The organism is Pseudomaricurvus sp. HS19 (assembly GCF_009857815.1).
In the GTDB taxonomy this organism is placed as follows: Bacteria; Pseudomonadota; Gammaproteobacteria; order Pseudomonadales; family Cellvibrionaceae; genus Pseudomaricurvus.
The window spans coordinates 976271-1206956 of the sequence record NZ_WVVW01000001.1; the positions used below are offsets into that span (position 1 = coordinate 976271).

Sequence of the window (230686 nt, forward strand, 5' to 3'; positions counted from 1 at the left end):
TCTCCCAGCTGCGGACTGGAGCGGATCAAAATCTACCGCGACAACGGCTACCCGTGGGAGGAGCGCGGCCAGGGTATTTTTGCCGCAGCACTGCAGGCAGCCTACCCGCTGCTCCCCATTGAGGAGGAGGGGCGGCTGCACGACCACCAGTTGCGGGAGAACTTTATCCTGCGGGTCTACGCCCACCACAATTTCCGTCACGAGGTGCGCGCCTCACCCACCTACCACAAGCTGCTGCAATTCCACAGCAGCTACAAGTACGTACTGATGGCCCACAGCCAACCCACCTACAAAGCCCTGGGTCGCTATTTGGCCGAAGCTCACGACCAGCCACTGCCCGAGGTACTGGAGCACTACTTCAGCCAATTGATGCAGGCGTTGCAGAAGCCCGCCACACGGAGAAACCATGCCAATGTGCTGCTGCACTTGCTCGGCTACCTGAAACACAGCGTACCCGGAGATGCCCGCCAGCACATTGTCGACATTATCGATCGCTACCGCACCGGCAAGATTCCATTGGTCACGCCCCTGACCCTGTTGCGTCACTACATCGATCGCGAGGGCAGCAGTTACGTGCAGGCGCAACGCTACTGGCAGCCCTACCCTGAAGACCTCGGTCTCACCAACCAACTCTGACCTGTTCTTACCTATTCACCCCTGACACCCCAAGGAAACTGTCGATGCATCTGGTTTGGCTGCGCAACGACCTGCGACTGGCAGACAATCCCGCCCTGTTTTTTGCCGCCCAATCCGCACGCCAGGACAAAAAGCCGCTGCAAGCCCTATTCTGCACGGCGCCTGACCAATGGCAGCTGCAAGGGGATGCCCCTGAAAAACTGGGATTGCAGCAACAGGCATTAAACGACCTGCAGCCACGGCTCAATGCACTGGGCATCACGCTGGTTATCCTGCAGGGCAGCGACTTCAGGAGCTGTGCAGCACTACTGCGCAGCCATGCAGAAAAACACGGCGCCACTGATCTCTGGTACAACAATGAAATACCTTTCTTTGAGCAACAAAGGGACACGCTGGTTGAGGCAGAGATGGCTGCGACGGGCGTCACCACTCACCGTTTCGAAGCCGATCTGCTGCTACCGCCAGAGCTGATGAAAAACCAGCAAGGGGGCTGGTACAAGGTCTTCACCCCCTGGTACCGCCGCTGGACACAATACCTGGACCAGGTGCGCGACCTGTTACCGGATCCAGCGGCTATCGGCGAGCCCGTCGGCCAACAGGGCAACCTATGCCTGCCCGGGTCTGAACCCCATCGGCAGGACCTGTGGCCAGCCACAGAAGCTGCAGCACAGGAGAGCCTCACCCGATTCTGCGCCGAGCGCCTGCACCACTACAGCGAGCGGCGTGACATACCGTCCATCAACGGCACCAGTACGGTATCCCCCTACCTCGCCAGCGGTTTGATCAGTGCCCGCCAGTGCCTGCAGGCGGTGCAGGAGCACAGCAGCCAATGGCGCAGTGACCCGTGGTTAAGGGAGGTGGCATGGCGGGAGTTCTATCGCTACCTGATGGCGGGGTTTCCGTTCCTGAGCCGCAACCAGCCGTTCAAGCCGGAAACCCGGGCGCTGCAGTGGGAGCACAATCCGGCGCTGGTGAACGCCTGGCAGGAAGGCCGCACCGGTTTCCCCATCGTCGACGCCGCCATGCGCCAGCTGCTGCAGACCGGCTGGATGCACAACCGGCTGCGTATGATTACCGCCAGCTTTTACACCAAGCTGATGCTGGAGCACTGGCAATCCGGGGAACACTATTTTATGAGCCGCCTGGTGGATGGCGACTTCCCCTCCAACAACGGCGGCTGGCAGTGGTGCGCGTCCAGTGGCTGTGACGCGTCGCCCTGGTTCCGGGTCTTCAACCCGGTCAAGCAGTCGGAAAAATTTGATCCAGAGGGCCGCTTTATCCGTCGTTTTGTGCCGGAACTGGCGTCCGTGGAGGGCAAGGCTATCCACGATCCACCCGCCGCCCTGCGTGAGCACCTGGGTTATCCGGCACCGGTCATTGATTACCGTGCCGCCCGCGAACGGGTACTGGAACGCTTTCGTGGGCTGCAAGAGATGGCGGCCGCAGAATCCGGCCGCAGGACTTAATCCAGACGGATCTTGCCCCGATTGCGCTTCACATCGGCACGTCGGGTTTTGCCTTCCAGGCGCCGCTTTTTGGCGGCAAGCGTGGGCCGCGTGGCGCGGCGTTTCTTCGGCGCCTGCCACACACTGGCCAGCAGTTGATTAAGACGTAACAGGCCGTCCTGCAGGTTCTGCTCCTGGGTGCGGTAGCTCTGCGCCTTGATAACCACCACCCCCTCCGTCGTGATGCGCTGATCATTGAGCGCCAGCAGCCGCTCTTTCACCGCCTCCGGCAATGAGGACGCGGGGACATCAAACCGCAGGTGCACCGCGGAAGAGACCTTGTTGACGTTCTGCCCGCCCGAGCCCTGGGCGCGCATGGCGTGCCAGCTGACGTCTGCTTCGGTGACATATTCCGGTGTTTGACTGCCCACACTGCTTCCCCTGAAATAGCTGCCCGTCCCTGCACCAGCAATGACGCAACCGGGCCGCCGCCACTTTAGCAAACTTGTTTCCCTGACCAAACCTCAGCGGCAATCAACTCCCCACCGACAGGCCACCAGTTGCCCTCGCTTGTGAGCCCATCGAGGGGGGTATAAAATTGCCGCCCTGTACTGCACCCTGCGGTTGTCAGTTCACTCACCACAGTCTGATGTAAACACCATGGCCAAACCCGACTCAGCCGATACCATCTACGCCAACCCGTTGGGAGACGTGGCGGACTTCGTCTTCGATCACAAGGTGGTGGAAGTCTTCCCCGACATGATCAAGCGCTCCGTACCCGGCTATACCACCATCATCAGCATGATCGGCAACCTGGCGGAGCGCTACGCGCAGAGCGGCAGTGCCTGCTACGACCTGGGCTGCTCACTGGGAGCCGCCACCCTGGCCATGCGCCATCGCATTCGCGCCGCTGGCTGTCGCATTGTGGCGGTGGACAATTCCGCAGCCATGATCGAACAGTGCCGCAGCATCATGGCCGCCGACGGTGCCGAGGTACCGGTGGAGCTGGTGTTAGATGACCTGCAGGCCGCTACCATCAGTGATGCGTCCGTCGTGGTGCTCAATTTCACCCTGCAGTTTATTGCTCCGGAGGAGCGTGCAGGGATTATTGCCCGCATCCATGACGGCCTGCGTCCCGGCGGCGTTCTGATTCTCTCCGAAAAGGTCACCTTCGGCGACCGGGCCCACGACGAGCTGATGATCGAGCTGCACCACAATTTCAAGCGGGCCAACGGCTACAGCGACCTGGAGATAGCCCAGAAGCGCTCGGCGCTGGAGAAGGTTCTGATACCCGAGACCCTGGATGCCCACCGCCAGCGACTGCGCCAGGCCGGTTTTGCCAGTTGTGATGTCTGGTTCCAGTGCTTTAATTTCGCCTCCATGATCGCCATCAAGTAGCCTGCCAACCAGCAACGTGTAACCAACCAGCAACGTGTAAGTAGCCCCATGCGTGTACACCCCAAGATCGACTACTCCCCCCTGCTGCAGGCCCTGCAGCAGCACCCGCAACTGGCAATGCAGCGCTGGGGGCAGCAGTTACCGGCACAGATCGCGGAGACACTGAACCAACAGCGCTACGGTGACCTGGACGGCTGGCTGCAGGCCCTGGACGAGCTACCACTGCTGCCCTGCGACCGTATTGAACTGCAGCAGGAAGTATCGCTCTCCGCGACAGCAGGCATTACCCCGGAACAACAGCAAGCCACCGAAAAGGCCCTGCGCGCACTGATTCCATGGCGCAAGGGCCCGTTTCATGTGCACGGAATCCACATCGATACCGAATGGCGTTCTGACTGGAAGTGGGATCGTATTGCGCCGCACCTGCAGGATCTGCAGGGTCGTCTGGTGCTTGATGTGGGCTGCGGTAATGGCTACCACTGCTGGCGCATATATGGCGCCGGCGCCTCCAGGGTTATAGGCATTGATCCCTCACCCCGCTTCGTAGTTCAATTCCATATGCTGAAACAGTACCTGCCCGAGGCAGCGGTGGATTTGCTGCCGCTAGGCATTGAGGAGTTACCTGAGCAGCTGCGGGCCTTCGACACCACCTTTTCCATGGGTGTTTTCTACCATCGCCGCTCCCCCATGGATCACCTGCGGGAACTGAAAGCCACCCTGCGCAGCGGCGGCCAGCTGGTGCTGGAAACTCTGGTAATAGACGGGGGAGCCGGAGAAGTGCTGGTGCCGGAAGGGCGTTACGCTCAGATGAACAATGTCTGGTTTCTGCCCAGCTGCGAGACACTGTTGGGCTGGATGCGCAAGTGCGGGTTCAGCAACCCGCGGGTGGTGGATGTGACACCGACATCGGTGGATGAGCAGCGATCTACGGACTGGATGACGTTTCACTCCCTGCCCGAGTTCCTTGATCCCGAAGATCCGTCACGCACGGTAGAGGGACACCCGGCGCCGCTGCGCGCGGTATTTATTGCTGAATCACCCTGATAGTCCGGGGCCTGGCCCGGACCTGGCGGCGGGTCAGTCGTCCAGCTCTTCCACCCCGGCATCAATGTCCATTTCCGCCAGGATTTGTACGCACCACTGGTTGAGTCGACCCGCGGTCAGGTCCTCCTGCTGGTCCTCATCAATGCCCAGGCCCACAAAGTGCTTGCCATCGGCCGCCAGCGCCTTGGACGCATCAAAGTCGTAACCCTCTGTAGGCCACTGCCCCACCACTCGGGCTCCATGGGCCACGATAACGTCGTGCAGCATCCCCATGGCATCGAGGAAGTAGTCGCCATAGCCAAACTGGTCGCCGAGTCCGAAGAGCGCCACCGTCTTGCCACTGAAGTCAATCTCGGCCAGATCGTCCCAGAACTCTTCCCAGTCGGACTGAATCTGGCCAAAGTCCCAGGTGGGAATCCCCAGGATCAGGTAGCTGTAGTCAGCAAATTCCAGCTGCGTAATGTCGGCAATATCGTGCACCTCCACCAGCGCCTCACCCAGTCGTTGCTGGATACGCTGTGCCACCGCCTCGGTATTACCCTCGTCGCTGCCGAAAAACAGACCTATCTGTGCCACTCACTTACCCTCGGAACCGTGTTGGGAGGGCGGATTTTCCCAATTCTGCCTGGCTAAAGCAACCGGGCCGGCTGCTGCGACTTACACTGTAGCGACACCCTAACTACACCGTTAAGAAGGGTTAGATATCAGCGGGTTCCGATGACAGATCTGTATGGATCATGCACACTTGCCCCCAATGAACAATCCAGTACTCCCGGAACGATATGAATAAATTGCTGTTGGTCGATGACGACCAGGAACTCTGCGCACTGCTGCAGGAATACCTGCAGACCGAAGGCTTTGACGTCGAGGTAGCCCACGACGGCCAAAGTGGCGTCAGCAAGACCCTGGCCGGGGATTACGATGTGGTGGTACTGGATGTGATGATGCCGCAAATGAACGGCCTGGAAGCGCTGCGCAAAATCCGCGACAGCAGCCGTACCCCGGTGTTGATGCTGACCGCCAAGGGCGAGACTGTCGACCGGATTGTAGGACTGGAAATGGGGGCCGATGACTACCTGCCCAAACCCTGTAACCCACGGGAATTGGTGGCCAGGGTACGGGCCATCCTGCGTCGTTTCGACGATACGCCAGCAGAATCCAGGCCCGCCAGTGAAATCGTGGTCGACGAGCTGGTGATCCAGACCAAGAGCCACTCCGCCCTTTTCCGCGACCAGACTGTGCCGCTCACCGGTGCCGAATTTACCGTTCTGGAGCTGCTGATGCGTTCGGCTGGCGAAGTCATCAGCAAGGAAGTGCTGACAGAAAAGGCCCTTGGCCGCAAACTCACCCCCTATGACCGCAGTATTGATGTGCACGTCAGCAACATCCGCAAGAAGCTCTCGACCTTGGGGGCAAGCAAGGAGCTGATCATCAATATCCGCGGCGCCGGTTACATGCTCACCCGCAAATGAAGTTTAACCTGCGTGCCATCAACCGCCTGTCGGTAAAAATCTTTGTCGGTTTCTGGTTGGTCACCATTGCCATGCTGGTGGGCTCCAACCTGATCGTGCACTTCCTGGATCTCGGCCCCAACAAACACTTCTCCGGTTACGATCGTGATCGCGCCTACGGCGCCGGCGACCGTTTGCTGCGGGAAGTAGTCAGCGACGCCGTCAACTATGACTATGAACAGGTGGAAGCCGGCATCCGCTCCATGCCCAACTGGGTCACCTACAACTTTTACCTGGTGAACCCTGAAGACAAGGATCTGCTGCAACGCCCCCTGCCCCCCAATGTCAACGCCATACTGCACGCCCTCACAGAAGAGTCGCCATTTTCACGCCAACACATTGGCGACGTGAACTACCAGGGCAGACTGTTCCGCCTCAGTGATGGCACACCCATGCGGCTGGTGGTGCTCTCCCCCAAAGAGAGCTACATGGGCTGGCGTATGTTCCTCAGCAGCTTCTGGCATATCCTGCTGCTGGATATTCTCATCAGTGGTGCCGCCTGCTTTTACCTGGCGAAATACATCACCGTTGATATCGGTATCCTCAAGGAAGCCACCAAGCGCATTGCCCAGGGTGACTGGAACGTGCGCGTCGCCGACGAACTGCATGACCGCCCCGGGGAGATCGGTGAGCTGGGACAGGCGTTCGACAATATGGCCGCAAAACTGCAACAGAGTATGCTGGAGCAGAAACGGCTGATTAAGGATGTATCCCACGAGCTGCGCTCGCCGCTGGCTCGCCTGCAGGTCGCCCTGGCTATTGCCCAGCAACGGGCCAACAGCGAAATTACCGGTGAGCTGGAACGCATCAAGCACGCCGCCGACTACCTCAACGATGTCATCAGTGAGATTCTCGCCCTGCCCATTGCCGAGCAGGGGGACTGGGAGCTGAACGATGTGGTGGATCTGTGTACCCTGATCAACGGTATCGTCACCTATAACCGGGAAGAAGCGGCGCTGAAGTCAGTGACGATCAAACTGGTTGATCACCTGGGAGAATCCCTCATCGCCAGTCGCAGCTCGACACTGGCCGGGGTATTTGACAATATTATGCGCAACGCCGTGCGCTATACCCACGAAGGCACCACCATTACGGTCATACTGAAACGCGCTGCCGACGGCCAATCCCAGGTGATCGTCAGCGACGGTGGCCCCGGTGTGGCGGACGAGCACCTGCAGGATATATTTGAACCTTTCTTCCGCACCGATGAGGCACGGGATCGCAAGAGTGGCGGCTACGGGCTGGGGCTGGCAATCGCCAAGCGTACAGTGGTCCTCCATGGTGGCCGGATCCATGCCGAGAATAACTCCGGTGGAGGCCTGCGGGTTGTGGTATCGTTGCCGGAAATACCCGGCGACGACAGCCGCGCCTGATGGCAGCCTGATCGAGCCTGCCCTGCCCACCGCTGACTATTGCAGGTATTCGCGGTCGTTAAAGGTTTTCACCAGGTCAGGCGCCAGCACCGTCAGGGTAGTAACGATGGCGCCGTTGATAAAGCCCTCCGGAAACATCATCAACAGCGTCAGGTAGTAGTAGTCACTGGCGATCACCAGCAGCGGTTCCGGCCCCAGCAGGAATATGTAGAGCCACTGCACCAGCGCCATGGCCTGCACCGTCACCATGGCGCCAAAAAAGCCGCCGCCAAGCATATAGACAAACAGATTGCGCCAACGCAGCCGATCGATCAGTTGTAACACCAGCGCACCGGTTGCAACCGGCACCAGAACCGTGGTCAGCAACGGTACCGACGACCACCAGCCCAGCTCCCCGTTGAACAGCGCACTGAGGACAAAAGCCAGGGTTCCCGCCCACAACGCCAGCGCCGGACCAAATACCACCACCACCCACATCATCAGCAGGGGGTGCAGCACAAACTGGGCTTCCACCACTACCTTCAGCTGCCACATCAGTGCCAGCCCGAGAACAGTCAATGCAAACGCGTGCTGCCTGGCCGGCGCACTCAGCAATTGTCGCCATGGGGCACGCCAGCCACTCCACAGCAGCGCCAGCGACACACACGCCAATGCGAGAATCCAGTAATGCCAACCGCCGTGGTAGACAAATAACATAGCGTCCCTCACCTGGCACTCAACAGGCCGCAGCCGGCCCGTGGTCACTCAGTTTTCGATAACCACCGTGGCCGTGGCGTAGTGACGTTCGTCGGCTACGCTGACCCAGGCTCGCACACCTCCGCGGGCACTCATGACCTCCGCAGCGGCGCCGGAAAAAATCAGCAATGGCGCGCCCAGTTCGTCATGGCCCACCTCCATATGCTGCCAGGAAATGCCACGGCCAATTCCGGTGCCCAGCGCTTTCACAGCCGCCTCCTTGATACTGAAGCGCTTGCCGAGAAAAGCCACCCGGTGCCGGGTCTGCCCGAACTCCAGCAGCTCGTTGGGCGTCAGGATACGGGCGGCGAAACGCTCGCCCAGCCGCTCGTAGCTGTCGGCGATTCGACTCAACTCAACGATATCCGTACCCAGCCCCACGATCATTGCAATTCACCCTTGTGATTTCGCGGCCCAAACAGTTCCCGGCTGCGCAACGGCTTATCCCCCAACAAGGGCTTCAACAGCATACGCGACAGGCGTTTGGCCGATTTCAGTACATCGCTATTGTCCAGCTCATCGCGACCAATGGCCAGCAGGTGCGCCCCCTCAAATGTCCCCGTTGCGTCCCCCGGTACGGCTACCCAGCCTGCTTCCGGATACCAGTGGTAACAAGCTTGTGACCGCAGGGGAGTTTGATGATCCGCTTCCCGTTGCAGATCGACGGCATAACCGGCTTCCGCCAGCAACGCCAGCTCGAAGCGCCGCAGAGCGGGCTCCAGTGGCGCCTGCTGCAGAAGCTCGCCCAGGGCCGTTCGGTAGAGTTGATAAACACCGGGCGCACTGTCGCCAACGGACAGTGTGCGAATCAGCAACTCGTTCAGGTAGAAACCACTGTAGAGATAGTCGCCCTGCAGAAACTGGTAGTTACTGCCCTGCAGTTCGATGTGCGTGAGGGTCTTGAGATCGCTCTTGCCCTGCCAGGACAGGATCAGGGGCTGGAATGGCTGGCACAGCTGGCGCTGCCGTGACTTGGGATTGCGCGCCCCCTTGGCCAGCAGGGAGAGCCGGCCGAACTCTTCAGTGAAGCAATCCAGGATCAGGCTGCTGTCACTGTAAGGCCGGGCGTGCAGCACATAGGCGGGTTGCAGCTCGACACGCATGAGATGACCTGTCAGAGGTCATCGTAGCCGAGGCTGCGCAGGGCGCGCTCGTCATCGGACCAGCCGGACTTCACCTTGACCCAGGTGCGCAACATCACCTTGCAGTCAAACAGCGTCTCCATATCCATACGTGCCTGCTCGCCGATCTGCTTGATACGGGCTCCCTTGTCACCAATGAGGATACGTTTCTGGCCGTCACGCTCCACCAGAATCAGTGCGCCAATATGGATAATATGTCCCTGATGGCTGAACTCTTCGATTTCAACCGTCATCTGGTACGGCAATTCATCGCCCAGCTGCCGGGTAATTTTCTCCCGCACAATCTCTGCCGCCAGAAAGCGGGAACTGCGATCGGTGATCTGGTCTTCCGGGAAGAAATGTGTGCCCTCAGGCAAACACTGCTCAACCTCCCGCTCCAGCAGCTCCAGGTTTTTATCCCGCAAGGCAGAAATAGGGATAATACGATTGATGCCGAGTTTTTCCTGCAACAGGGCGATATGCGGCAGCAGCTCGTCCTTGTCCTCCAGCCGATCCACCTTGTTGACCGCCACAATCACCGGGCAGGAGAGGTTCTGCAGGCGCTTGACCACCATCTCGTCCTCATCGGTCCACTGCAGGCGGTCCACCACAAAGATCACCACATCCACGTCCCGCAAGGCGGTGGTGGCGGCCTTGTTCATATAGCGATTGATGGCCTTGCCGTGCTGCTGGTGCAGGCCGGGAGTATCGACGTAGATCGCCTGCACACCATTTTCGGTCTTGATGCCCAGCAAGTTATGGCGGGTGGTCTGGGGCTTGCGGGAGGTAATACAGAGCTTCTGCCCAAGGATATGGTTAAGCAGGGTCGACTTGCCCACATTGGGCCGGCCAACAATGGCTACGTAGCCGCAGCGGCTCACCGGATTTTCGCTGGTCATTAGCGTCCTCCCGCCTGGGACTCGGCAATCTTCTTGAGTGCCAGCGCAGCGGCTTTCTTTTCAGCGCCGCGACGACTGCTGTCCTCACCGACTGTAGCTTCTTTCAACAAGGTGCAGTGACACTCCACGGTAAAAGTCTGCGCGTGGGCCTCTCCGCCCAATTCCACCACAGTGTACTGTGGCAGCGGCAGGCGCCTTGCCTGCAGAAACTCCTGCAACTCGGTTTTGGGATCCTTGCGGTTGCTCTCCAGCGCCAGCGCATCGAGGCGACTGGCAAACCAGCAGAGCACACGCTCACGAGCCACGTCCAGACCGGCATCCATATGAATGGCACCGATCAGGGCTTCTACGGCGTCCGCGAGTATGGAGTCACGGCGAAAACCACCGCTCTTCATCTCCCCCTCACCCAGGTTCAGGCACGGGCCCAGATCGAACTCGCGGGCAATTTCCGCCAGCGTTTCGCCCTTTACCATCTGCGCCCTCAAGCGGCTCAGCTGCCCCTCCCTCGCCTCGGGAAAACGCTCGAACAGGTCAGCCCCAACCACAAAGTTCAGAATGGAGTCACCGAGGAACTCCAGGCGCTCGTTGTTTTCCGCACCGCAGCTGCGGTGCGTCAGGGCCAGCTCAAACAGGCTCCCGTCACTGAATTGGTGACCGAGGCGCTGTAACAGCCGCTGTTTGATAATCGAGTTATTCACCGGCAGGCTTGCAGCAGTCAAACGGGCGGGAACTGTCCCACTGGTTGGTGAAGGTCATCACCACATCAATGTTATAGACAATGGGCACCCGAATTTCATAGTTGAAATTAAGCAGAATACGGTCCCTCTCACGCTGTACCTTGAGCTGCTTGGCGGACAGCTCACGCACATTATTCATGAGCATGTAATCTGACATATGACGACGAAAATCATTGTCTGACATTTCGTCTATCTTCTTCTCGGTTTCAGAAAAACTGAGCAATCCATCCTGGATATAGCTGTTATCCAGGTAGGCCGGTGCCATACGGAAGGCACACAGCATAAAAAACGAGCCCACCAGCAGAACCAACAGCCAGCCGGAAATGGACAACCCCTTTTGTCGAGTAATGGAATACACGCAACGCCCCCTAGTGACAGAACTATAGTTATTTGATTAATCCCACGTTGCCAAAGCTGGGCAGGCTGAAAAACGAATCCCAGTGCATCCACACGGCAAAGGCCTTACCGACAATGGCCTCTTCCGACACAGGCCCCCAGGCCCTGCTGTCGAGACTATTGTCGCGGTTATCACCCATCATGAAGTAGTGGCCTTCTGGCACAATCCAATGACCGGCGACACCGAACTGCCCGGGCCGGATGCCCTTCTGCATACGGTGTACAACACCGCCCAGGTTCTCATCCATCACCTGCAGCTGTGGCGCCCCCGGTGGCAGGGATGCCACCAGGTCCTGCGACTGCTGCTCACCGTTGATATAGAGCACATTGTTGAGGTAGTGGATTTCATCCCCCGGCATACCGACAACGCGCTTGATATAGTAAGTGTCCGGCTTGTGTGGCGGGAAGAACACCATCACATCTCCGCGCTCAGGTTCGTTAACATCGATCACTTTGGTGCCCAGTACCGGCAGGCGAATGCCGTAGGTGTACTTGTTGACCAGGATAAAGTCCCCTACTTCCAGGGTCGGAATCATGGAACCCGACGGTATCTGGAACGGTTCCGCCAGGAAAGAACGCAGCACAAGTACAATAAACAGTACGGGAAAGAAGGATTTGGAGTATTCGACCATGGCCGGCTCTTTCGCCGCCAGCTCCCGAGCCTGCAGGTAAGCATCCTCAGACGTCGGGGTCACTTCCAGCGTGCTGAACTGCTGCTCCACGGCAGCCAAAGCCTGCCGGCGTTTGCCAGCCCACAACAGGGCATCCAGCAGCCAGACAATACCGGTAACGAAAACAGCGATCACCAGTACAAGTGGAAAATTGATATCCATATAGGGTTAGGTCCTCAATGGTTGTATCACTGCCGGGAAAGAGTGCGGCACTCAGCCCCGGCAGGATCAGGATCAGGAATCGACCTTGAGCACCGCCAGGAATGCTTCCTGCGGAATTTCCACGCGCCCGACCTGCTTCATGCGTTTCTTACCCGCCTTCTGCTTTTCGAGCAGCTTTTTCTTACGGGTAATATCACCACCGTAACATTTGGCCGTGACGTTTTTGCGCAGCGCCTTGACCGTAGTACGGGCGACAATCTGGCCGCCGATGGCTGCCTGGATGGCCACATCAAACATCTGCCGCGGAATCAGCTCTTTCATCTTGTCCGCCAAGGCACGTCCCTTGTAGGGCGCGTTATCGCGGAACACGATCAGCGCCAGCGCATCCACTTTTTCGCCGTTGATCAGAATATCCAACCGCACCAGCCTGGATGGCTCAAAGCGCACAAAGTTGTAATCCAGTGACGCAAAACCACGACTTACAGACTTCAGTCGATCGAAGAAATCCATCACCACTTCGTTCATCGGCAACTCATAGGTCACCGACACCTGGTTACCCATATACTGCAGGTTTTTCTGTACCCCGCGCTTCTCAATACACAGGGTGATCACGGAACCCAGGTGATCCTGCGGCACCAGGATATTGGCTTCGCAGATGGGCTCACGCATTTCCGCAATGACACCCGGGTCCGGCAGCTTGGAGGGGTTATCCACGTAGATAACCTCACCACTATTGAGCTCCACTTCGTACACCACGGTGGGTGCGGTGGTGATCAGGTCAAGGTCATACTCCCGCTCCAGGCGCTCCTGGATAATCTCCATGTGCAGCATGCCGAGGAAGCCGCAGCGGAAACCAAAACCGAGGGCGTCCGAACTTTCGGGCTCATAGAAGAGCGACGCATCGTTGAGTGTGAGTTTGGCCAGCGCATCGCGGAAGGCTTCGTAGTCATCGGAGCTGACCGGGAAGAGGCCCGCGTATACCTGCGGTTTCACTTTCTGGAAACCGGGCACGGCGGCTACATCCTGGGTATTGCTGTGGGTCAGGGTGTCACCCACGGGCGCGCCCTGGATATCCTTGATGCCCGCCACCACAAAACCCACTTCACCGGCCCGCAACACGCCGGTTTCCTTGCGCTTGGGGGTAAATACACCAACGCTGTCGACCACATGCGCCTTGCCGATGGACTTGGTGATGATCTTGTCCTTGACCTTGAGGGTACCCTGACGCACCCGCACCAGCGAGACCACACCCAGGTAGTTGTCGAACCAGGAGTCAATAATCAGCGCCTGCAGCGGTGCATCGACATCACCTTCCGGGGGCGGCACAAGACGCACCAGCTCTTCCAGCACATCCTCCACACCGATACCCGACTTGGCGCTGCAGCGCACCGCTTCGGTGGCATCGATACCGATAATATCCTCGATCTCTTGCGAGACGCGCTCCGGCTCCGCCGCCGGCAGGTCGATCTTGTTGAGGACCGGAATCACCTCAAGGCCCTGTTCGATCGCGGTGTAGCAGTTGGCTACCGACTGCGCCTCCACACCCTGCGCAGCGTCCACCACCAGCAACGCCCCTTCACAGGCCGTGAGGGAACGGGACACCTCGTAGGAGAAGTCCACATGGCCGGGGGTGTCGATGAAATTCAACTGATAGGTTTTGCCATCTCGCGCCCTGTAGTCGAGCGTCACGCTCTGGGCCTTGATGGTAATGCCCCGCTCGCGCTCGATGTCCATGGAATCCAGTACCTGAGCCGCCATTTCGCGGTCGGACAGGCCGCCACATATCTGGATAAAACGGTCAGCGATGGTGGATTTGCCATGGTCGATATGGGCAATAATGGAAAAATTGCGGATATGGCTGAGGTCGGTCACAGTCTGTACAGCTACCTAGTAAAAGCCCGCGGCTGGCAACCACCCGAATCGGGCTCTGGCGGCCACCCCTGAAGGGCGTGAAATCAGGGGCGGAGTCTAACGCATTTGCCTTGCAGGCGCCATGTCAGACCGACGAAACGGGCCCCGCCAACCGCGGGGCCCATCGACCTATTTGCTGATCGCAATAGTACGGAACAGAGCCCGTCCCTGACGGTAGAAGCGGATGGGCAACAGGCTGTTGGCAGGCAAATCCGCCTGCAGCTTACGGTACTGGTCCACACCCTCAATACCGCTGAAGCCAAGCTGCACAATCACATCCCCCGGGCGCAGCCCGGATTTGGCTGCAGCACTGCCCTCAACCACCTGATCTACCAACACGCCACCCTTGAGCTGCCACTCCTGGGCCAGCTCCGGGCTCACCGGTTCAACAACCAGACCCAGGCGATCGCCTGCCGCGGCAGCCTCCGGCCCGGAGCCCTGCGATGCCTGGCCACCCTCAAGGGTTCCCACCGCCACCGGCAGCTCACGACGCTTGCCTTCGCGCATCACCATCACGGGAACCCTGGTACCGGGAGCGGTCATGCCCACGGCATGAGGCAGGTCACCGGACTTGAGAATCTCGGCCTCGCCGAAGCGAATAATGACATCCCCCACCTGCAAACCAGCCTTGGCCGCCGGTCCGGCAGGATCCATCTGGGCAATCAGTGCTCCCATGGGCTTTTTCAGTCCGAAAGATTCCGCCAGGTCCCGATCTACCTCCTGGATCACCACACCCAGCCAGCCGCGATCAACGCGTCCCTTATCCTTCAGCTGGGCGATGACCTGGGTAGCCACACTGGCAGGAATGGCAAAGGAGAGGCCGATGGAACCGCCACTGCGGGTGTAGATCTGGGAGTTGATCCCGACCACCTCGCCGTCCATATTGAACAGCGGCCCCCCGGAATTACCCGGATTGATCGCTACATCGGTCTGGATAAAGGGCACGTAGTTACCACCATGCTCGTTGGGTATGCTGCGCCCGATGGCACTGACAATGCCGGCGCTGGCAGAGAAGTCCAGCCCGAACGGCGAGCCTATGGCTACCACCCACTGCCCCACCTTGAGATCCACGTTGTCCGACAACTTCAGTGTGGGAAGGTTTTTCTCGTCGATTTTCAGCAACGCCAGATCCGAGCGCTCATCCATCCCCACCACCGTAGCGTCGTACTCACGACGATCCTGCAGGCGCACCTGAATTTCGTCAGCACCCTCCACCACATGATTATTGGTAAGAATGTAGCCATCGCTGGAGACGATAAATCCGGAGCCCATGGACTGCACACTGCGCTCCGGGTACTGCCGCGGCTCAAACAGATGACGAAAGATTTCAGGGATGTCCTGCTGCCCGCGCGGTATGGGCATACCCGGACGGGCACTGACCTTCTCGACGGTATTGATTTTCACCACTGCGGGCGACACCTGTTCGATCAGATCGGTGAACTCCGGCAAGTTACCCCGGGCCTGGGCGGTAAATGCAGTACTACATAAAACAAACGCCACCACAACAAGGGCGGACAATTTAACTGTGACAGGAGAGAACCACTTATTCATGCATTGTATTCCTGAACCTGTTGAAACAATTGAAGCCAATTTACTGACCTGAATTGAATAAAATAGTTCAGCCGCCACGGTTGGAGAGGCGGAACAGGAACGCGGAACCGGAGGCACTTAACCACGAAACCCCGGCGCCCGGTAATCACCAAAAGGGACATTTCAAGCGGGGCATTCAGGCTGGGCATGCAGGTGAGCTAGCCGGGAGCAGCCCACTGCACTGGCTTCAGCTCATCCACCAATACCGGTTGCACACGGGGATCGTTACGGCGAACGGCACTGTGCCAGCGCACGGCTAATGCACCCAGACCAAAGCCGGTCAGACTGGACAACATAATGCCCCACTCCGGTAGCTGCAGCAGATTGGACGCCAGCGCACCCAGCAGCAGCCCGGCCAGAGGAGTGATGTAGACCAGCAGGGAGCCCCTGGCAACAACCTCTTCCGGTATGCCAATGGTAATCTGCTGGTGCATTTGGTAAGCAGCGGGATCACGCCCTTCCAGCAGCACCCGAATATAGCTGGTTTGGCCGCTCCATTTTGCCACCAGACTTTGCCCACACCCTTTTTGCGCGGCGCAGGACTGGCAGGTGGAAGACTGGATGGTCTCCACCCACAGGCAATCCGGCTCAATTGCCATGATGCGGCCACTTTCGGTAATCAACGGTCAATCCTCTGCGGGGGAGCTGTGTACCGCTCAATGATACCGGATTCCCGCAGCAGGCGCTGCAGTGACCAGGCCATTGATGCCAGTCATCCAGTGCCGGGAGTCGGCGGCAATAAGCCAGGGAGGCATGTTACTCGGGGGGTAAACCGCGGTAGGGGCCTGCCGCGGTCGGACTGCAGCGCCGCTGGCGGCGCTGTCACTATTTCTGGGCGGAGCCGGCCCTCTCGTAGGAGGAGGAGTCCAGCTGGGCGGTATTGGCCGCGTGCATTTCCATCAACTTCTGCAGATATGCCTGTACTTCAGCGGGAGCCTGCGAAGAAGTCGTCACCAGCACCGGACGACTGACGGACTGATAGGTGGGGCCACCATAGGCCAGACTGCCAGCCGGAGATGAGCTGACGGTGCGCGCACCGGGGGCCGAGTACTGGAAGCCGGCAGGCGCCGAAGGCAGTGGCGGGCTCCGCAGCAGCTTCTCTTCGGATGAGAGGTTGCCAGTGGCATCAGCTGTTGCCACCACACCTGCGTCCATGGCATCACCCCCACCAAGGGAGATCACTTGTGCCGTCAGCACCATAACCGCCGCCACAGATGCGGCTATGCCCACTCTCGGCAGGTGCACCCGCCAACCTTTCCTCGCCGGCACGCCAGCAACAGCAGGCTCTTCGTCAATGGCCTCGCGGATTGCCGCGGAAAGATCCATCTTCAGATCCACCCCTGCCTCGCCACGCATTACCGAGGAGATACACTGGTAACGCGCCCATGCCACCCTTAATTCCGGATCTGAATCGGTCGCATTCAGGACCCGCCTCAACTCCAGCTCGGAGGCCTCGCCATCGACGAGAGCCGATACCGACTCCAGCATCTGTGTGCCGGAGCGGGATGATTGTGTGTGCTTAGTCATGTGCTGTCATTCGCCTGCTAACTAGTCGCCAAAACCCTACCCGTGTCCCTACGCCCTTGTTATGACGTAGTTTGCGGCCCGTCCTCTGCGTTCCGGAGCCTCTGCGAACTCCTGTGTGGCTCTGACTGACTCCCCTGTAGAAAGTTCAGTCAAATTCAGTTTGTGTTCAGATTTTTTGTGGTGTCTCACAATCGCGCCGGCACCCTGGCCTCAGGCCGCGCCGTCGTGGTGATCCATCAGCGGGGCAATGGCCTTTTCGATAGCCTCCCGAGCCCGGAAAATACGCGACCTGACCGTACCCACCGGGCACGCCATAATGGCCGCGATATCTTCATAGCTGAGCCCCTCCATCTCCCGCAGGGTCACGGCAGTGCGCAGGTCCTCGGGCAGTTGCTGGATGGCGTTATCCACCACCTGCTGCAGCTCATCGCGGAACAGGTTGGCCTCCGGGGTGTCGACATCCTTGAGGAAATCACTGCCGGAATAAAACTCCGCATCTTCCACGTCCACATCCACCGAGGGCGGGCGGCGGCCCCTGGAAACCAGGTAGTTCTTGGCTGTATTGATGGCGATGCGATACAACCAGGTATAGAACTGGCTGTCGCCACGGAAATTGCCCAGGGCACGGTAGGCCTTGATAAAAGCTTCCTGGGTAACGTCATAGACTTCATGGGAGTCATGAATAAAACGACTCACCACGGAAATGATTTTGTGCTGGTATTTCAGCACCAGAAGATCAAACGCTCGTTTGTCTCCCTTCTGAACCCGTTCTACCAACTGCTGGTCTGTCTGCTGCGCTTTCTGCGCTGTCATTCCTGTCTCCTAAAAGCTTCTCTGTTCGGTCAGGCAGGCTCATAACGCCTGACCCGGGCAAATACTATGAGAAGCACCCCCAAGGCACCTTGTTGTCTCCGGATGAAACGCCGTGGCGCTCACCCCGATCCGCTATGCTCTGTTTACAGCAGAGCACTGTTATTTCGCCGTCCGGGAGCAGCACGCGCGGTGCTCAGACCAAGGCTGTCCCAATTGGTTCAATTGAGGAATCATCTGCCACCCCTGCCCGTACCCGAGCCGACGGGAGGAATACCACCAATTGCAGCGCATGTATATACTACGCCCCCCTTCGGCCCATTGTGACACATTTTAGGAAGCCTTGACGCTATGAGTAAGAGCCACCACCTGTATGACGTGCTCATTATCGGCAGCGGCGCCGCCGGCCTGACGCTGGCACTCAATCTCGCCCAATCTGCCAGGGTGGCGGTACTCAGCAAGGGCCCGGTGAATGAAGGTTCTACCTGGTACGCCCAAGGCGGCATTGCCGCGGTGCTGGACGACAAGGACTCGGTGGAGAATCACGTGGCCGACACCCTCGCCGCCGGCGCCGGGCTCTGCCACGAAGACAGCGTGCGCTTTACCGTGGAACGCAGCAAAGCGGCCATCCAGTGGCTGATCGACCAGGGCGTGAGCTTTACCCGCCTGCACGACAGCGACGAGTACCACCTCACCCAGGAGGGTGGCCACAGCCATCGCCGTATCATCCACAGCGCCGATGCCACCGGCAAGGCCGTACACAGCACCCTGATTGAGCAGGTACAGGCCTGTGACAGCCTCAGCCTGTTCGAGAACCACATCGCCGTCGACCTGATCACCGAGCCGGACACCCACTCTGGCCGGGTCCGCTGCACCGGTGCCTACGTCTACAACCGCCAGCGGGAGCGCGTCGAAGTGTTCCAGGCGCGAGCCGTTATCCTGGCCACCGGCGGTGCCAGCAAGGTCTACCTCTATTCCAGCAACCCGGACAGTGCCAGCGGCGACGGTATCGCCATGGCCTGGCGTGCCGGCTGCCGGGTGGCCAATATGGAATTCAACCAGTTCCACCCCACCTGTCTCTACCACCCTACCGCCGGCTCCTTCCTGGTAACCGAAGCCCTGCGCGGTGAAGGCGCACACCTGAAACTGCCCAGCGGCGAGCGCTTTATGCATCGCTTTGACTCCCGCGAAGAACTGGCGCCCCGGGATATTGTCGCCCGCGCCATCGACCATGAGATGAAGCGCCTTGGCAGCGACTGCCTCTACCTGGATATCAGCCATAAGCCGGCAGAATTTATCGCCGAGCACTTCCCCACCGTCAAAGCCCGCTGTGAGGAGTTCGGCATCGACATCACCCAACAACCCATTCCGGTAGTGCCCGCAGCGCACTACACCTGTGGCGGCGTGGTGGTGAACGAAAACGGCCGCACCGACCTGGACCAGCTCTACGCCATCGGCGAGACTTCATTTACCGGGCTGCACGGCGCCAATCGAATGGCCAGCAACTCCCTGCTGGAGTGTATTGTCTACGCCCAGTCAGCGGCCGAGCACATCCACGCCACGCTGGATGCCATTCCCGCACCCAAGCCAGCACCGGCCTGGGACTCCTCCCGGGTAACCGATTCCGACGAGGATGTTGTGATCTCCCACAACTGGGATGAATTGCGCCGCTTTATGTGGGACTACGTGGGCATCGTCCGCACCCGGAAGCGCCTGGAGCGGGCCACCCACCGTATCAAGCTGCTGCAAAAAGAGATTCAGGAGTACTACAGCAACTACAAGGTGGGTAACGACCTGATTGAACTGCGCAACCTGGCCATGGTCGCCGAGCTGATCATCCGCTCCGCCATGCAACGCCGTGAGAGCCGCGGTCTGCACTACTCACTGGACTACCAGTCCACCTCCGACATCGCCCGGGATACCATCCTGGTACCCTTTAACTTTGCCGGCCAGGATATTTTTGTGCGCCGCTGACTACAGACCGGGACAAGGACGTCCTGCCCGCAACACCTGCCCGTAATACCTGCCCGTAAAAAAGGCCTGACTAACTCCCCTGCAGACTCAATACCCGCAGACGTCGCAGCGCCTCGGCGGACGCACTGTCCGGCCACAACAACAGACTCCCCTCAGGCAACGACTTGCCCCGCACCTGCAGCAACCAGGGATTCAGGCTCCAGCCAAACTGTAACGCCTCCCCGGTAACACCGTCAGGCCCCAGCGATCGCAGCTGCCCATCCTCCAGCAACCACTGCTGACACCGGGTTGATCTGCTCAGCCGCCAGTGTCCGCTGCAGGCCAGACACAACCAGATACCCCACCACAGCAGCTGCTGCCAGCCGGCACAAACAACATCGTTATCACAGGAAATGGGAACAGAGGGAGAAAAGAGAAGAAGTGCGACTGCCGCCATTGCAGCGAGCAGCCAGTGGACCCCCAACGCCAGGCGCGAGGGCCGCAGGACAATCCGGTAAGGAGTGGACTTATTTGTCCATCTGCATGCCGGTGTTGGCACGAACAATCTCCACGATGCGCAACAGCTCCGGGTCATCCGGATTTTCGCGACGCAGGAACCAGGCAAACATATCCTGATCCTCGCATTCCAGCAGCGCCCAGTAACGCTCCTTATCTTCCTGCTCCAGAGTTTCGTAGACATTCTCCAGAAATGGCAACAACACCAGATCCAGCTCCAGCATACCCCGGCGACTGCCCCAGAAAAGACGGTTTCTATCCATCAGCCCTTTACCCCAATACCGCGTGGAAAAGCGCGGATTATACGTGCCCAGCCCCCCAGTGGCGAGTAGCGGGCGCCGACGGGCAGTTGTGGTATTCTAAAATCCTCCCCCAATTCCGATGGAAGTCTGTCACCATGAATCAGGATTCAGCTGTTGCGACAGCATCGACAATCGTGCCCTTATCCCATATGGGCTGGCTGCAGGTCAGCGGCCCCGACGCGGTTAAATTCCTTCAGGGCCAGGTCACCTGTGACGTCGCCAAACTGCAGCCTCTGACCATCCGGCACGGCGCCCACTGTACCGCCAAGGGACGTGCGGTTGCCAACTTTGACCTGATCAAGCTGGATAACGAGACCCTGCTCATCACCCTGCCGCTGGACACCCTGCCGCTGCTGGAAAAATCCCTGGGCAAATACATCGTCTTCTCCAAGGCCTCCCTGAGCCGCCCCCAATGGCTGGGTAGCGGATACCTCAACTGCGCCCCGGATCTGTCTGCAGCCGCAGGCCTGGCCCCGCAACAGGCAGCGAGACTGGACAATGGTGACCTGTTGCTGTGCCGGGCTGACGGCGCCATGGAACTCTGGAGCGATGCGGTGGATGGGTCTGCCGGCGACAGCCCGGCCCCCTGGCAGCTGCGGGACATTGACTCGGGCAAAGGCTGGATCACCGCCGCCACCAGCGAAATCTTTATTCCCCAGGAGCTCAACCTGCAAACCGCCGCTATTGATGGCATCAGCTTTACCAAAGGCTGCTATACCGGGCAGGAGATCGTGGCCCGCCTGCACTACAAGGGTAAAGTGAAGCGCTACCTGCAGCGTTTCAGCTGTGTGAGCGAATCCGCCATCAACCCCGGCGACGACCTCTATAACGGCAGCAGCAGCCAGTCGGCGGGCTGCGTTGTAAACGCAGTAAACATGGACGGGAGCTGGCACCTGCTGGCAGTGGCCACAGAGGCTGCCGTGGCGTCAGAGGGGGTCCATCTGGATCAGGACGGCAAGATCGCCCTGCAAGCCGCGGCCCTGCCCTACAGCGTTAACGAGTAACACCTGGTTATGCTTCCGGACACCGCCGGCCCCGCGCCGGCGGTCGTGTTGCCGGGGCTTGCAATCGGGTTTACAGCGGCGGCACTGCCCAGTCGATCGGCATCTCTCCCCGCTGCTGCAGCCAGGCGTTGGCTTTGGAGAAGTGGCCATTACCGAGAAAACCCCGGTGAGCCGACAGGGGTGACGGGTGTGGCGACTGCAACACACAGTGGCGGGCACGATCTATGATCCGTCCCTTCTTCTGCGCATAACTGCCCCACAACATAAACACCAGTCCTTCCCGCTCGCGATTGAGATGATCGACGATGGCGTCGGTAAACGGCTCCCAACCCTGCCCCTGATGGGACCCGGCATTACCCTGCTCCACACTCAGGGTGGCATTGAGCAACAGCACCCCCTGCTCCGCCCAGTGTTGCAGGCACCCGTGCTGTGGTGCGGGAATACCCAGGTCACGCTCAATTTCCTTGTAGATGTTGCGCAGCGACGGCGGAATGGCTATCCCCGGCGGCACGGAGAAGCTGAGCCCGTGGGCCTGTCCCGGCCCGTGATAGGGGTCCTGCCCCAGAATGACAACCTTCACCTGATCGAAGGGCGTGCTGTTGAGGGCGTTAAACATCTGCGCCCCCGGGGGAAAGATCACCTTGCCCTGCTGCTTTTCAGCGGCCAGGAACTGACGCAGGGACTGTATGTAAGGTTGGTCAAACTCCGGCTGCAGCACTTGCAGCCAGGAGGGAGTAAGCTGGATTGATTGCCCGGACATGGAGGGTTTCACCGCGGTCGAAAGCCCCGGAGTGTAATAAACCGGTGCCACTATTCCCACCCCCCACAGCCGGTAACCGCCGCATCGGCATAGAGACCAGCGCGGCAGTCAGGTAAACTATGCGCCCTTTTCATACCACCAGCAGCCGAAGCCTATGCACCTGTTTGTCGACAACCTCATCAATGTGGACTTCAGCTACCTCCACCCCGCCCGCGGTATGCTGGGCGAGACCTGGATTGCCAGTACCACCATGGCCGGCGCACTGGATCCGCAGGGCATGATCTGCGACTTCGGCGTGGTAAAGAGCACTATCCGCAACTGGCTCAACAGCGAGCTGGATCATCGCCTGGCTGTTCCCCTGCGCTCCCCCAACCTCACACTAGAGGAGCAAGGAGATCACCTGCGCATTCACTGGCGCTACGGCGACCGCACCCTGAACTGTCTCTCCCCCCGCAGCGCCATTGCGCTGCTGGACGTGGAAGAGATCACCCCGGAACTGGCAGCGCGCTGGAGCTGTGAACAGCTGCGCGCCCTGCTGCCCGGCAGTCTGCTGTCCCTGCAGCTGGAATTTGCCACAGAAGCCATCAGCGGCGAGTTCTACCACTACAGCCACGGCCTGAAAAAGCACGGCGGTAACTGCCAGCGCATTGCCCACGGTCACCGCTCCACCATCGCCATCTGGCGCAATGGCCAACGCGACAGTGGTCTGGAACAAGAGTGGGCGCAGCAGTTCCGCGACATCTACATCGGCACCCGTGAAGACCTGGTGGCGCCGCCCACCGACACCCTGGAGTTTGCCTACCAGACCCCGCAGGGGCAGTTTGAACTCTCCATGCCGGCTCCCAACTGCTACCTCATCGACAGCGACACTACCGTTGAACTGATCGCTGCCCACATACTGCAGCAACTGCAACAAAACCATCCCGGCGACCTCTTCCGGGTCAAGGCCTTCGAAGGCATGGGCAAAGGCGCCATTGTCGAAGGCTGATTTCCCCGGCCGGGCTACACTCTTTCGTTAGTACACAGAAAATAAGCGAGAACCGTTTTGACAGAATTTACCCTGGGACAACGCTGGATCAGCAATACCGAACCGGAACTTGGCCTGGGCATCGTCAGCGATGTTGACCACCGCCTGATCACCATCAGCTTCCCCGCCGCCGATGAACATCGCGCCTACGCCCGCAATAACGCCCCCCTGGCCCGGGTTAAATACCGCCTCGGCGACCAGGTGCAGGATCTGGACGGCAACAGCATGGTGATCCATGCCATTGACGAAAATGACCACTACATTACCTACACCGGCGAGAACAGTGAGGGCGAAAGCTGCTCCCTCGGCGAGGTGGAGCTGGACTGCTTCGTCAACTTCAACAAGCCGCTGGAGCGCCTGTTTGCCGGCCAGATCGACAAACTCAGCGATTACCGCCTGCGCCAGCAGACCCTGGTGCAGCAACAGAAGCTGGCCAGCGCCCATATCACCGGCCTGATCGGCCCGCGGGTGCAACTGCTCCCGCACCAGCTTTACATCGCCAGCGAAGTGGGACAACGGTTCGCCCCGCGGGTATTGCTGGCGGACGAGGTGGGACTGGGCAAAACCATTGAAGCCGGCCTCATCATTCATCAACAGTTACTGCGCGGACTCAGCCAGCGGGTATTGATTGCCGTGCCCGACAGCCTGGTACACCAGTGGCTGGTGGAGATGCTGCGTCGCTTTAACCTGGCTTTCACCTTGCTGGACGAAGAGCGCTGCGACGCCATTGAGAATCCCGAATCCCTCGATGAGGAAGAGCTGGGGCTGGAAGAGATCAGCAGCGACAACCCGTTTGACTCCGCCCAACTGGTGCTCTGCAGTATCAGCCTGCTGAGCGACAACCCCAAGCGCCTGCAGCAGGCCCTGGAATGCCGCTGGGACCTGATGGTGGTGGATGAAGCCCATCACCTGCACTGGCATCCTGACATGCAGTGCGACGCCTACAGTGCCGTCGAACAACTGGCCGCCCTCGCCCGCGGCCTGCTGCTGCTCACCGCCACACCGGAACAGGTAGGGGTGGACAGCCACTTCGCCCGCCTGCGGCTGCTGGACCCGGATCGCTATTTTGATCTCGACCGCTTCCGCGAAGAGCAGACCCACTTTGGCGACATCAATAACTGGATTGAACAGCTGCATAGCGGGCAGGCGGCCGACCAGACTCTCAAACAGCAGCTGCAAACCCTGCTGGGTAACGACGTGGTGCCACTGCTGGAGTCAGACTCCGGCCGCGAGACCGTAACCGAACAGCTGCTGGATCGCTACGGCACGGGCCGTGTACTGTTCCGCAATACCCGCGCCGCCGTGGCCGGCTTCCCGGAGCGCCGCCTGCACAGTCATCCCCTGGAAACGGACGAAGACGAACTGCAAGGCAAATTGCAGTGGCTGGTGGCCTGGCTCAAGCAGCACCGGCAGGAGAAGATACTGGTGATCTGCTCACAGGCCCACACCGCCCAGGAGCTGGAACTGCAACTGAGACTGCGTCACGGTGTCCGCAGCGCCGTGTTCGTGGAGAGCCTGAGTCTGATTGAGCGGGACCGGGCGGCCGCCTATTTCGCCGACCAGGAAGATGGCGCCCAGGTGCTGATCTGCTCCGAGATCGGCAGCGAAGGCCGTAACTTCCAGTTTGCCCACCACCTGGTCATGCTGGACCTGCCCCTCAACCCGGACCTGATCGAGCAGCGCATCGGCCGACTCGACCGTATCGGCCAGACCGAGACCGTGCACATTCATGTGCCGGTCCAGAGTGGCAGCGCCGAAGAATCCCTGCTGCGCTGGTATCACGAAGGCCTGAATGGTTTCGAACAGGTCTGCCCCATTGGCCAGGCAGTCTACGATGAGTTTGCCGATGAGCTGGACGCGGCAATGCGGGACGCCGCCAGCCTGCCGGAACTGATTGCCACCACCAAAGCCCGCAGCGACGAGCTGCGTGATGCCCTGCGTCACGGCCGCGACCGCCTGCTGGAGCTGAACTCCTGCAAGCCCGCGGTAGCCACGCAACTGGTGGATGCCCTGGCAGCTCTCGATGAAGACCCGGATCTCGTCGCCTATATGGATCTGGCCTTTGACTGCTACGGTGTGGATTCCGAGCGCCACAGTGAACACAGCTTCGTGGCCCACCCATCGGATCACATGCATAGCCAGCACTTCCCCGGGCTGCCGGACGAAGGCATCACTGCCACCTACAGCCGCCTGCAGGCGCTCAGCCGTGAGGACATGAACTTCCTCACCTGGGAGCACCCCATGGTGAGCGGCGTTATGGATATGGTGCTTAACAGCGAGCGGGGCAACACCACCGTCTGCACCATGAAACTGCCACCGCTGAAACCCGGCAGCCTGCTGGTGGAGGCACTCTTCTCGGTTCACCACAGCGCCCCACGCTTCCTGCAGCTGCAGCGCTTTCTGGATAACAGCTACCTGCGACTGGTGACCGACAACCAGTTACGCGCCCTGCAGAATGTGGTTAAGGACGAGCACTTCAGCAAACTGGAGCAGCGCCTCAAAGGCGCCACCGCCAAGCAGCTGGTGGAACACGCCCGCAACGAGATCGAGCGCATCGCCAGCCACCTGGAAAAGCAGGCGGAAGCGGAGCGCCAGCAATTGATTGATACCGCCCGTGACAATATCAACCGCTACTACGAAGGTGAGCTGTCCCGCCTGCGCGCACTGGCGGACGTGAACCCCAACATTCGCGGTGATGAGATCGCGTTTCTGGAAGAGTTGCAGCAGGTCAGCCTGACCAGCCTGGAACACGCCCAGATTCAGCTGCACGCCATCAAGGTGGCACTGATCACCAACTGAGGCACTCATCCGCCAAATAAAAAAACGGGCCCCATGGGGCCCGTTTTTTTTGTAACTGCGCAGCAAGCTATCTTCAGCTCTCCATCCACACCTCTTTTACCCAGTACCAGACGCTCTCCCACTCATCCTCGGTGTAATCGCCGCTGCGCAGCCACAACTTCACCTCCCCCTCCAGGGAGACACAGTAATAACCCTCGGGGCATTCGCACAGCACCACCATATCCCGTGGCATACCCAGGTCCCAGGCTGTTGCGGTCACTTCCGCCAGATAAGTATGGGATTGGGGATCCGCCACGGTAACCGGCTCCAGTGAGCCGTAGATGACATCGGACGCCGTCAGTAGAAACTCCCGGAAGTCCGGATGCAGCGGCATCAGGATCTGCTCCAGGGCATCCACCAGCTGCTCGTCGTCCGGCAGCTCCAGCGGCACCGGCACGGATTCGGCCATCTCGTGCAGCTCGTCAACAATTTCCTGCATTGCTCACTCCGGTCAAAACTCTTATCCAGTCAACAGGCCCTGCTTAGAGACTCCCCAGCAGGCCATCTTTCAAACGCACAATCTGCTCACCCTGATCGTCGATACGGAAGAAATCATCCTGATTTTCGTACTCGGGGCCAGGATCGCACTGTACCGGCTTGCCAAACGCCTCCCAGGCAGCGCGCGCGCACTCCACGTCATTGGCCCAGGGGGTATGGGGGGAGTCGAACCAGATACCCACATAGGGGCCGTCCTCAATGCCCGTCTGGATCACAATGGGAATCGCCGGCGAGTGCTCCAGGGTACGAAACATCCGCACGCCCTGCTGGCCCTTGTCCACCGGCAGCTCCTCAATGGGCCCCAGCACACTTTTCATCCAGCCCAGCACCCGTTTCAGTACCGGCTCCCGGATGTAGATCTCGATATCCCGCTGCATGGTTTTCTCCTGTGGTCCAGCTCCGGCAACTGACGTCTGGCGCCACATAAATCGGCCGCCCCAAAAGCGGCGCTACGTTATCACTTCTCCCGCGCCGAACCCAGCGGCAGGCGGGCGTTTCTGCAATTTAGTTTTAGCGCTTTTGCTGCTAGAATTCCGCCCTTTCGCATCGAGCCCAGTAGCCCACCATGCAACTAGAACAGTATTACACCCCCCGCGGAGATGGCTTCAGTTTCAGCCGCGAGCAGGCCAGCCGCTTTGCCAAGGGCGTCGCCGACGACTTCAACCCCATCCACGACACTGACGCCAAACGCTTCTGCGTACCGGGTGACCTGCTGTTTTCACTGGCCCTGGAACAGCTCGGCCTGTTCGAGTCCATGGAAGTGAAGTTCGCCGACATGGTCTCCGATGGAGTGACCCTGCATTTCAACCAGGACGACAGCCGCCACATCGACATCGCCGATGCCGAGGGCCGGACCTACCTGTCTGTGGCCACTGCGGGCGAGAACAACGCCAACCGCGAGCTGGCCCGGGACCTGGCCGCAGAATACGCCGCCTTCTCCGGCAAGACCTTCCCCCACGTGCTGGTGCCGCTGTGGAAAGAGCACGGCGTGATGGTCAACCCGGCCCGCCCACTGGTGATCTACGAATCCATGGCCATCCAGCTGCATCAACTGACCTTCTCCAACCTGCACCTGGAGCTGGCCGGCGCCCATATGGAAGTCAACGGCAAGCGCGGTAACGCGCGCCTGGAGTTTGAATTCCGCGATGGCGACAAGATCATCGGCCGCGGTGAGAAGCGCATTGTACTCAGCGGCCTCAAGCCCTATGAAGAGGATGCCGTGGAAGGCCTGGTCGCTTTCTACGAGCAACGCAAAACCGACCTGGCCTGAGTACTTCAGGCCGCCTGCTCTGCCCTCCTGCCCTCAGGGCTCCCGTCAGACCACCGCAGCGACAATCAGCTGCCCGCTTTGGGCTGGTAGCTGTCGCACAACTGCAGCCAGTGATCGATACCCGGCCCACGGTACTTCTGCTTGTGCAGGACGATATAAAAGCGACGGTGCCAGTCCCGGTGGGGTACCGCCAGCGGGATCAGGCTGCCGCGCCGGAACGCGTCCCGCAGGGTAATCTCCGACAGGCATCCAATACCCAGCCCCGCCTCTACCGCTCGCTTGATGGCCTCGGTATGCTGCAGCTGGTGGCGAATCTGCAAATCCGGCAACAATCCATGCATGGCGCGATCAAACGCCTGCCGCGTGCCGGATCCCGACTCCCTCACTACCCACGGTGCCGCCAGCAGATCCTCATCGTCCATCACACCCTTCTCCGCCAGCGGATGCCCCGGGGCGCAGAACACCACCAGGTCGTCTTCACGCCACGGTATTACCTCCAGATCGGGGTGCTGCAGCTCCCCTTCCACCAGCCCAATATCAATTTCATAGTTGGCCACCATGCGGGCTATGGCTTCGGTATTGGCCACCGTCAGCTGCACATCCGCGCCCTCGTGGCGGTTCATGTAGTCCGCCATCATCTCCACCGCCAGGTAATTGCCGATGGTGAGAGTGGCGCCCACCTTCAGCAACCCCAGCTCCTGGTGACGGGCCAGATCCCGCTGAAAGGACTCCGCCTGCGCCAACAGTGCCTCCGCCTTCGGGCGCAAGGTGCGGCCCAGCTCGTTGAGCTGCAGGCGCTTGCCCACCCGGTCAAAGAGCTGGATATCGAACTGCTGCTCCAGGTCCCGCAACGAACTGCTGGCCGCCGACTGGGACATGGCCAGGTGCTCCGCCGCGCGGGTGATGTTTTCAAAGTGGGCCGCCGCCAGGAACACCTCCAGCTGCCGCAGGGAATATTTCATACTCAGGCCTTAATCGGATTTTCTGATTAACATCAAATAAATTATGAGTTTTGCAGATATAGTATCCAGACGATAAGGTGTCGGCAAGTTAACATTTGATGGGGGCTATACCATGGCGGAGCTACTCCGGGAACGGGTTACCAGCGTGCACCACTGGAACGACAAGCTGTTCAGCTTCCGGGTCACCCGTGAACGCGGCCTGCAATTCAGCAACGGCCAGTTTGTGATGGTGGGGCTGGAAGTGGACGGCAAACCCCTCACCCGCGCCTACAGTATCGCCAGCGCCAACTACGACGATGAAATGGAGTTTTTCAGCATCAAGGTGCCCAACGGCCCCCTCACCTCACGCCTGCAGCACCTGCAGGTGGGAGACGAGGTTCTGGTCAGCAACAAACCCACCGGCACCCTGCTGGTGGACTACCTGCTGCCCGGCCGCAACCTCTACCTGGTCAGCACCGGCACCGGCCTGGCCCCCTTCCTCGCCGTGATCCGCGACCCGGAAGTCTACGAGCGTTTTGACCGTATTATCCTGACCCACGGCGTACGCCAGGTTTCGGACCTGGCCTATCAGGAGCTGATTGAAAATGAGCTGCCGCAGGACGAATACCTCGGCGAAGAGATTCGCAAAAAGCTGCTCTACTACCCCACAGTGAGTCGTGAGCCCTACCGCAACGAAGGCCGTATCACCACCCACCTGCAAAGCGGCGAACTGACCACAAAGCTCGGTCTCGACAACATCGACCCTGCTCAGGATCGTTTCATGATCTGCGGCAGCCAGGGCATGTTGCGCGACTGCACCCACTGGCTGGAGGAGCAGGGTTTCAAGGAATCCCGCCAGGGTTACAAGGCCGATTACGTGATTGAGCGAGCGTTCGTAGAGCGTTAATAAACAACGCTCGCCCGGCAGTTGATGTCACACATACGGTGTAAGATGCGTGTGGAGAACGTAAGTTAGCCACCTGACACTCAACACCCTACTGCTGTATTACGACGATGATTCAACTGCTGAACCTCCCCTGTGCGCTGGTGGACCTGGAAACCACCGGCGCCAGCACTGGCGCCGACCGCATTACCGAAGTGGGACTGCTGCGCTGTCGCGCCGACACCGCCCCCCAAAGCTGGGAGCAGCTGCTCAATCCCGGCACCGGCATTCCCGAATTTATTCAGCAGCTCACCGGTATTACGCCACTGATGGTGGCGGACAAGCCTGCCTTCGAACAGGTTGCCAATGAGCTCTGGCTGCAGCTGCAGGATTGCCTGTTCGTGGCCCACAACGCCCGCTTCGACTACGGTTTCCTGAAAGCGGCGTTTCGCCGTTGCGGCTACGATTTCAAACCAAAAATTGTCTGCACCCTGAAACTGGCGCGGGAGCTGTTCCCGGACTGGCCCCGTCACGGACTGGATGCCATCTGCCAGCAGATCGGCTACCCACGCTCGCAAAGCCATCGCGCCATGGCGGACGTGCAGGCGATGTTTGCCTTTCTCTGTTTCGCCATTGCGCAATGTGGCCAGCAGGCGGTGGATGCAGCGGCGGCCAAACAGTTACGACGGCCGGCGCTGCCACCCCATATTGATCCGGCGGAACTTGAAGTCATACCCAATACGCCGGGGGTCTACTATTTCTACGGCGAGCAGGATTCCCTCCTCTATGTTGGCAAGAGTAAAACCCTGCGTACCCGTATCCTCTCCCACTTCAATGCCGACCACAGCTCCGGCAAGGAGATGGCGCTGAGCCAGTCGGTGCGGCGCATTGATTTTCGGCAAACCGTCGGCGAACTGGGGGCGCTGTTGCTGGAAAACGAGCAGATCAAATCCCTGTCGCCGATCTACAACCGCCGGCAGCGACGCTACCAGAGCCTGTGGGTGTGGGAGCTGTTACCGGGGGCCAATTCCGCACTGCAGCCACAGCTGCACAATCGTCCGGCACAAGGCTGGCTGCCGGAACGGGATCTGTACGGCCCCTACCGCAACCGCGGCAGCGCCCGCAACGCCCTCAATGCGCTGATTCGCGAGCGCCAATTGTGCAATCGGGTGCTGGGACTGGAGAGCGGCAACGGGGCCTGTTTTGCCCGTCAACTGGGGCAGTGCCATGGCGCCTGCGAGGGCGTGGAGAGTATTGACCAGCACAACCAGCGCCTGCTGGAGGCTTTCAATGCAAAGAAACTGGCAGCGTGGCCCTACCCCGGCCCCATTGCCATACGCGAACAGAGCCCAGACCGCTCACAAAGCTGCCTGCACATCATCTGTCACTGGGCGTACCTGGGCACCGCTGCCGACACAACGGCGGCACTCGCGCTGTTGCAACAAGCGCCGACAGAAGTGATGTTTGATGTGGAAAGTTACCGCCTGCTCTATAAGGCCATACACAAGGGCCAGCACGAGGTGATCGAACTGGCGCCTTCCATGGGGTCTCAGGTCAAGGATCAGGGCGCAGACTGACGCTGGATGCGGCGCTGTTCCGCCTCGCGCCAGCGACGGCGGGCTTCATCGTCGGCGGGCACCAGCGCCTCTACCGGGGATGGGCGACTGTCGGCGTCCACCGCCACCATGGTGAAATAGCAGGAGTTGGTATGCCGTACCGTCCCCTCCTGCAGGTTTTCCGCGGTAACGCGGATACCCACTTCCATGGAGGTGCGACCGGTGTAGTTCACCGCCGCCTTGAAGGAGACCAGCTCGCCGATGGCCACCGGCTCCTTGAACAGCACCTGGTCCACCGACAGGGTGACCACATACTTGCCACTGAAGCGCATGGCGCAGGTATAGGCGACCTTATCCAGCAGTTTCAACAGCTCGCCGCCGTGCATCTTGCCGCCGAAGTTACTCATATCCGGTGTGACCAGTACGGTCATCTCTGTCGTATGTTCGCGAGCCATGCATTCCCCAAATCACGCTATTGATCAGCAACGCCGCGGTATCGAAGTCAGCGACAGGCACCCGCAGGTCCGGGTACCCGGCCACCACGACACAGCAGCCTCCTGGCGCAGAATAACGTAACTCGTGTTTCCCCGCACCCACCACCGGCGACGGAGCGAAAGCCATCAATGTTTGATGGCGAACACCACCTGTACGGTCGCGGTAATGGTCTGCTCACCCACATTGAGCCGGGGCTCACGATCTGCCGCAGCCTCCATCAGCACGGCGGAGACCGCGGTTTTCATCATCGGCCGCTGCCACTGGGTATCCACATTGAGCTGCTGCACATCCCCAAGGCCCGCCTGCAACGGATCGAGACCGGCCACTACCTTGCGCCGGGCATGCTCCACCGCACGGCCGATTGCCTGCAGTTCCAGCTCGTCACGGTTACTGAAATCAAATTGCGGCGCCTGCAGTTGCGCCACACCCGCTTGCGCCAGCACCGAATAGACCGCAGGCAACTGCTCCAGGTCACGCAGTGTCAGGCTGAAACCGGCCCTCGCCTCGTAACCGGTGAGTTCACGTTTGCCATCACGGGGATAGTGCCACTGCGGTGTCACGGTTACCTGCGCAGCCTGCAGGTCCTTCTTCTCCACCTGCTGCGCCAGCACTGCGTTGATCAGGCTGTCGAGCTGTTGCCTGACCGCCCCCAGGGCCGCATCCGGCTGGTCGGCGTTGGCTATAACTGCGCCGCTGATGACCGCCATATCCGGCGCTGCTGAAACTTCGCCACTGCCACTGGCGGACGCCTGTGCTACCGGAGCCACCCGTTCTGCCTGATTGCAGCCGCTGATACCCACCAGCAAAACCAAACCCAGCGCCATAAGAATCGGGTTACGACCTGTCCTGTTCATGTTTATCTCCATCAATTGTCTCCCTGTGGGAACTTGCCTGTTATCCTGCAGCACGGCTGCGAAGCACCTGAGACCGCAACCTTTACCAGCAGTTCTCCCCCGCAGGGGATATAATCCCTGCCCCGGCGTGCCTCCCGCAGCCTGAAAACAGACAACGGAATATCCATGGCCCTCAAGGCAACCATCTACAAAGTGCGCCTGCACATCGCCGACCTCAGCCGTCACTACTATCAGCAGCATAGCCTGACAGTGGCCCTGCACCCGTCGGAAACCACCACCCGCCTGACCGCCAGACTGATTGCCTTTGCCTGTAACGCCAGTGAGACACTGGACTTCACCCGTGGCCTGAGCACCTCCGACGAACCGGATATCTGGCAGAAGGAGCCCGATGGTTCCATCGCCCTGTGGATTGAGCTGGGACAGCCGGATGTCAGGCGCCTGCGCCAGGCCAGCGGCAAGGCTCGACAGGTGCTGGTGTACTGCTACGACAACCAGCGTGCGCAGCAGTGGCTGCAATCCCTCAATGCCGAGCGCCAGCGACTGCCCAATGTGCGAGCCGTACAATTGCCCACTGACGAACTGGAAGCCCTGGCCGCACACCTGCAGCGCGGCTCGGAATGGCACCTGACGCTGGAAGAAAACACGGTGAATATTGCCGGAGAGGACTTTGCGACAGAACTGCAGTTACAGCCATTACTGAATTAATGCAGCTGCCCGGTGGCGATCCTCAGCGGTCGCCGTCCTCGCGCTTATTGCCGGCCCCGTTTACCCCGCTATCTCCCTCCGGATCACCCTCCTCAGGCGGCCACTGGTCCAGCACCGGCAGGCGCAGCAGATAGAGGGTTACTCCGGTGCCCACCAGCATCAGCAGCAGCGCAATCCAGCCGGAGCGCAGGATCAGGGACGATGAGAAGAGGCTGAACCAGAGCAGGATTAACACTCGATTACGGATGTGACGGGGGATGCCGCGCCCCTCTTCCCAGCTTCGCACAATCAGGCCGAAGTAGCGGTGATTGCGCAGCCAGTCATGGAAGCGCTGGCTGGAGCGGGAGAAGCACCAGGCGGCCAGGATGACAAAGGGAGTGGTGGGCAGTATCGGCAGGAAGATACCGATAATGCCCAGTACCAGGCTGGTCCAGCCCAGCGCTATCAGCACCCACCGCGTCATTGCCACTGACTTGACTGCCACTGACTAAATTGACACTGGCCGGATTGGCACAGACTGGATGGATCAGTCGTGCTGATGACCGCCGACTCCATGGGCGTGGCCGTGCGACAGCTCTTCGCTGCTGGCCTCGCGCACATCCACAATCTCGATGGCAAACACCAGGGTTTTACCCGCCAACGGATGGTTGGAGTCGATATCCACGTTTTTCAGGCCCACCTTGACCACCACCGCATCCTGCGGGCCGTGCTCGGTGTTGACCTGTACGATCTGGCCGGGCTTGATGTTGCCCTTGGTCAGCAGGTGCTTCTTGGGGATACGCTGGGTGGCGCCTTCCTGACGCACACCATAACCCTGCTCCGGGGTCAGGGTGACGTCGAAGCTGTCGCCGGCGGCCTTGCCTTCCAGCGCAGACTCCAGGCCCGCCAGCATGTTGTTATGGCCATGCAGGTAGAGGACCGGACTGCCCTCATGGGAGTCCTCAAACACCTCACCACCCTCTTCCTTCAGGCGGTAGTGGAGAGAGACAACTTTATCTTTGCTGATATTCATGGGGATACCTGTTACTTGACGATACTGAGCCCGCTCTTTCTGTGAGCGGACCATAAAACCGGCGCAGTATGCCACAGTCAACGCCTGTGGCAATGAACCCTGGACTGCCCTAAGCCGTGGGATTGTCATCCCCGGTGTCATTAACCACGGAGACCACCATCCCGTTCGCAGCAGCGAACTCCTGCAATGGCTGCAGTGCAGATTCAGGCAGGTCCAGTACCATATTTACCTGCTGTGTATAGCTGACTTCGACCAGATGACCACCATGCAGGTCCATCCAGTGGCGCAGCCCCTGCTCCAGGGAAAAATCCAGCTGCACCTCCCGGCGACAGAGACTGACCTGGCGGGCCAATGACAGGTCTGCCATCACCAGTTGTGCAGCCTGGCTATAGGCACGCACCAAACCACCGGCACCCAGCTTGATGCCGCCAAAGTAGCGTGACACCACCAGCATGATGTCCCCCACCTGCTTGTGCTGCAAGACGTTAAGGATCGGTTTACCGGCGGTGCCAGTGGGTTCACCGTCGTCAGACATGGCCACCGTGCCCGGCGACCAGGGATTGCCAATCAGGTAGGCCCAGCAGTGATGGCGCGCGTCGGGGAACTGCGCCTTGGCCTCAGCCAGCACCTGCAACGCCTGCTCACGGTCGCGGGCCAATGCCGCACGGGCAATAAAGCGGCTCTTTTTGATCTCATACTCCACCTGCAACGGCGCGGCGGGAACACTGTAATCACTCATCCGTTATATCCCCTGGCAACATGGGGGTGACCAGCTCCAGCAATTGCCCGATGCGGGCGTTACTCAGCTGCCGATAGTCCGGGTAGGGACAGACAATTACGCCACGCTCCCGGTTTACCGCGAAATACTCATCCAGCCAGACCAGCTGCGGTAACGCCAGCGTCGCTGCGTAGGTCTTGCCCATCACAATGTGCACTCGGCTTTCCTGCACGCGGCTATCCTGCACGCCGCCAGCCAACCCGCCGGGTGAGCTCTGCCAGTCGGGCGCGGAGAAGAGCAACTGCTCATGACCGTCCGCCTGCAACAGCGCCTGATCGCGATACGCCTGCCAGCTACTGAAGTGACCCTGCACCCCGGCCAGTGGCAGTTCAAAGACAAACTTGGCCAGCACGTTAAAGACCTTGCGCCAATGGTTGCTGCTGTGGGCGACGATATGGGCGATCTCACCGGCCAGCAGCGGACGCACTGCCTGCAACTGCCGGAATTCCGGCAGCGGCGGCCGGTTGGCAAGGTAGAAGCTGATCGCTGGTTTTACTCCGCCCAACCCACAGGGGGCACTCTTCTGTGTCACACATGGCTCCGGCGCAAAAGCCGGCACTATAACAAGCACTTCCCGCACTGTCGCGCCGACGCCTGTCGCCTCACGCTGGCTCAGCCGTTACAATGGCCGCCGTCCAGCCAACCACTCCCGAGACAGGCACCCCGCTATGGCAATCCACTGGTATCCCGGCCACATGCACAAGGCCCAGAAGCAGATGAAAGAGGTTTTGCCACAGGTGGATCTGCTGATTGAGGTGCTGGATGCCCGCATCCCCTACTCCAGCGAAAACCCGGCCATTGCCAAACTGCGAGGCGACAAGCCCTGTATCAAGGTGTTAACCAAGTGCGATCTCGCCGATGCCGACATCACCGCCCGCTGGCAGGCGTTTCTGGAACAGGAGAAAGGGGTGAAGACACTGGCGGTCAGCACCCAGGATCCCGGACGCATGAAAGCGCTGCTGGAGCTGTGCCGCAAGATGCTGCCCGCCAAGGATGCCAGTGTGAAAACCATTCACACCATGATTGTCGGCATCCCCAATGTGGGTAAATCCACACTGATCAATATTCTCGCCGATCGCATCATTGCCAAGACCGGTAACGAACCGGCGGTCACCAAAAGCCAGCAACGCATCAACCTCGGCAATGGCATCCTGCTGCTGGACACCCCCGGCATCCTCTGGCCCAAGGTGGAGAATCCCCACAGCAGCTACCGCCTGGCTGCCACCGGTGCCATCAAGGACACCGCCATGGAGTACGACGACGTCGGCTTCTACCTCGCGGATTACCTGCTGAAGGCCTACCCGGAGCGCCTCAGGGAGCGCTATAACCTGGATGAACTGCCCGGTACCGAGCTGGAGTTCCTGGAACAGGCCGCCACCCGCCGCGGCGCCCTGGCCAGTGGCGGGCGCGCCAACCTGCACAAGATTTGCGAACTGCTGGTGAATGAGATGCGGGCCGGCATGCTGGGTCCCGTCACCCTGGAGACGCCGGAGATGATCACCCGCGAGGAGATCGAACTGGCAGAGCAGGAACGCCTGAAAGAAGAGGAGAAAGCGGCGCGCAAGGAGCGTTTCAAGGCTGGCAGTGAACCTCGCAACCACAGTGAGGCCCAGACACAGGCACAGGCACATAAACCGAAAAAGGAAACCAAACCGGGAGCCGCAGGTAAGACCTCCAGGATACCAAGCCGATCTGCCGCCACACCCGCAGCGAAAAAGTCGGCAGTATCCAAGGCCAAAAAACCGGGCACGCAAAAACAGGCCACAAAGGCAACTTCCTCCCGACAGCCAGCCAATTCACCCAAGGGACGCAAGCGTAAATGACCACCACCAACCGCCGATCACTGCCAGTCTCCCTTACCATCCTGATTGTGGCAGCCGTAGCCATTGCTGTCGTCTGGCTGCTGAGACCCGACAGCGGCTCTGTCAGCCAGCTTGAGCAGGCGCCACTACCATGGAAAATCACCACCTTCGAAGACGGCACCAGCGAGGTGTTTCGCCTGCACCTGGGCGAAGTAACCGTCGCCCAACTGCTGCAACAATTGGGTGAGGATCATGAACTGGCGATCATCAGTGACGATAACGATCACAGCGGACTGGAAATCTTCTACACCAGTTTTTCCGCCGGCCCGATCAAGGGCAAGTTGATTGCCCGGGTAGACGCGGCGCAGGAGACACTGGAAACCATGCAGGCCAACGCTGCCAGTTCATCTTACATCGACACAGGCTCACGCAAGTTTTTGCTCAACGCCAGCGACCTGCAACGCATCCAGGAGTGGACCATTGCCGGCCTCGGTTTTGTGCCCACGGCTAACCTCAGTGACGAGGTGATTGTGGCCCGCTTTGGCGAACCTGCCCGTAAGGTAGCGACTGCCGATGCCGTGCACTATTTCTACCCGGAGAAAGGGGTGCATATTGCACGCAGTGACGAGGCAAAGGAGCTGGTGCAGTATGTGGCGCCGCGGGATTTTGCCAGGCTGGAACTACCGCACACTGACAGCGGCGATAGCACTCACCCCGAATAACAATCCTTAGCGCTGTTCGCCGCCCTGCAGGTCCGCAGGTTGATCCACATCCCGCAACACCCCTGCATCGGTGACGGCTAACCGGTACAGTGCCTGCGGGTAGGCGTGAATCACCGAGCGACCGCCTTCATCGCCAGTGAGCTGTCGCAACGACCACATAAATTGACGACTGAAGATGACCGGGTGCCCCGGTTGCATGGCTGCGGGAGTCTCCCCGGGCTGGAAAAATGGCCGCACAATCAGCGGCGCATCTTCACCACGACTTTGCCGCTGCTGCCAATAACTCTGTTGCAACCGGCGATAGGTTTCCACCGCCACAAAGGGCATATCCCCCAGCACGATCATCCAGCCATCGGCGTCAGCGGAGGCCTTAACCCCCTCCTGCAGACTGACACTCATAGGCTGGGCACGACCGTCGGCGGTGACTGCCCGCCACTCAATGCCCAGACGTTCCAACAGTGCCTGTAACGGATAGTCTTGCGCCCGCACCAGGCACAGCGGCGTCAGCCCCGCCTGCTGCAAACGCTCACAAGTGTGCTGCAACACCGGCCGGCCATCCGCCATCGGCGCCAGCAATTTATCCCCCCCAAAACGGCTGCCCTGCCCCGCAGCCAACAACAGTACCTGCAGCTCACCTTCCATCAATCCCCCCCCTGAATCATTCTTATTTTTTTGTAATGACTGTTACACCAATCCATGACGGGCGGCGGTCAGTTGCGCTGCCACCGACAAGGCAATCTCCATTGGCGTCTTGCTGCCGATGGGCAACCCCACCGGGCCGTGCAATCGCTGCAACTGGGCGTCGGTAATGCCGAAATGTTTCTGCAGCCGCTGCCGGCGTCCCTGATTGGTTCTCACGGACCCCAGCGCACCGATAAAAAATGCTTCCGATTGCAAGGCTTCCAGAAGCGCCAGGTCATCCAGCTTGGGATCGTGGCTCAGGGTGACCACGGCGGTGCGCGGGTCCGGCTGCAGATCCCGCAACACATCATCGGGATAACCGTCGCACAGCTGCCCCAGTTCAGGTCGCCATTGCGCCCGGTATTCAGGCCGCGGGTCGGCCACCAGAACCCGGTACTCCAGAGCCCGCGCCAGCTCGGCGAGATAGGCAGAGGTTTCGCCAGCACCCACAATCAACAGGCGCCATACCGGACCGAAAATATTGGTCCAGCCCTGCGACGTGAGTTCGGCCTTGTGTTCTCCGCGATAGGCCTCGAGGGTAACTACCCCGGACGCCAACTCCACGTGGCGTGTAAGGGTGCGGCGCTGCTCAATGGCCTGCAGCAGCGGCTCCACCTCTGCGGGTGAGCGCAATGGCTCCAGCAACAGGTCCAGGCTGCCCCCACAGGGCAACTTCAGGCGCTCCCGCTCCTCTGCCGTCTCGCCGAAACGCTCCAGGGTGCACTGCTGCGGTGGCTGCTCCACCAGGCGCTGCAGCAGATCCTCCTCGATACAGCCACCGGATACCGAGCCGGCAAAGCGACCGTCGCCACACACCACCATAATCGACCCCACAGGCCTTGGTGATGTGCCGTAAGTGTTCGCCACCGAAACCAGCGTGGCGGAAATACCCTGTTGCAGCGCCTGTTGCGCGCAGAGCAGGACTTCGTGTTGTGAACCTTGCACAATGATCCTCTTCAGTGAGCACCGGACAATCTTTGCCCGGCGTCGCAGCGACAGCGCACAGGCTGTCAAAACCCCAGTCGTCGCCAGAAGACAACGACCAAATATTGGTGTCAGATGACTGACATTTTATACATCATCAGCTATCCGGTGATAGTGACGCCGGTCCCGACAGCCACTGGACTGCGGCGCGAAAACAGGGACACTGATATGGCAATAGGGACACTGATATGGCAATAGGGCCACGCCATCAGACAGGCTCCCGGGCTTTTTGCTAGCATCGGGACAGTGTTTTACCCAGAGACCTCTATGAATAATAACGATTTTTTGCAGAAGTACGGCCCGGTGGCCGTGATAACCGGCGCCTCCTCCGGAATCGGCGCCTCCTTTGCCGCCAACCTGGCCGCCAAAGGCTTTGACCTGGTGCTGGTGGCACGTCGTAATGATCGCTTGCAGCAGTTGGCAGACAGTTTGTACCAGCAATACCAGACAGGGGTCACTGTAGTGCAAGCCGACCTGGCCAGCGCCGATGCGTCTGAGCAGATTCTCGCAGCCACCCGCGAGCTGGATACCGGACTGCTGATCTGTAACGCCGGTTTTGGCTACAAGGGTCACTTCACCCATGGTGATCCGCAGTTGATGAGCGCCATGCTGCAGGTTAACTGCCACTCGCCCATGGCACTGGCCCAGGGCTTCCTGCCACGCCTGCAGGCACGGGGTCGCGGGGGCGTTATTTTTACCGCCTCGGTGGAAGGCCTGCTGGGCTGCCCCTACTCCGCGGTCTATTCCGCCAGCAAAGGCTTTCTGGTCAACCTGGGCGAAGCCCTGTGGGCGGAGTACGCCGCCGACCCCATCGATATACTGACCCTCTGCCCCGGCGCCACCGACACCGAAGCCCCGGCCAAACAGGGTATCGATCCGGCCACCCTCAGCAACCTGATGTCCCCGGAGGACGTGGCACAACTGACGCTGGAGAACATCACCAACGGCCCGGTCTATATCCCCAGCGATCACTACCGCCAATCCTTTGAGCAGCTGCTCTCCCTGCCCCGTGCCCAGGCCCTGCAAGCCATGGCTGCCGGCATGAAACCGGGGTCCGGGCGATGAGTGTACAGGGACTGGATCACATCAACCTGCGCACCGCAGACATAGAAGCCACGGCGCGGTTTTATATTGAGGCCCTCGGACTGCAAGCTACCGATGTTCCCGGCGGTATCTCCTCACGCAAGGCAATTTGGCTCAAGGACAGCTGTGGCAACCCGATTCTGCACCTGCAACAAACGGAAGACAGCCACACCCCGAACGACGCCAATACCGACCCAGTTCATCACATCGCCCTGCGCTGCGATGACAAAGAGGTGATGCTGGCACGCCTGCACCGCATGAACCTGCGTCCGGCCGTCTATGAACGCGAAGCCCTCGGGCTGACACAGGTATTCCTCAAGGACCCGCACGGCGTACTGCTGGAACTGAGTTTTCACAGCCCGACACAATCACGCTGACAGCTCCAGCGACGCAACATCAACACATCAGGAGAACAATAATGACTCACGCCCCCGTTGCCCTTATCACCGGTGCCAGCTCCGGCATTGGCCTCGCCGCCGCCAAAGCCCTGGCCGCACAAGGCTGGAAGATTATTGCCACCGGTCGCAACCCGGAACGTTGCGCAGCCGCCAGGGAGCAAATTATTGCTGCCTCCAGCAGCGGTGACGTCACCATGATCACAGGCAACCTGGCACTGCTGGCAGAGGCTCGACGCATCGCGACTGAAGTACAACAGCTCACCGATCGCCTCAACCTGCTGGCCAATAACGCCGGCGGCATGGCAAAAGAGAAGGTCATCACCAGTGAAGGCCTGGAAGAGAATTTTGCGGCGAACCACCTCGGCCACTTTGTGTTGACCCGTGAGCTTCTGCCACTGCTGCAAAAGACTGCCGCGGCGTCAGGGCCCGGTTCTGTGCGCGTTATCAACACCGCATCGGATGCGGGTGAAATGATCCCGGGCTTTAACCTGGAAGATATGCAAAACCTGCAAAACTGGAACTACGGTATGGCGTACTGCACCGGCAAGCTGGCCAATGTGCTGTTTACCAAAGCGCTGGGCAAGCGGGTCAAAAAGGATGGCATCGTCGTACACGCTTTCCACCCCGGCATTGTGGACTCGCACTTTTTTGACTGCTTTGATGCCGATGCCAAGGCCCAGGTGGCTGCCAAGGGGATGCAGTCGACGGAGGAAGGGGCCAGTACCCTGATATGGCTGGCCACCAGCGCGGAGGCACAGGAAAATGGCGGCTACTTTGCGAACTCCGCACCACGCGAACCGCACCCGTGGGCCAGTGATGAAACCATTGTGGAGCGTTTCTGGCTGGAGAGCGAAAAACTGGTGGCGAGTGCGGAAAACTGAGACCGATTCGCGCACTCCACCAGGATGGGGTAAAAGTCTATTTTGCCCCGTCTTCACCAAAAATGGCTTTAGTGACCTGATCAATGGCGAGAATACGCCCGCGACGGGCCGCCGCTGACATCGGCAGGTAGCCCGCCTCATCATCCGCCAGACCCCAGTTGTGCACCGGACCGTGTGGCAGACGCTCCAATCCAACCCTCGCCACATCCTCCGGTCGTGCCAGGTTCGGCGGCACTGGCTGGCCGGTTTTGGCCAGGGTTTCCCGGAACGCCGGCGTATCGGTCTGGCCGAGGATAAGATTCAACACATCCACACCGTGAGGTTGCAGCTCCGCCCACAGCCCTTCACCAAAGTTGAGGTCAAACGCCTTGGTGGCGGAATAAACTGCCATAAAGCTGGAGCCACCGTAGCAGGCACCGGATCCCACCAGAATGATGCCGCCGCGCTTGCGTTCGCGCATCTGGCTGCCGAAGTGGTGACAGCAACGCACCACGTTCATCACGTTGCGATTCACCTGCCCCACCCAGGCATCCAGTGACGAGTCGAGGAAACGGGTATTGGTGCTGTCGGCGCCGGCATTGCTGATAAACAGCCCCAACTCGCGCTCGCCCACCACTGCCTGGATCTGCTCCAGTGCATCGGTGGCCGAGAGATCCACACTGGCGGCGACGGTTTCGATACCAAATTCGCGGCCCAGCTCCTGTGCCAGTGCCTGCAGCGGCGCGTCACGACGGGCGAGCAGTATGCAGTTGATACCTGCCGCTGCGACCTGCCTTGCAAAGGCGCTGCCGGTGCCTTCCGACGCACCGGCGATCAGGGCCCAGGGGCCATAGCGTTCATTCAGGTTCATGCTTGTTCCTCAATTATTGTGTAGGCAGGTGGCCGATCATAATCTCATACTCACATAACAACAGAACAGCAAGCACAGCGGAGACCACCCATGACCGACACCACCGTCCTGGCCGACAAGCAGGCCATTACCGAACTCATGTATCGCTACTGCCGTGCGGTTGACCGGCTTGATACCGAACTTGGCCACAGCATCTGGCATCCGGGCAGCGTTGCTGACTACGACGATTTTTACCAGGGCGACGGGCCTGGCGTTATCGACCTGATCTGCGCCCAGCACGGACACCTGCTATGCCATACCCACCAGATGTCCAACATTCTCATTGAGGTGGATGGTGACAGCGCCGCCAGCGAAGCCTACATCACCGCCACCCTGCGCCTGCAGCGCGGCGAGCAGCTGCAGCAGATGACCGTCTGGAGCCGCTATGTGGATCGCTGGTCAAAGCGCAATGGCCAGTGGGGGCTGGATAAACGCATCGCCATTCGCGATTTCGATGAGATCCGCAACGTCACCGCCATGACTCAACCGACAGTCAGCCGCCGCGACCGCCGGGATCCCTCCTACGGCGCACTAACCACAGGTCGGGCTTAGAGATCGGACCATGGCGATTTACAATGGCCGCCATTTTTCAGCCGGGGGAACCGCAAACGTGAGCACATTGCATTACTGGGACGATCTGATCCCGGGGAGTCGCGTCAAGCTGGGCGACTATTTTCTCAGCCGCGACGAGATCATTGATTTCGCAGGCAAGTACGACCCACTGCCCTTCCACCTTGACGAGGAGGCCGCCCGCCAGTCCCCCATCGGCGTGCTCTGCGCCAGTGGCATCCACACCATGGCCATACTGCAACGGCTGACGGTGGAGTCCTGGTTTTCCCGCATGCACATCGTGGTGGGGATGGGAGTGGACAAACTGAAGTTCATACTGCCTGTATTGCCGGACGAATCCCTCACCGGCCATGTCGAGGTCTTGCGCCAGATGCGGCTGCCCAACCAGAGTGATCGCGGCGCTGTGATTTATCGTGCAGAAGCCTATAATCCCCGGGGTGAAATGGTGGCCTCCATGCAGGGCACCATACTGGTGTTGCGCAACCCCAACTGACGGACCCAACCATGACCTTCTCCCGCATCAGCTGTCAGCAGGCAGCCCAGCTCATTAACGACCAGGAGTGCCAGCTGCTGGATATCCGCGACAAGATGTCCTATCTCAACGGCCACCCGCAGGGGGCCCGGCACCTGGACAATGACAACTTCAGCCAGTTTCTCGCCGCCGCCGACAAGCAGGCACCGACACTGGTGTTCTGCTATCACGGCAACAGCAGCCAGCAGGTAGCCGCGGTTCTGGCCCAGCAGGGCTTTGGCCAGGTCTACAGTGTGGACGGCGGTGCCGAACTGTGGCGCCAGCAGTTCCCCGACGCCACTGTCAAAGGCAGCTAACCCGCCGGACTCGCTACACCCCATGCAACCATCCATCACTTTCCCCCCGCACTGCGTGGACCAACTGCGCCTGCAATGCGAGCGGGAATCCACCCGTGAATTCAAGGCCCGGGGCTATTTGCTGCAGCGCTGCCCCCAATGCCGGCTCGCGGCGCGCACCTGTGTCTGCCAATGGCGTTCACCAGCGCAATGCAATACCGAGTTTGTGTTGCTGATGCACCGCGATGAAGTGTTCAAACCCACCAATACCGGCCGCCTGATCGCCGATCTCTTCCCCGGGCAGTGCCACGCTTTTGCCTGGAGCCGGCTGGAGCCACCGGCGGAGTTGCTGGCGCTGCTGGCGGACCCGGGACGCCATTGCCAGATCCTGTTTCCCGCTGCAGAAGGCGAGACCCGGCCCGTGGAAAGTCAGCCCACCACGCAGCCCGGCAAGATCCCCACTGTCGTCGTACTCGACGGCACCTGGAAACAGGCCCGCAAAATGGCCAAACACAGTAAGTGGCTGGCCGGATTGCCCCTGCTGAATCCCTCCAGCAGCGTGGACAATAAGATCCGTAAGCTGGGCAATTACCGCATACGGCAGGCCTGCGACAACAGTCGGCTGGCCACAGCAGAAGCCGCTGCCCTGGTGCTCGCCGCCGCTGACGAGGTCTCTGCTGCTAACCACCTGCTGGATTATTTCGACGTATTCAACGAGCACTACGTCGCCACCCGTATGAATCGTCAGCCACAGACGCTGGCCGCCCACAGCAACCTTCAGGAACACGCACTTTCTCAGGCAGGCTAACTCATAACTGCGAGGTGTCAGGGCATGAAACTGAATTATCAGACCCAATCGCCGGACCTGTTACACATTCCCGCGCTGGTACTCAGAAACCTGCGCGGCTGGCGCATCGAGATGCACCTGCGCCCCAACGACGACCACAGCTACTCTCTGATTGCCCTCTCCGGCATCGACAACTGGCCGGCGGAACTCTGCAAGGCCCAGGGACCCTACGAAACCCGTGACCAGGGCGTGGCAGCGCGCAGCGCCATCGTCAATCAGCTGTTGGCAAAAGGATTCCAGCTACTGGAAAACTCCGGCAGCATCTGGGTGGTACAGGTACAGAGAATGATCCGCAGCCTGCGTGACCAACGTACCGTCAACCGGGGCAACTACCAATTTCACCCGGATGATGTACTCTGAGCAGCCAAGATCAGGCCCCGACTGCTCCGCACTGAACACCTATGACCGCTACCTCCCCACAGAGAGCCCTGATTATCATGGCTCACGGCAGCCGCAGGGCTGCAGCCAACGAAGAGTTTTTCCAACTGGTCGCGCAGGTCGCCGCCAGCGCCACGGGCTACCAGCTGGTACGCCCCGCCCTGCTGGAACAGGCACCGCCAACACTGCTGCAGGCCTGTCACGAGTTACCGGAGAGCGTGACGGAGATCGACGTCTACCCCCTGTTCTTTAACCAGGGTCGACATGTGGAAAAGGACATTCCAGCCCAGGTTGCGGAAGTACTGGATGCGTTTCCCGGCCGCCAGGTGCGGCTGCTTGAATACTTTGGCAGCAGTGCCGGCCTGGCAAACCTCATCGGCGAACACCTCTCCAGCCAGCGCTGACAACATGACGCCAATTACTGCGGCCTTGACTGTCATCAACTCTTCACAAATATACGGATTCCCATATATACGTTTTTTCGTATAATCCTCCCAACCCAAAGCGGGAGTGGAATGATGAACCCGACAGCCTTTTTCAAATCCCTGGCAGACGAGACCCGGCTGCAGAGCCTGTTGCTGATCCTGCATGAGGGAGAACTGTGTGTCTGTGAACTGACTGCGGCCCTGCAGGAACACCAGCCAAAGATTTCCCGCCACCTGGCGCAACTGAAAAAGACCGGCGTACTGAGCGACCGTCGTCAGGGGCAGTGGGTATTTTACCGGCTCGATCCACAGCTGCCCGACTGGGCCGCGCAGGTATTGCACACCACCGCCGCCGACAATGGCGCTGTTATCGAGGATGCCATGAATCGCCTGCGGCACATGGGAGAGCGCCCGGAACGCACCCGCGCCTGCTGCTGACGGCGCGACGACAACGCGACAAGGAAAGACAAGATGGGAATCTTTGAACGTTACCTGAGCCTCTGGGTGGCCCTTTGCATCGGTGCCGGGGTACTGCTGGGCAATCTGGCACCACAGCAGTTCGCGGCCATCGCTACGCTGGAGTGGGCACACGTCAACCTGGTGGTGGCCGTACTCATCTGGGTCATGATCTACCCGATGATGGTGCAGGTAGATTTTTCGGCCATCAAAAATATTGGCCGCCGTCCCAAAGGACTGCTGCTGACACTGGCCATTAACTGGCTGATCAAACCCTTTACCATGGCGGCGCTGGGCTGGCTCTTTTTCCGCGTACTGTTTGCCCCTTGGGTGGATCCACAGACCGCCAGCGAATACATTGCCGGCATGATCCTGCTGGGGGTGGCCCCCTGCACCGCCATGGTGTTTGTCTGGAGCCAGCTCACCAAAGGCGACCCCAACTACACCCTGGTACAGGTTTCGGTTAATGACCTGATTATGATCTTCGCCTTTGCCCCCATTGCCGCATTCCTGCTGGGCGTCAGTGACATTCACGTGCCCTGGGAAACACTGCTTCTGTCAGTTGTCCTCTATGTGGTACTACCCCTGCTGGCAGGCGTTGCCACCCGTGCCCTGTTGCACCGCTACCGCAGCGACGCGGCCATCGCCACCCTGCTGCAAACCCTCAAGCCCTGGTCCATTATCGGCCTGCTGGGCACAGTGGTACTGCTGTTCGGCTTTCAGGCACAGACCATCCTGCAGCAACCGCAGGCCATCGTACTGATTGCCATTCCGTTGCTGCTGCAGACCTACGGCATCTTTGCCATCGCTTACAGCGCTGCCCGCTGGCTGAAATTGCCACACGCCGTGGCCGCGCCCGCCTGCATGATCGGCACCTCCAACTTTTTTGAGCTGGCAGTGGCAGTCGCCATCTCCCTGTTTGGCCTGCACTCCGGTGCGGCGCTGGCCACCGTTGTCGGGGTGCTGGTAGAAGTGCCGGTGATGCTGTCACTGGTGGCCTTCGCCAACCGCACCCGCCACTGGTTTGGTAACTGATATGTTAGGAATATTTACGGATCTTGCCGACTGGGTTGTCTACCAACTGCTGGCGCTGGACGCCGGCAGCAAGCTGGGCAGCGCCCTGCACTTCTTTGTGGAGGATGTGAGCAAGATCTTCGCCCTGCTGCTGGTGATGATCTATGTCATCGCCCTGCTGCGCGCCTCGCTGAATGTGGAAAAAGTGCGTGACTACCTCAGCGGTCGTCACCGTGCCCTCGGCTACCTGATGGGCTCTGTATTTGGTGCGATTACCCCCTTCTGCTCCTGCTCCAGCATTCCGGTATTTCTCGGTTTTACCTCGGCCGGTATTCCGGTGGGTATCACCATGGCGTTTCTGCTCACCTCACCGCTGATAAACGAAGTGGCGGTGCTGTTGCTGCTCAGCCTGCTGGGCTGGAAGTTCACACTGCTCTACATTCTGGTGGGCATGCTGGTAGGTATAGCCGGCGGCCTGCTCCTGGACCTCATAAAGGCGGAACGCTGGCTACAATCATTCGCTGCCGAAGCACTGCAACGTGCTCGCAGTGGCAACGCCGTAACTACTACTATCGACGCAGAAGCGCTCTCCCTGCAACAGCGTCACGAGTTTGCCCGGGATGAAACCCTGGATATTTTCAGTCGCGTCTGGAAGTGGGTCATCATCGGTGTCGGCCTGGGCGCTGCCCTGCACGGCTTTGTACCGGAAGGCTGGATCGAGAACTATCTGGGCCAGGGCCAATGGTGGTCGGTGCCGGCGGCGGTAGTATTGGGGATTCCCCTCTACTCCAACGCCACCGGAGTCATTCCTGTCATGGAAAGCCTGATTCTCAAAGGGCTCCCCATCGGCACCACACTGGCTTTCTGCATGAGTACCGTAGCTGCCAGTTTTCCGGAATTTATCCTGCTCAAGCAAGTGATGCAGTGGCGCCTGCTGGCGATACTGTTTGCACTGCTGTTAACAGCCTTCACCATCGTTGGCTGGATCTTTAACGGACTGACTCCGTTTCTGTAAATGCACACGAGGAACTCACCATGCGAGAGATCAAAGTGTTAGGCAGCGGCTGTACCAAATGCACCAAAACCGCTGAATCCATCAGCAGAATTGCCGCCGAATTGGGCGTAGAGGCAAACATCATCAAGGAGACCAGTCCGCAGGCGATGATGAGCTACGGCGTCATGAGCACACCGGCGGTGGTGGTGGACGAACAACTGGTACACAGCGGCTCCATTCCCCACCGTGAACAGATTGAAGGCTGGCTGCGCCAGCCCTGACTTTTTCCCGGATCACTAACAGGACACATCATGACTATCAAAGTGGGTATCAATGGCTTCGGCCGCATGGGACGGCTGGCTCTGCGCGCGGCCTTCGACTGGGACGACCTGGAGTTTGTACAGATCAATGATCCGGCAGGCGATGCCGCTACCCTCGCTCACCTGCTCACCTTCGATTCGGTGCACGGCCGCTGGCATTACGACGCAGGTCACGACGGCGATGCCATCGTTATCAATGGCCAGCACATTGCCTGCACCCGGAACACGAGTATCGGCGACACGGACTGGTCCGGCTGCGATGTGGTGATTGAAGCCAGCGGCAAGATGAAAACCAAAGCGGTATTGCAGGCCTACCTGGATCAGGGCGTGAAGCGTGTTGTGGTGACCGCCCCGGTAAAAGAAGATGGTGTGCTTAACGTGGTTATGGGTGTGAATCACCAACTCTACGACAAGGCTCAACACCGGATTGTCACCGCGGCATCCTGCACCACCAACTGCCTGGCGCCGGTGGTGAAAGTGATCCATGAGCAACTGGGCATTGTGCACGGTTCCATGACCACCATCCACGACCTCACCAACACCCAGACCATTCTCGATGCGCCGCACAAGGACCTGCGCCGGGCCCGCGCCTGCGGCATGAGCCTGATCCCCACCACTACCGGGTCGGCTACTGCGATCACCCATATTTTTCCGGAACTGAAAGGCAAGCTGAATGGTCACGCCGTGCGTGTCCCCCTGGCCAATGCCTCCCTCACCGACTGTGTGTTTGAGGTGAGTCGCACCACCACCGCTGAAGAGGTAAACCAACTGCTGCAGGGCGCCGCCAACGGCGAACTCAAAGGCGTTCTCGGATTTGAAGAACGACCGCTGGTCTCCATCGATTACAAGACCGATCCCCGCTCCAGCATTGTCGATGCCCTCTCCACCATGGTGGTCAATGGTACCCAGGTGAAACTCTACGCCTGGTACGACAACGAATGGGGTTACGTCAATCGCACCATGGAACTGGCGCACATGGTAGGACGTGCCGACCAGATATGAGCAAGCTCGCCAATCTCGCCCCGGAGATCCGTCAGTACCTGATTGTCACTGGCAACTACTGGGCCTTTACCCTCACCGATGGCGCCTTGCGCATGTTGGTGGTGCTGCACTTTCACGGGCTGGGTTACAGCCCGTTGCAGATCGCGCTGCTGTTCCTGTTTTATGAGATTTTCGGCGTAATTACCAATCTTGTCGGTGGCTGGCTGGGCGCACGACTTGGCCTCAACCGCACCATGAATGTCGGCCTGCTGCTGCAGGTGATCGCACTGGGTATGCTGCTGGTTCCGGCAGCCCTGTTGACCGTACCCTGGGTCATGGCGGCGCAGGCACTCTCGGGCATTGCCAAAGACCTCAACAAGATGAGCGCCAAAAGCTCTATCAAGCTGCTGGTACCTGCCGATGCCCGGGGGCAGCTGTACAAGTGGGTAGCACTGCTGACAGGATCCAAAAATGCGCTGAAAGGTGCCGGTTTTTTCCTTGGCGGTGCACTGCTGTCACTGCTGGGTTTTCAGGCGGCGGTACTGGCGATGGCAATTGCCCTGTTGCTGGTCTGGCTGTACAGCATAGTCAGCCTGAAAAAAGATCTGGGCAAAGCGAAAAACAAACCGAAGTTCAATGAACTCTTTTCCAAAAGTACAGCAGTGAACTACCTTTCCGCCGCGCGCCTGTTTCTGTTTGCCGCGCGGGATGTCTGGTTTGTGGTGGCGCTGCCCGTTTACCTGGCCACGGTCTTTGGCTGGGATCACTGGAGTGTGGGCGGTTTCCTGGCAGTGTGGATTATCGGCTACGGTATTGTGCAGGGCTTTGCGCCCCGCCTCACCGGTAAAACCGGTGATCATGGGCCGGATGGGCGTCATGCCCTGCTGTGGGCAGCGACCCTTGCCGTAATACCCGCCGGCATCGCCCTGCTCTTGCCACTGCAGCCGGAGACAGTATTAATCACCGGGCTGTTGCTGTTCGGAGCTGTCTTTGCGGTGAACTCGTCACTGCACAGCTACCTGATTGTCAGCTACGCCAGCCACGACGGAGTATCTCTGGATGTGGGGTTCTACTATATGGCCAATGCCATGGGGCGACTGCTGGGAACCCTGTTATCGGGCTGGTTGTTTCAGACTCAGGGACTGGCGGCCTGCCTGTGGGTCTCAGCCGCCATGATTGCGGTCACTGCACTGGTCTCGCTGGGGTTGCCCCGGCATGACAACAGCCTGCCACCGGCAGGCCCGGGTCACACTACGGAATAAGATTCCCGGCCGGGTTTATTTGGAAGTGGAGTCCTCAATGGAAGCTGCGGTCTCGTTCACTACCCGCTTGGTACCGTGACCGATAGAGGTCATGGCGTCCCGGGTACCGTGGCCAATAGAGCGTCCTGCATCCTTGAATTCTGCACACCCGCAAGCCATCAAGGTTGCAACAACAAGCAAAGCTACTTTTTTCATCGTCTTATATTTCACTCCATGGTTCTGACAAAAGCGCCCAACAACCCCGCACGGCTGCCAAGCCAATTTCTGCCGGCAGTGTAGCGTAAAAACAGTCTGGTGTTAGTGATCTGATTCAATCAATTACCGCCCCCACCAACCCCGCCCCGGACTATGCCGCGAGGCAGGTGCCGGGCCGTACTTACCCACTGCAGCTGTAGCGCGGGCATTGCCAAAATCTGTGTGCACGCTGCATTGGCCACAGTCACGAGTAGTAAGGGTATATCCCCCACAGCACTCCGATGCACCAAAATGCGGCTGACAAGGCGATCCGGGTTGCGCTAAGCTGCTCCCCTGCGTTCGCGATTAAAAGGAGTTTAATAATGACAAAGCGCTCTCTCGTCCCGCTTTTGGCTGCATTCGCCCTTACCCTGGCGGGTTGTGGCGGCTCCCCCACCATCGAGAGTGATCTCGGTATCAAGGGGGCTCCCGACTGGGTCAACGAAGGCACCCAGGCGGTGGAAAACCCCGATGGTCGCTATCTCTACGGCGTTGGCTTTGCTGCGCCCATGAACGATCAATCACTGCAACGCTCGGCGGCCGATGGCCGTGCCCGCGCAGAGCTCGCCCGTATTGTCTCCACCTATGTGGACAGTGCCCTGCATGACTATGCCAGTGCCAGTGGCGACACAACCGTCAACAGCATCGAGCAGTCGGTGAAAAGCACGACCCAGACCGCCCTGAGCGGCGCCAAAATCAAGGGCCGCTGGCTGGATCCCCGTACCGGCAATATCTACTCCTTCGCCGAGATGGATATGAGTGCGCTGGACGGTGCCATCAGCAGTGCTGCCAAACTCTCCGAAAACTTCAAACAGTATTACCAGAATAACGCCACAGCCAATTTCCACCGTTTTGTGGAAGCGGAACAGCAATAAGGAGTCATACCCATGCGATTGTGGATAGTTGCAGCATTCAGCCTGCTGTTAAGTGCCTGCGGAACCTCCGTGCAGCGGGTTGCTCCCGACGAGAGCATTGATCTCAGCGGAGCCTGGAACGACACCGATTCACGACTGGTGGCCGAAGAGATGATCAGCGACGCCCTGGCGCGGCCATGGCTCGGAGACTACACCTCCCGCAACGGCACCCGCCCGGCGGTGATCGTCGGCAGCGTACGCAACCTCAGCCATGAGCACATTAACGTCAAAACCTTTGTCGCCGACATGGAGCGATCACTGATCAACTCCGGCCGTGTGGACTTTGTCGCCTCCCGCGATGAGCGTGGTGAGATCCGCGACGAGCGTATTGACCAGGACCTCAATGCCCGCGAGGGCACCCGCAATGCCGCCGGTCAGGAACTGGGGGCGGATTTCATGCTGCAGGGCCAGATCAACACCATCATCGACGCCGAGGGCAAGCAACAGGTGCGTTACTACCAGGTGGATCTGACCCTCATCAGCATGGCGGACAACCGTAAAGTGTGGGTCGGCCAGAAGAAGATCAAGAAACTGGTAAAAAATCCCAAGATCCGCTTCTAAAGCCAGAGCTCAGGGATGACTATGCTGCTTGGCTGCAAAGCCGTTGTTGGCTGCCTCTGCCTGCTGTTACTGAACGGCTGTGCCGCCTGGAAACTGAAGGACCTGGCGGCACAAATGCCCGCCAGCGGTCCGATCACCACGCTGGAGCGGCTGCAGCAGATCGAGCCGCCCCAGCGTGATCGCGCCCAGTACCTGTTGAACACCGGCCTGCTGAAGCTCTATACCGGAGACTTCAGCGGTAGCCAGCAGGATCTGCAGCAAGCCAAGCAGATCATGGAGGCTCTCGCCGCCACCAGTGTCAGCGAAAATCTGGCCGCCTTCACTACCAATGAGACCCTGCGCAGTTACAGCGGCAGCCCCACCGACCGCGTGCTGGTGCACGTTACCCTGGCGCTGGCCTACCTGCTGGGCGGAGACCTGCAAGCCGCCCGGGTGGAAGCCCTGCAACTGGATGTCACCATGCGCCAGTTCCCCGCCGACAAAACCATTGGCCATCTGGCCTCGGCACGTTTTGTGGCCGGTCTGATCTATGAGCTGGCCGGTGAACGTGATGACGCCCTCATCAGTTACCGTCTCGCCTACAATATCCTCAAGGAGCGTCAGGAACCGGTACCGGAGGCTCTTCAGTCCGCTCTCCTGAACCTGACGCACTCCCAGCGCGGTTTTGAGAGGGAGTACAACGGCTATCGCAGCGAATTCAATCGCGACGCGACAGTGCCCGGTCGCACAGAGGCCGAATGGTTACTGATCTATTTTGACGGTGTGGTCAGCCAGCGCACGGAAACGCGGCTGACAATATTTGCCGGTGAAGCCAACACGGTGGTGACAGTAGTTATTCCCGGCTACCACGACTCGGGCCGGACACCACACCCGCTGCAGTGGCAAGCGCCCGGCAGCAGTGGCACTACCGCCATCATCGAGAATATTGAGCGGCGGGTGCGGCAGGACCTGGATGCCGAATCCGGCGCACTGGTGGCGACGGCTACGGCACGGGCAGTGGCCAAATACCACATGGTCAGAAACGCACGCGAGCAGAGCGAACTGGCCGGCGCCTTCGCCAATATTTTCAGTGTCCTCAGCGAACAGGCGGACCTGCGCAGCTGGAACCTGCTGCCGGCCTACATCCAGGTTGCGAGACTGCAGGCACCTGCGGAGAGCCCCCTCACCCTGCCACTCAAGTCCTTCACTGATGACGCGGGGAAATTCCAGCGCCCCGCCAATATGCGGGTACTGTTCACCAGCAGTTACACACCGGCGGTGTTCGGTTACCCTCAAACACTCGACACCAATGCCACAGATGAGATAACAGAGAGGCCATGACTGCCTGCCAGTCATATCAAGGAGAGCGACATGTCACACATCGGTAAACTTTGCCTGGTCGGGCTGCTGATCACCCTGGCCGCCTGTTCCGGACAGCCCGAACGCCCGCAGTGGATAGATACGCCACAAGCCGCCTACCCGGCCGCCACTCACCTCAGTGCCGTCGGCAGTGGCGAAGACCTGCAGACCGCCAGTGACCGGGCCCTGGCCAACCTGGCCCGCATCTTTGAAGCAGCGGTCTCGGACACCAGCCAGGATTTCAGCAGTGCACAGAGCGTCGGCAGCGGCGAGCTGCAGCAGACCACTAACGAACAGCGGGTGAGCCGGGAAATCAGCATTGAGACCCGCAAGGTGGTGGAAGGCGCGACCATCGCCGAACAGTGGCAAGCCACCGATGGCCGCAACTACGCGCTGGCCATCCTGGACAAAAACGCCGCTGCCGCCCGCTTCCGCGCCGCCATCCAGCCGCTGGACACCAAAGTGGAAGAGCTGGTTACCTACGGCACCAAAACGGCAGCCACGCCTGTAGCCGCAATGAGGGCTCTGGCCCTTGCACGCCAGACCCAACTGCAAAGGGATGAACTCAACCGCAGCCTGATGATCGTGGCCAATGGCCAGGGCATCCGCAGTCGCTACAGCTTGCCGGATATCGAAAACCTGCTGCGTAACGGTCTGGCGGAGCTGACCATCCAGGTCCGTGCCGACGACGCATCGGTGGCAGCAGAACTGCAGCGAGCCCTGACGCAAATGGGTGTACGGGTGGTGACCAAGGATTCCTACCTGAGCCTGGCAGGCAGCCTCGACCTGGCACCGGTTGAGCAACGCCAGGGCTGGTACTGGCAGCGGGGATCCTACGAACTGATCTTCCGGCAAGGCGAGAAAGTAATGGCCAAGCAGCGCTGGCCGTTAAAGGCCTCCTCCACTGAGGAAGGTCTGCTGGAAGGCAGGGTAAGGGATGAAATTAACCGGCAGTTACCAGCACGGGTGTTTGAGCTGTTGTCCACCGAGCCCTGACCCCCAACGCCTGACAAGCCATGAAAATCCTCACAGCGCCGGCCAACTCAACCACTACCGCTGCTTCCCGCAGCGGTAGTCTGGCCGGTGCTGGTGACAGACCTAGGGCTGCACCTGCCCCAGGCGTTTTTTCTCCCGCTTGAAGGCCGCAATCACCGCAACCGCCTCCAGCATGACCAGCACACTCACGATCAGCACCACCGCATCGAGGAACACCAGCAGATAGTTGCCTGCCAGGTAGTACTCCTTCAACTTGATCAGCCCCGCCAGGAATGCCATCACCAGCACAAAGGTCATAGGGATCAGTGTGAAGTAAGCCGGACGGTTGAGTTTGATCAGCATCACCGACAGCACCAGCAGGGTCAGGCTGGCGAGGATCTGGTTGGTGGAACCGAACAGTGGCCAGATAATCATGCCACCGCTGCCGGAGGCACCACCGGCGCCGAAGGCCAGGATCAGGCAGGCACCCACCGCTACCAAGGTAGCTGCGGTGCCATTTTTCAGCCATTCGATGTTATAGATCGAACCCCACTCCTGAATAATGTAACGCTGCAGCCGCACGCCGGAATCCATGGTGGTACCGGCAAACAGCACCACCATCACCGCCAGAATGGTTGAGGCAAACTCCTGCGGCAATCCCCAGCCCTGCTGGATCAGGTTGGCGCCACCGGAGATAAATGCGGACACACTGCCATCGCCAAGGTGGGCATAGACCTCGTGCCACTCCTCCGGCGAGGCCGCGAAGGCCGCGCCACTGACCGCCACGATAGTAATCAACGCCAGGGAACCTTCCCCGACTGCTCCGAGATAACCCACAAAACGGGCATCAGGCTCCTTATCCAGCTGCTTGGAACTGGTACCGGAAGAGACAATACCGTGAAAACCGGACACCGCGCCGCAGGCAATGGTGACAAACAACAGCGGGATAATGGAGGGTGTATCCACCGCTTTCTGGGTGTTGAACGCCGGTGCTGTGATATCCGGCAGCGACAGAAACACAGCGCCATAGAGCAGGAACAGTCCCACCAGCAATTGCATACCGTTAATAAAGTCCCGCGGCTGCAGCAGCATCCACACCGGCAACAGCGAGGCAATGGCAGCATAGATAAACAGGATAATGATCCAGTTGGCGTTGGGAGAGAGCCCGAACATGGCATCCGGCAGGCTGATGGGGATATAACTGCCGGCAAACACGGACATATACAGTATCACCACACCCACCAGACAGAGCGGTATCAGGCTGAACTTGCGCCGTAGCAGCTGGCCGATGACCAGGGCCACCACAATGGCCATCCAGGCCGGAAACACGGCGTTGGGCTGGCTGACGAAAGATTTGGCAATTACCACCCCGAACACGGCGTTAACCATCAGCAGCACGAGGAAAATCACCACCATAAACAGGCTGCGGGTGGGCGTACCGATCACCGATTCCGACAGCGCACCGATGGATTTCCCCTTGTGCCTGACACTGGCCCACAGTGCCCCCATGTCGTGGACCCCGGCAAAGAAGATAGTACCGAATACCACCCACAACACCGCTGGCACCCAGCCCCAGTAGACGGCAATGGCCGGCCCCACAATGGGCGCGGCACCCGCTACCGAGGTAAAGTGGTGCCCCCACAGAACCACCTTGTTGGTGGGCACAAAGTCAGTGCCGTCGTTAAATTCATGAGCGGGAGTACGGAACTCATCACTCAGCTGAAATATTTTCTCGGCGATGAACCTTGAATAGAACCACCATCCCAGGAACATGCCGATGATACCAAGCACAACTATTGTTATTGATTGCATAGATAGCTCCTACTCCGGTTGCAGACCAGGCAGATTGGGACTCCCCTCTGGCTTGGGTGAGGGATGGGCCATCCGTGCAGGCGCTCTCTGACAGTGCCACGGGATTATTGGCCCTTACTAGCTATAGTTGGGATGAGAGTGATTCGCAAGCAAAGCGGCCATCACCGCGCTCCCGATACGGCCGCCGCGCCGCCCCGGTAAGCCCCTCCCCTCCCCGGCGAGCAGCACGGCAGACGCCGGGGATGCAGCAACTGGTATACTGCCGCCACTCTTTAACCAGGAAATCAGCCATGCTCTATCAGCTCGACGACAAACAACCTCAGGTGGGACGCGATGTCTTTGTGGCCGATTGCGCCCGTGTGATCGGCGATGCACGCCTTGAAGACCAGGCCAGCGTCTGGTTCGGTGCCATCATCCGGGCCGATAACGACACCATCACTGTAGGCCCGCAAACAAATATCCAGGATGGTGCGGTACTGCACACAGACCCGGGTATCAAACTGACCCTGGGCCGGGGTGTGACGGTGGGACACCAGGCCATGCTGCACGGCTGCCAGGTGGGTGACTTTTCATTGATTGGCATTCAGGCGGTGGTGCTGAACGGCGCCAGGATAGGCAAACACTGCATCATCGGCGCCAACGCGCTGGTACCCGAGGGTATGGAAATTCCCGATGGCAGCCTGGTGGTGGGCAGTCCCGCCAAAATCAAGCGCTCGCTGAGCGACGAACAGAGAAAAATGCTGGAGGTCAGTGCCGAACACTATGCCGCCAATGGCAAACGCTATCTGCAAACGCTGAAGCCACTGCAGGACTGACCTTCGCCAGCCAGCTTCACCGGCCCGCTGTTCGCGGGCCTGTGCAGGTTACTCCTCCCGGGCTGCGGCTGAACCTGTGGCTGCAGAGCCACCATCCAGCTGGATACGCAGCGGAGCGCTGGTATCCAGGTGCACATCCCGCTGCGGGAACGGAATCTCGATACCCTGCGCATCGAAGCGTTTTTTCACTTCACGGGTGGTGTGCCAATAGACCTCCCAGTAATCGTCCGGCTTGACCCATGGCCGCACCACAAAATTGACCGACGAATCGCCCAGCTCGTGCAGGCGCACCAGCGGCTCCGGATGATCGAGAATGCGCTCGTCCTCTTCGAGAATTTTCTCCAGGATGGCAGTGGCCAAATCGATATCCGCCCCGTAGCCGATACCAAATGTCATATCCACCCGACGCTGCTTCTGGTTAGTGAGGTTCTTGATCACTTCGCCCCAGATCTTGTTATTGGGCACTACCACCGTCTGGTTGTCGAAGGTGAGTATGGTGGTATTGACCAGGCTCATATGGTTGACCTTGCCAAACACCCCGCCGGTTTCAATAACATCATCAACATCAAACGGGCTGTAGACCAGGATCATAACGCCGGAGGCAAAATTGGAGAGCGTATCCTGCAGGGCAAAACCGATGACAAAGCCCACCACACCCACACCTGCCAGCAGCGGCCCCAGGGAGATCCCTACCTGCGACAGGGCAATCAATATCCCCACCACAAACACCGCGTTACCCACCAGGTTGACTACCATTTTGTGCAACAGCTGTGAACCCCGCTTGCGGGAGCGATTCAGCGCCTGGAACACCACCTTTTCGGCAATCCTGCCCAGGCGCCAGAACACCACCAGAATCACCAGCACCACCAGCAGGTTAAGAATCAGCCCCGGCCCTTCGTCGACAACCATGTCAGACACCTTGCTGCCCCAACTGCTGAACAATTCGGCCACCAGTCCGGTGGAGAGCGTGGTGGCGGACAGCTGGCCGGTGGCCTTCACCACCAGCTGATCGTAGTCGGCGGTATCCACATCCAGCTGTTTCAACAGTTTGCTCTGCCGCTCCAGTGCCTGCCCCAGGCGCCGGGCCAAACCCTCATTGGCCGTGAGGCGCGCCTTCAGGTCGGCGTCGCCGGACAACAGGTTGGATGCCTCTTTCAGCGCCCGCACATTGTGGAGGGTCTGGCTGAGCACAATGGTGGTATTGATAGCCCGCGTCTGCAGGTGGCTGCTGAGCTGATCCCGCAGGGGCTGGCTGTCAGCACCCAACTGTTGGGTGAGCTGCAGGGCTCGCAGGAACAGGTCGTCCTGCGCATCACGCACTTCCAGTACGTCAAAAATCCGGGCGTAGGCCACGACCCGTTCGGCGATCGACAAATCCGCCGCTGGCAGCTGTACCTTCTTTTCCCCGTAGGTCTGACCGACGGCCGCCGGATAGCCGGCCACCAGCGCTTGTGATTGCGCGAAACAGCTGTGCTCAGGAGGAGCCTTTTCGATACAGTGCTGGATAAAATCGAGTTCGCTGGTGAGCAGCCCCACACGCTGGTCGATCACAAAATCCGCCACCATGTCGCGATCCATATTGAGTTTCTCACCGGGATTCCCGAAGGTATCGAGGCGATGTCTGGTGGCGACGATATGCTGATATTCGACTTCCAGCCCGGCCAGCTGGTCAGCATCGGCAGTCTCGGCTTCCTGCGCCGTAACAGCGACAGTGGTGCCGATACCCAGCAAGACCAGCAGGGTTATACAAAGACGATGGATTGATGAGACTCTGGACTGCAGCATTACTCTCGCTTCCCTCTGCGCTATGGGTAACATCCTGGCTGTTTGCCTGTGAGCAACAACTATAGCAGTCACACCCTGTCGTGACAGCCTTCGGGTGGCCACCAGACAATCTGCCCGCTGCCGGCAATTCACCGGTACATCTCTTGACCGGTATACCCCTTGCCAAATTCGCCCCGCCACGTTGTCATTGGCAGACGATAATAATAACCGGACAGTGCCATGACCGCCCCTCACCTGCTCAGCCCGTGCCCGGCCCACGTGCCGGCAGACGCCGTTTTCGAATTCGATATTTTTGATCAACGTCTGTTGCAAGATCCCCATAACACCGCCCTGCAACTCCTGGCGGAAGCCCCACCACTCTTCTGGACGCCCTGCAACGGCGGCCACTGGGTCACCACCTGCTACCAACAGGCCTTTACCGTGCTGCGCACCCCGGAGCAGTTCTCCAGCGGCATGCTATCGCCACAGGAGATGAGCAAGCTGGAGGCCATGATCCCTGCGGACGGGCCCCGTATTCCCCACCCGGTGCCGGTAATGCTGGATCCGCCGGAGCACACCCGCTATCGCCAGCCACTGCAGAAGGTGTTTGCACCGAAAACCATTAACGCCCTCAAAGGGGATATTGAGCAGCTGGCACACCAGTTGATCGACACCATCATAGACGACGGCCAATGCGATTTTATTACTGCCGTCGGCGAGCAATTGCCGGTACAGGTGTTCCTGAAGATGATGGGACTGCCGCTGGATCGACTGCCGGAGTTCCGCGAGCTGGTGAGGGAGGTATTCGCCCCCGCCGGTGCCAACCCCCATGACCAGCTGTTGCGTTTACGCAATATTGCCGATGTGATGACCGATATCATTCTGGAGCGTCGCGACCATCCCCGTGATGACCTGATCAGCCGGTTGTGGGAGCTGCAACTGGACGGTGAGCCCATGACCTTCGAGTTGATGGAAGACTACTGTGTGCTGCTGTTCCTGGCGGGTCTCGATACCGTGGTTAACGCCATCGGCTTTGGTGTGCGTCATATGGCCCTGTACCCGGATTTCCAGCAGCAGCTGCGCGCCGATCCGCAGTTGATTCCCGAGGCCACGGAAGAACTGCTGCGTCGCTACACCATGACCATTCCTATCCGCCGCGTGCTCACTCCCGTGCAACTGGGTGAGCGGCAGCTGGCGGAGAACGACAAAATCATGACCTACCTGCCGCTGGCGGACCTGGATCCGGCCGAATTCCCGGAGCCACAACAGTTTGACCTGCTGCGGGAAAACAAACGCCATATGGCCTTCGGTATGGGACCACACCGCTGCCTGGGATCGCACCTGGCGCGACTGGAGCTGCAAACCCTCTATCACGTGGTGCTGCAACGCCTACCGGAATTTCGCCTGGACACAGCCAAGCCGGCACAGTTCCATGCAGGCCAGATGCTGGCAGTGGCCTCCCTGCCGCTGCGCTGGGATTAAGCCGTCGGCAATGTCCGCAGGCGCCATCAGGCAATCCATACCTGCTGGGTATTCACAAACTCACGGATCCCTTGCGGCCCCAGCTCCCGCCCATAGCCGGATTTACCGATGCCGCCGGAAGGCAGTCGCGGGTCGGTTTTGACGATGCCGTTAACGGCGATCTGCCCGGACTCGATGGTGGCAATGGCCTTGTCCATGGCCGCCTGGCTGCGGGTCCAGATGCTGGCCCCAAGGCCGTAATCCGTGGCATTGGCCAACGCCAGCGCCTCATCCAGATTCGCCACCGGCGTCACACTGAGCACCGGGCCAAAGGTCTCCTCCTCAAAGGCGGCCATGCCTGGCTGTACATCCAACAGCAGGGTTGGTGGATAGAAGTAGCCGGCCCCTGACGGCAGATCCCCACCGATAACACAGCGCGCGCCGGCAGCGATGGTCTCACTCACCTGCCGGTGCAGCTGCAGGCGCAGGTCTTCCCGCGCCAGAGGGCCGAGATTGTTGGCCGGATCACGGGGATCACCCACCTTGAGCGACGCAAACCGCTGGTAGAGAGACTCGGTGAAGCTCTCGTAGATGGACGCTTCCACAAACAGTCGCTTGGCGGCAATACAGGATTGGCCGGCATTGATCATACGCGACAGGGTCACCACCTCCGCCGCCTTGTCCAGGTCGGCATCGGCCAGCACGATACAGGGATCGGAGCCCCCCAGCTCCAGTACCGCCGGCTTGAGCCCTGCCGCCGCACGGGCGGCCACCTTCTGTCCCGCCACACTGGAGCCGGTAAACGACACCGCTTTTACCCGCGGATGATCAATCACCTCCCCCACCAGATCGGTGGTCACCGGTAAATTGGCCATAACGTTTTCCGGCAGGCCGGCACTGTAAAACACCTTGGTCAGGCAGGCCGCCGTGGCGGGCACATTGGGATCGGCTTTCATCACGCAGGTATTGCCGGCCATCAAGGCTGGCGCCAGGAAACGCAGGGCCAGCCACACAGGTGCATTCCAGGGCAGGATGCCCAGCACGGTACCCAGCGGCGGAAACTGCACATAGCTGCGGCTGGCATCGGACTCCAGCGGCTCGGGCGCCAGGAATTCCGCGCCCTTTTCGGCGTAGTACTCGGCACAACCCGCACTCTTCTCCACTTCTGCCAGACCTTCCGCCACCGGTTTGCCCATCTCCAGCGCCATCAGGTCTGCCAACTCCACTTTTGCCTCGCGCATGGCGGCGGCCATGCTGCGCAGGATCTGCGCCCGTTCTGTGTAACCGGTGTTGCGCCACTGGGTGAAACCGTCAGCAATACGCTCAATCACGGCATTGGCCTCGTCCCCTGTCAGGGCGGGTGCCGATGCCAGTTTTTCTCCCGTGGCGGGATTGATGGTTTGCAGCATCTCTCCTCCTCAGGCGTTAGCCGATTGCTTCTCGTTTTTTTTGCCGGAATGCTTACTTGTCTCCTTGTCTCTCGCGCTGGCCGCTTCGGTGGTATCCGGCTTGCGGGCGCTGGAGATATTGATGAACTCACCACTGCCGGATTTTGCGGGCTTGACCGTAAAGTCCCGATCCATGGTGAAGAAAGAGCGGCAACCGGTATCGGTGATCACAATCGTGTCCGAGATACCGCAGGTTTTGTTGCCTTCCACACCCCACATCCAGGGGATCATGTGAAAGGTCATGCCCGGTTTGAGAATGGCGGAGTTACCCTGCTTGAGGCTGAGGATATAACCCTCGTCCCAACTGGGGGGAAAGGCAATGCCGATGGAGTAGCCGGATCGGGTAATCAGGCGCGCGCCGACGGTGTTGTCTTCAATAATATTGCGCACCATGTTGTCCACGTCTGACACCGTCATGCCCGGCTGCACTTCGGAGTGAATGGTATCCAGCGCCTTTTTCATCACCTCCTGGGCCTGATACATGGCATCGCTCATCTCACCCAGCAGTACCGTGCGCATCATGGCAGTGTGGTAGCGGCGGTAGCAGCCCCCGACTTCGAGGAAGACGTGCTCACCCGGTTGCACCACGCGCCCTTCGAAGGTGGCGTGACCGATCATGGTTCGCGGACCGGAGGTAACGTAGGGCATCACCGCCGGCGTCTCGCCACCGGCGCTGAACATGGCGGCACTGATGGCTCCGCCAATCTCGTTCTCGGTGACCCCTGCTTCACACGCCTCAATACCGGCTTTCATGCCTGCCTCTGTGGCCAGAGCCGCTTTCTGCATCACCTCCAGCTCCACCGCCGATTTGCAGACACGCCCCTCCTCCACAATGCCGAAGCAATCCATCAGCTTTGCCTCCTTGAGGCTGGTGTGGATGGTGTCCTGCTGATAGGCGGGAAAGAAGTAGCTGTTGCGCTCGTAACCAATGCGTTTGTCGCCCAGACCGAACTCCCTTAACGCATCCACCAGCATCTGGATGGCATCACCGGTATCGGGATAGGGTCGCGTCAGCTCCACCCAGGTGCGGGCAAAGACATTGGACTCCTCCAGCGCCCTTGTGATCATAAACGGCTCTTTCTCCAGCGGGACTACCAGGGCCTGCAGAAAGGAGTAACCCGTAGTCTGGTAGTCCGTCAGGTAGGTAATGTTTTCCGGATCCGTAATCACCACCGCATCCAGGCAGCGCTCGGCAATACGCTGACGCAGTTCGCTCAGGCGGCGCTGGTATTCAGCGAAGGGAAAGGTCATGTCATCGCGTTCAATCATGCGGCTTGCTCCATTACGTCACGGATGGATTGAGTGAGGATCTCCAGGCCCGCAACCAGGTCTGCCTCGGGAATGGTGAGCGGGGGAATCAGCTTCAGCACCTTGCCGCCGCTGCCACAGGCGGAGATGATCAGCCCCTTGCTGAAGCAGCGTTGCACGATGGCCGCTGCGCGTTCGCCGTCGCCCACATCCAGTCCCAGGATCAGGCCTTTGCCACGCAGTTGCAGAGAATTGTCGCTGCTTAACAGCGGTTGCAGCTGCTTGCGCGTCAGCAGCTCTTTGGCCTTCACCTCTACCATCAGGTCGGGAGTATCGAAGTAGGCCAACGCTTCAGTGCCAGCCACAAACGACAGGTTCTGGCCGCGGAAAGTGCCGGTGTGCTGCCCCGGCGACCAGTTTTCATCCAGCTCCGGGTGCACCAGGTTCATGGCCATGGGGGTACCGATACCACCGATGCCTTTGGCCATGCAGATGATGTCCGGCTCGATACCGATGTCATCAAAACTGAAATAGCTGCCGGTGCGTCCACAGCCCACCTGGATCTCATCCACGATCAACACCGAACCCAGCTCTTTTGCCAGTGTTGCCAGCGATTGCAGCCACTCGCGGCTGGCCACATTGACACCACCTTCGGCCTGAATCACTTCCACCAGAAACGCCGCCGGGGGTGTGATACCGCTGGAGCCGTCGCGGTAGCGCGCGGCCAGGGTATGCAGCGCGTCAACACCGCAGTTGTTTTCACAGCCAAGGCATTTGCTGTCACAGCCAAACGGTTCATGGCTGACGTGCAGTAAAGGGATACCCGCCGCTTCGCGAAAATAGCTGTTGGCCGTGGCCGCCAGCGCACCGAGGGTCATACCGTGAAAGCCGCGACTGAATGCCACGATGTGATGACGACCGGTAGCCCGCCGCGCCAGTTTCATGGCCGCCTCCACCGCATTGGTACCTGTCGGCCCCATAAATTGCATGCGGTGCGGCATATTGCGGGGTTTCAGAATCACATCGGTGAACTTCTGCATGAACGCCGCCTTGGCGGTGGTCTTCATATCGAGACTGTGGAGCACACCACCACCCTGCAGGTAAGCGATCATGGCTTCGGTCATACGCGGATTGTTGTGGCCGAAGTTAAGCACCCCGGCGCCGGCAAAGAAGTCAATGTACTCCTTGCCCTCCTCATCCACCTGACGGGCGTTACTGGCCGTGGCAAACACTGCCGGATAGGTTCGGCTGTAGGCCCGGATACTGGATTCGCGATCTTCGAAAATGCTCATAAAAGCTCCTCGTCGTTGTAGGCTCGCTCAGTTCGCATCGATACCCACCAGCCGGCAAAACCACTGGCTGACATCGGCGATCAGGCGATCATTAAAGTCGTAATGTGGGCTGTGGCACGGGATGTGATGACCATTACCATCATCACTGCCAATCAGCGCGAAAGCGCCGGGTATCTCCTGCAGGTAGTAACTGAAATCTTCCGACGCCATGATCGGCAGCGGATGGTCATGTCGCTGGGTCTGTTCGCCGAACAACTGCTGCCAGCTGTGACGGGCATGGGCGGCGGGAACGGGATGGTTGATGGTGGCCTGGTAGCGACTGTGATGGGTGACCTCTGCGGTCACTCCCCAGGCTCGGGCGGTTTGCGTGGCGACGTCGGTGATCATGGCATTGATGGTGTGGCGGGTGGCCTCATCCGGGATGCGGATACTGCCCCCCAGCTGCGCCCGCTCGGCAATCACCGTGGGCGCGTTGCCGCACTGGAATTGGGTGACACTGATGACCGCCGCGGCTTGCGGCGAGAGACGGCGACTGACAATCTGCTGCAGCGCCTGAACCACTGCCGCCCCAGCCAGCAGAGGATCGGCACAGGCTTCCGGCTGGCTGGCGTGGCCACCGCGACCGATGAGATCAATGGTGAAGGTGCCGTTACCGCACATCACCAGCTGATCGGGACAGGCGATAGCCCGGTAGGGCAAGGCCGGCCAGTTGTGCCAGCCGTAGATGGTGCTGACATTCTCCAGACAGCCGTCATCGATCATGGCGCGGGCGCCGTGAAAGCCCTCCTCGGCTGGCTGGAAAATCAGTACCACCGGGTGTTTGAGTTGCGCTTCACAGCGCTTGAGCCAGCGTGCTGTGGCCAGCAAGGTGGCAGTATGACCATCGTGGCCGCAGGCGTGCATGCAGCCATCGTGGGTGGATTGCCACGCCTTGCCGGTCTGCTCCTGGATTGGCAGTGCGTCCATATCCCCACGCAGGGCGATGGCGGCACCGGGCCGTTCCCGCCCCAGCCACGCCAGGGTGCCGGTATCGGCACAGGCCCGCCAGGGAATCTGCCACTCACTCAGCAGTGCGCGCACCTGGCTGGCGGTGCGGTGCTCTTGCCAACTCAGTTCCGGGTGTGCGTGCAGCTCTCTGCGTAATGTCCGGGCAAAGGCGATGTTGTCTTGCCAGAGGTTGGTCAAAAGCCCTCCTGTCTGGTGCTGACGGTGCGCTCCTCTGACCGGATCGGAGAGAGCGCCCTGCCAGCGGAATTGCACTGACAGTGTGCCTGTTGCAAGTGATGTTCCACCCGCCAGGTACGTTTTCGGTGCGCGCTGCGCCAAAAAGAAAAACTGGCGCAAAAACAGACGCCTACGGAAAATATAATTTTTTGTTACGACAAATTATTTTTATCTAAAAGGTCATCCATGATGACCGGGATGAATTTATGCACCAGGATGACGCAGCCCGGTGACATGTTTTTATGGGTATCAGCCTGTAGCCATACCTGAGTTGCACCGCCACAGTGTGGGGGTACAACAATTGAAATGAACCACCCGTTGCCGGCGGCGGCTCGTTGTTGCAGAAACGATCAGGCGAGTGGAGGTCAATCCACTACTGCCGGGTTTCCCCGGTCAGGAATCCTCTATCAGGACTGGCGACCCCTGCGGTTTACCGGGGAGTCGGTAGCAATCATTGCAGCACGTGCGATGATCCTTGCCGGTGCCGGACGGCGGCGCCCCATACCCGCAATGACGCCACCGATCAGGTCTCGCTGCCGGGCTTTCAGGGCTACCTGCATTAATGCACGATCACAGGCAATGGAGTATTTCAGCGGATCATCAAACATAGCCACACCTCCGGCGGGCCAATAGGGCCCTATCCAGAGGTATAGTTCAGACAACAGCATGTGTCAGCCCGATCGGGCCGGTTTTTTTGCGCTGGCCAGGCATTATGGAATGCAGGAGCTGCAGAGCCCCCCAGTGGCAGTAGGGATATAACCGCCACGGCCACAACAACAGGGCGTGATCAGAGTGCGATGGAACGTCCCGGTGGACGCAGGTCTGACAGGCTCATGCTGCCGGCCTCGGAAACGGTAACGTGGGGCATCAGGGTCATGCCGGTATCAATCCGCGCCTCCAGGTTGTAATCGACGCTGTCACGGCCGCTGGAGACCACATCGGAGACCAGTCGCAGCACACTGATAATCTGGGTGCTCACTGGTAGCGTCAGCTGCACCTCCTGATAGGCACCGATGGCCGGAATATCGCTACTGACGCCGGTGGCCAGTTCGATATCGTTGATAAACAGGGTGTAACTCATGCCCTGCACCGGCAGTGCACGGCTGTTGGGGTTCACCACCCGCAGTTGCACTTCGAAGCGCTGCTCGAAGCCGCTGGAGGGTAACGGGCGCAACGCCGTCAGGTTTACCTGGGGCTTCTCAAAACCTGGCTGCAGGCCGGCACAGCCTGTCAGCAACAGCCCCAACACTCCGAGAACCCAAACCGAACGCCACACTTTGTTCATAAACCTGCCCTTCAGCTGACCGCTGTTGTTAACGGCGCGCATGATAGCAAGATCGGTTACCGTCGTGCTTGAGTTTGTTAACACATCCGCAAACTGGTGCGTTAACCGAATAACCCGAACTGGCGCGCGGTTATAGCCTCGAACGAGGTATCCAGGAAGTGCAGGATGCCATTGGCCAGGGGCGCAATCTGGCGTTCGATATAGGTGTCGTAATCCAGTGCCGAAGGAGCGTGCTCCAGCGGTTCCGGCCCCTTGACCGTCAGCAGGTAGCGAATCCAGCCGCCGCGCTCATAGCGGGGCGGCCTGCCCGTCGCCTGCAGCCACTCATCCGCCTTGCGGGCGGCCTGTACATGGGGCGGCACGTTGCGCTGGTATTCCGCCAGCGGCCGGCGAATGCGTTTGCGGTAGACCAGCTGCTGGTCACAGGCACCGCTGCGAATCTCTTCCAGGGTCTGCTGGATATAGTCCTCGAACGCCTCACCGGCAAATACCCGGCGGTAGAGTTCCCGTTGGAATTCCCGCGCCTTCTGTGTCCAGTCGGTGCGCACGGCTTCCAGTCCCTTGAACACCAGCTTGTCGCCATCCGCAGTCGCCACCAGTCCCGCGTAGCGCTTCTTGCTGCCGGTCTCGGCACCGCGAATGGTGGGCATGACAAACTTGCGGTAGTGGGTCTCGAATTCGATCTCCAGGTAGCTCTGCAGCTGGTAGTGCTCATCCAGGTGTTCGCGCCACCACTGGTTCAGGTAGAGGGCCAGCTCCCGCCCCACCTGCTGCATATCACCGCCCTCTTCCACACTGGCGCGCACAAACACCGAATCGGTATCGCCATATATGACCTGGTGCCCCTGCGCCTCAATCAGTTGGCGGGAGCGGGTCAGGATCTGGTGCCCCCGCAGCGTAATGGAGCTGGGCAGGCGGTAGTCGAAGAAACGGCAACCGGGCGTACCCAGCACACCGTAGAAGGAGTTCATGATGATCTTGATGGCCTGGGACATGGCCCCGTTGCCATGCGCCTTGGCCTGGTCCCGCGCCGCCCACAGCTCACCGATAATGTCCGGTAACAGCGCCTCCTGCTTGGCAAACACGGCTCCGTTAAAGCCTGCCACCAACTGCTCGCGGTCGGGGTTGTCCGTCTCCAGCCTGTCCCGGCGCGGCTCATCGGTGACGCCCAGCACCTGCAGCCGGGCCTCGCCTGCCACCCGCGCCAGCGGATCGATTTTGAAGGTGCGCATGATGCTCGGGTACAGGGATTTAAAATCCAGCACCAGTACGTTTTCGTAGAGCCCGGGGATGGAGTCCATCACATAGCCGCCCGGGCTGCCCACCCCTTCGGGGTTCTCCTGCAGCATGGGAGCTACATAGCCACGGCGGTGCAACCTGGGCAGATAGCGGTGATCAAACGCCGCCACCGAGCCGCCAAAGCGATCCAGTGCCAGTCCGGTCAGGCGTCCCCGCTCAATGGCAAAGTCCAGCAGTCTGGTGTGACAGAAGATATCCCACACCAGCTGGCAATCTTCCAGGTTATAGGCCGCCAGTGCCGGCTTGTCGTCCAGGAATTGTTCAGTGATGGTCTCGCCGCGGTGATCCACATCCTCGCTCAACTTGCCCCGCCCAAGCAGCTCATGGGCCACCGCATCCAGCGCAAAGCTCTCGAAGTTCCAGGTGGCGGAACGCAGTGTATCGATGCCATCCATGATCAGGCGTCCGGGACAGATCACCGTATAGTGGTTGTCATCTTCCCGCGACTGGCGCCACTCCAGGTTGCTGCCGTCGCGCCCCAGGGCCAGCCGCAATCGGAGGCTGTCGGCCTTGCGTTGCAGGAAACGCAGGTCGAAGTTGACCACATTCCAGCCGATGATGATGTCCGGGTTGCGCTCTTGGAACCATTGAAGGAACTGCTCCATCAGCTGCTGCTCATCGGTCACAAATTGCAGGTAAGGCTGATCAGCTGGCGCGTCCCCCTCACCGATCATCAGTACCAGTGCTTCGCGCTCATCGCTGTGACTATGGGTAAGCAGCAGGCCGATGGAATAGAGGTGATCCCCCTCCATGGAGGTCTCGATATCCAGCGACAGCAATGAGAAGTGTGGCGCATAGGACGCCGGTTGCAGGCGCGGGTTGCGCAGGCGTCTGTAGCCGTCACCGGCGGTTTCGGTTGCCGCACTGCCGTCCACCGCCACTGGTCCGGTAATAAACCGCTCCATCAGGTAGCGGTCTGCCGGGGAGATATCGGCTTCCAGCGGCGTCAGTCCCTGTTTGCCCAGCAGGTCCCGGGCCCGGTAGAGGGTACGCTGCTCGCGAAAGTAGAGCGCCACCACCGGCTGCCGGGAAAAGTCCCGCAGCTCCACCGGTCGGGCTTCCCATACCGGGGTAATGGCCGGATGGTGGACGGAACGCCCCAGGTGCCGTTCCAGGATGGTTTGCGCCTGCGGCAATTGCGCCGCCGGCAGAAAGCAGACCGCAGTCTGCTCGTCGATCACCACCTGCAGGGGACCGGTCCGGGTGTGTACCCAATAACTCAGCTGCAGCTGGCGCAGTTTGCCGGGGCCACTGCGGATGGGCACATCATCCCAGTGGCGGCTGAGGATAAAACCGGGTTCAGGCAAAAATCAGGGGCACCGATAGACGTTGAAGGTCTGCTCACCCTCCCGGATGGGGCTGGCGGCAACGATAGTATTGCCACCCATTTTAAGCGCTTCGTTACGGCCCAGGGCAACCAGTTCTTCAGCCACCTTGGCATTGCGGCGATTGAAGATGGCAAGACTGTCCGCGGTCTGTGCTGTGGTACTGCCGATCTGTTCGCAACGACGCACATCCGCCGCATTGGAAACGCGGATGCTATCGGAACCGGCGTGCGGCTGCACCCAGGTACAACCGGCGGTAACTCCGGCGATCAGTGAAGCGGCGACCATCGCCCGACGAACTACTGACATACTTCCACTCCTGTTTTGACGCAATTGCTGTAGGATAAAAAAGGCGCCATTTTACCTGAGGAACTCCATGGATACAGAGGTGGGATGGCATTAGTGCGACGCAGTCCACCATTGAAAAAGGAGGACGATTGTGCGACAACCTCATACCAATAAGATCCGGGAAATAGTATCCCTTACAGAACGCAGCAGGATGTACCCATGAGCAGTAAGCTGGAGCAGTTAAAAGCCATTACCGATGTTGTTGCCGACACTGGCGATATCGAAGCCATCGCCCGTTTTCAACCACTGGATGCCACCACCAACCCCTCCCTGCTGCTCAAGGCTGCACAACTGCCAGCCTATGCCCACCTGCTGCACGAATCCCTGGAAACCGCTGGCGGTGACCCTGTGGCAGCCTGTGATCACCTCGCTGTGGCCATTGGTGCGGAGATCGTCAAACTGGTTCCCGGTCGCGTCTCCACCGAGGTGGATGCGCGCCTCTCTTTCGACACCCAGGCCACCATCAACAAGGCGCGCCAGCTGATTGAGCTCTACGCCAGCCGCGGCATTGATCGCTCCCGCATCCTGATCAAGATCGCCTCTACCTGGGAGGGCATCAATGCCGCACGGGTACTGGAACAGGAAGGCATCAACTGTAACCTCACGCTGCTGTTCAGCTTCGCCCAGGCAGTAGCCTGTGCCGACGCCGGTGCCACCCTGATCTCGCCCTTTGTGGGCCGGATTCTCGATTGGTACAAGGCCAACCAACCGCAACTCAGCTTCGCCGCTGACCGCGATCCCGGTGTGGAGTCGGTGACCCGTATCTACAACTACTACAAGCAGCACGGCTACAACACCATTGTGATGGGCGCCAGCTTCCGCAATACCGATGAAATCGAAGGCCTGGCCGGTTGTGACCGCCTCACCATCAGCCCGCAGCTGCTGGCCGAACTGGCCGATGACCAGGGCGAACTGCAACGCCGCCTCAGCAGCGATAACAGTGGCGAGCCCCAGAGCCGGATCAGCTATGATGAGCCCGGCTTCCGCCTTGCCATGAACGAAGACGCCATGGCCACCGAGAAACTGGCGGAAGGTATCCGTAACTTTATCGCCGACCAGGTGAAACTGGAGAACCTGTTGCGCGACCTGTAACCCGACAGGCACGCCAGGCCAACCGCGCCATCAGCTGCCGTAGCAAGCCAGATGGCAGCCCGGCCAAACAAAAAAGGACGCAATTGCGTCCTTTTTTGTTTGGTATCCCGGATGGTTCTTCTGGTATCCCGGATGGCCTGAACCAACGGCAGGTCACTCCGAAGAGGAAGGCCGCCGCGTGCGTGGCCGCGGATTGCCCGCCCGTGGCCCCTTGGCCTTGAGGCGCTTCACCTGGCGATCCCGCTCCACATCCTTCTGCCGCGAGGTGGGGCTGGGACGTGGTGGTTTAACACCGGCGGTCTGGCAGAGATCAGAGATCTCCTTGTGATTGAGTTCGATCCACTGCCCCACCCGCACGTGGGACGGAATAAAGATATTGCCGTAGCGTACCCGCTTCAGGCGACTCACCTTGACACCCTGCGACTCCCACAGGCGTCGCACTTCGCGATTACGACCTTCCATCACTACACAGTAGAACCAGCGGTTGGAGCCCTCACCGGAACCATCGACGATATCGGTAAACTTGGCCATGCCATCCTCCAGCAGCACACCATCGCGCAAACGCTGCTTCATATCGTTGTCCACGTCACCCTGGATACGCACCAGGTATTCGCGGTCAATCATGGAGGATGGGTGCATCAGCTTGTTGGCCAGTTCACCGTCATTGGTGAACAGCAACAGGCCGCTGGTGTTGTAGTCGAGGCGGCCGACAGAAATCCAGCGTTCGCTCTTCAGCTCCGGCAGGCTTTCATACACGGTACGGCGTCCTTCCGGGTCAGAGCGGGAACAGATCTCCCCTTCCGGCTTGTTGTAGAGGATGACCCGCAACTCGGTTTTGTTGGGCTCCTGCAGACGAATGCGACGGCCGTCCACCGTAACCTTGTCGGTCACCGTAACGCGATCGCCCAGCTGCGCCACCTGACCGTTGACGTGCACACGTCCCGCGGCAATAGCGCGCTCCATCTCGCGGCGCGAACCCACCCCTTCGCGGGCCAACACCTTCTGTAACTTTTCGTCTTTTTGCATAGCTCTCTTACAACGTCACCCCCGGCTCAGTGTGAACCAGGGGATACCACCGCGCAGGGTGGCAGTATTAATCAAATACAGAGGGGCCGGATGGCTGGCGAAAACGATCATCTTCGTCGTCTTCGTCCTCGTCGGCAAACACCGGGATCGGTGCGGCCGGCTCCTCCAGCTCCTCTTCGCTCATGCCATCATCGGCAAAGCTGCTGTGTTCTTCGTCGGTCTCGCTGACTTCTGCTGCAGCGTCTTCGACAACGATGACGGCCTCGTCAGTCTCCGGCACCGTGGCGTCGGCATCTGCCTCCGCGCCTTCGGAATCGGCTGCGGGCGCGCCCTCACCACCACCCAGGTCCAGCTCGGCGTTGAGCTGGTCAATATCCTGCAGCTCGCTCAGCGACGGCAGGTCTTCCAGGCTCTTCAGGTTAAAGTAGTCCAGGAAGTGCCGTGTCGTGGCATAGAGCGATGGACGCCCGGGCACATCACGATGGCCAACCACCTTGATCCACTCACGCTCGGAGAGCGTCTTGATGATGTGCGAGCTCACCGCCACACCGCGAATCTCTTCAATATCGCCCCGGGTAATCGGCTGACGGTAGGCAATCAGCGCCAGGGTTTCCAGCAAGGCGCGGGAGTATTTCTGCGGTTTCTCTTCCCACAGGCGATTGACCCAGGGTGCCATCTCGTTGCGCACCTGCAGGCGCCAACCGCTGGCCACCTCTTTCAGTTCAAAGCCACGCCCGGCACACTCGGCCTGCAGCTCTTCCAGTGCCGCACGAATCTGCTCCCGCTCAGGCGCTTCGCGGGTTTCATCCTCACCCTCAAACAGCGACAGCAGTTTATCGACGCTCAGCGGCTGTCCTGCGGCCAGCAGGGCGGCCTCAATGATCTGGCGTAACAGCTGGGGTTCAAAACTCATTGGGACTCACTCAATATCCTGGCTTAATTATTGTTGGCTCTGTGGGTTCCGCCTGCCGGTTCCCGATGGCAGCTGGCGCTCCATCACTCTACCGAATCAAACTCTTCCTGCGGCTCGAATGACTGGCTGCGGGCCTTGACGTGAATCGCGGCAAAGTGATCCGTCTGGATAATCTCCACCAGCTGCTCCTTGATCAGTTCCATCACCGCCAGGAAGGTCACCACCACCCCGAGACGCCCCTCTTCCACCCGGAACAGCGCCACAAACGGCACAAACTGGCGACCACTGAGGCGATCCAGTACCTGGGTCATGCGCTCACGGGTGGAGAGTCGCTCCCGTTCAACGTGATGGCTCTCGAACATATCCGCCCGCCGCAGCACTTCCGCCAGGGCCAGCAGGATCTCTTTCATGTCGACATCCGGATCCGGGCGGGTCAAGGCCCTGTCCGGTGCCTGTGCAGACGCTTGGTGCAGGTCACGGCCCAGCCGGGGAACCTCATCCAGGTCCTCAGCGGCCTGCTTGAAGCGCTCGTACTCCTGCAGGCGACGAATCAGGTTGGCTCGCGGATCATCCTCTTCCTCGTCCGCTTCCTGGGAACGGGGCAGCAGCATGCGCGACTTGATCTCGGCCAGCATGGCCGCCATCACCAGGTACTCAGCCGCCAGTTCAAACTGCATCGCCTCCATCATCTCCACGTAGGCGACGTATTGATGGGTGATTTCCGCTACGTTGATCTCGAGAATATCGAGGTTCTGGCGACGAATCAGGTAGAGCAGCAGGTCCAGCGGACCTTCGAAGGCCTCCAGAATCACTTCCAGGGCATCCGGTGGGATATACAGATCTTTGGGGAGCTGGGTAAAGGCCTTGCCGTTCACCAGTGCGAAGGGCATTTCGGCCTGTTCCGGGCGGGACGGATGCGATTCGTCGTCGGCCTGCGGAGCCTCGTCTGCGCCTGCCTGTGCACCCTCTGTAACCGTCAGAGGCTCAGGTTGCTGCTCCACGGCGTCTGCCGCGGCCTCATCCATCTTTTCGAGGTCCAGCTCAGTGGTCACAGTTTGCCCTTTTTGCCTGATGTCATAACGCCCCTATTATCGGTCTTGTAACGGTCGATGACCGGCTGGCTGCCAGTCCAGAAACCATCACGGCAACCGTCCCCGGGGCGCTGTTTTCAACCCGCCGTCCCCCGTGGGTTCGGCGTTATCGCGCCCCCCTGCCAATACGACAGAAGAAGCTCGGCATTATAGACATTAAGCTGCCGTCATGACAGCTCTGACAGGGCGACGGCCTTATTCGAAGTCGCTGACATCCCCACAGCCACGGCGCAGTACTTCCGGGGTCTCGCCGGTCATATCCACCACGCTGGTGGCCTCCATACCGCAGAAACCGCCATCGATCACCAATTCCAGCTGATGCTCGAGGGTGTCACGAATGTCATAGGGGTCTGTGAGGGGGAATTCATCGCCTGGCATCAACAGCGAACTGGTCATCAGCGGTTCACCCAGCTCCTCCAGCAGTGCCTGCGCGATAGGGCTGGCCGGCACGCGCATGCCGATGGTCTTGCGCTTGGGGTGCATCAGGCGCTTGGGCACCTCGGAGGTGGCCTCGAGGATAAAGGTGAAAGGCCCCGGGGTGTGATTCTTGATGGCGCGAAAGATCTGGTTGTCCACCTTGGCAAAGGTGGCCAGCTCGGAGAGATCACGGCACATCAGGGTGAAGTTGTGGTGCTTGTCCAACTGGCGGATGGCCCGGATGCGATCCAGGGCCATCTTGTCACCGATATGACAGCCAAGGGCATAGGCACAATCAGTGGGATAGGCCACCAGCCCGCCCTTGCGGATGATCTCTACCGCCTGCTTGATCAATCGGGCCTGCGGATTTTCCGGGTGAATCTGAAAGAATTGTGCCACTCGGGGCCCCCTGAGCTGTTGTTCTTCTATCCGGCGCTGGTTGTTTGCGCCCTGCTGGCAGCGTCCTGAAACCCCTGCCGGCAGCGGCCTGACACCTTGTACCTTGCTGGCAGCGCCCTTTTGGCGCGCGACATTACCTGCTCACCCGCGAGGTTACAAGCTCCACCGTCAAAAGCGCTCCCATACGGGGGTGCAACTCTCCGGCAGCGGCGGCATGACACCGAGGTCCTGCCAACTCTGGCCCGGGAAATGAAAATCGCTGCCGCAGGAGGCCAGCAGTTCGTAGCGTGCCGCCAACTGCTGCATATCGCGGGTAACATTGGCGTTCTGGTTACCGCTCACCACTTCGATACCCTCGCCACCTACGTCGCGGAACTCTTCCACCATCGCCCGCAGGCGGGTGCGGGTGACCTTGTACTTGTCCGGATGGGCCAGCACCGCCAGGCCGCCCGCGGCGCGAATCCAGCCAATCGCCTCTTCCATTACGGGCCAGCTCTGTTTCACGTCACCGGGCTTGCCGGTGCCCAGATAGCGCTTGAAAGCGCCGTCGATATCCGCCACCAGCCCCTGTTCCACCAGATACTGGGCAAAGTGGGGGCGACCGACCATGCCACCCTCCCCCGCCAACCGGCAGGCTCCCTCAAACGAACCCTCAATGCCCAGCTTGGCCAGCTTTTCTCCGATCAGCTGCGCCCGCTCCCAGCGGGTTATCTCCTGCTGTTCGACGGCCTGCAGCAACTGCGGGTGCTGCGGGTCGAAATTAAGGCCAACCACATGCACCCCGCGCCCCTCCCAGCGGCAGGAGAACTCGATACCGGGTACCAGCCGGATACCCACCTCTTCTGCAGTAGCGGCAGCTTCAGGAAGACCGTTAAGGGTGTCGTGATCGGTGAGGGCAAGAACCGTAACATTGCGTTCCCGCGCCCGGCGCACCAGGTCGGCCGGACTCAACTGACCATCGGAACAGGTGCTGTGACAGTGTAAATCGTACAAGTGATACCTCTGAATGGGGAACTGCGCGCCGCTGACACACCCCCTGTGTACCAATACAGACTGCAACAATGAACCTTATGCCAGACGCAGAGTCAAAACGCGCCTGCAATCGCCAACCGGTACCGCTCTGTTGCTGGCCAAATGGCCCTGAGCGGTTAGAATAGGCTTCGCGCAAGGCCGAACCTACAAAGGACTACTATGACACAAGCGCCCACCGAACCCAAACGCGAGAGCCTGCTGCTGAACCTGTTGCTGAACGTGGTTATCCCTACGCTCATCCTCACCAAACTCAGCGGCGATGCCTGGCTCGGCACCAAATGGGCCGTTGTGGTAGCCCTGGCCTTCCCGGTTCTCTATGGCCTCAACGATTTCCGCCACACCCGCAAGGTAAACCTATTCTCGGCGCTGGGCGTTTTCAGTGTGGTGATGACCGGAGGCATGAGCCTGCTGGAGCTGGATCCCAAGTACATTGCTTATAAGGAAGCCGGTGTTCCTGCCGTTTTTGGCCTGGCGACCCTGCTCTCCCTCAAGACCCGCTTCCCCCTGATCCGCACCTTTCTCTACAACGACAAGATCCTGCAGGTTGACAAGGTGCGCACCGCGCTCGAACAGCACCAGACCGAAATCGCCTTCGAGTCAGCCCTGCGCAACGCCAACTACCTGGTGGCAGCCTCCTTCTTCCTGTCATCAGTGCTCAACTACGGCCTCGCCAGATACCTGCTGGTCAGCCCACCGGGCACAGAGGCTTTTAACGCCGAGCTGGGCAAGATGACGGCCCTCAGTTTTCCTGTCATTGCCGTTCCGGCCATGCTGGTCATGATGGGCGCGTTGATGTACCTCTTCAGTCGCATCAAGCACCTCACTCACCTGACCCTTGATGACATCCTGATTCAACAATAACCACACAGCGGCCCGCCAACCCGGGCCGCACCTGACCCTATCCGGAGATTTCATGTTTTACGCCATCATCAGTGAAGACGTCGCCAACAGCCTGCCCCTGCGCAAGAAGATCCGTCCTGCGCACCTGGCCCGGCTGGAAGCCTTGCACTCGGAAGGACGTCTGTTACTGGCCGGACCTCACCCTGCCATTGACAGTGAGGACCCCGGTGAAGCCGGCTTCACCGGCAGTCTGGTGGTAGCCGAATTCGGTTCACTGGAAGAGGCTCAGGCGTGGGCTGATACAGACCCGTACCTGACCGGCGGCGTCTACGCCCACGTGGTGGTGAAGCCGTTCAAGAAGGTGCTGCCCTGAGCCGCAATGCCGGCTGATACAGCAAACGGACCGAGCGCACAATTACACACAACGGATCGTGCCTTTACCGTTATTTTTCAGTAGCTTTACGCTGTTTTTTTCGCAACCCCTGAACGGAAGATTTGCCGTGAGACATTTCATCGCCATCACCGCACTGCTCGCCACTGCCCTGTCATTCACCACCGCTGTACAGGCACAGGAATACCGCTGGGTTTCCGACACTCTCTATGTTCCCATGCGCAGCGGCAAGGGTAACCAATACCGTATCATCGACTCCGCCGTACGTACCGGCACGCGTCTGAAGTTTATCTCCGAAGACAAGGAAGCCGGCTGGGTCGAAGTAGAAAATGCCAAGGGCCAGGTGGGCTTTATTCCCATCCAGTACATCATGGACCGCCCCACCGCCGCGATCCAGCTGGAAGCCACCAGCAAAAAGCTGCAGGACCTGCAGAACAAATACAACGAGCTGAGAAACGAACTGCGCAACACCGACAGTACCCGCGCCGACCTGCACGATCAGCTGCAATCCGTCACAGCAGAGAACCAGAAGCTGACCACCGAACTGGATAATATCCGTCGCGTTTCCGCCGATGCCCTGAGCCTTAACAAGCGTCACCAGCAGCTGATGAAAGATCACCAGATCATGCAAACCGAAATGGATGTTCTCAAGGCGGACAACGAACGACTGCGCAAGGAAGACCGCAACACCTTCTTCCTCTATGGCGCCCTGGCAGTACTTTTGGGCGTAATCATAGCGATCGTCGCTCCACTCCTGCGTCGCCGCAAACGCTTCTCCGAGTGGGCATAAACAGCCATGCGAACTACAGTGAGTATCCTGCAAGCCTGTTGCCGGCAATGGCTGCTGGCAACACTCCTGCTCGGTAGTGTCTTCTGCGCGGTTACCACACAGGCAGAGCAGACCGGTGTGGCCCCGTCCCGGGTGACCCTGGAAACTGACCTGGGCACGGTGGTACTGCAGCTGTATCCCGACAAGGCACCGGCCACCGTTGCCAACTTTTTGCAGTACGCCCGCGACGGTTTCTACGACCTCACCATTTTCCACCGGGTGATTCCCGGCTTTGTGGTACAGGGTGGCGGGATGACCTATGATTTTGTGCGCAAGGAGACCCGCGATCCGGTTGTTAACGAATCGAACAACGGTCTGCTTAACCGTCGTGGCACCGTGGCCATGGCCCGCATGCGCGACCCGGACAGCGCCACCTCGCAGTTTTACGTCAACCTCGGCAATAACAGCAATCTCAACCCTGTCAAAAAGCAGCCGGGTTACACCGTGTTTGGTGAAGTGGTTGAAGGCATGGATGTGATTGACCTGATCAGCATGGAGCCCACCGGCAGGTTCCGCGCCGAGGCTCCGGACACACCGGTACGCATTCTGAAAGTAACCATCGAGTGACAATAGCCTGAATCGAGGAACGGCGACCGGCCCTTCGTGCTCCCATATACATCCAGTCGTCCCACCCTGTGCTATACACACTGAACCAGCAATAAGAGCGCAGCCATGAACCCCACCCGCACCAGCCTCAGCGTCAACCTCAATAAAATTGCCCTGCTGCGCAATTCCCGCGAAGGTAATTACCCGAGTGTGACTGCACACGCGGAGATCTGCCTTGCCGCCGGTGCTGACGGCATCACCGTGCATCCGCGTCCCGACCAGCGCCACATCCGCCCCGGCGATGTTTACGATCTGGCGGCGCTGACCGCATCAATGCCCGTCATCGAGTTCAACATTGAGGGCAACCCTTTTGCCCCGGCGCAGGGCAGCTACCCCGGCTTTATGGAACTGGTGCGACAGACCCGCCCGGATCAGTGCACCCTGGTCCCGGACAGCGACGACCAGCTTACCTCCGACCACGGATTCGACCTCACCCAGAGTGGCGACAAGCTGCGCCCCATTATTGACGAGCTGCATGAACTGGGGTGCCGCGTCAGCCTGTTTATGGACCCGGATCCCGCCCAGATACGCCTTGCCAAAGGCGTCGGCGCAGATCGTGTCGAACTCTATACCGGCCCCTACGCCCTCGCCCATAAAGAGCAGAGCGACAACCTGGACACACTGTTCCGCAGTTACCATGAAGCAACACTGGCCGCCGCAGAGGTGGGGCTGGGTGTAAACGCCGGCCACGATCTCAATCTGGACAACCTGGCACGCTTCCTTGAGATTCCCGGAATCCTCGAAGTCTCTATCGGCCACGCCCTGACCGTCGACGCCATTGCCATGGGCATGGGTGAAGCCGTTAACCGCTACCGCCGCATCTGCCATCACGAGAACCGCTGAACAGGTCGCGCGCCAGCCCCTCCCCCCTGCAACAGGAAAGCACAGGAGCAGAGCATGCCCGTCACCAAAGGTTGCCAGCAGCTGATCGCCGAAGCCCGTGCCCGCATTACCACCCTCACGCTGGAGCAGGCGGCTGCCCGCTTGCAGGATCCGGAGACGGTATTTGTGGATATTCGCGATGTCCGGGAACTGGAGCGCGAAGGCCTGATTCCCTCTGCACTGCACGCCCCCCGCGGTATGCTGGAGTTCTGGGTGGACCCCGACAGCCCCTACTTCAAACCCGTGTTCGCCGAGCCGAAAACCTTTGTCCTCTACTGCCAGTCCGCCTGGCGCTCCAGCCTGGCTACCGCCACCCTGCTGGACATGGGGATGACCAACGTCTGTCATTTCGATGGGGGTTTCAAGGCATGGAAAGCCGCGGGCCTGCCTACAGAGGAGCGGCAGCGCAACTGACCCGCCCTGTGGGCGCCGGTATATTGCCGCTCCCCCAACCTGATTGATCTGCATCCATGTACGCCTATACTGAGTGCGATAGCCTGCAATAAAACCAATCAGGCACGCTAAGGAGAATCCTGCATGCACTCCATTCTGGTAAAGGACTATATGAGCCCCGAACATTACGCCGTTCACGCTGATGTCAGCGTTCGCACAGCGGTGGACGCCATGTTACGGGCGCGGGTACTGGGGGTACCGGTGGTTGATGACCACAAGCGGTTGGTGGGTTATGTCTCCGAGCAGGACTGCATCAAGGAGCTGCTTAATGACGCCATGTACTGTGACGAATCCGCACCGGTGGCGTCCGTCATGCAGACAGCCGTGGTCAGCTTTGACCCCGAGGCCAGCGTGGTGGAAGTCGCCCAGAGCATGCTGCGCCATCACCACAAGAACTACCCGGTGATTCAGGACGGCAAGTTGATCGGCGTTATCAGCCGCTCCATGGTTCTGGCGGCGCTGATGGATCGCAGCAACGCCTGCTTCAAGCATAAGTAAGCCAATCCCGTAACGACCCGGGCCCGGCTCCTGACGGAATCCGGGCCTCAGCTTGCCCTCCTCACGGCAACACACCCGGTTGCAGCACCAGCGGTGGTATACTCGCGCCCCACGCCGGCATTTGCCGTCCTTCCACCACAACTCGCTGCCACCGCATATCGCACCAGCGAGCGACTACCGTGAGAACGCCCGAGCCAATGACCACCCCCGCCACTCTCAGCATCTGCGGCGCCGGTAAACTCGGCCGCACCCTGGCGCGCCTGTGGCAGGAGAGCGGACAGTTTCGTATCGGGCAGGTGTTCTGCAGCAGCCTCACCAGCGCCCGCGACGCCGTCGCGTTTATCGGTGCCGGAGAGCCCTGCGGCGAAGAGACGATGCCTGAGCCTGCAGACCTGTGGCTGATCGCCACTCCTGACGGCGCCATCGCAGAGGCGGCCAGGCGCCTGGGGCCCGCGCTCTGTGCCAGCAGCGTGGTCTTCCACTGCAGCGGCTCGCTGGCCAGCAGCGCCATGGCGCTGCAGGGTTGCCACACAGCCAGCGTGCACCCGGTGCACAGTTTTGCCGATCCGGCACGCTCCATCGGTGCTTTTGCCGGCAGCTACTGCACCGCCGAAGGGGACGTCGAAGCCCTCGAACGTCTGCTGCCCGCCTTCCGAGCCATTGGTGGCGAGCCGCTCACCATCGACAGCCACGCCAAAAGCCTATACCACGCCAGCACCGTCATGGCCTGTAACTATCTTGTGACCCTAATGGACAGCAGCTACCGCTGTCTTGCAGCGGCCGGTATTGATGGCCAGCAGGCGCGTCAGTTACTGGCCCCACTGGCGAGCCAGACGCTGCAGAACTGCCTCGGCGGCGATACAAGCGAAGCGCTGACCGGCCCCATTGCCCGACGTGACCTGGGTACCGTTGCCGCCCACCTGCAGGCCCTCGCCGAGCTCCCGGCGCTGCAGGAGCTCTACCGCGCACTGGGCAGGGAGACACTGACCGTTGCCGGGCGCCAGCCCCATGGCCAGTCACTGCAGCCGTTGGCTTCACTGCTGGGAAGCTCAACCACCCCCCCCGACCACACCGACGACAAGTAAGCCCGAGAGACACATGAGCGACAGCGACAACTACCGCCAGAAAAAGCAGTTCTTCAACCAGATGCTCACCGTCTATGGGCGCAAACCGGTGCTGGAGGCACTGCAGGAACCGTCCGCCCGGCCCTATCGCCTGCACCTAGCAAGCAGCAACAAACCCGGTGGCATCATCGCCGAGATTATGGCGCTGGCAGAGTCAAAGGCGGCGGAGATTGTCTGGCACGACCGCCAGGAGCTGTCACGGATCTCCCGCAACAGCAAGCAGGATCAGGGGGTTGCGCTGGATCTGATTTGCGAAGGCTACCGCCCCTATCAGGAGTTTCTTGGGCAGGAGCCTGCCGCAAGTTACGACATCATCGCCCTCGACCGCATCACCAACCCGCAGAACCTGGGCATGATTATCCGCTCGGTGGCCGCCAGTGGCTGCGCCGGGCTGCTGCTGCCGGAGAAAGGCTGCGCCAAACTGGATGCACTGGTGATCAAGGCCAGCGCCGGTACCCTCTTCCGTGCACCGGTGCTGCGCTGCCAGCAGCTGGAACAGGCACTGGACGATTTTGCCGCGGCCGGCGCCAACATTTACGGCCTCAGCTCCCACGCCAAAACCAGTATCGGCTCCACCGCCGCCGCGGGTCGCAATGTGTTTGTACTGGGCAATGAGACAGACGGCGTGTCGGAGGCCGTAGCCCGACGCTGTAACAAGCTGATCTCCATCCCCATGAGCAATGGGGTGGAGTCACTCAATGTCGCGGTTACGGCGAGCCTGCTGGCGTTTCGCCATCTTCTGCAGAGCTGACGGAGAGAGCGCGCTCCAGGCGCCACATGGGACGCACACCCAGATAGACCACAAACAGCGCCAGGCTCAGTACCCCACCGATGGTAAACAGCGTGAGTGGCCCCCAGGCCTGGGCCACATAGCCGCACACCAGCGCTCCCAGGGGCGCACTGCCAAACAGTGCCAGCTGGTAGATGGAGAGCGCCCTGCCACGATAGGCGTCCGGCACCTGCTGCTGTAACAGGCCCTTGCCGAGACTGGCACTGACGCCAGCCACTACGCCCCAGCCGAACACCAGCATCAGCAATCCACTCTCTTTCGGCTGCGCCGACAACGCCAGCATCAGCAGCCCGGTATAGAGCAGGCAGAAGAGAATCGCCCTGCCCGGCTGGGCCACATGACCGCGGCGAATCAGTCCTACCGAGGCTGCAATTCCGCCGAAGGTAAACAGCAGTTGCAACAGCGAAAACGACAGTGCGTCCTGCTGATAGACGTGGCGCGACAGCAGCGGTATCGCCACCACGAACACACCCATATTCATAAAACCGTTGAAACTCACCAGCACCATCAGGTGCCGCAGCACCGGGTGGCGCCGTACGAAGTCCAATCCCTCGGTCACACTGACCGCCGCTGGGGCCTGCACAGGAACCGGAGCCTCACGTTCACTGTGCCGCAGCAGCAGGACAAACAACAACGCACAGGCCAACAGTGCCACTACCTGTACCGCAAAGATCGGCACCAGCCCCAGATGCCCGCTCTGCCCGGCCAACAGCACACCCAAGGCCTGGGCGACATAGACGCTCAGGCTGATGCGTACCACCGCCCCCTGATAGGGACGTGAGTGCTGATGAAAGCGCGGCAATACACGATCCCGCAGCGGTTGCAGGAAGGCCTGACAGACACCCAGCAACAGCGCGTAGGAGAGCAGACTAAGCAGCGCCAGATGGCCGCTGATGAGAAGGGCCAGCAAAGTTGCGTGGCAGAGTGCCATGGCCCCATAGATCACCGGTAACCAACGCCAGGCGCCGGCACGGTCGGCAAAGGAGCCGCCAAAGAGCATCAGCATCACCGGCAGCAGGCCCGCGGACTGCACCCAACCCACATGACTGGGTTCCAGGTGCAACTCACCCACGGCCAGCCACGGCACCATCACCACCTGGATGCCCATAGCCAGCGCCGCCAGTCCGACGGCAATCAGGTAGCCACTGAATCGATTCAACTGCCTGCCTCTCCGCAAAAAAAGGGCGATTCTACCCCAAGCCGGTACCCCAGTGGCAGCAAAGGGCTGCCGACGCCGGGCCAATAACAAAAAAGCCCGCCGGAAGGCGGGCCTTTGAGTCTCCGATCAGCGCACGAGCCGCGATCAGAATTTGTAACCACTCTCTTCGTGAGAGGTGATATCGAGACCGGCGGTCTCATCCTCTTTGCTGACCCGGATACCGGCGGTCAGTACGCCCGTCAGCTTCAGCAGTGCCCAGCTGATCACCGCGGTATAGACAAAGGTGACCACCACCGCAATCAGCTGCACCTTCAGCTGGGCAGCAATGGAGTAGCCACTGCCCGGCTCTGCACCAAAACCGCTGAACAGCCCCAGATCCGGCGACGCGAACACTGCCACCAGCAGGCTGCCCAGGATACCGCCCACACCATGCACCGGGAAAACGTCGAGAGAGTCATCAATTTTCCACTTGCGCTTGATGGCCTGGGTCATCACAAAACAGATAACGCCGGCGCTGATCCCGATCACCAGCGCACCGGCAGGGCCGACAAAACCGGAGGCCGGGGTAATGGTACCCAGACCGGCCACCATGCCAGTGACAATACCCAGCACGCTGGGCTTGCCGTACTTAACCTGCTCCATCACCACCCAGGCCAGGGATCCGGCTGCGGCCGAAATGTGAGTAACGGTCATGGCCATGGTGGCATCGCCATTGGCGGCCAGCGCGCTGCCGGCATTAAAGCCGAACCAGCCCACCCACAGCATACCGGCACCGGTAACCGTCATGGTCAGGTTGTGCGGCGGCATGGCGGTGGTCGGGAAGCCATTGCGATTGCCAATCACCAGCGCCGCCACCAGTGCTGCGACACCGGCAGTGATATGCACCACGATACCACCGGCAAAATCCATGGCGCCCATCTCGGCCAGCCAACCGCCGCCCCACACCCAGTGACAGACCGGGAAGTAGACCGCCAGCAACCACAGCGCACTGAACACCAGTACCGAGGAAAATTTCATACGCTCGGCAAAGGCGCCCACAATCAGCGCCGGGGTAATAATGGCAAAGGTCATCTGGAACATGAAAAACAGCGACTCGGGTATATCGCCACTCAGGCTTTCCCGGGTCATGCCCGCCATAAAGAGACGACTGAGATCACCAATGAAAGCATTGCCCTCGCCAAAGGAGAGACTGTAGCCAACCAGTAGCCAGATGAGTGATGCCATACAGGCGATGGCAAAACATTGCATCAGCACCGACAACACGTTTTTGGTACGCACCAGACCGCCGTAGAAGAGTGACAGGCCCGGCAATGTCATAAATAACACCAGCGCCGTCGCCGTCAGCATCCACGCTGTATTTGCACTACTGAGTTCGCTCCCTGCGTAGGCAACCGCAGGCGCGACTGACAGTGTCAGAACACCAAGTATCTTTTTCATGATTCTCTCTGCTTGTGTTTCTCTGATCATTTACCGGTACCTTTGCAATTTCTGTTGCACCACAACAAAAACAAAAGGCACCAAAATAATCTTTTTATAATCAGCCAGTTACTTCCTATGCACGATTTTAATGCATCATGAAGACTCGGCATTGTGCACAGCAGGAACATCCTTCTCAAGAGAGTGTGGGGCAGAAATATTGCGTCATGGAAAAAAAGTTTTGTTTTGCACCAGGGCGGTTCAGAAAATTAACCTGCGCACCATTTCGGATCACTACTTTGACCCAAATTGACTGCTTCAGTGACGCCCGCGAGAGCTTGAAATGGCGGCGCCGGACTGCTGCCGCAGCGCCTGGCGCATGCGCTTCAACGCAGCCTCCCAGCGCACGGAAGAGACGGGGGCATCGGCGTAAACCTGCTCGTTGTAGAGAGTAACGAACGCCTCTAATGCCGATGCAATCAACGGGGACTGCTCCCGCCCGGCCACCCGTGCGGCAAACACTGCCGTGCTTTCACCAGGCCTTCTGCGCCAGCCGCGTCGCAACAACAAGCGTTCGAAGCGCTGATGGTAACGCTGCGCCCCACTCAATGGTTGCGGGCGCGACTGCCACCACAACTGCAGGCTGATCAGTGCCAGCAGGAGGCTACCTCCAAACAGCACCAGCAGCACCAGCTTTAACGGACTAACGCCGTTCAGCCAGCGGTTCAACAGCCGGTATTGTGCATCCTGATCAAACCCCATTACCGCACGGTGCCAGTGATAGTTGAGGGAGTCCCACTGCAGCCGCATTTGATCCAGCAGTGGGATATGACGATAGCGCCCCAGCGAGATCACCTCTTCCACCACAGCAGCCTGGGTGTCTCCCAGGCTGCGACGCACACGCTCCGGCGCCACCGCAGCTGTGGGATCAACCCGCACCCAGCCCCTCTCCGGCAGCCACACCTCGGACCAGGCATGGGCGTCGTACTGATGCACTAACCAGTAGCCACCCTGGGCGTTAAACTCTCCACCCAGATAACCCACCACCACGCGTGCCGGGATACCAGCCGCCCGCGCCATAAACACAAAGCTGCTGGCAAAGTGCTCACAGAATCCCTGCCGCGACTGCCACAGAAACTCATCCACCGAATCCTCCCCCAGCAGCGGTGGCTCCAGGGTGTAAATAAAGTCCGAGCGATAGAGAGCCAGCAATCGATCGATATAGGCTTCGTCATTGCCACTCTCCTCCCGCCAGCGCTGTGCGGTTTCACGGGCGCGGGGATTGCCCTGCCCCGGTAACTGCAGCTCGTTGTCGCGGCGCCAGTCAGCCAGTTCAGGCTCCAGCCGGTAGTCGGGATTGCTGGTGACCTGATACTGCAAACGGCTGCTGACTTCGTCGGCGCTAATCAGGCGTCCGTCCCAGGCCAGGCCAATACCTTCCTGCGCTTCATTGCCCGGGATTACCATATCGAGACTGAACAACCAGCGCTGCTGGGTGGGCTCCAGAATCACCGAGTATTGAAAGCTTTCACCCAGGGCCTCGCGGTTCTGCAACCAACCCGGCTCACGCTCGAAACCCCAGTAAACCGCTGGTTGCAACCGCACATCTGGCTTGCGGTTCTGGCTCCAGCTCTGGCCGTCAAAACGGGACAGCACCAACCCCCTCCAGTACAACTGCTCCGGTGCCGGTGAGTCGCCCTGGAACGAGGCGCGGAAGGCGACACCGCCGGAACGGGCCAGCTTGCTGACATCGCCCGGCGACAGGTGATCACTGACCCCGGTCCTGGCTATCTGGGTGGGATTGGGCACACTCCACAGGCTGCCGATACGCGGCATCACCACAAACATCAGTATCATCAGCGGCAGGGCGTGCAGCATCAGCCGTCCCGCCAGTCGCAAGCTGCGGGCGGCGCGGTCACTGCCTGCACGCTGCTGAATCGACAACAAAGCCGTCACCGCCAACAGCACACAACCGATGGCGTAGAGGGAAATCAACAACTCCTGCGCAAACAGGAACTGCACGCCGATAAGGAAGAAATTGAGAAACACCAGCAACAGGGCATCGCGGCGACGCTGCATCTCCAGTTGCTTCAGCAACACCGCACAGATCAGCAGCGACACCATGGGCTCCAGCCCGAGCATGGTGCGGAAGGAGAACAACAAGCCCGCAACACAGCCGCCGGTCAACGCCACCTTCAGCATCCGTCCAGGCATCGGCCAACGGCCGCGAAACTCCTGCAGGCGCCACACCAGCACACCGGTCCAGATCAGCGGCAACCAGAACGGCAATGACCAGTAGAGGGGCAACAGCGCCGCCCCCTGGGCGGCGATCAACCACAACAGGCTGTTGCGCGGCAGCAGAAAACGCTCCGCCGTCATAACAGACTCCCGCCAACCACCGCGGACTGCGGCTGGCAGCGGTAGAGCGCCAGCTGGCGCAGTAAACGCTGGCGATGCTCCACCCCCTGACCCGGTGCCAGCTCCACACCGGGCAGCCGCAAACCGAACACGGTGTTGCTGGCCGACAGTTGCAACACCCAATGGCACAGACGGGACAGGCGCGCCTCCAGGCCTGTGCCGGGCATGGCATCGTAATCCAGCCACACCACTCTCGACTGCTGGCTGCTGTACTCTTTCACATGCAGGCCCTGGCCGCGGGCGTAGTGCTTCCAGGCGATATGACGCAGTGATTCGCCCTGTTGGTAGCCACGAAAGCCGTAGAAGTCCTCAGCCCCCGGATCGGATACCAGCTTGCCCTCCTCGCCAGCGGCGGCCGTTTGCGGCAGCTCCCCGCCAGCCAGAGGGCGCGGGTAGACAAGTATGGGCTGGTCCAGCACGACCCAGCTCCAGCAGCGAATCAGTCCCAGCGGAAAACGGCTCTCCACCCGTAAGCGCGGCGGCTGGTACCAGCCCCGTTGCAGGCCCGGCGTAAACAGCTTCAGGCGTACCGAGGTGGTGTCCAGCAGGTCCACCCAACTCTCGTTACCCTCGCCCAGCGCCAGCCGCAGGGCCTCCTTGCGCCGGCCGGGAGAACAGGAAACCACCAGTTCCAGCTCGCCGTCTTCACCCAGGAAACAAGGCGCACTTCCCACCACCTCGATGTGCAGTCCGGTCATGTTGAAGAAGGTGTGGTGAATGCACACCACAAACAGTGCCGCGAGAAAAAAGGCGAGCGCCAGCACCAGGTTGTTGTCGTAATTGGTACCGGTAAGCCACAACAGCACCACCACCAGCAGGAAGCCGTAGCCGGCCCGGGAAGGCATGATAAACAGGCGGCGGTTATTGAGGGTGTGGCTGCGCGCCGGCTGCAGGCGCGAGGCCAGCCAGCGATCGAAGCGATGTTGGTAGAAACGTCTCAAGCCGGCAAAAATCGACGGTGGGCTGCGGTGGGCTGCAGGGTTCTGACTCATCAAGGATTCCGATACCACCGGCGGCGCGACCAGGGACTGTCCGCACGATCCGGATTTGCTATGATGCGCGGCGGCCGCTGGCCACCCATTACAAGCTGAGCGTTACAACCTACACTTCAAGCCACACACCGGCTGTTACAGGAGCCCGATTATGGCAGTTCACTCCGGCGATCGCGAACACTGGAACCGGATCGCGCTGATCACCGCGCTGGCGGAACGCCACTATGGCAACTATGCACTCTACTGTGACCTGACCGGACAGCAGGAGCTGGCGGAGCAGTGGCGCAAAAACCTTAACAAGGTATGGGAATACCTGGCGGGCCAGCTCAACTCCATGAAGAACCTGGAAAAAGCCCTGCTGAGCATGGACGAGTTGACGCCCGAACCGGACGAGGAGGATGGCTACGGTGTCTATCCCGCCCAGGACGCCTGCCTGCTGCTGACCAGCGCCCTGCAGATGATCCTCGACAACAGCATCGACGATGTGGAGACCGCCTGTGGCCTGTCGCTGCAAACCGTCGCACAGTTTGTCGCCTTCAGTCAGGAGCTGGAGCTGGATGACGCCATGGACAACCCCCAGGTACAGCAGCATCCACTCTACCAACAGGAAGTGGATCTGCAGCAGTACCTGGACGGATTCCTTCAGCAATCCCGGGACCCCTCAGAACTGATCAAGGAGTTGCGGCGGGAACTGCGGGACTATGACTGCAGCAACCTGGGAATCGAATTACCACCCCAGTGACAGCCGGGAACTGCCAGGGCTAATCAGAGATCGGGAAATTCGCTTTTTCCAAACTTCACCTGACCGCCCTGCTCGCGCTCGGCCCGCTCCTCGTCGGTCTCCTCCAGCGACAGGCTGAAACCGGAGCTGAGGCCTGCACTGCCGGACTCCTCTTCAACCTCTTCCTCCACCAGCGTACCACCCTGACGGTCGAGCTTGATGCGCAGGCGCAGGTTGTTGGCGGAGTCGGCATTCTTGATCGCCTCTTCCTCTGTGATGCGCCCCTCCTTGAAGAGTTTGAACAGGGCCGCATCAAAGGTTTGCATGCCGAGGTTTTCCGACTTCTCCATGATCTCCTTGATCTCATGGAAGTCACCACGCTTGACCAGCTCCTCAATGGTCTTGGTACCCAGCAACACCTCCACCGCGGCGCAACGTTTCCCATCCACGGTTTTCACCAGGCGCTGTGACACAAACGCGCGCAGGTTCTGGCCCAGACCCAGCAGCAACTGCGGCCGGCGCTCTTCGGGGAAAAGGTTAACGATACGTTCCAGCGCCTGGTTGGCATTGTTGGCGTGCAGCGTGGAGATCGCCAGGTGACCGGTTTCGGCAAAGGTCAGGGCGTGCTCCATGGTTTCGCGGTCGCGGATCTCACCGATCAGAATTACATCCGGCGCCTGACGCAGGGTGTTGATGAGGGCGTTATGAAAGCTGCGGGTATCCACACCCACCTCGCGCTGGTTCACGATGCACTTCTTGTGCTTGTGCACATACTCCACCGGATCCTCGATGGTGATGATATGGCCACCGCTGGTGCTGTTACGGTGATCAATCAATGCTGCCAGCGAGGTGGATTTACCGGAACCGGTGCCCCCCACAAACAGGATAAGGCCGCGCTTGGCCTCCACCACATCCTTGAGGATCGGTGGCAGTTTGAGGTCTTCAAACTGCGGAATTTCGGTATTGATATTCCGCGCCACAATGGAGACTTCGTTGCGCTGGCGGAAGATATTGATACGGAAGCGCCCCACCCCCGGCAGCGAAATGGCCAGGTTCATCTCCAGGTCCTGCTGGAATTTCTCCCGCTGCTCATCATCCATGATGGCGTGGGCCACCTCGGCAATCTGGCCGGAGCGCAGCGGCTCTTTCCCCAATGGCTTCAGCACCCCCTGAAACTTGCCGCACGGAGGCGCCCCGGTGCTCAAATACAGATCCGAACCGTCGTTTTTTGCCAGGACCTGCAGATACTGCTCAATATTCACTCATTCACCCCAAAACTTGATCAAAAATGCCACCCCTCTGACAGAGGTGGTCACAACCGTTAAGGAATAACCAAATCAGTCCGAAAATGCCAGCCCAATCTGTCAGGTGAAACTGCAGTTCGCTGCGGTTGAAGCGGTGGCGGCATTCCAATAGGCTGACAGCTCACCCCGCAGTCCAAAATCAACAGGATTACACCGGTATGAACTCACTACGGCTGCAGTGGCAGACCGGCCCTGAAAGCAAGCCCCGTAATGAGGGCAAGCCCCGCCTGCAGGTACTCATCAATGATCAGCCGCTCACCGACCTGGTCAGCGACTTCGAAGTCACCCAGGGCTACAGCCACTTCGGCGATGAGTTTTTGCTGCCGGAGGATGTGCAGTGGTATTCACTGGATAGCTGGCAACAGAGCTCGGAACCGGGCAAACGCCGTATCGTCCTGCTGGGCTGCAGCTGTGGCGATGTGGACTGCTCCACCTTCTACGCCGATACCTTCTGCCAGGATGGCTGGATCCACTGGCAGTTCGGCGGCTGGCCGGAGCGCGACTACAGCGCTTTTCCCACTTTCTGGTTTGAGCAGGAGGCCTACAAGCAGCAAGTGGAGATTATTCCGGACTACCTCAACAACATAAGGCCGTAAACATGAACCCGTTGCACAACGCTATTATCAAACGCCAGCACGAACAGCTGGCCAAACTGCTGGCAGCGGGTGCCGACACCAGCGTTCTCACCGCCAACGGTCGTAACGCCCGGGAACTGGCCGAGTTTGTCGGCAACCTGCCGGCGCTGGTGTTACTGGAGGGGGAACAGGTGCTGCTCAACGCGCCTGACAGCGCCTGGGTAGATGCCCTGCGCCGCGGCGATTACCAGCTGGAGGATATCCCCGCTGAGCGCCTGACCGCAGAGCTGTGTGATGAAGTGCTGCTGGCCACGCCACAGAGACTGCAAGAGCTGCCGGCAGACTATCGCCAGCCTGCAATCCTCCGCGAGCGCTGCCGCCGGAACCCCGCCCTGCTCAAGGTGTTACCCGCTGAGTTGCTGGGCAACCCCGAGTTCTATCGTCCACTGCTGCCTGACCTGGCACTGGATAAGTGGCCCCGCCCCTGGCCACAGGAGATGATTGACCATGCTTTGCAACTTGACCCCGGGAGCTACACCGACCTGACAGATAACGACAAAACCGCAGCCCGTTCACTGGACTACATTCGCTTTAACAGTAATGGCCTCTGGCGGGTGCCTGAAGCCCAACGCAATTATGAGCTCTGTCTTGCCGCCATGCAGTCTGGCTATGCACTTGATCAGGTGCCCTCGCACCTGCTGGACGACAGGCTGACCCGGCTGGCGGTGAGCAACCTGCAACGACTGATGGCAAACTACAGCCGCTCTGACCTGCTCACCAGCCGCCTCTCTCTGCCGGCACTCTCCGCCGAGCTGCTGGCCCTGATACCACCCGCTGAGCGGAGCTACGGTATCTGCCTGGCCGCCGCAGCCTGGGACTGCCACGCCTTGCAGTATGTCCCGGAGCAACACAAGACCCTGGAACTGTGCTGTGCGGTACTGAACGACAGGGAGCTGATCGGAATGCAGATTAACGACATCTGCGAGATGATTCCCGAGTCCCTGAGAGACCAGGTACTGGCCCAGGCCAACTTCCAGCACCATATACAACCCGGGGAATTCGAGGATTTGGATTGGGACTAGCCCCCCTCTCCCGCCCCTCCGGACGGTCCAGATGGCCCTTGCCCCACATCCTCCCCCTGATAACCCAGGCAACGACGAACCCTGACCAGCAAAAAAATTGATCCAGAGCATTGACGAACCAGCGGGAAAACGTCTCAATATAGGGGCAAAGTGTGAGCCGTGTCTCACACATCAGACGCCGACCCATAGCTGGATGACAAAGTCAGTCTGCGGCTCCGGTCCAGCGTGAGCGCCCTGACAATCGAAGGCGTAAGCGCCCATTCAACCAAACAGGCCCAAGAGCCTGTACAGACAAAAAAGCCAGGGACGGATCTGATAATCAGCCCCCGGTAAGTAACACCTGAGAGAGCAAGCCAGAACCCGTTCAACGAAAACCGTTAAACCCGAGGCACACTGCTATGATCCGGATTGGTTGGCCACAACGATTCAAGCGTAAACCACCGGTCCCCCTGGCCCGCCAGCCCTCTTCCACTCCCTCCGATACACCTACACACCATTCGCTGACCCGCCATGTAGACGCGGAACTCGCCCGACAACAACAGACCGTATTCAACCGCTCCTATCAGCAACCCCAGGACTCTTACTGCACTGAGCTGGGACTTGCCGCCCTGGAGCAGTGCGCCATCATCCTCGCCCCTCTCAGCGAACAGGAGAGTCTGGGGGATTACACCCGCCGGGTCATGATGGAGCTGAATGCCCTGGAGGAAAACTACGCAGCCTTCGGTTGCGACACCGAAGGCAACGGCCTGGCCGTCGTGCATCACATGAATCTGTTTATACAGGCAAAAGCCAAAGCACTGTCTCCTTCCCAATAGACCGCCGACGCTCAAGCGAAAACGACAGGCATAAAAAAACCGGGCAACAGCCCGGTTTTTTTATGCCTGTCGCGATTATGCAGCCACTCAGCAGTTGCCTTTTTTCGCCTGCCCCGGCGGACAGAAGTGGCCACCCTCATGACGGCGCTCGTAATGTCTGTGGCGATCGTCGTAATAGCGGGAATCATCGCGACGGTAACGCTCGTGACCGCCATCGCGATCGTCTTTGGTGTTAATTGCCGTACCCGCGGCACCGCCAATGGCTCCACCGAGTATAGCCCCATCACGACCACCTACTTCATTACCTACTGCCGCGCCGATAGCACCACCCAGGGCACCACCGATGGCAGCGTCCGCCGTACTGCCGGCAAATGCGTTGGCAGAAGCAACGCCCAAAGCCAAACCTGCAATCAAAAGCTTGATATTCATATCCGGATCTCCCCCGTCTTGTCTCTTGCTGGCACGGAGTATGACCAAACTGCAGGGACTTTTCTCCCGGGCTGTGGGCACCAACGTGCAAATCTGAGAATTCCACCACTCTCTGTCGGCAAAGGATTGAAGCAGATCACAAAGGGAATAATGCGCCAATCACCTAACCGGGTAGCAGGAGGAATAAAGCCGGATTACCCCGGCAAGGAACGAAGGGCAGTCAGTACACGCCAATGCCAGGGGTTAACCGATTTCCCGTAAGGCGGCTATAATCAGTCTGGGCAGTTGCAGAACGCTATTCCGCTTTGACTATGTACTGCCCGGTTTCCAATAGTCAGCTACGGGCTGGCTTATCTTTGCAGGCAGTGTAATGCCTGCTCATAAGCGCTGTTTTTCAGACAGCGGAAGTACCTGCGTTGCAGTGCAGCGCAATCACAATTCGATTGTACATACGTGGTGGGGTAAGCCTGCGTCGACCGGTATCAACTCAACCATACCTGTCATCAGCACACCTGCCGGTGTATCACCTTCACCACTGCGTCATGCGCCCGCGGCCATGCACTCCGTTCACCGCCTGAAGAGCTGAGCAGGAAAATGACATTTAAAAGGAACTTTGTTCGTCAGTTAGCCGTTCTCATCAGCAGCAGCGTGATGACCTCTGCTTGCCTGGGTGCAGAACCCGTCACCAATCTGTCAGCCGGTGTCTGGGGAACCTACCAGTACTATCCCGGCGATGACAGCAATACCAATACCGGGGGTGAATTCACCGGCGAAGCGTTAATTATCTACGCCGACGGTGAGGCAGCGCCGCCAGAACGCTGGCTCTATTCCGCCGAAATGCGTTTTGGCCCAGGCAGTTTTACCGATCCTGACAACAACTCCACCGGTGACGAATTCACCCTCCACAAAGCCTGGGTGGGCTGGCGCTTCAGTGACACCTATACCTTGCGGGTGGGTAAATCCCAGGTGCCATTTGGCTGGAAAACCATCAACTTCTGGCCCGGCGACATTCTGCTGGCAGGCTTTGGCGACCAGATGGACGTGGGCTTTAAATTCAGTGCCGTGCAGGAACAGTTCAACTATGACCTCGCCTATTACGTACAGGATGACTGGGGTGGCACCAGTACAGACACCGTTGACGACAACGGCCACTGGGGCAGCTCCACCACCTTCCGCAAGGTGCAGACTTGGGTGGGTAATCTTCGCTGGCAGGCAACTGACCAACACGCCCTCGGTATTTCACTGCAATCCGGCCAACTGCAGGATCTCACCGGCACACCGGACAAACCCACCAGTGGCTCACACGAAGCCGCCGTTCTCTACTACGAAGGCAATATCAACAACCTGTTCCTCAAGGCCTCATGGATTACCCAATCCCGTGAGCTGCCCACCGCCTACTGGCAAGCCGCGCTGCTGCCGGAAGAAATTGAAAACGACCGCTACGCGTTCGAGATCGGTTACAACATCGGCGATTGGTCACTCTACCTTGATGCCAGCGCCGCCAAACCCAACACCGATGGCAACGACGCCGACCGGGTAACGGCGGTAGCGCCGGGGCTCAGCTACGACTACGGCCCGGGATGGATCTATGTGGAATACCTGTGGCAGGACGGCTACGTCGACCGCAACGGCCAGGTCGGCGAAGGGGATTTTGAAGCCCTATACGTCTCACTGGACTTTTATCTTTGAGTACTGACAAACGCACGCACATAACTACAAGCTTGAGAGGAATGCCATGAACGCTCCCAGCCCCGTCACAGAACCCGAAACCGTCGAAAAAGGCTGGATCAGGGTCAACCCACCGGTGTTTATCGGTGCCGGCGGATTGTGCCTGTTGTTTGTGCTGTTTGCGGTGATGGTGCCGGAGACTGCAGAAGCGCTGTTTTCCGCGATTCAATCCTGGGTGGTGAATACAGCGGGCTGGTTCTATGTCCTCGCAGTGGCACTGTTTGTACTGTTTGTCATCATCCTCGCCATGTCCGACTACGGCCACATCAAGCTGGGCCCGGATCACAGTGAACCGGATTACAGCTACGGCTCCTGGTTTGCCATGCTGTTCTCCGCCGGTATGGGTATTGGGCTGATGTTCTTCGGCGTTGCCGAGCCGGTGATGCACACTATGGCGCCTCCCGACGCAGACGCCGGCAGCATCGAAGCTGCGCGCCAGGCCATGCGTATTACCTTTTTTCACTGGGGTATCCATGCTTGGGCCATCTATGCGGTGGTAGCTCTGTCACTGGCCTATTTCGCCTTCCGTCACGGTTTGCCACTGACTATCCGCTCAGCACTGTACCCGCTTATCGGTGATCGTATTCACGGGCCCATCGGTCACGCGGTAGACATTTTTGCTGTACTAGGCACCCTCTTCGGGGTGGCCACCTCCCTGGGCTTCGGAGTCATGCAGGTCAATGCCGGGCTCAATTACCTCTTCGGCATGCCCATTGCCACTGGCTGGCAAATTGTCCTGATCGCCATCATCACCTGTTTTGCCACCATTTCTGTGGTGCTTGGCCTGGATGGGGGGATTCGCCGGGTCTCGGAGCTGAACCTGGTGCTGGCAGTTATCCTGCTTGCCTTCGTGTTGCTGGCAGGCCCCACCGTCTACCTGCTGAAGACCTATGTACAGAACATCGGCGCCTACCTGTCCGGGCTGGTGGAAACCACCTTTAACCTCTATGCCTACGAGCCCCGCGGCTGGATCGGTGGCTGGACCCTGTTCTACTGGGGTTGGTGGATTGCCTGGTCGCCGTTTGTCGGCATGTTTATCGCGCGGGTCTCCCGCGGTCGCACCATCCGTCAATTTGTCATTGGCGTACTTTTGGTGCCGGTCGGCTTCACCTTTATGTGGATGACCTTCTTTGGCAACAGTGCTCTGCATATGATCATCGACCAGGATATTACCCAGTTGGCAGCCGATGTAGAGGCGAACACCTCGGTAGCCCTGTTTCAGTTTTTCGAATACCTGCCCTGGTCTACCATCTCCTCGCTGCTGGCCACGATCCTTGTAGTCACCTTCTTTGTCACCTCGTCTGACTCCGGATCCCTGGTGGTGGATATGCTCACCTCCGGCGGTACCGATGAGGAAACACCGGTCTGGCAGCGTATCTTCTGGTCAGTTACCGAGGGATGCATTGCCGCCGCCCTGCTGATGGCCGGCGGGCTTGCCGCCCTGCAGACCGCCACCATTGCCAGCGCGCTGCCCTTTACTATCGTCATGCTGCTCATGTGCTGGGGGCTGGTGCGCGCGCTGCGCATTGAGGTGGTCAAACGGGTGACCTTGCGCGACGCCATGATTGCCCCGCGGGTAGCTCACCGCCCGGTGACCTGGGAGAAACGACTTTCCCGTATCATTCATCACCCTGGCTACCAGGAGGTGAGCAATTTCCTGAAAAACGTTGTTGAACCGTCGCTGCAGAAAGTGGAGGCGGAATTTGCCAAACGCTCCGTCACGGCAACCGTTGCCCACGACGATCAGGACCGGGTCTGGATCGAGGTGGATCACGGCGATGAACAGCAGTTTTTCTACTCTGTGCATGCCCGCCCCTATGTGCCCCCGAGCTTTGTAGTGCGTGACACCAGCCAGAAACGTGGTAAGGAGCTGCGCTACTACCGGGCGGAAGTCTATCTGCTTGAAGGCGGGCAGGATTACGATGTCATGGGGTGGACCGAAGAACAGGTAATTGCCGATGTGCTGGATCAGTATGAAAAACATATGCATTTTCTGTATGCGACACGCTGACGAGTAAGCAACACAACCCTGCGCGCCCCGGAGTCACCAGACGGCTGTCCCACCATCCTCTCCGGACGATGGTGACCGGGGCTCCACCCTTCCCCCTCGCGAGTTCGTCACACCTGCCGGCAACTCACCCGGAAGCCCCTCTGCAGCTGCTTTCCGGGCACCCTACTCTGTCCTTCTGCCCGAAGAACTCTGCAAGGCACTTTGCGACACCCTCGAAATACGGGCGTTTACCCATTATTCCGAAAAAATCCTCTTCTTCCGCACGCTGATATAGGCGTCAATGAACTCTGGACTGTAAAATAACCACTATGTAAGAGTTAGCCATTCACGGATTGGTATTTCATGGCAAGGGACACAGGCTCTGGCAACTGAGCGTCTTGAGCACTATGTCCTGCTACACGGAGCCCTGCGCTGACGACAATGATAAGGAAAACACTTGGGGCAGCGTCGCTGGCGGGATTGCTGGCAATAGGGAGCCTCTCCAGCCGGGCTGATCTGCTGAACAGGCCCGCTGACGAACGCCCCACCCTGCCATCGTTTGAATCGGGTACTGGTGAGCAGATACTGCCACCCGTCACCATTCCGGACAGTGACAACCTGGAAGGTATCGCCGCTGGCCGCACCGTCTATATCCGCGACTACCAATTTTCCGGCAACCAGGTATTCCCGCTGGAAAAGCTGCAAGCCATCGCCGCCGACTTCCGTAGCCGCCAGGTGAGCTTTGCTGACCTGGAGCGACTTCGCACCACCATCACCCAGGCTTACATCGCTGCAGGCATGGTCAATTCCGGCGCGCTCATCCCCGATCAGGAGGTAGCCGGGGGCGTGGTGCGCGTCCTGATTGTGGAAGGCTATCTGGCCGAAGTCTCTGCACACACTGACGGCCGCCTGCGCACAGCTCCCATTGAGCAACAGATTCTGCGAGCCGGCACGCCCCTCAATGTATTTGCGCTGGAAGAAGAGTTGCAACTGCTGCAGCAGGATCCACGCATCGAACGTTTTCAGGCCCAGCTGCTGCCAGGAGACACACCGGGAGAAGCGCGACTCGACCTGGGTATTGAGGAGGCGCGCCCCTGGCAATTCAACATCACGCTGGCCAATGACGAACCGGTAGCCATTGGTGAAGAGGCCCTGACCCTGGGTTTTATGCACTACAACCTGCTCGGCTTCAGTGATGAGTTGGGTATCTGGGCCACCAAAACCGAGGGGCTGGAGAAAGCCGACGCCTTCTACCGCATCCCCATCAACAGCTACGGCACCACCGTGGGCGTGGCCTGGTCTGAGAGCCATTCCGAAGTGGTGCCCAAACCTTTCGACGCGCTGCAGATTGAGGGCGAGTCCAGCACCTTCACCGGTGAAGTGCAGCATCCACTCTGGCGTCACCCGGACTCCACCATGCGCCTGTTCCTGAAGGCCGAGGCGCGCCGCAGCTACACCAGCTTGCTGGGGTTTGGCTTCACCTTTACCCCGGGCCCCGAAGAGGGTCTTGCCAGGGCACGGGTAGTTCGCATTGGACAGGACTACACTCATCGTAGCCCGCAGCGGGTACTGGCCCTGCGCACGACGCTGAGCACAGGCCTGGACGTTGACAATGCCACCATCCACGACGATGACGACATCCCCGACGGCGAGTTCCTCAGTGCTCTCGTGCAATTCCAGTTGGCCCAGCGTATGGCACTGTTCGACTCCACTCTCATTGGCCGCCTGGACGCCCAGTGGAGCGATTCACCACTGCTGGGTATGGAGCAGCTGGCCATTGGCGGCAAGCGCACCGTGCGAGGCTACGTCGAGAACGGCCTGGTAGCCGACAACGGGGTGATTGCATCACTTGAGTGGCGCATACCGGTATGGCGCAGCGGCGATGGCAGCTCTACCCTGCAGTTTGCCCCCTTCGCCGATTATGGCCAGGGCTGGAACAGCGCCGGGGAAGACCCCGTTGACGATCAGCTGGCCAGCATCGGTGCGGGCCTGTTGTTCTCATCCGGCCACCGTTACCGCGCCGAAGTCTGGTATGGGGAGGCACTGGAAGAGATGACATCCGAGCCTATTGATTCGTCCCTGCAGGAACAGGGCTGGCATCTCAGCCTGTCGGTGACCTTGCCATGAACAGACGCAAAATTACCAATCCCGGTTTGTGGGCCACCGGCCTGGTAATGTGCACATCCGCTGTATTCGCGGTTGATCCCACCACCAGCATTATCGTTAACGGCCCCAACGGTCCCGGTATAGAAAGCTATCTGGGCGGGACCCGCTACACCGTGGGTGAAAACCAGGGCTTTCGCCCCGGCGGCAATTCCGGCATCAACCTGCTGCAGAGTTTTGACACGTTTCAGTTAAACAGCGCCGATACCGTGCTCTTTACTGCCGACCCTGGTCTGACCACGGAAAACATTATCGGCAAGGTGACCGGCGGCGATGTCTCCAATATCTACGGTCGCATTGAGATGAATGTGACTGGCGCGAACCTGTTCCTGCTGAACCCGGCAGGTTTCGTCTTTGGCCCGGGCGCAACCTTGGCTGTGGATGGCAGCTTCCATGCCAGCACCGACAGTGATCTGTGGATGGAAGATCCTGGCGGTAACATGATCACCGCTTTCAGTGGTGATTCGGCGCTGCAGATGGCCCATCCTGCCGCTTTCGGATTCCTGGCCGCCCCAATGGGCAAAATCACGGTCGAAGGGGCTACCCTGCAGGCAAGCAAGGGGCTGTCGTTGCTGGCCAGCGAGATAGACTTGCAGGCGGGCACCTACCTCTATTCTATCGGCGGTTCCATTGATGTGGGTGCCAGCACCATTTCCCTGGATCAATCCCGCATCGAAGCCTACGTTAATGGCAGCGGCGATCCGGCTTCAATTTCGTTGATCAGTCTGGGCAACACCAGCAGCAGCCAGCTCAGCCTGCAAAACAACAGCACCATCAGCACCCGAATCTACGGCACCGCCCCGGCTTCCGGCGACCTTACCATCACGGGCTTTAACCACGTTGTATTGAATGGTGCTAACACCACTATCAATACGGACACCAACGGTGGTCGCGGCGGCAGTATCCTGCTGGACGGAATCGATACCCTCACACTGTCGGACCAGGCACAGATTCGCAGCGACGCAACCGGCAGCAGTGCGCTGGCCGGGAACATCACGGTTAACACCCGTTTACTGACTCTGTCAGAACGGGCAGAAATTTCCACCGGTGCCTTTGAGAGCGCCAACACCAGTGATCCCGGATACACACCGGGCGGCGTTACCATCAGCGCCGATGAAATTCACCTGACCAGCGGCGGCTCCATAGAATCCATCTCTGTTGATGCCGGAAACGGCGGCGATATATCCATTGATACTCGCATACTGACGGCAGACGGCGTCTACATACCGCCGAATTACACCCCGAACAACAGCGCCAGTGCCGCACTGGTCCAGCCCAGTGGCGTATCCACCACTATCGGTTTCAACCAGCAATCCTCTGGCGGCAACATCTACATCAATATGGGGGGTGGCGCAGCCCCGGCCGAATCCATTCAATTAACCAATGGCGGCCGTATTGGCGCCGAAGCGGTGGGTGGCGGTATCGGTGGCGAAATTCACATCCGCGCCGCGGATCTGCTGGTCAGCGGCATTAACCAGGAGCTGGCCGCCATCCTGCCACTGGATAACATTGACCTGGGCACCGGAACCTCTGTTCAACTGCAGGTCTCGCGGGGAGACGATTTTGCCCGCTCGGCCATCGCCGCGGACGCCATTTTCGCGCAGGACAGCTTCGGTGGAATCCAGACCGGCCAGGCAGGTGCCATTTACTTGGACATCGACAATCTGCAGGTGTCCGAGGGGGCCCGCATTGCCACCTTCTCCGATGTTAGCCAGGGCAATGCCGGTGATATCAGTATCAGTGCGGCACAACGGATTTCAGTAACCAGCGGAGGGGAAATTACCTCCCAGAGCTTAAACGACAACGCAGGCCTGCAACCCGGCACATCTGACGCTGGCGACATCAGCCTCAATGCCGACTCTATCCTGCTCAGCGGCGGTTCCATTCTGGCTTCGACCATCAGTGGTGAAGGCGGCTCTGTTAATCTGCAAACAAACGAGATGCGCCTTGAGGCGGGCGGCGCCATTAACGCCACAACCACCGGATCCGGTAGCGCAGGCTCGGTAACAGGATTTGTGGATAATCTGGTGCTCGACAACAGTCAGCTCACTGTATCCACCAGTTCCGACGGCAGTGGTGGCAATATCGACCTGTCCGGCTCCCAACTCACCTTGCGCAACAACAGCCAGATGAACGCCACCAGCAGTGGTACCGGCGACGCGGGCTCCATCCGTCTGGCGACCGGCGATATCGTTATTCATAACAGCGGTATCTACGCCTCCACGGAAGGCTCGGGAAACGGTGGCAATATCGACATTAGCGGTGACAGCCTGACCATGGGCAGCGAGATCAGTGCCACCACCAGCGGCTCCGGCAACGCAGGCTCCATCACCATCGACATCAGCGGCACCACCCTGCTGGATGACAGCCATATATCAGCGTCCACCACATCCACGGGCGCCGGCGGCGACATTTTGCTGAACTCAGGCAATCTCTACCTGCGCAATGACGCCAGTATTGAGGTGCTCTCGCTGGGTACCGGTAATGCCGGCAACATCGATATCAATGTTGCCAACCAGATGCAGCTGGCAGACAGTCGGATAGCGTCGGCGGCTGATCAGGCCTTTGGTGGCGACATCAACATCAATAGTGACGGCTACATACATCTCTACCAAAGCTCGGTCACTACCAGCGTCACGGCGGGAGCCGGCAGCGGCGGCAACATCACTCTCGCCGCGCCCCTGGTGGCGCTCAACCAGGCCAATATTATTGCCAGGGCCGATGCCGGCAATGGCGGCAACATCGCCATTAGCGCCGACCAGTTCTTCCCCACTCCCGATACAATTATTGATGCTTCGGCCAATACCGGTATCGACGGCGAAGTGGTCACCACCACCCCCGATACGTTGCTGGAACAAAGTCTCGCCACCCTGTCGGCCAGCTTTCTCGATGCCACCGCACTGATTCGTCCCGGTTGCGATGTGGCAGGTGCGGCAGAATCCGAGGGCAGTCTTGTGGTGTCCCTGCGCCGGGGCTTGCCCGCCTCACCCGAAGAGCTGCTGGCGTCTTTCGACAGCGACTGGCAGAGCCCGGACAACAGCGACGACTCACTGCTGCTGGCCATGGCGGATACCCCCCAAACCCGGGGAATCAGCTCAACGGTGGAGTCCGCGCAGAGCGCCTTCCGCAGTGGTAATTACAGCGATGCTGAGGCGCATTATGCGGCGCTCTCCGAACTGCCTGAGTCACAACAGAACCACCAGCTGCAAGCCTCCGCCCTGCGCGGCCTGGGCGAATCACAACACGCCCAGGGCGAGTATGGTCAAGCACTGATGACCCTGCGCGGCGCCCTGGCAGCGGCCCAAAACAACGGCGACGCTAAACAACAGGCGGAAATTCTCGGCAGTCTGGGCAACACGCTGATTGCGCTGGGAGAGCGCCAGGAAGCCGAGAACTTCCTGCAGCGGGGCATTGTGCTGGCGAAAGACACCGGCAACCCGGAACTGGCCGCCGGCCTCACCACCAATCTTGGCAACGCCTACGCCGCCAGCAACAACTGGAACGACGCGCTCAGCAATTATGAGCAGAGTGCGCAGCTGGCTTTGGCCGCCACTGCTCCCGGTCCCGCGGCACAGGCGCTCTCCAGTGCCGCCCGCGCAGCCTACCAGTCGGGGCAAAGCCAGCGCTCGCTGCAGCTGGCTGATCAGGCCCGCGAGCTGGTACAGGACAGCACCAAGGCCTCAGGCACCAGCAAAGCCCTGGTAACACTCTCCATACACCTGGCCAAAACCTACGAAAAGCTGGCAAGCGACCCCGCCACCCGGGAGTACAAGCCCGCCCTGCGCAATGCTTTCCAACTGCTGAACGCCGCCCTGCAACAGGCCAACGCCCTGGGTGACAATCGCGATGTATCGCTGGTGCTGGGCAATCTGGCAGCACTCTACCGGCTGGAGCAGCGCCATAACGAAGCCCTGTACCTGACCCGCAAGGCCCTTGCCAGCGCCGAGCAGGCAGACGCACCGGACATCATCTACCGCTGGCACTGGCAGATCGGACAGATCCAGGCAGACCAGGGCCACATGCAGGAGGCCATCGCTTCCTATCGCAAATCGGTGAAACTTTTGGAGGAGACCCGTCAGGAAGCCATGGCTCGCTATGGTTCCACCGACCTGCACTTCAAACAGGCGGTTGCCCCTGTGTACCAGGATCTGGTGCGGGCCCTGCTGACCGTGTCCGACCGCACTCCACAACAGGCTTCAACATCCGGTCTGTTGCATGAGGCCCGCAGCACCGTGGAACTGCTCAAAGCCGCGGAGTTGAGGGACTATTTCCAGAATGAATGTATCGCCGAGCTGGCCACACGGCGGCAGGAGCTGGATCAGGTTGCCGACGACGTTGCCATCGTCTATCCGGTCATCCTCGCCGACCGCATTGAACTGCTGGTGAGTATTGGTGGTGAGATTCAGCACTATCCGGTAGCCGCTACCGCAGCCGAACTGGAAGAGACCGCCCGTCACCTGCGCCGCCGCCTGCAGGACCCTCGCAGCAAAGATTACCTGGCGGACGCCCAGCAACTTTACCGCTGGCTGATCCAGCCCTGGATCGCCAACGCTGACAAAGCCAACGTAGCCACCATGGTTTTTGTACCCGACGGCGCCCTGCGTTCACTGCCGATGGCGGTTCTGCACGATGGCCAGCACTATCTGGTGGAGAACTACGCGCTGGCGGTGACCCCCAGCCTCGACCTGATCGACCCCAAACCTTTGAACACCGGAAATGTGCGCCTGCTGGCGGTGGGTGTCAGCGAAGCGGTGAATGGCTTCAGTGCGCTGGCCAATGTCCCGGCGGAGCTGGAAGCCGTGCACAACAGCTTCGGTGGCCAGGTGTTCCTCAACGACCAGTTCAGTGTTGCGCGGGTTGAAAAGGCCATTGCGGATCAACGACCAAACATTGTCCATATCGCCTCCCACGGTGTCTTCAGCGGCGACCCGGACTCCAGCTACCTGCTGGCCTATGACGGCCACCTGACCATGAATCGCCTGGCCGAGGCGGTGAGCGTGGCCCAGTTCCGCGATGACTCACTGGAGCTGTTGATGCTCTCCGCCTGCCAGACTGCCGCCGGTGACGATCGCGCGGCGCTGGGCCTGGCCGGTGTAGCCATTCGTGCCGGTGCCCGCAGCGCGGTCGGCAGCCTGTGGAGTATTTCCGACGAGGCCGCCTACCGGCTGGTGGTGGACTTTTATCAGGCGCTGAGTGTGGAAGGCACCTCCAAGGCAGAAGCATTGCGCACCGCGCAGCGCCACCTGATCGAAGACCCCGCCCTGTCGCACCCGTTTTTCTGGTCACCATTTTTGTTAATCAGTAACTGGTTGTAGGAACAATTTGCAGTGGCTGGTATCGCCGGGTGCTTCTCACTATCATCCGCCAGCAGTACAAAAATTAAATGATGGTATTCACTATGTTTTTTAGCTCTGGTCTCAGAGAGCAATGGCGAAGTTTTCTGGCAGTTGCCGCCATCTGCGCAGGACTCCTGTGTGGCGGCGAAGCCAGCGCTGCGCAACGCAAAGCGCTGTTAATCGGTATCAACGATTACGCCTCGCCGGAGGTCAACGATTTGCGTGGCGCGGTGAACGATGTGGAGATGCTCAGGCGTATCCTCATCACCCGCATGGGATTCCAGCCAGCGGATATTCGTATGCTCACGGATCGCCAGGCCACCCGCACAGCCATACTCGATGCCATGGATGAGCTGGTCACCAATGCGGCAGCGGACGATATTATTTACTTTCACTACTCCGGCCACGGTTCACGCCACCAGGACCTCAACGGTGATGAGGACGATGGCTTCGACGAAACCATCCTCTCTGCCGATGCGCGCATGAATGGCGTGCCCGATATTCTCGATGACGAGTTTGAGAGCCTGCTTTCACGCTTGCGTTCGAAACACGCCCTTATCGTCTTTGACAGCTGTCACTCCGGGACCATTACCCGCTCAGTCTCTACGGTGCAGCCCCGCTCCGTGCCGCCGGATACCCGCCATGACCTGTATAGCAACAGCACCACCACCCGGGCTGTGGTCGAGGTAAACCAGCTGGGGCACGTACTGATGACCGGCGCCCCGCCCGAGGAGGAAGCCCTCGACGGCCCCGTGGATAACGGTTACTACGGTTTGTTCTCCTACTCACTGGCACAGGCCCTGGACCGCTTCGGTCCCAGGGGTACTCCGGCGCAGATCCACCAGGCGGTTAAGCAGGAACTGCAGCGCATCCGCCAACAGCTGTCGTTCGCACCCCCGGAGCCGCAACTGGAAACTTCCGCCGAGCGACTGAATGTGGCCCTGCTCTCGTTCAACAGCAAGCCAGCAATGCTGAACAGCAATTCCGGCCGCCCGGACAGTAACACCGCCAGGCGCTCCTGGCTGACACTGGAGCCACTGCGGGGCCAACAGGCCAAACTGCTTGACGGTGTTGCCCTCAATGCCCGTCCCGGCTCCCGCTGGGGCATCTACGGCGCCTCTGAGACCCGTTTCGCCCCGGGTCAGGCTATTGCCATGGGTACGGTGGAGAAAATCTCCGGACGCGACGCCATCCTGTCGCTGGATGTCGACAGTAAAATGCTGCCGCACCAGGCACGGGCCATTGCCGTGGCCCCGCCGGATGTTTCCAGGGATCTTCCCATCCTGATCAGCGGTGGCGACAAGAAGCAGATGCGTAAGCTCGGCAAGCTGCTGCAGGCCGAGCTCCCCCATGTGCGGGCCGTAAAGCCGGGTGATTTTGCCCGCCTGCAACTGAACTTTGATGGTCGCGGTTGGGTATTGCACGATGCGTCGGGGCTTCAGACCGTGGCAACCTTCCGGGCCATGCCGGCTGAGTCACTGGCACAACAGTTGGTGCCCTCACTGGTGAGGCTCACCAACGTGCTCGGGCTGCTGGCGCTGGAAAATCCCACATCCGATATCGACCTGACCGTCGGCGTCAGGACAGAAACCAGCTCCCTCACCAGCGAGCGTGGCCTGGTGAAAGTGACAGACACACCCCGCCTGCGCTACCGCATCCGCCAAAATGGGGAAGCGCGCAGTCATGCCAATAGCCTGATGGTGGAAGTGGTGGCAGACCGGCCGGTCTACCTCACCATTGTGGATGTGGACACCGAGGGCGCCATTACCCTGCTATTTCCCAACAGTTACCAGCGACACGACTTTCATACTGACGGCTTTATCCCTGCCAACGAGATTGTCCGTATTCCCGACCAGCTGGCCAGCGGCAACCGGGCCGGCTTCCATTGGGATTACGGCCCCCCGGTGGGCCGCGATACCCTGCGCGTGTTCGCCGCCACAGACCTGGAAACGGCGCGCCTGATCCGCAGTTTTATCGCCCGGGCCGCCAGTGATGGAACCTCCCTTGCCCAACTGGGGGATCAGCTGGCGGCCATCAACACCCGGGGCGTCCGGGTGGTAGCAGACACAGCGCCGGCATCCTCTTCCGGATCCAGTACCGCCTCAGCCGCTGATCTGGCTGACCGGCAGGATGCGTGGACCGCCCGCTCGCTGGTGCTGGATATTACCGAGTAGCCAGGGCTGCGCTTATGAGCGACCCGGATAAAAAAAGCGCGACCTGGGGTCGCGCTTTTTTATTCTGCAACCCATCCCACTAAAGCCAGGCAGTTGCTGATCGACTTCCGGGAAGCCGCCGTATTCCGCAATTACTGGTGATTAAACCAGCGGGTAATAATCAGGTCAGCGCCGGCCGCCGAGGCCAGAAACGCCGTCGGCTCAACCATCTGCCGCTGGCCGGTTGTGCTGGTCACCTCCAGCGGCGCCGCTTCCTGAACTTTCACCAGCCCGCGAGGCTGTGGGATCACGGCAGCTTGCGTCACTGGCCGGTAGTTACCCGGGGTAACCGAGCGTGGCGCACTGACCATACTGGCCACGGCCATTTCAATATCCGTCCGCTGACGCGGTGAGGCGACGAAATAGATGGTCTCCACACCCTGGTACTCATCCAGCCCCCACCATTCATTGCCTTCCGGCAACATGTACGTCTGCTCCGCCACCACCGGGTTGCCCATGTGAGGAGCGTCAGGGTCAGGGAAGATCTGCGCCACATAGCCGGTGGCATCAATGCCGATCACATACACATAGCAGTCACAGTTGCTCTTGAATCCCACCTTGATCTTGTCTCCGGCCAGGCGATCACCCCGGCCGTCGTAGAGGGTGGCTCCATCTTCGATAGGCATCAGCTGGACACTGCCGTCGGGCTGTTTCTGCTGCGCCAGCAGGGCCACATCCAGGGCGACGTTCCCGGCCGCCTCCACACTGCGGATCGCTTCCTCATCACCACTGTACTCAGCACCCGCGTCCTGGGCGTTGAAACCGGCGTAGCTGCCAAACTCGGGAAAATACGGCCGGACCTTGGTTTCCGACTGCGCCAGGGCGTTGTAGGCCAGCGCACGCACCAGCTGTTCAATCTCCGAACCGTATTTATTACCGGCGTTCTGCGAGGCGGCATCAATCAGGTTCTGTGCAAAATTCACGGCCGCCGTCGTCAGGATGGGAGCCACACCGGCACAGCCCGCCACGGCAACGAAAGAGGTTGCCAACGCTGTGCGCCTGCTCCAACCCCACAGGCGTTGTTTTTGTTTTGATAGGGAGAAGAGACGTGACATGGTTGCTCCTTCAGTCGAATCCTTTAATAGCTCTTGCTTGTAATAGCTCTTGCCTGTCGTGCAAATGATCAAATTTGGACTTTCGGATAGTACACCAAGCAATGGCATTCCAACACCTGTGAGTAAGGAACCACGGAATGCGCCCTGGTAGAGCATTTTTCAAATGGAGGGCGGCAAGCGCTGCTGAACAACCGCTCGCTAATGGGCTATCCAGAGAAATTAGTCACATACAGCATAAAAACAACAGATTTATTTGGCATTGAATTCATTCAAAACTACTATTTATTTTTGTTCCCCCGGCTCATCGTCTGCGAGCCCCCCAAAAATAACAGGCACTTGTAACATGGAGGTCCCTGACGATGGCATCGTGGACAAGGAAATTAACTGAACTGCAGAACATCATTGGCGCAGCTGCCATCCTTTTGGCATCTTTTTCAACGCAGGCCGGAACTGACGACAGAGTTATTTATCGCAGCCTCAATGATGGCAGGCTACTGGCGTATCAGTTTAACGGCATGGAAAACGGAGACAAAAGCTGGGCTAAAACAGAAGAAGTAGGTGCAGGCTGGAACAAATACAGAACAATATTTACCGCTGCCGGCGGCTATGTTTACGCCATAGACAATGGCGGAGTCCTTTACTGGTACCGCCATGACGGCCAACAAGCCCGGACCAAACAATGGACTGGTCCAAAAAAGATTGGCTCCGGCTGGCATTTCAAAACCGTCTTCGCCGCTGAAAACGGGGTTATCTATGCGATTAATGCCCGGAACGAGCTGGTGTGGTATCAGCATACCGGCCGGAAAGACGGCACTCCCTCATGGAAAGGCCCGGGCAAGGTGGTTGGAACCGGCTGGGGATTTAAGCATGTCTTCGGTGGATCAGACGGGGCCATTTACGCTATTGGAAACGATGGCACATTGTGGTGGTACAAACACCTGGGGCGTTCTGATGGCACAGTGCGCTGGAAAAAACAGAAGGTCGCCACCGGCTGGCAACAGTACACACATATTTTCGCTGCCCCCCAGGGAGTCATATTGGCGATCAGGCAAAATGGGGAACTGGTCTGGAATCGTCATATCGGCTACCAGGACGGCACTGCGAAATGGGACACCGCCAAAGTGGTGGGTACAGGCTGGCTCAGTAATCCCTTCGTTGCATCCACCGGCGTGGAATTATCCAATATTTCCACAACCAATACGGCAATCCTGTTACCCTCCAATACAGCAACAATCTCTTCCACACTCACCACTCAAACGACAACTGCCAACCGCGTATTAACTTCGCAACCTTCTGGTTCTCTCGTCATTAGTCTTAACAGCGCAGATGAACTTCCCAACCCCGACAACACGAAAGAAGTTACCGATTTCCTGCTGGCAGGATACGGTTACAAACAAAATGCCGCCCCCTATGCCGCCGTTATTGAAGAGTTGATCGCTCTTAACAACACCCAGACCAAGGGATGCACTGCGGCCTATTGCAAACAATTGAAACTGGCTGCGCTGAAAGTGTTACTGGTTCAGAAAATCATGACACTGGCCGACACATCGAAAAGCTGGACCGTCGCTGAAAACAACCTCATGACGCTTATGAAAATGCGTCAGGAGAGCATCAGGGCATCCTACGCCTGGCACCTGAAATATGGCTATGCCAAAGCCATGAACAATCCATGCCCTTACGACCCTTATCAGAACGGCTGCTCAACCAGCAGCAAGTATGCCACCCTGCTCCAAGGCGGCCCTACCCTTTCCGTAAAAGCCGTTCAAAAGATCATGGAATTAGCGGGCACCAACTATATGAACGATACCGCCAACCGTACCGATATGGCATCACTATCACAAACCGCTGCATTGGGATTGCTGATAGACACCGGTCTTAAGATGCTGGAGAACCCAAAGAAAATTGAAGATATCCCCCCTGCCGAGTTAAAGCAGCTGGTCGCGGCAACAAGTGTCGTTAAACAGGTATTTTCAATTACCGCCGACGGCAGTACGAGAAATGTTGTGGAAATTCTGGTGAAAGACACTTCACCGAAGATTACGGTTACAACTGAAGAATCATCGGTAACAAGCCAGAAAGTCAGCTCAGCGCTGGCAGCAGCATCGGTACTGGAGGGAGGATTGCAAATCGCTAACGCCGCCATATCAATTCATACTGCCAACAACGACGACCTGAGAAAGCTTACAGATAAGGAAAAGGCTGCCTTGGGACTTACCATCGTTTCCGGTTCGACCACCATTATTGGCAGTAGCGCGACCTTGGTCAGCAATGCGGCTACAACCGGCAGCAAGCTCGCTTCGGTGACCGGCAAAGTCGGTAGCGTCGCCGGGGTTGCTGGCGGGGTTGCCGGCGTTGCCACAGGTATCCTGCAGGTGATCGATGGTTCCGACACCAATAATGCAGCTGGCATTGCCACCGGCTCCATATCAATTGTATCCGGCGCCAGCGCCGTGGTCTCCGGTGTTGCATCAACCGCCACTGCCTTTGGCGCAGCCTCCACCGTCGCTTCCACAGCCAGCATGGTCGCCGGCCCCATCAATATTCTCGCCCTGGCGGCGACTATTGCCACTACGGAAGGTGCCAGGGTATTCGGCAATATTGATGCGCAGACGGACCTCTATCAGCTTATCAATGATTCACAAAAGCCCCTGTCCATGGTCCAGTTCAGGAAAAGCATTACCAACCCCAATGGCACGGGGATGGTGTTGAGCCTGACAGCCCTGAGCAAGGATCCTGTATCCCGAGGGGCTTTACCCAAGTATGAGACCTGGATCGGCACAGCGCCCTTTTGTGAAGGCGAAGTTGCCGACTGCACCAAGCGTGGCTTGAAGTACAAAAGCTTAGGGGACAGCGGATGCGCCAGTGGCCGCAAAGTACTGTGCGCCGTTGAATAAGCCCATTCGTCATGGGCATGGAAATCTTCACGCTGAATACACGCCATTGGTTAATGCCGGATTCAGCAATAGACTGCCAGACTGTTAATGTCTGGATGGGAATGGTAGAGATCAATAAATCCAGAATATGATGCAACACGGTGGCGTTCAGGCCAGCAGGCAGACGGCTCACAGAAGTACTTAATAACAGCAACCTATCAAAGGAATAACAAAATGATTAACTGGAAACTATCAATGCTGCCGAGGTTGGCCGCTATCGGCCTTCTGATGTCCCTTACGTACACAGCGTTTGCCCAGCAACAAGTGGTGCAGGATTCCGTCATCTACATCCCGCCTCAGGAAACTGAGACCAATAACGACGAATGTCCGGAGGGAAACACTGTCTGCGAACACCGGAAAAAGAAAGCCGAAGAGCAAACCGACACGCCCCCTGACAGCGATACACCAACTGTGAATGTGGAAGGCAAGGCTGAAGCAACTGATACAGAATGGAAGTCCATCAACATCAAGGGTGAAAAGCCTTGCAGGATGCCCGGCAAGGCAAACACTGACTACGGCGCTCTTGGCGGATCTGACGCGGACTGTACGGAGTACACCAAAGCCACCAAACACCAGAGACTCGGCACCGAGTGCCATAAGAAATACCCGGCTACAGCCACGCTCGAAGCAGCGTTCAGGGACAAGATTGGTGATACCTGTTACTCCTGCCCCACCAACTTTGATCGCTCTGCCAACATCCTGATTTCGGCCAACGATGCCTGCATCCAGCGGACATTGAAGGCCAAGGCTGAATACCTGGGTAAGACTACCACCGACAAGCCTTCCAAAAATGCCTTCAAGGACCCACGCAAAGGCGGTGAATGGTGGAAATGCCCGGACAATCGTCCACGCCGTACTGCCCACAGCGTTACCAGCGATAAAGCCTGTGCCACCGAAAAAGTCATCGGTGAAAAGCTTGCAGCGGCCAAATTCCTGGGCAAGGTCAATAATCCCAAGCCGGCCGGCGCATTTGTGGACCCCAGAAAAGGTGGTGAATACTGGAAGTGTCCGAAGGGCTACAAGCGCTCCGCAGCGGCCGTTAACAAACCTGACGCGTGCATCAAGGATACCGGTTCGGTGAAAACAGCTCCTGCCACCAGGCGTGGAGACGCCATTATCGCCTGCCCAGCCAATCAGTTCGGCCAAAACGGATTCTGCTACAGCTGCCCCACCAACTATGTCCCCACCGGGCAGTCGGCAACAGGCGGTAAGGCTTGCCGCTTGCAGGAACCGGCAGAGCTGAACATGAAAACCCTGAAGAAAGCGTTTAAATAGAATCCGTCCACGATGAGCCCGGCGATGCCCTGTGGCATCCGCAGCCGGGCATCCTCGCTGGCGAAACCATTTTAGATGCTCCCCACCCCGGTTTCGCCAGCAACACTCTCCATCACAGATCGCCTTTTACCTACCACCCGCAAGTGTGATAATCGCGCCCCCTGATTATTGCCAAGGTAGATACAAATCGTGATCGAAACCCTCTTCCCCCACGGAATCAGCCATTACCTGGTAGGCGGACTGCTTATCGGGCTGGGCGTGGCCCTGCTGTTCATCGTGACCGGTCGCCAGGGTGGTGCCTCCACCTTTTTCAGCGCCAGCTGGTCATGGCTGGCCAAAACCCCGTTTTTCCAGCAATCCGCGTTTCTGCAGAGCCGCAATTGGCGCCTTGTCTACGCCGGCGGGTTTGTACTGGGGGGACTCATCTACCTGGGCATGGGCCTGCCCCAGGTGACCAGTGAGATGCCTGCCTGGAAACTCGCGCTGGGTGGTGTGCTTATCGGTTATGGCGCCCGCCTGGGTGGGGGCTGTACCTCCGGCCACGGCATCTGTGGTATGGCCTCCCTGAATATCGGCTCCATCAGTGTGGTAATGACCTTTATGGCGACCGGTATCGCCACCGCCTGGCTGTTTAAATCGCTGGGCTGGGGAGTTTGATAATGAAAAACACCCTCTCCTTCACCGCCACCTTGGCTGCCGGTGCCCTGTTTGGCTTTGGCTTATCCTGGGCCACCATGATTCGACCGGAAGTTGTGCTCTCCTTCCTGACCTTTGACGATCTGGGGCTGCTGTTTGTACTGGGAGCCGCCACCGGCTTGAACCTGCTCGTTTTTCAGCTGCTGCCGCGACTGCGCCAGCGTTCACTGCTGGGCGAAGCGTTTGAAACCCGGCTGTTCAGGGCCGATCGTCGCAGCCTGATTGGTGGTGCCCTGTTTGGTATTGGTTGGGGTATCTGTGGTGTCTGCCCCGGGCCGGCACTGGCCGGATTTGGCGCCGGTAACGCAGACCTGCTGATCGCACTCGCGGGAATTTTTGTGGGAGCACTGCTGCATGGAGTGCAGGAAGACCGACGCAGTGCCTGATTGGGTAGAGACAGATACAGTGGCTGGGGTGCAGGCAGACCGGATTCGCCTGCGCTCACGCCCCAACATCTCAGGTATTTCTGTGCGCCCGCCCTTCCAAAAGGTCGCGCTGTTTCTCGATCTCCCCGACCATATACTCACGAAACACCCGCACCCTCATGGTGTGGCGTAAGTCCTCATGAAAAAGCATCCATAAGTCCAGCCCATAGGTTGCCGGGTCCTGCTCCTCATAGCGTTCCAGGTCCGGGTCCTTATCACCGATAAAACAGGGTAGAAACGACAACCCCACACCCTGTTTAATCGCCATATGGGCCAGATTGGTATCATCGATGGTGAAATGGTGATTGCCATCCGGGCATACGGATCTGGTCCAGTTGCGATGGAAATTACAGCACTCTGTTCCCAACCAGTCTGGCGGCTCGCCACTTTGCCTGAGCCTGCTCAGGTACTCACGGCTGCCATAGATCGCCGAAGCAAAGGTAATTATCTTTTTACCTATCAGGGACTCTTCCGGCATCTGGATAACACGCAAGGCAACATCTGCCTCCCGGTGAGGCATGCTGATGTAGGCGTTGGAAGCCTGTATCTGTAACTCCACTTCCGGATAGCGTTGGCTGAATCCTGCGAACATCGGCATGAGTAACGCGTAGGCGATATGGTTTACCACGGTGACGCGCAAGGGCCCCTGGATCAGCCGGTCCCGCCCCAGTAACACATCCTCAGAGCCCAGAATTTCCTTCTCCACACGCTCCGCTGTCGCCTTGAGACTTTCGCCGGCAGTGGTCAGCCCGTAACCGCCCCGGCAACGCTCCAGCACGCGAACACCCAAGCCGGCCTCCATCGCCCTCAGCCGTCGTGACACTGTGGTGTGCTGGAGCCCCAATTGCTGCCCGGCACCACTGAGAGATCCGCAGCGTGCCACAGCCAGAAAAACCCTCAAATCGTCCCAGTTCATGGATACACCTCCACTCCGTGCAAAAATGCACAATGACTGTGCTTTTTTAGGGAGTACCAATGCAATTTTGCACACCTATACTGATTATGAAAGGCACAGAGGGGTGCAGCCATGAAAAAGATTGCGATTGTTCAAAGAGCATCGAAGTTTCTGGATAAGCAGGGCTCAATCGGCCTCGCCGTGGCCTCCATCGCAGAGGCCGCCCAAAGCGGTGCCAGCCTGGTTGTCTTCACCGAAGCGTTTATATCCGGCTATCCAGCCTGGTTGTGGCGCCTGAGGCCAGGGGCGGACTGGTCTGTGAACGAAGCGCTCTACCAGCGCCTGCTGGAGAACGCCGTGGATCTGAGTTCGGATGACCTGGCTCCGGTCTGTGAGGCGGCCACGCAACATCAGGTAACGGTGGTCTGCGGTATCAATGAGCGTGACTCAAAGCTCAGTCGTTCCACGCTGTATAACACTTACATCACCATCACCCCCGATAGCGGAGTCACTAACGTGCATCGCAAGCTGATGCCCACGAATCCGGAACGGATGGTATGGGGGTTTGGTGACGCCAGCGGATTGACCGTCAGTGATACCCCGGCGGGGCGCATCGGCGCCCTGATCTGCTGGGAAAACTTTATGCCCCTGGCTCGTTATGCACTCTATGCCCAAGGCGTGGAGCTTTATATCGCGCCGACTTACGACAGCGGCGACGACTGGATTGGTACCCTGCAGCACATTGCCCGGGAGGGCCGTTGCTATGTTGTTGGTTGCGGCAATCTGTTACGCGCAACCGACATACCCGATGATTTTCCGGAACGGGAAACCCTCTACCAGGATCCAGATGAATGGATCAATCCCGGTGACTCAGTGGTGATTGCCCCTGGAGGCCAGATTAGTGCCGGGCCACTGCGCAGGGAGGAAGGCATTATCTACTGCGACATCGACACAGAAAAAGTGGCAACCGCCAGACGCGCTCTCGATGTCGCCGGGCATTACTCCCGTCCCGACATCTTTACCCTGCAGGTCAACAATCGGATGCAGTCTTCCATCCGGTTCACAGGTAAGAAGGAGCAAGACCATGAATAACACAACCCCCAAATATTCTGCCCGATGCTTTTGCGGATCAGTCTCTTTCACCCTCAGTGGCAAACCGGAGTTGATGGCCTACTGCCACTGCGACTCCTGCAGGCACTGGTCAGCCAGCCCTGTCAGTGCATTCAGTTTATGGCAACCCGGATCAATGGAAATTGTAAAGGGTAAGGACAAGCTTGCCAGTTACGACAAACACTCATCCGAAAGCGGTGGCGATATCCTTAGCGACAGGGTGTGGTGCAGCAGTTGCGGCGGTCACCTGTTTACACGCCATCCCCAAATGGGGCTCATCGATGTTCCCTGCGTGATCATTGAAGGTCTCGAATTCCAACCTGTATTTCACGTGCACTATCAGGAAAGTGTTCTGCCTATCAATGACGACCTGCCCAAGTACCGGGATTTGCCGGAAGCCGCGGGCGGTAGTGGTATCGTTCTCTGATGGTTAAAGCCGGACACCGGGAGTGATAAAGAGACGGAGTTACACTCCCACTCAGGTTAGCAATGCTGACGGCTGCGGTGTTTGCAACTCTGAAACAGGAAGATGCTGGCCGTAGTGATTTTTTTTGCTGAAGGGCTGTCAGCGTTTAGAGCTTGAGATTGAATGGTGCCCGGAGCCGGGGTCGAACCGGCACGACTGTTTCCAGTCGGGGGATTTTAAGTCCCCTGTGTCTACCAATTTCACCATCCGGGCACTGCGAAGAATTTCCCTGACGCAGGTTCACACGAACAGCAAACCGGGGGCGCCAAAGCGGTGGGAATGCTAACCCACGCCCCCCCTGAAAGCAACCAATCATCCTCCCGCAGCTGCCCCTCAAAACGCCCTCCGCTGATTGCTTTTTAAACATCCTGTGCAGGGTTTAGTACTTGATTTCAGTGGTCACCGCCCTACACTCTCGCTTCTACCTGAATCCAGCGTGCGGCGTCTGTGACTGATGCCGGCAAAGCCCACCGACAACAGGAACGCCATCATGACCAGCTCCTTCCATCCGCCAGTACGCACCCTGATGGGCCCCGGCCCTTCCGATGTTAACCCCCGTATTCTGGAAGCCCTGTCACGTCCAACCATCGGCCACCTGGATCCGCAGTTTGTGGCGCTGATGGATGACATCAAACGGCTACTGCAGTTTGCCTTTCAGACCAGCAATGAGCTGACCCTGCCCGTCTCTGCCCCCGGCTCAGCCGGTATGGAAGCCTGTTTCGTCAACCTGCTGGAGCCGGGTGACAAGGTGATCGTCTGCCAGAACGGCGTCTTCGGCGGCCGCATGAAAGAGAATGTGGAGCGCTGCGGTGCCGAGGCCATCATGGTGATGGACGACTGGGGCATGCCGGTCGACCCAGCCAAGGTGGAGGCTGCGCTGAAGGCCAACCCCGATGCCAAAGTGCTGGCCTTTGTTCACGCTGAAACCTCCACCGGCGCCTACTCCGATGCCCACCGCCTTTGTGCGTTGGCCAAAGAACACGGCTGCCTGAGCATTGTGGATACGGTTACATCCCTCGGCGGCATCGAGGTGGACGTGGACGGCTGGGGCGCCGACGCCGTGTATTCCGGCACCCAGAAGTGCCTCTCCTGTGTGCCCGGTATTGCACCGGTCACCTTCAGCCCCCGCGCCGCAGAAGTGATCCGCAACCGCAGGACAGCGGTACAGAGCTGGTTCCTGGATATGAACCTGATCATGGGGTACTGGGGCGGCAACACCAAGCGCGCCTATCACCACACGGCGCCGGTTAACGCCATGTACGCACTGCACGAATCGCTGATCATCCTGGAAGCCGAAGGGCTGCAGGCCTCCTGGCAACGTCATGCACTGAACCACAAGGCGCTGGCTACCGGCCTCAATGCCATGGGGCTGGAGATCACGGTTGATGAGAGCCACTGCCTGCCACAGCTGAACAGTGTTGCCATTCCCGACGGTGTGGACGATGCCGCAGTACGTTCGCAACTGCTGAACAACTACCAGCTGGAGATCGGTGCCGGTTTGGGTGCTCTGGCAGGCAAGGTGTGGCGCATTGGCCTGATGGGCTACGGCAGCAGCCAGAAGAATGTGTTGTTCTGCCTGCAGGCGCTGGAGAGCACGCTGGCGGGTATGGGAGCGAAGATTCATACCGGTGTGGCGGCTGCGGCGGCGCTGGCGGTTTACGCCGACTAGTGTTCGCTTGAGACGGCTGCATGGATCCCCGCCTTCGCGGGGATGACACATCAAGGATTTTGCACAGGCGGCAGCGCAAATGACTCTCCGGACTCAGGCCCTTGACCATTGAGACGCGGACAGATGTAACCAGATCACATCTCAAAGACCACAGGGAAACGAGTTCGCCGAAAGAGCAGAATGAGTTTTGTAAGAGATTATCACAAGAGTTCCCGGAGAGCCCCGGGAGGGGAAAGTGGAGGCGCGGGCCGGAATCGAACCGGCGTCAGCGGATTTGCAATCCGCGGCATAACCATTTTGCTACCGCGCCTTTGCGGTATCTGCCCTTGCGGCAGTCTCCCGTCTGTAAGATCAGCCCAAAATCAATGCCAGACGCATCAGGACCGACGACGGAAGTGGCGTGCATTTTACGCATATCTCTTTGTGAGTCAAGGCGTTATTAGCTCTCCGCCATCAGCTCCGGCCACGCGGCCTTGAGGTAGATAATCATCGACCAGAGGGTCAGGGCAGCAGCCCCGTAGAGGGTCACGATACCCAACAGGTTGAGCACTGGGTAGTTCACCGGGTCGAACGCCAGCAGCACGATAATGGCTATCATCTGCACGGTGGTTTTCACCTTGCCAATGTAGGAAACCGCCACACTGGCGCGTTTGCCCAGCTCGGCCATCCACTCCCGCAGCGCCGAGATGACGATCTCCCGGCCGACAATCACCACCGCCGGCAATACAAACCAGAAATGGGCATGCTCCGCCACCAGGATCACCAGCGCCACCGCCACCATCAGCTTGTCCGCCACCGGATCCAGGAAAGCGCCAAACGGCGTGGACTGATCGTAACGCCGGGCCACGTAGCCATCGGCCCAGTCGGTAATGGCGGCAATGGTAAACAGCGTCGCGGCCAGCCAGTGGTTAAAACTGACAGGCAGGTAGAACACCACCACCAACAGGGGAATCAGGATGATGCGGAATAAGGTCAACTGGTTGGCTAAATTCATGAGTTCCCAATGTCTACTGCCCTTGGGGCTAGGATAAGCGTCTGAAGCGACGGCCTGCTCAAGGCCACTGCAAGTTACTCGCTGTTCAGGGCCCTGTAAATATCCTCGGCCATTTTTTTACTGATCAATGGCACCTTTGCCAGGTCCTCAATGCTGGCTTTGCGCACCTCCTGCAGACCACCAAAATGACGCAGCAGTTCCCGCCGGCGCTTGGCACCGATGCCGGGGATCTCCTCCAGGGTGGAGGTACGGCGCTTCTTGTCCCGCCGCTGTTTGTGGCCGGTAATGGCAAAGCGGTGGGATTCGTCGCGGATATGCTGGATCAGGTGCAGGGCCGGCGAATCGCCGTCTACCGAAACCTCTCCGTGCTCCAGCAGCAGGGTCTCGAAACCCGCCTTGCGGGTGGTGCCCTTGGCCACGCCCATCAGGTAAACGCCGGCAACACCCAGCTCATCCAGCACCTCACGGGCACGATTGAGCTGGCCCTTACCGCCATCCACCAGCAGCACGTCGGGCAGCTTGCCCTCCCCTTTCTGCAGGCGCAGGTAGCGACGCCGCAGCGCCTGCTCCATGGCCGCGTAGTCATCACCGCCGGTAATGCCTTCGATATTAAAGCGGCGGTAATCGCTTTTTAACGGACCATTGGTATCAAACACCACACAGGAGGCTACCGTCAGCTCGCCGTGGCTGTGGCTGATATCGAAACACTCCAGCCGTTCCGGAATCTCATCCAGCCGCAGCAACTCCTGCAGGGCCTCAAAGCGCTGCTGGGTGTTCTGCTTACTGGCCAGTCGCGCCTGCAGGTTTTCCCGCGCCGCCAACTGCGCCATCTGCATCCACTTCTGCCGCTGACCACGCAGGTCAGAGATAAAGCTGACGTTCTTGCCACTCTGTTTCTGCAGCGCCTCGGACAGCACCGGCAGGGATTCTGGAGCATGGCTCAACACCACCACCCGGGGGTAATCCCGCCCTGCCCCCTGCAGGTAGAACTGGCCGAGAAAGCCCTCCAGCACCTCTTCGCTGCTCTCCTCTGCTCCCAGGCGCGGGAAGTAGCTCTTACTGCCAAGGATGCGCCCCTGCCTCACATAGATCAGGTGCACGCAGGCGATTCCCGCCTGCATCTCCAGCGCCACCACATCAATATCGCTGTTGCCGCTCTCCACGATCTGCTGCGCCTGCACCCGCTTCAGCGCTGCAATCTGGTCGCGATAGGCGGCGGCCTTTTCAAATTCCAGCTGCGCAGACGCCGCTTCCATCAGATCCGCCAGCTCCACAATCAATGCGTCACTCTTACCCAGCAGGAACATCTCCGCGTGGCGAATATCGGCGCGGTACTCCTGCTCACTGATCAACCCCACACAGGGTGCTGTACAGCGATCGATCTGGTGCTGAAGGCAGGGGCGTGTGCGGTTATTGAAGACACTGTCTTCGCACTGCCGCAGGCGGAAGGTTTTCTGCAAAAAGCTCAGGCTGGAGCGTACAGCGCCTGCGTTGGGGAAAGGCCCAAAGTACTGCACACCTTTACGTTTGACGCCGCGGTGAATACCCAGCCGGGGGAATTCATCGCCGCTGGTAAACATGATGTAAGGGTAGGATTTATCATCCCGCAGCAGAATATTAAAAGGGGGCCGCTGCTGCTTGATCAGGTTCTGCTCCAGCAGCAGCGCCTCGGCTTCGGTATTGGTCACCGTCACTTCGATGTGGTGAATACGAGTCACCAGCGAGCGGGTCTTGGGCGCCAGGTTGGCGGAGGACTGGAAGTAACTGGTCAGCCTGTTTTTCAGGTTCTTGGCCTTGCCGACATAGAGGATCTCGCCCTCGGCGTTATACATCTGATAAACGCCAGCCTGCCGGGTCACCTGCCGCAGGAAATTTTTGGCATCGAATGGTTCCGGGGCGGGGGCGGTCAGTTGCGAGGTCATAGCGGTGGCAGGTGGAGTAGCTGATGCCGGGGAGTGTAACACGGTGGGGGGCAGGACGCTTACGCTGCCGGAGACAGGACGCTGCGCTACAGGACGTTGGCACTACAGGGGTCAGGACGCTCACGCTACAGGGTCTATCAATTTCCTGTAGCGAAGCGTCCTGTAGCGAAGCGTCCTAGTACCTGCCTTTAAAACATCGCCTCAATATCCAGAATACGGTGCTTCACCGCCAGCAGGGTCAACTCCACGTCACTGTTAATGCCCAACTTGTCAAAGATACGGTAGCGATAGCTGTTAACGGTTTTGGGGCTGACACAGAAAGTGTCGGCAATCTCCTGGGCCTTTTTGCCGTTGGCGATCAGGATGGCGGTCTGCAGCTCACGTTCGGAGAGAGTCTCGAAGGGGGATCGGTCTTTCTTGGGCGCGAAGTTTTTCAGCGCCAGTTGCTGCGCCACGCTGTTGCTCATATAGACACGGCCGGCACAGACAGTGTGGATAGCCTCAATCATTTCGTTCAGGTCTGCACCCTTGGTCACATAGCCCATGGCGCCGGCCTGCAGCAGGCGGGTGGGAAAGAGGTCATCGTCACAGGCCGTGACAGCAATAATTTTCACGTAATCGTGCACTGCCAGCAGCTTGCGGGTGGCCTCGATACCACCGATGCCCGGCATTTTTACATCCATCAGCACCACATCGGGCGCCAGCTCGCGGGTCAGCTTGAGGGCGTCTTCGCCACAGCAGGCCTCGCCCACCACTTCAAATCCGTCAACGTCCACCAGCATACGCACCAGTCCCATGCGCACCAGCTCGTGATCGTCGACCACCAGAATCTTTGTCAAAGTACTTCCCCAGGATCCGGCTAAGGCGGATCAAACATGCATCAGGTTATTGATTCCCTGCTTATTATTGCTCCCTGACCGGTCGCGAATTCTGTCGCCACGACAGCACTATATCCTAGCACTTTTCGCCCGGGACAGACTTACTGCACAGGTGAAATGTCAGGTGGTCATCAAAAAAATCGCTTCCTGGCATATGTTTCACTTTGAGCACTATCAACTCTCACTATAGTCCCCGGCTTGCGGGATGACATAGCGGAAAGTGAGGTTAAGACGGTCGCCGCAGGGGCGCCGGGTTTTGGGCAGGGCGTGTTGCCAATAATGCTGCATGGAACCCGCCATGATCAGCAATGACCCGGATGGCAGCAGGAGTTGCCTGTTGGGCTCCCGCTTCTGTTTGTGCCGCAAGTGAAAGCTGCGAGCCTCCCCCAGGCTGAGGGAGACGATCAATGGATTACGGCCCAACTCCCTCTCATCGTCACTGTGCCAGCCATTGCTATCGTTACCATCCCGGTACCAGTTGGCCAGCACGGAATTGACTGCCAGGCCACCCTGCTGCAATCGCTGGCGCAGGGCCTCCAGCGCCGGATGCCAGCTGAGCAGCGGCAGCCGGTGGCCGCTGTAACCGTAGTGACAGCCGGGATCGCCATACCAAGCGTTGAGTCTGGGAATACGGTGACGCTTTCCAAAGAGCTGGATATGCGGCTGTTCCCAAGCCAGCTCCCTGTACAGAATCTGCTGCAGCGCCTCCTGCTCAGCCACAGGCAGCCAGTTCTCCAGCAGCCACAGCTCGCCGTCCGTTATGGGCAGAGCCCGGGCACGAGTGAGAATGGAGCCACCGGCTTCATCCGCCGGCTCATCAAAAAGATTGCGCTGTGCCATGGTTCAGAATTTTGCCCTGGATCCCCGCCTTCGCGGGGATGACGTACTGAAAAACACCATCCGTAATCTGCAAGCGCGTGGTCCCCTGTCCCGGCGGGCATGACGGACTGAAATGCATCACCCGGGATCTTTCAGGACCTGGATCCCAACCTTCACGGGAAGGACACTATTACGGAACCCGACTCCGGCAGCGGGGATAACCGGCACTCAATAGGCATACACCCGTGGCTCAATCTCCAGCTCTACCCCGAAGCGCTGGCGTATATCATCCCGGATGCGTTGCGCCAGCTGCAGCAATCTGGAACCGCTGGCATGGCCGGGGTTCACCAGCACCAGCGCCTGCTTGTCGTGCACCCCCACCCCGTCCTCGCTATGACCTTTCCAGCCTGCCCTATCAATAAGCCAGCCGGCAGCCAGTTTTACCTGCCCCCCGGACTGAGGGTAGCCGACGATATCCGTGTATTCTTCGCGCAGTTGCTCAAACTGCTCACTGCTGACCAGGGGATTCTTGAAGAAACTGCCCGCATTGGGGACCTGCGCCGGGTCCGGCAATTTGCTGCTGCGGATAGCGCAGACCGCCTCAAACAACTGCTGCGGAGATGGCTGCCCTGCTCCCAGCTCAGACAGGTACTGTTGCAGGGCGGGGTAATCGGCCCTCACATCCGGGTTGCGATGCAGGCGGAGGGTGACGGAAGTAATGATGAACTGGTCACGCAGCTCCTGCTTGAACACACTGTCGCGATAACCAAACCGGCAGGCGCTGCCGTCAAAGGTCACCACACGACCACTACTGACCTCCACCGCCGTCAGGGACTCGAAGCAACTCTCCAGTTCGACACCGTAGGCACCGATGTTCTGGATCGGGGCGGCGCCGACCGTGCCGGGGATCAATCCCAGGTTTTCCAGGCCGAAATAGCCGGATTCAACACAGTACTGCACCCACTGATGCCAGTTTTCACCACCCCCAGCCCGCAGGAGGACAGAGCTTTCATCTTCGCCCAAAACTTCCCGGCCGAGGATACCCATACTGATAACAAGCCCGGGGAAGTCACTGCTCAGTACCAGGTTGCTGCCACCCCCCAGGATCAACAGCGGTAACTCCCGCTGCTGCTCACATTCATACTGACGGCGCCACTGCAGCAGCGCCTGTAGTTCATCAACGCAGGTAACCCTGGCGAGATAACGGGCACGGGCGGGAATGGCCAGGGTGTTCAATCCCCCCAGATCCACATCCTGCTGCAGCGTGGTCGGGCAATGATCCGGAGGAGTGGTTTCTGTCACGGCTTGAGGTTCCATTCATTGATGTGTTGCAACAGCGCGTGGGAGGCACGCTCCACCAGGTCTACCACTTTGGCGAAGCCCTCTTTGCCCCCATAGTAGGGATCGGGCACCTCCTGCTCTCCCCCATCCCGGTCGAAAGCCAGAAACAGGGAGAGGTGCGCCCGGCTGCCAGCCGGCTGTATCCGCTGCAGGTCGCGGAGGTTTTGCGCATCCATCGCCAGAATATAATCAAAGCGGTGGAAATCCTCGGCACTCACCTGACGGGCGCGCTGGGCAGACAGGTCAACACCCCGCTCTTTCGCCATGGCCACCGAGCGCGGGTCCGGCGCCTTGCCAATATGCCAGTCGCTGGTGGCTGCCGAGTCCACCTCAATCCGGTGGCTCAGCCCTTCGGTCTTCACCAGCGCTTCAAACACGCCATGGGCAGTGGGAGAACGGCAGATATTGCCAAGACACACAAACAACACCCGCACCTGCTGCTCCGCCATACTCAGACCCCTCAGGCATCGGCGTTGCGTTGGGCAATCACTTCCCGCACGCGCTGCAAATCCTCTTCGGTATCCACACCGCCGGGTACCAGCGCACAGGCCTCGGCCACGTGGATACGCTCGCCCTGCCACAGCACCCGCAGCTGCTCCAGGCTCTCCATCTTCTCCAGTGGCGCCGCCGGCCACTGTACGAAGCGGTTCAGCAGGCTGACCCGGTAACCGTAGATGCCAATATGACGCTGGAACAGGTTGCTGTCCGGCAAGGAGCGCGTGTCAGCGGCAAAGTGGTCGCGGGGCCAGGGCATGGGCGCGCGGCTGAAATAGAGCGCCAGCCCCTGCTGGTCTGACACGACTTTGACGATATTGGGATTGCGGAAATCTTCGGCGCTATGGATAGGCTCACTCAGGGTGGAGACGCTGGCATTCCGGTTAGCCGCCAGATTGGCCGCCACCTGGTTGATGACCGCCGGTGGAATCAGGGGCTCATCCCCCTGCACATTGATAACCAGCTCATCATCACCCAGCCCCAGCTGTGCTGCCACCTCCTGCAGCCGGTCAGTGCCGGACTGGTGCTCCGCCGAGGTCATGCACACATCGGCACCAAAACCCCGGGCAACCGCCTCAATGCGCTCGTCATCAGTGGCCACCACCACCCGGGCTGCCTCACTCTTGCAGGCCTGCTCATAGACCCACTGGATCATCGGCTTGCCATGGATATCTTTCAGCGGCTTGGCTGGCAAGCGGGTGGAGGCATAGCGGGCGGGAATCACCACGGTAAAGCTCATAACTGTGTTCTCGGTATTCAGGTAATCGGGTTAACCAAATGCTAAGTCAGGTCTGTCGCCTGCGTGCGGAAATCACAGGCAGGTGACGGGGAATTATTGCAGATCGGCGTCCAGTTTCTGTAACAGTTCTTCCGGTAGGTCGGCAGCCACCGCCAGATACCAGAAGTTATCACCGGCAAATTCCCGGCACTTGACCGCATCTTTGGCTGTCATCAATACCACCCCACCCTGCAGGCCATCGAAGTCTGCAGGGCTGAACGGATGGTGGTCGGGAAAGACATGCTCACTGAACTCCAGCCCCAGCTGTTGCAGTGTATGAAAAAAGCGCCCGGGATTGCCAATACCTGTCACGGCGTGCAGTGACGAAACACTGTCCCAGGGGAGCTGCCCGGCCGGCAGGGTTGTATCATCGACAAGGCGATGCCAGCTCAGGGGCTGCAGGTGCATGGCCTGAGGTTGAGGAGCTTCTGCAGGCAACCCATTTTGCAACTGCCCGGCAACCCGTTCGTCGGGATCGCCATTGAGCAGGATAGCCTGCACCTCTGCCAAACGACTGACCGGCTCCCGCAAGGGTCCGGCCGGCAAACAGAGTCCGTTACCCCACCCCCGCTGACCATCCAGCAGACAAAGCTCCCACTGGCGCGGTAACTTGTAATGCTGCAGGCCGTCATCGCTAAGCAGGATATTGCAACCCTGAGCCACCAGCAGTTCTGCAGCCGCCAGACGATTGGCATCAACCGCCACCGGGCAGCTGGCAGAGAGCGCGATTAACAGCGGTTCATCGCCACTGTGACGGGGATCGGAATCAGGGGTTACAAGATAAGGGTATTGGGGCGCCTGGCCTCCATAGCCGCGACTGACTACTCCCGGCTTCCAGCCGCGCTCACGCAAGTGTTGCACCAGCGTGATAATCACCGGCGTCTTGCCGGTACCGCCGAGGGTGATATTGCCCACCACCACCACGGGCACTGGCAAGCTGGCCTGCTCCACCTCCTGCTGGCGACGGCGCACGGCGGCTACGAGGCGGAACAGCAAACTCAGCGGCCACAACAACCACAGCCACCAGCGCCCCTGATACCAGCGATCGAGCCATTGCTCCTGCGTGGTATGGGGAGTTTTGCCAGCTGTCATCTAGGGAGTCCCGTCAGCGTCGTTGTCGGCCGGTTTGCGAGTGGCAATACGCAGATGCACAAAACCCATCTGCCCGGCGGCATCCATCGCCGTGACCACCGCCTGATGAGTCGCCTTGGCGTCAGCAGTGATGGTCAGCGGCTGCTCCCGGTTACCACCGGAGAGTCTCTCCAGAGCCGCCATCAGCGTGCCGATTTCACGATTAACCAAGGCCTGACCGTTGATGGAGTAGCTGCCATCAGCTGCCACCAGCAAGTCCAGCTGCTCCGGCGTTTCAACACCCGGCTCACCACTGGCCTGTGGCAGATCCACCTTGAGGTGGGTCTCCTTGGTAAAGGTAGTCGATACCATGAAGAAGATCAGTAACAGGAACACCACATCAATCAGCGGCGTCAGGTTGATAGAGTCTTCCGTTGCCTGTTGTCGTTTGAACTTCACCGACAGCGCCTCACGCCGATTTCACATCAACACGGCGCTCGCTGTGCAGCGCATCCACCAGTTTCACCGCTTCCTGCTCCATGGTAACCACCAGGCCATCCACCTTGCGGGAGAAGTAGCGGTGCAACACCATGGCGGGGATCGCCACACAGAGCCCGGCAGCAGTGGTGATCAGGGCTTCGGAGATACCACCGGCCAGCACACCGGCATTACCGGTACCCTGCATCATGATGGCGGTAAACACCTTGATCATACCGATAACGGTGCCCAGCAGGCCCAGCAGCGGTGCGATGGCGGCGATGGTGCCCAGCACCCCCAAATAGCGCTCCAGATCGTGAATTACCTTACTGGCGGCCTCTTCGATGGAGTCTTTCATCACATCGCGACCGTGACGGGAGTTACTGAGGCCGGCGGCAAGGATCAGCCCCAGCTCGGAAGAGCCCTTGAGCTCTTTCAGTTTGGCCGCATCCAGCTCGTTATTTTTGATCCAGCCCCACACCTGGGCCAGCAGATGCTTGGGGGCAATCTTGCTGGCGTTCAGGGTCCAGTAACGCTCGACCCCAATGGCAATAACCGCAATTGAACAGATAATGATCGGCAACATCAGCCAACCGCCGGAGGCAACGATTTCCAGCACCTTACTACTCCTGATGGATCAACATTTATTCGGGTCTGTGGCGTCTGAAGTGCGCCACTGCAACAAGCAGGGGACTTTACCACAACCCCTGCCCTTTAGAACTCCCCGCAGCAGACTACGCCGCCGACACGCGACAGGCTCCTCATTTGCCGGCTGCCGAGACCTCACCAGCTGCCAGCCAGTGCCAGTAGCGCCGGTTAACGAGGCGAAATCCGCTGACGTTGTAGCCACCTCCCGCAATCACCTCCACCGTTAACGAGCCCTCTTCCGCCGTGCTGTAAACCCTGCTGCCCAGAGCCTGGTAACGCCGTAACACAGAGGGATGGGGATGATGATAACGATTGCGGTAACCACTGCTGACCAGCACCACCTGTGGCTGTAACTGCTGCAACCACCCGACCGAGGAGGAGCTCTTGCTGCCGTGATGGGGCGCCACCATGATCGATACCGGCTGCTGCAACCAGGGATGACGCAGCAATTGCGCCTCCCTTTCCTTCTCGATGTCCCCCGGTAGCAACACCCGCAAACCGTCGTACTCCAGCAACAACACACAGGAGCGGTTATTGTCCGAACCGCCGCTCCCCGCTGTCACCCCGAACGCCCGCACCAACCATCCGCCAAGCCACCACTCCCGGTCGCGATCACACCACTGCAAGGTGCCATGGACGGGGGCATGGGCGCGACGACCCGGCGCCAGCAACCAGCCCTCTACCGCAACGCCCCTCTGCAGCGGCCCCAGGCCTCCGGCATGATCGTTATCCCAATGGCTGATCACCGCCTGCTGCAAACCCGTGGCGCGCTGCAGTCCCAGCCACGGCAGCACCACAGACTCCACGGCACTGAAGTCGCCAAACGCGGGACCGGTGTCGTACAACAGATGCTGGCTGCCGTCGGAGACCATTACCGCCAACCCCTGCCCCACATCCAGCACCTCCAGCCGCGGAGGTGCGGACTGCGGCCGTGCCAAACCGACCGCCAACACCACCAGCGTGGCCAACAAGCGGCTCGGCCAGCTCAACGGCAACAACAACAGCAAGGCAGCCACCGCAGCCAGCCACACACCCGCGACCGACGGCACTCCTGCCAGGGCTAACAAGGTGGCAGCCAACCAGGGCTGCAGCCATTCCAGCACCCACACCAACCCCTGACACAACCAGACGGCGAGCTGCCAGACTGGCAGCGACCAGGCGAGATCAAGTGGTGCAATCGCCAGCGCCAGCAATACCAGCGGCACCACCAGTAACGACACAAAGGGAATGGCCAGTAAATTGACCAACGGTGACAGTACGCTTACCGGCATCCCCCAAAAACCCTGCAACACTGTCATCACCACAAACAGCGCCACCTGCAAGCGTGCCAGTAACCACAACTTTGACAGCACGCCCCTGTGCCGGCCACGAGCAAACAGCAACAACACCAGCACAGCAATAAACGAAAACCAGAAGCCCGCTTCCAGTATGGCCAACGGCTGCAGCACCAGAACCAGCAACATGGCGATTCCCACACCCAGCCACGAGCTGTAGCGCCGCAACGCGAACCACCAAAGCGCGGCCACCAGCAACATGATCAGCGCGCGCTGCGCCGAAAGGGAGAAACCGGCAACCCATGCATAGGCAAGGGCGACAACACAGCCGCCCAGTACACCCCAGCGTGGACCGAACACCGACAGTGGCCAGCGCAGCGACAGCAGCGCCCCCAACCAACGGCCTATCAAAAACCCCAACGTTGCTGCCAGGCCTATGTGCAACCCGGAAATAGCCACCAGGTGTGACAGGCCTGCACGCTGCAGCAACTCGCGCTGTTGTGCGTCGAAAGCCGAACGGTCACCCAGCGCCAGGGCCTGCACCATGGCCGCCGCCATACCCGGTGGCAGCTCTGCGGCCAGCACATCGGTAAGCTGCTGACGCCACTGCAGGGTGCCCCGGTCGAGGGAAGCCACACGCCGGCTCAGCCCATCGCTGCCCCAACGCACATAGCCACCGGCACCAATACCCCGACTGAAGAGCCAGCGCTCAAAATCAAAGGCGCCGGCAGAGGCATAACCATGGGGCTGTTTGAGTCGCACCACAAACTGCCAACCATCGCCGTAACCGATACGCGGCTCGCGCTCATAACTGGTCAGGCGCAACCGGCGGGGAAAGTGTATCCCCGACTCCAGTGGCAACAACGGCTCCCCTGCAGACTCCCCTGCCCGCCTCACCTCCTGCACACGAAACTCGAATCGCTGCAGAATACCCACCCGCTTTACCGGAGTGACCACCACCCCCCGCACCAACAGGTCCTCCCCCTCAAGCGCGGCCGGCAGGCGCCACTGCAACTGCCACGCGCCCCAGCCCATCGCCCACAGCAACGCCAGCAAGGGCAACAGCAACGACCACGTCACACGCCGGTACGCCGGCAGCAACCAAAGCGAGAAAAGTGCAAATGAAAACACCGCACTGGCGGCGACAGAAATGGCTGACAAGGAAGGCAGTGACGGTAACCACGCCACCACGGCAAACGCCGATACGCAGGCAATCCATACCCACAGAAACCACATAGATTCGTCCTTGAATCTTAGTTACAGGTTCTAGGTTCTAGGTTCTACAGCATCATGTCCCTTGCTTTTCATACAACCTAGTAGCGAAGCGTCCTAGATCCTAGAAGCGCAGCGCCCTCGTACCTGTAGCGAAGCGTCCTCTAGCGAAGCGTCCTCACCCCAGGCCCCTCAAAAAATCCCCATACCCAATCCGCAAGCCATGGTCTGCCCGAACTCCCGGGCAGCCTCCAGATCTTCCTGTGTGATTTCCTTGCGAACAATCAACGGCTCCATCACTTTTTTCATGGGATAACCCTTGAGGATACGGTCGCATTCGCGCACTGCGCCGGTGCCGTCGTTGCCGGCGGAGATAAACAACGCGTAGGGACGGTTAAGTTCGTAGGGTTCGGCGGGGTAAAAGGTGCGATCGTAGAAATCCTTCAACGCCCCACTCATATAACCAAAATTTTCCGGCGTGCCGAACAGAACGCCATCGCACCAGAGCAGGTCTTCCAGCTCGCCATCAAAAGCGCGTTTGCAGCGCAGCGCCACACTCTCCGCTTCGGCAGCAATTCCTTCACAGACTGCCTCCATCAGGCGTTCGGTATTACCGCTCTGGCTGTGATAGATCACCAACAGGTGTTTCATGGCATTTCCGATGTGAGTGTTGTGATGAACAGGCGTTGACCACCCTACCACAGGTGCAAACCTGCGCCATATGGCGGCACCTCCCAAGGACCCATCCAGAGGCGCATCAACCGGCTGCGGTTACTGCGAAAGCATGATCGGCGGCGCCGAGATGTGCGTTTCAGCGACCCAGTCAGATCTGGTACCCTGTGCTGATCCTGAAGCGGGCACATCTACAGCATGGCAACCTCAGTATGGCAACCATAGGCACTCACTACATCAAAAGCGCACTGGGCGGCGCCGTCGCCCGGGGACTGGATGCCAAGGCCCTGCTGCGCCAGGCACGCATTCCGGAGCGACCACTGCGGGATCCGAAGGCCCGTATTCATGTGGACCTGGTGGCCAAGCTCTATGACGGCATTTCGCGGGCACTGAACGATGAGTTTATGGGTTTTACCGAGCGTCCCTGCAAGGTTGGCACCTTTGCCCTGATGGCGGAGTGGGTGTCCAGTGCCGAGACCCTGGAAGAACTGCTCACCCGCGGCATCCGCTTTTACAACCAGATCACCGACGAGCTGCAGATGTCGCTGGAATTCGAGGGCGAGCACGTCTACCTCACCACCACCATGCGCCGCCCGGAGCTGGACTTTGAACACTTCCTCACCGAATACTGGCATGTGATCTGGCACCGCTTTGCCAGCTGGTACATCGGCAAGCCGATCAAGCTGCTGGGCACCTACATCAACTACACGCCCATCGACCCGGAGGAGTTCCGGGTGCTCTATCGCTGCCCCACCTACCTGAAGAGCAAGGTCAACCGGCTGGTGTTCCACCGCAGCTACCTCGCCCAGCCACTGGTGAAGAGTCAGCGGGAGCTGCAGGTATTCCTGCGCCGCGCGCCCATAGACCTGCTCACCATTCCCGGCGAGGACACCAGCCTCACCGCCCGTATCAACCAGATGCTGGCTCCAAAGGGACAAAGCCGGCTGCAACTGCCCACGTCGCAGGAGATTGCGGCACAGCTGGACATGAGCGAACAGACCCTGCGCCGCAAGCTCAGCGCCGAGGGCACCAGTTACCAGCAGATCAAGGACAACCTGCGCAGCGACCTCGCCACCAAGCTGTTGGCCAACCGCAACATGGCCATTGCCGACATCGCCCTGCAACTGGATTTCAGTGAGCCGCGGGCCTTTACCCGCGCCTTCCGCCAGTGGACCGGCATGACGCCACGGGCCTATCGCGCCGACCGCCAGGCACGGCGCAAAAGCGGCTGATTCAACCCGGACCGGGTTGACTTACCAATAGCGGAACGGCCACACCAGTACCCCGACTGAAGGCGACATCCCTTCCAGAAGGCTGAACTCCCCCTGCGGCTCCACCCGCACCGGCAGCCAGCCAGGCACCGCTCCAGCGAAGCCCTCGGCGTCCAAACTGATGACATCCGAGGAAGAGACCTCGGCCAAAACCTCGTTAAGCTCAAATACGTTGCTGCCCGCCCAGACCGACTGCAGCCGCTCCTCCAGGGTCGGCCAGCCTTCCGGCGCGTCATTGGAGAGCGGTACATAAATGCCCTCCAGGGCCCGCTCCTGCCAACTGCCTACCTGCACAGGATCCTCCTCCCCCACCCAGGTACGCCAGACGATGCCGGTTTCAGCGGCGACGATCAGGCCAACCTGACAGCTGTTAAACAAAGCGACATATTGAGGCTCCATGATGACTCTCCGGAGGTGATAAGGGATTGTGAAGGGGCCAGTACGGGCCAGCCGGCTACCTTAACCCTAAAGCCCGCAACCTGCATCTGCGGGGCTATAATTGGTGTTTTTGTGGCCAATTTCCGCCCATAACACCCGGTTTTGAGAGCGTATTTGTCCATTTTAAATAATGTTTTTTGTTACTATATTTTTCATAAAAATAGTTTTTTTATATATAAAACAATATCTTAAAAACCATTTATAGAAACTTTCGAGGCCCAAAAGGAGTTTTCGGGATAGACATTAAGCGTTATTATTCGCGCGCTTTTAGAACCGGCTGTCCGGCAAGTCCGCCGCACTCCCGGAAAGACACAACAAAAAGACCGTTTGGAATCGAAAGATTATGACGAAATCAACCAAACCGCAGGCTTCTCTGGTTAATCCCTTTGATAACACCAAAGAAGTGGAATTCAGCGTTCCCGGCCAGGCTTCCTACGTGCCCGGCCTGTACGAAGAAAACCTGAAGCAAGGCTATGAACTGATCCAGCGCCCCCGCAAGGCAGCAGGTGTTCCGGCTATTGAGCGTCAACACGCCAAGAACCGTATGACCATCTGGGAACGTCTCGCCTTCCTCACCGATGAAGATCCACAGGTACTCTACCAGAACTGGGGTAAAAACCTGGACGGCGCTTCCATCGTGACTGCCATCGTCAAAATCAACGGCCGCGATGTTGCCGTGTACGGCCACGATTTCACCGTGCGCGCCGGCTCCATGGACGCCACCAACGGTGCCAAGCTGGCCCGTCTGTTCCAACTGGCCGGCAAGCGTCGCATCCCGCTGGTGGGCATGAACGACTCTGCCGGTGCCTTTGTACCTGCCGGCGTGGGTGGTCTGGACGGCTACGCGGAAGCCTTTACCGCGCTGCGCAAGATCAGCGGTGTGGTGCCTTCTATTATGTGCATGTTCGGCTTTAACGCCGGTGGTGGTTCCTACCTGCCACGCCAGGGCTCTTTCCTGATCCAGCCTAACGAAACCTTCTTCGGCCTCACCGGCCCTGGTGTGGTCAAGTCCGTACTGGGTGAAGACGTGACCCCGGACGAGCTGGGTGGCCCCGGTGTACACAGCCAGTCCGGTGTAACCGACTTTGTGGTACCCGACGAAGTGGCGGCCCTGCGCAAGGTGAAATCCCTGCTCAACTACCTGCCCAACAACAACGCCGAGCTGGCGCCTTTCCAGCCCACCTCTGACCCGGTCGACCGCAAGACCTGGGATGTGGACATCCTGCTGAAGAAAGCCTTCAACTCCCCAAGTGGTTTCAACACCCCGCTGGATGTGAGCATCATCATCCAGCAGATCTGTGACCACGGCGACTTCATGGAGATCCAGCCGGACCGCGCCCGCAACACCGTGTGCGCCCTGGGCCGCATGGGCGGCAACGTGGTTGGCTTTGTGGCCAACAACTCCGCGGTGGCTTCCGGCCAGATCGATATCGACGCGGCACTGAAAAACGCCCGCTTTATCCGCTTCTGTAACCTGTACAACATCCCCATGATCTTCATGGAAGACACCACCGGCTTCCTGCCCGGTCGTGAGCAGGAAGCGGGCGGTATCGTGCAGGCTGGTCGCGCCATGCTGGATGCCATCATCGACCTGCGCACCCCGCGCTTCCTGGTGATTATCCGCAACGCCTTCGGCGGCGCCTACGCCTCCTACAACAACTACCCTACCGGTGCCGACTTTGTCTGCGCCCTGCCCTCTACCCGCGCTGCGGTAATGGGCCCTGCCGGTGTGGAGTTCGTTTATAAGGATGAAGTCAAAGCCATCCGCGCTGAAGTGAAGAAGCGTCTGGCTGCCGGTGAAGCCGAAGCTGAAGTACTGGCCTGGCAAGCGGCTCAGGACAAAGCCCTGAAAGACCGTTACGAAGCCGAACTGATGAACCCCAACGAGGCCCTGAGCCTGGGCTCTATTTCTCAAATTGTTATGCCTTCCGACCTGCGCGATGTGCTTTGCAAGCAGATGGACTTCCATCTGAGCCACTACACACCTGAGCCATTCGCCGGTCCACAGCGCGAATTCCACTGATCGTCAGTGAATGGATTGCGCCATCAGGCAAACGACAAACGAATTTAAAGAGGCCAGAGCCGTGACACAGAGCAACACCAACTACCTGAACAACCCTCTGATCCACAAGGATCGTAAGCTGGGCAATTCCGACAGCGAGTGGGTCCGCAGCTTCGATTGCACCGGGATGCGTCCACTGATCATCTGTCGTGGTCCGATCCGTAAGGAAGCCATGGACGTGTTCGCCGAGATGGGCATTGAGCACTTCGGTATCCTGCTGTCGGAAAAAGACTCCATTACCTACCAGAACGCCCTGGCGCCGGAACTGCGCAGCCTGACCGATCCCGCCCACATCCATCGCGTACCCGACTACACCGGTGCCGATAAAGAAGAGCGTGCGGTTCGCATCAAGCAGATCGTCAACATCGCCAAAACCAACGGCTACAACTCCATCTTCGCCGGCTACGGTTTCATGTCCGAAGACGCCGAGATGGTTGAAGCCATGGAAGAAGCCGGCCTCAACTTTATCGGCCCCTGCTCCTTCACCCAGAAAGCCGCCGGCATGAAAGACCAGGCCAAGCGCACAGCGCTGGAGACCGGCGTATCCGTGACTCCTGGTGTCAACAACGCCACCAGCCTCGCCCTGTTTGCAAAGTACGGCCAGGACGGTCTGGAGAAGTGTGCTGCCGACAACAACCTGAGCGTTAACTTCGGCGCTTGCCGCGACGTTGAAGAACAGGCCCTGGCCCTGCTGCAGGCCTCCTACGACGCCGGCATCGATATCATCGACGCCAACGACATCGGTGCCGCGCTGCAGGTTGAAGCCAAGCGCATGCTGACCGAGAAGCCCAACAACCGCTTCCGCCTGAAAGCCATCGCCGGTGGCGGTGGTAAGGGCCAGCGTATCCTGCAGTCCGCCAACTCCTACGAAGGCGCGACTCTGGAAGAGAAAGTCGAGAAAGCCGCTGCCAACGTGCCATCCCTGGTGCGTGAGTGTCTGGTGGAGCTGAAAACCAACGGTGTGGGCGACAACAAGAACGTTCTCATCGAGATGAACATCGACACCACCCGTCACCAGGAGATCCAGGTGGTGGGTAACGGCCACTGGTGCATGACCATGGGCGGTCGTGACTGCTCCCTGCAGATGCACGAGCAGAAGCTGCTGGAAGTCTCTGTTACCGAAGAAGAGCTGAAAGACGCTATCGCCGTAGCCGAAGCCGCCGGCAAGACAGCCGAAGCCGAGCAGCTGAAGAAAGACCTGCTGATCCTTGAGAAGATGGAGCACGAAGGTGCAGTCTTCGGTGAAGCCGTGAAGCTGGACTCCGTCGGTACCTTTGAGTGTATCGTGGATGGTGAGTCCCACTACTTCATGGAGATGAACACCCGTATCCAGGTAGAGCACCGTGTTACCGAGCTGTGCTACAAGCTGAAGTTCACCAACCCCGAGAACCCCAGCGATTACTTTATCGCCGAGTCCCTGGTTGAGGTAATGGTACTGATCGCGGCCCACGGCGCCAAACTGCCCAAGCCCGAGCGTATCCTGCGCAGCAAGGCCTCCGTGGAAGCGCGTATGAACGCTACCAACCAGGCGCTGCAGCCACACGCCGGCGGTATCATTGAGAACTGGTCCAACGCCGTGGAAGGCGAGATCCGTGACGACCAGGGCATCAGCATGCACAACCCGGACACCGACGTGTTCATGAAGTACCACCTGGCCGGTGCCTACGACTCCAACATCGCCCTGCTGCTGACCGTGGGCGGTGATCGCACCAACACCTACGAAGCCATGGCGGAAGTACTGCGCGTCACCGAACTGCGCGGCAAGGACCTGGCCACCAACCTGGAGTTCCACTACGGTCTGGTGAACTGGTTCCTGGGCAACGGCATCAACGCCCGTCCCACTACCCGCTTTATCGTGCCCTACCTGACCGCTGTGGGCCTGCTGAAGCAGGAAGCCAACAACCTGGACGTCGACTATGCCTACAGCCAGGTGTGCGCCAAGCTGCTGGCCGGCTGTGAAGATGCCGACCAGAAAGCGGCGCTGAACACCGTGCTGGCCCGCAAGCACCTGCTGATGACCCGTCCGGTAGAGAAGTTGCTGGCAGAGCCACACCTGCTGGCCGGCTGGCTGAGCATCAACAAGCCCGCCTACTGCATGGAAGGTGGCAAACTGACCTGGCACCAGAACCCGGTTCGTATCCTGGCCGATACCTACCACTTCCTGAACATGGACTACTGCGAGAGCAAGGCCGCGGCGGAGATGATCTGGGAGCACGACGACCAGATCCTGCAGCAGGCACTGGCCTTCTACGATGCACTGGAAGCCAAGCTGGGCACCAGCGACTTCGACCAGCTGAACGAACTGCTGGCAGGCGCTGCACCGGCTGGCATCGAAGCTGACCAGTGGGCTGCCGCCCAAGCCGCTCACCTGGGCTACCAGGCCGGCAGCGAGATTCTCGGCGTATTGCCTTACATCGGCTACCGCACTGACTTCTTCGACCTGCAGGTGAACGACGACCTGACCATCACTATCCCGGAGCGTCTCACCGAAGAAGCCCTGCAGAAAGCCATGGCCAAGGTACTGGTACCACCACCGGTGGCCAAGTCCGATGAGATCCTGGCGGCCAGCGGCGGTATGTACTACTCCTGTGAAGCGCCCGGCATGCCTCCGTTTGTTGAGGAAGGCAGCCACTTCAACGCCGGTGAGCCGCTGTACATCGTCGAAGTGATGAAGATGTTCAACAAGGTCATCGCGCCCTTCTCCGGTACCATCGACAAGATCCTGGTGGAAGGTGACGGCACCATCATCAAGAAGGGCCAGCCCATCTTCAAGATCACTCCGGATGAAGTGGTTGTGGTGGAAACCGAGCAAGAGATCAGCGCGCGCCGCAAGGCCGAGACCGATGTATTCCTGTCTCAACTGACCTACAACGCCTGATTGGGAGACGTACCATGATTGTTGCACTGGACCACATTGCCATTGCGGTGCCTGACCTGGAGAAGGCCATCAAGCGCTTTATGGAAGACTTCGGCCTGACCTACGAAGGCACCGAAGACGTACCGGCGGCGAAAACCAGCACGGCGTTCTTCCCGCTGCCGGCGACCAGCATCGAGCTGGTCCACCCGCTTAACGGTGAAGGCCCGATTGCCGGTTACCTGGAGAAGAAAGGTGGCGGTATGCACCACCTCTGCTTCCGCAGCGACGACATCGAAGCCGATGTGGCACGTCTGAAGGAGAAGGGCTATCAGTTCCTGTCTGAAGCCCCCACCATTGGCGCCCACAACTGCAAGGTGATCTTTATCCACCCGAAATCCTGTGACGGTGTGCTGATTGAGCTCAACCAGCCACAGGACGATCACCACTAAGACCAGGGTTGCGTAACCCGTTTACCAACCCCGAGAACCCGGGCTGCCAGGCAGTCCGGGTTAAGTATTTCTGGAGTGGATCGTTTACTATCCAAACGATCCGAACCTGACTCAAGGAAAGCGGTTACCGACTCCGGCAACCGTATTATTAAAAGACACGAGAGTAATCTTTATGTCCGATAACAAACCAACAGTCGCCGACTGGGAAGCACTGGCCACCAAGCAGATGAAAGGCAAAACCCCTGCCGATCTGACCTGGAACACTCCTGAAGGCATCGACATCAAGCCGCTGTACACCAAGGCTGATACCGAGAATCTGGAATTCGCCGACACCCTGCCCGGCTTCGCCCCTTACGTGCGCGGCCCGCAGACCACCATGTACGCCGGTCGTCCATGGACCATCCGTCAGTACGCTGGCTTCTCTACCGCCGAAGAGTCCAACGCCTTCTACCGCAAGAACCTGAAAGCCGGTGCCCAGGGTGTATCCGTGGCCTTCGACCTGGCCACCCACCGCGGTTACGACTCCGACCACCCGCGCGTTTCCGGTGACGTGGGTAAAGCCGGTGTAGCCATCGACTCCGTGGAAGACATGAAGATCCTGTTCGACGAGATCCCTCTCGACAAGGTGTCTGTTTCCATGACCATGAACGGCGCCGTACTGCCGATCCTGGCCAACTACATCATCGCTGCGGAAGAGCAAGGCGTGAGCCAGGACCAGCTGGCCGGTACCATTCAGAACGACATTCTGAAAGAGTTCATGGTGCGCAACACCTACATCTACCCGCCTGCGCCTTCCATGAAGATCATCGGCGACATCATTGCTTACACTTCCGAGCACATGCCGAAGTTCAACAGCATCTCCATTTCCGGCTACCACATTCAGGAAGCCGGTGCCGATGCCGCACTGGAACTGGCCTACACCCTGTCCGACGGTCGTGAGTATGTGCGCACCGCACTGGCTGCCGGCCTGGACGTGGACGCCTTCGCCGGTCGTCTGTCGTTCTTCTGGGGCATCTCCATGAACTTCTACATGGAGATCGCCAAGCTGCGCGCCGGTCGCCTGCTGTGGACCCGCATCATGAGCGAGTTCAATCCGAAGAATCCAAAGTCTTCCATGCTGCGCACCCACTCCCAGACTTCCGGCTGGTCACTGACTGAGCAGGATCCGTACAACAACGTGATCCGTACCACCATCGAAGCGATGGCGGCGGTATTCGGTGGCACCCAGTCCCTGCACACCAACGCGCTGGACGAAGCCGTGGCCCTGCCCACCGAGTTCTCTGCCCGTATCGCCCGTAACACCCAGATCATCATCCAGGAAGAGACCGGTATCTGTTCCGTGGTGGATCCATGGGGCGGCTCTTACATGATGGAGACCCTGACCCAGCAGATCGCCGACAAGGCGTGGGAACTGATCGAAGAGATCGAGCAAAACGGCGGCATGGCCAAGGCCATCGAAGCCGGCCTGCCGAAACTGCGTATCGAAGAGTCTGCTGCCAAGAAGCAGGCCCGTATCGACCGCGGCGAAGACGTGATCGTGGGTGTAAACAAGTACATCCTCGAGAAAGAGGACGATCTGGACATCCTCGAGGTGGACAACGTACGTGTGCGTGAGTCCCAGATCGCCCGTCTGGACAAGATCAAGGCGTCCCGTGACAACGCCGCCGTGGCTGAAGCCCTGGCTGCCATCACCGCCTCCGCCAAGTCCGGCCAGGGCAACCTGCTGGACCTGGCCGTGAAAGCTGCCCGCCTGCGCGCCACTGTCGGTGAAATCTCCGACGCCATGGAAGCCGAGTTCGGTCGCTACAATGCCCAGGCCCGCACCATCTCCGGTGTCTACGGTGCCCCTTACGAAGACGACGCTGACTGGCAGGCCATCAAGGCTGACATCGAAGCGTTCGAAGCCGACAACGGCCGTCGCCCGCGTATGCTGGTGTGCAAAATGGGCCAGGACGGTCACGACCGCGGCGCCAAGGTCATCGCTACCGCGTTTGCCGACGTGGGCTTCGATATCGACCTGTCTCCCATGTTCTCCACCCCGGAAGAAGTGGCCAAGCAGGCGATTGAGAACGACGTACACGTAGTGGGCGTTTCCTCCCAGGCCGCCGGTCACAAGACCCTGGTACCTGAGCTGATCGCCGAGCTGAAAAAGCAAGGCGCTGACGACATCATCGTTGTTGCCGGTGGCGTAATCCCGAAACAGGATTACGATTACCTGTACGAGGCTGGTGTTAAGGGTATCTTCGGTCCCGGCACCAAGATCCCTGTCTCTGCCCGCAAGGTGCTGGACGAAGTACGCAAGGCCAGTGCCTGATAGCAGCGGCGGTAAAAGTCTGAACCGTCATTGCGAGGAGCGCTTTTGTGACGAAGCAATCCATGTCTTGCACAGTGTGCCAGGCATGGGTCGCCACGCTACACTGCGTTGCGCTCGCGACGACGAGAGACTTTAAACCCGCACACCCAAGCGCCCCCTTCTGGGGGCGTTTTTTTACCCGTTCATTGAAGCAAAGACTGAAAAACTTATGGCATCAATCGATCTGGAACTTCTCCGCGCAGGCAATCGCCGGGCCCTGGCCAAGGCGATCACACTGGTGGAGAGCAAGCTGGAAAAACATCGCGCTGAAGCGCAGGACGTGCTGGAAGAGATCCTGCCGGAGAGCGGCAAGAGCATTCGCATTGGCATCAGCGGGATTCCCGGAGTGGGAAAATCCACCTTTATCGAAGCCTTTGGCCAGCACCTCATCCGTCAGGGCAAGAAGGTAGCGGTACTGGCGGTGGACCCCTCCTCGCCTGTACGCGGTGGCAGTATCCTGGGGGATAAAACCCGTATGGAGCTACTGTCGCGGGAAGAGAACGCCTTTATCCGCCCCTCCCCCTCTGAAGGCGCCCTGGGTGGCGTCGCCCAGAAAACCCGTGAAACCATGCTGCTGTGTGAGGCCGCCGGTTACGACGTTATCCTGGTGGAGACGGTCGGTGTGGGTCAGTCCGAGTATGAAGTGGCCGGCATGGTGGACTTCTTCCTGGTGCTGATGATCCCCAACGCCGGCGACGAGCTGCAGGGCATCAAGCGCGGCATCATGGAGCTGGCAGACGCCCTGGTGATCAACAAGGCCGACGGCGAGAGTATCAACCTGGCCCAGCGCACCCGCCAGCACTACCAGAACGCCTTCCACCTGGTGAAACACGGCAGTTTCTGGAATCCCCGGGTCGAGACCTGTTCCGCCCAGGAGAACAAGGGCATCGACGATATCTGGCAGATGATCTGCGAGTACGAGCAGCTGGCGCTGGAGCACAACGCCTTCTTCGCCAAACGCGCCCGCCAGAACACCGAGTGGATGAAAAAGCTGATTCACGAAATGCTGGAGCTGCGCCTGCGCCAGAACCCGGAAGTGAGGCAGCGCATGCCGCAACTGCAGTCCGGTGTGATCAACAACACCACCACCCCGTACAACGCCGCCAAGCAGATTGTCGACCTGCTGTAAGCAGCGGGCGGTCAATTAGCGTTCACAGGGCCTAGAGTTAGTGCCGTTTTGTGGGCATAATTGCCGCCCTGTCAACCGAACCGATTGCAGAATGCCAAGAAAGTATTTCAAGCGCTGGTTACCGGATCCTGCCGATTTTCGCAATCGGCCGGCGCTGGCATTCATGAGCAACCTGCTGCATGACCCCAACCTGTTCCACCTGAACCGGCACTCGGTCTCTGTCGCCTTCCTGATCGGCCTGTTTATCGCCTTCCTGCCCATCCCCGGACAGATGCCCCTGGCAGCCCTGTTTGCCTTCTGGCTACGCTGCAATATGCCACTGGCCGTAGCGCTGGTGTGGATCTCCAACCCGCTCACCATGCCACCGCTCTTCTACGCCACCTACGAGCTGGGACGCTGGCTGCTGGGCAGCCCCAAGATGGCTTTTACCATTGAACTCTCCTGGGAGTGGCTCAACACCGAATTTACCCGCCTGTGGGAACCGCTGCTGGTGGGCAGCGTACTGACCGGTGTGGTGATGGGCACACTGGGCTATGTCAGCATCCAGCTGTTCTGGCGCTGGCATGTGGTGCGCAGCTGGGAGCGGCGCAAACTGCGTCGGGAACAGGCCCGGCACCGCAGCAACGGCTGATTATCGCCTACCAGCGCAGACGCAAATTCTCCCCGATTTCCTCCCGCAGTCCTTCCGGCACACCGGCACGCCCGGCGTACGACCACCACTCGCTGACCACCTCCACTGTGCGGGTGATGATATCCGCCGCCTCACGGGAGAAGTTGGAAATAGCCCCGGCCACCGCCAGCAGATCGCTGCGTTGAAAATCTTCCCGCTTGCCATTGAGTGACAACTGGTGACTGTTAACCCAGGGCGAGCCCGGCTTGTAGCTGTAGGCTACATCAAAGGCCGGCGCCAGCCGCCAGCTGGCCCCCGGACTGTCGAGCAGAAAGCCGAAGTTCTTGCTGTGATCATCGTGATTGCGGGCCACCACGTTGAACACCATGCGACGAAAAATCTCCACGGCGTCCTGTCGCGGCAGGCGCAGGCGCCGGGCGGTAGCCAGCAGCGCCTCATAGCTGTAGGTTCCGGGGCGCTTGTAATCAGCATGATCCATGGCACAGAGGGAGACATAGTGCAGCTTGCGGTTGCCGACGCGATCGAAACGGCGGGTCATAAAGTGCGCCCGGCCACCCTCTTCCAGCAGTTCACTGTAGGCCATCTGCAAACCGGCATCACGGGCCATCAGGTAGTAGGCGTACTCCATACGGCCAAAACCCTGCGGATCGCCAAACACTTCGCTGTCACGCCGGTGCTCCTCCACACCGTCGAATTTCAGCAGGTAATGCTCAAAACCCGCTGGCGCATCCAGCTGCCCGGAGCGGATCTCGGTGCGCTCTTCATTGATGGCGATAAGCGCCTTGGCACGAGCCCCGCCAGCGGAGGTTCCTACCTGGAACAGCGCCGACAGGTTATCGTTTTCCGGCAGGGAGACCCCCAGCCGGGAGCGCTCATCCAGGACCCGTTGCGCCATGGCCACCAGCGAACCCAACTCCAGCTCCTGCTCTGCATCCTGCGGCGGACGCAGGGCCGGTGCATACTCCAGCGCCCCCATACCCCGGGTGCCGGTGTAGAGCAGGCGCTCCAGCGGAGAAAAATCCGCCGGCGAGCGCCCCTGCCGTACCAGCCAGGCATCGATCACGGCATTGCCGAAGGCGTCGGGCAGGGTATCGGCAAACACCGGCGGTAGACCGTGGTAAGTCTCCGGGTTGAGGCCCGCATACTGAAACTTGCCACGTCGCGCCGGCATGTGCAGCGGCGCGATTTCAATGCCGCTCTCCAGCCAGCGCGGGTCGTACTCAAACAGCCCGGTTCGCTGCCGCGGATCAAACACCAGTGCCCCAACCCGCTCGCCCCACAGCAATATTTCCGCCAGATTCTGCATTACCAGTCCAGGGCCTCCCCGCCGGTTTCACCCTCATCTTGCTGGCCAGCCGCCGATGCCTGTGGCCGGGCGCGCTGGCGCTGCTTGCCCTGCATCTCCAGCAGAGCCATGGGACTAAAGCCCACTTCGGGGATAAAACTCTCCAACAGTGGCAGACAATCCAGCGCCCGCAGCACGCCCACCATATTGACGAACTTGCCCTCCCCCCGCGCCAGCTTGCCGTAGCTGACCCGTGAAATGCCCACCGCGTCAGCCACCTGCTGCTGGGTCAGGTTACGCTCCAGTCGCAACTGCTCGAGACGACGCCCGATTTCGGCAGCAATGGCCGAATCTGTCATGGCGGAAAAGTTCATCATTTTTACCCAGTGATTAAATTTCTAATCTTTAAGTAAATATTAGCAGATATGGATTGGTTTTCTTATCTTTATATATAAAGATAACTTAATTAATCACAATAACTAGAAATCCTTTTTATGAGTATATTTCTTATCACTAAAATATCATAATGGCCAATATGACCCGCTCAATACCGAATGACAGCCACGGGATTGCCACACCCCGGCACGCATCGGACAATAGTCCCGCGCCCCGGCCCAAACATCATCCCCGGACAAAGCGCAGTTACCCACCATCACACCCGGGAGAGCACCTTGCGCATTCTGCACGTGGAAGACTCGGCACAGCAGCAAGCAACTATGCGCAACTATCTGCGCAGCCTCTCCTGGCCACTGGAATATCACACCTGCAATAGCCTTGAGGCTATGCAGCAGCTGTGGGCAAGAGACCCCAATTTCGATCTGGTGGTGGCCAGCCTGGGCCTGCTGGAGAGCGGACACAATCCGCTCCTGCCAGAACTGGCACCGACCCCGGTGGTTGTGATTACCCGCTATAACGATGAATCCCTCGAGCAGGAACTGCTGCAGTCCGGAGCGCTGGATGTGATCGCCACCCCGGAACTTTCCCCCGCCACACTGAAACGCCTGCTGCGCTACCTGCAAGAGCGTCGCCAGCTGCAGGAACAGCTGCAACGCGCCCGCGATGCCGGCCTGGATCCGATCACCGGCCTGCACACCGGTAACCACGCACAACGGGAGCTGGAGCGCCTGATAGAGGGCAGCCAGCGTCATGGTGCCCGGTTCTCACTGGCCCTGCTCGCCCCCCGGGGCGATTTGCTGCCACTGGTCAACGCCCTGCAATACAGCCTGCGCAAAGGTGATCTGGGCGCACGGCTGGATAATGACCGGTTGTTGCTGCTGTTTCCCAATACAGTGGCTGAGGCTGCCGTACAGTGCCTCAGGCGCACGCAGGAGCAATTGGCAGCCATCTCGCCGGAAGGTAAATTTCTGGCCGCTCTCGGCGACTACAACGAGGGCAGCGCAGAGGCGTGCCTGCAGCAACTGGAGGAACAGCTGGGGAGAGGCGAAATGGGGAGAGGCGAAATGGGGAGTGACGGAATCCTTGTTAACGGCCAACCCCGGTAACAGGGGTCTGGAGGGCGGCGCAGACACGGGAATCGAACGACCCGGGTACAAGCCAGGCTGGTCGGGGTTACACGGAGAGTGCTTATCGGGCCGGCCGAGGCGCAGCCACTAAACCAGGTTCAATCTCACTCCCAGGTCAGGAAGCCGGGCTCGCCTTTGCCTTCCACAAGCCCGAGGCGAGCCCTGGAGGCAGACGCTGCCTCTACGGCAGCCGCAAGACGCTGCGCCTTGTATTCCAGATACTCCCGCGCCGCCTGTTCCGCCAGGGTCGCCTGCAGCCAGGGGTCAGCAAACTCGATAAAACGAGCCATCTTCCGCACCAGGGTCTCCCGCAACTGTTGCGCCAGCGCCGGATCCAGCTGCAGCAGCCGCTGGAAGTCCAGCTGGTAGAGCTGCAGGCAGGCGATGTCCTTGGTGTAATGGAGTCCTTTCAGGGTGGCCAGCTTCACCACCGGCAGCAGCGGATTGGCGGCGTGACAGTCCAGCAGTGGCTCATTGCGGTAGTCAAAAGGGGTGAAGGTACCTGTGTCGGCGTTGAAGTGAGCCAGCTCCGGCATATCACCCTCGCGAGCCGGATCGAAATAGAGATAGAGGTCACCCGTCTGCAGCAGTTGCTCGGGAATACGGAAACTGACACCACGCTTGGCGGTCACCCGCGGCAGGCAGCGCTCGTGGTGGGTATCGGCAAGGCGGAACTCCACAAGAAGACGGTCAGAGGACCCTGTGTGAATCGCGAAACCGCGCTCCAGCACCATGCAAAAGAGCCGGAACTGCTCCTCCTGTGTTTTGTGCGGAACAATGTCGGGGTGCTCACCCCTGTCATATCCCCACATAGCCTCACCCCACCTCGCCCGCGTACCGGCGCGAAAACCCTTCTTCAATCCGACCTCGCACCCTGACCAGGGAGGGCCGGCAACCCAAGGGCCACATTATGCAACGGGGCTTGGCCATACCCAAGGCGGATGGCGCTGCAGCCGCGACTATTGGCATACTATTCCACCGACTTTACACAACCGGACCAGAAGCTGCGTTACAGGCAGACATTCCAGCCACGGCGACGCGGTATACAATGGCGAACAACCACGCTCCGTCCACGCCCGATCCCTGCATTGAAGGCCACACATGACCACCGAAACTATCCTGCCCGCAGCACCCGCCCATCTCTGGCGCCATTTCTATCGATTCACCCAAACCCCCCGCCCCTCCAAACACGAGCAGGCGATTTGTGACTACATCATCCGTGAGGCAGAAGCCTGCGGCTGCCGGTATCAGCGGGACAGTTTCGGCAATCTCGTGATCCGGGTGCCTGGCTCCCCGGGCCTGGAAACCCGCCCCAGCCTGATCATCCAGAATCATGTGGATATGGTGACCGTAAAAGCGGATGACAAGGAACACGACTTCTTTTGTGACCCGTTGACACTGCAGATTGAGGATGACTGGCTGCTGGCCGACCGCACCACCCTGGGTGCCGATAACGGGGTCGGCTGTGCTGCCGCCCTGGCCCTGATGACAGACCCGGAAGTACAACACCCGCCGCTGGAGCTGCTGTTTACCCTGGACGAAGAGACCGGACTGGGCGGAGCCCTGAATCTGGATGGCAGCCTGCTGTCAGGAAGACGTATGCTGAACCTGGACACCGAGGACTGGGGGGAGCTCTACATTGGCTGTGCCGGTGGCCGCGACTGGCACCTGCAGCGGGACCTGCAAGGGGAAGAGACCCCGGCGGGAATGACCGGACTGCAACTCTCCCTCAGCGGGCTGGCCGGAGGTCACTCCGGTATCCAGATCCACCAGCAACTGGGCAACGCCATCAAACTGCTGGCACAGTGGCTCTACCGTGCCGAAGCGCTGGGGGTTCGCCTCTGCAGTTTCGAGGGAGGCTCCGCCCACAACGTCATCCCCCGCTCAGCCCACCTGCTGGTTGGCTGCCCGCCCGGGTCCGTAGCGGCGCTGGAGCAGTTGAGCGAGGCGCTGCGCCAGGAGTGGCTGAACTGGCTACCGGCGGCAGACAACGGCCTGCAGCTGCAGCTGACCCCCTGCGACGCGCCGGCAACGGTGCTCGACCTTGCCGGGCAACGCCTGGTACGCCAGTGCCTGCTGGCACTGCCACACGGCGCGCAGGCCTATAACGAGCAGCACCCGGCTGACCTGGTGGACCTGAGCATTAACCTGGCGGTGGTACGGGTCTCGGCGCAAGCGCTGTTTGTGGAGACCAGCCTGCGCTACTTCAATGCCGACCAGGCCAAAGCACTGGCAGAGAGTCTGCTATCGACGGCCGACACCTTTGGCCTGAGCGCCACCGAAGCCATCTCCTACCCGGGCTGGCAACCGGACTTCGACAGCGAACTGCTGGCCCTGGCCAGGACCCTCTACCGCGACAACTTTGGTGAGGAGCCCGCCACCAAGGCCATCCACGCCGGGCTGGAGTGCGGCATCCTGCTGGACAAACTGCCCGGCACACAAGCGGTCTCCTTCGGGCCTACCATTCGCGGCGCCCACTCACCGCGGGAGCGATTACAGATCTCCACCATCCAGCCCTTCTGGGACTACCTGTGCAAGCTGGTGGCAAGCCTGTGAGAAGTGTCCGCGGCAGCGGTCACTACAGCAGCTGAAAGTCGTCCGCATCGAGCCAGGCGGGAAAACGCTGGCGGTAGTTGCGCAGTGCCTCAGCACTGAGGAGCGTGGTAAACAGCCCCTCCTCCGCCCCGGCATCGATCTGTAAGGCACCCTGGGCATCCACCACCAGGCTGTCGCCACTGTAGGCCAGGCCATTGCCGTCCACGCCGACGCGGTTGACACCGATCACGCAGGCCTGGTTTTCGATAGCGCGGGCGATCAGTAACTGTCGCCAATGGTAGGATCTTGCCGCCGGCCAGTTGGCCACAAAGATCTGCAGGTCGAAATCGTCGCGGTTGCGACACCAGACGGGAAAACGCAGGTCGTAGCAGACCAGCGGACAGATACGCCACCCCTTCCACTCCACCAGCAGTTTGTCACTACCGGCCTGATAGCGCTTATGCTCGCCACCCATGCGGAACAGGTGGCGTTTGTCGTAGCAGTGATGCCCGCCATCCGGGGTCACCCACTGCATGCGGTTGACCGGTGGCAGCTCGCCCTGCGGATCAATATCCACGGCGTAGCTGCCGCATATTGCAGCGCCCGTATCCGCGGCCAGCTCCCCCATCCACGCCAGCGTCGGTCCGTCGGCGGCCTCCGCCACCTCCTTGACGTTCATGCTGAAGCCGGCGGTGAACATCTCCGGCAGCACTACCAGGTCCGCAGGCTGACGCAGCTGATGCTCGCGGATGCGCTGCGCCAGCAGGCTACGGTTGGCATCCGGCTGCTGCCAGAGGGAGTCCGGCTGCACAATGGTGACCCGCAGGTCGTTGAGAGGCTGGGTAATGACAGGAGACTCAGGCATAGGGATCCCCGTGAAGGCGCAAACAGGGACGCATCCAGCTGCGCCCCCGGCTTTTTTTGGGTAAGGAGTTTAGTGCAAAGGGTCTTACGCTACCGCGTTGACGTCAATGACCTGCGGGCGTCAACCGATCACATCGACACTGTTCAGCATCTTATCCACCAGCGCGTACCCGCTCTGGTCACCATAGTCCGCCGCATCCCGCAGCCGGTGCGCCGCCACCGCCGGCAGCACGCGCTGCACATCCTCCGGCAGCACATGCTGACGCCCCTGCAACAGGGTCCAGGCTTTGGCGCAGCGCAGCAACGCCAGCGCACCGCGGGTGGAGAGGCCGTAGGCAAAATCGGAGTGATTGCGGGTGTAGGCCACCAGCCGTTGCACATAACCCAACAGGGCATCGCTGGCTTGCACCCGCTCCACCTGCTGCTGAATCGCCGCCAGCTGGGACAGGCTCAACCGCTGTTGCAATTCTGCCATGCGTCGTTCCGGATCAATGCCCTTGAGGATCTGCAACTCGGCTTCCGGATTGGGGTAACCCAGCTCGATGCGCATCAGGAAGCGATCCAGTTGCGACTCGGGCAGCGGGAAGGTGCCGGACTGGCTGGTGGGGTTTTGTGTGGCAATGACGAAAAACGGTTCCGGCAACTTGCGGGTGTCACCATCGATAGTGACCTGATACTCCGCCATCGCCTCCAGCAGCGCACTCTGGGTTTTGGGCGTGGTGCGATTGATCTCATCCGCCAGCAACAGCTGGGTAAACACCGGCCCCGGATGAAAACAGAAACGACTGCTGTCACGCTCAAACACGGACACACCGAGGATGTCAGATGGCAGCAGGTCGCTGGTGAACTGCACCCGCTTGTAGTCCAGCCCCAGTACCTGCGCCAGGGCGTGGGCCAGTGTGGTTTTGCCCATACCGGGCAGGTCTTCCAGCAACAGGTGACCACGGGCAAACAGGCAGGTCAGGGCCAGCCGGATCTGCTCTTCCTTGCCCAGCAACACGCTGGCGACGTCAGCCACCAGTGACTGGATCAGTTTGTCGAACGCTACTGCCACAGGCCTGTTTCCGTCCCCGCTTACAACAATGCCAGGCCGCGCTGCAGGTCAGCCTGCAGGTCGGCCACATCTTCCAGCCCCACGGAGACACGGATCAGGTTCTCGGTAATGCCGGCCTGGGCCTTCTCTTCAGCGGACAGGCGGCCATGGGTGGTGGTCGCCGGGTGCACGATGGTGGTTTTGGCATCGCCGAGGTTGGCAGTCAGGGACATGATGCGGGTGGCATCAATCACCTTCCAGGCCTCTTCCCTTCCACCGCGCACACAGAACGACAGTACGCCGCCAAAACCTCGCTGCTGCTGTGCTGCCAGCTCATGCCCGGGGTGATCCGGCAGGCCGGCGTAGTAGACCTTTTCCACTTGCGGCTGCTGTTGCAGCCACCGGGCCAGCTGCAGGGCATTACTGCTGTGGGCGTCCATACGCAGGCGCAGGGTTTCCAGTCCCTTGAGGAATACCCAGGCATTGAACGGGCTCATGGTGGGACCCGCGGTGCGCAGGAAGACAATAACCTCGTCGATATAGACCTTGTCACCCACCACCACGCCACCCACACAGCGGCCCTGGCCGTCCAGGTACTTGGTGGCAGAATGCACAACGATATCGGCACCCAGCTCCAGCGGCTTCTGCAATGCCGGGGTACAGAAACAGTTATCCACCACCAGCAGGCAACCTTTCGCCCTGGCGATCGCCGACAGCGCGCGCAGGTCCACCACTTCGCACAACGGGTTCGAGGGCGTCTCCAGGAACAGCAGTTTGGTGTTGGGCTTGATGGCACCCTCCCACTCCGCCAGGTCGGTGGCGGTCACGAAGCTGACCTCAACCCCGAACTTTTTCATATAGCGGTTAAACAGTGCCGTCGTGGTACCAAACACGGCGCGGGAGCAGACCACATGATCACCGGATTGCAGCTGCGTCATGCAGACAGCGAGAATCGCCGCCATGCCCGATGAGGTGGCCGCAGCCGCCTCCGCACCTTCCAGTGCCGCAATCCGATCCTGGAACATACGCACGGTTGGATTGGTATAACGGGAGTAGACGTTGCCCGGATCTTCACCACTGAAGCGCGCCGCTGCCGCTGCCGCGGACTCAAACACGTAGCTGGAGGTGGTGTAGATGGGTTCACTATGCTCGCCTTCGGCAGAACGGGTCTGCCCCGCCCTCACCGCCAGCGTATCAATACCGGCGTGCAACAGTGGATCATCGTCGAAGTGGTTCATAAAACGTCTCTGGGTGATTTCAGATTTCAGCAGAGGGCAAGTCTGCCAACAATAGCTCGCCGGTGGAAGCCCAAATCCAAAACCGTGAGCCGGAAAAGCCCAAACAAAAACGGCAGCCTCCCGGCTGCCGTCTCGCGTTGCGCTTGCCGCCCCAACCTGTCCGGAGCAGCCAGGGAATTTACATAACCGACTGGGAGTCGTCGTCGTTGTGCAAACCCACCACCGCGTTAGCGCCGCGATCGGTCTCGCGCTTTGACTTGGAACTGTCGTTGCGCGCCTCGTCGAGTCGACGGAGATAAGCATCGTCCACATCGCGGGTGACGTATTCGCCGGTAAACACCGAGCAATCGAAGTGCGTGACCTTGTCGTTACCTTCCGCCGAGGCGGCAATCAGGTCCTCGAGATCCTGATAGATAAGCCAGTCCGCACCGATGGCTGCGCACACCTCTTCATCGGTACGATCGTGGGCGATCAACTCCTTGGCGCTGGGCATGTCGATGCCGTAGACGTTGGGGTATTTCACCGCCGGTGCAGCCGACGCAAAGTAGACCTTGTTGGCGCCGGCCTCGCGGGCCATCTGGATGATCTGCTGGCAAGTGGTGCCACGCACGATGGAGTCATCCACCAGCATCACATTCTTGCCTTCAAATTCCAGGCGAATGGCGTTCAGCTTCTGGCGTACCGATTTCTTGCGCTGCTGCTGGCCGGGCATGATAAAGGTACGGCCGATGTAACGGTTTTTCACCAGACCTTCGCGGAACTTGACCCCCAGCGCCTGCGCCAGCGCCTGACCGGCAACACGGCTGCTGTCGGGGATTGGCACCACCACATCGATATCGTGATTGGGGTTCTCGCGCAGAATCTTGGCAGCCAGTCGCTCACCCTGGCGCAGACGCGACTTATAGACCGAGATGCCATCCATAATGGAGTCGGGACGGGCAAAGTAGACGTGCTCAAAAATACAGGGGCTCAGCTCCGGCGCTTCGGCGCACTGCTTGGTAAACAGCTCACCCTGACTGGAGATGAATACCGCTTCGCCTGGCTGAACGTCGCGAATCAGATTGTAGCCCAGCACATCCAGCGCCACGCTCTCGGAGGCTACCATGTACTCGGTACCACGATCGGTATCGCGCTTGCCGAATACCAGCGGGCGGATACCGTGGGGATCGCGGAAGGCCACCAGACCGTAATCCGCCACCAACGATACACAGGCGTAACCACCGCGCACACGACGGTGCACCTTGGTGATGGCGGTAAAGAAATCGTCCGCTTCCGGCTTCAGCTTGCCAATTTTCAACAGCTCCTGGGCAAACACGTTGAGCAGCACTTCGGAATCGGAGTCGGTATTGATGTGGCGCAGGTCAGTGCGGTAGATCTCTTCACTGATGTCGGCGGTGTTGGTGAGGTTGCCGTTGTGCGCCAGTGCGATGCCATAAGGTGAGTTCACATAAAATGGCTGCGCCAGTGCCGGGCCGGAGCTGCCTGCGGTGGGATAACGCACATGGCCAATACCGGTGTGACCGATCAGGCGCTGCATGTGACGGGTGCGAAACACATCCTTCACCAGCCCATTGGCTTTTTGCTGGGCGATGCGGCCATTGTGGCATGTCAGGATACCTGCGGCGTCCTGTCCACGGTGCTGCAACATGGTCAGCGCATCGTAGAGCTGCAAATTGACGTCACTCTTACCGACAATACCTACAATGCCACACATGTTGCAGTTACCTCACCTTAGCTTCAGTTGCACGCTTACAGATTAGAACAGGGCGAGAAATTTCGCCGATATGAGGCTTCCTGCCTCTCTGGCCCAGTCTTCCATAGCCAGAAAATGGGGAATAATCATGGACTGATGCCACCAGGCATCCCGATCGATGGGTACCACGGTGGGCAACAGTATCAGTATTGCCAGTACCACTACCGCCCCTCTGGCGAGACCAAATACCATGCCAAACAGACGATCCGTACCGGACAGCCCGGTGAGCCGTATCAGCTCACCCAGCAGGTAATTCACCATGGCCCCCACCACCAGAGTGGCAGCGAATAACACACCGAAAGAGATCATTTCACGAATGGAGGGGGTGGGTACCGACTTTTCCAGCAGCGAACCCAACGCCTCATGAAAGGTCATGGCGACCGCGAAAGCCGCGACCCAGCAGACCAGTGATAATGCCTCTTTTACAAACCCCCGCTTCAGGCCGATCAGGCTGGAAACGATCAGTATGGCAACGATTGTCCAATCTGCCCAATTCATACCATGACACTTTCTAGGGGGGGTAACTGGTTAGAGGTCGGCATTCTAACAAAGGCAGGGGTTAATAACCTATACCCAAAGGCCCGATTCAGGGCATAAATGTCACAACCAGTGTTTCTGTCTTCAGTTCAGCGTCCAGCTTCGACTTCAGCCGATAGGCCTGATCACGGCTGATTTTGGGGCCCACAAACACACGGGTCAGGGTTCCCTGACTGGTGCTGGCGCTGCGGGTAAAGGCCGGATACTCCTTTGCCAGCAGCTGGTCGCGCATGGCATCTGCCCTGGCTGGCGTATTGAAACTGGCCACCTGTACCGCCCAGGCATTGGGTACACCGCGCTTATCCAGCACTTCCCGCTCCTGGCTTCCGGCGGTTTTGGCAGTCTCTGCCGCAGCCTTCTCAGCGGTTGCCGGCGCCTTGTTGCTGCCCGCTTTCACCGCAGCCTTTTCCGGTTCAGCCTGTGCTACCGTCTCTTCTGACTCCTCCGGCAGCAATTCATACATGGAATCAGCCGGTTTGACCGGAGGAATCTCCGGCCTGTCCTCCGGAGCCGCCACCACCACCGGCTCAATCACTGGCGCAGGTGGTATCTGGCTGGTCTGATCCACCACCAGGCGGGACTCCCGCTCAAACAGCACCGGCACAAACAAGACCGCTACGGCCAACAATACCGTGGCCCCTACCAGCCTCTGCTTTAAACCATCATCCACCCGAAACTCCTGTTTTTCTCTGTTGCAGTCACTGCTGTTGCCGTTGCTGCTGTTTTTACTGTAATCCAGCCCTGCTTACCCGTAGTGCCGCGCTAGCCAGACTTACCGCAGTGCTCCAGTGTGGCCGCCACGGTAAAGAACGAGCCCATCACCAGAATCAGGTCATCCGGGGCCGCCACCCGTACCGCCTCTTCCAGGGCTTGCGCCACCGTCGGGAAAGCGGTCACTTGCGTACGCTCCTGCAGCTCCAGCAGGTCAGCCTGCAGTTGCTGGCGGCTCGCCGAGCGGGGCATCTCCGGGATTTCACTGACAAACCAGGATTGCACCTGCCCCAGCAACGGTTGTAACACCCCCGTCCTGTCCTTGTCGGCCATCATCGCCACCACACAGTGGATCGCCGCTGCCGACTCCTGGCGCAGACGCTTTGCCAGCAGTTCGGCGGCCGCCGGGTTATGGGCCACATCCAGCAGCAACTGCCGCTGCTCCCACTGCACGCGTTGCCCGCGCCCGGTAAGAGCGAGCTGTTGCAGCACCGGCGCAACCGGCTCCGGCAGAGCATACCCTAACAGCACAAAGGCTTGCATGGCGGCCGCCACACTACCCAACGGCAGGCCCGGCAGCGGTAGCTCCCGCTCCTGCAGCAATCTGCCATCAGCACTCATTCCCTGCCAATGCCAATGACACTCATCCGCTGACACCCGCGCATTGAGGGAGAGGCCCATTGGCACCCAGTAGGCGCCGATATCGTGGGCGTAGTCCCCCACCGAAGCCGGCGCCTGCTCATCGGCGCAGATGGCCCATTTCAGCGGCCGGAACACGCCGGCCTTCTCGTAACCAATGGTACTGAGGTCGCTGCCCAGCCAATCCATGTGATCCAGGGCAATGGAGGTGACCACCGCCACGTCCGCATCAATGATATTCACTGCGTCCAGGCGCCCACCCAGCCCCACTTCCAGCAACATTACCTCCACAGCCTCGCGCTGCATCAGCTCCAGCGCCGCGAGGGCACCGAACTCGAAGTAGGTCAGCGAGGTTTCTCCCCGCGCCTCGTCAATACGGGCAAAGGCATCACACAACTGCTGATCACTGACTTCGCGACCGTTAATGCGAATGCGCTCGTTGTAGCGCAAAAAATGTGGCGAGGTGAAAGCCCCGACGGTGACACCGGAGGCCAGACAGAGCGCCTCCAGCGTGGCCACACAGGAGCCCTTGCCGTTGGTTCCCGCCACCGTTACCACCCTGGCTTTTGGTTGCAGCAACTGCAGTCGCTCAGCCACCGTACGCACGCGCTCCAGGCCCAATTCAATCGCCGAGGGGTGCAGAGCTTCCTGCCAGTGTAACCACTCTGACAGAGTGTTAAATCTCATACCTGCCTTCTCCGGGAGGTTTGCGCGGTTGCTCACAGTCCCCGCCGGTTAGCGGGCGGGAGACAGGGACAAAAAAAGCCCCTCAGGGGGGCTTTATTCACAACCGCTGGTCATTGGTTCATGTTCTCTGAGCTGCTGCCCCGTTGCCACAGTCGGGCAATCCGGGGCCTGCCTCAAGCAGCCGGGCGCTGGCAAAATTTTGACAGCAGCCCGGCGACCCGATCACGCATTTCGCTGCGATGGATAATCATATCGATCGCACCGTGCTCGAGCAAAAACTCCGCCCTCTGAAAGCCCTTGGGCAATTTCTGGCGAATGGTCTGCTCGATAATATTAGGGCCGGCAAAGCCCGCCCGGGCACCCGGTTCGGAGGCGTTAATATCCCCCAGCAAGGCCAGGCTGGCGGACACACCGCCGTACACCGGATCGGTCATGATGGAGATGTAGGGAGTGCCCTGCAATTTGAGGCGTTCGAGAATCGCACTGGTTTTGGCCATCTGCATCAGCGAGATCAGGGCCTCCTGCATACGTGCACCGCCGGTCGCAGAGAAGCAGACCAGGGGAATATCCTCCTCCAGCGCCACCTGGGCCGCGCGGGTAAACTTCTCCCCGACAGCGTAGCCCATGGAGCCGCCGTGAAAGGCAAACTCGAAAGCCACGGCCACCACCGGTGCACCATTGAGTGTACCGCGCATGGCAATCAGCGCATCTTTCTCGCCGGTGGCCTTCTGCGCCTCACTCAGGCGCTCCCGGTATTTTTTGATGTCCTTGAACTTGAGACGATCCACCGGTAACACATCGGTGCCGAGCTCCTCACGGTCACCTTCGTCGAGAAAGATGTCCAGTCGGCGGCGGGCACCAATACGCATATGGTGATCGCATTTCGGGCACACATCGAGGTTGCGCTCCAGTTCGGGCCGGTAGAGGACCGCTGCGCATTTGGCGCACTTTTTCCACAGACCTTCCGGCACCTTGTTCTGGCGCTCGGTCTTTTTGGAGCGCGTCGAGCGCACTACGTTGGGTACAATCTTATCGATCCAGCTCATTGCCACTCCTCCCGTTTGATCCCTGCAGATACAGAGTTTCCGGACTCGTGCTCCCGGGTGGGCGGGCGATAACCTGCAAGGTCACACCCTGCCCATCCCATACCTCTGGCAGTAAGCCTGGCAAGCCCTGTTGCAGAAGCCTGCAAATCCTTTCGTGTTCGATAACCATGAAGCCCGGCGGCAATTACCGCCCCGGTGGGCTGCCGGCAGCCAATACCTGCAGCTGCAGCAAACCCGCCGGCGTCACTCTCAACCGCTCAGTTCATCCAAACCGGCGCGAATCGGCTTGATCAGCTCCACCACCGCGGCGGCAATGGTTTCGGCACTCTCGCCAGCCAGCTGACCCATGCGGCCCACCAGCAGGCTGCCCACCACGGCACCATCGGCTGATGCAGCAATGGCCTTGGCACTTTCTGCATCTTTAATGCCAAAGCCTACGCAAATTGGCAGGCTGGTCAACTGTCGCAGGTGACCAAGCTTGGTGGCAACCGATCCTACATCCAGGTGGCCGGCACCGGTGACCCCTTTCAGGGAGACGTAATAGAGGAAGCCACCGGCCAGGCTCACGATGTGACTGGCGCGGGCATCGGTGGTGGTTGGGGCCAGCAGGAAAATATTCTCAATACCCACCGCCTTCAGCTCTGCGTTCAGCTCTTCGGCTTCTTCCGGTGGCAGGTCAACGGTCAGCAGGCCGTCAACACCGGCCGCCTGGGCCTGGGTGGCAAAGGCCGCGTAACCCATCCGCTCCACCGGGTTAGCGTAACCCATCAGCACCACCGGGGTGGTGGAGTTGGTCTCGCGAAACTGTTTCACCAACGCCAGCGTTGAACGCAGGGAGGTCTTGTTGGCCAGTGCCCGCTCATGACCGAGGGCAATGACCGGCCCTTCCGCCATGGGGTCGGAGAACGGCACACCCAGCTCGATAATATCGACACCGGCATCCACCATGGCGTGCATGGTGACCAGTGTGGCTTGCGGTACCGGATCACCGTTAACAATGTAGGTAACCAGCGCTTTGCGGCCCTGTTGGCGCAGTGCTTCCAGGGTAGTTGTAATACGATTGCCCACGCCTTATACCTCGATCCCATCAATGGCTGCTACGGTGAGAATATCTTTATCGCCACGCCCGGAGAGGTTCACGATAATAATCTGGTCCTTGTCCATGGTTGGCGCCAGCTTGGCGGCATACGCCAGTGCGTGACTGGATTCCAGTGCCGGCATGATGCCCTCAACCCGGGTCAGGGTGCGGAACGCTTCCATGGCTTCATCGTCATTGATGGCCACGTAGTTGGCACGACCGATATCTTTCAGCCAGGCGTGCTCGGGGCCAACGCCGGGATAGTCGAGACCGGCAGAAACCGAGTGAGTCTCGATGATCTGGCCGTCCTCGTCTTCCATCAGGTAGGTGCGGTTACCGTGCAGTACGCCGGGGATACCGTCATTCAGCGGTGCAGCGTGTTTGCCGGTCTCAACGCCATAACCACCGGCTTCCACACCGTAGATCTGTACCGACTCATCGGTCAGGAACGGGTGGAACAAACCGATGGCGTTGGAGCCACCGCCCACGCACGCCACCAGCGCATCCGGCAAGCGGCCGGTCTGCTGCAGACACTGCTCGCGCGCTTCACGACCGATCACACACTGGAAGTCACGCACCAGCTGTGGGTACGGGTGCGGGCCAGCCACGGTACCAATGATGTAGAAAGTATCATCCACATTGGTAACCCAGTCGCGCATGGCTTCGTTCATGGCGTCTTTCAGGGTTTTGGAGCCGGACTCAACCGCGTGTACAGTCGCGCCCAGCAGCTTCATACGGTAGACGTTCAGCGACTGGCGCTTGACGTCTTCAGCACCCATATAAACTTCGCACTTGAGCCCCAGGCGCGCCGCCACAGTGGCGGATGCCACGCCGTGCTGACCGGCACCGGTCTCGGCAATGATGCGGGTTTTACCGCTGTATTTTGCCAGCAGCGCCTGACCGATGGTGTTGTTCACCTTGTGGGCGCCGGTGTGATTCAGGTCTTCACGCTTGAGGTAGATACGGGCACCGCCCAGCCGCTCGCTCCAGCGCTCGGCGTAGTACAGCGGTGAAGGCCGGCCAACGTAGTGGGCCAGGTCCCGGTCGAATTCCTGCTGAAAGTCAGGATCATCCTTCAGGCGGTTGTACATCTGCTCCAGCTCATCGAGAGCCGGCATCAGGGTTTCCGACACAAAACGGCCGCCGTACTGGCCGAAGTGCCCGCGCGCGTCGGGGAATTGACTGTAATCCACCGCTGCAGACTGCTTTACTTCACTCACTGATTTTCTCCGCTTTCGCCTGGCGTACAAACGCCATCATCTGTTCGACGTCTTTCTTTCCCGGTGCCGCTTCGACACCACCACTGACATCCACGCCGTACACTCCTGTCGCCGCTACTGCCGCCGCTACATTCCCGGCATTCAGACCACCGGCCAGAACCAGAGCTACATCACTCTGTTGCGGCACCCGCTGCCAATCGAAGGTCTCGCCGGTTCCACCGGGCACTCCGGCCCGGTAGGCGTCCAGCAGGATACCCACAGCCGACGGGTACTGCGTCATGGCCGCGGTCACATCCAACCCCTCTTTCATACGCAGGGCTTTGTAAAATGGACGCTGATACTGCGCACATTGAGCGTCACTTTCGTTGCCGTGGAACTGCAATACGTGCAGCGGCACCTGTGCCAGCACCCGCTGTACAAACGCCTCCGGCGCATCCACAAACAAGCCCACCACGGTCACAAAAGGGCCGACACTCCTGGCAATTTCCGCGGCCTGTTCCACACTCACATGACGCGGGCTCTTTTCATAGAACACCAGCCCGATGGCATCCGCCCCGGCCGCCGCCGCCTGACGGGCGTCCCCGACCGAGGTAATACCGCAAATCTTGACCCGCACCTGTGCCATGACCCCTGTGTCCGCGACCCCGGCTGCCTACCCCGCCAGGGCCCAAAATGAAGCGCCCGATACTAACAGAACTGTAGCGCAAATGCTGTATCTGCCCCCGATTCCCCGCTGCTCAGCCGCCACCAAAGCCACCCAGCGGCTCGCTGAAGAATATCGGCCCCGGCGCCGGACGCGGCAAGCGGAATTCGTCCGGATAATCGACCCCCACCAGATGCAGCCCCTGGGGCTTTGCCGTGACCCCGGCCAGTCGACGATCCCTGCCCTCCAGCACCTCGGCCACCCAGCCCGGCGACTGCTCCCCCTTGCCCACCGGCAACAGGGCGCCCATGATATTGCGCACCATATGGTGCAGGAAGGCGTTGGCGCGAACCTCAGCCACCAGCAGATCGCCGCGACGGGCCAGGTGCAGGTACTCGATGGTGCGCACCGGGCTGCGGGCCTGACATTGGGAAGCACGGAAAGCACTGAAGTCGTGGCACCCCACCAAATACGATGCCGCCTCCTGCATGGCCGCCAGGTCCAGCTCTTCGCGCACCCAGGTGAGCTGCTGGAAAGCCAGCGCCGGGCGCTGTGGCGTGTTGATGATGACATAGCGATAGGTGCGGCTTTGGGCACTGAAGCGCGCGTGAAAGCGCGGGGTTACCTCGCAGGCCCAGCGCACAGCCACTTCACCCGGCAGGCGTGTATTGACGCCCCGGGTCCAGGCCCTCTCCGGGCGGCGGGCCATGGTGTCAAAGTGCACCACCTGATTGGTGGCGTGCACGCCGGTGTCTGTACGCCCGGCACAAACCAGAGTGACAGGCTCATCCGCCACGGAGGAGAGAGCCTTTTCCAGCGCCTGCTGCACCGTTGCAACGCCACTGGGCTGCTTCTGGAAGCCGTGAAAGACCGCACCGTTGTATTCGAGCCCCATCGCCACCCGCACCATGCCATCGGGAAACACCCCCTCTTCGAGAATTTCGACGTTGCGCTCGTAGGGCTTTTGCACCGGCGGATAGGGTTCGGACATGTCGGGCTCTGTAGTCATCTGCAGCGGGAATAACGGGTTACAACACACCTGGCGAGGCGCTGCTGACTGCGACCCGCAGGAATAAAAAAACCTTGTGCACCGGTCAGCGCACAAGGTTTTCAGGTAGCGGTTACCCGCCGGACGATCAGCCCATACGGGAGATCAGCTCCTGAGCCTCCTGGCGCTGCTGGTCGCTGCCTTCGGCAACCACTTCATCAAGAATATCGCGGGCACCATCGCGGTCTCCCATATCGATATAGGCGCGCGCCAGGTCCAGTTTGGTAGCCACCTCATCGGTATCAGCCAAAAAGTCGAGATCGGCATCAAGGTCATCGTCGCCACCCAGAACATCTTCCGGGGATGGGAGATCCGTCAAACCATCGCCCGACAACTCAACACTCTCCTGGGCAGGCTCGGCAAAATCAGGCATGGCATCCAGCTCCGGCATCTCCAGATCCGCATCCAGCTGGGCCGAATCTGCAGCATTGTCGAGCCAGGAATCATCCTCGGCCAGACCATCGGAGAAGCTGTCGTCGCCACCTGCAGGCAGCTCGAAATCGCCCGCCAGATCACCACTGTCAAAGGTCTCGTCCAGCTGCGCCAGATCGGCGTCGGCAGAGAGTGCATCCAGCTCCTGATCCAGCGCGTCCAGATCCAGGGAGTCCAGATCCACATCAAAGGCGTCATCACCCAAGTCAGGCTCGGACTGGGACAGGTCCGGCGCTGCCGGCGCGGAATCGGCGAGCTCCAATGAGGAGTCGTCCAGCTCGAAGCTGTCAAAACTGTCGAATTCTACAGGCTCCTCCGGCTTGGCATCTGCCTCGCTCAAACCCGGTTCAACACTGCCTTGGTCATTCAGGGAAAAGTCCAGATCATCACCGAAACCGAGCGCCTCCCCACCCTCTTCGCTACCGGTGTCGGAGTCGAAATCCAGGCTCTCCAGATCAGAGGCCAGATCCAGAGACAGGTCGTCAGATGCCACCTCTTCAGAGCCCGCATCGTCGAGACTGAACTCCAGTGTGTCGGCATCGGCGTCCGCATCCAGATTGAAATCCAGGGTGTCGGTATCCGCGTCCGCATCCAGATTGAAGTCCAGGGTCAGATCCTCATCAGCGGCTGGCTGGTCTGCCGTTACGCTGAATTCGTCGCTCAGGTCGAATTCAAGGTCCCCGGTTGCCGCCTCGTCAGCACCACTGTCAGAGGGGTCGTCGCCGAGGGTAAACTCAAGCGCTCCCAGATCTCCGGCCTCCATGTCATCGGCATCACCAAACGACGCCAGACCACCAAACTGCTCCGACAGCAGGCCCGCCCGGGCAATGGTTGCCGCATCGGCAGTGATCTGCAGGGCCGAATACTGCTTCTCGAAGCCGGGCTGGTTTTTGGTCTCGGCGTAGACCTCCAGCAGCTTGAATCGGGCAGCATCGTTGGTGGGATCGGACTCCAGAGCGTTGAGCAGCATATCTTCCGCTTCGGCAAACTTGCCCAGTGAGATATAGATATCCGCCTCACCAACGACGTCTTCAGTCTGCGAGCGCGTCGCTTCAGGCGCCTCATCGGGATCGCTCTCAAATCCGGCATCAAAGTCGAAATCGTCCTGGTCGTCTTCGGCAGCCAGCTCCTGCATGACCACCTCATCGAAAGCGTTGTCCACTTCCGCATCTGTGACGTCATCGAACGCCAGCTCCAGCTCCTCACTGTCAGCAGGCTCCTCCTGCTTACGCCGTCTGAGGAGCAACAGGCCAGCCAACAGCAGGGCTGCCACACCACCAGCAACGTAGGCGATGTTATCCATCACCATATCCATGAAACCGGGTTCCTGGCGGGAGGAGACCACCACTTTGGTGGGGTCGGGCTTTTTCTTGTCAGCGGCCGGCTTTTGCGGCTCTTTTTTCTCTTTAACCACCGGGGCTGCTTCAGCAGCCGGTGGTACTGCCTCACCACCAACCTCTTCGGCTGGCGCTGGTGCGACTGTCTCTTTCACCACTTCTCCGGCAGCGCCGGTATCACTGGCTTCTGCTTTCTGACCGGCGGCCAGCTGCAGTGCTGCCAGCTCCTGACTGGAAACCTCCAGCAGACGTTCCATGGTATCGATCTGGTCCTGAAGCTCCTGCACCTGGCCTTTCAGCTGCGAATTTTCTCGCCGGGAGCGGTCCAGCTCCTCCATGGAAATGGCCAGGTCATTTTGCAGTGACTCCACCTGGGCGCCATCGCCGGAGGAGGCCTCACCCGCGGCCCTGCCGCTGCTGGCTCCACTGCTGCTTTCAGCCGCAGCCACTTTCAACCGTCCGCTGACGCCGCCATCGGCAACGGCACCACCGCTGCGGGACTTGCTGGCATCCAGTTGTGGACCGGTGGCAGCACCGCCCCACTGATCGTTCTGCTGCGCTACTTCGCTGATTGCCTGAGTCTTGCTCAACTGGGCAATCTGGTCTGACGTGGGCACACGCAACACCTGACCGCGACGCAGCAGGTTGATATTACCGTCAATAAAAGCTTCGGGATTGAGTCTCTGGATGGCCAGCATGGTCTGCTGGACGCTGAATTCGCGACCCGGGCGAACCTTCAGGGCAATAGCCCAAAGCGTGTCGTTGGCTGAGACAGGTCCGTAGACATCACCACCACGGGATGCGGTCTGGACAGGCTCAGCCTGTGTTTTTTTTGCCGGGGGCGCCTCTGCGGCATCCTCAGAGGTAGCTGCCTGGGCCTCTGTAGGCGCAGCGGCTGGCTCGGGGCGGCTCACAGGAGCCTTGGTCGCCGTTGCCGGCTGGCCACGGGAGACCTCCACCGGACGGGCCGTCTCATCACCAAAGACCGGCAGGTCCATCAACACCGTGTATTCGCGCAGGATACGACCGCTGGGCCACTGGGTTTCCAGCAGGAAGTTCAGGTAGGGTTCCCGCACCGGTTGCGGACTGGTCACGCGCACCACCGGCCCACCGGCAGCCTTCAGGTCGACATCAAACTTGAGACTGCTGAGGAAATAGACCCGATCTATACCGGCCTTTTCAAAATCGGTGCCTGATGCCAGCACAATACGGATCTCGTCTTCATTGAGATCCCGTACCTGCAACAGCTTGATTTCGGCTTCGAGAGGCTGATTGAGCCGGGACAACAGCTTGATCTCCCCCAGGCCCAAGGCGCTGGCGAAGTCTGCCCCCATTGCTCCCGCCAAACCTACGGCTAATGCCAGTTTACGAAGACGCATAGATCGATCCTTTTTATATTTCCCTGGCCCCCAAGTGCCGACGAATCTTGTGTCCGATATCCATATCGGTCGGGCTTCCCATAACCCCAAGTGCTTTTGCTTACGATCCAAACGGGCAGAAACCTCGAATAAATCTTCACTAACACACGTAAGTATTCAATATAAATAGTCTTTTAGCAACAATCGACCCACCCACTGTCAAGGGTTAGGAATTCGGCCAAGGCGCAAGTATGAAATAGTGCACAAATTCAGGCGCCACTGCCAACCTTTGCGACCAGCGGGCCCGATTCCAGCCTCGCCAACAGCGTCGCCCAGCCTGCGGCCACGACCCTTACCCCCAAAACAACAGGGCCCGGCAAGTGCCGGGCCCTGTTGTTGCTGGCAAACAGCAATCCTGCGAGGACTATCCTCAACCCTCAACCAGGATGCGCAGCATACGGCGCAAGGGTTCCGCCGCACCCCACAGCAGTTGGTCACCGACGGTGAATGCATTGAGGTACTCCGGCCCCATGCTCATTTTGCGCAGGCGACCCACCGGAATCGACAGGGTGCCGGTTACCTTGGTGGGAGTCAGGTCACGCATGGTCAGCTCGCGATCGTTAGGCACCACAGCCGCCCACTGGTTGGATTCGGCGATAATGCTCTCAATATCTGCCAGCGGTGCGTCCTGGGTCAACTTAATGGTCAGAGCCTGGCTGTGACAACGCATGGCCCCAATACGCACGCAGGTCCCATCGATGGCAATGGGGTTGTCACTGCGACCCAGAATCTTGTTGGCTTCGGCCTGCGCCTTCCACTCTTCGCGGCTCTGGCCATTGTCCAGCTGGGTATCAATAAACGGCAGCAGGCTGCCAGCCAGCGGATGACCAAACTGATCCGTCGGGAATTCGCCGCTGCGCATGGACTCGGCAATCTTGCGATCAATCTCGAGGATGGCACTGGCCGGGTCAGCCAGCTCGGGGGCCACAGCATCGCGCAGAGCGCCCATCTGGGAAATTAGTTCGCGCATATTCTGGGCGCCAGCGCCACTGGCCGCCTGGTAAGTCATGGCCGACACCCACTCCACCAGACCTTCCTTGAACAGACCACCCAGCCCCATCAGCAGCAGACTGACAGTACAGTTACCACCGATGTAGTTTTTCACACCCTTGGTCAGGCCGTCACGGATCACACCGTCGTTAACGGGATCGAGAATAATCAGGGCGTCGTCCGCCATACGCAGGCTGGAGGCCGCATCAATCCAATAGCCATCCCAGCCGGACTTGCGCAGCTCAGGGAATACTGACTTGGTGTAATCACCACCCTGACAGGAAACAATGGCGTCCAGCGTGGACAGTTCGGTGATGTCGCTGGCGTCTTTCAGCGCAGGAATATCCTTGCCAATGGCAGGACCCTGACCACCCACATTGGAGGTGGTGAAAAAGATTGGCTCGATGTCAGCAAAATCGTTTTCTGCCAGCATACGCTCCATCAATACGGAGCCCACCATACCACGCCATCCGACAAATCCTACGCGCATTGTTACCTTCTCTAATTGCGGTTAATAACTGAGCAAGTCGCTCAAAGTGAGGGCGCAGAGTTTACCACAAAAAAGGGGCGGTCTGCGACCGCCCCTTTTTAACCTCTCCACTGCTGGCTGCGATCAGAGCGCAGCAACCACCGCATCACCCATGACCGAAGTGGACACCTGGGTCATGCCTTCGGACATGATATCTCCGGTGCGCAGGCCCTGGTCCAGCACCTTGCTCACTGCCGCTTCAATGCGGTCAGCAGCGGCACCTTCCTGCAGCGAGTAGCGCAGCAGCATGGCGGCGGAAAGGATAGTGGCCAACGGGTTGGCGACGCCTTGACCGGCGATGTCCGGTGCCGAGCCGTGGCATGGCTCATAGAAGCCCTTGCTGCCCTCGTTGAGGGAGGCTGACGGCAACATGCCGATAGAGCCGGTGATCATGGAGGCCTCGTCAGAGAGGATGTCACCAAACAGGTTGCCGGTAACGATAACGTCAAACTGCTTGGGATTGATCACCAACTGCATGGCCGCGTTATCCACGTACATATGGCTGAGGGTAACTTCGGGGTAGTCCTTGGCCACCTCCTCCATAATCTCGCGCCACAGCACGGTCACCTCCAGCACGTTGGCCTTGTCCACAGAGCAGACGCGCTTGTTGCGCTGCATGGCAGAGTCAAAGGCCACCTTGGCGATACGGCGGATCTCGGATTCACTGTAGACGTCTGTGTTGTAACCCTGACGCTCACCGTTTTCCAGTGTGCGGATACCGCGCGGTTCACCAAAATAGATACCGCCAGTCAGTTCACGCACGATCAGGATATCGAGACCGGCCACTAACTCCTTCTTCAGCGGCGAGGCGTCAGCCAGCTGCGGGAAGGTGATCGCCGGGCGCAGGTTACCGAACAGGTCCAGATCGGAACGAATGTCCAGCAGGCCAGCTTCCGGGCGCAGGTGGCGCTCGGTCTTGCCATCCCACTGCGGACCACCAACCGCACCAAACAGAATGGCATCGGCGGCACGGGCCTTGGCACGGGTCTCTTCCGGATAGGGGTGGCCAAACTGGTCATAGGCGCGACCGCCCAGCATGCCCTCAATAAACTCCAGGCCCAGGTTATCCTGCTCATTCACAGCTTCCAGCACCTTGCGGGCCTCGGCGATAATTTCGGGGCCGATACCGTCCCCTTCCATAATCAATACAGTACGACTCATTCTCTTATCCTGAACAATGACAGGCGCCATGGCCGGCGCCTGATCGTAAAACAATAACCAACTAGCGTCCGTAGGTAGCCGTAAAAGTGGCCTGCCCCAAACGATTGGCGTTAATCATAAAACCCAGCAACGCCGCCGACGCATCCTCGGGCAGCTCCAGCTTTTCCAGCCCCAGCGCGTGCACAGTGAAGATGTAACGATGGGGTTTGTCACCCACCGGTGGGCAAGCCCCGCCAAAGGCGTAGCTGCCGTAATCGTTGCGCACATGCAACGCCCCGGCAGGCAATCCGGCACCGCCCTCCTCTCCGGCATTAGCCGGCAACTCAGTCTCCGGCGCCGGGATGTTGTATACCAGCCAGTGCCACCAGCCGGAACCGGTGGGCGCATCCGGGTCGTACACCGTTACCGCGAAGCTTTTTGTACCCTTCGGGGTTCCACTCCACTTCAGCACCGGTGAGCGGTTATCACCCTCGCAACCAAAGCCCTGGTAGACAAAGGCGTCTGTCAGGGTTGAGTCCGGTGCGATCTCCGGACTGACGAGAGTAAACTCGGCCGCTGCAACCGCTTGCGCCAGCAACAACGCTGACAATCCGCCTAAGCACTTTTTCCACATGGCAAATCTCCTTTTGCATTTTTGGGCTGAAACGTCCGGCACCCCGGGGGACGCCGGACGGACTGGCGCATTAAGACAGCAACCTTACCCGGCGACGATTGCACCAAACAACCAGGGCGCCTGCTGCTTGCGGCGCTCTTCGTATTCACGAATGGAATCGGCTTCCTGCAAGGTCAGGCCGATATCATCCAGTCCATTGAGCAGGCAATGCTTGCGGAATTCATCCACCTCGAAACTGAAGCTTTCACCCGCAGGGGTGGTAACCACTTGCGCGGCAAGATCGATAGTCAGCTCATAGCCTTCGCTGGCATACATCTCGCTAAACAGCTGATCCACAATCTCTGCCGACAGAATGATTGGCAGCAAGCCGTTCTTGAACGAATTGTTAAAGAAAATATCCGCGTAGCTCGGTGCAATAATGGCACGGAAACCGTAATCGTCCAGCGCCCATGGCGCGTGTTCACGACTGGAACCACAGCCGAAATTTTCCCGCGCCAGCAGGACACTGGCACCGCTGTAGCGAGGGAAATTCAGCGGGAAGTCCATATTCAATGGACGCTGGCTGCAATCCTGATCCGGCTGCCCCTCGTCCAGGTAGCGCAATTCATCAAACAGGTTTTTACCAAACCCGGTGCGCTTGATGGACTTGAGGAAGTTCTTCGGAATAATCATATCGGTATCGACATTGGCGCGATCCATGGGCGCCACGATACCTTTGTGCTGGGTAAAACTTTTCACGTCAGTTTCTCCTGTAAAGCGGCTTACAGATCGCGCACGTCAACAAAGTGACCGGCAATCGCCGCAGCGGCTGCCATAGCCGGGCTCACCAGGTGGGTACGACCACCGTAGCCCTGACGACCTTCGAAGTTGCGGTTTGAAGTGGAAGCGCAATGCTCACCGTTGCCAAGCTTGTCGGCGTTCATGGCCAGACACATGGAACAGCCCGGCTCGCGCCATTGAAAGCCCGCTTCCAGCAGAATCTTGTCCAGCCCTTCCGCTTCCGCCTGGGCTTTCACCAGACCGGAACCCGGTACCACCATCGCCTCTTTGACATTGGCGGCGACCTTGCGGCCCTTCGCTACTTCAGCTGCCGCACGAATGTCTTCGATGCGGGAGTTGGTGCAGGAACCGATAAAGACCTTGTCCACATGGATGTCGGTAATCTTTTGGCCAGCAGCGAGGCCCATGTACTGCAGCGCGCGTTCAATACCCGCCTTCTTCACGGGATCGTTTTCGGCGGCGGGATCCGGCACGGCGGCATCCACCGGCAATACCATCTCGGGAGAAGTACCCCAGCTTACCTGCGGTTTGATAGAGGCGCCGTCAATTTCAACCACCTTGTCAAACTGTGCATCGGCATCGCTCACCAGCTCGCGCCACTCAGCCACTGCCATCTCCCACTGCTCACCTTTTGGCGCGTAGGTACGACCCTTCACGTAGTCGATGGTGGTCTGGTCAACCGCCACCATACCGGCGCGGGCACCCGCTTCAATGGCCATGTTACAGACGGTCATGCGCCCTTCCATAGACATATCGAGGAACACCTGGCCGCCAAACTCAACCGCGTAGCCAGTACCACCGGCGGTACCGATCTTGCCGATAATGGCCAGCACCACGTCCTTGGGCGTGACGCCGGCACCCAGCTCGCCGTCCACACGGATCAGCATGTTCTTCATTTTCTTGGCCACCAGGCACTGGGTCGCCATTACATGCTCCACCTCGGAGGTGCCGATACCGTGAGCCAGGGCACCCAGGGCGCCGTCAGTGGCGGTGTGGGAGTCGCCGCAGACAATGGTCATGCCGGGCAGGCAAGCGCCGCTCTCCGGGCCAATTACGTGCACGATGCCCTGACGCTGGTCATTGATCTTGTACTCGACGATGCCGAACTCATCGCAGTTGTCGTCCAGGGTTTTTACCTGGATGCGGGAGACGGAATCCTCGATACCGTCCACACCGGAGGCACGCTCCTTCTGGGTGGTGGGTACGTTGTGATCCGGGGTCGCCAGGATGCTGTCCACACGCCAGGGCTTGCGACCGGCCATGCGCAGGCCTTCAAACGCCTGCGGGGTGGTCACTTCATGAATAATGTGGCGGTCGATGTAGATCAACGCCGAGCCATCATCCCGCTCTTTGACGAGATGGGCTTCCCAGAGTTTGTCGTAGAGGGTCTTGCCTGCCATAGGGTCCTCACTGCACGGCTAATCACCGTTATTGGGGTTACTGCTGCGGGGCCTCAGCCCCGATCACGGAATGAGCGAATTTTAGGAACTGCCGACAAATAATACAAATTCATCTTTTTTATAATTTGAATTCCAGATTGGAATACCATTAGGATGGCAGGTATGGATACCCAACACCTGAAAGCCTTTCTCACGGTAGCGCGCAGCGGCTCCTTCACCACCGCTGCCCAGCAGCTCTACCTCACCCAGCCCGCCATCAGCAAACGCATCGCCGCGCTGGAAGAGCTGCTGGACTGCCGCCTGTTCGACCGGTTTGGCCGCAGTGTCACCCTGACTGAAGCGGGCAAGGCGCTGCTGCCGCGGGCAGAGCAGATCCTGCAATCCGTTGCCGACACCGAACTGGCACTGGCCAACCTCGCCGGTGAAGTCCGCGGGCCGCTGCGACTGGCGACCAGCCACCACATCGGCCTGCACCACCTGCCCCAAATCCTGCAGACTTTTACCCGCGCCCACCCACAGGTACAGCTGGAGCTGGACTTTATCGATTCGGAACAGGCCTACGAGGCACTCCAGCGGGGGGATATCGAACTGGCCCTGGTCACCTTGCCGGACGAGGCCACCCGTGCCGCCATGAGCGGTGTGGAGGCACTTCCCCTGTGGCACGACCCGTTAAGCCTGGTAGTGGCACCAGATCACCCGCTGGCACTATCAGGTGCATCGAGCCTGGCTCAACTGGCAAACTACCCCGCCATCCTGCCAGCTGCCCACACCTACACCTCACGCCGGGTGCAAGCGCTGTTCGAGTCCCATCACCTAACCCTGAACACCACCATGGCAACCAACTACCTGGAGACCATCAAGATGATGGCCTCTATCGGTCTGGGCTGGAGTGCCCTGCCTGACACCATGCTCGGATCATCAGACCCTGCGCTGGCCATCCTCGACATTGCAGGCGTACAACTGTCCCGAACCCTGGGCTGCGTCAGCCGCCCCGACCGCACCCTCAGCAATGCAGCACGAGCCTTTCTGACAGACCTGCAAGCTACCCGCACCAGCAAATTCGCCACCGGCAAAAAGTAAAACATGCGCCATGCGTCATAGAAGACAATCCACCAGCGGGTTAGTCTGCCGCGCAGCTTAAGTACTTCTGACAACCCTGAATCACAAAAAACAGCCTGAACCACAAAAAACAGAGAGAAAGACCATGAATTCATTACGTAAGCTCGCTGGCGCCACCACCCTTTGCCTGCTCGCCGGCAGCGCCTCCGCTGATACTGTGTTGGGCATCTATGCCGGTGCCGGAGTCTGGCAGGCCGACCTGAGTGGTGACGTGGGCAATTCCCTGCTCGACGTCGATCAGTTGGGCCTGGACGATGACAACGCCAACTTTGTCTACATCGCCCTGGAGCATCCGATCCCCGTGATCCCCAACCTGCGTCTGCAGCAGACGCGACTGGACACCAGTGGCACCGGCGAACTGGGGGCCGACTTTACCCTGGATGACGTGGCCTTCAGTGGAGGTACCGATGTACACAGCGAGCTGCAACTGGATCACACCGATGTAGTGCTCTACTACGAGCTGCTGGATAACTGGGTCAACCTGGACCTGGGCCTGAATGTGCGCAACTGGGATGGTGAACTCACTGTGATGGGTGGCGGCGAGAAAGAGTCCGTGGAACTCTCCGGCTGGCTGCCCATGCTCTACGCCAAGGCCCAGTTCGATCTGCCCACCACCGGCTGGTCACTGGCCGCCGAAGCCAGTGGTATCAGCTACAGCGGTGACGGCCTGCTGGACTATACTGTCAAGATTGCCTACGAATCAGACCTGATTCCCTTCCTGGGGCTGGGCCTGGAAGCAGGCTACCGCAGCATGACCCTGGACCTGGAAGAGCTGGACGATTTGCGTACCGACCTCGAGATTAAGGGCCCTTACGCCGCTGTGACCATGCACTTCTGATGGCCTGAAAGTTGATAGACTAAAGGCTATCCCTGCTGCGGCTGGGCCTCGGGCCCGGCCACAGCCTGCTTCCCTTCCTGCGGTTCCTGAGGCTCCTGCCGGACGCCCAGCCACACCCACAACGTAGCTCCTGCCGCCGCTACCGCGCTAATGGCAAATGCCAGCACCGGGCTGTGCTCCCACACCGCACCACTCACCAGCGCCCCCAGGCCACCGCCAGCTCCAAAACAGAGTGCCGAATAGAGAGCCTGCCCCTGCCCCTGCACCCGCCCCGGGAAGAAGCGCCGTACCCACTCAATGGAGACTGCATGTACCGCGCCAAAGGAAAAAGCGTGCAGCAGCTGCGTGACCACCAGCAACCACAGCAGATCCGCGTAGCAGCCCGTCAGCCACCAGCGTACCGCTGTCACTGCCAGGGCAAAGATCATCACCCGCCGCAGCCCAAAGCGCTGCAGCACCCGGTGCACCACCAGGAAAAAGACGATCTCCGCCAACACCCCCAGCGCCCACAGGCTGCCAATGGTAAAGCGCGGGTAGCCCAGCGCCTCAAGATAGACGCTGTAAAAGGTGTAGAAACTGCCAAAGCTGAATTGCAGCAATACGCCCGAGGCAAGGAAGCTCACCACCGGCCAGCGCCAGAGGTAACGACTGAACGGCTGCCTGACCTCCCGCGAGCTGTCCGCAGCGGGCGGCTGGTACACCAGCAGGGTCATCAGCCAGATAAGCGCCAGGAACAGCCACAGCATCAACGGGAACAGCCCCATGCCGGCGCGCTCAAACAACCACCCCAAACCCAGTACCGCGACGATAAAACCCACCGAGCCCCAGAGGCGGATGCGGCTGTAAAAATGGGTATGGCCATGCAGGTGGTTAAGGGTGATCACTTCAAACTGCGCCAGCACCGCGTTCCAGAAAAAGCTGAACAGCGCCACTACGGCGGCCACACTCCAGAAGCTCTGCTGCCAGAAGATAGCGCCAAAGGTGAGGCAGGCGAGTAAGGCACCAGTGCGGATCACCATCAGACGACGGCCGCTAACATCGCTGAGCCAGCCCCACACATTGGGGGCGATCACGCGGGTCACCATCAGCACAGCCGTGAGAGCGCCGATCTCAGCCGGGGTAAATTGCAGGTGCTGCAGGTAGAGGCCGAAGAATGGGGAGAGCGTCCCCACCACGGCAAAATAGAAGAAGTAAAAGCCCGACAGGCGCCAATAGGGAATCTCTCGCCAGATCATCACTCTACCGGCTGCCGGGTGGGGATCAGGCTTGAGGTGCCTGTGGCGGAATAACCGCAATATTGTGCTCAATACCGCCGTTCTGGCCGCGGTGACGCAGCAGGTGATCCATCAGCACCATGGCCATCATCGCCTCAGCAATAGGCGTGGCCCGGATACCGACGCAGGGGTCGTGACGGCCCTTGGTCACCACCTCAACCGCCTCACCCTGCACATTCACGCTGCGGCCAGGCAGGTGCAGGCTGGAGGTGGGCTTGAGTGCAATGCTGGCCACAATGTCCTGACCGGTGGAGATACCACCGAGGATGCCGCCGGCATGGTTGGAGAGAAAGCCCTCCGGCAGGATTTCGTCGCGGTGCTCGGTACCCTTCTGCTCAACGCAGTCAAAGCCGGCACCGATCTCTACGCCTTTCACGGCGTTGATGCTCATCAGCGCGTGGGCCAGGTCCGCATCCAGGCGATCAAAAATGGGCTCACCCAGGCCGGGTGGCAGGCCGGTGGCCACCACGGTGATCTTGGCACCGATGGAGTTGCCCTCTTTGTTAAGCGCCTGCATGTAGGCTTCCATCTCCGGCACTTTGCTGGCGTCGGGAGAGAAGAACGGGTTCTGGTCCACCTGACTCCAATCGACAGTATCAATTTTGATGGGGCCCAGCTGGGACAGGTAACCCTTTACCTCAACCCCCAGGGTCGCCTGCAGGTACTTCTTGGCAATGGCACCGGCAGCAACACGCATGGCGGTCTCGCGGGCGGAGGAGCGACCGCCACCGCGGTAATCCCGTACACCGTACTTCTGCATGTAGGTGTAGTCGGCGTGGGCCGGACGATAGAGGTCCTTGATGTTGGAATAATCCTTGGAGCGCTGGTCGGTGTTTTCAATCAGCAGGCCAATGGGAGTTCCCGTGGTCTTGCCCTCGAAAACACCGGAAAGAATCTTCACCTGGTCGTCTTCGCGACGCTGGGTGGTGTAGCGCGACTGACCGGGCTTGCGACGATCCAGGTCGTGCTGCAGGTCCTCTTCCGTCAGCGGCAGCCCGGGCGGGCAGCCGTCGACGATACAGCCGAGCGCCAGACCGTGACTCTCACCGAATGTGGTTACGGTAAACAGTTTGCCAAAGGTATTACCAGACATGGATCTTCTCTTTGCTCCGGCAATCGCCTACAGCGACAGCCGGGTGGATAAAAACAGAATGCAGTCAAAAATGACAATGGCGGCGATTATACGCACTTTATTGCAAATCTTCTCGCTGCAGCCGCAGCTGCTCCTCGGTCAGCACAAACACACCGTGACCACCGCTCTCAAACTCCAGCCAGGTAAAGCCCAAATCCGGGAACGCAGCCTCCAGCGCCGGCCAGCTGTTGCCCACCTCCACCACCAGCACACCGCCGGGATTGAGGTGGTCGGCGGCCTCACGCAACAGGCGACGGGTGAAATCAAGACCATCTTCGCCGCTGCCCAGCGCCAGCGCTGGCTCGGTGTGAAACTCCGCCGGCATCGCCGCCAGGTCCTCGGCGTTGACGTAAGGGGGGTTGCTGACAATCAGGTCAAAGCGTTCCCCCTGCAGATTGGCAAACAGGTCCGACTCCACGGCACTCACCTGGTCCTGCAAACGGTGCAGGGTGATGTTCTGCTCTGCCACCGCAATGGCTTCGGGTGAGATATCACTCAGCACCACTTCGGCATCGGTAAAGGTCGCCGCACAGGCGATACCGATACAACCGCTGCCAGTGCAGAGATCAAGGATGCGCAGCGGGTACTGCTGCAACCAGGGCTGGAACTCCTGGGCGATGGTTTCCGCCAGTGGAGAACGGGGCACCAGCACATGTTCATTGACGATAAACTCCAGCCCGGCAAAGGCGGCACGGCCGGTAATATAGGCGGCGGGCACCCGCTCGCGGATGCGGCGCTCGATCACCTCCACCAGGCGACGTCGCTCCGACGGCGTCAGGCGGGCATTGAGCAGGTCCGGGGAGCTCTCCCACGGCAGATGCAATGACGGCATCACCAGCAGCACCGCCTCATCCCAGGCATTGTCAGCACCGTGGCCGTAGAACAGGCCCTCCTCCTGGAAGCGACTGGTGGCCCAGCGCAGGTAATCCCGTAAGGTGTGGAGTTCCGCTACGATCACATTGACACTGTCGCTCACACTGTTTTCCTCTGCCAGATCCGGATGATGGCCGCTGCGACACCCGGTCAAGTGCGGCCACAATCCCGGCTGCGCCAGGTATCTGCCGGCGGCCGGGAGCGCAGAGTCTACCGCTTTCCGCCGAAATCACCAGCCCCTTCGGGGCGCCCTGTGGAGGGCAAAAAAGCTTTACCCGACCCCGACCATCGCTTAGGCTACCCCCCCTCAGGGGACCAGACACCCCATGCTGCCCTGCTTCAGCGTCTTTAGCATGTTGAACAACGCGGCTTATACTGGATTATGCCAATCCGTACTTCCTGTCCAACCCGTGCTGGTCGTCCACACATCCAAGGAATTCTCATGAAAGAGCACTATGCTGAAATTCTTCGCGCGATCGGCGAAGACCTCAACCGCCCCGGTCTGAAAGACACCCCGGCCCGCGCGGCCAAAGCCATGGAATTTCTCACCCGCGGTTACAACCAAACCATCGATGAAGTCGTCAACGATGCGCTGTTTCCGTCTGACTCCAGTGAGATGATCATCGTCAAGGACATTGAGCTCTACTCCATGTGCGAGCACCACCTGCTGCCGTTTATCGGCAAGGCCCACGTAGCCTACATTCCCACCGGCAAAGTCGTGGGCCTGTCCAAGGTTGCCCGTATTGTGGATATGTTTGCCCGTCGCCTGCAGATTCAGGAGCAGCTGACCGTGCAGATCGCCGAGACCGTCAAGCAGGTCACCGGCGCCGAAGGTGTTGGCGTTATTATTGAAGCCAAACACATGTGCATGATGATGCGCGGCGTTGAAAAGCAGAACTCGGTTATGAAAACCTCGGCCATGCTCGGTACTTTCCGGGACAACCAGGCCACCCGCACCGAGTTTTTGTCACTGATCCGCTGATCCATTGGTGACACCCCGGCGGGCCTGCTACGCACAGTGCCCGCCCTCGCTTCTGCCCCTCAAGGCAACTCCCCCGCAATCCTCCGCTTACATTTTCCCTGGCACGGGCAACAGGTGTCCCCTGCCACCTGCGTTCCCGCGGTTACGGACGGATGCGGGTCAGGTAAACCGCCTGCTTCTGCTTGCCTCGCAGCAAGTCCGGCAACACCCCTCCCAGACCAAACAGTTGTAGCCGATCTGCAGCTACCCCCTGGGAAACAAGTTGCGCGGAGACCTCTTCAGCCCGTGCCCTGGAGCGCTCCAGCTGCTGTGACAGCGGAGCCTCCTCGCTGTCGACACCAACAACGGCCAGGTGCCAACCCGGCTTGCGCGACATCAGCGTCGCGACAATTTTCAGCTGCTCCGCCAGTTGCTCACCCTCCGGCAACAGAAACGAGTGGCCCTGCTGCAGCTGCGCCTCTACCACCTCCGCGGAACTGATCAGCCCCAGACGCTCCGGGCTGCGGATAACGTCCAGGTGCACATAGTTGCGCCGATTGCCGCGCTGCACTGCGTAGAGAGCGACGTAATTCTGCATTTCACCCTGCTCGTCCTGCAGCGTAAAGGCGGCGTAACTCTGGTACTGGTCGAGGCCGTAGAGCTGCTTCACCATAAAGCGGCTGTTGGCCCAGGCATTGGAACTGCCGCAACGAAAGGCATCACAGCGGTAGAGCTCCTGCGCACCCTGCTGCAACAACTGCTTGCGGTAGTACTCGAACACCTCCTGGTAGCCGTAATGGCCCTCGACCTGATAGCTGTGGCGCTCCAGCTCGCCGGTGAGTCGATACTCCTTGTCCGCCACCCACTGGCCGTTAATCTTCTTCAGTCCACCAAGGGTAAACGGATAGTCATCCACCGCCCGCTGCTCTTCCACCAGCGACTGCAAGTGGGGGAACGGCGCCACCGGCAGCGCCTGCAAGGGCGCAGCAACAACGAGCATTGCCCCGCCCCAGAGCAGTCGCTGGCAGATGCGTCTGAAAGCCTGTTTTACCATGTCACTCTCCCTCTGCGGGCGTTTGTACGTTGCTGTGATCAGCACTCACTGACGCCTCGTTGTTGTCCATATTAACGCTGCTGGCGAAGAAACGGTTCAGTTCAGCGGCGATATCCCCTGCCTGCTCTTCCATATGGCAGTGATGCCCCCCGGCGATGTCATGGGTCTGGCAGTTTTCCCCAATCATGGCGCTGGCGTCGCTTCCGGACAGCGCACCCCGGGTGGCGCGAAACAGGCTCAACGGCGCCTGGACCCGCCCGGCAAAAGCCTGCAGGTGTTCCTGCGACAAGCGCACCGCTGACGCCGCCCGCAGCAAAGGATCGGCGCTCCAGCGATAGCCGCCGTCTACCGCATCGGTACCACGGGCTATCAACGCCTCGGCTGAGGCACGTGAGAGCGTCCAGACCCCCTCCATACGAGTCCTGATCATCTCTTCACGGGTCTCGTAGAGAGGCCAGCGCCGCCGGCGCCGGCAATCGCGGATGGAACGCGCCAACTGTTCCGGCGCTTCCTCTGCCGCCACAGGCTGGGGAAAGATGCCATCCAGCAACGCCAGGTGGGTAATGCGTTCCGGGAAGGTGCCCGCACACAGCATCGAAATAATGGCGCCCCGGGAGTGCCCCAGCAACGCAAACCGGCGCCACCCAAGCTGATCCGCCACGGCAAATACTTCACCCACATCCGGCCAGATATTGTAGGGCTGCAGATCGCTGCGGTGCTGGCTGCGACCATGACCCGCCATATCCAGAGCCACCACCCGGCAACCGGTCAGCAACGGTGCCAGACGATAGAAGCTGGCGCTGTTGTCCAGCCACCCGTGCAGGGCCAGTACCGGCAATCCATCCGGCGGGCCCCATACCTGGGCGGTCAGGGTAAGGTTGGGTAATTCGAAGGTGAGCTGTGACGGGACTGGGGTATTGCTATCGGTCATTATTCAGCCGGTAGCCCGCAAGGCTATCAGTGTGTAGGTGGAAAGCGGTTACGGTCAGGCAAGCCATCAGGGCTGACGCAGCCAGAGCAGGTCCGCACAGCCGCCGGCAACCACATCGGTTCGCAGCGCCGCCAGGGCACTGGTACCCATGACCTGTTGCCCACGAGGTAACCCGCAGAGCCAGTCCAGTAAGCCACCTACCAGCGGTTGGTGGCTCACCAGTAACAGCACGTCGTGTTCCGGGCTCTCGCTCCACAGCTCCGCAACAGTGGCCCGATTTGAGTCAGGGGTGAGTCGAGCATCGGTCAGAACCGGCAGCTGCAGGACATGGGCCGCAAGTTCCGCAGTCTGCTGCGCACGTACATAGGGACTGGCTACGATACGCGTCACCTGGCGCAGCTCAGGCAGACTCTGTTGCAGTATGGCTTCGGTCTGGGCACGACCACGATCGGTAAGTCGACGCTCGGCGTCGGTACTGGCAAAGGACTCGGCTTCACCGTGCCGCAGGATAAACAGCTGTCGGGCCATGTATCGCGCCTCCGCTAGTCGGTTTCCCCTTCCTCCGCAGGCCAGTCCTGAAAGGGATAAGGCTTGTCGTTACTGCCAAAACTCAGGAACTGCCAGCATTGGTAGATGTAAGTGGCCAGTGAAGCCGCAAAACGGCGCAGGTTGTCATTGCGCTCACCGCTGATCGCCACAAAGATAAACTGCACCAGCACCACGAGCCACATCAGTGCTGCCGCCAGCTGTACAAACAGCCCCACAATCAGCATAAAAACAAAGCGCATCCACAGCTCGGGCGACAGCAGGTTGTGTTTGGTTTGATCGTCCATTGATTCCATCCTTAAATTGCATCCGGGGTGCGACGCGATCGTGTGCACCCTGTGTGGTTAGTCATCCAGTTTACCGGAGTACTCTACATCGCTGTTGTGCTCGCCGGTCATCAGCTCCACAGCCACTTCCTGCAGCGGCTTGCCTTCAAACAGGATAGCGTACATGCCGGTAACCAGTGGCATATAGACGCCCAGCTCATCCGCCTTCTGCTTCACGATGCGCACGGTATTGACACCCTCCGCAACCTGGCCAATATCCTTCGCCGCCTGCTCTAGGGTCTTGCCGTTACCAATCGCCTGCCCGATACGGTAGTTGCGACTCAGGTCAGAGGTACAGGTCAGAATCAGGTCACCGACACCGGCCAGCCCCAGGAAGGTCATGGGATCCGCCCCCATCTGGCGGGCGAAACGGCCCATTTCGGCCAGACTGCGGGTGAGCAGCATGGCCTGGGTGTTATGACCTGCCCCAACGGCTGCGGCCAGGCCACAAACGATCGCGTAGATGTTTTTCAGTGCACCACCCAGCTCAACACCGTAGCGGTCGCGGTTGGCATAGACCCGGAAGGTGGGGGAATGCAGGATCTCCTGGATACAGTCGATCACCTCTTCATTTTCGCTGGCGATCACCGAACCGGTCTGGTGGCGCTGGACAATCTCCTTGGCGAAGTTGGGGCCACTGAGTACACCAATACGCGCGCCGGGCAGCTCCTGCTCCAGAATCTGGCTCATCAGCGTAAAGCCTTCCGGCTCAATGCCCTTGGTGGTGCTGATCACCATCACTCCCGGCTTCAGTAATCCCGCCACCTGACGGGTAACCGCCCGGAAGGATGAGCTGGGAATGGAGATAAACACCACGTCCGCCGCCACAACGGCCTGTTGCAGGTCAGAGGTCAGGACCAGGTGATCGTCAAGGAGGTATCCGGGCAGGTACTCGGGGTTCTCACGGCTGGCCTGGCAGCGGGCTGCCCGCTCGGCATCCCGCATCCACAAATAGGTGGTATGGCCGTTGGTGGCGATGATGTTGGCGATCGCGGTACCGAAACTGCCGCCGCCGAGGACGGCAATGGTTTTGTCACTGGACATGATAAATGCTTGGCTCATTACTCCACAGCGGGAGCGGTTTGCGACATGTCACCATTATAGAGAGGCCCATGCGGCGACACAAAAGAAAAGCGGCCAGGGTTAGCTGGCCGCTCTGTGGCTCGGATCAATCCGGGGCGGGAATCAGTGACTCAGCTCCAGCAACAGCTTATTGAGGCGGGAGACGTAGCTGGCCGGATCCTCCAGGGTACCGCCCTCTGCCAGCTGGGCCTGGTCGAAGAGGATATTGGCCAGATCGGCAAAACGCTCTTCATCAGGCTCCTGATCCAGCTTGGTCACCAACGGGTGTCCGGGGTTGAGTTCCAGCACCGGCTTGGAATCCGGCAACTGCTGGCCTGCCTGCTCCAGGATACGGCGCATCTGCGCGCCCATGTCGTGTTCGCCAACCACCAGACAGGCCGGAGATTCCGTCAGGCGACCGGTAACACGCACCTCTTCCACGCGCTCGGCCAGCACATCCTTGACGCGCTTGACCAGGTCTTCGTGCTGTCTGGCGCTCTCCTCCTGGGCTTTCTTGTCTTCTTCGGTGTCCAGCTCGCCGAGATCCATCTGGCCCTTGCCCACATCCTGGAATGCCTTCTCCTTGTACTCCACCAGGTGGCTCATCAGCCACTCGTCAACGCGATCGGAGAGCAGCAGCACCTCGATACCCTTCTTGCGCAGGGCTTCCAGGTGCGGGCTGTTTTTGGCGGTATTGAAGGTTTCAGCAGCAACGTAGTAGATCTTGGTCTGGCCTTCCTTCATGCGCTCAATGTACTCATCCAGCGACTGGTCCTGATCGGCCATGTCGGTGTGGGTGGTAGCAAAGCGCAGCAGCGAGGCGATCTTTTCACGGTTGGCAAAATCTTCCGCAGGCCCTTCTTTAAGTACCTGGCCGAACTCCTGCCAGAATTTGGCGTACTGTTCCGGCTCGTTCTTCGCCAGCTTGGAAAGCATATCCAGCGCGCGCTTGGTCAGGGCCGTGCGCATGGCGTCAATGTTCGGGTCTTTCTGCAGGATTTCCCGGGAGACGTTGAGGGAGAGATCGTTGGAGTCCACCACGCCCTTGATAAAGCGCAGGTAGAGCGGCAGGAACTGCTCCGCGTCATCCATGATAAAGGTGCGCTGTACATAGAGCTTCACACCGCGGGAGGCATCGCGATTGTAGAGATCAAAGGGTGCACGGCCTGGCAGGTACAGCAGGCTGGTGTAGTCCAGCTTGCCTTCCACGCGGTTGTGACTCCAGGTCAGGGGATCTTCAAAGTCGTGGCCGATGTGCTTGTAAAACTCCTTGTACTCGTCGTCACTGACTTCCGAGCGGGAGCGGGTCCACAGAGCCGTAGCGGTGTTGATGGTCTCATCCTGGGGCTCTTCGCCCTCTTCACCCTGACTCTCTTTCTGCATGATCACCGGCAGGGAAATGTGATCGGAGTACTTCTTGATCACGGAACGCAGGCGCCAGCCATCGGCAAACTCTTCGGCATCGCTCTTCAGGTGCAACACGATGGTAGTACCACGGGTGGCTTTCTCCACGGTTTCCACCGTGAACTCCGCCTCACCGGTACACTCCCAGTGCACACCGTCGGCAGCGGCAGCACCGGCTTTACGGGTAAACACTTCAACCCGGTCAGCAACAATAAACGCCGAGTAGAAGCCCACACCAAACTGGCCGATCAGCTGGGAATCCTTGCGCTGGTCACCGGACATATTCTGCAGGAACTGGGCTGTACCGGACTTGGCGATGGTGCCGAGGTTTTCCACCACCTCGTCACGGGTCATACCGATACCGTTATCGATGATGGTGATGGTTTTGGCGTCCTTATCAAACCCGATACGAATCGCCAGTTCGGCATCATCCTCATACAGGCTGGAATCTGCCAGTGCCTGAAAACGCAGTTTGTCGGCCGCATCCGATGCATTGGAAACCAGCTCACGCAGGAAAATTTCCCGGTTGGAATAGAGCGAGTGAATCATCAAATGCAAAAGTTGTTTGGCTTCCGTCTGAAAGCCGCGGGTTTCTTTGTGCGCTTCCACAGTCATGTCGCAAGAGCTCCTGAAGTGTTCGTGGTCAATATTATGTGCACTTGTAGATGGGGCTGGTTTGGGGGATTTCAAGGGGCCCGGCAACAGAGTGCCGGGCACGGGGAGAAGATTGGCTGTGATACAGCCTAATCCAGCAAAAATTGAACACTGGCTTTGGCGATGTGGATTTTTTCGTCCTCCTGCCAGGCCTGAATACTCACATTGACCATTTTGCGGCCAAAGCGCTCCACTTCGCAGCGGGCATAGGTATCCATAAAGCGCCCGGGTCGGATATAGCTGATGGAGAAGCCAATCACCTTCGGCACCCGCAGCACATCCATAATCATCATGGTATGGGCAATGGCGGCCATCTCCATAAAGCCACCCACGGCTCCGCCATGCAGCGCCGGTAGCGTGGGGTTGCCGATATTGGATTTGCTGGGCGGCAGGTGAAACAGGCTCACCGACTGTGCCTGCATACCCAGCAGACGGGCATAGGGGATGGCCTCCAGCAACAGGTTAGGATCATTCTGCGCCTGGGCACGACGGGTAGCGTCACCTAGTTCACTCATGACTCTCCCTCCCCTGAGCGGGCCGCCTGACGCACGTTGTCACCAAACTCGCCAAAAACACCGGGCTCCAACTGGGCAAAATTGCCCACTGCCTGGGCCACCGGCCGGCTGGGATCGCCCTGGTGAGCCACAGCCCGGGTAAACAATACATGGCGGGTCACGTGATAGACCTCCCCCACCGCAATGACAGGCTTGTGCGGTTCCGCGGGGCGCAGGTAGTCAATACGCAGGTCAATAGTCGGGGTGACCGCCAGGGTTTCCAGCAGCGTTGAGGCCGAAAAACCACAGCAGGTATCCAGCAAGGTGGTGATCACCCCGCCGTGGATAACACCGCTGACCGGGTTACCCACCAGTGACTCCTGATAATCAATCTGCAACGTCACACTGCCCCGCTGCACGTCAGTGACACGAATCCCCAAGGTTTCAAAATGATCACCGCGCCCCGGCATATCCAGCACACGCGCCAGCTGGCGAAACTCTTCCAGGTCCACAGCCATGGCAGGCCCTCCTATAGCAACAAACCGCTGGATCATAGCGCAGATGGCGCGGCCTCGCATGGTCTGCTGGGCGATCTCCCCGCGACATGCTATAACTGCGCGAGTTTGTACGACATTGTATTTTACGACAGCAAGGACAGTCCGATGAAATTCCGGCCCACCCTGATCGCACTCGCGGGCGCCGCCCTGTTAAGCGGCTGCCAGAGCAACCTTACCGATGACACCGTCGCCTCCATGAGCACCTGTGACAAGGTCAGCGCCCTGATCTCACAGCACAGCTCCGGCTTCGAGCAAATTCGCAAAAACCCGCGCCCCGGCAATCGCATGACCGTCTGGGACGTACGCTACGACATGGTTGGCAAGAACTGCCAGGTATGGGATTGGGGCAATAACCAGAGCAGTTACATGTGCAATCTCTCGTTTCCCGACCAGGAGAGTGCCATGGAGGTCTACAACAAAGGCAAACAGACAGCCGCCACCTGCCTGGGCGACGGCTGGCAGCTGACGGAAGAGCCGCGCAAGCTGGCCAATGGTGTACGGGCGGTTTACCACAAAGCCGGCAGCAACACCGCCCTGGCCATTCACGCCATCGAAACCAAGGGTGTGTTCAAAGAGGAGTGGTCCGTGTACTACTTCGTCGGCAATCCGAACGACAGTCTGTAAGCTCCTGCCACCGCAAACGACGTCCTGTAATCGCTGCCACCGTGATTACAGGACATAAAAAAGGGCTGCAATTGCAGCCCTTTTTCATCACTTCAGAAAAAACCAGCCTTACCAGCCGGTCAGCTCTTTCAGTGCATCGCCGATGCCGGCCAGGGAGCGAACGGTTTTCACACCGGCGTCTTCCAGGGCAGCAAATTTCTCGTCGGCAGTACCTTTACCACCGGAGATGATGGCGCCGGCGTGGCCCATACGCTTGCCGGGAGGTGCAGTTACACCGGCAATGTAGGAAACCACTGGCTTGGTCACGTTGGCTTTGATGTAAGCCGCGGCTTCTTCTTCAGCGGAACCACCGATCTCACCAATCATAACGATCGCTTCGGTCTGTGGATCTTTCTCGAACATTTCCAGAATGTCGATGAAGTTGGAGCCCGGGATCGGGTCACCACCAATACCAACACAGGTAGACTGGCCGAAACCGTAGTCAGTGGTCTGCTTAACGGCTTCGTAAGTCAGGGTGCCGGAACGGGAAACGATACCGACTTTACCTGGCAGGTGAATGTGACCTGGCATGATGCCGATCTTGCACTCGCCGGGAGTGATAACGCCCGGACAGTTTGGACCGATCAGGCGTACGCCCAGCTCGTCACACTTCACTTTACACTCCAGCATATCCATTACAGGGATGTGCTCGGTGATACATACGATCAGCTTGATACCACCGTTGGCTGCTTCCAGGATGGAATCCTTACAGAAAGGAGCCGGTACGTAGATTACGGAAGCTTCGGCGCCAGTGGCGGCAACCGCTTCAGCAACAGTGTTGAAAACCGGCAGGCCCAGGTGAGTAGTGCCACCTTTGCCCGGAGTTACACCGCCAACCATTTTGGTACCGTAAGCAATCGCTTGCTCGGAGTGGAAAGTACCTTGACCACCAGTGAAGCCCTGGCAGATTACTTTGGTGTCTTTGTTAATCAGAATACTCATTGTGCTTGTCCCCTATTAACCTTGCGCCGCTTTAACAACTTGCTCTGCAGCGTCGGTCAGACTGGTTGCAGCAATGATGTTGAGACCGCTTTCGGCCAGTACTTTGGCACCCAGGTCGGCGTTGTTACCTTCAAGGCGAACAACAACCGGAATCTTAACGCCCACTTCTTCAACAGCGCCGATTACACCTTCTGCAATCAGGTCGCAGCGAACGATACCACCGAAGATGTTGATCAGAACGGCTTTAACATTGTCGTCAGCCAGGATGATCTTGAAGGCTTCGATAACGCGCTCTTTGGTTGCACCGCCACCTACGTCAAGGAAGTTGGCTGGCTTGCCGCCGTGCAGGTTAACAATGTCCATGGTACCCATGGCCAGACCAGCACCGTTTACCATGCAGCCGATGTTGCCATCGAGAGCTACGTAGTTCAGGTCCCACTGGGCAGCGTGAGCTTCACGAGCGTCTTCCTGGGAAGGATCGTGCATCTCTTTCAGCTCAGGGTGACGGTACATGGCGTTGCCGTCGATAACCACTTTGGCGTCCAGGCAGTGCAGGTTGCCGGCGTCGGTGATAACCAGTGGGTTGATTTCCAGCAGAGCCAGGTCTTTTTCCTGGAACATTTTCGCCAGACCCATGAAGATCTTGACGAACTGGTTGATCTGAGGACCTTCCAGACCCAGCTGGAATGCCAGCTCGCGGCCCTGGTAAGGCTGGGCACCGGTCAGGGGATCAACAGTCGCTTTCAGGATCTTTTCAGGAGTCTCTTCAGCAACTTTCTCGATCTCTACACCACCTTCGGTAGAGGCCATGAAAACGATGCGACGGCTGGAGCGGTCTACCACAGCGCCGAGGTACAGTTCGTTGGCGATGTCGGTGCAGGATTCAACCAGAATGCGGCTGACAGGCTGACCTTTTTCGTCTGTCTGATAGGTCACCAGACGGTTGCCCAGCCACTTCTTGGAGAACTCTTCGATTTCAGCTTTGGAGCTGACCAGCTTTACACCGCCAGCCTTACCACGGCCACCAGCGTGTACCTGGGCTTTAACAACCCACTTGTCACCACCAATTTGGTCGGCAGCAGCGGCAGCTTCGGCTACGGTCTCGGCCGCAATACCCTGAGATACTGGCAGGCCGTATTCGCGGAACAGCTGCTTGCCTTGATATTCATGCAAGTTCATGTCTACTTTCCATCCACTCGCGCTCTAGGCGCTCTATCGTTTTTAATAAAGAAGCCCGGGTGAGGCACAGACTTCTGGTTTGAAGCCAGCCTGCGGAATTACCGCCGATTGGCTTCCCCTTGCGCTATAGGTTTTATTATTTGCGCTTGCGATTGGGCATATGAACGGCATGACCGTTCACTGCCAAAGCAGCTTCCTTGACAGCCTCCGAGAAGGTCGGATGACCAAATACGGTCATGCCGATATCCTCGGCGGTTGAACCGAACTCCATGGCGATTGCCACCGACTGCACCAGGTCAGATGCGCTGGGGCCCACAATGTGGCACCCGAGAACACGGTCTGTCTTGGCGTCTGCGATCATTTTCACGAACCCGTCAGCCTCGTCGGCTGCAACGGCGCGACCTACGGCCATAAACGGGAAGATACCGACGTTATAGGCGTCACCGTCGGCTTTTACCTGCTCCTCGGTGCGGCCGACAGCGGCCACCTCGGGGTGGGTATAAATGACGTTGGGGATAATATCATAGTTTACCATCGGCTTCTGACCCGCGATGCGTTCAGCCACCATAACCCCCTCTTCGGAGCTTTTGTGCGCCAACATCGGGCCACGAACCACGTCGCCTACCGCCCAGACGCCGGGGGCGTCGGTGGAACAGAGGTCATTGACGTAGATAAAACCGCGCTCATCCAGGTTAACACCGCTGTCCGCAGCCAGCAGACCCTGGGTGTAAGGGCGGCGGCCGACACAGACGATCAGCTTATCGAAGGTCTGCTTCTGCTCGTTGCCATCCTTATCGGTAAAGGTGACCTCTACCTCTTCACCCTTGATCTCGGTGCCGGTTACGCGGCAGCTGAGGCGGATATCCAGGTGCTGTTTCTTGAGGATCTTCTGCGCTTCCTTGGCCACCTGCTGATCCATCATGGCGAGGAAGTTATCCATCGCTTCCAGCAACACGACTTCAGAGCCCAGACGGCTCCAGACACTGCCCAGCTCCAGGCCGATTACACCGGCACCAATAATGCCGAGGCGCTTGGGCACTTCGCTGAACTCCAGCGCACCGGTGGAATCCACGATCAGCTTGCCATCCACAGGCGCTGAAGGAATATTCACAGGTACAGAGCCGGAAGCCAGAATCACGTTGTCGGCTTCCAGGATCTTCACTTCGCCTTTGGCGTCGGTCAGTTCCACCTTGCGGCCGGCCAGCAGCTTGCCGGTGCCCGCCAGGGAGGTCACACCGTTGGCCTTGAACAGGCCGCCGATACCGCCGGACATCTGCTGTACCACTTTGTCCTTGCGCTTCATCATGGTGGAAATATCGATGGTCACATCACCGGTCGCGATACCGTGGGCGCCGTAGGCTTCCTTAACCTCGTGGTATTTGTAGGAGCTGTCCAGCAGCGCCTTGGAGGGGATACAACCCACGTTCAGGCAGGTGCCCCCGTTTTTGCCCTTTTCAATACAGGCGGTTTTGAGGCCCAGCTGTGCGGCACGAATCGCGGCTACGTAGCCGCCAGGGCCCGAGCCGATGACGATCACATCGAATTTTTCCGACATACTTTTAGTCCTGTTTAACAAATTTAAAACTGTATCTCAGCGATATCAGGTTACAGGCTGATGACCACTGCATCGCGGGCCACAGTGTGTGGCCCGACGTCACCTCAGAGTTCCAGCAGAATGCGCGCCGGATCCTCGATCATGTCCTTGATGGCCACCAGGAACTGCACAGCATCCTTACCGTCGATCAGGCGATGATCGTAGGACAGGGCCAGGTACATCATCGGCAGGATCTTCACTTCGCCATTAACCGCCATGGGGCGCTCTTTAATGGAGTGCATGCCGAGAATCGCAGTTTGCGGAGGGTTGATGATTGGTGTGGACATCAACGAGCCAAACACACCACCGTTGGTGATGGAGAAGGTACCGCCGGTCATCTCTTCCATGGTGAGCTTGCCAGCCTGGGCACGGATACCGAAATCACGGATAGTGTTCTCCACCTCGGCAATGCTCATATTCTCAACGTCACGCAGCACCGGCACCACCAGACCTTTGTCGGTAGAGACCGCCACACTGATGTCCTGGTAGCCGTGGTAAACAATATCGTTACCGTCGATTGAGGCATTCACCGCCGGGAAACGACGCAGGGCTTCAACCGCCGCTTTAACAAAGAAGCCCATGAAACCCAGGCGGGTGCCATTGTGGGACTTCTCAAACTGGTCCTTGTACTTGCTGCGCAGAGCCATAACAGGAGCCATGTTCACCTCGTTAAAGGTGGTCAGCATGGCGGTACCTTGTGCGGTTTCCATCAGACGCTCGGCGATACGCTTGCGCATACGGGTCATTGGAACGCGCTTCTCGATGCGCTCACCGGCAATCACAACCGGCGCTTCCGCGGCCTTCGGCGCTGCTGCAGCGGCTGCAGGCTTGGCAGTACCGGCATTCTCCACGTCTTCCTTGGTGATGCGACCGTCTTTACCAGTGCCCTTCAGGGTGCTCAGGTCCACACCCTTTTCTTCTGCCAGCTTGCGGGCAGAGGGGCTGGCAAAGCCGCCTGCGGCACCTTCGTCGGAAGCTTCCGCAGCGGCCGGCGCTGCAGCCGCCGGGGCAGCAGCGGCCGGAGCATCGCCCTCGGCAAAAATCGCAATCACCTCATTGCTGAGGATGGTTTCACCCTCACCCTTGAGGATTTCGCTGAGAGTGCCATTGGCAGGTGCGACTACTTCCAGCACCACCTTGTCAGTCTCGATGTCTACAATCAGCTCGTCACGGGCAACCGCTTCGCCTGGCTGCTTGTGCCAGGTAGCTACGGTACCGTCCTGTACGGATTCGGGAAAAGTCGGAGCTTTGATTTCAATTGTCATTCTGTTGGTTCCTTTAGCTCTTCGGCTATCGTTGTCGCGGCGCCTGAAGGCACGTTCGAAAGTTCAATTAACCGTAAATCAATCAACGGTGAGCGCGTCGTTAATAAACTTGCTCTGCTCTTCAAGGTGAATGGACATGTAACCCGCTGCAGGTGCAGCAGAGGCTTCACGACCAACGAAGCTCAGATACAGATTTTCATCAATCTCCTGCAAGACACGACGCATATGGTGCTGGCTGCTGTACCAGGCGCCCTGGTTCATCGGCTCTTCCTGACACCACACCACTTCCTTCAGATTGACGAATTGTTTCAGCACGTTCTTCAGCTCTTCTTCCGGGAACGGGTAGAGCTGCTCCAGGCGAATCAGCGCCACGTCCTGGGTCTGACGCTCCATGCGCTCTTCCAGCAGGTGGTAGTACACCTTGCCGCTGCAGAGCACGGCGCGCTTGATACCTTCAGGTGCCAGTTCCTGCTCACCGATCACGTTCTGGAAGGTGCCATCTGCCAGCTCCTCCAGCGTGGAGGTTGCCAGTTTGTGGCGCAGAATCCACTTCGGACTCATGACCACCAACGGACGACGCATCGGACGCACCGCCTGACGGCGCAGCATATGGAACACCTGTGCCGGCGTGGTTGGGATACACACCTGAATATTGTGCTCGGCACACAATTGCAGGTAGCGTTCCAGACGGGCGGAAGAGTGTTCCGGACCCTGGCCTTCATAGCCGTGTGGCAGCAGCATCACCAGACCGCAGAGACGGCCCCACTTGTGCTCACCACTGGTGATGAACTGGTCAATGACCACCTGGGCACCGTTGGCGAAGTCACCGAACTGGGCTTCCCAGATCACCAGCGCATTGGGCGTGGTGGTGGCATAACCGTACTCAAACGCCAGCACCGCCTCTTCCGAGAGCAGCGAGTCGAAAATATCAAGCGGACCCTGCCCCTCACTGAGGTGACGCAGTGGCAGGTAGCTGGAACCGTCTTTCTGGCTGTGCACCACCGCATGACGATGGGAGAAGGTACCACGACCCACGTCCTGACCGGTCAGGCGCACACGGAAGCCCTGCTCCAGCAGTGTGGCATAGGCCATGGTTTCCGCCATACCCCAGTTGATGGGCATGGCACCACTGGCCATCTTGCGACGGTCGTCATAGATCTTCTGTACCTGCTTCTGTACCTGCACACCATCGGGGATGTGGGTGGCACGTTGCGCGAGATCCTGCAGCGCCTTCATCTCATAGGAGGTGTCAGCGGGAGTCTGCCAGTCGTGGCCGATATAGGGGCTCCAGTTCACGAACAGGGATTCATCCGGCTCGCTCACCAGGCCCTGGGCTACATGCTCACCACGATCCAGCGCCGCACGGTATTCGTTGCTCATCTGCTCAGCATCGGTCTCGCTGACCAGCCCCTGGCCAACCAGCTTCTCGGCGTACAGTGCGCGAGTGGTCTTCTGCTTGCGAATGGCTTTGTACATCAGCGGCTGGGTCGACGAAGGCTCGTCGGTTTCGTTATGGCCACGGCGACGATAGCAAACCAGGTCAATCACCACGTCCTTGCGGAACTCGTAGCGGTAGTCCATCGCCAGCAGGGTGACAAACAGAACCGCGTCGGGATCGTCCGCGTTGACGTGGAAAATCGGCGCCTCAATGACTTTCGCCACATCGGTACAGTATTCCGTGGAGCGGGCATCGTCACGACGGCTGGTGGTAAAGCCCACCTGGTTGTTGATCACCACGTGGATGGTGCCACCGGTGTGATAAGCACGGGTACGGGACATCTGGAAAGTTTCCATGACCACACCCTGCCCGGCAAACGCCGCATCTCCGTGCACGGAGATCGGTACCACTTTCTGGCCCAGGTGATCGTCACGGCGATCCTGACGGGCGCGCACGGAACCCTCAACCACTGGCGACACAATCTCCAGATGAGACGGGTTGAAGGACATGGCAAGGTGAACTTCACCGCCCGGAGTCATGACGTTGGAGGAGAAGCCCTGGTGGTACTTCACGTCACCGGAACTGTCGATGATGCGCTTGCCTTCAAACTCATCAAACAGGTCGGCGGGGTTTTTACCCAGCGTGTTGACCAGCGTGTTGAGGCGGCCGCGGTGGGCCATGCCCAGCACAATCTCTTTGGCGCCGTGCTCACCGGCACGACGAATCAGACCGTCCAGCAGGGGAATGAAGCTCTCGCCACCTTCGAGGCCGAAACGCTTGGTACCCGGGTATTTACTGTCGAGATGACGCTCAAGGCCCTCAGCAGCGGTCAGGCGCTCCAGTACACGCTTGCGGAAGTCCTCGGTAAAGACCGGCTTGGAGCGGACGCTTTCCAGTCGCTGCTGCAGCCACTGCTTCTCGGCGAAGTTGGTGATGTGCATGATTTCCGGACCAACCGAGCCACAATAGGTCTGCTCCAGGTTATCGATCAATTCACGCAGCGGGGCTTCATCGGTACCAAAGAAGGTGGGGCCGGTCTGGAAAACGGTATCCAGATCCGCGGGAGTCAGGCCATGAAAGCCCAGATCAAGATCAGGCACCTGCTCGCGCACCATCAACCCTAATGGATCGAGCTTGGCTTTCTGGTGACCGCGGAAACGATAGGAACTGATCAGCTGAACGACCTTAACCTGCTTGCGCTCGTGTTCGATATTGGCGCCACCGGAACCCGGGGCCGCTATCGGACGAGCACGCTTTTTACCCAGCAGCTCAAAGTGTTCACGGATGACCGAGTGCGGTACATCCTGAGAGACAACGCCTTCAACACGGGGCAATTGCTCAAAGTAATTACGCCACTCCTCAGGAACGGCATTTGGATCGTGTAAATAGGTATCGTAGAGCTCTTCGACGTAGGCCGCATTCCCACCCGAAATATGGGAAGTCTTCCACAATCGCTCCATGATGCTGTCTTGCATTTGTGCCCACCTTTAATCAGGGTCTGGCTGCGGATGCAAGTCAAAAGCGAATCTGTTGTCAGTCTCCGGCTTTCCCCAGCCTTTCCGGACGCAGCAATCTACGACGGACGAGTCAGAGAGCACACAAAGTTGCCCGCAGGCAAAACTCGGCAGTGCGTGAACCCGGTGAGCAAAGCAAGCCAACAAACACGCTTTCTTCTTCACACAGTCAGCCCGATTCCGATGTACGGAATCATATACCCCGCTATTTCTAGCGTTTAGCCAACTTAAGAAGCCCGGAAAACACTCCGGGCTTCGCTTATTCCACTCTGCTCCCTCACGGGCGCCGGGCGGATTACAGTTCAAATATTCGTTGCCCGGGCTTCGGTCGCACTGAATTCCGGGCTTTGGGTCTCTGCACTAAATAGTCACGATTGCAGGGGTGCCGCCTCTTTGCGGGCGGCTTCTCCCTCAGGTTCCGCTGGACAACAACATGTTGCGGATGTGGCCGATGGCGCGAGTGGGGTTGAGACCCTTCGGACATACGGACACACAGTTCATGATGCCGTGGCAGCGGAATACACTGAACGGGTCATCCAGGTTAGCCAGGCGCTGCGCAGTTGCAGTGTCGCGGCTGTCCGCCAGGAAGCGATAAGCCTGCAGCAGACCGGCGGGACCGATAAACTTATCGGGATTCCACCAGAAAGACGGGCAGCTTGTCGAACAACAGGCGCACAAAATACACTCGTACAGACCATCCAGCTTGGCACGGTCTTCCGGAGACTGCAGGCGCTCGATAGCTGGCGCCGGAGTGTCGTTCTGCAGGTACGGCTCGATTTTCTTGTACTGAGCGTAGAACTGGCTCATGTCGATGACCAGGTCACGAATCACAGGCAGGCCGGGCAGCGGACGCAGGATCAGCTTGCCGCCGGACACAGACTCGGACAGAGGCTTGATACAGGCCAGGCCGTTCTTGCCATTGATGTTCATGCCGTCGGAACCACACACACCTTCACGGCAGGAGCGACGGAACGCCAGAGTCGGATCCTGGGCCTTGAGCAGCTCCAGCACATCCAGAACCATCAGGTCTTTACCCTGAGTGTCCACCTCGTAGCTTTGCATGTAGGGCGCAGAGTCGGTCTCTGGGTTGTAACGATAAACTTCTACTTTCAACATAATTCTGCCATCCCCAAATCAATAGGTACGAATCTTCGGCTCGAACGCTTCCATGGTCTTGGGTGCGAAGTTAACCGCACGCTTGCCAACACGTTTCTCAGCCGGGAAGTACATAGAGTGACACAGCCAGTTTTCGTCATCACGATCCTGGAAGTCTTCGCGGGCGTGTGCACCACGGGACTCTTTACGCTCTTCAGCGGCAATGGCAGTCGCCTCAGCAACTTCCAGCAGGTTCTGCAGTTCCAGTGCTTCGATACGGGCAGTATTGAAGGCGTTGGACTTGTCTACCAGCTTGACGTTGGCGATACGCTCGCGCAGCTCGGCCAGCTTGGAGATACCCTGCTGCATGTACTCACCCTTACGGAATACACCGAAGAAGTTCTGCATGGTGTTCTGCAGCTCCTTACGCAGTTCCGCCGCGCCTTCACCATTGTTGGTGTTGTTGACGCTGTTGAGGCGGGACATGGCGGCTTCCAGATCGGAATCGGTCGCTTCACGGTGCTCAATGCCTTCACGCAGCGCCTTCTCGATGTAGAGACCGGAGGCGCGGCCAAATACCACCAGGTCAAGCAGGGAGTTACCGCCCAGACGGTTGGCACCGTGTACGGATACACAAGCCACTTCACCACAGGCGTAGAAACCCTCAATCACCTGATCGTTACCATTGGCATCCTGGGTCAGTGCCTGACCGTGAATGTTGGTAGGAATACCACCCATCATGTAGTGACAGGTTGGTACCACAGGGATTGGCTCTTTCACCGGATCCGCGTGAGCGAAGGTACGGGACAGCTCCAGAATACCTGGCAGCTTGGCGTTCAGGGTCTCTTCGCCCAGGTGATCCAGCTTCAGGAACACGTGATCGCCTTCCGGACCACAACCGCGGCCCTCGAGGATTTCCAGTACCATGGATCGTGCCACAACGTCACGACCGGCCAGATCTTTGGCGTTAGGGGCATAACGCTCCATGAAGCGCTCGCCGTCCTTATTGACCAGGTAACCACCCTCACCACGACAACCTTCAGTTACCAGTACACCGGCACCGGCGATACCGGTTGGGTGGAACTGCCACATCTCGATGTCCTGCACCGGGAAGCCGGCACGCAGGGCCATACCGATACCGTCACCGGTATTGATGTGGGCATTGGTGGTGGAAGCGTAGATACGGCCGGCACCGCCAGTGGCGAATACGGTCGCTTTGGACTTAACGTAAACAGTCTCACCATCTTCAATGTTGATGGCGATAACGCCAGTGACAACGCCGTCCTGGTTTTTCACCAGGTCAACAGCGAACCACTCGTTCATGAACACGGTGTTGTTCTTGACGTTACCCTGATACAGGGTGTGCAGCAGCGCGTGACCGGTACGGTCGGCAGCAGCACAGGTACGGGCAGCCTGGCCACCACGACCGAAGTCCTTGGACTGACCGCCAAAAGGACGCTGGTAAATACGGCCATTCTCTTTACGGGAGAAAGGCAGGCCCATGTGATCCAGTTCGAAAACCGCTTCCGGACCTACGGAACACATGTATTCGATGGCATCCTGGTCACCGATGTAGTCAGACCCCTTGACGGTGTCATACATGTGCCAGCGCCAATCGTCATTCGGATCTTCAGATGCAATCGCACAGGTAATACCGCCCTGGGCGGAAACTGTGTGAGAACGGGTTGGGAAAACCTTGGTAATTACCGCAGTTTTGTAGCCGGACTGTGCCAGCTGCAGGGCTGCGCGCATACCTGCGCCGCCACCGCCGATCACAATACCGTCAAAAGAAATCGTACGCATGTTCGCCATTGCTTAGAACCCCCAAAGAATTTCAATGCCCCAGACCACATAGGTCACGGTAATCACGCCCAGTACCACCTGAGCCAGCAGGCGCAGAACAGTGGCTTTGGCGCCCATCATGCGGTTGGTGATGTAGTCGGTGAGCACAGCCCAGAGACCAATCCAGGCATGGGCAGCAATGGACAGCAGTGTGGCCAGACTGAATATACGCATCCACAGGTGGCTATAAAGGCCTTTCCACTCGGCGTAAGTCATCTCGGGCGTACAGAGAATAAAGGCAACAATAAAGACCAGGTAAGCTGCCATAACAACGGCACTTACACGCTGGATCAACCAGTCGTAGAGTCCGCTACGACCAAAACTAGTTACTGCGGTTACCATACCCATACCCCCGCCAGAATGATTAATACGATGGCTACTACCAGAAGGATCTTGGCCCCCAAGCGCCCACCTTCCAGAGTTTCACCAATGCCGCAATCCATGATCAGGTGGCGAACGCCAGCTACCATGTGATAAGCCAAAGCCGCCAGAGTACCCCAGATCAGAAACTGAATCAGAGGCTGCTGCAGACTGTTCTGCAGAGACGCAAAACTTTCAGCGGAATCCAGACTGCAATCCAGCATACTCAGGAGTATGGCAACGCCGGCAAACAGGATGACACCGGAAACGCGGTGCAGAATGGAGACATAAGCGGTGATGGGTAGTTTTATTGTGGCAAGGTCGAGATTGACAGGTCTGTTCTTGTTCACGGTTAAGTCACACCTTTTCCAGCCCGTTGCCGGGCAAATATGTAGATTTCAGCCGAAGCTGTGCATCCCCCAAGCATAGGCAGTTGAGACAGATAGTGCCAACGAGGCCAGCTGCAAGACGCGCAAAATTATAGAGACCTGCCTGTAAAAAAACAACAAAATAGGACTCTCGACCAAAGTCGGGGTACCCTGCCCGCCGGCACCCAAAGCCACACCCCCTCCAACCACAGCAAACACAGCCCTTTGCGCCCACCCCTTCCCGATGCGCGAAGCCGCTGCCAACTTAAATACCCATACAGGGCAGGCACTTACTGCACCACAACAAAGCAGGAGACAATAAAAGGAAGGAATTCCGCACCACAAGAGACCACTGATTAAATTGCACTCAGGCGACAACCCTTTTGCGGTCGCAATTCAGCGGATCCCGGGTTCTGGCACCGAATTTGAATTGACAATCCCGAGCGGCTCCTTATAGTGTCCCCGGCCTCAGAATCCGATTCTCGAAGAGGCCCTTCTGGGCTAGAATCGGCTTCCTTACACAATTTTTAGAACAGGAGTCCGTAATGGCTGATAAGAAAGCGCACCTTTCGGTCGACGGTTTGGATAATTCCTTCGAGCTTCCCATTTACTCTGGAACCGTTGGTCCAGACGTGATCGATGTCAGCAGCCTGGCCGGTCAAGGTTACTTCACCTACGACCCAGGTTTCATGTCTACCGCATCCTGCGAATCCAAACTGACCTACATCGACGGCGCCAAAGGCGTGCTGCTGCACGGTGGCTACCCCATCGAACAACTGGCAGCCCATTCCGACTACCTGGAGACCTGCTACCTGCTGCTGAACGGCGAACTGCCAACTGCAGAGGAAAAAGAAGAGTTCGTAGACATCATCACCAACCACACCATGGTGCATGAGAACATCGCTCACTTCTTCCGTGGCTTCCGCAGCGATGCCCACCCCATGGCCATAATGTGCGGCGTTGTGGGTGCACTCTCCTCTTTCTATCACGACTCTCTGGACATCAATAATCCGGAGCACCGCAAGATCTCCGCTCACCGCCTGATCGCCAAGATGCCGACCCTGGCCGCCATGTGCTACAAGCACCACGTAGGCCAGCCGTTCATGTACCCGAACAACAAGCTCTCCTACGCCGAGAACTTCCTGCACATGATGTTCGGCACCCCTTGTGACGATCCGGAAGTCAATCCTGTGCTGGCGAAAGCCATGGACAAGATCTTCCTGCTGCACGCTGATCACGAGCAAAACGCCTCTACCTCTACCGTGCGTCTGGCCGGCTCCTCCGGTGCCAACCCATTTGCCTGTATCGCAGCCGGTATCGCCACCCTGTGGGGCCCTGCCCACGGCGGCGCCAACGAAGCTGTACTGAACATGCTGAAAGAGATCGGCTCCGTAGAGAACATCGACAAGTTCGTCGCCAAGGCCAAGGACAAGAACGATCCTTTCCGCCTGATGGGCTTCGGCCACCGCGTTTACAAGAACTTCGACCCGCGCGCCAAGGTTATGAAAGAGACCTGCGACGAAGTGCTGAGCGAGCTGGGCATCAAGGACCCAATGCTGGACATTGCCATGCGTCTGGAGCAAATCGCCCTGGAAGACGAGTACTTCATCGAGAAGAAACTCTACCCCAACGTCGATTTCTACTCCGGCATCATCATGAAGGCTATCGGTATCCCTACCGACATGTTCACCGTGATCTTCGCCACCGGCCGCACCGTAGGCTGGATTGCCCACTGGCACGAAATGATCAGCAACTCGTACAAGATTGGCCGTCCACGCCAGCTGTACACCGGTGCCGCTCCCCGCGACTACGTCTCTATCGACAAGCGCTGAGCAACACCCAGCAAAAAAGGCCGCACTTGTGCGGCCTTTTTTGCTTGTAGATTTTCTACAAAATCTTTCCGACAACCCCCTCTCAGGGCTGGCCCGCCCCCAATTCCTCCCCCAGGCGCCGATTCAGGTCCCCCCACTGAGGCAGACTTTGCCCGGCATCACTGCTGATCTGGCGGTGGCGATCCCTGGCCAGCCAAAGCCCCAGACCGTTAAAACTGTAGACAGGCAGTAAATCAGGCCTCTGCGACGCGGGCAGCAGGGTCTTGTTGATATTATCCAGAATCCAGGGCTCGGCATCCGGTGACGGATAGTAAGCCAGCACCATGTGGGCCTGGTCGTACTCCAGCGCCTTGACGTAGGTGATCCGCAGCTTGTCCAGCATCAACCCCTCATCGCTGAGGGTGAAGTATTTGCCGATAGAGAAATCCTCGCAGTCCCCCCCATTGGTGGCCAGCATTTCCACCGGGGTGGCCCAATAATCCTCCTGCCCCCAGTGCTCCTCGTCGCTGACCCAGGAGAGCCGGTTAAAGAAGTTATTCGCCGACCTCACTTTTTCCAGCTCCGCCAGCTCAACACGGGCCCCCACATCCTCCATCAACTGCTGCCAGGTCTCCACCCGATGGCGGGCCCGACGACCGTACTCCTTCTCCACCCGCTCCAGCAGTTGCTGATCCCTGACCTCACCGGTCGCCCCCGCCTCCACAGGCAGCAGCCCCAGCGCCAGCAAGCCCAATACACTGCACTTCAGCTGCGCACGCCTCCGCCAAACATCCCTCATCGTACCCACCCTTCTTGCCGGACCATCAAGCAGAAACCCCTGCGACCGGCTCACAAATCACTCGTGCAGCTCCGGCCAAGTGGCTATGATCCCTACCCCACTCCACTTCCCGGGCCATTCATGTCCACCCTCACCAACCGGCCTGCCGCCGGCATCCTCTACGCACTGGCCAGCGCTTTGGTCGGCAGCACCGCTGGTGCCGCCGGCAAATTGATCAGCGATGACCTGGGGCCATCGATGATTGTATTAATCCAGTACAGCATCTGCCTGATTGCCATGCTGCCATTGCTGTGGCGCAACGGCCCCGCTGTCTGGCGCAGCCAGCGCCCCCTCACACACCTGCTGCGGGGAATCGGGGGCTGGCTGAGCTTCTTTGCCTATTACACTGCCCTGAGCGGCATTCCTCTGGTAGACGCCAATTTATTGCGCAACACCGCGCCCCTGTTCGTCCCCCTGGTTACCCTGATCTGGGCCGGGGTACTGGTGCCGCGAAGCCGCTGGCTTCCCCTGAGCGTCGGATTCTTCGGCGTGATACTTATCCTGCAACCGGGTCACAGCACCCCCTTTAACGCCTATTACCTCGTTGGTCTTGCATCGGGAGCACTGCTCGCTGTCTCTATGGTAGGTACTCGCCAGCTCTCCTCCACCGAGTCTAGCAGCACCATTATGCTCTTCTATTTTCTCTTGTCGTTTTTGCTGAGCCTGCCGCTGGCGATACTCCACTGGCAGCCGGTTGCCTGGCACACGGCACCTTATCTGCTCTATATCGGGATCTCCATCTTTCTCGCCATGTGGCTTTATACCAAGGCCTACAGCTACGCCAAGCCGTCCATTGTATCCCCCATGAGTTACTTCGCGGTGATCTTTTCGGGGCTGCTCGGGTGGTTACTCTGGGACCACTTACCCGGCGCCCTGTCGCTGGCCGGCATCGCTCTGGTCGTCAGCGCCGGTGTCGGCACCGTCTACCTCGGCAATCGAACCACCAACCTCGCCAAAGACGAATAAAAGAGCATCTTTCGCCTGTCGATCATTTTGGTGCACCAAAAACAAAATATATAGTTGATCAGACACTTTTATATTTATGCAGCACAGAAATGGTGCGCTCCCGCACCAATATTTGACAGCGCCGGCATCGTTTACTTACAAAAGCAGACCAAAGAAAGTAAATATATCCAATAATTTCATAGACTTACAATTTCACACACAGTTGGCATGGCCATTGCTCTAGCGTGAGGCAGGCAGGATTGACCTGTTTTTCCTAACCCATAAGACCTGAGAGACGTTACCCCATGTCATACATCGAACCTTCAGAATTCGCCACCAAGATGGTGGATCAGGGCGAATCCAAAATATACATGTCCGCCAAGGACACGGTTGTAAGGGCCTTTATGGCTGGCGCCATCCTGGCTCTGGCTGCATTTTTCGCCATTACCGTTACCGTTAAAACCGGCAATCCGCTGGTGGGTGCAATCCTGTTCCCGGTTGGCTTTATCATGCTCTACCTGATGAAGTTTGACCTGCTCACCGGCGTGTTTACCCTGGTGCCCCTGTCCGTGATCGATCGCCGCCCCGGCTGCACCTGGAACCAGGTGTTCCGCAACTGGGGGCTGGTATTCCTCGGTAACTTTGGCGGCGCCCTGACCGTAGCCTTCTTTGCTTCCTTTATCCTGACCTATGGATACAACATTGACGGCGGCGTGATTGCCGAGAAAGTAAGTCACATCGGTGAATCCCGTACCCTGGGCTACAAGGAGCACGGCGTAGCAGGTTGGTTTACCATCTTTATCCGCGGCATGCTGTGTAACTGGATGGTATCCATGGGTGTTGTAGGCGCCATGATCTCCACGTCAGCTTCCAGCAAAATGGCCGCCATGTGGATGCCGATCATGCTCTTCTTCTACATGGGCTTCGAGCACTCCATCGTTAACATGTTCCTGTTCCCCTTCTCCATGATCATGGGTGGTGACTTCACTCTGGTGGACTACTTCCTGTGGAACGAAATCCCCACCGCACTGGGCAACCTGGTGGGCGGATTCCTGTTGGTGGGCCTGCCGCTGTACCTGACTCACGTACGCACCAGCCCCAACCGCACCCTGGCCTGATCCGCAAGGCAATAAGGAACGGCGCCATCCCTTTTTAGTAAACGGGTGGCGCCAACCCAATTATGCGCAAGTCGTTACAAGTCATCGTTGGCGCCCACAGCAGCGCCGGCCGTAAATCCATCAACCAGGATTTTCACGGCTCCCGAATTCCGGAAGAACCCTTGCTGACATCCAAGGGTATTGCCATTGCCCTGGCGGATGGTATCAGCAGCAGCAAGGTCAGCCAGGAAGCCAGTACCGCCTCTGTGCGCAGCTTTCTCGAAGACTACTTCTGCACCCCGGAAACCTGGTCTGTAAAAAACTCGGCACTGCGAGTCCTGCAGGCCACCAATTCCTGGCTCTTCGCCCAGACCCGCTACAGTCCTCACCGCTTTGACCGGGAAAGAGGCTATATCTGCACCTTCAGCGGCCTGATTCTCAAATCCACCACCGCTCACGTATTTCATGCCGGCGATGCCAGGGTCTATAAACTCCAGGGTGATCAACTGGAACAGCTGACCCAGGACCACCGGCATTATGAATCTGCAGAGAGCAGCTACCTCACCCGCGCCCTGGGGATTCACCAAACCGTGGAACTGGACTATCTGTCACTGCCGGTGGAGAGCGGTGATACGTTCGTGCTGGCCACCGATGGCGTCTACGAATTCATCCCTGCAGAGGCCATCGTGGCGTTGTTGCAGCAGTATGGTGATGACCTTGAGCGGGCGGCAGCCGCCATCATTGACCGGGCACTGGATTCCGGCAGTGATGACAACCTGACCGTGCAATTGCTACGTGTCAAACAGTTGCCGGAGCGCAACCTGCAGGAGCTGCAACAGCAGAGCCTTAACCTGCCGCTACCCCCGCAACTGCGGCCGCGCATGGAATTTGAAGGCTACCTGATAACCCGCGAGCTCTACATCAGCAGTCGCAGCCATGTCTTTCTCGCCCGGGACCTGGAGAGCGGTGAACAAGTGGTGATCAAAACCCCTTCACGGGAGATGAGCGCCGACCAGACCTACCTCGAACACTTCCTGATGGAGGAGTGGATCGCCCGCCGGCTCAACAACCCGCACGTGCTGAAGGCACCGCCGCTGGCGCGCCAGCGAAAATCCCTCTATCTGGTGACCGAATTTGTGGAGGGCCAGACCCTGGCGCAGTGGATTATCGACAATCCCCAGGCACCACTGGAATCCGTCCGCTCTATCATCTCGCAGATTGCCAAAGGCCTGCAGGCTTTCCATCGCCAAGAGATGCTGCACCAGGACCTGCGCCCCAACAACATCATGATTGATGCGGGAGGCACGGTAAAAATCATCGATTTTGGGGCTGTCCATGTTGCCGGCCTGGCGGAGCTGCAGCCGGAAGCCCCGCAGCAGGTACCCGGCACCGCCCAATACACAGCACCGGAGTATTACCTCGGGGAATCAGGAACCCCCGCCTCGGATGTCTACTCACTGGCGGTCATTGCCTACCAGATGTTATCGGGGCAGTTTCCCTATGGCAGCAACGTGGCCCGTACCCGCAGTCGAGCGGCGCAGAACAAACTTAGCTACCACTCTGTGATGACGGATGACCTGCAAGTACCCCTGTGGGTGGATGAAGCCCTGAAAAAAGCGACTGCGGTGGATCCCCGCCGGCGCTACAGGGAGGTATCGGAGTTTGTGCACGACCTGCATAAGCCCAGCGCCGCGTTCAGCAGCCGTCACCGGCCGCCGTTGCTGGAGCGTAATCCGGTGCAGTTCTGGCAGTGGGTATCGTTTATTTTGCTGGTGATCGTCATTCTGCAAGCCGCCTACCACTGACGACGTGACTCAGCTCAGGGACGGGTGTTCGCTTCCAGTTCCGCGAGAATGCGCAGCGCCTGTTCACGGCTGTCACCACAGAACTCCCGCTCTGCCTGAAACTCGCGGCAGAAGCGGGGATAGTCAGCCTGCTCCCATATCCGGCAACTCATTGTGACCTGATCCAGGTTTACACAGGGCACACCCGCCGGCTTACCCTGAGGCATGCCGGGTATGGGCTGCACGATCAACGGGGCAATACAGCAGGCACCGCAACCTTTGCGACACTCCATACCGGACTACCCATTACCCGCCTGTGTCGATGAGCTGGCATCCACAGTGCCAAGGCACTGTTCAATCTCTGCCGCCTGCAAAGATTCCTGCTCCAGCAGCGCATCAATCAGCATCTGCAGTTGCGGACGGTGACTCTGCAGCAGTTGCTGCACCTGCTCCTCCGCCTGTTTAAGCAGCCGTGACACCTCACTGTCAATCTGCTGCGCCAGAGCTTCACTGTAGGGTCTTGGCTCCGTCAGCTCCCGGCCAAGAAACGGGTGGGTCTCGCCTTCGGCAAAACCGATCGGGCCCAGCGTCTCACTCATGCCCCAGTTCACCACCATCTGCCGCGCCAGCCGGGTCGCCTGTTTGAGATCTTCTGCGGCGCCTGAACTGGTATTACCGAACATCAGTTTCTCCGCACCGCGCCCGGCAAGGAATATGTTCAGGCGATCCATCAGATAGGGTTCATCAAAGTTATGCCGCTCCTCTTTCGCCATCTGCTCGGTCATCCCCAACGCGCGGCCGCGCGGCACAATGGTGATTTTCTGCAACGGGTCAGCATGCGCGGAAAACCAGGTCACCAGTCCGTGCCCGGCCTCATGACAGGCAATGCGATGGCGCTCACCGGGATTGAGCAGGTGCGGGCGCTCCTCCCCCATTAACACCTTGTCACGGGCATGGGCAAAGTCGTCGGCACTCAGATTCGAATGCTGCTCCCGCGCGGCCCGCAATGCCGCCTCGTTAACCAGGTTCTCAATGTCGGCTCCGGAAAACCCGACGGTCAGGTTGGCGAGGTCATCCAGGCTGACATCGTCCGCCAGTGGTGTGTGCCGGGTATGCACCTTGAAGATCTCCCGCCGCGCCGTTTTATCAGGCAGATCAAGAATCACCTTGCGATCAAAACGACCCGGGCGCAGCAACGCCGGATCCAGAACATCGGGGCGGTTTGTGGCCGCCAGCACCACCACCACATCCTCCGGTTCAAAGCCGTCCATCTCGGCGAGAATCTGGTTCAGGGTCTGCTCACGCTCATCATTGCCGCCGCCAAGCCCGGTGCCCCGCACTCGCCCCACCGAATCTATCTCATCGATAAAGATCAGCGCCGGGGCCTCCTTGCGAGCCATCTGGAACATGTCACGCACCCGCGATGCCCCCACCCCTACATAGAGCTCGATAAACTCGGAACCGGTGATGGAGAAAAACGGCACGCCGGCCTCTGCGGCCGTAGCCTTGGCCAGCAATGTCTTGCCCGTACCGGGGGCTCCCATCATCAACACCCCCTTGGGAATCTTGGCCCCCAGGGCCTGAAAGCGGGCCGGTTCCTTGAGGTAAGCAATGATGTCGCCCAGGTCCTGCTTGGCCCCTTCGAGGCCGGCAACGTCATCGTAGGTAGGCCCACTGTCACTGCGCTGGTAGCGACGGGCTTTGGACTGGGAAAAATTGAGTAGGCCGCCACCGCCCATCCGCGATTGCAGCGAGCGTGACAGGAAGACAAACAGCGCGATCATCAGCACCCACGGCAAAAATCCCAACAGGATGCTGAGCCACACCGGTGATTCATCGGAGAGCACAGTGACGTCCACATCACCGTCCTCCAGAGTTTGTAACAGGGTATCGCCGGCAAAGGCAGGCATGCGGGTACGAAAGTCAGCGCGCTTGCCGGTACTGGTGGCGGTACCACTGCCGCTGCCGCTGTAAACGCCCTGCACATCGGCGCCGCGAATCTCCACGCTGGCGACCCGCTGCTGCTCAAGCGCCTTGACGAATTGCGTGTAGGAGATGGTGTCCGGTGGAGCCGGCTGCTGATAGACACTGAAGTAGTAGAGCAGGAAGAGAACCGCCGCCAACCAGATAAACCATGGATCGCGAAACAGCTGTGGTTTTTGTGACGATGAGGATTTGTCGGGGGGCGTTTTGTCCATGTTACTCTCTGCGGAGTCTGTACGAATTATGGATTGGCAGCCTGGGACATACTGGCCAGAGAGGCGATGCTACCTCTAACGGAAGGCCGGAGGCTCGCGCTTGCCAGCCACACCAGGCGGGCGGACAGCAAGCGCAGTCGACAACTCAGTTGAGGGTCATCACATCCACTTTCAGGGCCGACATCACGCGCTCTGACGTATTACCACGCATGGCCATCAGCAAACCCTTGCGGCGCAGGGTACCAATCACCACGATATCCGCGGAAATCTCCTCGGCCAGTTTGGATACAACCTCATCCGCCGGCCCCTGCAGAATGTGCAGCTTGTCCGCCTCAATACCGATGCTGCGCATCATGTTGCCACGGTCCGGGTAACTGAGGGAGTCCGAATAGGCATTTACTACCTGGAAGTCGGCGTCGTAGTGCTCTGCCAGCCACTTGCCGCGGGTCAGGATGCGGGTATTCAGGTCTTCATACTCCGGCGAACGATCCTGCATTTTAACGGCAGCCAGAACCACCTCGCGCTTGCTGGGAACACCAGGACGGCAGATCACCACCGGACACTTGGCGTGGCGCATCAGCTGCCACTTGTTATCGGTAAGGCGATTGCGTGAACGCTGTGCCGAGTAGTCAGACAACAGGATCATATCCGGATCGGTTTTCTCTGCCGCCTGCAAAATCGCCTCATACCAATCGGTCGACCAGCAGATCACCAGCGTGTAATCCAGCTGCTGCTCATCAAGGGGGCGACGCAGGGCTTCGAACCAATGGTTGTCGCGATAAATGTCCGGATTGTCGGCGTCCATGGAAGTCGCAGCAGGGTCTACGCCCACGAAAATTTTCAGCTTCGGCTTCACCTCGCGACGGCGGGAGGTAATCAGGGCGCGCTGCAGGGCAATATGCTCATCCTGGGTAGGATCAACGACAATAAACAGTGTATCCGGGTTGGCCATATTATTTGTTTTCCAGTTCCTGGTGAATTCACTAACAGTCTATGCCGGCTTGTATGGCCGGTTGTTGACAGTGGCCAGTCTAACAACTGGTGTCAGTGCCAGCGAGCAGATTTTTGCCGCCACCACAACCCTCAGCGCGCTTAGACCTTAGTTGACGTGTATCAACGGCAGTCAGCCAGCAGCTGTTTAGACTGGCCCCATATAATTCAAATCCTCCCGAGGTGGGCCATGTCATCCCATACCTTTCCGCTGACAGAGACCAGCACAACAGACCAGGCCGGCAGCTACACCGCGAGCGGCTGCTGGGAACAAGCCTATGCCGAACACGGCGTGGACCCGGAGGATCTCCACATCACACCACTGCGCCAGCAGCAAGCCTCACCACTGGGATTGAGCTTCTACGCCCCGCCCCAACTGCAACGCCAGTTACAAAGCAGTCCCTACTCGCCCCGCCACCTGCTGGACGCCATGCTCAGGGAGCTGGGGCAGCGCAGCGAAGACACCGGGCGGCGCAAGGTGCTGTGCCTCTATTGGCACCTGCCCCACGATCTGCTGGACGACGCAGAAGTCACCGAATTTATGTATTTTGTCGGCCGTCGCTACCCCCTGGGGGACAACCCCGAGGTAGATTACTGTGTCGGTTTCAGTGGCAACGACCTGCAACCGGGGCGGCTGGCATTGTTTAAGGGACTTGGTTTTAACCACTTGCAGCTGGTGTGGGACGGACAGCAGTCAGGCCCGCAAACGGATCTGCCCACCGTTAACGGGGAGGCCCTGCTGACCCGCGCCTCGGCCTACTGCCAGCAGTTCCACTTCCGCCACTTCAGCCTGCGACTGGAGCACCCCCTGCCCCACCTGGAGCGCACCCTGAGGGCTATGGAGACGGCCGGTATGCGGCTGCCCGAACGCATTGTTGTGACCCCCGACAGCAGCGCCGGGTTTGAGCGTTTCAGCGAGCAGTTCCGGGCCCTGCGACAGCTGCAATACCGGGTGCTGGGCAACGATTGCTTCGTGCGCAGCGCTTCCCCGCTGGCCAATGCACAAGCAGAGCACCACCTCACCCTCAATACCGAAGGCTATAACCACCTCGGCGTGCACGACGTGGTGGGGCTGGGCCCGGGTAACCGCAGCAGTCTGGGCCACCTGCGCCAACTCAATCCGGCAACCCTGACCGACTACCTGCGCCTGCAGCCCCGCCTGCTGTTTGCCCCCCTCCCCAATGCCCGGCTGAAAGCGTTTATCGACTCACTTCTGTGCTATCACAGCGCGGACCTGAAATACCTGCAGGATCGCTACCAGCTCAACCTGGAAACCATCCTGCAGCGCTGGCGAGAGCAAGAGCAGACACCCGGGGAGCTATTCAGCATCAACAACAGCCAGATACACCTGACCGAGTGCGGAATTCTGCGCCTGGCGACCCTCTGCAAACAGGCGCTAAACCCTGGTACAGACTCTTGATTCCAGCGTCGAAAGCACGAGTATCCATTTGACGCCATACCGGTGCTATAGCAAAATATCGGCTCTACCCGCCACCCGTGTTCCGCACGTCCCCAGATAGAGCCAGCTTCATGAGTGATACCAACGCCACATGCGCCAAACCGGTTCAACGCTGTCACCACAATCCTCTTGTGTCCTGTGGCGACTGTCGGCTCAACGCGATCTGCCTGCCCATCAGCCTGCATGTGGAAGATATCGACAAGCTGGACCAGATCATTCAGCGCGGCCGCCCACTGCAGAAGGGCGAGTACCTGTATCGCTCCAACGACCAGTTTACGTCGGTATTTGCCGTTCGTTCCGGCACCATCAAGGCGGTCAACATCACCAACGACGGTGAAGAGCAGGTCACCGGATTCTATCTGCCGGGTGAAATTCTCGGCATGGATGGCATCGCCCAGAATCACTACACCAACTCCGCCATTGCCCTGGAGACCTCGGCAATTTGCGAAATTCCCTTCTCCCGCCTGGAAGAGCTGAGCCTGCGCCTGCCTTCACTGCAGCGACACTTCTTCCAGCTGATGAGCAAGGAAATTACCGCCGACCAGCAGTTGATCACGCTGCTGAGCAAGAACAGCGCCGACGAACGCATCGCAGCCCTGCTGCTGAGCATCTCCGCCCGCAACCAGAACCGGCACCTGTCGGCAACCTCTTTCCGCCTGCCCATGTCGCGCTCCGATATCGGTAACTACCTGGGCCTGACCATCGAAACCGTCAGCCGTGTATTCAGCCGCTTCCAGAAAAAAGAGCTGCTGGCAGTGGATAAAAAAGAGATCAATATCCTGGATATGGACGGACTGAAGAACGTCGCGCAAGCACAACCCGCCAGTCGCAGCTGACTCCTTGCAACGCTCGCACCCCGGCCAGCAGATCCAGACAGACACAAAAAAGCCCGGTATATACCGGGCTTTTTTTTGGTTCACAGGCAAGCGTTCAATCAGAACTTGTAACCAACGTTGAGCTGGTAGACCCATGGGTCGATCTCAACATTATCAATGGTAATGGTGTTGGCACCCGCAGTGATTTCAGCATCGGTGTCGATGTCAATCCAACGCAGGGAAGCGTTTACCTGCCAGTTGTCATTGAGCTGCACATCCACGCCCACCTGCAGTGCCAGACCAATGGAGTCATCCAGTTCCAGGTCTGCAGAGCCCAGTACACCCTCCAGATCGGAAGAGACATCTTCTTCAAAGAACATGGTGTAGTTAATACCGGCACCTACGTAAGGCGCGATCTGGCCCGCAGAACCCATAGGGTACCAGACAGCGGACAGCGTCGGTGGCAGGTGGCTGGTTTCGCCCGCGTCTACCTTGCCCAGACCCAGCGCACCGGTATCGGCAGTGATGTCATGGGTAAATGGTGTCGCCGCCAGCAGCTCAACACCGAAATCGCTGTTGATCATGTAGGTGACGGTCAAGCCGAGCTGGGTATCGGAATCCACCTCCACTTCACTGCCACTGATCGCACCACCGTTCAGGGCCAGTGGGTCACTGCTGTCATCGGGAGCCACGTGTGCCACACCGGCACGTACAATCCAGTCACCTGCTTCATAGGCATTGGCCTGCATGGCAAAGGTTGCACAGGAAACCGCAGCAGCCAGGGACAGATGCTTAAATACCTTATTCATATTCCGCTCTCTCTTTCAGGGTATATCTTGTTGTGATGGGTGCATTACAACGGAAAGCGGCACAAGGTTTCTTGATCTGGATTAAGTCTTTTACAACTCCCGCGCGACACGGGACAATTGCGCAAACCCCACCGGAGTGATGGTAATGACAACTTCCCGACTGGACACTTCCCGACTGGACAGAGTCCTGCAGCTTATTGACGAGCGCAACGCACAGGACCCCCGCAGTGAACTGCTTGAAAACCAGGACATACCCAAAGAGCTTCTCTATGGCCAGCGCATGAGCGCCACACTGCAAAACTTCAAGCCCGATGCCGGCGAACTGTTGCAGATCGCTTGCCGCGCACAACATATCGAGCGCTGGATCCTGCCGCGCAGCGACTACCCCATGGATCGCCAGGGCTACAAACAGTGGCGTACCCAACTGGCCCAGCACCACGGCCAACTGACCGCGCAACTGATGGCCGGGTGTGGTTACAGTGAAGACGAGCAGCAACGGGTCGCGACCATCCTGCAGAAAAAGCAGCTCAAGCGGGACGCGGAAGTCCAGACCCTGGAGGACGTCGCCTGCCTGGTGTTCCTGGAATATTACCTGAACGAGTTTGCCGGCAAGCACGAGCACCAGAAACTGCTGGATATCGTGCGCAAGACCTGGAACAAAATGTCCGACGAGGGACACGCTGCTGCCCTGCAATTGCCCCTCTCCGCTAACATGCTGGATATGGTCAAGGAAGCGCTGGGCCTGTAAGCATGACCTACCTGACGTTAAAAACTGTGCACCAGCTGCTGGTGGCGATGAGCGTTTCGTTCTGGATGTTGCGTCTGCACTGGCAACGTCGCAATACGCTGCAAACCAAAGGCGCCTGGCCACGGCGGCTGGCACCAATGATTGATACGCTGCTGCTGGGCAGCGGACTCTGGCTTATACACCTGACAAACTTCACACCCTTTAACAGCCACTGGCTGACCGCGAAACTGGTTTTGCTGATTTGCTACATCCTGTTGGGGGCCATGGCCCTGAACTACGGCCGCCCCCGACATCGCGTCGCCTATTGCAGCGCCGGCATAATTTGTGTGCTGCTTATGATTCTGCTCGCCAGGTTCAAACCTGCCTTGTGATAGGGACATGCCTCCGCCATAATCCGGGGCCATTTGGCATCCGGTGCAGTCCGGTGCCTTACCCAGCCATACCTGACCTAACGGATTGATAACAAGACGCTCATGTGGTTTAAAAATCTTCTCGTATACCGTTTTACCCGCCCCTTTGATCTCTCCCCCGAACAGCTCGACGAACAACTGCGCAAGGATCAGTTCACCCCCTGCGGCAGCCAGGAGACCAGCCAGGCTGGCTGGGTATCCCCCATGGGCGACCTCAGCCAGGAGCTCTGCCACACCGCCAATGGCTGCATCATGCTCTGCGCCCGCAAGGAGGAAAAAATCCTCCCCGCCGCCGTGGTCAGGGAAAGGCTCGAGCAGCGTGTGCAGGAGATAGAAGCCAAAGAAGATCGTCGTGTCTATCGCAAAGAGAAAGAGACACTCAAGGAAGAGATCATTTTCGAGTGCCTGCCCCAGGCCTTCACCAAATCACGCCGCACCTTTGGTTACATCGACACCCAACAGGGCCTGCTGCTGGTGGATGCCTCCAGCTATGCGGCCGCCGAAGCCTGGATCAAGCTGCTGCGCGAAAGCATCGGCAGCCTGCCGGTGATTGCGGTGCAGGTGGTTGATACCCCGGCGCGGGTCATGACCGACTGGCTGCAGGGGGGCGAACTGCCGGAGGCACTGGAGAACGGTGACGAATGTGAGATGCGGGAGGCCAGTGAAGGCGGCGCCATTGCACGGATGAAGAAGCAGGATTTGAGCGGCGACGAGATCGAAGCCCACCTCTCCGCCGGCAAACTGGTGCATAAGCTGGCCCTGCAGTGGGACGAGCAAGTGCAGTTTGTGCTGCAGGATGACCTGGCCATCAAGCGCCTGCGCTTCAGCGAAAAACTGGTCACCGAGGCTCAGGACGCCTCAGACGGGGACAAGGCCGCCCAGTTCAACGCTGACTTTGCCCTGATGACCGGCACGCTGCAGGAGCTGCTCCCTGCCCTCTTCAGCTGGTTTGGAGGCGTCAACGACCACACCCCGGTGTAAAGGTCATTTACGGCCATGTTGGCGCTCATATCTACATATTAATTGACACAATGCCAGAGCGTGACTTAAATCACGATCGTACCCAGAGACGCCGTGGCCCGACCACGGCTCATAATAAACATAACAGTACTCAGGTGTGTCACTATGAAAACCTTCACCCTCCCGGTGTTGCTGGTCCTGCTGCTGCCTTGCCTGGCGCAGGCGGAAGACGACTTCCCCAGCTATCTCTCACCCAAATATTGCACAGACGTAAAGCTCGACTTTATGACCAGCTCCATGAAGAGCCTGCGTCGATACCGCGACTCCCAGCTCGCCTCCCGTCATCGCGGCGGCATGAACAATATCCGCACCTACCTGATGCAACGGCAGGAGTGGCTACTGGAATGCGACAGCTATCTGCAGGCCACCCGTGAAACCCGGCTGTTCAAGGATGACGCCACCTCGGCCAACATCTTCAACGCCATTGAAAGCGTCAGCAGCGAGCTGCAATCCCTGATCGCAGGGGTCAGCTATTCCGTGGAGCCAGGTGGTGAAATCACCGATGTCGCTTCGCAGAAGTTCGACCGACTGTTCAAACTGGTGGATGATCATCAGACCTTGCTGATGATGAGAGGACAGTTCGTAGCCCGCTAATGACGGGCACGTTCACTGCACAGACAACAGGTGCCGGGCGGCACCTGTTTTTCAGCTCTCCTCAGCCGAGGATTTCCGCTTCAGTGACAGGGTTGCGCGTGGCGCACTGTCAGCGGGACGCTTGTAGGACTTCTGTACCCGGCTGACCGGGACTCTTGACGGCGCATTCTGCTTCGCCGCTTCTGCAATAGCCTCCACACCGAGGCGCAACAGTCGCACCTGCTCAATGGCACTCATTCCCACAGGGAACTTGCCGGGGTGTACAGCACTGGGATCTCTTGGGTTGCCTTCCACTTCCAACCGGAATCCGCTTTCATGGACGGCGCATCGACTGTCCAGGTCAACCGTCCAAGCATTTAGATTCATAGTTTTAACTTCATTCTGGAATAATTGGCCGTCGATTACACCACACAGCCAGCATCGGGTAAAAGGGAAAAGAGCAGCGGCTGTGACCTGATCGACGCAATGGATATGGCGCCACAATCAACGCGCCACTGAGGAGGGATACCGTGCCGGTTAATCCCCTTCCCGCAGCTGGCGCTCGGGAGCCGGCGCACCAATATGGTCCTGGTTACGCTGTTTGGCCAGGGTCACCTGCTTCTGGCGTTCGGCAAATCGCTGGCGCTGCTCCGGGGTCTGGCGGTGGTGGCAGCGGGGACAAGCGACGCCTTCGATATAGAGTTCAGAGGCCTTGTCGGCCTCGCTGATGGGCTCACGACAGCCGTGGCAGAGGTCGTAGGAGCCGGGCTGCAGGTCGTGGCCGACGCTGACCCGATTGTCGAAGACGTAGCACTCGCCGTCCCACAGGCTGTCGCTGGCAGGAACGTCCTCCAGGTATTGCAGGATGCCGCCATGGAGGTGGTAGACCTCATCAAAGCCCTGCTCCTTCAGATAGGCGGTGGACTTTTCACAGCGGATGCCGCCGGTGCAGAACATGGCGACCTTTTTGTGCCTGGCCGGATCCAGCTCCCGCGTCACATAGTCGGGGAACTCCCGGAAACTGGCAGTATTGGGGTTGAGGGCGCCGCGGAAGCTGCCCAGCTCGTACTCGTAGTCGTTGCGGGTGTCGATCACCACCACTTCGGGATCGGAGATAAGCGCATTCCAGTCTTTCGGGGCCACATAGGTGCCCACCACCCGCCGCGGGTCAATCCCCTCCACCCCCATGGTGACAATCTCTTTCTTGAGCTTCACCTTCATGCGGTAGAACGGCAGGGTCGTGTCAAACGACTCCTTATGACTCAGGTCCACCAGCCGCTCATCGGCCCGCAGCCACGCCAACAGACGATCAATGCCCTCCCGGGTACCCGCCACCGTGCCATTGATGCCCTCGGCGGCCAGCAGCAGTGTGCCCTTGATACCGGCGTCCAGGCACTCCTGCAACAGGGGTTCGCGCAGCTGCTGATAATCCGGCAGGGCGACAAACTTGTAGAGGGCGGCAATAACGTAGGGCTGGGACATGGCAATCACTTCGGGTCTGGCTAAAAAGCGCGCAATTGTACCCGCTTGGCAGGCTGCCGCCTAGACCCGCCAGACAGCGCTAGTCCGCCTTGGAGCCCCCCAGGCACTGGGGCGAGGCCGGTGCCTGTTGCTGCTGGCGCTCCCACTCCTCCGGGGTGTAGGTGTGCAGCGCCAGCGCATGGACACCGCCGGACATCTCATCACTCAGGGCCCGGTAGACCGCCTGGTGACGGGCTACCGCCCTTTGCCCCTCGAACTGCTGGCTGACGGCCACCACCCGGAAGTGGGACTCGGAGCCCGGTGGCACATTGTGCATATGGCTTTCGTTCTCCACGGCCAGAAAGGCCGGCTGCAGGGAAGCCTGCAATTTGCTCTCAATCTGCGACTGAATGGTCATAAATCACCCTGTTGGCTAAATTCACCGAAATAACGATGGCCACAGTATACGCCCCTGCCCCCGGCGCAGGGAGAGCGAATGCGACAGAGGGTATAGGCCGAATGCGACAGAAGGTATAGGCCGAATGCAACCGGGATTAAACGATGAGCGCGACCGCAGCGATAAAGTGAAGGTGATAAGAATCGCAGATCAGGTGAGCCGCGACGGCGCTTTTGCTATTATTCCCCCTCGTCACCGGCCCGGCCGGTTTTCCCTTGATTCCGGATTACCCAGTCTCCCCCATGCTTGATGCCAATGCCCTCTCCCAGCTGACTCAGCTGAAACAAAACATTCGTGCAGACAAAAACCTCGCCACCGGCACCATCCGGGGCAGCCAGGGACGTTTTGGCTTCGTCACCCTCGACGACGGTCGCGACATCTTCCTGCCGCCTGACGAAATGGCCAGGGTACTACCCGGTGACCGGGTCGAGGTGGCGCTCGGTGACAGCGGAGAAAGCAATGGTGAAGGCGAGAACCGCAAGCTGCAGGCCGAGCTGGACAAGCTGCTCGACTCGCCACAGAAAGTGGTGGTGGGCCAATACCTGATACGTGGCAAGGGCCATTTCGTCGCCGTGGATATGCCACAGCTGAACCGCTGGATCTTCCTGCCCCCCAAAGCCCGGTCCAACGCCAAAGAGGGGGATTACCTGCTTTGCCGTATCACCCGCCACCCGTTTGAGGATGGCAAGGGCCAGGCCAAGGTCACCGAAGTACTGGGCAGCCCCGGTGAAGCCGGCATCGAACACAAGGTCACCTGCCGCAAGTACCAGCTCAAGGGGGAGTGGAGCAAGGAACAGCTGCAGCAGGTGAAAGAGATTCAGGCCCGCAGCCTGCAGCAACTGCCGGACTACGCCGGTCGCGCGCAGCTGCAGCAGCTGCCCTTTGTCACCATCGACTCCGCCACCACCATGGACATGGACGATGCTCTCTGTGTCGAGCGCCGCGGCGATGGCTGGCAGCTGACCGTCGCCATTGCCGACCCCTCCTCCACCATTGCCCCCGGGACTGCCCTGGACAAGGTGGCACTGAAGCGAGCCAACACCGCCTACCTGCCCGGCCGCGCCATCAGCATGCTGCCGCAGGAGCTCTCCCACAACACCTACTCCCTGGTCCCCGGCGAAGAGCGCCCGGCACTGGTGTGCCACATGCAGGTGGAGAGCGATGGCCGCATCAGCGACACCCGCTTTGAATTTGGCCTGATCCGCTCCCACCACAAGCTCAGCTACCTGGGTGTGGCCGATTGGCTGCAGAACGACAATACCGACGCCGTGCCGGCAGAGTGCCAGCCGATGCTGCGGGAACTGGCCGAGTGCAGCCACGCCCTCAATCGCTACCGTGCTGAACACCTGCTGTTAATGGAAGAGCGGGACGACTACTACCTGCAGCTGGATGACAAGTGGCACATCAGCGCCATTCGCCGTGACCAACGCAACCTGGCACAGCAGATTGTGGAAGAGGCCATGCTGGCCACCAACCGCTGTGCCGGTGACCTGCTGGCGCAGCATCCGGGGCACGGACTGTTCTCCGGCCACGGCGGTTTTCGCCCGGAACGCCTGGAGAGCATCAAGGCGATCCTGCAGCAGGAGCTGCCACAGCTGGCGGAACTGGATCTGGCCACGCTCGACGGCTATCGCCAGCTGATCCGCCAACTGCAACAGAATGCGGATACCGCCGGACTGCTGGCAGCCTTCCGCCTGATGTTGCAGGCCAGTGAACTCACCACCGAAGCGCTGCCGCACATGGGGCTGGGCATGGACTACTACGCCACCGTCACCTCCCCTATCCGCCGTTACAACGACCTCCACAACCATCGTGCACTGCGGGCCATTCTTGAACAGAGCAGCGGCGAAGCATTGAACGCCGAACAGCTCGGCACCCTGCAGCAGGGAGCCTCCAGCGCCCGTCAGGCCAGCCGCGACCTGGAGCAGTGGCTACACTGCCTGTTCCTGCAGCAGCAGCCCGCTGCCACCTGGGCCGGGCGCGTCTCCCGCGTCACCTCCCAGGGGGTGTCGGTGGTGCTGACCGATTGGGGTATCAACGGCTTTGTGAAGCTGGATCCCAAGGCTTACCAGTTTGACCAGGATCGTATGACCCTGAGCAGTGACGAAGGCGGTTTTGTGCTGAACCAGGAGGTGCAGGTCACCCTGGAGCGAGTGGACCTGGACAAGAAGCGCATCAATTTTGCGCTGGTGGTAACCGAGGGCTGAGACGGCGTGAGCGGGAGCGGCCGGTGTCGCTCCTGCTTAACCGGCTGACAAACCCCATCGGTCTCTGATCAGATTTCCGACCAGAGTTTTTTCAGGCGCTTGTCGGACACAGGGGCGATGGTCTTCAGGGTCTGGGCAAACAGTGACACCCGGTACTCCTCCAGCATCCAGCGGTACTCCTGTGCCCGCTCGTTAGCGGCAAACAGTAACTCCCCCTCCTTCTGCTGGCGCTCCAGCCACGGCTGCCACAGCTGCTCCAGCTCCGCAGTCCACATCTTGTCCCGCTGAATCTGTGACGGTGCTTTCTCCAGCCGCAGCTCAATGGCTTTCAGGTAACGGGGATACTGCTGCAACCACTGCAACGGGGTCGCGTAGAGAAAGCCCGGGTACAGCAGCCGCTGCAGCTGCACATTGATATCACCGGCAGCGGTAGCGATGGCCAGCGCATTCTTGCTGCTCTTGATGGCTTTGCGTATGGCCACCACGCTGGTGAGCACCTGCAGCAACAACTTCTCCATCTCCTGGGCGGCGCCGGTGAGTTGTTTGCGACCGGCCGCCAGTGCCGCCTCGAAATCCACCTGCGTGCGCACCAGACCAGCGGCAAAACAGCTCTGCCGCACCGCCGCCAGCAGCAGGTCATCCACCACCTCTTCACGGCGACCAAGGGAGACCATGGTGAGCCCCATATCCTTACCCTTGAGCAGGGACTTCGACAGTGGTTTCACCAGATCCTGCAGGCTCAACATACCCAGCCGGGTGACGCCACGCAGACTCGACTGCTGCGCCTCCAGCGGGTTATCCAGCAGGCGCAGGGCCACACTGCTGCCTTCATCCAGCAGCGCCGGGTAGGCGGTAATCTGCATGCCGGCACGTTTCAGCTGGGTGGTTTCCGCCAGCTCGTCAAAGTCCCAGCGCTCGATGCCGGTGCGCTCCAGCGAGCTGTCGCTGCTCTGCAAGGTCTGCTGCAGCTGATCGCGGTAGCGCTCCCGCAGCGCGGTCAGGTCGCGGCTTTGCGCCAGCACCTTGCCACGCTCATCCACCACCTGGATGTTCATGCGGTAGTAGTCGTCCACCACCACCTTGTCCCACTCGTCGGCAGGAATCTCCACCAGTGTCTGGCGCTTCAGTTGATGGCCCAACGCCTCGGCCAGTGCCACGTTATCGGGCTTCATGGCGGCCAGCGCCTTGTCCACATAATCCGGCACCGGCACAAAATGTTTGCGCCACTGCTTTGGCAAGCCTTTCACCAGCTGTATGCACTTCTCCCGCAACAACCCGGGAATCAACCACTGCAGGCGCAATTCCGGCAACAGGTGCAATGCCGGCACCGGCACCTGGATACTGACACCGTCGGCCTCGGAACCCGGCTCAAAGTGATAGCTGAGCGGCAGGGTCAAGCCTTCAACAGTAAGGGTTTTGGGGAACTGGGCCTCGGTGATGGCGCTGGCGTCGTGCTGCATTAAATGCTCGCGGGACATATACAGCAGCCGCGCCTGAGCGGCATTGGCTTCTGTCTCCTTGCGCCAGCTTTCAAAACTCACCAGATTAAAAATGCCGGCAGGCACCCGCTCATCGTAAAAACGATAGATGATTTCGTCATCCACCAGGATGTCTCGGCGGCGCGACTTGGCCTCCAGCTCCAGCAGCTCTTCCTGCAGCTGTTTGTTATAGCGATAGAACTCGCCCTTGCCGCGGTAATTACCCTCCACCAACGCTGCGCGGATAAACACCTCCCGCGCCGTCACCGGATCGATGTTGCCGAATATCACCCGCGCCTTTTCCACCAGCGTCAGGCCGTAGAGCGATACCCGCTCATAGGCCATCACCTGCCCGCTTTTGGCGTCGTAATGGGGTTCATACTGATTGCGCTTAAGCAGGTGTTGCGCCGCCTGCAGCACCCAACCGGGCTCTATCTTTGCCACCTGGTGGGCAAACACCCGCGAGGTCTCCAGCAACTGTCCGGCAACGATCCAGGCCGGCGATTTCTTCACCTGCGAGGAACCGGGGAAAATCATAAAACGGCGGTTACGTGCACCCAGGTACTCCCGGTCCTCCGCCTTATTGCCCACATTGCCCAGCAGCCCCGGCAGCAGCGCACGATGCACATGCTCGTAGCTGGCAGGCTCCTTGTTGGCTTTCAGGTTGAGCGGCTTGAGGGCGGTCAGCAACTGGTGGTGGATCTCCCGCCACTCCCGCAAACGCAGCCAGGAGAGAAACTCCTTCTGGCACAACTTGCGGAACTGGTTCTGCGACAGGTCCTGGCGCTGCTGCTCGGCGTAGTCCCACAAATTCAGGTAAGCGAGAAAATCGGAGTGCTCGTCGTTGAAGCGGCGGTGTTTTTCATCCGCCGCCTGTTTCTTTTCCGCCGGCCGTTCGCGGGGATCCTGGATCGACATGGCACTGACGATGATCAGCATCTCCCGCAGGCAGTTGTGCTTTGCCGCCGCCAGCACCATGCGCCCCAGCCGCGGATCCACTGGCAATGTCATCAACTGCCGGCCCAGCGGCTTCACCTGCCCCTTGCGATCCACCGCCTGCAGCTCTTCCAGCAACTTGAAGCCGTCATTGAGCAAGCGCGAGTCGGGCATATCGATGAAGGGGAACTTGCGCACGTCACCCATGCGCAGGTTGAGCATCTGCAGGATCACCGCCGCCAGATTGGTGCGCAGGATCTCGGCATCGGTAAACTCCGGCCGGGAGAGAAAATCCTCCTCGCTGTAGAGGCGATAACAGATACCCTCACTGACACGGCCACAGCGCCCCATGCGCTGGTTGGCACTGGCCTGCGACACCGCCTCAATGGGCAGGCGCTGAATCTTGGAGCGAAAGCTGTAGCGGCTGATACGGGCGAACCCGGGATCAATCACATAACGGATACCCGGCACGGTGATACTGGTTTCCGCCACGTTGGTGGCCAGTACCACGCGCCGGCCGCGGTGGCCGGCAAATACCTTGTTCTGTTCTGCAAGACTCAGGCGGGCGTAGAGAGGCAACACTTCCAGGTGAGGAAAGTTGGCGTGTCGCAGCGCCAGCGCCGCTTCGCGGATTTCCCGCTCGCCACTCATAAACACCAGGATATCGCCGCCGCGGCGCGTGCCGCCCTTCTCGCTCTCGAGAATCTCATCGACGGTGGCGACGATACTCTCATACAGGTCTGCATCGCTGTCAGCCATGGGGCGGTAGAGCACGTCCACCGGGTAGGTGCGACCGGAGACTTCAACAATGGGGGCATTATCAAAGTGTTCGGAAAACTTCTGCAGGTCGATGGTGGCCGAGGTGATGATCAGCTTCAGGTCGGGGCGCTTCGGCAACAGTCGCTTGAGATAGCCGAGCAGGAAATCAATATTAAGGCTGCGCTCGTGGGCCTCATCGATAATCAGCGTGTCGTAGCGATTGAGGTAGGGGTCGTTCTGGATCTCCGCCAGCAGGATGCCGTCGGTCATCAACTTGATGTAGGTGCTGTCGTCGGTATGATCGGTAAACCGTACCTGATAACCCACCGCACTACCCAACGGCGTATTCAACTCCTCGGCAATGCGCGAGGCCACGGTACTGGCCGCAATCCGGCGCGGCTGGGTATGGCCGATCTGGCCCTTGATGCCCCGCCCCAGCTGCAGGCAGATCTTGGGGATCTGGGTGGTTTTACCGGAGCCTGTCTCACCCGCCAATACCACCACCTGATGCTTTTCGATCAGTTCAGCAATTTCGTCACGGCGTTCACTGACCGGCAGCTGCGGCGGAAATTCGATGGCTGGCACATTGATCAGGCGTTGCTGCAGCAATTCCTTTGACGCCGTGATGGCCTGCTGCAGTTTCTCCAGCTCCTGCTGCGCGGGCTTGCCCTCCTGCAGGCGTGTCTCCAGCCGCTGTAACTGGCGACTGAGGCGGAAGTGGTCGCGGCTCATCACGTCGCTTAACGCTGCGCGCAACTGGGGTACAGGATCGGTGGACAAAACAGGCTCCAACAGGGAATCACTCAGGGACAAAATAAAGCGGCCGGCATTATAGCAGGTCGGGGGTCAGCTTCCGCGGTTCCCTGTCAGCGATTGCAAACCGGTGTCGTGTACCATCAGGCACACCTTGCGCCCCTGCTGCTGATAACGCTGTAGGGCCTCTGTCATAAAATGCGGCAATGACTGTAAACCCGCAGGCTGCTGCTCTGCATCCAACAATTGAAAGCCTCCTGCGGTGTAGAAAGACACCAGGTGATCAAAGGGATAACAGTACACAGCCTGGCTGGACAACAACTCTCCCAATCCCTGCAGCAGTAGCCGCCCCACCCCCTGCCCCCGCAGCTGCGGTGCCACACACATGGCCCGCAGGAACAGCCAGCCATCACTCTTTGGCTGCAACCGCACGGCAGCCACTATTCCGCCCGGGTTACGCACCACATACACCAGCTCCTCGCGGCCCGCGTTGCCTCCGTAGCCGGTGTCTTTATAGAACTTGTTCACCAGCGGGTACTGCACCACCGGTAACTGCTCGACGTGATAAGGATTGGAGCTCATGGGTTGGAAGTTACCATTTATTGTGGCCACTGCGATGGGCCTCGCAGGCTCGCTGAAAGTCACCAAAGTAGTTGTGCAGCAAGCCCGCATCGGCGCTCTCGCCGCGCAGCCTGAGCAGGTGAATCGCCGCTTCCACTGTGGAGACACTGCCGGGCTGCTGGTTGCGTCGCAAGTTGAACTGACTGGGCGGTACCGTCAACGCCAGCCGTGGCAGCTGCTGCAGCCAGTCGCACTGGCGCAGCATTTTGGCGGACTGTTGCCAGGTACCGTCCAGCAGCAGGAAACAGTAATTGTCCGCGGGTGTACAAGCAGGCTTGTCGCCGGCAACGGCAGCTTCAGCCGCCTCCGGGTAGAGCAGGCAGGCCTGCTGCCCCGTATTCTTCATAAGCGCCTGCAGCTCCTCGCCGGATTGCCGGCGCTGCCACAATACCCTGCGACTGCCGGGCACGGCGCGCAACAGCAATTTACCGGTATTGGAGACTTTATCCAGCTCTGCGGGATGGGTGAGCAGCAGCAACTGCAGGCTGCTCTGCAAGCGGGGGGCGCGCTGACAGATACAAAGATCGCTGCGCAGAAGACAGTCACAACAGAAACTCATGGCCGGACCTGTCTGCATTGAAACAAGTGGCCACGAAGCCCTGCTATCACCGGCTCCGCAACCAACTGTTCAATAAAAGGGGTAATCAAACCAGGGGCTGGTTCTCAGGCTGCATCGCCGGAGGAGCCGCGCTTGCCCATCAGGCTGCGCAGCAACTGATCCAGCAGCAGAGCCAGCACCGTGACCACCACCACCACAGTCACCAGGGTGGGTCCGGCGCGGTAAAAAGAGTCTACCCCTTCAAACACCGTCTCCATGGCCACCATTAATACCGCTGGCGCCATCTCCACATAACCCTCACCGACGGAAAAGGGGCAAACCATCAACGCCAGTACCGCAGCGCGCAAGCCAAGACGCAGGCGCGCCCAGGGCAGTGGCATGGTCATCCGCCACCACACGGCAAACAGGCCGGCCGCTGCCAGCAGATAATAACCCCAACCAATCCAGCTGTTTTCCAACATATTCCTGCTTCTTCTCCCTGCACCGGGGGCGCTCACTCCACCCAGTGCACTATGTACTCTTCCAGGTCATCCACGTCGACCCGGCGCTCATCAATCACCCGCCCGCGTACCGACACGCCGGCGCGCACTACACTCTCGCTGTCGCCACTGATCAGCGGGTGCCAATCATACAGAGGCCGACCTTCAGCCACCAGACGATAGGCACAGGTCTGTGGCAACCAGTGGAACTGGGCCACATCCTTGGGCTGCAGGTGCACACACTCCGGCACCAGCTCAAGGCGATTGGCGTAGGAGCGGCATCCGCCCTTGTTGATATCCAGGTAACGGCAGGCGACGCAGGTGTACCAGACTTCGCCGGTGTCCTCATCCTCGAGTTTGTGCAGGCAGCATTTTCCGCAGCCGTCACAGAGGGATTCCCACTCCTGCTGGTCGAGCTGGTCGAGGGTTTTGTATTCCCAGAAGCGGGTTGATTGGGCAGCCACAGAATCGGATCCGCTGCTGAATCAGAGACTCAGCTTGGAGTTCTTGAGATGAATTTCCTGCATCTCCTGATCTTTTGCCGGTGGCAATTGCAGGTAGAACCCCTTCTCCTCCAGCTGGGCGATCAGGGTTTCCGCTTCCACACGGGCCAGCTTTTTGCCCGGCTCCAGCAGCAGCGTCATGGCGTGCAGGGGTTTGCCGAACTTCTCCTTCAGCGCGTCCGGTACCCGCGACAAGGCTTCCTGCTTTTTGACATACAGATACATATCCGGATCGCGGGCACTTTTATAGATATCGCAGATAATTTTCATTGCAGGTTTCCAGTGAGGCTGTTCAGTTTCAGTCAGTAAAAGGGAGAAGATTCAGCGGGCGAACTGTGTTGCCAGGTTCAGCAAGCCGTCACCCACCACCTCGCGGCGCCAGCCGCTGAGGCGCGAATTTAAACTATAGCCGCTATTGTCCATGCCGTTGCGAATCAGGTCTTCGTAGTCCTTCTTGCGCACCAACACCTCCGGGGGCAGGTCGAGGGCATCGGCCTGGTCCCGAACATACTGCTTCAGGGCCTTGAGCAGGTCGCCATGCTCGGGGGCCAGCGGCGCCGGCAGTGACTGCGGCCACTGCGACTCTGGCAGGTGCGCACATTCGGCAATCAGGTCCAGCAGGCCATCACCGTCTTCGCGGATCATACGCGGGGTAATGCCTTCGAGCCCACTCAACTGCTTCAGCTCGGTGGGCTGCAACCGCGCCATGTCCCACATGGCACGCTCTTTCAGTACCCGGTTGCGGGGAACGTCCCGGTGCCGGGCTTCCAGTTCACGCCAGCGACTCACACCCTGCAGCACCGCCAGCTGCTGAGGTTTCAGTTTCCACGCCAGTTTGATCTTTTGGTAGGCCAGGTCGGCATCGGCGGGCGCCTGCGCCTGCACCACCAGTTCGCGGCAATCCTCCTCCACCCAGGCCATACGCCCCTGCTCCCGCAGGCGTTTGACCAACATGCCGTAGACCACGGGCAGATAGGCCACGTCCAGCGCGGCGTACTGCAGCTGCGATACGCTCAGCGGGCGCTGCAGCCAATCGGAGCGGGTTTCACTTTTCGGCACCTCGATATTGAGCAGCGTCTCTACCAGTTTGGCGTAGCCAAGGGAGAAGCCATAACCCGCCAGCGCCGCCGCCACTTGGGTATCGAACACCGGCGTCGGGACCACGGACAGGAAGGTCTGGAAAACTTCGAAATCTTCCGAGCAGGAGTGAAAAACCTTCACCACCTTGTCGTTGGCCATCAGCGCCCTGAAGGGCGCAAAGTCGTCGATGGCGAGCGGATCCAGCAGGTAGCAACCCTGCCCGTCCCCCACCTGGAACAGCGCGGTTATCGGATAGAAGGTGCTGGTGCGCATAAACTCGGTGTCCACGCCGATGGCGGACTGCTGCGACCAGCGCTGGCACAGTTCGGCCAGCTCAGCGGAGGAATCAACCCAGACGGGCTCTTTGGGAATCAATGTCATGCGCGGGTTCTATACTGCCTGCCGGGATGAGAATGCGTGGGCCAGGGTGCCGCCATCGATGTACTCCAGCTCGCCACCCAGCGGCACACCGTGAGCGATGCGGGTTACTTTCACCTGCAGTGCCTTGGCCTGTCCGGCGATGTAGTGGGCAGTGGCCTCACCTTCAACCGTTGGGTTGGTGGCCAGGATAAGCTCATCCACACCACCCTGCTGCAACCTCAGCAGCAGCTTGTCGAGACCGATGTCGGCCGGACCGATACCGTCGATGGGGGACAGGTGCCCCATCAGCACAAAATATTTACCGGGATAGGTACCGGCGGACTCGATGGCCACCACATCCGCCGGGGTCTCCACCACGCACAACAGGGAGTCATCGCGACGCTGGTTGGCACAGATACCGCAAACAGTCTCTTCGGTCAGGGTACGACAGCGCTCACAATGGCCCACCCCTTCTACCGCCTTGCCGAGGCTGGCAGCCAGTCGGGCCGCACCGGGGCGATCCCGCTCCAGCAGGTGCATCGCCATACGCTGTGCCGACTTGGGGCCGACACCCGGCAGGCAACGCAGGGCCTGCATCAACTCATCTATCAGGGGGCTGAACATACTGCGGTTATTACCCGGCTCGTGGCTATTATCAAAATAAGCGTTGCGTCAGTGATGACTGCCTAGAACGGCATTTTGAAGCCGGGAGGCATCTGCATCCCGGCCGTCAGGTCACCCATCTTGTCGCGGGTATTGGCTTCCACCTTGCGCACGGCATCGTTGACCGCCGCCGCCAGCAGATCCTCCAGGATCTCCTTATCCTCACTCATGAGGGAGGGATCAATGTCCACCCGCTTCACATCGTGGCGACCGGTCATGGTCACCTTGATCAGGCCGGCGCCGGCCTCTCCGGTCACTTCGGCATTGGCCAGCTCTTCCTGCATTTTTTGCATGTTGGCCTGCATTTCCTGGGCCTGCTTCATCAAGTCGCCAAGACCTTTCATAACTACCTCTCTAGTGACTGTTGTGCTGGACGGCTTCTACCGATTCCTCGTCCAGCGTACCTTCAAACTGTTGCAGCAACTGCTGTACCAACGGATCATCATACAGCGCCTGCAAGGCACCCTTGTACTGCTCCTGCTTCAGGCGGATGGCAAAGGCTGCCGGCGTCTCCACCTCCACCACACCGGGGCGGATAACCACTTGCAGCGGACGCTGGAAATAGTTGCTCAACAACTCTGCCATGCGCTGCTGGTGACCCTGGTCATAGAGGGTGCTCTGTGCCTGATCCAGCAGGAAATGCAGGGTGTCGCCATCGCCGCCCTCCAGCACACAGTTGGCCACGGTGCTCTGCAACAATCCCGTGACACCGAGGCCGGCGTAAACCTCAATCCAGCGCTCCGGGGTGAATTCCGCAAAGGGAACCTTGCTGATCGCCGCCGGCGCCTTGGGTTTGGGGGTCGGCAGCGAGCGGGCCGATGTCAGGCCCATGGCCGCCAGCTCGTCGCTTTGCAGAGAGCGTGCACCTTCAGACTGCAGGCGCGGATCCACCGGATCCGATGCCAGCGGTGCCAGGTTCATGGGCTCCTCCTCACGGACAGGGGGCGGGGGGACCGCTGCGGCCGGTTGTAACCCGGGCTCTGGCCGTGCTTGTGGCGGCTGTGGCTGTGGCGGCCGGGTTTGTGACGGCTGTGGTGATTGGGGTTGAGGCGCCTGGAATTGAGGCGCCGGGGCCTGTACGGGCTCAGGTGCCGACACCTGCGGCTCCGCAGCAAAGCCAGCCTCTGGCTCGTCATCCCAGGGGAGATCCTCCGGTGGCGCAGCCGGTGCCAACTCGCCACCATAGGGTGCAGGGGGCTGTGGCACCATCTGCGCCCCGGCCCGTGGCGCGGGTGGCTCGGGCTGAGCCGCTGCCGGCTGGGGCTGTTCAGGTGTGGGTTGTTGAGTCTCTGGAATCGCCGCGACCGGGGCAGTCTCAGCCAAGGGCGCTGCTACTGGCGCCACGGGCTGAACTGCTGTGGAATCGGGTTGGGCCTGTTGTGGAGCCGCGGGCTGGGGCAGCGCGTCGGTAGGCACCGAATGCACCCCCTGGGGGCGGAAGGCCAGCATCCGCAACAGCACCATCTCAAAACCGGCGCGGGGTTCCGGCGACAGCGGCAGGTCGCGGCGTCCCATCAGGGCGGTCTGGTAAAAGAGTTGCACGTCCTCAGCGGGCAGCTGACCGGCCAGCGCCAGGATCTGCTCCCGGTCGCCGCGGGCATTATCCACCGCCTCCGGCAACGCCTGGGCGATGGCCACCCGGTGCAACGTTGAGAGCAATTCCGCCAGCGCAGCACCATAGTCCGGCGCGTGTTGGGACAGCTGTTCCACCGATGTCAGTATCTGGCGGCTGTCGGCACTCACCAGCGCCTGCAGCACGGTAAACACCAGATTCTGGTCGATGGTACCCAGCATGGCGCGGACATCGGCCTCCACCACCTTGCCACCACCAAAGGCGATGGCCTGGTCGGTGAGACTCATGGCATCACGCATACTGCCGTCGGCCGCGCGGCCCAACTGCCACAGCGCTGCCTCTTCAAACGGCACCATCTCCTGCTCCAGCACCTGCTGCAGGTGCCCCACAATGCGCTCGGGCTCCATATTCTTCAGGTGGAACTGCAGGCAGCGGGAGAGAATAGTGACAGGCAGCTTCTGCGGGTCGGTAGTGGCCAGCAGGAATTTAACGTGCGGTGGCGGCTCCTCGAGGGTTTTCAGCAGCGCATTAAAGCTGTGGGACGAGAGCATGTGCACTTCGTCGATCAGGTAGACCTTGTAGCGACCCCGGGTCGGCGCGTACTGCACATTCTCCAGCAGCTCGCGGGTATCCTCCACCTTGGTACGGGAGGCCGCATCCACCTCGATCAGGTCCACAAAGCGGCCATCATTGATTTCGCGGCAGGCGGAACACTGGCCACAGGGCTCGGAGCTGACGCCGGTTTCACAATTGAGGCACTTGGCGAGGATGCGGGCGATGGTGGTTTTCCCCACCCCCCGGGTACCGGTGAACAGGTAGGCGTGGTGCAGGCGGTCGTGATCCAGCGCATTCACCAACGCCTGCAGGACGTGCTGCTGGCCGACCAGTTCACGGAAGGTACGTGGTCGCCATTTGCGGGCAAGAACCTGATAGCTCATGTTGGCCGGAAATCCTCTTATTCTGCATGGATTTACAGCCGCAACAGGCTGTAAAAAGGACAATGGCCGATTATATCCGTTGACCGGGAGGCTGGCGAATTTACCTGTAACTGGCGGATTTCGGGCTGAATTTTGTACAGGGGCGCTGCCGGGAAGCCGGACGGGAAAGTGCAGGCGGAAAAGTTGTGTAAAGGCAGGAGAGGCTTTGGGTGGCGGCTCAAACCAGCCACACCCCGGCACATGATGTCACTGCTACCGTTGCTCCCTTCCGGGCCTGGCGGGGTTCACAGCTGATCATTGCGAGGGGACCGGTAAGAGCCACCATTGCAAAGAGGGCCGGATTATTCACGCTTTATAATCGTTTTGCAAGTCGACCCTTCGAACTACATTGCTCCAGTCGACAAAAAAAATTTTTTTCTTCTGATATACTCGCGCCCTTGTTCTGCCAGGAAGGACCTTGGGGGGTCGTAGTTGCCGGCATTATGTCCGGCCACCCTGACAGACTGAGTATAAAGTGAACAATAAATTACGACCAGGATGGTCTCTCTCTTCCGGCTTCTTATGCTGCCGGCTCTGTGATGTTCCCCAAAATAAAATCCATTAGTAGTAAAACAAACCAAAGAGCACAGGACTAACATCCATGACTAAAATTCCTGCAAAACTTGGCTTGCTGACTGCAGCCATGCTGGCAGTAGGCAGCGTGCACGCTGCGGAAGTGCGTATTAACGGCTTCGCCTCTATTGCTGGCGGTCAAACCCTGAGTGAAGGCACCACCACCAGCTCCCACCTGACCAGTGGTCCAACCGATCTGCCAGGTGAAGGAAAAGCCACCTACGTTGCAGACCCGGTAACCGACGGTGTCTATGACGATCAATGGAGTTTCAACCCCGACTCCAACTACGGCATCCAGATCACTGCCGATCTGGGCGAAGGTCTCAGCGCTACTGGCCAGATTACCGGTAATGGTGGTGAAGACTTCGAAGCCGTTGTTTCCTGGGCTTACATCAGCTACGAATTCAACGAAAACTGGACCGTGATGGCGGGTCGCCAGCGTCTGCCTTTGTTCTACTACTCCGACTTTATTGACGTGGGTTACGCCTACCACTGGATTCGCCCACCGCAGGAGCTGGTAGCCACCGACGGTGATACCTTCAACGGAGTTAAGGTTCGCTACAGCAACTATATCGGCAGCTGGGACTGGTCCGCCGAGGCTTACTACGGCAACAGTGAAGAAGACGTTGCTTCCGGCCAAATTACCACCACCATTAAATCCGAAGACCAGCATGGTGTCGTACTGCGTGCCAGTAACAGCTGGCTGATCCTGCGCGCCACCTACTCCGGCGCTGACTCTGTTACCGAGCTGGATCAACTCCTCGGCGCCAACTACCCGAACATCATTCCTGACGGCCAGGGTTCAGAAGAGAATCCGCTGAAATACACCTTTATGGGTCTGGCGGCGCAAATGAACTTCGGCAACGTATTTATCGTTTCCGAGTATACCCACGGTAAGCCTGATAACCCTGCCTTCCCGACCAACGGCTTCTCCGGTCGTGATGAAGCCGAAGGCTGGTACGTCTCTACCGGTATTCGTCTGGGCAACTTCACTCCGCACATTACCTACAGTGAAAACACCGTTGACTATGTCCAGACCGGACCAGTCGTTACTCCTGGCCAGCTGAGCGATGTGACTGCAGAGTTCCAGAGCAAGCGTGAAGCCATTACCGCCGGTGTACGCTGGGACTTCCACCCGAGTGCCGCACTTAAAGTTGAGTACACCACTCGTACTGACAAGAGTGACGACTTCTACAAGGGTAACGGCAACTTCTACGAAGGTGCTGGTATGTGGGGTTACGGAGAGACCGGCGAAGTTGACGTTGTTGCAGTTGCACTCGACGTAATTTTCTAAGGCAAGGGGAGCACATAATTATGACAACGAATAAAATGAAAAAAGTGCTCGCGGCAGGCTTGGCCGGAATCAGCTTGCTGGCATCTGCAGCAGCATTTTCCGCGACCGCTGTTGTGGTTCACCCAACCAACGGCAACACCCTCTCAGAGCCGGAAATCGCCCGTATCTTCCTGGGTAAAAGCAAGTCATTCCCCGATGGCTCCGAAGCCATTCCAGTGGAGCAAACCGAAGGCTCTGCTACCCGCAGTGCTTTTGTACGCACCATCCTGAAGAAGAATGACCAGCAGATTAAAGCCTACTGGGCTCAGCTCCTGTTCACCGGCAAGGGCACTCCACCCAAGCAGGTTGGCGGCGGTGCTGACGTGAAGAAACTGGTCGGACAAAACCCGGCCCTGATCGGCTACATTGATACCAGTGAAGTCGACAGCACTGTGCGGGTTGTTCTTGAGTTCTGATAACCGGACTCAGGTTTAACCCCCGTTAACGGCTGGCCAGTAATGGCCGGCCGTTTTTCTTTTCGGCAGACCGGTTTATTCCCCTACCCTGTTTAGCCCGTACTTGATCCCTGTCGGCACTGACACAATAAAAAAGGCGACTTACGTCGCCAAGGCCGGAGACAGCCAGGGGGAGATGCATCCGCATGATCCGGACGATCCAGTGCTGACTCCGGGGAGCATCAGGCTGACAGACAGTACCGTTGGTATACCAGACCTACCCGACACCATTCCCGGGCAACCGCAAAAATGCCACCCGGGCTGGTATCAGACAGAACGATCAGAAACGCTTGGTCGCACTCACAGAGAAGACCCGACCCAGGGTAAAGCCGCTGTATGGCACCTGACCATTACGTCGATAGAGTGGTGGCTCCTCGTCGAAGATATTATCGACGTTAAAGTGCACGGACAGATCCTGGGTAACACCGGTGCCCTTGAAGTCGTAACCCACATAGAGGTCTGTCACCAGGAAGGAGCCAACCTCATCCTGTAAAGGCTCACCGGTAGACGGATTGAGGGATGCATCGTTCACGTCAAAGCCCGGCGTGTACTTGAAGCTCAGCTTGGCACGCCAGGTGTCATGCTGCCATCCCACAGTGGTCAGGAGATTGTACTTGGCCTGATTGTCACGATCGTCAAACCACTGATCCCCTTCCACACTCTTGATTTCGGATTCCAGCTTGTAGTTGCCGGAGAGTTGATAGTCGAAGGTGCCGATGTCCGTGGAGTGCTCGTAGCCAATACCAAAATCCAGGCCACGGATCATGGCTTCGTCACCATTGCCCAGACGGCGGTCGAGAATCACGGCCACCGTACTGGCGTTCACGCCCGCCAGCGCGGATGAGCCGTTAAAAGCTTCTGCCGCTGCCGCATCCAGCTGCGCCTGGGTTGGATTCCAGGTGTAGGAGCTGGCGTACTGCTGGGCAGAGATCGGGCTGCGGGGATCGAAGAAACCGAGAATGTCGGTAAATTCAATTTCGTAGTAGTTCGCCTGCACCTGCAAGCCAGGCACCACGGGGGGCGTCATAGTGAAACCCACCGCCCAGGTTTCCGCAGTTTGTGGCTGCAGGTCATCCTTGGCACCGAACAGCTGCACCGCGTCCGGACGCGTAAGGAAATCAACATTCACGCCCGCTGCAGCCGCCGCATCACCCAGGAACAAACCCGCAACGCCGGGGTTATAGCCAGCTTCGGAGCGGCCGATCTGGTCCACCAGCGTGGGCGCGTTGAATGACTCGCCCCAGTTAGCAAAAATGGACAACCACTCAACCGGCTCCCAGGTAAAACCAATGTGGGGGTTGGTGGTATCGCCGAAATCGCTGTAGTCGTCATAGCGGGCTGACGCCGAAAAGACCAGGCTTTCAATACCGGGCTTGCCGCTGACCAGTGGTACCTGCAGTTCAGCAAACACTGATTTCACCGTGCGATCAGCACTCTGGAAGCCCACATTACTGAGCCCTCCGATCTGCACCTGGCCTTCACGGATTCTGGCTTCCTGTTCGGCGTATTCGACACCAATCGCCATGTTCATCTCGCCCGCAGGCAACTGCATCAGCGGACCATCGGCGATGGCCCTGACCAGCAACAGCTCCTGCTCGGATTCGCCGGTATTTTCCTGGTTAAGGACATCGCGAATAGCAGCGGGATCAGACGCGGCAATGTTAGTTGGATCAATATCCCCCGCCAGCACGTAACTTTGCAGCTTGGTCAGGTCGCTGCTGGGCTCCATGTATTCACTAACGCTTTCGCTGTAGTGCACAAGGTTGGAGAGTCGCCAGCCATTGGCAAAATCAATTTTCAGCTCAGGTGACAGGCCCCACGCCTCGAACGTTGTTTCGCCCTCGCGGTGGTCATAGGCCTTATGTGGGCCGTAGGAAAAGCCCACCGTATCGACCACAGCAAAGCCCGTAGCGGGTACCGCACTGGTGGCCACTGTATCGCCCTGGGGATATCGCGCCCAGGTGGTGTTACGTTCGCTGAAGAAACCTTTCAGGTCCAGGCTCACCTGATCGGTGAGATCCTGTGTAACACCAAAGTAGACCGAAGAGCGGTCCTCTTCCGGCACCAGGGCTCTCAACGCGCCCACATCACACAGCTCTCCGGTGCCACCGAGAGACGCTACGGCTGATCCATCCAGGAAAACCGTACTGGTGGCGGTTGGGTTTATACATTCTCCATCACTGGGATTGACGGTACTGCGATCAGCCCAGATGCCGTTTTTGGCCCAGCTGCGATCCTTGCCCAGGATAGCGTCGCGATCGGAATGACTGAACGACAGGTAGCCCGACCCGTTTTCCCAGGTCGTGCCGGCCGTAATATTGGTGTCGTAACTCCAGTAGTCATCGCCGTGACTGTAGCCGGCACTCAGCTCTACGCCTTCGAAATCTTTTTTGGTAACGAAATTGATCACCCCGCCCACGGCATCAGCGCCGTAGAGTGAGGAGCCACCATCGGTAATAATTTCCACACGATCGATCACTGCCGGTGGAATCATGTCGGAATCAACGGCCGACTGTTTGACACCCACCGGCACGACCCGATGCCCATCAACCAGTATGAGGGTGACGTTACCGGTAGACGTACTGAACTTGGGCAGGGCCCGAAGATTGGGACGCACGACTTGCGTTTGCGAAGGTGCCGTGGGCTCCAGCGAGGTCATGGCGTTAAACAGGTTACTGGCCTGGGGAATTGTGGCCAGGATATCGTTGGCACTGGTGGCACCGGAGGCTTTCACGTCATCAACAGAAATACCAATGACCTGCGAACCGGTAGGCTCGATGCCACGAATATAGGTACCCGTTACAGTGACTTCTTCCAGCTGGCGGGAGCCCTGCTCTGCGTCCTGTGCGTGAGCGCTCATCATGCCAGCAGCTGACAGGATTGCCCCGGTGATAGTGATGACCGACTTTTTCAGGGAAAACCCGGCCAGCGTTTGTGGATGTACTTGATTAAGCACAGCATCTTCCTCTTATTTATCTTTATTATGAGTAAGGCAATCATCAGGCTGACGATGATTCGGGCCGGCGTATCCCGACCTCCAGCACATCCTAGCTCACACACTTAAAGATGTAAACGTTTACATCTTTCGATGCTAAAATTAAAATAACTTCGGCTTGTGTCATACAGCACTACCGCGCAGAGTAGCTGTATCCGCGATCCCGCGGGCCAAATACAATAAACAGAGAACCGAATATGCCTCGCCCCAACCGCTGGAAAGTCTGGCTTTTCCGCATTTTCATTGCCCTGCTGGTCATTATCCTGCTCATCGCCATAAGCGTGGTCTACCATATGCGCTCCAATGGCTTCCTGCGCAGCCCGGTCTATGAAACGGTGCCCCCAGCCATCCCTGAGATCACCCGCCCCGCCCTGTTGGTATTCAGCAAGACCAACGCCTTTATTCACAAGGACGCGATTCCCGCGGCGGAGGAGATGTTCCGGCAGCTGGGCACGAAAAACGGCTGGTCGGTGTACATCACCGAGAATGGGGCCGTTCATAATGCCCACGACCTGGCCCGCTTTGACGCGATTATCTGGAACAACGTCACCGGCGATGTACTCACCAGCGACCAGCGGGAAGCCATGCAAACGTGGATCCGTAACGGCGGCGGATGGGTCGGTTTGCACGGCGCCGGTGACAGCTCATCTGACTGGGATTGGTACATCAACACCCTGGTCGGAGCCCGCTTTACTGCCCACCCCTTCCCGGAGCAGTTCCAGCAAGCCTCCCTGCATCCTGAGTCAGGTGACCCTATAGTCGATCACCTGCCCAACCCCTGGTTACGCACCGATGAGTGGTACTCCTTTGAAGAGAGTCCACGGCTGAAAGGGTATAACGTGCTCACCACCATCGACGAAAGTACCTACAAACCGGACTTTCGCGGCAAGGATCTGCACATGGGCAATGACCATCCTTTGATCTGGAAACACTGTCCCGGTAAGGGCCGCGCCCTCTACTCCGCACTCGGTCACACAGCAGAGAGCTATCAGGAGCCGGAATACGTTGCCCTGCTGGAAAAAGCTGTCAGCTGGGCTGCCGGCTTCAGCGGCAATGCCTGTGCCGAGGCCCCTGTAACGGTTGAGGGTCAACAGTGAACAGCCTGAGTCTCGAGGTGAGCAAGCCATGACAAAAATCCGCATGGGCATGGTGGGCGGCGGCGAAGGTGCCTTTATCGGCGCAGTACATCGCTGGGCCGCTGCGCTGGACTGTGACATCGAACTGGTATGCGGTGCCTTCAGCAGCGACGCCGACAGATCTGCCCGTTCAGGTGCCGCACTGCACCTGCCACCGGCAAGGGTTTACGCAAGCTACCAGGAGATGATGGCCAGGGAGAAAACCCTGCCCACTGATCAGCGCATGCAGTTTGTCGCCATAGTCACACCCAACCACACCCACTTTGCTGTGGCAGAGGCTGCCCTGCGCGCGGGCTTCCACGTTATGTCCGACAAACCAGCCACCTTCAGCCTCGATGAAGCGCTGAGCTTGCGGGAGCTGGTGGCAGAGACAGGCCTGCTATATGGCCTGACTCACGCCTATGCGGGTTACCCCATGGTTAAAGAAGCACGCCAGAGAATTGCCACTGGCGAACTGGGGAACGTCCGCAAGATTGTGGTGGAGTATCCCCAGGGTTGGCTGGCCGGGCGCGAGGAAGAGTCCGGCAACAAGCAGGCAAGCTGGCGACTGGACCCGCAGCAGGCGGGTATCAGCTGCACTATCGGCGATATCGGCGTCCACGCTGCCCATTTAGCGGAATACATCAGCGGCC

At 59.3% G+C, this 230686-nt stretch carries 217 protein-coding genes, 2 tRNA genes and 1 other RNA gene (2 of these 220 cut by a window edge); 91 read left to right on the forward strand and 129 right to left on the reverse strand.

The genetic code is table 11. The annotated features are described in order from the left end of the window. Both GSF27_RS04320 and GSF27_RS04325 read left to right on the forward strand, forming a co-directional pair. Nucleotides 1-636, forward strand: the 3' portion of a protein-coding gene (locus tag GSF27_RS04320) for a DUF523 and DUF1722 domain-containing protein (protein WP_160966051.1). It extends 339 nt beyond the left edge of the window; only the last 636 of its 975 coding nucleotides appear in the window; its start codon lies beyond the left edge, outside the window; the stop codon is at nucleotides 634-636. A 44-nt stretch (nucleotides 637-680) separates the two neighbouring features. Further along, nucleotides 681-2102 carry a deoxyribodipyrimidine photo-lyase gene (locus GSF27_RS04325; protein WP_160966053.1) on the forward strand — a complete coding sequence of 474 codons (1422 nt, stop codon included), beginning with the start codon at nucleotides 681-683 and terminating at the stop codon, nucleotides 2100-2102. Here the strand turns inward: GSF27_RS04325 and arfB are convergent. Further along, a complete protein-coding gene (arfB, locus tag GSF27_RS04330) occupies nucleotides 2099-2512 on the reverse strand; it encodes an alternative ribosome rescue aminoacyl-tRNA hydrolase ArfB (protein ID WP_370462558.1) in 414 nt (137 codons plus the stop codon). The two genes, GSF27_RS04325 and arfB, sit on opposite strands and share 4 nt — an antisense overlap. A gap of 229 nt (nucleotides 2513-2741) precedes the next feature. Between arfB and cmoA the strand changes: the two genes are divergently transcribed. Further along, on the forward strand, nucleotides 2742-3479 hold the full coding sequence (gene cmoA, locus GSF27_RS04335; protein WP_160966055.1) for a carboxy-S-adenosyl-L-methionine synthase CmoA: 738 nt from the start codon (nucleotides 2742-2744) through the stop codon (nucleotides 3477-3479). A gap of 48 nt (nucleotides 3480-3527) precedes the next feature. Next, nucleotides 3528-4523 carry a tRNA 5-methoxyuridine(34)/uridine 5-oxyacetic acid(34) synthase CmoB gene (gene cmoB, locus GSF27_RS04340; protein ID WP_160966057.1) on the forward strand — a complete coding sequence of 332 codons (996 nt, stop codon included), beginning with the start codon at nucleotides 3528-3530 and terminating at the stop codon, nucleotides 4521-4523. Between the two features lie 33 nt (nucleotides 4524-4556). Here the strand turns inward: cmoB and fldB are convergent, their stop codons facing one another. Continuing rightward, the gene (fldB, locus tag GSF27_RS04345) at nucleotides 4557-5099 is read right to left on the reverse strand and encodes a flavodoxin FldB (protein WP_160966059.1); all 543 of its coding nucleotides are present in this window, start codon (nucleotides 5097-5099) and stop codon (nucleotides 4557-4559) included. A gap of 206 nt (nucleotides 5100-5305) precedes the next feature. Here fldB and GSF27_RS04350 point away from each other — a divergent pair, with 206 nt between their 5' ends. Together GSF27_RS04350 and GSF27_RS04355 are read left to right on the forward strand one after the other, a co-directional pair. Further along, nucleotides 5306-5995, forward strand: a complete 690-nt coding sequence (locus tag GSF27_RS04350) for a response regulator transcription factor (RefSeq protein ID WP_160966061.1) — start codon at nucleotides 5306-5308, stop codon at nucleotides 5993-5995. After that, a complete protein-coding gene (locus GSF27_RS04355) occupies nucleotides 5992-7407 on the forward strand; it encodes an ATP-binding protein (RefSeq protein WP_160966063.1) in 1416 nt (471 codons plus the stop codon). The genes GSF27_RS04350 and GSF27_RS04355 overlap by 4 nt, the downstream gene beginning before the upstream one ends. A 36-nt stretch (nucleotides 7408-7443) precedes the next feature. On the opposite strand, the gene GSF27_RS04360 is transcribed toward GSF27_RS04355, so the two are convergent. From GSF27_RS04360 to rpoE, 12 genes are all read right to left on the reverse strand, one after another. Continuing rightward, a complete protein-coding gene (locus tag GSF27_RS04360) occupies nucleotides 7444-8103 on the reverse strand; it encodes an energy-coupling factor ABC transporter permease (protein ID WP_160966065.1) in 660 nt (219 codons plus the stop codon). Between the two features lie 48 nt (nucleotides 8104-8151). Next, complete coding sequence (gene acpS / locus GSF27_RS04365; RefSeq protein WP_160966067.1) at nucleotides 8152-8529, reverse strand: holo-ACP synthase; 378 nt, start codon at nucleotides 8527-8529, stop codon at nucleotides 8152-8154. Next, nucleotides 8526-9245, reverse strand: coding sequence for a DNA repair protein RecO (gene recO, locus GSF27_RS04370; protein ID WP_160966069.1), 720 nt, complete (start codon nucleotides 9243-9245; stop codon nucleotides 8526-8528). The genes acpS and recO overlap by 4 nt, the downstream gene beginning before the upstream one ends. Nucleotides 9246-9256: 11 nt before the next feature. Beyond that, nucleotides 9257-10162 (reverse strand): GTPase Era, encoded by a 906-nt coding sequence (gene era, locus GSF27_RS04375; protein ID WP_160966071.1) that lies wholly within the window; start codon nucleotides 10160-10162, stop codon nucleotides 9257-9259. Continuing rightward, on the reverse strand, nucleotides 10162-10881 hold the full coding sequence (gene rnc / locus GSF27_RS04380; protein ID WP_237457347.1) for a ribonuclease III: 720 nt from the start codon (nucleotides 10879-10881) through the stop codon (nucleotides 10162-10164). The genes era and rnc overlap by 1 nt, the downstream gene beginning before the upstream one ends. After that, nucleotides 10853-11257 (reverse strand): DUF4845 domain-containing protein, encoded by a 405-nt coding sequence (locus tag GSF27_RS04385; RefSeq protein WP_160966073.1) that lies wholly within the window; start codon nucleotides 11255-11257, stop codon nucleotides 10853-10855. Before GSF27_RS04385 ends, rnc begins: the two co-directional genes overlap by 29 nt. 28 nt (nucleotides 11258-11285) lie before the next feature. Continuing rightward, nucleotides 11286-12128, reverse strand: coding sequence for a signal peptidase I (lepB, locus tag GSF27_RS04390; RefSeq protein ID WP_160966075.1), 843 nt, complete (start codon nucleotides 12126-12128; stop codon nucleotides 11286-11288). A gap of 72 nt (nucleotides 12129-12200) precedes the next feature. Continuing rightward, nucleotides 12201-14000: a translation elongation factor 4 gene (lepA, locus tag GSF27_RS04395; protein ID WP_160966077.1), complete on the reverse strand. Its 1800-nt coding sequence runs from the start codon at nucleotides 13998-14000 to the stop codon at nucleotides 12201-12203. A 168-nt stretch (nucleotides 14001-14168) separates the two neighbouring features. After that, nucleotides 14169-15590, reverse strand: a complete 1422-nt coding sequence (locus GSF27_RS04400; protein WP_160966079.1) for a DegQ family serine endoprotease — start codon at nucleotides 15588-15590, stop codon at nucleotides 14169-14171. A 197-nt stretch (nucleotides 15591-15787) separates the two neighbouring features. Beyond that, nucleotides 15788-16252, reverse strand: coding sequence for a SoxR reducing system RseC family protein (locus GSF27_RS04405; RefSeq protein WP_160966081.1), 465 nt, complete (start codon nucleotides 16250-16252; stop codon nucleotides 15788-15790). 202 nt (nucleotides 16253-16454) lie between these two features. After that, nucleotides 16455-17156, reverse strand: coding sequence for a sigma-E factor negative regulatory protein (locus GSF27_RS04410; protein ID WP_160966083.1), 702 nt, complete (start codon nucleotides 17154-17156; stop codon nucleotides 16455-16457). A gap of 210 nt (nucleotides 17157-17366) precedes the next feature. Further along, complete coding sequence (gene rpoE, locus GSF27_RS04415) at nucleotides 17367-17969, reverse strand: RNA polymerase sigma factor RpoE (protein ID WP_160966085.1); 603 nt, start codon at nucleotides 17967-17969, stop codon at nucleotides 17367-17369. A gap of 348 nt (nucleotides 17970-18317) precedes the next feature. On the opposite strand from rpoE, the gene nadB reads away from it, so the two are divergent. Continuing rightward, the gene (gene nadB, locus GSF27_RS04420) at nucleotides 18318-19940 is read left to right on the forward strand and encodes an L-aspartate oxidase (protein ID WP_160966087.1); all 1623 of its coding nucleotides are present in this window, start codon (nucleotides 18318-18320) and stop codon (nucleotides 19938-19940) included. Nucleotides 19941-20010: 70 nt separating this feature from the next. Here nadB and GSF27_RS04425 read toward each other — a convergent pair whose 3' ends face one another. Together GSF27_RS04425 and GSF27_RS04430 are read right to left on the reverse strand one after the other, a co-directional pair. Then, nucleotides 20011-20211: a hypothetical protein gene (locus GSF27_RS04425; protein WP_160966089.1), complete on the reverse strand. Its 201-nt coding sequence runs from the start codon at nucleotides 20209-20211 to the stop codon at nucleotides 20011-20013. A 235-nt stretch (nucleotides 20212-20446) separates the two neighbouring features. Then, nucleotides 20447-20698, reverse strand: a complete 252-nt coding sequence (locus tag GSF27_RS04430; RefSeq protein ID WP_160966091.1) for a succinate dehydrogenase assembly factor 2 — start codon at nucleotides 20696-20698, stop codon at nucleotides 20447-20449. 134 nt (nucleotides 20699-20832) lie between these two features. On the opposite strand from GSF27_RS04430, the gene GSF27_RS04435 reads away from it, so the two are divergent. Further along, nucleotides 20833-21741 carry a folate-binding protein YgfZ gene (locus GSF27_RS04435; protein WP_160966093.1) on the forward strand — a complete coding sequence of 303 codons (909 nt, stop codon included), beginning with the start codon at nucleotides 20833-20835 and terminating at the stop codon, nucleotides 21739-21741. Nucleotides 21742-21811: 70 nt separating this feature from the next. On the opposite strand, the gene ung is transcribed toward GSF27_RS04435, so the two are convergent. Beyond that, nucleotides 21812-22501, reverse strand: a complete 690-nt coding sequence (gene ung, locus GSF27_RS04440; protein ID WP_160966095.1) for a uracil-DNA glycosylase — start codon at nucleotides 22499-22501, stop codon at nucleotides 21812-21814. A gap of 154 nt (nucleotides 22502-22655) precedes the next feature. On the opposite strand from ung, the gene GSF27_RS04445 reads away from it, so the two are divergent. Beyond that, the gene (locus GSF27_RS04445) at nucleotides 22656-23489 is read left to right on the forward strand and encodes a 6-carboxytetrahydropterin synthase (protein ID WP_160966097.1); all 834 of its coding nucleotides are present in this window, start codon (nucleotides 22656-22658) and stop codon (nucleotides 23487-23489) included. 57 nt (nucleotides 23490-23546) lie between these two features. Continuing rightward, nucleotides 23547-26327, forward strand: a complete 2781-nt coding sequence (rapA, locus tag GSF27_RS04450; protein ID WP_160966099.1) for an RNA polymerase-associated protein RapA — start codon at nucleotides 23547-23549, stop codon at nucleotides 26325-26327. Nucleotides 26328-26400: 73 nt separating this feature from the next. Here rapA and GSF27_RS04455 read toward each other — a convergent pair whose 3' ends face one another. After that, nucleotides 26401-26805: an SMI1/KNR4 family protein gene (locus tag GSF27_RS04455; RefSeq protein ID WP_160966101.1), complete on the reverse strand. Its 405-nt coding sequence runs from the start codon at nucleotides 26803-26805 to the stop codon at nucleotides 26401-26403. A gap of 43 nt (nucleotides 26806-26848) precedes the next feature. After that, nucleotides 26849-27241, reverse strand: a complete 393-nt coding sequence (locus GSF27_RS04460; protein WP_160966103.1) for a hypothetical protein — start codon at nucleotides 27239-27241, stop codon at nucleotides 26849-26851. Nucleotides 27242-27429: 188 nt separating this feature from the next. On the opposite strand from GSF27_RS04460, the gene GSF27_RS04465 reads away from it, so the two are divergent. Then, nucleotides 27430-28134 (forward strand): DUF3581 family protein, encoded by a 705-nt coding sequence (locus GSF27_RS04465; RefSeq protein ID WP_160966105.1) that lies wholly within the window; start codon nucleotides 27430-27432, stop codon nucleotides 28132-28134. Nucleotides 28135-28199: 65 nt separating this feature from the next. Here the strand turns inward: GSF27_RS04465 and GSF27_RS04470 are convergent, their stop codons facing one another. Further along, the gene (locus GSF27_RS04470; protein WP_160966108.1) at nucleotides 28200-29096 is read right to left on the reverse strand and encodes a LysR substrate-binding domain-containing protein; all 897 of its coding nucleotides are present in this window, start codon (nucleotides 29094-29096) and stop codon (nucleotides 28200-28202) included. 112 nt (nucleotides 29097-29208) lie between these two features. On the opposite strand from GSF27_RS04470, the gene GSF27_RS04475 reads away from it, so the two are divergent. Together GSF27_RS04475 and GSF27_RS04480 are read left to right on the forward strand one after the other, a co-directional pair. Continuing rightward, nucleotides 29209-29982, forward strand: a complete 774-nt coding sequence (locus tag GSF27_RS04475) for a ferredoxin--NADP reductase (RefSeq protein WP_160966110.1) — start codon at nucleotides 29209-29211, stop codon at nucleotides 29980-29982. 107 nt (nucleotides 29983-30089) lie between these two features. Next, nucleotides 30090-31535, forward strand: a complete 1446-nt coding sequence (locus GSF27_RS04480) for an exonuclease domain-containing protein (protein ID WP_160966112.1) — start codon at nucleotides 30090-30092, stop codon at nucleotides 31533-31535. Here the strand turns inward: GSF27_RS04480 and GSF27_RS04485 are convergent. Together GSF27_RS04485 and GSF27_RS04490 are read right to left on the reverse strand one after the other, a co-directional pair. Beyond that, nucleotides 31520-31969, reverse strand: coding sequence for an acyl-CoA thioesterase (locus tag GSF27_RS04485; RefSeq protein WP_160966114.1), 450 nt, complete (start codon nucleotides 31967-31969; stop codon nucleotides 31520-31522). The genes GSF27_RS04480 and GSF27_RS04485 overlap by 16 nt on opposite strands. Nucleotides 31970-32134: 165 nt before the next feature. Further along, nucleotides 32135-32863, reverse strand: coding sequence for an SIMPL domain-containing protein (locus GSF27_RS04490; protein WP_160966116.1), 729 nt, complete (start codon nucleotides 32861-32863; stop codon nucleotides 32135-32137). Between the two features lie 165 nt (nucleotides 32864-33028). On the opposite strand from GSF27_RS04490, the gene GSF27_RS04495 reads away from it, so the two are divergent. Next, complete coding sequence (locus tag GSF27_RS04495) at nucleotides 33029-33568, forward strand: YaeQ family protein (protein ID WP_160966118.1); 540 nt, start codon at nucleotides 33029-33031, stop codon at nucleotides 33566-33568. A gap of 22 nt (nucleotides 33569-33590) precedes the next feature. On the opposite strand, the gene GSF27_RS04500 is transcribed toward GSF27_RS04495, so the two are convergent. The 4 genes from GSF27_RS04500 to GSF27_RS04515 form a co-directional block, all read right to left on the reverse strand. After that, nucleotides 33591-34031 (reverse strand): YbaN family protein, encoded by a 441-nt coding sequence (locus tag GSF27_RS04500; RefSeq protein WP_160966120.1) that lies wholly within the window; start codon nucleotides 34029-34031, stop codon nucleotides 33591-33593. Between the two features lie 63 nt (nucleotides 34032-34094). Further along, nucleotides 34095-34580, reverse strand: coding sequence for a peptidylprolyl isomerase (locus GSF27_RS04505; RefSeq protein ID WP_160966122.1), 486 nt, complete (start codon nucleotides 34578-34580; stop codon nucleotides 34095-34097). Nucleotides 34581-34689: 109 nt separating this feature from the next. Then, nucleotides 34690-35319, reverse strand: coding sequence for a YigZ family protein (locus GSF27_RS04510; protein ID WP_160966124.1), 630 nt, complete (start codon nucleotides 35317-35319; stop codon nucleotides 34690-34692). Next, a complete protein-coding gene (locus tag GSF27_RS04515; RefSeq protein ID WP_370462559.1) occupies nucleotides 35312-35890 on the reverse strand; it encodes a hypothetical protein in 579 nt (192 codons plus the stop codon). Before GSF27_RS04515 ends, GSF27_RS04510 begins: the two co-directional genes overlap by 8 nt. A 136-nt stretch (nucleotides 35891-36026) precedes the next feature. Between GSF27_RS04515 and ylqF the strand changes: the two genes are divergently transcribed. Continuing rightward, on the forward strand, nucleotides 36027-37181 hold the full coding sequence (gene ylqF / locus GSF27_RS04520; protein WP_160966126.1) for a ribosome biogenesis GTPase YlqF: 1155 nt from the start codon (nucleotides 36027-36029) through the stop codon (nucleotides 37179-37181). Continuing rightward, nucleotides 37178-37882: a hypothetical protein gene (locus tag GSF27_RS04525; protein ID WP_160966128.1), complete on the forward strand. Its 705-nt coding sequence runs from the start codon at nucleotides 37178-37180 to the stop codon at nucleotides 37880-37882. Before ylqF ends, GSF27_RS04525 begins: the two co-directional genes overlap by 4 nt. A 6-nt stretch (nucleotides 37883-37888) precedes the next feature. Here the strand turns inward: GSF27_RS04525 and GSF27_RS04530 are convergent, their stop codons facing one another. Continuing rightward, nucleotides 37889-38524: an NTP transferase domain-containing protein gene (locus tag GSF27_RS04530; RefSeq protein WP_160966130.1), complete on the reverse strand. Its 636-nt coding sequence runs from the start codon at nucleotides 38522-38524 to the stop codon at nucleotides 37889-37891. A 42-nt stretch (nucleotides 38525-38566) separates the two neighbouring features. Next, nucleotides 38567-39508, reverse strand: coding sequence for an XdhC family protein (locus tag GSF27_RS04535; RefSeq protein ID WP_160966132.1), 942 nt, complete (start codon nucleotides 39506-39508; stop codon nucleotides 38567-38569). 306 nt (nucleotides 39509-39814) lie between these two features. Between GSF27_RS04535 and GSF27_RS04540 the strand changes: the two genes are divergently transcribed. From GSF27_RS04540 to GSF27_RS04550, 3 genes are read left to right on the forward strand one after another with little or no spacing between them, the layout of a single operon-like run. After that, nucleotides 39815-40612 (forward strand): SDR family oxidoreductase, encoded by a 798-nt coding sequence (locus GSF27_RS04540; RefSeq protein ID WP_160966134.1) that lies wholly within the window; start codon nucleotides 39815-39817, stop codon nucleotides 40610-40612. Further along, the gene (locus GSF27_RS04545) at nucleotides 40609-41007 is read left to right on the forward strand and encodes a VOC family protein (protein WP_160966136.1); all 399 of its coding nucleotides are present in this window, start codon (nucleotides 40609-40611) and stop codon (nucleotides 41005-41007) included. Before GSF27_RS04540 ends, GSF27_RS04545 begins: the two co-directional genes overlap by 4 nt. A gap of 41 nt (nucleotides 41008-41048) precedes the next feature. Then, on the forward strand, nucleotides 41049-41909 hold the full coding sequence (locus tag GSF27_RS04550) for an SDR family NAD(P)-dependent oxidoreductase (RefSeq protein WP_202410263.1): 861 nt from the start codon (nucleotides 41049-41051) through the stop codon (nucleotides 41907-41909). A 37-nt stretch (nucleotides 41910-41946) separates the two neighbouring features. Here GSF27_RS04550 and GSF27_RS04555 read toward each other — a convergent pair whose 3' ends face one another. Beyond that, nucleotides 41947-42759, reverse strand: coding sequence for an SDR family oxidoreductase (locus GSF27_RS04555; RefSeq protein ID WP_160966138.1), 813 nt, complete (start codon nucleotides 42757-42759; stop codon nucleotides 41947-41949). Nucleotides 42760-42849: 90 nt separating this feature from the next. On the opposite strand from GSF27_RS04555, the gene GSF27_RS04560 reads away from it, so the two are divergent. The 12 genes from GSF27_RS04560 to arsJ all read left to right on the forward strand — a co-directional run bounded on the left by GSF27_RS04560 (nucleotide 42850) and on the right by arsJ (nucleotide 50852). Next, entirely contained in the window at nucleotides 42850-43350 is a 501-nt protein-coding gene (locus GSF27_RS04560; RefSeq protein WP_160966140.1) for a nuclear transport factor 2 family protein, read from the forward strand. 58 nt (nucleotides 43351-43408) lie between these two features. Beyond that, nucleotides 43409-43861 carry a MaoC family dehydratase gene (locus tag GSF27_RS04565; RefSeq protein WP_160966142.1) on the forward strand — a complete coding sequence of 151 codons (453 nt, stop codon included), beginning with the start codon at nucleotides 43409-43411 and terminating at the stop codon, nucleotides 43859-43861. An 11-nt stretch (nucleotides 43862-43872) separates the two neighbouring features. Further along, nucleotides 43873-44196, forward strand: a complete 324-nt coding sequence (glpE, locus tag GSF27_RS04570) for a thiosulfate sulfurtransferase GlpE (RefSeq protein ID WP_160966144.1) — start codon at nucleotides 43873-43875, stop codon at nucleotides 44194-44196. A 22-nt stretch (nucleotides 44197-44218) separates the two neighbouring features. Further along, entirely contained in the window at nucleotides 44219-44983 is a 765-nt protein-coding gene (locus GSF27_RS04575; protein ID WP_160966146.1) for a tRNA-uridine aminocarboxypropyltransferase, read from the forward strand. A gap of 24 nt (nucleotides 44984-45007) precedes the next feature. Further along, the gene (locus GSF27_RS04580; RefSeq protein WP_160966148.1) at nucleotides 45008-45382 is read left to right on the forward strand and encodes a hypothetical protein; all 375 of its coding nucleotides are present in this window, start codon (nucleotides 45008-45010) and stop codon (nucleotides 45380-45382) included. A 41-nt stretch (nucleotides 45383-45423) separates the two neighbouring features. Next, nucleotides 45424-45804, forward strand: a complete 381-nt coding sequence (locus GSF27_RS04585) for a sirohydrochlorin chelatase (protein WP_160966150.1) — start codon at nucleotides 45424-45426, stop codon at nucleotides 45802-45804. 114 nt (nucleotides 45805-45918) lie between these two features. Beyond that, nucleotides 45919-46263, forward strand: coding sequence for a metalloregulator ArsR/SmtB family transcription factor (locus tag GSF27_RS04590; RefSeq protein ID WP_160967502.1), 345 nt, complete (start codon nucleotides 45919-45921; stop codon nucleotides 46261-46263). Nucleotides 46264-46296: 33 nt separating this feature from the next. Then, nucleotides 46297-47316, forward strand: a complete 1020-nt coding sequence (arsB, locus tag GSF27_RS04595) for an ACR3 family arsenite efflux transporter (RefSeq protein WP_160966152.1) — start codon at nucleotides 46297-46299, stop codon at nucleotides 47314-47316. Nucleotide 47317: 1 nt separating this feature from the next. Further along, complete coding sequence (locus tag GSF27_RS04600; RefSeq protein ID WP_160966154.1) at nucleotides 47318-48310, forward strand: permease; 993 nt, start codon at nucleotides 47318-47320, stop codon at nucleotides 48308-48310. Nucleotides 48311-48330: 20 nt separating this feature from the next. Further along, nucleotides 48331-48570, forward strand: a complete 240-nt coding sequence (locus GSF27_RS04605; protein WP_160966156.1) for a thioredoxin family protein — start codon at nucleotides 48331-48333, stop codon at nucleotides 48568-48570. A 30-nt stretch (nucleotides 48571-48600) separates the two neighbouring features. Then, entirely contained in the window at nucleotides 48601-49611 is a 1011-nt protein-coding gene (locus GSF27_RS04610) for an ArsJ-associated glyceraldehyde-3-phosphate dehydrogenase (protein WP_160966158.1), read from the forward strand. Next, entirely contained in the window at nucleotides 49608-50852 is a 1245-nt protein-coding gene (gene arsJ / locus GSF27_RS04615; RefSeq protein ID WP_160966160.1) for an organoarsenical effux MFS transporter ArsJ, read from the forward strand. The genes GSF27_RS04610 and arsJ overlap by 4 nt, the downstream gene beginning before the upstream one ends. A gap of 15 nt (nucleotides 50853-50867) precedes the next feature. On the opposite strand, the gene GSF27_RS04620 is transcribed toward arsJ, so the two are convergent. Beyond that, complete coding sequence (locus GSF27_RS04620) at nucleotides 50868-51047, reverse strand: hypothetical protein (protein ID WP_160966162.1); 180 nt, start codon at nucleotides 51045-51047, stop codon at nucleotides 50868-50870. A 362-nt stretch (nucleotides 51048-51409) separates the two neighbouring features. Between GSF27_RS04620 and GSF27_RS04625 the strand changes: the two genes are divergently transcribed. Genes GSF27_RS04625 through GSF27_RS04640 form a run of 4 tightly spaced genes read left to right on the forward strand, consistent with a single transcriptional unit; the run spans nucleotide 51410 to nucleotide 54895 of the window. Then, nucleotides 51410-51961, forward strand: coding sequence for an LPP20 family lipoprotein (locus GSF27_RS04625; RefSeq protein WP_160966164.1), 552 nt, complete (start codon nucleotides 51410-51412; stop codon nucleotides 51959-51961). Nucleotides 51962-51973: 12 nt separating this feature from the next. Beyond that, nucleotides 51974-52561, forward strand: a complete 588-nt coding sequence (locus tag GSF27_RS04630; RefSeq protein ID WP_160966166.1) for a penicillin-binding protein activator LpoB — start codon at nucleotides 51974-51976, stop codon at nucleotides 52559-52561. Nucleotides 52562-52576: 15 nt separating this feature from the next. Next, complete coding sequence (locus GSF27_RS04635) at nucleotides 52577-53881, forward strand: hypothetical protein (RefSeq protein ID WP_160966168.1); 1305 nt, start codon at nucleotides 52577-52579, stop codon at nucleotides 53879-53881. Nucleotides 53882-53911: 30 nt separating this feature from the next. Then, complete coding sequence (locus GSF27_RS04640; protein WP_160966170.1) at nucleotides 53912-54895, forward strand: LPP20 family lipoprotein; 984 nt, start codon at nucleotides 53912-53914, stop codon at nucleotides 54893-54895. A gap of 102 nt (nucleotides 54896-54997) precedes the next feature. Here GSF27_RS04640 and GSF27_RS04645 read toward each other — a convergent pair whose 3' ends face one another. Then, entirely contained in the window at nucleotides 54998-56686 is a 1689-nt protein-coding gene (locus tag GSF27_RS04645) for a carbon starvation protein A (RefSeq protein ID WP_160966172.1), read from the reverse strand. Between the two features lie 290 nt (nucleotides 56687-56976). On the opposite strand from GSF27_RS04645, the gene GSF27_RS04650 reads away from it, so the two are divergent. Further along, a complete protein-coding gene (locus GSF27_RS04650) occupies nucleotides 56977-57501 on the forward strand; it encodes a gamma carbonic anhydrase family protein (protein ID WP_160966174.1) in 525 nt (174 codons plus the stop codon). A gap of 48 nt (nucleotides 57502-57549) precedes the next feature. Here the strand turns inward: GSF27_RS04650 and GSF27_RS04655 are convergent, their stop codons facing one another. After that, nucleotides 57550-59286: a mechanosensitive ion channel family protein gene (locus tag GSF27_RS04655; RefSeq protein WP_160966176.1), complete on the reverse strand. Its 1737-nt coding sequence runs from the start codon at nucleotides 59284-59286 to the stop codon at nucleotides 57550-57552. A gap of 219 nt (nucleotides 59287-59505) precedes the next feature. Between GSF27_RS04655 and GSF27_RS04660 the strand changes: the two genes are divergently transcribed. Further along, the gene (locus GSF27_RS04660) at nucleotides 59506-60747 is read left to right on the forward strand and encodes a cytochrome P450 (protein ID WP_160966178.1); all 1242 of its coding nucleotides are present in this window, start codon (nucleotides 59506-59508) and stop codon (nucleotides 60745-60747) included. Nucleotides 60748-60773: 26 nt separating this feature from the next. On the opposite strand, the gene GSF27_RS04665 is transcribed toward GSF27_RS04660, so the two are convergent. From GSF27_RS04665 to GSF27_RS04700, 8 genes are all read right to left on the reverse strand, one after another. Then, the gene (locus GSF27_RS04665) at nucleotides 60774-62135 is read right to left on the reverse strand and encodes an NAD-dependent succinate-semialdehyde dehydrogenase (protein WP_160966180.1); all 1362 of its coding nucleotides are present in this window, start codon (nucleotides 62133-62135) and stop codon (nucleotides 60774-60776) included. A 9-nt stretch (nucleotides 62136-62144) separates the two neighbouring features. Then, nucleotides 62145-63443, reverse strand: coding sequence for an ectoine hydrolase (gene doeA, locus GSF27_RS04670; protein WP_160966182.1), 1299 nt, complete (start codon nucleotides 63441-63443; stop codon nucleotides 62145-62147). Beyond that, entirely contained in the window at nucleotides 63440-64714 is a 1275-nt protein-coding gene (locus tag GSF27_RS04675) for an aspartate aminotransferase family protein (RefSeq protein ID WP_160966184.1), read from the reverse strand. The genes doeA and GSF27_RS04675 overlap by 4 nt, the downstream gene beginning before the upstream one ends. 27 nt (nucleotides 64715-64741) lie before the next feature. After that, entirely contained in the window at nucleotides 64742-65899 is a 1158-nt protein-coding gene (doeB2, locus tag GSF27_RS04680; protein ID WP_160966186.1) for a N(2)-acetyl-L-2,4-diaminobutanoate deacetylase DoeB2, read from the reverse strand. 446 nt (nucleotides 65900-66345) lie between these two features. After that, nucleotides 66346-66546 carry a hypothetical protein gene (locus GSF27_RS04685; protein WP_160966188.1) on the reverse strand — a complete coding sequence of 67 codons (201 nt, stop codon included), beginning with the start codon at nucleotides 66544-66546 and terminating at the stop codon, nucleotides 66346-66348. 179 nt (nucleotides 66547-66725) lie between these two features. Beyond that, nucleotides 66726-67223, reverse strand: coding sequence for an LEA type 2 family protein (locus GSF27_RS04690; protein WP_160966190.1), 498 nt, complete (start codon nucleotides 67221-67223; stop codon nucleotides 66726-66728). A gap of 101 nt (nucleotides 67224-67324) precedes the next feature. Continuing rightward, the gene (locus GSF27_RS04695) at nucleotides 67325-69829 is read right to left on the reverse strand and encodes a DNA polymerase II (protein WP_160966192.1); all 2505 of its coding nucleotides are present in this window, start codon (nucleotides 69827-69829) and stop codon (nucleotides 67325-67327) included. 3 nt (nucleotides 69830-69832) lie between these two features. Next, the gene (locus tag GSF27_RS04700) at nucleotides 69833-70156 is read right to left on the reverse strand and encodes a DUF4156 domain-containing protein (protein ID WP_160966194.1); all 324 of its coding nucleotides are present in this window, start codon (nucleotides 70154-70156) and stop codon (nucleotides 69833-69835) included. A gap of 198 nt (nucleotides 70157-70354) precedes the next feature. On the opposite strand from GSF27_RS04700, the gene tal reads away from it, so the two are divergent. Then, nucleotides 70355-71287, forward strand: a complete 933-nt coding sequence (gene tal, locus GSF27_RS04705; protein ID WP_160966196.1) for a transaldolase — start codon at nucleotides 70355-70357, stop codon at nucleotides 71285-71287. A 153-nt stretch (nucleotides 71288-71440) separates the two neighbouring features. On the opposite strand, the gene rluB is transcribed toward tal, so the two are convergent. From rluB to GSF27_RS04730, 5 genes are all read right to left on the reverse strand, one after another. Beyond that, the gene (gene rluB / locus GSF27_RS04710; RefSeq protein ID WP_160966198.1) at nucleotides 71441-72313 is read right to left on the reverse strand and encodes a 23S rRNA pseudouridine(2605) synthase RluB; all 873 of its coding nucleotides are present in this window, start codon (nucleotides 72311-72313) and stop codon (nucleotides 71441-71443) included. Nucleotides 72314-72380: 67 nt separating this feature from the next. Continuing rightward, nucleotides 72381-73226, reverse strand: a complete 846-nt coding sequence (gene scpB / locus GSF27_RS04715; RefSeq protein ID WP_160966200.1) for an SMC-Scp complex subunit ScpB — start codon at nucleotides 73224-73226, stop codon at nucleotides 72381-72383. An 83-nt stretch (nucleotides 73227-73309) separates the two neighbouring features. After that, on the reverse strand, nucleotides 73310-74278 hold the full coding sequence (locus tag GSF27_RS04720; protein WP_370462560.1) for a ScpA family protein: 969 nt from the start codon (nucleotides 74276-74278) through the stop codon (nucleotides 73310-73312). A 234-nt stretch (nucleotides 74279-74512) separates the two neighbouring features. Next, a complete protein-coding gene (locus tag GSF27_RS04725) occupies nucleotides 74513-75133 on the reverse strand; it encodes an L-threonylcarbamoyladenylate synthase (RefSeq protein WP_160966202.1) in 621 nt (206 codons plus the stop codon). A 168-nt stretch (nucleotides 75134-75301) separates the two neighbouring features. Beyond that, nucleotides 75302-76126 carry a PHP domain-containing protein gene (locus tag GSF27_RS04730; protein WP_160966204.1) on the reverse strand — a complete coding sequence of 275 codons (825 nt, stop codon included), beginning with the start codon at nucleotides 76124-76126 and terminating at the stop codon, nucleotides 75302-75304. Between the two features lie 198 nt (nucleotides 76127-76324). Here GSF27_RS04730 and GSF27_RS04735 point away from each other — a divergent pair, with 198 nt between their 5' ends. From GSF27_RS04735 to GSF27_RS04775, 9 genes are all read left to right on the forward strand, one after another. Beyond that, nucleotides 76325-77026, forward strand: a complete 702-nt coding sequence (locus GSF27_RS04735; protein ID WP_160966206.1) for a VC0807 family protein — start codon at nucleotides 76325-76327, stop codon at nucleotides 77024-77026. A 52-nt stretch (nucleotides 77027-77078) separates the two neighbouring features. Further along, nucleotides 77079-77378 (forward strand): YciI family protein, encoded by a 300-nt coding sequence (locus tag GSF27_RS04740; RefSeq protein ID WP_160966208.1) that lies wholly within the window; start codon nucleotides 77079-77081, stop codon nucleotides 77376-77378. 127 nt (nucleotides 77379-77505) lie between these two features. After that, on the forward strand, nucleotides 77506-78186 hold the full coding sequence (locus GSF27_RS04745) for a TIGR04211 family SH3 domain-containing protein (protein WP_160966210.1): 681 nt from the start codon (nucleotides 77506-77508) through the stop codon (nucleotides 78184-78186). Between the two features lie 6 nt (nucleotides 78187-78192). Continuing rightward, nucleotides 78193-78792: a peptidylprolyl isomerase gene (locus GSF27_RS04750; RefSeq protein ID WP_160966212.1), complete on the forward strand. Its 600-nt coding sequence runs from the start codon at nucleotides 78193-78195 to the stop codon at nucleotides 78790-78792. A 105-nt stretch (nucleotides 78793-78897) separates the two neighbouring features. Beyond that, nucleotides 78898-79674, forward strand: a complete 777-nt coding sequence (locus tag GSF27_RS04755) for a pyridoxine 5'-phosphate synthase (protein ID WP_160966214.1) — start codon at nucleotides 78898-78900, stop codon at nucleotides 79672-79674. A gap of 54 nt (nucleotides 79675-79728) precedes the next feature. After that, complete coding sequence (locus GSF27_RS04760) at nucleotides 79729-80127, forward strand: rhodanese-like domain-containing protein (RefSeq protein ID WP_160966216.1); 399 nt, start codon at nucleotides 79729-79731, stop codon at nucleotides 80125-80127. Nucleotides 80128-80250: 123 nt separating this feature from the next. Beyond that, nucleotides 80251-80664 carry a CBS domain-containing protein gene (locus tag GSF27_RS04765; protein WP_160966218.1) on the forward strand — a complete coding sequence of 138 codons (414 nt, stop codon included), beginning with the start codon at nucleotides 80251-80253 and terminating at the stop codon, nucleotides 80662-80664. A 197-nt stretch (nucleotides 80665-80861) separates the two neighbouring features. Next, on the forward strand, nucleotides 80862-81749 hold the full coding sequence (locus GSF27_RS04770) for a Rossmann-like and DUF2520 domain-containing protein (RefSeq protein WP_160966220.1): 888 nt from the start codon (nucleotides 80862-80864) through the stop codon (nucleotides 81747-81749). Between the two features lie 13 nt (nucleotides 81750-81762). After that, complete coding sequence (locus GSF27_RS04775) at nucleotides 81763-82539, forward strand: RNA methyltransferase (RefSeq protein WP_160966222.1); 777 nt, start codon at nucleotides 81763-81765, stop codon at nucleotides 82537-82539. Here the strand turns inward: GSF27_RS04775 and GSF27_RS04780 are convergent. The 4 genes from GSF27_RS04780 to GSF27_RS04795 form a co-directional block, all read right to left on the reverse strand. After that, nucleotides 82496-83737, reverse strand: a complete 1242-nt coding sequence (locus GSF27_RS04780) for an MFS transporter (RefSeq protein WP_160966224.1) — start codon at nucleotides 83735-83737, stop codon at nucleotides 82496-82498. The genes GSF27_RS04775 and GSF27_RS04780 overlap by 44 nt on opposite strands. 144 nt (nucleotides 83738-83881) lie before the next feature. Beyond that, nucleotides 83882-85174, reverse strand: a complete 1293-nt coding sequence (locus GSF27_RS04785) for an ammonium transporter (protein ID WP_160966226.1) — start codon at nucleotides 85172-85174, stop codon at nucleotides 83882-83884. 297 nt (nucleotides 85175-85471) lie between these two features. Continuing rightward, nucleotides 85472-87532 carry a DUF3488 and transglutaminase-like domain-containing protein gene (locus GSF27_RS04790; protein ID WP_160966228.1) on the reverse strand — a complete coding sequence of 687 codons (2061 nt, stop codon included), beginning with the start codon at nucleotides 87530-87532 and terminating at the stop codon, nucleotides 85472-85474. Continuing rightward, nucleotides 87529-88563: a DUF58 domain-containing protein gene (locus GSF27_RS04795; protein WP_160966230.1), complete on the reverse strand. Its 1035-nt coding sequence runs from the start codon at nucleotides 88561-88563 to the stop codon at nucleotides 87529-87531. The genes GSF27_RS04790 and GSF27_RS04795 overlap by 4 nt, the downstream gene beginning before the upstream one ends. A 151-nt stretch (nucleotides 88564-88714) precedes the next feature. Here GSF27_RS04795 and GSF27_RS04800 point away from each other — a divergent pair, with 151 nt between their 5' ends. Continuing rightward, entirely contained in the window at nucleotides 88715-89305 is a 591-nt protein-coding gene (locus GSF27_RS04800; RefSeq protein ID WP_160966232.1) for a DUF416 family protein, read from the forward strand. A gap of 23 nt (nucleotides 89306-89328) precedes the next feature. On the opposite strand, the gene GSF27_RS04805 is transcribed toward GSF27_RS04800, so the two are convergent. Next, nucleotides 89329-90546, reverse strand: a complete 1218-nt coding sequence (locus GSF27_RS04805) for a PilT/PilU family type 4a pilus ATPase (RefSeq protein WP_160966234.1) — start codon at nucleotides 90544-90546, stop codon at nucleotides 89329-89331. 200 nt (nucleotides 90547-90746) lie between these two features. Between GSF27_RS04805 and GSF27_RS04810 the strand changes: the two genes are divergently transcribed. The 3 genes from GSF27_RS04810 (at nucleotide 90747) to GSF27_RS04820 (ending at nucleotide 93060) form a co-directional block, all read left to right on the forward strand. Continuing rightward, nucleotides 90747-91184: a hypothetical protein gene (locus tag GSF27_RS04810; RefSeq protein ID WP_160966236.1), complete on the forward strand. Its 438-nt coding sequence runs from the start codon at nucleotides 90747-90749 to the stop codon at nucleotides 91182-91184. A gap of 2 nt (nucleotides 91185-91186) precedes the next feature. Then, complete coding sequence (locus GSF27_RS04815) at nucleotides 91187-92245, forward strand: hypothetical protein (RefSeq protein WP_160966238.1); 1059 nt, start codon at nucleotides 91187-91189, stop codon at nucleotides 92243-92245. A 398-nt stretch (nucleotides 92246-92643) separates the two neighbouring features. Then, a complete protein-coding gene (locus GSF27_RS04820; RefSeq protein WP_160966240.1) occupies nucleotides 92644-93060 on the forward strand; it encodes a hypothetical protein in 417 nt (138 codons plus the stop codon). A gap of 87 nt (nucleotides 93061-93147) precedes the next feature. On the opposite strand, the gene GSF27_RS04825 is transcribed toward GSF27_RS04820, so the two are convergent. After that, entirely contained in the window at nucleotides 93148-93489 is a 342-nt protein-coding gene (locus GSF27_RS04825) for a glycine zipper domain-containing protein (RefSeq protein ID WP_160966242.1), read from the reverse strand. A gap of 651 nt (nucleotides 93490-94140) precedes the next feature. On the opposite strand from GSF27_RS04825, the gene GSF27_RS04830 reads away from it, so the two are divergent. From GSF27_RS04830 to GSF27_RS04850, 5 genes are all read left to right on the forward strand, one after another. Then, nucleotides 94141-95178, forward strand: a complete 1038-nt coding sequence (locus tag GSF27_RS04830; protein WP_160966244.1) for a porin — start codon at nucleotides 94141-94143, stop codon at nucleotides 95176-95178. A 46-nt stretch (nucleotides 95179-95224) separates the two neighbouring features. Then, entirely contained in the window at nucleotides 95225-97228 is a 2004-nt protein-coding gene (locus GSF27_RS04835; RefSeq protein WP_160966246.1) for a choline BCCT transporter BetT, read from the forward strand. Nucleotides 97229-97648: 420 nt separating this feature from the next. After that, entirely contained in the window at nucleotides 97649-99334 is a 1686-nt protein-coding gene (locus GSF27_RS04840; RefSeq protein ID WP_160966248.1) for a ShlB/FhaC/HecB family hemolysin secretion/activation protein, read from the forward strand. Next, complete coding sequence (locus GSF27_RS04845) at nucleotides 99331-104685, forward strand: CHAT domain-containing protein (protein WP_160966250.1); 5355 nt, start codon at nucleotides 99331-99333, stop codon at nucleotides 104683-104685. The genes GSF27_RS04840 and GSF27_RS04845 overlap by 4 nt, the downstream gene beginning before the upstream one ends. Before the next feature lie 83 nt (nucleotides 104686-104768). Further along, a complete protein-coding gene (locus GSF27_RS04850; protein WP_160966252.1) occupies nucleotides 104769-106880 on the forward strand; it encodes a caspase family protein in 2112 nt (703 codons plus the stop codon). Between the two features lie 131 nt (nucleotides 106881-107011). Here the strand turns inward: GSF27_RS04850 and GSF27_RS04855 are convergent, their stop codons facing one another. Then, the gene (locus GSF27_RS04855) at nucleotides 107012-107908 is read right to left on the reverse strand and encodes a DUF4384 domain-containing protein (protein WP_160966254.1); all 897 of its coding nucleotides are present in this window, start codon (nucleotides 107906-107908) and stop codon (nucleotides 107012-107014) included. Nucleotides 107909-108333: 425 nt separating this feature from the next. Here GSF27_RS04855 and GSF27_RS04860 point away from each other — a divergent pair, with 425 nt between their 5' ends. From GSF27_RS04860 to GSF27_RS04875, 4 genes are all read left to right on the forward strand, one after another. Then, nucleotides 108334-110868, forward strand: a complete 2535-nt coding sequence (locus GSF27_RS04860) for a tachylectin-related carbohydrate-binding protein (RefSeq protein WP_160966256.1) — start codon at nucleotides 108334-108336, stop codon at nucleotides 110866-110868. A gap of 213 nt (nucleotides 110869-111081) precedes the next feature. Then, nucleotides 111082-112182 carry a hypothetical protein gene (locus GSF27_RS04865; RefSeq protein ID WP_160966258.1) on the forward strand — a complete coding sequence of 367 codons (1101 nt, stop codon included), beginning with the start codon at nucleotides 111082-111084 and terminating at the stop codon, nucleotides 112180-112182. 189 nt (nucleotides 112183-112371) lie between these two features. Then, nucleotides 112372-112839 carry a YeeE/YedE thiosulfate transporter family protein gene (locus GSF27_RS04870; protein ID WP_202410264.1) on the forward strand — a complete coding sequence of 156 codons (468 nt, stop codon included), beginning with the start codon at nucleotides 112372-112374 and terminating at the stop codon, nucleotides 112837-112839. Between the two features lie 2 nt (nucleotides 112840-112841). Further along, nucleotides 112842-113264, forward strand: a complete 423-nt coding sequence (locus tag GSF27_RS04875; protein ID WP_160966260.1) for a DUF6691 family protein — start codon at nucleotides 112842-112844, stop codon at nucleotides 113262-113264. A 70-nt stretch (nucleotides 113265-113334) separates the two neighbouring features. Here the strand turns inward: GSF27_RS04875 and GSF27_RS04880 are convergent, their stop codons facing one another. After that, entirely contained in the window at nucleotides 113335-114219 is an 885-nt protein-coding gene (locus tag GSF27_RS04880; RefSeq protein ID WP_160966262.1) for a LysR family transcriptional regulator, read from the reverse strand. A 111-nt stretch (nucleotides 114220-114330) separates the two neighbouring features. Between GSF27_RS04880 and GSF27_RS04885 the strand changes: the two genes are divergently transcribed. Continuing rightward, nucleotides 114331-115290 carry a carbon-nitrogen hydrolase family protein gene (locus GSF27_RS04885; protein ID WP_160966264.1) on the forward strand — a complete coding sequence of 320 codons (960 nt, stop codon included), beginning with the start codon at nucleotides 114331-114333 and terminating at the stop codon, nucleotides 115288-115290. Between the two features lie 73 nt (nucleotides 115291-115363). Beyond that, nucleotides 115364-115735, forward strand: coding sequence for a GFA family protein (locus GSF27_RS04890; RefSeq protein WP_237457427.1), 372 nt, complete (start codon nucleotides 115364-115366; stop codon nucleotides 115733-115735). 163 nt (nucleotides 115736-115898) lie between these two features. Here the strand turns inward: GSF27_RS04890 and GSF27_RS04895 are convergent. Further along, a tRNA-Leu gene (locus GSF27_RS04895) sits at nucleotides 115899-115987 on the reverse strand. Nucleotides 115988-116264: 277 nt separating this feature from the next. On the opposite strand from GSF27_RS04895, the gene GSF27_RS04900 reads away from it, so the two are divergent. Further along, complete coding sequence (locus tag GSF27_RS04900) at nucleotides 116265-117443, forward strand: alanine--glyoxylate aminotransferase family protein (RefSeq protein WP_202410265.1); 1179 nt, start codon at nucleotides 116265-116267, stop codon at nucleotides 117441-117443. A gap of 236 nt (nucleotides 117444-117679) precedes the next feature. On the opposite strand, the gene GSF27_RS04905 is transcribed toward GSF27_RS04900, so the two are convergent. The 13 genes from GSF27_RS04905 to GSF27_RS04965 all read right to left on the reverse strand — a co-directional run bounded on the left by GSF27_RS04905 (nucleotide 117680) and on the right by GSF27_RS04965 (nucleotide 130003). Continuing rightward, nucleotides 117680-117753, reverse strand: a tRNA-Cys gene (locus GSF27_RS04905). Nucleotides 117754-117882: 129 nt separating this feature from the next. Continuing rightward, nucleotides 117883-118437, reverse strand: coding sequence for a CDP-diacylglycerol--glycerol-3-phosphate 3-phosphatidyltransferase (gene pgsA, locus GSF27_RS04910; protein ID WP_160966268.1), 555 nt, complete (start codon nucleotides 118435-118437; stop codon nucleotides 117883-117885). Nucleotides 118438-118511: 74 nt separating this feature from the next. Then, nucleotides 118512-120359, reverse strand: coding sequence for an excinuclease ABC subunit UvrC (gene uvrC, locus GSF27_RS04915; RefSeq protein ID WP_160966270.1), 1848 nt, complete (start codon nucleotides 120357-120359; stop codon nucleotides 118512-118514). Nucleotides 120360-120547: 188 nt separating this feature from the next. Beyond that, on the reverse strand, nucleotides 120548-121198 hold the full coding sequence (locus GSF27_RS04920; RefSeq protein WP_160966272.1) for a response regulator: 651 nt from the start codon (nucleotides 121196-121198) through the stop codon (nucleotides 120548-120550). A 213-nt stretch (nucleotides 121199-121411) separates the two neighbouring features. Then, nucleotides 121412-122077: an alpha-ketoglutarate-dependent dioxygenase AlkB gene (locus GSF27_RS04925; protein WP_160966274.1), complete on the reverse strand. Its 666-nt coding sequence runs from the start codon at nucleotides 122075-122077 to the stop codon at nucleotides 121412-121414. A gap of 207 nt (nucleotides 122078-122284) precedes the next feature. Then, nucleotides 122285-123358: a UDP-N-acetylmuramate dehydrogenase gene (gene murB, locus GSF27_RS04930; RefSeq protein ID WP_370462561.1), complete on the reverse strand. Its 1074-nt coding sequence runs from the start codon at nucleotides 123356-123358 to the stop codon at nucleotides 122285-122287. After that, nucleotides 123355-123846, reverse strand: a complete 492-nt coding sequence (locus tag GSF27_RS04935) for a low molecular weight protein-tyrosine-phosphatase (protein ID WP_160966278.1) — start codon at nucleotides 123844-123846, stop codon at nucleotides 123355-123357. Before GSF27_RS04935 ends, murB begins: the two co-directional genes overlap by 4 nt. A gap of 11 nt (nucleotides 123847-123857) precedes the next feature. Continuing rightward, on the reverse strand, nucleotides 123858-124631 hold the full coding sequence (kdsB, locus tag GSF27_RS04940; protein WP_160966280.1) for a 3-deoxy-manno-octulosonate cytidylyltransferase: 774 nt from the start codon (nucleotides 124629-124631) through the stop codon (nucleotides 123858-123860). Nucleotides 124632-124724: 93 nt separating this feature from the next. Beyond that, nucleotides 124725-125762 (reverse strand): tetraacyldisaccharide 4'-kinase, encoded by a 1038-nt coding sequence (lpxK, locus tag GSF27_RS04945; RefSeq protein ID WP_160966282.1) that lies wholly within the window; start codon nucleotides 125760-125762, stop codon nucleotides 124725-124727. Continuing rightward, on the reverse strand, nucleotides 125763-126200 hold the full coding sequence (locus GSF27_RS04950; protein ID WP_160966284.1) for a biopolymer transporter ExbD: 438 nt from the start codon (nucleotides 126198-126200) through the stop codon (nucleotides 125763-125765). Nucleotides 126201-126210: 10 nt separating this feature from the next. After that, nucleotides 126211-126837 carry a MotA/TolQ/ExbB proton channel family protein gene (locus GSF27_RS04955; protein WP_160966286.1) on the reverse strand — a complete coding sequence of 209 codons (627 nt, stop codon included), beginning with the start codon at nucleotides 126835-126837 and terminating at the stop codon, nucleotides 126211-126213. 142 nt (nucleotides 126838-126979) lie between these two features. Next, nucleotides 126980-129376, reverse strand: coding sequence for a DNA internalization-related competence protein ComEC/Rec2 (locus GSF27_RS04960; protein WP_160966288.1), 2397 nt, complete (start codon nucleotides 129374-129376; stop codon nucleotides 126980-126982). 168 nt (nucleotides 129377-129544) lie between these two features. Next, complete coding sequence (locus tag GSF27_RS04965) at nucleotides 129545-130003, reverse strand: flavodoxin family protein (RefSeq protein ID WP_160966290.1); 459 nt, start codon at nucleotides 130001-130003, stop codon at nucleotides 129545-129547. Nucleotides 130004-130236: 233 nt separating this feature from the next. Here GSF27_RS04965 and GSF27_RS04970 point away from each other — a divergent pair, with 233 nt between their 5' ends. Next, nucleotides 130237-131256, forward strand: coding sequence for an AraC family transcriptional regulator (locus GSF27_RS04970; protein WP_160966292.1), 1020 nt, complete (start codon nucleotides 130237-130239; stop codon nucleotides 131254-131256). A 21-nt stretch (nucleotides 131257-131277) separates the two neighbouring features. Here GSF27_RS04970 and GSF27_RS04975 read toward each other — a convergent pair whose 3' ends face one another. After that, complete coding sequence (locus GSF27_RS04975) at nucleotides 131278-131694, reverse strand: DUF6210 family protein (RefSeq protein ID WP_160966294.1); 417 nt, start codon at nucleotides 131692-131694, stop codon at nucleotides 131278-131280. A gap of 382 nt (nucleotides 131695-132076) precedes the next feature. On the opposite strand from GSF27_RS04975, the gene GSF27_RS04980 reads away from it, so the two are divergent. The 6 genes from GSF27_RS04980 to GSF27_RS05005 all read left to right on the forward strand — a co-directional run bounded on the left by GSF27_RS04980 (nucleotide 132077) and on the right by GSF27_RS05005 (nucleotide 141214). Next, nucleotides 132077-133756, forward strand: a complete 1680-nt coding sequence (locus GSF27_RS04980) for an acyl-CoA carboxylase subunit beta (RefSeq protein ID WP_160966296.1) — start codon at nucleotides 132077-132079, stop codon at nucleotides 133754-133756. 61 nt (nucleotides 133757-133817) lie between these two features. Further along, nucleotides 133818-136673 (forward strand): biotin/lipoyl-containing protein, encoded by a 2856-nt coding sequence (locus tag GSF27_RS04985; protein ID WP_370462563.1) that lies wholly within the window; start codon nucleotides 133818-133820, stop codon nucleotides 136671-136673. Nucleotides 136674-136687: 14 nt separating this feature from the next. Beyond that, nucleotides 136688-137101, forward strand: coding sequence for a methylmalonyl-CoA epimerase (mce, locus tag GSF27_RS04990; protein ID WP_160966300.1), 414 nt, complete (start codon nucleotides 136688-136690; stop codon nucleotides 137099-137101). A 172-nt stretch (nucleotides 137102-137273) separates the two neighbouring features. Then, nucleotides 137274-139415 carry a methylmalonyl-CoA mutase gene (gene scpA / locus GSF27_RS04995; protein ID WP_160966302.1) on the forward strand — a complete coding sequence of 714 codons (2142 nt, stop codon included), beginning with the start codon at nucleotides 137274-137276 and terminating at the stop codon, nucleotides 139413-139415. A gap of 208 nt (nucleotides 139416-139623) precedes the next feature. Further along, nucleotides 139624-140583, forward strand: a complete 960-nt coding sequence (meaB, locus tag GSF27_RS05000) for a methylmalonyl Co-A mutase-associated GTPase MeaB (protein ID WP_160966304.1) — start codon at nucleotides 139624-139626, stop codon at nucleotides 140581-140583. 91 nt (nucleotides 140584-140674) lie between these two features. Next, nucleotides 140675-141214, forward strand: a complete 540-nt coding sequence (locus GSF27_RS05005) for a DUF2062 domain-containing protein (protein ID WP_160966306.1) — start codon at nucleotides 140675-140677, stop codon at nucleotides 141212-141214. A gap of 7 nt (nucleotides 141215-141221) precedes the next feature. Here the strand turns inward: GSF27_RS05005 and GSF27_RS05010 are convergent, their stop codons facing one another. After that, nucleotides 141222-142520: a type II toxin-antitoxin system HipA family toxin gene (locus GSF27_RS05010; protein WP_160966308.1), complete on the reverse strand. Its 1299-nt coding sequence runs from the start codon at nucleotides 142518-142520 to the stop codon at nucleotides 141222-141224. Then, nucleotides 142520-142858 carry a helix-turn-helix transcriptional regulator gene (locus GSF27_RS05015; protein ID WP_237457348.1) on the reverse strand — a complete coding sequence of 113 codons (339 nt, stop codon included), beginning with the start codon at nucleotides 142856-142858 and terminating at the stop codon, nucleotides 142520-142522. Before GSF27_RS05015 ends, GSF27_RS05010 begins: the two co-directional genes overlap by 1 nt. A gap of 312 nt (nucleotides 142859-143170) precedes the next feature. Here GSF27_RS05015 and GSF27_RS05020 point away from each other — a divergent pair, with 312 nt between their 5' ends. Continuing rightward, nucleotides 143171-144001 carry a response regulator gene (locus GSF27_RS05020; protein WP_160966310.1) on the forward strand — a complete coding sequence of 277 codons (831 nt, stop codon included), beginning with the start codon at nucleotides 143171-143173 and terminating at the stop codon, nucleotides 143999-144001. A gap of 125 nt (nucleotides 144002-144126) precedes the next feature. Here the strand turns inward: GSF27_RS05020 and GSF27_RS05025 are convergent, their stop codons facing one another. Beyond that, nucleotides 144127-144834 (reverse strand): hypothetical protein, encoded by a 708-nt coding sequence (locus GSF27_RS05025; protein WP_160966312.1) that lies wholly within the window; start codon nucleotides 144832-144834, stop codon nucleotides 144127-144129. A 289-nt stretch (nucleotides 144835-145123) separates the two neighbouring features. Between GSF27_RS05025 and pepD the strand changes: the two genes are divergently transcribed. Next, entirely contained in the window at nucleotides 145124-146578 is a 1455-nt protein-coding gene (gene pepD / locus GSF27_RS05030) for a beta-Ala-His dipeptidase (protein WP_160966314.1), read from the forward strand. Between the two features lie 22 nt (nucleotides 146579-146600). On the opposite strand, the gene GSF27_RS05035 is transcribed toward pepD, so the two are convergent. The 18 genes from GSF27_RS05035 to leuC all read right to left on the reverse strand — a co-directional run bounded on the left by GSF27_RS05035 (nucleotide 146601) and on the right by leuC (nucleotide 167714). Further along, the gene (locus GSF27_RS05035; protein WP_160966316.1) at nucleotides 146601-147422 is read right to left on the reverse strand and encodes an amidohydrolase; all 822 of its coding nucleotides are present in this window, start codon (nucleotides 147420-147422) and stop codon (nucleotides 146601-146603) included. 120 nt (nucleotides 147423-147542) lie between these two features. Next, complete coding sequence (locus GSF27_RS05040) at nucleotides 147543-148475, reverse strand: AAA family ATPase (RefSeq protein WP_370462564.1); 933 nt, start codon at nucleotides 148473-148475, stop codon at nucleotides 147543-147545. A gap of 20 nt (nucleotides 148476-148495) precedes the next feature. Next, the gene (locus tag GSF27_RS05045; RefSeq protein WP_160966318.1) at nucleotides 148496-149692 is read right to left on the reverse strand and encodes an O-succinylhomoserine sulfhydrylase; all 1197 of its coding nucleotides are present in this window, start codon (nucleotides 149690-149692) and stop codon (nucleotides 148496-148498) included. A 178-nt stretch (nucleotides 149693-149870) separates the two neighbouring features. Continuing rightward, on the reverse strand, nucleotides 149871-151406 hold the full coding sequence (gene purF, locus GSF27_RS05050) for an amidophosphoribosyltransferase (protein WP_160966320.1): 1536 nt from the start codon (nucleotides 151404-151406) through the stop codon (nucleotides 149871-149873). A gap of 42 nt (nucleotides 151407-151448) precedes the next feature. Continuing rightward, nucleotides 151449-151943 (reverse strand): CvpA family protein, encoded by a 495-nt coding sequence (locus tag GSF27_RS05055; RefSeq protein WP_160966322.1) that lies wholly within the window; start codon nucleotides 151941-151943, stop codon nucleotides 151449-151451. Nucleotides 151944-152031: 88 nt separating this feature from the next. Beyond that, nucleotides 152032-152652, reverse strand: a complete 621-nt coding sequence (locus GSF27_RS17975; RefSeq protein ID WP_160966324.1) for an SPOR domain-containing protein — start codon at nucleotides 152650-152652, stop codon at nucleotides 152032-152034. 92 nt (nucleotides 152653-152744) lie between these two features. After that, nucleotides 152745-154019, reverse strand: coding sequence for a bifunctional tetrahydrofolate synthase/dihydrofolate synthase (gene folC, locus GSF27_RS05065; protein WP_160966326.1), 1275 nt, complete (start codon nucleotides 154017-154019; stop codon nucleotides 152745-152747). A gap of 173 nt (nucleotides 154020-154192) precedes the next feature. Then, nucleotides 154193-155065 carry an acetyl-CoA carboxylase, carboxyltransferase subunit beta gene (gene accD, locus GSF27_RS05070; RefSeq protein WP_160966328.1) on the reverse strand — a complete coding sequence of 291 codons (873 nt, stop codon included), beginning with the start codon at nucleotides 155063-155065 and terminating at the stop codon, nucleotides 154193-154195. A gap of 249 nt (nucleotides 155066-155314) precedes the next feature. Continuing rightward, on the reverse strand, nucleotides 155315-156133 hold the full coding sequence (trpA, locus tag GSF27_RS05075) for a tryptophan synthase subunit alpha (protein ID WP_160966330.1): 819 nt from the start codon (nucleotides 156131-156133) through the stop codon (nucleotides 155315-155317). 3 nt (nucleotides 156134-156136) lie between these two features. Next, nucleotides 156137-157363 (reverse strand): tryptophan synthase subunit beta, encoded by a 1227-nt coding sequence (trpB, locus tag GSF27_RS05080; RefSeq protein ID WP_160966332.1) that lies wholly within the window; start codon nucleotides 157361-157363, stop codon nucleotides 156137-156139. Then, complete coding sequence (locus tag GSF27_RS05085; protein WP_160967515.1) at nucleotides 157356-157979, reverse strand: phosphoribosylanthranilate isomerase; 624 nt, start codon at nucleotides 157977-157979, stop codon at nucleotides 157356-157358. The genes trpB and GSF27_RS05085 overlap by 8 nt, the downstream gene beginning before the upstream one ends. Before the next feature lie 121 nt (nucleotides 157980-158100). After that, entirely contained in the window at nucleotides 158101-158997 is an 897-nt protein-coding gene (truA, locus tag GSF27_RS05090) for a tRNA pseudouridine(38-40) synthase TruA (RefSeq protein WP_160966334.1), read from the reverse strand. A gap of 145 nt (nucleotides 158998-159142) precedes the next feature. Further along, complete coding sequence (locus tag GSF27_RS05095) at nucleotides 159143-162202, reverse strand: FimV/HubP family polar landmark protein (RefSeq protein ID WP_160966336.1); 3060 nt, start codon at nucleotides 162200-162202, stop codon at nucleotides 159143-159145. Between the two features lie 409 nt (nucleotides 162203-162611). Further along, nucleotides 162612-163721: an aspartate-semialdehyde dehydrogenase gene (gene asd / locus GSF27_RS05100; protein WP_160966338.1), complete on the reverse strand. Its 1110-nt coding sequence runs from the start codon at nucleotides 163719-163721 to the stop codon at nucleotides 162612-162614. Nucleotides 163722-163844: 123 nt separating this feature from the next. Further along, the gene (leuB, locus tag GSF27_RS05105) at nucleotides 163845-164921 is read right to left on the reverse strand and encodes a 3-isopropylmalate dehydrogenase (RefSeq protein ID WP_160966340.1); all 1077 of its coding nucleotides are present in this window, start codon (nucleotides 164919-164921) and stop codon (nucleotides 163845-163847) included. A 61-nt stretch (nucleotides 164922-164982) separates the two neighbouring features. Then, a complete protein-coding gene (locus tag GSF27_RS05110) occupies nucleotides 164983-165534 on the reverse strand; it encodes a YbhB/YbcL family Raf kinase inhibitor-like protein (RefSeq protein WP_160966342.1) in 552 nt (183 codons plus the stop codon). A gap of 84 nt (nucleotides 165535-165618) precedes the next feature. Beyond that, nucleotides 165619-166272, reverse strand: coding sequence for a 3-isopropylmalate dehydratase small subunit (gene leuD, locus GSF27_RS05115; protein WP_160966344.1), 654 nt, complete (start codon nucleotides 166270-166272; stop codon nucleotides 165619-165621). Between the two features lie 23 nt (nucleotides 166273-166295). Next, nucleotides 166296-167714: a 3-isopropylmalate dehydratase large subunit gene (gene leuC / locus GSF27_RS05120; protein WP_160966346.1), complete on the reverse strand. Its 1419-nt coding sequence runs from the start codon at nucleotides 167712-167714 to the stop codon at nucleotides 166296-166298. A 162-nt stretch (nucleotides 167715-167876) separates the two neighbouring features. On the opposite strand from leuC, the gene GSF27_RS05125 reads away from it, so the two are divergent. Together GSF27_RS05125 and GSF27_RS05130 are read left to right on the forward strand one after the other, a co-directional pair. Beyond that, a complete protein-coding gene (locus GSF27_RS05125) occupies nucleotides 167877-168794 on the forward strand; it encodes a LysR family transcriptional regulator (RefSeq protein WP_160966348.1) in 918 nt (305 codons plus the stop codon). 124 nt (nucleotides 168795-168918) lie between these two features. Beyond that, a complete protein-coding gene (locus tag GSF27_RS05130) occupies nucleotides 168919-169671 on the forward strand; it encodes a TIGR04219 family outer membrane beta-barrel protein (RefSeq protein ID WP_160966350.1) in 753 nt (250 codons plus the stop codon). Nucleotides 169672-169697: 26 nt separating this feature from the next. Here the strand turns inward: GSF27_RS05130 and GSF27_RS05135 are convergent, their stop codons facing one another. The 3 genes from GSF27_RS05135 to prmB form a co-directional block, all read right to left on the reverse strand. Continuing rightward, nucleotides 169698-170906, reverse strand: coding sequence for an MFS transporter (locus tag GSF27_RS05135; protein WP_160966352.1), 1209 nt, complete (start codon nucleotides 170904-170906; stop codon nucleotides 169698-169700). 25 nt (nucleotides 170907-170931) lie between these two features. Then, nucleotides 170932-172038, reverse strand: a complete 1107-nt coding sequence (aroC, locus tag GSF27_RS05140) for a chorismate synthase (RefSeq protein ID WP_160966354.1) — start codon at nucleotides 172036-172038, stop codon at nucleotides 170932-170934. A 97-nt stretch (nucleotides 172039-172135) separates the two neighbouring features. Further along, a complete protein-coding gene (gene prmB, locus GSF27_RS05145) occupies nucleotides 172136-173053 on the reverse strand; it encodes a 50S ribosomal protein L3 N(5)-glutamine methyltransferase (protein WP_370462565.1) in 918 nt (305 codons plus the stop codon). A gap of 339 nt (nucleotides 173054-173392) precedes the next feature. On the opposite strand from prmB, the gene folE reads away from it, so the two are divergent. Continuing rightward, the gene (folE, locus tag GSF27_RS05150) at nucleotides 173393-173932 is read left to right on the forward strand and encodes a GTP cyclohydrolase I FolE (protein WP_160966356.1); all 540 of its coding nucleotides are present in this window, start codon (nucleotides 173393-173395) and stop codon (nucleotides 173930-173932) included. 142 nt (nucleotides 173933-174074) lie between these two features. On the opposite strand, the gene GSF27_RS05155 is transcribed toward folE, so the two are convergent. From GSF27_RS05155 to GSF27_RS05190, 8 genes are all read right to left on the reverse strand, one after another. Next, nucleotides 174075-174965 carry a DUF4892 domain-containing protein gene (locus GSF27_RS05155; RefSeq protein WP_160966358.1) on the reverse strand — a complete coding sequence of 297 codons (891 nt, stop codon included), beginning with the start codon at nucleotides 174963-174965 and terminating at the stop codon, nucleotides 174075-174077. Nucleotide 174966: 1 nt separating this feature from the next. Then, nucleotides 174967-175896: an alpha/beta fold hydrolase gene (locus GSF27_RS05160; protein ID WP_160966360.1), complete on the reverse strand. Its 930-nt coding sequence runs from the start codon at nucleotides 175894-175896 to the stop codon at nucleotides 174967-174969. A 66-nt stretch (nucleotides 175897-175962) separates the two neighbouring features. Continuing rightward, nucleotides 175963-176424: a phosphohistidine phosphatase SixA gene (gene sixA / locus GSF27_RS05165; protein ID WP_160966362.1), complete on the reverse strand. Its 462-nt coding sequence runs from the start codon at nucleotides 176422-176424 to the stop codon at nucleotides 175963-175965. A gap of 14 nt (nucleotides 176425-176438) precedes the next feature. Next, entirely contained in the window at nucleotides 176439-176729 is a 291-nt protein-coding gene (locus GSF27_RS05170; protein ID WP_160966364.1) for a DUF4389 domain-containing protein, read from the reverse strand. 57 nt (nucleotides 176730-176786) lie between these two features. Then, a complete protein-coding gene (locus GSF27_RS05175; protein WP_160966365.1) occupies nucleotides 176787-177812 on the reverse strand; it encodes an NAD(P)H-dependent glycerol-3-phosphate dehydrogenase in 1026 nt (341 codons plus the stop codon). Nucleotides 177813-177953: 141 nt separating this feature from the next. Further along, nucleotides 177954-179849, reverse strand: coding sequence for a molecular chaperone HtpG (htpG, locus tag GSF27_RS05180; RefSeq protein WP_160966366.1), 1896 nt, complete (start codon nucleotides 179847-179849; stop codon nucleotides 177954-177956). 128 nt (nucleotides 179850-179977) lie between these two features. Next, complete coding sequence (locus tag GSF27_RS05185; RefSeq protein ID WP_160966367.1) at nucleotides 179978-180403, reverse strand: PaaI family thioesterase; 426 nt, start codon at nucleotides 180401-180403, stop codon at nucleotides 179978-179980. Beyond that, a complete protein-coding gene (locus GSF27_RS05190; RefSeq protein WP_160966368.1) occupies nucleotides 180400-180900 on the reverse strand; it encodes a PaaI family thioesterase in 501 nt (166 codons plus the stop codon). Before GSF27_RS05190 ends, GSF27_RS05185 begins: the two co-directional genes overlap by 4 nt. 144 nt (nucleotides 180901-181044) lie before the next feature. Between GSF27_RS05190 and GSF27_RS05195 the strand changes: the two genes are divergently transcribed. Next, a complete protein-coding gene (locus GSF27_RS05195) occupies nucleotides 181045-181563 on the forward strand; it encodes a hypothetical protein (protein ID WP_160966369.1) in 519 nt (172 codons plus the stop codon). A gap of 108 nt (nucleotides 181564-181671) precedes the next feature. On the opposite strand, the gene sucD is transcribed toward GSF27_RS05195, so the two are convergent. From sucD to sdhC, 9 genes are all read right to left on the reverse strand, one after another. Further along, nucleotides 181672-182544 (reverse strand): succinate--CoA ligase subunit alpha, encoded by an 873-nt coding sequence (gene sucD / locus GSF27_RS05200; RefSeq protein WP_160966370.1) that lies wholly within the window; start codon nucleotides 182542-182544, stop codon nucleotides 181672-181674. Between the two features lie 15 nt (nucleotides 182545-182559). Further along, nucleotides 182560-183723, reverse strand: a complete 1164-nt coding sequence (gene sucC / locus GSF27_RS05205) for an ADP-forming succinate--CoA ligase subunit beta (protein ID WP_160966371.1) — start codon at nucleotides 183721-183723, stop codon at nucleotides 182560-182562. A gap of 136 nt (nucleotides 183724-183859) precedes the next feature. After that, nucleotides 183860-185278: a dihydrolipoyl dehydrogenase gene (lpdA, locus tag GSF27_RS05210; protein ID WP_160966372.1), complete on the reverse strand. Its 1419-nt coding sequence runs from the start codon at nucleotides 185276-185278 to the stop codon at nucleotides 183860-183862. Nucleotides 185279-185382: 104 nt separating this feature from the next. Beyond that, the gene (gene odhB / locus GSF27_RS05215; RefSeq protein WP_160966373.1) at nucleotides 185383-186582 is read right to left on the reverse strand and encodes a 2-oxoglutarate dehydrogenase complex dihydrolipoyllysine-residue succinyltransferase; all 1200 of its coding nucleotides are present in this window, start codon (nucleotides 186580-186582) and stop codon (nucleotides 185383-185385) included. A 78-nt stretch (nucleotides 186583-186660) separates the two neighbouring features. Then, nucleotides 186661-189495: a 2-oxoglutarate dehydrogenase E1 component gene (locus tag GSF27_RS05220; protein WP_160966374.1), complete on the reverse strand. Its 2835-nt coding sequence runs from the start codon at nucleotides 189493-189495 to the stop codon at nucleotides 186661-186663. Nucleotides 189496-189945: 450 nt separating this feature from the next. Then, entirely contained in the window at nucleotides 189946-190650 is a 705-nt protein-coding gene (locus tag GSF27_RS05225; protein ID WP_160966375.1) for a succinate dehydrogenase iron-sulfur subunit, read from the reverse strand. A gap of 18 nt (nucleotides 190651-190668) precedes the next feature. After that, nucleotides 190669-192441: a succinate dehydrogenase flavoprotein subunit gene (gene sdhA, locus GSF27_RS05230; RefSeq protein WP_160966376.1), complete on the reverse strand. Its 1773-nt coding sequence runs from the start codon at nucleotides 192439-192441 to the stop codon at nucleotides 190669-190671. Between the two features lie 3 nt (nucleotides 192442-192444). Continuing rightward, complete coding sequence (gene sdhD, locus GSF27_RS05235) at nucleotides 192445-192813, reverse strand: succinate dehydrogenase, hydrophobic membrane anchor protein (protein WP_160966377.1); 369 nt, start codon at nucleotides 192811-192813, stop codon at nucleotides 192445-192447. Beyond that, complete coding sequence (gene sdhC, locus GSF27_RS05240) at nucleotides 192807-193181, reverse strand: succinate dehydrogenase, cytochrome b556 subunit (protein WP_160966378.1); 375 nt, start codon at nucleotides 193179-193181, stop codon at nucleotides 192807-192809. Before sdhC ends, sdhD begins: the two co-directional genes overlap by 7 nt. Nucleotides 193182-193744: 563 nt before the next feature. Here sdhC and gltA point away from each other — a divergent pair. Next, nucleotides 193745-195031 (forward strand): citrate synthase, encoded by a 1287-nt coding sequence (gene gltA / locus GSF27_RS05245; protein WP_160966379.1) that lies wholly within the window; start codon nucleotides 193745-193747, stop codon nucleotides 195029-195031. An 82-nt stretch (nucleotides 195032-195113) separates the two neighbouring features. On the opposite strand, the gene GSF27_RS05250 is transcribed toward gltA, so the two are convergent. Then, a complete protein-coding gene (locus GSF27_RS05250; RefSeq protein WP_160966380.1) occupies nucleotides 195114-195809 on the reverse strand; it encodes a transglutaminase-like cysteine peptidase in 696 nt (231 codons plus the stop codon). 120 nt (nucleotides 195810-195929) lie between these two features. Here GSF27_RS05250 and GSF27_RS05255 point away from each other — a divergent pair, with 120 nt between their 5' ends. From GSF27_RS05255 to GSF27_RS05265, 3 genes are all read left to right on the forward strand, one after another. Beyond that, nucleotides 195930-196814 carry a DMT family transporter gene (locus GSF27_RS05255; protein ID WP_160966382.1) on the forward strand — a complete coding sequence of 295 codons (885 nt, stop codon included), beginning with the start codon at nucleotides 195930-195932 and terminating at the stop codon, nucleotides 196812-196814. Between the two features lie 284 nt (nucleotides 196815-197098). Further along, nucleotides 197099-197911, forward strand: coding sequence for a formate/nitrite transporter family protein (locus tag GSF27_RS05260; protein WP_160966384.1), 813 nt, complete (start codon nucleotides 197099-197101; stop codon nucleotides 197909-197911). Between the two features lie 62 nt (nucleotides 197912-197973). Continuing rightward, nucleotides 197974-199695: a bifunctional protein-serine/threonine kinase/phosphatase gene (locus tag GSF27_RS05265; RefSeq protein WP_160966386.1), complete on the forward strand. Its 1722-nt coding sequence runs from the start codon at nucleotides 197974-197976 to the stop codon at nucleotides 199693-199695. 14 nt (nucleotides 199696-199709) lie between these two features. Here the strand turns inward: GSF27_RS05265 and GSF27_RS05270 are convergent, their stop codons facing one another. The 3 genes from GSF27_RS05270 to GSF27_RS05280 form a co-directional block, all read right to left on the reverse strand. Then, nucleotides 199710-199967: a YkgJ family cysteine cluster protein gene (locus tag GSF27_RS05270; protein WP_160966388.1), complete on the reverse strand. Its 258-nt coding sequence runs from the start codon at nucleotides 199965-199967 to the stop codon at nucleotides 199710-199712. Between the two features lie 6 nt (nucleotides 199968-199973). Beyond that, a complete protein-coding gene (ftsH, locus tag GSF27_RS05275; protein WP_160966390.1) occupies nucleotides 199974-201872 on the reverse strand; it encodes an ATP-dependent zinc metalloprotease FtsH in 1899 nt (632 codons plus the stop codon). Nucleotides 201873-202017: 145 nt separating this feature from the next. Then, nucleotides 202018-202824, reverse strand: coding sequence for a universal stress protein (locus tag GSF27_RS05280; RefSeq protein ID WP_160966392.1), 807 nt, complete (start codon nucleotides 202822-202824; stop codon nucleotides 202018-202020). A 228-nt stretch (nucleotides 202825-203052) separates the two neighbouring features. Between GSF27_RS05280 and GSF27_RS05285 the strand changes: the two genes are divergently transcribed. Continuing rightward, complete coding sequence (locus GSF27_RS05285; RefSeq protein WP_160966394.1) at nucleotides 203053-204282, forward strand: hypothetical protein; 1230 nt, start codon at nucleotides 203053-203055, stop codon at nucleotides 204280-204282. A gap of 110 nt (nucleotides 204283-204392) precedes the next feature. Further along, on the forward strand, nucleotides 204393-205157 hold the full coding sequence (fnr, locus tag GSF27_RS05290; RefSeq protein ID WP_160966396.1) for a fumarate/nitrate reduction transcriptional regulator Fnr: 765 nt from the start codon (nucleotides 204393-204395) through the stop codon (nucleotides 205155-205157). 98 nt (nucleotides 205158-205255) lie between these two features. Here the strand turns inward: fnr and GSF27_RS05295 are convergent, their stop codons facing one another. Beyond that, nucleotides 205256-205945, reverse strand: a complete 690-nt coding sequence (locus GSF27_RS05295) for an OmpW family protein (protein ID WP_160966398.1) — start codon at nucleotides 205943-205945, stop codon at nucleotides 205256-205258. A gap of 145 nt (nucleotides 205946-206090) precedes the next feature. Between GSF27_RS05295 and GSF27_RS05300 the strand changes: the two genes are divergently transcribed. From GSF27_RS05300 to GSF27_RS05315, 4 genes are all read left to right on the forward strand, one after another. Next, nucleotides 206091-206693: a DUF4202 domain-containing protein gene (locus tag GSF27_RS05300; protein ID WP_160966400.1), complete on the forward strand. Its 603-nt coding sequence runs from the start codon at nucleotides 206091-206093 to the stop codon at nucleotides 206691-206693. Nucleotides 206694-206695: 2 nt separating this feature from the next. Beyond that, nucleotides 206696-207064, forward strand: a complete 369-nt coding sequence (locus GSF27_RS05305; RefSeq protein WP_160966402.1) for a SirB2 family protein — start codon at nucleotides 206696-206698, stop codon at nucleotides 207062-207064. Nucleotides 207065-207166: 102 nt separating this feature from the next. Continuing rightward, nucleotides 207167-208084 carry a recombination-associated protein RdgC gene (rdgC, locus tag GSF27_RS05310; protein WP_160966404.1) on the forward strand — a complete coding sequence of 306 codons (918 nt, stop codon included), beginning with the start codon at nucleotides 207167-207169 and terminating at the stop codon, nucleotides 208082-208084. A 144-nt stretch (nucleotides 208085-208228) separates the two neighbouring features. After that, nucleotides 208229-208717 carry a hypothetical protein gene (locus GSF27_RS05315; protein WP_160966406.1) on the forward strand — a complete coding sequence of 163 codons (489 nt, stop codon included), beginning with the start codon at nucleotides 208229-208231 and terminating at the stop codon, nucleotides 208715-208717. Between the two features lie 51 nt (nucleotides 208718-208768). Here the strand turns inward: GSF27_RS05315 and GSF27_RS17720 are convergent, their stop codons facing one another. From GSF27_RS17720 to bolA, 3 genes are all read right to left on the reverse strand, one after another. Continuing rightward, nucleotides 208769-208954 (reverse strand): hypothetical protein, encoded by a 186-nt coding sequence (locus GSF27_RS17720; RefSeq protein ID WP_202410268.1) that lies wholly within the window; start codon nucleotides 208952-208954, stop codon nucleotides 208769-208771. Nucleotides 208955-209233: 279 nt separating this feature from the next. Beyond that, the gene (locus GSF27_RS05325) at nucleotides 209234-210178 is read right to left on the reverse strand and encodes a rhodanese-related sulfurtransferase (RefSeq protein ID WP_160966408.1); all 945 of its coding nucleotides are present in this window, start codon (nucleotides 210176-210178) and stop codon (nucleotides 209234-209236) included. A 79-nt stretch (nucleotides 210179-210257) separates the two neighbouring features. Continuing rightward, nucleotides 210258-210575 carry a transcriptional regulator BolA gene (gene bolA / locus GSF27_RS05330; RefSeq protein WP_160966410.1) on the reverse strand — a complete coding sequence of 106 codons (318 nt, stop codon included), beginning with the start codon at nucleotides 210573-210575 and terminating at the stop codon, nucleotides 210258-210260. 254 nt (nucleotides 210576-210829) lie between these two features. On the opposite strand from bolA, the gene GSF27_RS05335 reads away from it, so the two are divergent. Beyond that, nucleotides 210830-212821 carry a VacB/RNase II family 3'-5' exoribonuclease gene (locus GSF27_RS05335; protein ID WP_160966412.1) on the forward strand — a complete coding sequence of 664 codons (1992 nt, stop codon included), beginning with the start codon at nucleotides 210830-210832 and terminating at the stop codon, nucleotides 212819-212821. Nucleotides 212822-212889: 68 nt separating this feature from the next. Here the strand turns inward: GSF27_RS05335 and hrpA are convergent, their stop codons facing one another. From hrpA to ffs, 11 genes are all read right to left on the reverse strand, one after another. After that, complete coding sequence (gene hrpA / locus GSF27_RS05340) at nucleotides 212890-216774, reverse strand: ATP-dependent RNA helicase HrpA (protein WP_255493677.1); 3885 nt, start codon at nucleotides 216772-216774, stop codon at nucleotides 212890-212892. A gap of 66 nt (nucleotides 216775-216840) precedes the next feature. Next, nucleotides 216841-217329 (reverse strand): GNAT family N-acetyltransferase, encoded by a 489-nt coding sequence (locus GSF27_RS05345; protein WP_160966414.1) that lies wholly within the window; start codon nucleotides 217327-217329, stop codon nucleotides 216841-216843. Between the two features lie 10 nt (nucleotides 217330-217339). After that, complete coding sequence (locus GSF27_RS05350; RefSeq protein ID WP_160966416.1) at nucleotides 217340-217927, reverse strand: tRNA-uridine aminocarboxypropyltransferase; 588 nt, start codon at nucleotides 217925-217927, stop codon at nucleotides 217340-217342. Between the two features lie 104 nt (nucleotides 217928-218031). Next, nucleotides 218032-218388 carry a hypothetical protein gene (locus tag GSF27_RS05355; protein WP_160966418.1) on the reverse strand — a complete coding sequence of 119 codons (357 nt, stop codon included), beginning with the start codon at nucleotides 218386-218388 and terminating at the stop codon, nucleotides 218032-218034. A gap of 32 nt (nucleotides 218389-218420) precedes the next feature. Then, the gene (locus GSF27_RS05360; protein WP_160966420.1) at nucleotides 218421-218870 is read right to left on the reverse strand and encodes a YcgN family cysteine cluster protein; all 450 of its coding nucleotides are present in this window, start codon (nucleotides 218868-218870) and stop codon (nucleotides 218421-218423) included. A gap of 21 nt (nucleotides 218871-218891) precedes the next feature. Beyond that, nucleotides 218892-219179 (reverse strand): YcgL domain-containing protein, encoded by a 288-nt coding sequence (locus GSF27_RS05365; protein WP_160966422.1) that lies wholly within the window; start codon nucleotides 219177-219179, stop codon nucleotides 218892-218894. A gap of 51 nt (nucleotides 219180-219230) precedes the next feature. Continuing rightward, on the reverse strand, nucleotides 219231-220370 hold the full coding sequence (gene rnd, locus GSF27_RS05370) for a ribonuclease D (RefSeq protein WP_160966424.1): 1140 nt from the start codon (nucleotides 220368-220370) through the stop codon (nucleotides 219231-219233). Nucleotides 220371-220379: 9 nt separating this feature from the next. Continuing rightward, nucleotides 220380-220973: a recombination mediator RecR gene (gene recR, locus GSF27_RS05375; RefSeq protein ID WP_160966426.1), complete on the reverse strand. Its 594-nt coding sequence runs from the start codon at nucleotides 220971-220973 to the stop codon at nucleotides 220380-220382. 62 nt (nucleotides 220974-221035) lie between these two features. Beyond that, nucleotides 221036-221356 carry a YbaB/EbfC family nucleoid-associated protein gene (locus tag GSF27_RS05380; protein WP_160966428.1) on the reverse strand — a complete coding sequence of 107 codons (321 nt, stop codon included), beginning with the start codon at nucleotides 221354-221356 and terminating at the stop codon, nucleotides 221036-221038. Nucleotides 221357-221366: 10 nt separating this feature from the next. Further along, nucleotides 221367-223523 (reverse strand): DNA polymerase III subunit gamma/tau, encoded by a 2157-nt coding sequence (gene dnaX, locus GSF27_RS05385; RefSeq protein ID WP_160966430.1) that lies wholly within the window; start codon nucleotides 223521-223523, stop codon nucleotides 221367-221369. 217 nt (nucleotides 223524-223740) lie between these two features. Continuing rightward, nucleotides 223741-223837, reverse strand: an RNA gene (gene ffs / locus GSF27_RS05390) — signal recognition particle sRNA small type. Between the two features lie 326 nt (nucleotides 223838-224163). On the opposite strand from ffs, the gene GSF27_RS05395 reads away from it, so the two are divergent. After that, nucleotides 224164-225429, forward strand: coding sequence for a hypothetical protein (locus tag GSF27_RS05395; RefSeq protein WP_160966432.1), 1266 nt, complete (start codon nucleotides 224164-224166; stop codon nucleotides 225427-225429). A gap of 20 nt (nucleotides 225430-225449) precedes the next feature. Continuing rightward, nucleotides 225450-225884, forward strand: coding sequence for a substrate-binding domain-containing protein (locus tag GSF27_RS05400; RefSeq protein WP_160966434.1), 435 nt, complete (start codon nucleotides 225450-225452; stop codon nucleotides 225882-225884). A 319-nt stretch (nucleotides 225885-226203) separates the two neighbouring features. On the opposite strand, the gene GSF27_RS05405 is transcribed toward GSF27_RS05400, so the two are convergent. Next, nucleotides 226204-228879: a TonB-dependent receptor domain-containing protein gene (locus tag GSF27_RS05405; RefSeq protein ID WP_160966436.1), complete on the reverse strand. Its 2676-nt coding sequence runs from the start codon at nucleotides 228877-228879 to the stop codon at nucleotides 226204-226206. A 236-nt stretch (nucleotides 228880-229115) separates the two neighbouring features. Here GSF27_RS05405 and GSF27_RS05410 point away from each other — a divergent pair, with 236 nt between their 5' ends. Both GSF27_RS05410 and GSF27_RS05415 read left to right on the forward strand, forming a co-directional pair. Beyond that, nucleotides 229116-230015, forward strand: a complete 900-nt coding sequence (locus GSF27_RS05410; RefSeq protein WP_160966438.1) for a ThuA domain-containing protein — start codon at nucleotides 229116-229118, stop codon at nucleotides 230013-230015. Nucleotides 230016-230043: 28 nt separating this feature from the next. Further along, nucleotides 230044-230686, forward strand: the 5' portion of a protein-coding gene (locus tag GSF27_RS05415; protein ID WP_237457349.1) for a Gfo/Idh/MocA family protein. 515 nt of this gene lie beyond the right edge of the window; only the first 643 of its 1158 coding nucleotides appear in the window; the start codon lies at nucleotides 230044-230046; its stop codon lies off the right edge, out of view.

Excerpts from the sequence above, each read along its gene's own strand:
- GSF27_RS05280 (WP_160966392.1), bottom strand. The coding sequence starts at position 202,824 with ATGGCCAACCCGGATACACTGTTTATTGTCGTTGATCCTACCCAGGAT.
- GSF27_RS04510 (WP_160966124.1), bottom strand. The coding sequence starts at position 35,319 with ATGAGTGATTACAGTGTTCCCGCCGCGCCGTTGCAGGTGGAGTATGAG.
- meaB (WP_160966304.1), top strand. The coding sequence starts at position 139,624 with ATGGCATCAATCGATCTGGAACTTCTCCGCGCAGGCAATCGCCGGGCC.
- gltA (WP_160966379.1), top strand. The coding sequence starts at position 193,745 with ATGGCTGATAAGAAAGCGCACCTTTCGGTCGACGGTTTGGATAATTCC.
- GSF27_RS05175 (WP_160966365.1), bottom strand. The coding sequence starts at position 177,812 with ATGTCCAGTGACAAAACCATTGCCGTCCTCGGCGGCGGCAGTTTCGGT.
- GSF27_RS05135 (WP_160966352.1), bottom strand. The coding sequence starts at position 170,906 with ATGATCTGGCGAGAGATTCCCTATTGGCGCCTGTCGGGCTTTTACTTC.
- GSF27_RS04830 (WP_160966244.1), top strand. The coding sequence starts at position 94,141 with ATGACCTCTGCTTGCCTGGGTGCAGAACCCGTCACCAATCTGTCAGCC.
- GSF27_RS04770 (WP_160966220.1), top strand. The coding sequence starts at position 80,862 with ATGACCACCCCCGCCACTCTCAGCATCTGCGGCGCCGGTAAACTCGGC.
- GSF27_RS04445 (WP_160966097.1), top strand. The coding sequence starts at position 22,656 with ATGCACCTGTTTGTCGACAACCTCATCAATGTGGACTTCAGCTACCTC.
- GSF27_RS04960 (WP_160966288.1), bottom strand. The coding sequence starts at position 129,376 with ATGTGGTTTCTGTGGGTATGGATTGCCTGCGTATCGGCGTTTGCCGTG.
- cmoB (WP_160966057.1), top strand. The coding sequence starts at position 3,528 with ATGCGTGTACACCCCAAGATCGACTACTCCCCCCTGCTGCAGGCCCTG.
- arsJ (WP_160966160.1), top strand. The coding sequence starts at position 49,608 with ATGAGCAAGCTCGCCAATCTCGCCCCGGAGATCCGTCAGTACCTGATT.
- GSF27_RS05190 (WP_160966368.1), bottom strand. The coding sequence starts at position 180,900 with ATGGCTGTGGACCTGGAAGAGTTTCGCCAGCTGGCGCGTGTGCTGGAT.
- rnd (WP_160966424.1), bottom strand. The coding sequence starts at position 220,370 with ATGACATTGATTCCCAAAGAGCCCGTCTGGGTTGATTCCTCCGCTGAG.
- GSF27_RS05350 (WP_160966416.1), bottom strand. The coding sequence starts at position 217,927 with ATGAGTTTCTGTTGTGACTGTCTTCTGCGCAGCGATCTTTGTATCTGT.
- GSF27_RS04775 (WP_160966222.1), top strand. The coding sequence starts at position 81,763 with ATGAGCGACAGCGACAACTACCGCCAGAAAAAGCAGTTCTTCAACCAG.
- htpG (WP_160966366.1), bottom strand. The coding sequence starts at position 179,849 with ATGACTGTGGAAGCGCACAAAGAAACCCGCGGCTTTCAGACGGAAGCC.
- GSF27_RS04880 (WP_160966262.1), bottom strand. The coding sequence starts at position 114,219 with ATGAACTGGGACGATTTGAGGGTTTTTCTGGCTGTGGCACGCTGCGGA.
- GSF27_RS04860 (WP_160966256.1), top strand. The coding sequence starts at position 108,334 with ATGGCATCGTGGACAAGGAAATTAACTGAACTGCAGAACATCATTGGC.
- GSF27_RS05125 (WP_160966348.1), top strand. The coding sequence starts at position 167,877 with ATGGATACCCAACACCTGAAAGCCTTTCTCACGGTAGCGCGCAGCGGC.
- GSF27_RS04560 (WP_160966140.1), top strand. The coding sequence starts at position 42,850 with ATGACCGACACCACCGTCCTGGCCGACAAGCAGGCCATTACCGAACTC.
- GSF27_RS05315 (WP_160966406.1), top strand. The coding sequence starts at position 208,229 with ATGAAAACCTTCACCCTCCCGGTGTTGCTGGTCCTGCTGCTGCCTTGC.
- GSF27_RS04760 (WP_160966216.1), top strand. The coding sequence starts at position 79,729 with ATGCCCGTCACCAAAGGTTGCCAGCAGCTGATCGCCGAAGCCCGTGCC.
- GSF27_RS04655 (WP_160966176.1), bottom strand. The coding sequence starts at position 59,286 with ATGCTGCAGTCCAGAGTCTCATCAATCCATCGTCTTTGTATAACCCTG.
- GSF27_RS04620 (WP_160966162.1), bottom strand. The coding sequence starts at position 51,047 with ATGAAAAAAGTAGCTTTGCTTGTTGTTGCAACCTTGATGGCTTGCGGG.
- GSF27_RS05185 (WP_160966367.1), bottom strand. The coding sequence starts at position 180,403 with ATGAGTGAACTAGGTGACGCTACCCGTCGTGCCCAGGCGCAGAATGAT.
- GSF27_RS04815 (WP_160966238.1), top strand. The coding sequence starts at position 91,187 with ATGAACCCGTTGCACAACGCTATTATCAAACGCCAGCACGAACAGCTG.
- GSF27_RS04485 (WP_160966114.1), bottom strand. The coding sequence starts at position 31,969 with ATGGCTCGCGAACATACGACAGAGATGACCGTACTGGTCACACCGGAT.
- GSF27_RS05355 (WP_160966418.1), bottom strand. The coding sequence starts at position 218,388 with ATGTTGGAAAACAGCTGGATTGGTTGGGGTTATTATCTGCTGGCAGCG.
- cmoA (WP_160966055.1), top strand. The coding sequence starts at position 2,742 with ATGGCCAAACCCGACTCAGCCGATACCATCTACGCCAACCCGTTGGGA.
- GSF27_RS04540 (WP_160966134.1), top strand. The coding sequence starts at position 39,815 with ATGAATAATAACGATTTTTTGCAGAAGTACGGCCCGGTGGCCGTGATA.
- dnaX (WP_160966430.1), bottom strand. The coding sequence starts at position 223,523 with ATGAGCTATCAGGTTCTTGCCCGCAAATGGCGACCACGTACCTTCCGT.
- GSF27_RS04835 (WP_160966246.1), top strand. The coding sequence starts at position 95,225 with ATGAACGCTCCCAGCCCCGTCACAGAACCCGAAACCGTCGAAAAAGGC.
- GSF27_RS04455 (WP_160966101.1), bottom strand. The coding sequence starts at position 26,805 with ATGCAGGAAATTGTTGACGAGCTGCACGAGATGGCCGAATCCGTGCCG.
- GSF27_RS05025 (WP_160966312.1), bottom strand. The coding sequence starts at position 144,834 with ATGTGGGGATATGACAGGGGTGAGCACCCCGACATTGTTCCGCACAAA.
- GSF27_RS04490 (WP_160966116.1), bottom strand. The coding sequence starts at position 32,863 with ATGAACAGGACAGGTCGTAACCCGATTCTTATGGCGCTGGGTTTGGTT.
- GSF27_RS04600 (WP_160966154.1), top strand. The coding sequence starts at position 47,318 with ATGTTAGGAATATTTACGGATCTTGCCGACTGGGTTGTCTACCAACTG.
- GSF27_RS04850 (WP_160966252.1), top strand. The coding sequence starts at position 104,769 with ATGTTTTTTAGCTCTGGTCTCAGAGAGCAATGGCGAAGTTTTCTGGCA.
- GSF27_RS04610 (WP_160966158.1), top strand. The coding sequence starts at position 48,601 with ATGACTATCAAAGTGGGTATCAATGGCTTCGGCCGCATGGGACGGCTG.
- GSF27_RS05095 (WP_160966336.1), bottom strand. The coding sequence starts at position 162,202 with ATGCGTCTTCGTAAACTGGCATTAGCCGTAGGTTTGGCGGGAGCAATG.
- accD (WP_160966328.1), bottom strand. The coding sequence starts at position 155,065 with ATGAGCTGGATCGATAAGATTGTACCCAACGTAGTGCGCTCGACGCGC.
- GSF27_RS04810 (WP_160966236.1), top strand. The coding sequence starts at position 90,747 with ATGAACTCACTACGGCTGCAGTGGCAGACCGGCCCTGAAAGCAAGCCC.
- ylqF (WP_160966126.1), top strand. The coding sequence starts at position 36,027 with ATGGCAATCCACTGGTATCCCGGCCACATGCACAAGGCCCAGAAGCAG.
- GSF27_RS04505 (WP_160966122.1), bottom strand. The coding sequence starts at position 34,580 with ATGAATATCAGCAAAGATAAAGTTGTCTCTCTCCACTACCGCCTGAAG.
- sdhA (WP_160966376.1), bottom strand. The coding sequence starts at position 192,441 with ATGGCGAACATGCGTACGATTTCTTTTGACGGTATTGTGATCGGCGGT.
- GSF27_RS04890 (WP_237457427.1), top strand. The coding sequence starts at position 115,364 with ATGGCCTACTGCCACTGCGACTCCTGCAGGCACTGGTCAGCCAGCCCT.
- GSF27_RS05170 (WP_160966364.1), bottom strand. The coding sequence starts at position 176,729 with ATGGACGATCAAACCAAACACAACCTGCTGTCGCCCGAGCTGTGGATG.
- GSF27_RS04590 (WP_160967502.1), top strand. The coding sequence starts at position 45,919 with ATGAACCCGACAGCCTTTTTCAAATCCCTGGCAGACGAGACCCGGCTG.
- arsB (WP_160966152.1), top strand. The coding sequence starts at position 46,297 with ATGGGAATCTTTGAACGTTACCTGAGCCTCTGGGTGGCCCTTTGCATC.
- GSF27_RS05265 (WP_160966386.1), top strand. The coding sequence starts at position 197,974 with ATGCGCAAGTCGTTACAAGTCATCGTTGGCGCCCACAGCAGCGCCGGC.
- GSF27_RS04575 (WP_160966146.1), top strand. The coding sequence starts at position 44,219 with ATGCAACCATCCATCACTTTCCCCCCGCACTGCGTGGACCAACTGCGC.
- glpE (WP_160966144.1), top strand. The coding sequence starts at position 43,873 with ATGACCTTCTCCCGCATCAGCTGTCAGCAGGCAGCCCAGCTCATTAAC.
- GSF27_RS05410 (WP_160966438.1), top strand. The coding sequence starts at position 229,116 with ATGCCTCGCCCCAACCGCTGGAAAGTCTGGCTTTTCCGCATTTTCATT.
- scpA (WP_160966302.1), top strand. The coding sequence starts at position 137,274 with ATGTCCGATAACAAACCAACAGTCGCCGACTGGGAAGCACTGGCCACC.
- GSF27_RS05260 (WP_160966384.1), top strand. The coding sequence starts at position 197,099 with ATGTCATACATCGAACCTTCAGAATTCGCCACCAAGATGGTGGATCAG.
- asd (WP_160966338.1), bottom strand. The coding sequence starts at position 163,721 with ATGCGCGTAGGATTTGTCGGATGGCGTGGTATGGTGGGCTCCGTATTG.
- GSF27_RS04685 (WP_160966188.1), bottom strand. The coding sequence starts at position 66,546 with ATGTTTGATGATCCGCTGAAATACTCCATTGCCTGTGATCGTGCATTA.
- GSF27_RS04465 (WP_160966105.1), top strand. The coding sequence starts at position 27,430 with ATGCAACTAGAACAGTATTACACCCCCCGCGGAGATGGCTTCAGTTTC.
- GSF27_RS05155 (WP_160966358.1), bottom strand. The coding sequence starts at position 174,965 with ATGGTAAAACAGGCTTTCAGACGCATCTGCCAGCGACTGCTCTGGGGC.
- GSF27_RS04400 (WP_160966079.1), bottom strand. The coding sequence starts at position 15,590 with ATGAATAAGTGGTTCTCTCCTGTCACAGTTAAATTGTCCGCCCTTGTT.
- sdhD (WP_160966377.1), bottom strand. The coding sequence starts at position 192,813 with ATGGTAACCGCAGTAACTAGTTTTGGTCGTAGCGGACTCTACGACTGG.
- GSF27_RS04690 (WP_160966190.1), bottom strand. The coding sequence starts at position 67,223 with ATGAACAAAGTGTGGCGTTCGGTTTGGGTTCTCGGAGTGTTGGGGCTG.
- rpoE (WP_160966085.1), bottom strand. The coding sequence starts at position 17,969 with ATGACAGCGCAGAAAGCGCAGCAGACAGACCAGCAGTTGGTAGAACGG.
- doeA (WP_160966182.1), bottom strand. The coding sequence starts at position 63,443 with ATGATTGAACGCGATGACATGACCTTTCCCTTCGCTGAATACCAGCGC.
- aroC (WP_160966354.1), bottom strand. The coding sequence starts at position 172,038 with ATGTCTGGTAATACCTTTGGCAAACTGTTTACCGTAACCACATTCGGT.
- acpS (WP_160966067.1), bottom strand. The coding sequence starts at position 8,529 with ATGATCGTGGGGCTGGGTACGGATATCGTTGAGTTGAGTCGAATCGCC.
- GSF27_RS04980 (WP_160966296.1), top strand. The coding sequence starts at position 132,077 with ATGACGAAATCAACCAAACCGCAGGCTTCTCTGGTTAATCCCTTTGAT.
- GSF27_RS05400 (WP_160966434.1), top strand. The coding sequence starts at position 225,450 with ATGACAACGAATAAAATGAAAAAAGTGCTCGCGGCAGGCTTGGCCGGA.
- mce (WP_160966300.1), top strand. The coding sequence starts at position 136,688 with ATGATTGTTGCACTGGACCACATTGCCATTGCGGTGCCTGACCTGGAG.
- GSF27_RS04750 (WP_160966212.1), top strand. The coding sequence starts at position 78,193 with ATGCGAACTACAGTGAGTATCCTGCAAGCCTGTTGCCGGCAATGGCTG.
- GSF27_RS04790 (WP_160966228.1), bottom strand. The coding sequence starts at position 87,532 with ATGACGGCGGAGCGTTTTCTGCTGCCGCGCAACAGCCTGTTGTGGTTG.
- GSF27_RS04795 (WP_160966230.1), bottom strand. The coding sequence starts at position 88,563 with ATGAGTCAGAACCCTGCAGCCCACCGCAGCCCACCGTCGATTTTTGCC.
- lpxK (WP_160966282.1), bottom strand. The coding sequence starts at position 125,762 with ATGACAGCTGGCAAAACTCCCCATACCACGCAGGAGCAATGGCTCGAT.
- GSF27_RS04665 (WP_160966180.1), bottom strand. The coding sequence starts at position 62,135 with ATGCTGCAAACCATCAATCCCGCCACGGGAGAAAAACTGGCATCGGCA.
- leuC (WP_160966346.1), bottom strand. The coding sequence starts at position 167,714 with ATGGCAGGCAAGACCCTCTACGACAAACTCTGGGAAGCCCATCTCGTC.
- GSF27_RS04935 (WP_160966278.1), bottom strand. The coding sequence starts at position 123,846 with ATGGCGGAGCAGCAGGTGCGGGTGTTGTTTGTGTGTCTTGGCAATATC.
- GSF27_RS05365 (WP_160966422.1), bottom strand. The coding sequence starts at position 219,179 with ATGAAAATTATCTGCGATATCTATAAAAGTGCCCGCGATCCGGATATG.
- GSF27_RS05160 (WP_160966360.1), bottom strand. The coding sequence starts at position 175,896 with ATGACCGATAGCAATACCCCAGTCCCGTCACAGCTCACCTTCGAATTA.
- GSF27_RS04475 (WP_160966110.1), top strand. The coding sequence starts at position 29,209 with ATGGCGGAGCTACTCCGGGAACGGGTTACCAGCGTGCACCACTGGAAC.
- GSF27_RS04555 (WP_160966138.1), bottom strand. The coding sequence starts at position 42,759 with ATGAACCTGAATGAACGCTATGGCCCCTGGGCCCTGATCGCCGGTGCG.
- GSF27_RS05255 (WP_160966382.1), top strand. The coding sequence starts at position 195,930 with ATGTCCACCCTCACCAACCGGCCTGCCGCCGGCATCCTCTACGCACTG.
- uvrC (WP_160966270.1), bottom strand. The coding sequence starts at position 120,359 with ATGACCTCGCAACTGACCGCCCCCGCCCCGGAACCATTCGATGCCAAA.
- GSF27_RS04625 (WP_160966164.1), top strand. The coding sequence starts at position 51,410 with ATGACAAAGCGCTCTCTCGTCCCGCTTTTGGCTGCATTCGCCCTTACC.
- GSF27_RS04350 (WP_160966061.1), top strand. The coding sequence starts at position 5,306 with ATGAATAAATTGCTGTTGGTCGATGACGACCAGGAACTCTGCGCACTG.
- GSF27_RS04765 (WP_160966218.1), top strand. The coding sequence starts at position 80,251 with ATGCACTCCATTCTGGTAAAGGACTATATGAGCCCCGAACATTACGCC.
- GSF27_RS04735 (WP_160966206.1), top strand. The coding sequence starts at position 76,325 with ATGACACAAGCGCCCACCGAACCCAAACGCGAGAGCCTGCTGCTGAAC.
- GSF27_RS04460 (WP_160966103.1), bottom strand. The coding sequence starts at position 27,241 with ATGCAGCGGGATATCGAGATCTACATCCGGGAGCCGGTACTGAAACGG.
- GSF27_RS04630 (WP_160966166.1), top strand. The coding sequence starts at position 51,974 with ATGCGATTGTGGATAGTTGCAGCATTCAGCCTGCTGTTAAGTGCCTGC.
- GSF27_RS04875 (WP_160966260.1), top strand. The coding sequence starts at position 112,842 with ATGAAAAACACCCTCTCCTTCACCGCCACCTTGGCTGCCGGTGCCCTG.
- GSF27_RS17720 (WP_202410268.1), bottom strand. The coding sequence starts at position 208,954 with ATGAGTGCCATTGAGCAGGTGCGACTGTTGCGCCTCGGTGTGGAGGCT.
- GSF27_RS04970 (WP_160966292.1), top strand. The coding sequence starts at position 130,237 with ATGGCAACCATAGGCACTCACTACATCAAAAGCGCACTGGGCGGCGCC.
- GSF27_RS04785 (WP_160966226.1), bottom strand. The coding sequence starts at position 85,174 with ATGAAAAAGATACTTGGTGTTCTGACACTGTCAGTCGCGCCTGCGGTT.
- GSF27_RS05110 (WP_160966342.1), bottom strand. The coding sequence starts at position 165,534 with ATGTGGAAAAAGTGCTTAGGCGGATTGTCAGCGTTGTTGCTGGCGCAA.
- GSF27_RS04900 (WP_202410265.1), top strand. The coding sequence starts at position 116,265 with ATGACCAGCTCCTTCCATCCGCCAGTACGCACCCTGATGGGCCCCGGC.
- GSF27_RS04675 (WP_160966184.1), bottom strand. The coding sequence starts at position 64,714 with ATGAGCATTTTCGAAGATCGCGAATCCAGTATCCGGGCCTACAGCCGA.
- GSF27_RS05010 (WP_160966308.1), bottom strand. The coding sequence starts at position 142,520 with ATGCAGAATCTGGCGGAAATATTGCTGTGGGGCGAGCGGGTTGGGGCA.
- GSF27_RS04660 (WP_160966178.1), top strand. The coding sequence starts at position 59,506 with ATGACCGCCCCTCACCTGCTCAGCCCGTGCCCGGCCCACGTGCCGGCA.
- GSF27_RS05055 (WP_160966322.1), bottom strand. The coding sequence starts at position 151,943 with ATGAATTGGGCAGATTGGACAATCGTTGCCATACTGATCGTTTCCAGC.
- GSF27_RS05295 (WP_160966398.1), bottom strand. The coding sequence starts at position 205,945 with ATGAATAAGGTATTTAAGCATCTGTCCCTGGCTGCTGCGGTTTCCTGT.
- GSF27_RS04525 (WP_160966128.1), top strand. The coding sequence starts at position 37,178 with ATGACCACCACCAACCGCCGATCACTGCCAGTCTCCCTTACCATCCTG.
- GSF27_RS05225 (WP_160966375.1), bottom strand. The coding sequence starts at position 190,650 with ATGTTGAAAGTAGAAGTTTATCGTTACAACCCAGAGACCGACTCTGCG.
- GSF27_RS04325 (WP_160966053.1), top strand. The coding sequence starts at position 681 with ATGCATCTGGTTTGGCTGCGCAACGACCTGCGACTGGCAGACAATCCC.
- sixA (WP_160966362.1), bottom strand. The coding sequence starts at position 176,424 with ATGGCCCGACAGCTGTTTATCCTGCGGCACGGTGAAGCCGAGTCCTTT.
- era (WP_160966071.1), bottom strand. The coding sequence starts at position 10,162 with ATGACCAGCGAAAATCCGGTGAGCCGCTGCGGCTACGTAGCCATTGTT.
- odhB (WP_160966373.1), bottom strand. The coding sequence starts at position 186,582 with ATGACAATTGAAATCAAAGCTCCGACTTTTCCCGAATCCGTACAGGAC.
- GSF27_RS05005 (WP_160966306.1), top strand. The coding sequence starts at position 140,675 with ATGCCAAGAAAGTATTTCAAGCGCTGGTTACCGGATCCTGCCGATTTT.
- recR (WP_160966426.1), bottom strand. The coding sequence starts at position 220,973 with ATGTTCAGCCCCCTGATAGATGAGTTGATGCAGGCCCTGCGTTGCCTG.
- truA (WP_160966334.1), bottom strand. The coding sequence starts at position 158,997 with ATGTCCGAACCCTATCCGCCGGTGCAAAAGCCCTACGAGCGCAACGTC.
- GSF27_RS05015 (WP_237457348.1), bottom strand. The coding sequence starts at position 142,858 with ATGACAGATTCGGCCATTGCTGCCGAAATCGGGCGTCGTCTCGAGCAG.
- GSF27_RS04355 (WP_160966063.1), top strand. The coding sequence starts at position 5,992 with ATGAAGTTTAACCTGCGTGCCATCAACCGCCTGTCGGTAAAAATCTTT.
- purF (WP_160966320.1), bottom strand. The coding sequence starts at position 151,406 with ATGTGTGGCATTGTAGGTATTGTCGGTAAGAGTGACGTCAATTTGCAG.
- sucD (WP_160966370.1), bottom strand. The coding sequence starts at position 182,544 with ATGAGTATTCTGATTAACAAAGACACCAAAGTAATCTGCCAGGGCTTC.
- nadB (WP_160966087.1), top strand. The coding sequence starts at position 18,318 with ATGAGTAAGAGCCACCACCTGTATGACGTGCTCATTATCGGCAGCGGC.
- pepD (WP_160966314.1), top strand. The coding sequence starts at position 145,124 with ATGACCACCGAAACTATCCTGCCCGCAGCACCCGCCCATCTCTGGCGC.
- GSF27_RS04925 (WP_160966274.1), bottom strand. The coding sequence starts at position 122,077 with ATGGCACAGCGCAATCTTTTTGATGAGCCGGCGGATGAAGCCGGTGGC.
- GSF27_RS04825 (WP_160966242.1), bottom strand. The coding sequence starts at position 93,489 with ATGAATATCAAGCTTTTGATTGCAGGTTTGGCTTTGGGCGTTGCTTCT.
- GSF27_RS05345 (WP_160966414.1), bottom strand. The coding sequence starts at position 217,329 with ATGAGCTCCAATCCTTATCACGTCGAGCAGTTACCGGTGGTGCAGTAC.
- lepB (WP_160966075.1), bottom strand. The coding sequence starts at position 12,128 with ATGGATATCAATTTTCCACTTGTACTGGTGATCGCTGTTTTCGTTACC.
- recO (WP_160966069.1), bottom strand. The coding sequence starts at position 9,245 with ATGCGTGTCGAGCTGCAACCCGCCTATGTGCTGCACGCCCGGCCTTAC.
- GSF27_RS04545 (WP_160966136.1), top strand. The coding sequence starts at position 40,609 with ATGAGTGTACAGGGACTGGATCACATCAACCTGCGCACCGCAGACATA.
- GSF27_RS04645 (WP_160966172.1), bottom strand. The coding sequence starts at position 56,686 with ATGCAATCAATAACAATAGTTGTGCTTGGTATCATCGGCATGTTCCTG.
- GSF27_RS04580 (WP_160966148.1), top strand. The coding sequence starts at position 45,008 with ATGAAACTGAATTATCAGACCCAATCGCCGGACCTGTTACACATTCCC.
- GSF27_RS05250 (WP_160966380.1), bottom strand. The coding sequence starts at position 195,809 with ATGAGGGATGTTTGGCGGAGGCGTGCGCAGCTGAAGTGCAGTGTATTG.
- GSF27_RS04755 (WP_160966214.1), top strand. The coding sequence starts at position 78,898 with ATGAACCCCACCCGCACCAGCCTCAGCGTCAACCTCAATAAAATTGCC.
- GSF27_RS05035 (WP_160966316.1), bottom strand. The coding sequence starts at position 147,422 with ATGCCTGAGTCTCCTGTCATTACCCAGCCTCTCAACGACCTGCGGGTC.
- fnr (WP_160966396.1), top strand. The coding sequence starts at position 204,393 with ATGAGTGATACCAACGCCACATGCGCCAAACCGGTTCAACGCTGTCAC.
- GSF27_RS05270 (WP_160966388.1), bottom strand. The coding sequence starts at position 199,967 with ATGGAGTGTCGCAAAGGTTGCGGTGCCTGCTGTATTGCCCCGTTGATC.
- GSF27_RS05285 (WP_160966394.1), top strand. The coding sequence starts at position 203,053 with ATGTCATCCCATACCTTTCCGCTGACAGAGACCAGCACAACAGACCAG.
- GSF27_RS04885 (WP_160966264.1), top strand. The coding sequence starts at position 114,331 with ATGAAAAAGATTGCGATTGTTCAAAGAGCATCGAAGTTTCTGGATAAG.
- GSF27_RS04430 (WP_160966091.1), bottom strand. The coding sequence starts at position 20,698 with ATGGATAGAAACCGTCTTTTCTGGGGCAGTCGCCGGGGTATGCTGGAG.
- GSF27_RS04975 (WP_160966294.1), bottom strand. The coding sequence starts at position 131,694 with ATGGAGCCTCAATATGTCGCTTTGTTTAACAGCTGTCAGGTTGGCCTG.
- GSF27_RS04635 (WP_160966168.1), top strand. The coding sequence starts at position 52,577 with ATGACTATGCTGCTTGGCTGCAAAGCCGTTGTTGGCTGCCTCTGCCTG.
- kdsB (WP_160966280.1), bottom strand. The coding sequence starts at position 124,631 with ATGAGCTTTACCGTGGTGATTCCCGCCCGCTATGCCTCCACCCGCTTG.
- GSF27_RS05305 (WP_160966402.1), top strand. The coding sequence starts at position 206,696 with ATGACCTACCTGACGTTAAAAACTGTGCACCAGCTGCTGGTGGCGATG.
- GSF27_RS04435 (WP_160966093.1), top strand. The coding sequence starts at position 20,833 with ATGAATCAGGATTCAGCTGTTGCGACAGCATCGACAATCGTGCCCTTA.
- GSF27_RS04410 (WP_160966083.1), bottom strand. The coding sequence starts at position 17,156 with ATGACTAAGCACACACAATCATCCCGCTCCGGCACACAGATGCTGGAG.
- GSF27_RS04820 (WP_160966240.1), top strand. The coding sequence starts at position 92,644 with ATGATCCGGATTGGTTGGCCACAACGATTCAAGCGTAAACCACCGGTC.
- GSF27_RS05395 (WP_160966432.1), top strand. The coding sequence starts at position 224,164 with ATGACTAAAATTCCTGCAAAACTTGGCTTGCTGACTGCAGCCATGCTG.
- GSF27_RS04800 (WP_160966232.1), top strand. The coding sequence starts at position 88,715 with ATGGCAGTTCACTCCGGCGATCGCGAACACTGGAACCGGATCGCGCTG.
- GSF27_RS04550 (WP_202410263.1), top strand. The coding sequence starts at position 41,049 with ATGACTCACGCCCCCGTTGCCCTTATCACCGGTGCCAGCTCCGGCATT.
- bolA (WP_160966410.1), bottom strand. The coding sequence starts at position 210,575 with ATGACCATTCAGTCGCAGATTGAGAGCAAATTGCAGGCTTCCCTGCAG.
- GSF27_RS05220 (WP_160966374.1), bottom strand. The coding sequence starts at position 189,495 with ATGCAAGACAGCATCATGGAGCGATTGTGGAAGACTTCCCATATTTCG.
- GSF27_RS05380 (WP_160966428.1), bottom strand. The coding sequence starts at position 221,356 with ATGAAAGGTCTTGGCGACTTGATGAAGCAGGCCCAGGAAATGCAGGCC.
- GSF27_RS04840 (WP_160966248.1), top strand. The coding sequence starts at position 97,649 with ATGATAAGGAAAACACTTGGGGCAGCGTCGCTGGCGGGATTGCTGGCA.
- GSF27_RS05045 (WP_160966318.1), bottom strand. The coding sequence starts at position 149,692 with ATGAACCACTTCGACGATGATCCACTGTTGCACGCCGGTATTGATACG.
- GSF27_RS04640 (WP_160966170.1), top strand. The coding sequence starts at position 53,912 with ATGTCACACATCGGTAAACTTTGCCTGGTCGGGCTGCTGATCACCCTG.
- GSF27_RS04605 (WP_160966156.1), top strand. The coding sequence starts at position 48,331 with ATGCGAGAGATCAAAGTGTTAGGCAGCGGCTGTACCAAATGCACCAAA.
- GSF27_RS04500 (WP_160966120.1), bottom strand. The coding sequence starts at position 34,031 with ATGACGCGGTGGGTGCTGATAGCGCTGGGCTGGACCAGCCTGGTACTG.
- GSF27_RS04470 (WP_160966108.1), bottom strand. The coding sequence starts at position 29,096 with ATGAAATATTCCCTGCGGCAGCTGGAGGTGTTCCTGGCGGCGGCCCAC.
- scpB (WP_160966200.1), bottom strand. The coding sequence starts at position 73,226 with ATGAGTTTTGAACCCCAGCTGTTACGCCAGATCATTGAGGCCGCCCTG.
- GSF27_RS04845 (WP_160966250.1), top strand. The coding sequence starts at position 99,331 with ATGAACAGACGCAAAATTACCAATCCCGGTTTGTGGGCCACCGGCCTG.
- lpdA (WP_160966372.1), bottom strand. The coding sequence starts at position 185,278 with ATGTCGGAAAAATTCGATGTGATCGTCATCGGCTCGGGCCCTGGCGGC.
- GSF27_RS04865 (WP_160966258.1), top strand. The coding sequence starts at position 111,082 with ATGATTAACTGGAAACTATCAATGCTGCCGAGGTTGGCCGCTATCGGC.
- GSF27_RS04965 (WP_160966290.1), bottom strand. The coding sequence starts at position 130,003 with ATGAAACACCTGTTGGTGATCTATCACAGCCAGAGCGGTAATACCGAA.
- ung (WP_160966095.1), bottom strand. The coding sequence starts at position 22,501 with ATGTCCGGGCAATCAATCCAGCTTACTCCCTCCTGGCTGCAAGTGCTG.
- tal (WP_160966196.1), top strand. The coding sequence starts at position 70,355 with ATGAGCAGTAAGCTGGAGCAGTTAAAAGCCATTACCGATGTTGTTGCC.
- leuB (WP_160966340.1), bottom strand. The coding sequence starts at position 164,921 with ATGAGTCGTACTGTATTGATTATGGAAGGGGACGGTATCGGCCCCGAA.
- GSF27_RS04585 (WP_160966150.1), top strand. The coding sequence starts at position 45,424 with ATGACCGCTACCTCCCCACAGAGAGCCCTGATTATCATGGCTCACGGC.
- GSF27_RS04650 (WP_160966174.1), top strand. The coding sequence starts at position 56,977 with ATGCTCTATCAGCTCGACGACAAACAACCTCAGGTGGGACGCGATGTC.
- folE (WP_160966356.1), top strand. The coding sequence starts at position 173,393 with ATGAAAGAGCACTATGCTGAAATTCTTCGCGCGATCGGCGAAGACCTC.
- GSF27_RS04530 (WP_160966130.1), bottom strand. The coding sequence starts at position 38,524 with ATGGAAGGTGAGCTGCAGGTACTGTTGTTGGCTGCGGGGCAGGGCAGC.
- folC (WP_160966326.1), bottom strand. The coding sequence starts at position 154,019 with ATGAGATTTAACACTCTGTCAGAGTGGTTACACTGGCAGGAAGCTCTG.
- GSF27_RS04360 (WP_160966065.1), bottom strand. The coding sequence starts at position 8,103 with ATGTTATTTGTCTACCACGGCGGTTGGCATTACTGGATTCTCGCATTG.
- GSF27_RS05195 (WP_160966369.1), top strand. The coding sequence starts at position 181,045 with ATGAAATTCCGGCCCACCCTGATCGCACTCGCGGGCGCCGCCCTGTTA.
- sucC (WP_160966371.1), bottom strand. The coding sequence starts at position 183,723 with ATGAACTTGCATGAATATCAAGGCAAGCAGCTGTTCCGCGAATACGGC.
- rluB (WP_160966198.1), bottom strand. The coding sequence starts at position 72,313 with ATGCAAAAAGACGAAAAGTTACAGAAGGTGTTGGCCCGCGAAGGGGTG.
- rdgC (WP_160966404.1), top strand. The coding sequence starts at position 207,167 with ATGTGGTTTAAAAATCTTCTCGTATACCGTTTTACCCGCCCCTTTGAT.
- GSF27_RS04700 (WP_160966194.1), bottom strand. The coding sequence starts at position 70,156 with ATGTCAGTAGTTCGTCGGGCGATGGTCGCCGCTTCACTGATCGCCGGA.
- GSF27_RS04480 (WP_160966112.1), top strand. The coding sequence starts at position 30,090 with ATGATTCAACTGCTGAACCTCCCCTGTGCGCTGGTGGACCTGGAAACC.
- GSF27_RS04495 (WP_160966118.1), top strand. The coding sequence starts at position 33,029 with ATGGCCCTCAAGGCAACCATCTACAAAGTGCGCCTGCACATCGCCGAC.
- GSF27_RS05130 (WP_160966350.1), top strand. The coding sequence starts at position 168,919 with ATGAATTCATTACGTAAGCTCGCTGGCGCCACCACCCTTTGCCTGCTC.
- ftsH (WP_160966390.1), bottom strand. The coding sequence starts at position 201,872 with ATGGACAAAACGCCCCCCGACAAATCCTCATCGTCACAAAAACCACAG.
- GSF27_RS04740 (WP_160966208.1), top strand. The coding sequence starts at position 77,079 with ATGTTTTACGCCATCATCAGTGAAGACGTCGCCAACAGCCTGCCCCTG.
- pgsA (WP_160966268.1), bottom strand. The coding sequence starts at position 118,437 with ATGAATTTAGCCAACCAGTTGACCTTATTCCGCATCATCCTGATTCCC.
- GSF27_RS05325 (WP_160966408.1), bottom strand. The coding sequence starts at position 210,178 with ATGTCCCAGCCCTACGTTATTGCCGCCCTCTACAAGTTTGTCGCCCTG.
- GSF27_RS05300 (WP_160966400.1), top strand. The coding sequence starts at position 206,091 with ATGACAACTTCCCGACTGGACACTTCCCGACTGGACAGAGTCCTGCAG.